The sequence below is a fragment of the Acinetobacter sp. 10FS3-1 genome, assembly GCF_013343215.1.
In the GTDB taxonomy this organism is placed as follows: domain Bacteria; phylum Pseudomonadota; class Gammaproteobacteria; order Pseudomonadales; family Moraxellaceae; genus Acinetobacter; species Acinetobacter lwoffii_C.
On record NZ_CP039143.1, the window covers coordinates 519,042 to 749,727 of the forward strand.

A 230,686-nucleotide genomic window follows, 5' to 3' on the forward strand; every position below is an offset into this window, starting at 1 on the left:
ACGCGCTGCTTCCTCAATCTGGACACTGGAGGGCTGTTCAGGGCCGCCTTCCATGTCTGGACGATTGTTAATAATCGACTTAAAACCTTTTTCTACCACCTGATCAATATGTTCAGGACCAATTTGACCTGCAAAGCCTACATTTTCGCTCATGATGTCACTCCATTATCGCATTTATCTTGATATGCTTTATGATAGCATTAAGCTGAAAATATGATGTCTAGTTCTGAAAACTTTATAAACGATTACAACTATAAAATAACGCAATGGAGCGCGTATGTACGCTTATACAGTCGAACCACTGTATGTCAAAAGCGGTCAGGAAGTGATTGCTGCAGATTTCTATCGTCCTCAACAGATCGACAAGCCCGCTGTCATCCTCATGGCTCACGGTCTGGCGGCTTTACGCCACTTTAAACTGATCCAATACGCACAGCGTTTTGCCAAAGCCGGTTATGCGGTAATACTCTTTGATTATCGCTATTGGGGAGGAAGTACGGGTCGCCCACGTGAGCTGGTATCAATCCGGGCTCAACTTGATGATTGGCATACGATGATTAACCATTTACACACACGTAAATCTATTGATGCCAAACGTATTGTGCTGTGGGGAACTGCGCTAAGTGGCGGGCATGTATTAACCCTTGCAGCAGAGTTAAAAAATATTCAGGCGGTGATGGTTCAGGTACCTTTTGTGGATGGAGCCGAAAGTGCCAAACTTTATCCCTTACAGCAAATGCCCAAAGCCCTGAAAATTTCCAGTCAGGATTATATGGGAGCAAAGGTCGGCATGGCACCCAGAACTTTACCTGTGGTTGACCGGCAGGAACTGTGTTTTCTGCCGACCCCGGACAGTTATGAGGGCTATCTCTCCATTGTAAATCCGGATCATTATTGGAGTGGCTATATTCCGGCACGAGCGTTCTTTAAGCTAATCCGTTATCGTCCTATTCTGGATGTGCGTAAGATCGCGGTGCCTGCGCTTTTTATTGCGGCTCAGCAAGATAGTCTGATACCGATTGAGTCCAGTAGGGAAACAGCGACCAATATTGCTCCTTTTGTACAATATCATGAGTGGAATATGCGACATTTTGATATTTATCATGGAGAATGGTTTGAAAAAGCGATTTCGACCCAATTAGAATTCTTACATCAACATATTGGAGTGCGTTAGATGATCATTGTATGCTCAGAATGTCAGGCCAAAAACCGTGTGCCTGAAGAGAAGCTGAGGGAGAATCCTGCCTGTGGTCAATGTCATCAGGCGCTGGTTCCCTTGGCCCCGATTGAACTGAATGAACAGAATTTCAGTCTGTTTGTCACCCATAGTGACCTGCCGATTCTGATTGACTTATGGGCAGACTGGTGTGGTCCTTGCAAAATGATGGCACCGCATTTTGCCAATGTTGCCCAGCAATATCCTAATGTTGTGTTTGCCAAAATCGATACCGAAGCCAATCCACGTTTAAGTGCTGCATTTAATGTGCGGAGTATTCCGACGCTGGTGTTGATGAATAAAACGGATGAAATTGCTAGAATAAGCGGTGCATTACGCTCAAGCGAGCTACAAAAATGGCTTGATCAGCAGTTAAATGCCTCATCCTAATTCACAAGCCTGGAGTTCAAGTGTCAGATTCTCATATTAAACCAGAGGGAATTCTTTCCCTGCAGACCATTGCAATGCCTGCGGATACCAACTGGAGCGGAGATGTATTTGGTGGCTGGATTGTTTCACAAATGGACTTAGCCGGTGCGATTCATGCCGAGCGTTTTAGTAAAGGTCGTTGTGCTACTATTTCAATTAATCAGATGACCTTCTTGGTTCCAGTAAAAGTGGGTGATGTGATTAGCTGTTATACCCAGATTTTAAAGGTGGGTAATACCTCTATCCAGATGGAAATTGAGGTATGGGATAGTCACGATGATTCGCGTCCACCTGTACGGGTGACAGAAGGGGTATTTACCTTTGTCGCAGTGGATGTCAAAGGCAATAAACGCCTGATTCCGGAAGAAGCAAAACAGAAGTTTTTAGAATCTCGACAAAACTGAATAGAAAATAAAAAAAATCCCAGCTCATTGTCTGGGATTTTTTTGGTTTTATGATGAAATCAGGCTTTCTTCAGCTGGCTCTTGGCCACCCAAGCCCAAAGCATTTCACATTGAATCGGTTCCTCACCAGATTCATCGGTGATGATGACCCGAACCAGCGTTTCCCCTCTGTCTGAATTTTGCATCAATTGCTGCTGTTCAGCAGTTAGGGTAGCCACTGCGGTCATGGCGCCTTTGCTGGGCCGCTTATAATCCACTTTTAGGCTTTTGATGAGTACAATGGCACTATCCGGAACGTTCATCGCCGTGACAAAACCAGTCGCAGTTTCTGCCAGCAAGGCCATGGCACAGGCATGGAGCTGACCAATATGGTTCTGCATGGCTTTATGATTGGCGATGCTCACGATCACCTTGGACGCACTGATGTGCTGATAGCGTATTTTGGCCGACCCCACCATGGGCACCATCCGGCCAAAAGTTTTACTCAGTAAGGTGGTTTGAATACCTTGAGGTAGTCTTGATGTGGCTTGAACCAGTTTCGTCAGTCGATTGCGATGTGCCATAATTTCCTCAGCCAGACAGGACGCTGTCTTAATCCTTAAAGTTGTTGAACTGTAAAGGCAAACCGAATTGCTGTTCCTTCAGGAATGCCATCACTTGTTGCAAGGTATCGCGTTTCTTGTCGGTCACACGAATCTTGTCACCCTGAATTGAAGATTGCACTTTAATGCCACTTTCTTTAATGGCTTTATTAATTTTTTTCGCAGTATCAGAGTCAAGACCATCTTTAAGCTTGATGACCTGAATCACATTTTTACCAGAAGCTGTCATTTTTTGCGGATCAAGCGCCTGAATGTCGACTTTACGCTTATAGAAGTGGTTTTCCAGCATGGTATACACTTGCTCACATTGGAAATCACTTTCAGTGATAATTTTGATTTCCTTGTTCTTTTCATTCAGTTCAATTGAAACCTCCTGTCCACGGAAATCAAAACGTGTTCCGATTTCTTTTTGAGTGTTTTGAACTGCATGATTTACTTCAAAAATTTCTAATTCTGAAACAATATCGAAAGAAGGCATGGTTTAGACCTTTACAAATGGAAAGAATATCTGAGATGCTAGGGATGTTTTCTTCATTTGCCAAGTGTTGTTTATATCAAAGGAGTGCGCAATGATCCGTAAACAAGAAATTACAACATTTGAGTTCCCAGAAAATGCCGTAATCTGGGATGTACGCGATGCAAGTGCTTATGCTGAAGCACACGTGAAAGGGGCAGTGAATCAGCCTATTAACGATCTTTCAGCAGACAGCCTGACTCAGGTGTCGGCGGATCAACCAATTTATATTTTATGTGGCGGTGGAAGCAAAGCACCACGTGCAGCTGAGAAGTTAGAAGCTTTCGATAATTCACGTGAATATGTCATTCTGATGGGGGGAACCCGTGCTGCTCGTGAAGCAGGTATGCCCTTAGAACAGAGTGCATAATTGACTTTGTAAAAAAAAGCGCCGTCAGGCGCTTTTTTAATGGGGGTAATATTTTTCCCTTTCCTTTTAGAGAGGGGCAGGGAGAGATGAAATATTTTCACAATAAAATAAAACCCTCCCCCTCGCCCTGTCCCATAGGGAGAGAGAACCCCCTTAAAACAGGATTCTATATTTGCGGCTTGAAATACGGTTTTTTGGCTTTTACTTTTTTCTGAAAACGCGTCACGCTGAGTTTTTTGACGAGATCCGACGGAACAGGACACGCCTCTCCAAGGATCTGGGCTGCCAGAATTTCACTGCATAATGGCGCAAACAGAAAACCCTTGGAACCCAGTCCCGCGAAACTGTAAATTTCTTCTCCGGTATGCATTTGACCCAGTAGCGGAAAATAATCCTGACTTTGTGCCCTCACCGAGGCACGGCCTTGCCAGGTCTCAGCGGCTGGCAGTGATTGGGCATATTCGGGGAAGACACTGTGGATAAGTTCATAGTTATGCACATGATCTTCTGTCAGTACGTCTGTGTCTTCGCGATTTGGATGAAAAGAAGCTCCAAGCAGCAGTTGTTCATGATTCAGCTGCATACAGTAGCCGCCATAACTATAGGCGGTTTTTAGGTTTAAGGGCTGGTTCTGGTTGTTTACCCAGCTGACCTGGCCTCGAATCGGTTTGAGTACCGGATAATCTGTGAAGAACTGCTGGCTTTCTCGCGCCGTACAGACAATCACATGATCAAACTCCCCGAGGAACTGCTGATCTGCAAACAGTTGAGTGTTGGTGGCTGTTTCAATGCGGCTGATTTTGGCCTGTGCATAATGAATATTAGGGTGTTGCAGAATTTCCTCCTGTAGCTGGTGCGGCGAAACAGCACCAGCTGCCAGAAGTTTTAAACTAGGATATTCGCTGTGTAGCTCTTGAGATTCCACCGCCTGCAGGGCCAGAATGCCTGCTGGATATTCATCTGCCAAACTGAGCAGTTGTTCAGGCTTTTTCAAAGCCAGCTGGCTGACCTGAATCGGACGAAAAGCTTTAAAGCTCTGATAATGATTGAGGGCATGTTGCCATGCCAGCGTCATCAGGTGTGCGCTGCTTTGTTCAATTGGACCGAGTTTGGGGTTTAGTAAAGCCAGAGGATTACCCGATCCTCCTGCAAGTGGCGCTGACTGGTCGTAAATCGAGACTTGATGACCACGCTGAGCGAATGCCCATGCCGCACTCAAACCTGCAATTCCGGCGCCAATTATGGCAATCTGGCGGGGCTGGGTATTTAACTCAGGTTTTGATTCAGTTTTTTTTTTGAGCAATATCCGATTCTGACGGACTTTCATTCTCTTCAGCAGGTTTCCAGATGGCTTTTAGCATTTCACGTTTATGGCCAAAGCCGCGGGGACGGGAAATGGAAATACCGTGATTTTTTAAGCCGCGCTTTAATACGCCTGCCACACTAAAAGATGCAAAGGTGGTTCCTATCTCTGATAGGCGCACAATATGCTTTAAAACGTTTTCTTCCCACATATCCGGATTGCAAGAGGGCGCAAAACCATCCAGAAACCAGGCATTTACCGGCGCGGTTTTTTCGATGACAGGAAAAACTTCATGTGCATCTCCCAGCCAAAGATCCAGACTAAACCGCTCCTCAGGAAAGCTCAGGCGATGACAGCCTGCCAGAGGCATCGGATATTGGGCAATTAGTTGATCCGCCAGTGGTTTGAGTTCAGGCCAGACATGTAAAGCCCGGATCAGATCCGGTTTGGACAGAGGGAATTTCTCGACTGAAATGGCATGCAGATGACTCTGATTATCAGGTCGAAGCTGTTGCCAGAGCTGCCACAGTGCCAGAATATTGAGCCCTGTACCAAATCCTGTTTCGCCCACACAAAAATATTCAAAAGCTTTGAGTTCTGTCAGGCGAGTGGTGAGGTCATTGCCATTTAAAAACACATGCCGCGTTTCTAATAAGCCATTATCTTTAGAAAAATACACATCACCAAACTGCTTGGAGACAGGCACATCAATGCCATCGACCAGTTGCCAATCCAGATCGGCGGTTTGAATTGCATGAGACAAAACGGGCACAACCTTTACTATGTCAAAGAGAGTGGTAGCTTACCATTGCCGGCGACGTTTGGTATAAACATAGCTGGCAATCAGGAAGCCCAGTAGTACGCCGACAGCCAGCGTTGCAGCACCATACAGGAACATCTGGGCACTACGTTCGCTTTGTAAGACCTGAACCTGAACACCGAGATTATCGTTCTTTAACTGTAATTCCTGATTCTGGGCCAAGGCTTCAAGATTGGCTTCTTCCAGCTGTTGCAAACGGGTGGCCTGATCTTTGACCAAGGCTTTGACCCTGGCTTCTTGCTGAACCTTATTGCGGGCAATTTCCTCTGCAGTTAAAGGCCTATTTTCAGCGGCTGGACTGGTCTGGGCAGAAGTGGCTACAGCCGGGAGAATTACAGGCTTTACAGTGGACTGGGTTTGGACCGCTGTCTCTGGCGCTGCTACTGTCTGACGGTCCTGAATGGCGGGTGCAGGTAAAACCTCAACCGCCCACACCGGAGCAATCATAAAATATAGGCCAAGCATACTGGCAGTAACAACACGCATGAACCTTATCCTTGAGGAAATGCTTTATTAAATGGCTTGACGTCAATGTGTGCGTAGACCCCTTCTTTCAGGAAAGGCTCATCCTGTAACCAGGCATCCAGTGCTTCACGATTATCGAAGTCGACAATAATGGTACTGCCATAAAAGCCCGCTTGAGGATTGGCCGGGTCTTTAGGCATGGCACCTGCCACAATCAGACGGCCTTCGTCATCGAGTTTTTGTAAACGGGCAAGGTGCTGGGGACGAATTGCGAGGCGTTTTTCAACTGTACCTTCTTGATCGGTGCAGCTCACAACAAATAACGGCATGCTGGCTCTCTTGGTTTGTAGTTGGACTTATTCAGCGGTTTTAAAGTATTTACGCAATACAATAAACTGAATAATGATAAAGGAAAACATCACGATCATGTCACCAAATGCGGTAAATTCACCCCAATATTTTCCATCCATCCATAAATAGGCGAAAAAGGTATGCAAAAATGACATCAAGACAAACATCCCTACCCAGGCATAGTTGAGCTTGACCCAGCCTTTATCGGTTAAATTGAAGACAGGACCAAACAGGCGCTGGATTAATGGCTTTTTATCTTTGCTAAACCATGGCGACAAGAAAAACACCCCGGCAAAGACCAGATTCAGCAAAACGGCTTTTAGCCGGATATAGAAATCATCGCTCAGGATCAGGGTAATGCCACCAAAAATTACCGTCATAAACAGTACAATCCATTGCTGCTTGTCCAGACGGAATTTCTGCATGACGAATAAGGCACCGTAGACGACCAGCATAGAGATGATCAGACCTGTGGTCGCAACAAGAATATTATTATTGTCGACACCTCCAGCAGAACCGATCAGTTGTAGCAGTTGATGGTCAGTGTCTTTTGGATCTACAGTTTTATATAAATAAAAGAAAATAATGAGTGGCACAAAGTCTAAAAGTGCTTTCATGTTAGAGTATCTAAATCTGATCAAATAAATGTCTATAGTATAGAGATGCACGGCGTAGATTTACATACACATAGTAATATTTCTGATGGGACTTTTAGTCCACAGCAATTGGTTGACGCTGCGGCGGGCAATTTCATCCATACTCTGGCCCTGACTGATCATGACACCATAGATGGTCTGACGCTGGCTCAAGAAGCCGCTAAAAATCATGAGATTAAGATTGTTTCTGGGGTTGAAATCTCCAGCCAGTGGTCACGTCCTGCAACCAAGAAAAATTATGGTGTGCATATTGTCGGGTTAAACATGCAGGATCTGGCCCCTTTACAAAAAGCGCTCAATCAACAAAAGAAAATCCGGGCTGAACGCTCTAAACAGATTTGCGATCTGCTGATTCCTTTAATTGGTCAGGATATTTATGCAGATGTGCTTGCCAAAGTGGATCAAGTTCCGGATCGGGTAACACGGACACATATTGCCAAAACGCTGGTAGAGAAGGGGATTGTGACCCGCCCGCAACAGGCCTTTGATAAATATATCAAGGAAGGCAAAAAAGCCTATGTTAAATTTGATGGCCTGAATCTTGAAGACACCATTCAGGTGATTCATGAAAGCGGCGGCTTCGCCGTGCTGGCACATCCAACCAAATATGACTTATCAGCGACCAATATCCGTTACCTGATCGAAATCTTTGCCAAGTTTGGTGGTGATGCCGTAGAGCTACCGCCCGCGATTGATCCAGCTTCAACCCGGCAGATGGTGGACCGGATGATTGCAGAGCATGGGCTCAAAGTGTCGATTGGCAGCGATTTTCACGGCGACCATATGCCCTGGATTAAACTGGGGAATGTGCCGAGTTTAAAACCAGGGCAGGTCGGGATCTGGGAGAGTTTTGTTTAGTTATTGCCTCAATTTCTAGCTGCTCCCCGAGTCAGAGAGGGTGCAGGAGCAGAGAAAACACCAGAAAAGACATTAAAGCAAATTATGATCTTGAGCTTTAATTGGTGGTGGCGTCGGTTTACCCAAAGTTCCTAGCAGTTCAATTTCAATCGTACGCACCATAGAGTCCAAGGGCAGGTCATTACTCTGTGTGCCAAAAGGCTCCTCAATTTCTGAACTTAAGGCATCCAGACCTAAAAAGGTATAGGCCAGAATTCCCACCAGCAGGGGGGTCAGCAAGCCGAGAGTTGAACCCAGACTAAAGGGTAAAATAAAACAGAAAAAATAGACGGTACGGTTGAGCAGAACCGAATAGGCAAAAGGCAAGGGCGTCGTTGCAATCCGGTCACAGCCGGTTTGTACAATACTAAGCTCGGCCACATGATCATTCATCTGCATATAAATCACGTCAGAAATTTCACCTTCTTTGAGTGCCTGCATCAACTCCCATTGAATCAGGCTCAGCGTATACTGCGGGGCATTGGCTTGCTGATACAGCTGGGTAATGGCCTGCTGGCTCATGCCACTGGTTTCAACCAGTTCGGTCGGGTTCGCCGTTTGGTGGCGCAGGCGATCTCGCAGGACATTGGCAAAAACAATCACATGCTGAATCACCCTTTCACGGCGGCCTTGCGACAGCATTCGGCAGTCACGGTCAAAGTGCCGAGCGTTGGCAATCAGAATGCCCCAGAGTTTGCGTGCTTCCCACCAGCGGTCATAACAGGCCGAGTTTTTGAAACCAAGAAAAATAGAGAGCACGACCCCGATCACGGTAAAGCCGCTCAGTGGTAATTCTGGAAAATCAAGATAACCAATATGCGCCAATCCGCCGACAATGGCCGAGATCAGCATGACCACACCTAAAGGGGGCAGAACCTTCGGTAAAATTGTCCCCCGCCAGGAAAATAGCAGTTTAAACAGGCTGGGCTGGTCACGTACGATCATTTATTGGAATCATCACAGTTTTTTTCATGATCTTCGGAACTTGTGCCTGCTTTGTCAAGTGCTATTCATGGTGTTCTTTTCAGGTTTGATGAGGTGCTGCTCGGCAAAGGAGAAACTGCCCTCGAGTGCAATAATACAATGATCAATCAAATGAATGTCGACCAGTTGACAGGCCTGCTGAATCTGTCGGGTTAAGTCGAGATCTGCCTGAGACGGATAGGCTCTGCCCAAGGGATGATTATGAGCAATAACAATTGAGGTTGCCTGCTGGGTAATCGCATAACGTAGCAGTTGATTAATGGAAATATCACATGCATTAATGGAGCCATAAAACAATTTTTTAAAACTGATTTTTCTCAAGCCAGCATCCAGACACAGCACGGCAAATACCTCCTGGCTTTCTCCCAGCAATTCAAAACGTAAATAATCTCTTAGCCGTTTGGAGTTGCTGAGTTCGAGTGCATCCTGTTTAAGATGCTCAGCAATATAACGCCGTCCCAATTCCTTGACCGCTATTAGTTGGGTGTATTTGCTGATACCTATTCCATGAAACTGGCTGACCTCCTGTAATGGTGCATCCAGCAAGGCGGTTAAATACCCGAAATGCTGAATCAATACACGTGCCAGTTCGACCGCTGAATGCTGCTGTGAACCTGAACGGAGAAAAATAGCCAGCAGTTCGGCATCGGATAAACTTTCTGCCCCATATTGAATTAAACGTTCGCGTGGCCGTTCCTGTTCTGGCCAGTTTTTTATAGAAAATTGCATGATGATTAGACTTATTTATTATGAATTATTGGTTTTCCCCCAAGCGCATCTCTTGGGAATGTGATTATTTAATGCTATTGTGAGCCCCACTGCAACAGAAAGGAAAGCTGTTCGTGAGCTTTGATCTAAGTGTAATTTCTCATAAAAATATCATTTTAGCAGTCACTGGCGGTATTGCTGCCTATAAAAGCGCCATTCTGGTTCGCCGTCTGAAAGATGCCGGTTTTAATGTGCGGGTTGTCATGACCCGGGGGGCACAGGCTTTTATTACACCTTTAACTTTTCAGGCGTTGTCGGGCAATCCTGTGCATACTGAACTGCTGGATCCTGAAGCAGAAGCCGGCATGGGGCATATCGAGCTGGCCCGCTGGGCTGACCTGTTACTGGTTGCACCGGCCAGTTGTGACACTCTGGCAAAATTTGCGGCAGGTCTGGCTGATGACCTGTTGAGTACCTTATATCTGGCAACGAATGCCCCTGTTTGGGTGGCGCCTGCCATGAACCAGCAGATGTGGGCCGCCAAAGCGACGCAGCGTAATCTGGCGACGTTGATTGAAGATGGCGTGCATGTGATCATGCCGGATGCAGGCTCACAGGCCTGTGGTGATGTCGGCCTTGGCCGTATGCCGGAACCGGAAGAGCTGGCTCAACAGGTCACCGAATATTTTCACAAGGCCCAGCGTACAATTGCAGAAAAATTTGGCATGCTGGCCGGTAAACAGATCACCATTACTGCTGGCCCGACGCGTGAAGCGATTGATCCGGTACGTTATATTTCTAACCACAGTACCGGGAAAATGGGCTTTGCACTGGCTGCAGCCTGTTATGCAGCAGGAGCAAACGTGACCTTGATCGCAGGCCCTGTCAGTCTGGATACGCCGAATGGGGTCAAACGTAAAAATGTTTCCTCTGCGGTGCAAATGCTGAATGAGAGTATGCAGATGCTAGAGCAGGGCTGTGATATTTTTATTGCGACTGCAGCAGTGGCTGATTATCGTGTTGCGCAGGTGGCCGAGCATAAAATTAAAAAAGCCGGTGATGAGCTGAATGTCGCACTGGTGAAAAACCCGGATATTGTGGCTACGATTGCCCAGCAGGAAAAGCGCCCATTTATGGTCGGCTTTGCCGCAGAAACCCGTAATATTGAAGAATATGCCGCGGGGAAACTGGTTGCGAAAAAGCTGGATATGATTGCCTGTAATGATGTTTCACGCGCAGATATCGGTTTTGCTTCAGATGAAAATGCCATGACCGTGTTTTTTGCCGAGCACTATCATCTGGACAAGCGTGATCTGGACAAAGCTTCCAAACAGGAAATCGCACAACAGCTGGTAGAGGCGATTCATACTGCCTTACATCATAATCCTGCTGTAGAAGAAGATTTTTAATAGCATATTCATAGGATCGATTAATACTTGGTCTGCTAAAAATCCCTGAGTTGATCAGGGATTTTTTATGTAAATTTTTAGCATAGGTTTAACTTTAAAAATGGCGTAATTTAAGTTAAATAGATTAACTATAACTTAAGGTTATAGACCAAGGATGAATATATCCATGGCGCAGCAAAAGTATAGAATAGATCACAGAATAATCTGAAGATAAAAAGTGTGACACAGATAAAATGCAGTTGGAAGGAATCACAAAGAGGGCGATATGAAAAAAATCATGATGGGATTTATGATCGCCTGTCTGGCAGGATGCAGCTATTTTATATCGACTGAGGAACTGGCCCGAAATATTCAGGGACAAATGCAGCGTGAATTTAATGCCAATCCCGATTATCAGGATTATCATTTAAAAGTGCTGCAGGTGAAAATTGTCCAGCGTACCGGCAATGGCTTTCAGGCCATTTCACAGTTGAGCTATCAGGGGCATGAGTATCCGATCGAGGTGCAGATTGCCAAGGCTGGTGGAGGCTACAACTGGTCCATTGAAAAAGATGCTTTTACTTTTATTGATGAGATTGAGATTGAAAAATATCGTCAGCAACTGGATCAGGAACTGGCACAGCTCGCGGCGTCCCTAGAGCCTGTTAATGAAGCGACTACTCTTGAATCGGTGGCAAACTCTTATCCGGCGGTAGAACCGGTATTACATTCGGCCTCTGATAATGTAGAGCCGATTCCGGTAGGCAATATCACCGCTTATAGCCAATAGTTTGCTGGATGCTAAAAAAGCACCGGGGGTCGGTGCTTTGTATTTTTAGGCTTCGACCTGATGCGCTCGTACATAGTCTTCAGTACGCTGCATTGCTTCCTGAATATTCACCAGCGCCGTTTCTACATCTTTGAGGGTTTTGGCATTGCCGCCGCTTAATGCCTGACGCCATTTACGTGCACCTGGCAAGTTCTGGAACAAGCCTAGAATATGACGGCTAATAATCGATAAAGGTGCGCCTTCAGCCATACGCCGGGCAATATAAGGCAACATCTCTTGCATGATGTCAAAACGATCTGGCGCTTCCAGATTCCACAATTGGCCAAGTTCAGCCAGCAGATAAGGATTATGGTAGGCTTCGCGGCCAATCATGACCCCATCCACATGCTTGAGGTGTTCAAGTGTTTCGGCGTAGGTTTTAATGCCGCCATTGATTTCGATGGTGAGGTTCGGACGGTCCTGCTTCAGACGGTAGACATCTTCATAACGCAGCGGAGGCACTTCGCGGTTTTCTTTGGGAGAAAGTCCTTGTAACAAAGCAATCCGTGCATGCACAATAAAGTTGTTACAACCAGTTTTCGCCACGGTATCAACAAAATGCAGCATTTCTTCATAAGACTGCATATGATCAATACCAATGCGGTGTTTGACACTCACGGGCATCTCAACAGCATTACGCATTGCATCAATACATTCAGCCACCAGATCAGGCTCTGCCATTAAACAAGCACCAATTTTATTATTCTGTACCCGGTCACTTGGGCAGCCGACATTCAGGTTGACTTCGTTATAGCCCCAATCCTGTGCCATTTTGGTACAGGTGGCCAAATCTTTAGGGTTAGAGCCACCCAGTTGTAATATGATCGGATGTTCTTCCTGATTAAAATCCAGATGGCGTTTGCTATCTCCATGAATGATGGCACCTGTAGTGACCATTTCTGTGTATAGAATGACATTTGGATTAAACAGACGCGCAAAGAAACGGTAATCTTTGGTGGTCCAATCCATCATCGGGGCTACACTGATTCGTGGAGATGGAGTGTTTTCAATATTGGAGTGAATCGTCATTTAAACATCATGCCTTTAATCTATCTTTCGCAACTCGCACAAATCTGTGTAAAGCTATATTGATGAATGGGTCAGTCGCATTCCCAGTGAATTTTACACCATAATCAAAAAATAGTTCATGATGTAAATAAGAGAATCCATTACAGCACAAAACAGCAGCCAGGAAAGCCGGAGGATTCGGCTAATTAGCGCCATCGCGCAGGCTGGCTAATGGGGTGGCTGATGATGCAGCCAATGATCAAGTTGAAGGTGACGCTGATTTCTTCAATACTTGATTTGCGGATTAATCCAATCTTGCTGAATACAGTAAAACTGACGGTGATGAAAATGGCAAGGCGGTGCTAAAAATCGATCCTGATGATGCTACTGTACATGGCGGCATAGTACCTGATTGGGCAGATTTGTTAATCCTTGACAGTAAGTCTGCATCAGATTTACACAATTTAATTCATAGCCAGATTATTAGCGGTTAATGTTCAAACTCGACACTATTTGCAGTTAATTATCTAAAAGGAGCGTTGTGCTGAGGCAGGGCGTTCCTTTAGCTTTTTTGAAGCGATTGGTAAGGGGGCTTTTAGCTTGATCAAGCGGGATCACTGAATTTTAGTGAGAACTCATAGATCAGAAGACTATATAAAAAATATCTCAAGATGATGGAAATTCAGTAGATAAAATCCTGCATCATTTTCTATTTTAATTTGCCAATCTTAGCGACTTTAAATAGAGCCTAAACGTCTTATCTCCAAAGTTTATGCGCCTGAATAAATGTCTATTTCACTCAACTTGGTTTGAGTCATGGATGCGGGTTAAGCATTCATATATAATTACGCCAATTTTAAGTTATTACTTCACGGTCTGGGCACGCATTATAAGTGTGTGCAAAACTGTGTACATATTGAAGATTCCCTATGTTTAAAGATCAACTCGCTAAAGAAGTCGCGGCCCGCAGAACCTTCGCGATTATTTCCCACCCCGATGCGGGTAAAACCACCATGACGGAAAAGCTGCTGTTATGGGGTAAGGCGATTCAAGTTGCCGGGATGGTAAAAAGCCGTAAGTCAGATCGCGGTGCAACGTCTGACTGGATGGAAATGGAAAAAGAACGCGGTATTTCCATTACCACTTCTGTGATGCAGTTCCCTTATAAAAATCATGTAATTAATCTGCTGGATACACCGGGACACGAAGATTTCTCGGAAGATACCTATCGTACCTTAACGGCAGTTGACTCGGCATTGATGGTAATTGATGGGGCAAAAGGAGTCGAAGAACGAACCATTAAATTGATGGAAGTGTGTCGTATGCGCGACACGCCAATCATTTCGTTCGTCAACAAAATGGACCGTGAAATCCGTGAACCCTTAGAGTTACTGGATGAAATTGAAAGCGTCCTGAAAATTCGCTGTGTGCCGATTACCTGGCCAATGGGCACAGGGCGTGATTTTGCCGGGGTGTATAACATCCTTGAAGATAAATTTTATGTTTACAAGGCCGGTTTTGGCTCGACCATTACCGATATTGAAATCCGTGATGGTTATGACCATGCCGATTTGCGTGAAAAAGTGGGTAAGCTTGCCTTTGCGGCCTTTGAAGAGTCCTTGGAGCTGGTGCAAATGGCCAATGATCCATTAGACCATGAGGAGTTTTTGGCTGGCCGACAAACCCCCGTGCTTTTTGGTACAGCATTGGGTAATTTCGCGGTAGACCATGTATTGAATACTTTTATTCAATGGGCACCGCCACCTAAGGCCCATCCTACCCATGAGCGAGTTGTAGAAGCGACTGAAGAAGGCTTTAGTGGATTTGTATTTAAAATTCAGGCCAATATGGACCCGAAACACCGTGACCGTATTGCCTTCATGCGGATCTGTTCAGGACGCTATGAAAAAGGCTTGAAAATGAATCACGTCCGTCTGGGTAAAGATGTACGGATCAGTGATGCATTGACCTTCTTGGCCGGGGAGCGTGAACAGCTGGAAGAGGCATGGCCTGGGGATATCATTGGTTTACACAACCATGGAACTATTCAGATCGGCGATACCTTTACTTCAGGTGAAAATTTACGCTTCACCGGTATTCCACATTTCGCACCTGAAATGTTCCGTCGTGTGCGTTTAAAAGATCCTTTGAAGTCGAAGCAGCTGCAAAAAGGTCTAAAAGAGCTTTCCGAAGAAGGGGCAACTCAGGTGTTTATGCCACAAATCAATAATGATTTGATTGTGGGCGCAGTCGGTGTCTTGCAGTTTGATGTAGTAGCTTATCGTCTGAAAGAAGAATATAAGGTGGACTGTGTGTATGAGCCGGTAAATATTAATACCGTACGTTGGGTTTCTTGCGATGATGAAAAGAAATTCAATGAATTCAAGAAAAAAGCCCATGATCAATTGTCCCTCGATGGCGGTGGACATTTAACTTATCTGGCACCTAGTCGGGTGAACTTGCAGTTGATGCAAGAGCGTTATCCGGATATTCAGTTCAAGGCGACACGTGAACATTAAACGCAGCAAAAATAAAACAGCTTCTTTATGAAGCTGTTTTATTATGTAGAATCATTAAGATAAATGAGCTATTTGAGAAGAAAGAGTGATGGGCATACAGGGGAAAATAGGGGCTGCATCAATCATTACGATTGGTCTGATACTGAGTGCCTGTGATACTAAAAAACAACAATCCGATTCGCACGAACAGTTTGCAAAATCGGCTGCTGCGACCGAAAAAGCTGAGGTTTTACCGTACTTAAACATTCAGGAGCAAGACGCAAACATCGCTTTGCCTTTTTGCGAAACCCAGCATTGTATTAATCTGGCTATTCAAACCGTCCATACCGAAGATGCCTGGTTAAATCAATGGATTGCCAAAAGTCAGGCGAAGGTGATTCAGGACCAGATTGGGCTTAAACAGGATATGAGCTTACAGCAGGCTATCAATGCCTATGTAAAAAAATCGGATGCTTGGCAGGCTGAATTTTCCAGTAATAAAGCCTATGAGTTGTCGATGTATACCCGAATTGCCTATCAGCGTAATCAATATGTCCTGATGCAGTTGGGAGTAGATACAAAACAGGAAGGCGTGAGCATTAAAGAACGTTATTACTTCTTTGTGGCAGATCGTAAAAAACAGAAAACGGTCACTGTGCTGGATATTCTTGAACCCAAACAGCAAGTGGCTATGAATGACATTGTGCAACAAGCGTATCAAAAGTGGTTACAAGAGCAAAAGGCTGAAGTCAAACAGCAGGCACCCAAAAAATTGTATTGGGGACAGGCAGACTGGTTCTTTGATCAAGAGGGTATAGGTTTGCATTATCGTACCCATGAAACTGTACAAGATGGCAATCAGCTGGATATTTATTTAAGCAAAGAACAAACGCAACAGATATTGAAAGCTGAGGCTTATCAGCATATGTTTTAATCAGACGTCGTAAAATACCGATATTGAGTCGAAGTTCATTTAACCAGTTTAAGTTATAGGTCGCATTATGCTTAAAAATAAAACCATCTTTAGCCTCAGTCTTCTTGCAGCAGCAATGGCACTAACAGCATGCCAGCCTAAAAATACTGAACCTCAAGAGGATAAAGTAACTCAATCACAGACTATGGCTCAGGCTGAGGTATTAAAACTGGCTGGGGATGTAGAAAAATTAACTTTAAATCTACCAGAATGTGAGGGGAATAATTGCCCTGAAATGAACATCGAGCGTCTTTCCAGTAACCAGCCTTTTATTGATGAATTTATTGATCAGCAAATTTTAAAACGTCTGGATCAGACTCTGGATATTTCCGCCAAGTCGTTGAAGACCAATCCGCCGGCAGTAAGTGCGGAAGAGTCAGCAGCCTCCAGTCCAGTTCAGGCAGATGAGCCGGCCGCCTCGGTTGCCATTGAAACTCCAAAACAGCAACTGGAAAAACAGGTTACTCCGTATGTAGAAACATTTTTATCTTTAGATAAGGAACTGAAAGACTTAGGTTCCAGTCATCAAATTAGCCTGATGATTAAACCGAAAATTCTGAATGCCAATCAGCCTTTGGCAACCGTGGTGTTAAATTCCAGCAGTTATTTGGGCGGGGCGCACGGTTCCTCTTCGCAGCGCTACTATAACTTTGATCTGGAAAAGAAAAAAATTGTCGAATTGCAGGATATTTTAGCGCCTAATCAAAAGGCTGCTCTGGAAAAGAAAGCCCACGAAGCCTTTAAACAGTGGGTCATTGATTCTGAACTGGCCAGCAATGTTGAGGAATATGAACAGGCATGGAAATTTAAGTTATCGGATAATTTCTATTTATCGACTCAAGGTTTGATTCTGCAATATGGAGAATACGAAATTGGTCCGTATGTGGTGGGATTGCCGCGCTTAACCATTCCTTATGATCAATTACAAACGGTCTTGAAAACAGCCTATTTACCACAGGCTGAAGTCGAAAATGAGCAAGCGGCCAGTGCGGCCCGTGACAGTAAAGCCCAGTCTTAATGTCTTATTCGCTGTTTGATACCCATACCCATTTTGATGTTCCCGACTTTGATTCGGATCGGGAACAGTTGGCCTATGCCGCCAAAGCGATGGGGGTAGAGCGGTTAATTTTGATCGGCTTTGTCCAGTCCAGATTTCAGGACTTGCTGCACAGCCAGCGCTTTCTCAATCAATTGCGGGATGCGCCGCGGAGTTATCTGGCTCCTGGGCTGCATCCATTTTATATTGAGCAGCATCAAAGTTCACATTTGGCAGATTTAGAAGCGTTGCTCAGCACTGAAGATTGTGTAGCAATTGGAGAAATTGGCCTCGATACCTTTTTAAAGCAGCACAAGCAGGACGCAATTTTTCAGAAGCAGCAGCATTTTTTTGTAGCGCAACTTGAATTGGCGCAGCAGTTTGACAAGCCGGTATTACTGCATATCCGAAAGTCCCATGCAGAAACTCTGGCGATCTTAAAACGGCAGCAATTCCGTTTGGGCGGTATTGCCCATGCTTTTAGTGGCGGCATAGAGGAAGCCAAGGCCTTTATTAAACTGGGGTTTAAAATTGGGGTGACCGGGCAGATTACCAATCCCAATGCTAAAAAACTCCATGCCGTAGTTCAGGAAATTGGTCCTGAACACCTTGTTTTGGAAACCGACTGTCCCGATATGACACCCTTATGCTGTCAAATTTCTACGCAGCATCGAACCCGCAATACCCCGGCCAATTTACCTTATGTACTGCAAGGACTGGCGCAAAGCTTAGCTATGGATCAAGAGCAGCTGGCTGAACAGCTGTGGAAAAATAGCCATCAAGCCTTGCATTTAGCGCTCTAGTGTAAGGGTTTGAACCAGCCGGAAATTTGACTTCCTTTCATCAGGTCTAAAAAAAGATGCATTATGCAATTTCTAAAATGCCAGAGACTTGGCATTATGCTTCTAAATTATTTTGAGTGAGATTCACATGGCACAAGGACTTTTGGCGGGTAAACGCTTTTTGATCGCAGGTATTGCAAGTAAATTATCAATTGCTTTTGGTATTGCTCAAGCCTTACATCGTGAAGGTGCAGAACTTGCTTTTACCTATCCAAATGAAAAACTGAAAAAACGTGTTGATGACTTTGCCGCACAATTTGGTTCTGAACTGGTGTTTCCTTGTGATGTGGCCGTAGATGCTGAAATTGAAGGCACCTTTGCTGAACTGGCAAAGCATTGGGACGGTCTTGATGGTGTGGTTCACTCTATCGGTTTTGCACCAGCCCATACTCTGGATGGTGACTTTACCCAGGTGACAGACCGTGAAGGTTTTAATGTTGCTCATGACATCAGTGCGTATAGTTTTGTAGCCATGGCGCGTGCTGCAAAGCCGTTATTGGCAGCACGCCAGGGTTGTCTGCTGACTCTGACTTATCAAGGTTCTGAGCGCGTGATGCCAAACTATAACGTAATGGGGATGGCCAAAGCGTCTTTAGAGGCAGGTGTACGCTATCTGGCATCAAGCCTGGGCAAAGAAGGTATTCGTGTAAATGCAATCTCTGCCGGTCCAATCCGTACACTGGCAGCTTCAGGTATCAAGTCTTTCCGTAAAATGCTGGATCTGAATGAAAAAGTGGCACCGCTAAAACGTAACGTTACCATTGAAGAAGTGGGTAATGCGGCCTTATTCCTGTGTTCTCCATGGGCTTCAGGAATTACGGGTGAAATCCTGTATGTGGATGCCGGTTTTAATACCGTTGGTATGAGCGCAGAATTGATGCTGGATGCTGAGTAAAATGCATTAAATTCTCTCTCCCTTTGAGAGAGAGTTAGAGAGAAGGGTTCTAGAATTTTAAATAATTAATTTACCTCTCCCTTTGCGACACAATGTTTCTCATCTCCTAAAAGGAGAGGGAAAAAAGAAATAAAAAAGACCGCACAAGCGGTCTTTTTTAATATCCGGGAAAAGCGATTAAGCTTGACCTTCAACCGCAGTCGCTTGCGCGCGTTGCAAGTTGGCTTCAAATTCAGCATCGAAGTTGATAGGAGTGAGCAGTAACTGCGGGAAGCTGCCTTTGGTAACCATGTCATTCACGGCTTCACGAAGGAAGGGGAACAAAATGTTCGGGCAGTAAGCACCTAGAATATAAGGTAAACGTTCTTCTTCAACGCCATCGACCAGAAAAATACCGGCTTGAGTCACATCAACGATAAACGCAGTCTCGCCCTCATTATTGGCTTGAACGACCACTTTTAAAGCCACTTCAAAATGAGTCGGATCAATTTTTTCTGCCGAAGAAGACAGATTGATATTTAACTCAGGTTGCCATTGCTTGGTAAAAACTTGCGCCCCAGGAACTTCAAAAGAAATATCTTTAGTGTAAATGCGCTCTAATGCCAGTTGTGGTTGAGCTTGTTGTTCTTCACTCATTCTTTAATCCTTAATATAAAATAATGATTTTAGTAAATTAAGCCAGTAAATCGTCAAGTTTGCCTTCACGCTCTAACGCATAAAGCTGGTCAAAACCGCCGATGAATTGTTCATTGATAAAAATTTGTGGCACGGTACGGTGATTGGTGCGCTGCATCAATTCAATACGTACTTCAGGTGCTTCATTCGACAAATTGATTTCTTTGTACGCAACGCCTTTGCGCTCAAGGAGCTGTTTTGCACGGACACAATACGGACATACAGTTGTCGAATAAATAGTGACTTCAGCCATGGTCAATCTCCTGTTCGCAGATTATTTGCTTTTAATTAGAGGTAAACCTTGAGCTTTCCAGTTGCTGATTCCGCCATCAAGACGATAAGCATCTGCATGACCGACCTGCTGGAGTGCAGAACCTGCAACCTGCCCAAGATTACAAATGAACACCAGCGGGCGATCAGATGTTTTTAACTCATCAAGATGTTTTGTAATTTGGCTATAGGGAATGTTGCGGCTCCCACTGATGTGGCCTTCGCGAAAATCTTTGCCATCACGTAAATCAATCAGCATGGCATTTTTGGCTTTGACTAAAATGCCCAGCGATTGCGGGGAAATTTTACGACCGTTACGTTGACCTTCGATAATGAAGAATAAAACCACGAGTACCGCGAGTGTTCCAAACAAGAAGGGGTGATTCCCCATAAACTCGAACCAACGTTCCACAATCCACCTAATTACAATTTTGAAATTGCCAAGAGTATAGCTCATAAATATGGTGATCAAAATCACCGCTTCAAGGGCTAAGGCTTAAGAAAATTAATTTTTTTGCTGTGCTTCCGTGATTTCATCAATTAAACGCAGATAGCTGTCCAGTCGGCGGGGTAAAATTTCACCATCTGCTGCTGCTATACGCAGGGCACACTGCTTTTCGTGTTTATGGGTACAGTTCCGGAACTGGCAGTGACCAAGCAGATTTTCAATTTCTGGAAAGCCGCTGGGGATCTTTTCTAAAGGCAGATGCCATAAACCAAATTCACGGATTCCCGGTGAGTCAATCAGGGCTGCATTTTCACCAAAAGGAATCAGGCGAGTCGAGGTCGTGGTGTGTTGCCCCAGCGCTGAGTTTTCAGAAATCACATTGGTCTTTTGTGCCGCATCCGGTACGATGGCATTGATTAAAGTGCTTTTACCCACACCCGACTGACCGACAAAGGCAACGGTCTCATCATTCAAGCGGGCGGTTAATGCAGATAGGTCTCCATCCGACTGGGTCTGCATCACTTCATAGCCTAAATCTTTGTATTCATTCAATAGTTCCAGAATAGGGTCCTGCTCTTTAAGTAGGTCGGACTTATTCAACACCAGTAATGCCGGAATTTGAGCGTCGGCACAGGCGACCAGATAGCGGTCAATTAAACCCGGGGCAGGTTCAGGCAGTGGTGCAAATACAATGACAATCAGGGAAATATTGGCTGCCACCGGTTTGACCTTGTGATAACGGTCAGGACGGGTCAATAAGGATTTACGCGGATGAATCGCGGTGATAATTCCGAGACCAGTATTCGGATCGGCTTGCCATTTTACCCGGTCGCCGGTAACCAAAAGTTCGAGGTTGGTCCGGGTATGACAGCGCCAGACACTGTCTGGTTCAATGGGTTTCCAGAACGGTTCCGGCTCACCATCGGCGACCACAGGTTTTTCAGGATGCGGCTCAGGTACCGACAAGGTCTGAACTTCGAGCTGGCGGCCATAATGCTGTACCACTAAGCCTTCCAGGTCCTGGGAGGTATCAAGATCTTCCTGACGCGTTTTCTGCTGTTTCTGAATACGGCGCTGCTGTTGTTCGGTCAAACGACGCTTACGGATTAAAGCCATTCAATTCCTAAAAAACCATGGGTGCGAGAAGGCAAAAATAGCATGAAGCCGAGGGTGAATACAGCCAAGTCGCAGGAAATTTGCTACTATATTATTTTTAAACTGATTAGATCACACAATTTATGAGCAGCACACCGGATAGCCGCCTGATTTGGATTGACCTGGAAATGACAGGTCTGGACACTGACAATGATCAGATTATTGAAATCGCCACCATTGTGACGGATGATAACCTGAATATTCTTGCTGAGGGTCCTGTGCTGGTTGTGCATCAGTCAGATCGTATCTTGAATGCGATGGATGAATGGAATACCCGTCAACATGGCCAGTCCGGTCTGATTGAACGTGTGCGCCGCAGTAAATTAAAGGCGCAGGATGCCGAGCGGGAAACCATTGAATTCTTGAAAAAATGGGTGAATCCGAAAGTATCACCAATGTGTGGGAACTCGATCTGTCAGGACCGGCGTTTCCTGCACCGTCTGATGCCGGAGCTGGAACAGTATTTTCATTACCGTAATCTGGATGTCTCTTCAGTCAAGGAGCTGGCCAAACGCTGGCGTCCTGAAATCATGAGCGGTCTTAAGAAAAATGCCTCGCATCTGGCGATGGATGACATTCGTGATTCGATTGCCGAACTGAAATATTACCGTGAATATTTTTTCATTATGAATAAAGACTAAGTTCAAGTGACATGAAAAGAGGCTTAAGCCTCTTTTTTTATTTTGTTGAGCGCGTTTTTTCTAGAGTGAAAATATTCAATGCGATCAAAACAAACCCACAGGAGCAATAACCCAATCAGATGAGGCTGTGTTCATTATGGCGAAGATGACAAAGCCAAATCATCCTAAGCGAATGAGACTACTGTGAGAATGGGGTTGTGTGTTTGGGGCGAGGCAGAAAATAAAAATAAAGCAGGTTGCACAGAAGCTTCCAACCCAGAAGGTGATAAATAGCATGACCTTTCACCCTCTTTAGCTAGATGACAGCTGCTTAATGGGTTGCTGATATTTCATTTGTTGTGGGCAGGTTGGCGTGCTCATCAGAGCTGATGATCGTTGAAATGGATTGAACATTTAATGGCAGTAAAAAAAAGCGGATTTTGCTAAAATGATCGAGTATTTTTATTGCTATAGATGACCTATGACTGATCTGCTTCAAGATGATGAATATGAACGCCGTTTTGCCGGTGTGGCCAAGATTTATGGCGAGGACAGCTTTCATCATTATGAAAACAGTCATGTGATGGTTATTGGTATTGGCGGGGTGGGTTCTTGGGCGGTTGAAGCACTGGCACGAACCGGGATTGGCGAGCTGACCCTGGTCGACATGGATGTGGTTGCAGCATCGAATATCAACCGTCAGTTACCGGCCATGACCACCACCTTGGGCTGTGAGAAAATTGAAATTATGGCGGAGCGTTGCCGGGCCATTAATCCCCGCATCAAGGTGAATCTGATTGATGACTACCTCACCGCTGAAAATGTGAAAGAGCTGCTGGCTGGACAGCCTGATATCATTCTGGACTGTATTGATGACGTCAAAGCCAAATTGGCGCTGATGCTGCATTGCCGTTTTAACAAGCTACCTTTAATTGTTTCTGGCGGTGCCGGCGGGAAATTAGATCCTTTAAAAATTCGCGTGGCTGATTTGTCCAGGACCGAACAGGATCCGATGCTGGCCAAATTACGTACCCAATTACGTGCCAAAGGTATCTGTAAAAAGCCTAAAGAAAAATTTGGCATCACCTGTGTCTATTCAATTGATAATCCATTCTCAGGTGCCGAGGTATGTGCCAGTGCTGGTCTGCGCTGTGGGGGTTATGGCTCAGCTGTTGTGGTGACCTCCAGCTTTGCCATGATCGCCGTCTCAGAAGTACTGAAAAAACTTGATGCGAAGCGCAGTAAAGCCTGATTAGGCCACTTAAAAAACACAGAGCCTAGGCTGTAGTTTATGTTAAATTTACAATAATGATTTTATACACATAACAAAAACAATGTCTTGGAGCAACTATGTGGTTTTTGCTAGTGCTGATTTTGGGGATTGCTGCTTTAGCCTTCTGGATGTGGAAGCGTCCTGATCCGGTCCAACGTGATCAGGCCAAGGCTGTGCAGCATGATTTATGGATTGAGCAGATGGACGCCCAGCTCAAGCATGCGGCACGTTTAGCTGCTGATCCTGATCATCCGGACCATGAACGTGCCTATCAGATTTATCAGAGCCTGGCACAGCAGCAGGAATGGCCGCAGGCCTATGTCGGTATGGCCTTGATGCATTTAAAGGCGCAGGGGCGTGAGCAGAATTCAGAAAAAGCCATCAGCTTGTTTGAAAAAGCTTTCAGTTTGGGAAGTGAAGAAGCTGCCTATCATTTGGGCCAGATGTACGATGGTCATCCTCAGCATGTGAATGATCCTGAAAAAGCCTTGTACTGGTATCGGCATGCGGTGGCTCGTGGTCATCTGGATGCCCAGTATCGTATGAGCGCGCTGACTGAAACTGACCATGGTGCAGCAGAACAGCAGCGGCTGCAACTTTTGCTTCAACATGCCAGACAGGGCCATGCCAATTCACAGTATCAGCTGGCACAGCACTATCTGGCAGAGGGCGCTCAGCAGGACCTGAGTTTAGGCATGCATTACCTGTTTCTGGCCGCACAGCAGGATCATCTGATGGCTAATCAGCAGATTGCTGATGCGTATGCGCGCGGCAAAATTTTACCGCAGGACCACAAACAGGCGCTGTATTTTATTAAGCGCTGTATTCATTTAGGCGACCAGAGCGGGTTGTATGATTATTATGCTGGTGTTTTATTGGGCTGGATTGATACTGACCAGCGTCAACGGGTGTTTCAGCATCTGTTGCAGCAGTCCAGAGAACATACAGATGCCCAGGCTAAAACCTTAATCGGTCTGGCCTATTTTCATGGCTGGTATGTCGATAAAAATCAGACCATGGCTTTTCGTTACTGGTCTGAAGCAGCTCAGAGCCAGCATCCGCAGGCACTTAATCTGATTGCGGCACTATATTTTGAATCTTATCTAGTTGCCCATGAGCCGGAAAAAGCTTTCCTGCTTTATCAAAGTGCAGCAGCAATGAAGCCTGATGATAATTTTAACCAGATGGGGCAGGCACTCTGCTATTTAAACGGAGTCGGTGTTGCCAAAGATACCGCCAAAGCCACCCGGATGATTCAAGCAGTTGCCCAGCAGGAGCAGCTCAAGGCTGAATCAGAAGCGAGTTTGGTTTATATGGTCGGACGTTTTTATAGCCAGCCGGAATATCCGCTTCCGACACGAGAAAAGGCCGTGCAATATCTGAATCAGGCAGTTGCCCAAGGTTCTGCGGAAGCAGCCTGGTTTCTGTATCAGGCTTATGCGGGGCTTCATCCGGTCTTTGAGCTCCATGACGAATTGGCCAAACGTTATCTCCATCAGGCCGCTCAGCTGGGTCATGTACAAGCTCAGGCAGAATTGGGCTTGATGTATCTGCAAGGCAAGATGGTAGAGCAAGATCTGGCCACAGGACTGAAGTATCTTCAGCAGGCTGCCAGCCAGCACAATGCCTTGGCGTTAAATGCGCTGGGAGAGGCGATGGAGCAGGGAGTAGGCGTCACCCCGGATTTGGATCAGGCTATGGCTTATTATCGTCAGGCCGCGGCGCAGGTAAATGCAGATGCTTATGGTCATCTGGGACGTTTATATACCAAAGGAGTTGGTGTGGAACGTGATATTGCCACGGCACGCGAATGGCTGGAAAAAGCCAGCCTGTTGGGACATCAGTCCTCAAGTGAGCTGCTCAAGCATATTAATGCTTATCTGCATGTCGGCTAAGCAACGCAAAAAAACCGCTGTCTAAACAGCGGTTTTTTATAGGAAAAATGCTTTAAGGTATTTGCCTGATCGGGCTGCCACCTAAAGCTTGCATCAAGGTTACATAAGCATTGTATTGGCTTTGTCGGGTCTGTACCAAAGACAGGCGCGCGTTGCGTGTGGTTTCTTGTGCATCTAGCAGATTCTTTAAGGCCACTGCTCCATTTCGATAACGCACTTCCGTCAGACGTTCTGTACGTTCTGCCAGTTCGACATTACGTTGTTGTAACGCGACCTGTTTGGTCAGCTCAGTACGATTGGACAGGGCATTTTCCACATCGGCAAAAGCCTCATACAGGGTTTGACGGTATTGCAGAATCGCTTTTTCATATTCCAGTTCATTGACCTGTAAATCACGTTTCATGTCATTCCATTGCAGAAACGGCAGGGTCAGACCGGCACCCAAAGTGGCAACCGGATTTTTCAGGGCGCTGGAGAGTGAGCTGCTACTCCCTACGCCCACTCCTGTACTTAGACTGCCGGTCAAGCTGATCGATGGATAATAGCTGGCCCGGTTGGCATCTTTGTTGGCCAGCGCTTTGCGTAAACGCAGCTCGGTGGCTCGCAGATCAGGACGACGGGATAACAGGCTGGCTGGCAGTCCTGCTTCAATATCAGGTAACTGTATATTTGGCAGGCGGCTCGGTTCTTGCAGGCTGAGCTGCTGTACCGGCATATTAAGCAGCACGGCCAGACTGGTACGGGTTTCCACGCGTTGCTGTTCAATCTGGCTTAAAGTGGCTTGCTGGCTTTGAATGGCCTGTTCTGCCTGTGTCAGTTCCAGACCCGATACGGCACCGGCACGATACTGGACTTTGACCAGATCTGAAGTACGCTGTGCAGTGGCCAGATTTTGTTGTACCACAGCATGCCGTTCATTCAGATAGGCCAGCTGCCAGTACAGTTGTGCCGTGGTTCCAATCAGACTTTGCGCTGTGGCCTGCAAGTCCTCTTCAGATGCCAAGGCTTCCCAGCGTGCGGCTTCGGTCTGGTTGGCGAGTTTGCCAAACAGGTCCAGTTCATAGCTCAGGGCCGGGTAGCCTAGTGAAATACCGGTTGAGCGATCACCATCACCCTCCAGACTAAATTGATGTCCAGTCGAAATTCGCGCATCTCCAATCCGGAGACCTTGCTGGCTTTGAGTCTGTCTGGCCTGAATGCGGGCCTGCTGTAAGTTGATACCGGCCACTGCCAAATCGCTATTGGCTGCCAGCACTGCATTGACCAGATCGTTCAATTGTGGATCTTTAAATAAAGTCCACCATTGATCCGCCAGAACGTCGGCATGGATGTGCTGGCTTAAGGCCTTACTGTTTTGAAAGCCGTTCGGCAATTCAACGGCAGGTTGCTTATACGGTGTTTTTACTACTGCGGCACAGCCGACCAGTGAACTTCCTAGAATCAGGGCACTGGCCAGTTTGGTAAGAGTCAGGTGCATATCAGATTCCTTATTCTCGAGAAAGTGCATCAACTGGATTAAGACGGGCCGCATTACGTGCCGGAATAAAGCCGAACACAATACCAATCAGGCTGGAGCAGACAAAGGCGGCGACAATCGAGGTGGTCGAATAAGCCATCTGGAAAGTATCTCCGGCAAAATGGGTAATCAGTTGACCGATTCCCAGCGATAAAAGTACCCCCAAAATCCCGCCCAGAATACAGACCAAGACGGCTTCAATCAGGAATTGCTGCAAAATATCACTTTGACGTGCTCCGACGGCCATACGCACCCCAATTTCCTGAGTCCGTTCGGTGACTGAAACCAGCATGATGTTCATGACCCCAATTCCGCCCACCACCAGTGAAATCACGGCAATTGCTGAGATTAGCAAGGTCATGGTCTGCGTGGTTTGCTGAATGGTTTCACGGATACTGTCCGCATTTTGGGTAAATACATCCTGCGCACCATGACGTTGAACCAGCAGGCTCAGGATGGCATTTTCAGCAGCTGCGCTCGGATATTCATCCTTAATCCGTACAATAATCTGACGCACATTGGACTGACCGAGCATACGGCTCATGACGGTGGAGTAAGGCAGGTAGACATTTAGTGTGTCATTATTGCCCATCATGCCTTTTTGCGCATCAATTACGCCAATAATCCGGCTGGGCACGCTGCCCAAGAGCAGCACCTGACCAATCGGGTTACTTCCATCTTTAAAGAAGGTATTTTGGGTATTGGTATCAATTACCACGTCCTGGGCCTGCTCGACCACACTTTCATGATCAAAAGGCTGACCAGATTTAAAGCTCATCCCGCGTACATAGAAGAAGTCTTCGCCCACACCATTCACAGTGATCGAAGCTTCAGTTTCTTTATAACGTGCGGTCACATTGCTGTTGACGGAGGGGCTGACGCCATCCACATAGGGCTGCTCTGCCAAAGCGTCTGCATCCGCCGGAATCAAGGTTTTGACTTGGGAAGATCTGGAATTGTCTCCAAAGCCTCGCCCCTGAAACACGGTAATGGTATTGGTTCCCAGGCTGCTGATATTTTCCAGAATCTGTTTCTGTGAACCGTTCCCGAGCGCGACGACCGAGACAACCGAGGCAATTCCGATAATAATTCCCAGCATGGTCAGGAAAGTTCGCATGCGGTGTGCATTCATTGCCAGCAAAGCCATGCGGAAGGCTTCGCCAAGACGGTCTACGGCCGAGCGCCAGCTGGAAATTTTCTTTTGTTCATTATAGACCAGACGTTGTTTTTCAAAGCCATCATCAATTTCAGGCACATTTGGCTGATCCGAAATGATATTGCCGTCTGAAATCTCGATAATACGCGTCGCATTTTTGGCCACGTTATGGTCATGCGTGACCAGAATAATGGTATGACCTTTGGCATTCAGTTCACGCAGAATACGCATGACTTCAATACCGCTATTCTTGTCGAGTGCACCGGTAGGCTCATCGGCAAGAATGACATCGCCGCCGTTCATCAAAGCCCGGGCAATTGAAACCCGCTGCTGCTGACCACCGGAAAGCTGACTAGGGCGGTTCTGGGTTTTTTCACCCAGCCCCAGATCTGTCAGCAATTTCGCTGCACGTTCATGACGCTTACTGGAATCTGCACCGGCATAAATGGCCGGCACTTCGACATTGCCTGCGGCATTTAAATCTCCCAGCAGATGATAACGCTGGAAAATAAAGCCAAAATATTCACGACGCAGCTGGGCCAGTTCATCCGCTTCGAGCTTGCGAGTTTCCCGGCCCTTGACTTTATAGCTGCCCGAAGTCGGTTGATCCAGACAGCCGAGAATATTCATCAGCGTCGATTTGCCGGAACCGGACTGGCCCACAATCGCCACCAGTTCACCCGGATAAATCTCCAGATTGACCCCTTTTAAAATCTGGACCGTGCTTTCACCCGCAGGGAATTCACGAACCAGATTCTTGACCTCAAGCAGAGGTTGCTGTTGTTGATTCATGCTTACATTCTCATTGGGCCACGGCTGCCACGTTTTGCACTGTCATTGGAGGTGTCAGAACCGTCGGCAATGACCACCTGATCGCCACGTTTCAAACCTTTCAGAACTTGGGCCGTGACTCGGTTATTCAGGCCAATCAGCACAGGGGTAAGTTTCGCTGTACCATCTGCCTGTAAAACACGCACCATGGCACGCTGTGCCTTGCCTTGTTCAATCAGGGCAAGCTCAGCATCAGAGAGCTGCAAACGGGCAGGGCGTTCACCTGTTGCATCACGTGATTTGTCCTGGGCTTCGGTAGGTGCAGCTAGACCTTCGGTGTTACGACTGCCTTCACCACGCTTCTGGCGCTGGGGACGGTTCGAGCTTTGAATCGCAGCTGCCGGAATGGTCAAGACATTTTGTGCTTCATCCAGCACAATATACACTTGCGCCGTCATATCAATACGCAGTTTGCCGTCTTCATTGGGAACGTCAAACAAGGCATTATAATAGACCGCCGTACTTGAAGAAGAGCCTGTGCTGTTATTGGATTCGGTATTAATTGAATTGGGAGCAGGCTCGACCTGACGCAATTGCGCATAAATTTTCTTGTCACTATTTCCCAAAGTGGTGAAATACACCCTTTGACCTTCCTGGACTTTCATGACATCAGCTTCAGAAATTTCGGCTTTAATGGTCATGGTGTCGAGTTGCGCGAGTTTGACAATGGTCGGTGCGCTCTGATTGGCGTTTACCGTTTGACCTTCCTCAGTCACAATCGCCACAATAGTGCCATCCATCGGCGCGACAATCTGGGTATAGCCCAAATCTTCTTTGGCGGTGGCCAAGGTCAAACGCGACTGTTCAATCTGGGCATTGATGGCCTTAATATCTGCCTGTGCGATTTTATAACTGGCCAGAGCCGCTTCATACTCTGCACGTGAGGTCGCATCCTGTGCATACATGATGTCCTGACGGCGATATTCAGCCTCAACCTTGGCCAGATTGGCCTGTTTTACAGCAAGCTGTGCCATCTGGTTTTTAATGCTTGCTTCAGCTGTTTTTAAATCATTCTCCTGACGCACTGAATCAATCTGTGCAATCAGCTGCCCCTGTTTGACCTGATCACCCAGTTGTACATACATTTTTTTAACCTGACCGGATACCTGAGCACCCACACTGACCATTTTCGTGGCTTCAAGTACCCCGGTTGCCAGTACCGAGTTTTCAATATCGCCAATACTTGCTTCCGCAGTAATAAATTGTGGCGGCTGTTCTTTGGGTTTCAGGAAGTACCATCCAGCGGTAATAAGTACAATGGCAATCACTGCTGCCATGATCAGTTTTGTTGGTTTTATTTTTGGCATGATAAACACAGATTCTGGTCAGAAGATAAGGGCCGATTATAAAAGAGAAACTAGGATAAATCGTGAACTTTTTAATTTATAATGAGAATTATTTTCTATTACTGCTGGGTACAACAATAAATAAAAACTTAAATTTTTTATAGAATTTATTGATCAGCCCAACTCATCATTGGAAGAACTTACTTGAGTCTTGCTGGTCTAAACATGAGGTGGTTGACCAGCTTGGTTTCAGGCTTATTTTATAAAATGAGGCTTAGGCTGGGGAAAGCTGTGCCCTGACTAAAAAAACTGAAATCGCGCTAAGTTAAGCTTATGTATAAAAAAATAACTGAGATTTTTAAAGTGATCTTTGTTGTAAAGATAAGTCCACCTTGTCTCTGGTCTGCTTAATTGTTAGTCAATATTTTAGACTAAAGACTAAGTATTAAAAACTAAAATATCTATGTTTTACATATAGATTTAACTAAATAAAGCTTGTAATATCTAATTCCATAAAAAAAATATGTCTTTATTGTAGAAAGATGATATGGACGTTTTTGTGTAAAAAAAATACGACTTTACTAAGGAAATCGATGGGGTTCACAAATGGAATGGAATGAAAACTATAATATTGGAATTGAGGTGATTGATAATCAGCACCGTCAAATTTTAGATTATATTAGTAAGCATCCGGCTAACACAGCCTTACCAAGCGATCCTATAAGCCTTAATTTAGTTCCCACCTAAAAACAAGTGGGGACTTAATCCATGAACATGGATATATATTCAGCAACACCTCCTGTTGCTAAAAAACGCAGAACATACAGCAAAGAATTCAAACTCAGTATTGTCAATGCCTGCAAAAATCCTAATACCTCGATCGCTTCGGTCGCACTGCAACATAGTATTAATGCCAACCTTGTCAGTCGTTGGATCAGGATCTTCAGCCATCATGAGGGTGCCGTGCAGGATCCTACTCATGTGAATCCAGCATTTATTGCTTTGCCTTACACTGCTGCAATCAGCCAACCTATTGATGAGAGGATCACGTTGTGTATCACCGTGCCTCATACGAATAATGATATTCAGCTAAAATGGCAGACATCAGAAATACCTGCCTTGGCAGAATTACTCAAGGCACTTGCAACATGATCCGCATTGATGAAATCTGGTTGTCTACTCAGCCCATGGACATGCGTGCAGGTATGGATACGACCATGGCTCAGGTGGTGAGAGCCTTTGGCTACATCAAACCGCATTGTGCTTACCTGTTCTGTAATAAACGTGGCCATCGCATGAAAGTACTGGTACATGATGGATTGGGCATCTGGCTGTGTGCCAGGCGGCTGGAACAGGGCAAATTTCACTGGGCTCAAGTTCACCAAGGTGAAAGCGTGGCCCTCAGCCCGGAACAGTTACAGGCACTGATCCAAGGTTTGCCCTGGCAGCGCATTGGACGACAGCAGGTGGTGACGATGCTTTAAACCAGGCTGTTCCATTCTGCTATTCTCCAAACGTTCTATTTCATTCTTCTCATGACCTCAGGCATACTGCGGTCATGAATACGCTGCCTGACTTAAGCCAACTGACCCATGAACAACTGCTGGAATTCACCAGGCAGTTGGCGCTGCAGCATCAGTCTCTAGCACAATCAAACCAGCAATTAGATGCCAGAGTTCAACATCTTGAAGTCACCAATCAGCAATTAGATTCTAAAGTTCAACATCTTTCTATTCTCAATCAAAAATACGAGCATGAACTCGCACTATTTAAACAGCACAAATTCGGCAGTAAAAACGAACATCTCACTGCAAAACAAATCCATCTTTGGGATGAAGCGGTCGAAGAAGATATTGCAGCCGTTGATCTGGAACTGGAACGGCTGAATGCAGATAAAACCGATGCAGCGACACACAAAGCCAAAGCAAATAAACCTAAACGTCGACTGCTGCCCGATCATCTACACACCATCCGTATTGAGCATGAACCTGCATCAACCCAATGCAGTTGTGGCTGCCAGTTACGTCGTATCGGCGAAGATATCAGTGAAAAACTGCATTTCAGACCGGCACAGTTCTACAAGGAACAGCATGTCCGTGGCAAATGGGTCTGTGATCAGTGTGACACCCTGACTCAGCAAGCGATGCCTGCCTATGTGATTGATAAAGGCATTGCTTCACCTGAACTGCTCAGCCATGTGCTGGTATCGAAGTATGCCGATCATTTACCGCTGTACCGTCAGCGTCTGATCTATCAGCGGGCGGGAATCGAGCTTTCTAGATCAACGTTATCTGACTGGATAGGTCGCTGCGGTGTAGAACTGGAGCCTCTGGCCAATGCCTTAAAAGAGGTGGTACTACAACAGCAGGTGCTGCATGCAGATGAAACACCGGTCACCATCATGCGGATGGGTGAGAATGATAAAAAACCGAAGAAAGGTTATGTCTGGGCCTATGCCACTACACAGTACAATCCAGTTCAGGCGGTGATCTATGACTTTCAGGATAGTCGTTCAGGCCAGCATGCTGCAGAGTTCTTGAAAGGCTGGCAGGGTTATCTAGTCTGTGATGATTACAGTGGTTATAAAGCACGCTTTAAATCAGGCCAGGTCATTGAGGTGGGCTGCATGGCCCATGCACGTCGTAAATTCCATGAACTGCATGTAACTGGGAAAAGTCAGGTCGCTGAACAGGCATTAGTGCTGATTCAGAAACTGTATGCGATAGAAGCAGAGCTCAGGAAAAAGACCGATGGTACAGCGGAAGACCGCCGCGAATACCGACAACAGCATAGTCAACCAGTGATGCAACAACTATATGAATGGCTCAACCAACATCATCTGACGGTGCCATCGAGTTCTCCCACCGCCAAGGCCATCAATTACACTCTGAAGCGTTGGCCAGCTTTAAGCCGCTATTTGGATGATGGCAATCTACCGATTTGCAATAATTGGGTAGAGAATCAAATGCGACCTTGGGCCTTAGGGCGCAAGAACTGGCTGTTTGCTGGCTCGCTGCGCAGCGGCCAGCGAGCGGCGAATATCATGACTTTAATCCAGTCAGCAAAGCTGAATGGCTTGGATCCGTATGCCTATTTAAGTGATGTGCTGAAAAGGCTGCCGACACATAAAGTGACCCAGATTGAAGAGTTACTGCCACACTGCTGGAAACCTAAATCGAATTAAAAATTGGTATGGGATTCAGCGGACGCTTACTTATATTAATACTTTGGAACAGGTAAAAAGCACGGGGGAGCGCGATAAAATCAAAGAGGTGTTGGATGACTTAATTGACTATACCCAGTCGCATTTTAGCTTTGAAGAAAATTTACTTGAACAAGTCAGTTATCAATATTTGCCGTCTCATCGCGGAATACATGAATTATTCGTTAAACGATTAAATGATTATCGTCTGAAATTTGAGAAGGGTGAGTCAATTGAAAAAGATTTGTATCGCCTCTTGTCTAAATGGTTGATCAACCATATTCAACATGATGATCAGGACTATGTTGATGCAGTGCGCGACAATATGTTGAGCTATCTACGTAAACAGGAAGAGAAAAAAGGCAAAGGCTGGTTTGCACGTTTTTTTAGTTAAGCGCTGGGTGATAAAAATAAGTCTTTACCACACATGGCAGCAATGGCCTGTAAGATGAGATGTTCAGGATTTTCTCTGGACATCCCTTTAATGGCAGCATCAATGCTGATCAAGAGTTGCGGCCAGACCAAAAAAGCCTGTGGACTGAGGCGACGTAAGGCCTGCTGATATAGACTTACCTTGGTTTTCCAGATACCGAGTTGCAAAGCATTTTGTGGTTGTTCAAACAGTTGCATCAACAAACGCATTTCCTTGCTGATACTCCACAAGATCAGGCTTATCGGTTCACCCGAGGCTGTTAAATATTGAAAAATTTTTACCGATTGAGCCAAGTCTCCTTTTAGCAAGGCATCACTTAAATCATAAGTACTATAGCGTGACTGGTCTTGCAGGCAGGCATATAGATGATCAATCTGAATCAGATCAACTTCAGGAAAAGTGTCACTGACCCGCATCAGGCTGTTTTTTGCAGCCAGCAGGTTATGCTCGTGATGCTGCTCCAGCCATTGCCATGCATCATTTGCCAGTTGAATGCCCAGCTTTTGCGCTTCTACTCCCAAAATTTGTTGACGATCTTTGGGATAATTGGCCGAAAGTGAAACATTCACCCCATTGGCATCAATCAGTTGAAAGAAACTGGATTTCAGGCTGTTACTGTCCTGCTTGGGCATAACCACCAACAGCAGGTTGTGCTCATTATGCTGCAAATAGCTTTTCAGTAATTTAAGAGCACTCGCATCAGGCTTGATATTGCCATGCACTTCCACAGCAAGTTGCGTGGAAAAAAGAGACAGACTATTTAAGGCATTAAAGACATTTTTCCAGTCAGCTACTGAACTGATATCATAACGCTGACGCTCAATGTCCTGTTTTTGCCAGCTGGCACGAAAGGCATCAAGCAGGTTCTGTTCCAGCAGGGGCTCCTGACCATGCAATATCCAGGCTCCGCGAGCATCATCAATACGTTTGAGGGCCTGGAGATAGTCAAGTTTCATCGCTTAATCTTATGGGGTAGCCGGAGTTGAAGGACGATCTTTAACCAGCGGTAACCGATTTGAAGAAATCTGGCGCGCAATCTGCTGGGCAATATCATCAATAAGGACCTGATTTAAGAACTTTTGTTCCTGGTCATCGGTATTTACGGTTTCAATATTATATTGATAAGTACGGGTTGCTACCACCGTACGTGCTTCGGTAATCGGCTTGCCTTGCGCATCTTCTATACGGAAAGTCACATTCAAACGTAACAAGGTCTCTACTAGCTTGCCATTTAACTCCAAGCGGCGCGGCGTATAGTCCAATATATGCAATACATAAGCATTAGGAGCCTTGTTTAGCTGTATACCAGCGGCACCCAGATAGACTGCAAGCTTTTCCTGAAGTTCTTCAGTATGGGCAGGTAAGGAGAGGCTCATGGTGGAGTAAGCCAGTGGCGCGGAATTCGGAGTAGTTCCTTTTAAATGAAAGTCACAGCCCGCCAAGCCTGCACTTAGACCACAAGTTAAAACAATTGCTGCTAAACGTTTGCCCAAATGCATATTTTGTCCTCTATTCTTCCCTGCGGAAAATATTTGAAATCCTGAAACGGATTGTAAAGTCAAAGCCCGTTGGCTGGCAACGGGCTTTGTTTGGGAATTGTGAAATCCTTTTGTCCCCTCATCCTAACCTTCTCCCAGAGAAAGAAGGGATTGGCCCTTTCCTAAAAGGAAAGGGCCAGGGAGCGGTAGATTTTTAAACCACCAGGTTCACCAGTTTATTTGGTACCACAATTTCTTTCTTGGTTGGCCCTGTCAAGAATTGCTGTACTTCCGGCAAGGCTTTGGCTTGTGCCAGAACCTCATCTTTAGAAGCATCCACCGCTATTTCAAGTTTGCCACGCAGTTTGCCGTTGACTTGAACCACAATGGTTTGAGTATTGCGGGTTAAAGCAGACTCATCCACTTGCGGGAATAGGGTTGAGTTCAATTCAATCCCAAACTTAGCCAATAAAGTTTGGCTTAAATGCGGTGCAAACGGAGCCAATAAGGTAAGAAGGGTGGTAATGGATTCACGTGCAACCGCCACGTCATTGTCATCTTTGGCTTCAAACTTATTATTCGCGTTTAACAGTTCCATCATGGCAGCAATGGCCGTGTTAAAGGCGTGACGGCGTTCAATGTCATCACCCACTTTTTGGATAGTTTCGTGCGTTTTACGACGCAGGTCTTGTGCCGCGGTTGAAAGTTTTGCTGTATCGATAACAGACGCAGAATTGCTTTTTTCCAGGAAGCCTGCAGCCAAACGCCATACACGTTTCAGGAAGCGGTTAGCGCCTTCAACACCGGCATCTGACCATTCCAGAGATTGATCCGGTGGCGCAGCAAACATCATGAATACACGTGCGGTATCTGCGCCGTACTGGTCAATAATCGCTTGCGGGTCGATACCGTTGTTTTTCGATTTCGACATTTTTTCCTGACCACCGACAATGACATCTTGACCATCGCCCTGATATTTTGCAGAAATGATGCGGCCTTTCTCATCACGTTCAAGATCGATGTCGGCTGGATTGAACCAGGTTTTTTTACCTGACTCAGCCTCACGATAGTATGTGTCTGCAAGGACCATACCCTGGGTAAGCAAGTTGGTGAATGGTTCGTTACCTTGTACCACACCTTCATCACGCATCAGTTTGTGGAAGAAGCGTGCATATAACAAGTGCAGAATCGCATGCTCAACACCACCAATATATTGGTTCACTGGTAACCAGGTTTGGCTGGCTTCAGGTTTGACCAGGCCCTCGGTAAAATCAGGAGATGCGTAACGCGCATAGTACCAAGATGATTCTACAAAGGTGTCCAGAGTATCGGTTTCACGACGTGCGTCGCCACCACAACATGGACAAGTGGTTTCATAGAACTCAGGCATTTTGTTCAGCGGGTTACCTGAACCATCTGGAACCACATCGGTTGGAAGCACAACTGGAAGCTGTTCTTCAGGTACTGGTACCTGACCGCATGTGTCACAGTTAATCATTGGAATTGGACAACCCCAGTAACGTTGACGAGACACGCCCCAATCACGTAAACGGAATTGAACTTTAGAACTTGCCAGGCCTGTTGGTTCTAATTTAGCAAGGAATGCATCGTATGCACCCTGGAAATCCAGACCATCAAACTCGCCTGAATTGACCAGTTTGCCTGCTTTAGAGCCGTACCACTCTTGCCACTCTGTCGCATCAAAGTCTGTGTCTTCTGCACCTTTGGCATCAATGACCTGTTTGATGGTCAAGCCATATTTGTTGGCAAATTCAAAGTCACGTTCGTCGTGTGCAGGTACGGCCATCACCGCACCTGAACCGTATGACATCAATACATAGTTGGCAATCCAGACTGGAATATCTTCACCAGTCACCGGATGTTTGACTGAAAGACCGGTTGCCATCCCTTTTTTCTCAGCCACGGCCAGATCGGCTTCAGCCACTGAGCCCATACGGCATTCTTCAATAAATGCAGCAAGTTCAGGATTGTTTTCAGCTGCTTTTAATGCCATCGGATGTTCTGCGGCAACTGCCACATAAGTCACGCCCATTAAGGTATCGGCACGGGTGGTAAATACCGTTAAGCCATTGGCATAAACCTCAGGATTTGCTGAAGGGAAGGTGATATCCATCCCTTGTGAGCGACCAATCCAGTTGCGCTGCATGGTCAGTACTTGTTGTGGCCAGCCGTCTTTTAATGTATCTAGATCATCTAATAATTCTTGTGCATAATCGGTAATGCGGAAGTAATACATTGGAATATCACGCTTTTCGACCAATGCACCTGAACGCCAGCCACGACCATTTTCCACCTGCTCATTTGCCAGTACTGTCTGGTCTACCGGATCCCAATTCACAGTGGAAAGTTTGCGGTAAATCAGACCTTTTTTATACAGCTGAACAAATAACCATTGTTCCCAGCGATAGTATTCTGGGGTACAGGTCGCAAATTCGCGATCCCAATCTACAGCTAGACCGAGTTTTTTCAACTGGTCACGCATGTAGGCAATATTTTCAAAAGTCCATTTTGCCGGAGCCACCTGATGAGCAATGGCTGCGTTTTCAGCAGGTAGACCAAAAGCATCCCAACCCATTGGTTGCAGGACAGTTTCACCTTTTAAACGGTGAAAACGGCTGATCACGTCGCCAATCGTATAGTTACGCACATGACCCATATGCAGCTTGCCACTCGGGTAAGGGAACATCGAGAGGATATAACGACGCGGACCTTCTACAGTGTCGGCAACTTTAAAGGCTTTGCGAGATTCCCAATCCTGCTGGACTTGAGGCTCAATCGCACTGGCTTGATATTCAGGGTCAATGTGAGTAGTCATATACGTAATACAAGAGAATGGTTAAAAAATTTAACGCACAGCATAGCGCAAAATGCACCTAAAAGTGAATTTTGCGCACGGGTTTCTGCAGGAAAAATCTAAATCGGTATTTCAGGGAGTCTTAGACTGATGGACGTTCGGACTGACCACGCTCCAAGGCTTCATTGGCTTCGCGCTGTTGCTGGTCATTTTCAGTCCCAGCCGGATTTGGGCGACCATGCGCTGGATGACCATTTTCAGGCTGAACCGCATTTTGACCAGTTTCTGAAGGCGTTGTTGCTGAATTGGTCCAGCCATAAGTGGTGACCGTTTTAACTTTTTTAGAAGACTTTGGTGGCGGCGTTTTGGTGTAGTGGGTGGTGCCTTTGGCGTCTACCCATTTATAGTATTCCGTTGCAGAAACATGGCTAGTCATACTAAAGAGTAATATACCAACACAACTACCTAATTTCAGGAAAGCGCTTTTCATTTGTTATATATCCTTAAAAAATAGAGTTATTTGAATGGTTTCTGCTCTAGAAAGGGGGGGAGCTGTCATTGGATTTATTGTGTAATATTAAAAAATAAAAAGAAAGTTTTAAGACCGAAAAAAGTCAGGAGATAAAGTTTATCTATAAAAAATGATATTCAATTAGATAAAAATTCATTCTTTTTTCTTATGTAATGCATATTAAAAATTTATAAAATTAAAGAGATAACAATATGAAAATGATAAATATTTTCTAGATCGGTAAGAACTGTACAAAAAATCCAAGACTAAATTGTACGTAAAACCAGCAAATCAGGTCAAAAAGTAGGAAGAGAGAGCGTGTTTAAAACTTGACTTTAGAGTCTGAAAACACAAGAATGCTGCAATAGTTTTATATGCCTTAAATCGATCACCCTTCGAATAAGTGTCATGTCATGCAATGGGCAATTTTTCTAGCCGAGAAATTGAACAAAGCCAACAAAATATGTTTACCCCAACATGTTTTAGATCTTGTATTGCTCGAACAGCAAGAAGATCAGATTTTTTTCCTATTGCTATGAAAACTATGAAATTTGTGTGCTATAACAGTGCAGACAGTTAACAAATGAAACACTGCAAATGCCTCCCATTTGTGCAGTGAATAATATTAGGGTGAATCACGTTGGAACTTTTATCTGGTGGTGAAATGCTTGTTCGCGCATTAGCGGATGAAGGCGTTGAACATGTTTTTGGATACCCAGGCGGCGCAGTACTGCATATTTACGATGCGCTCTTTCAACAGGAAAAAGTCAATCATTATCTCGTACGTCATGAACAGGCTGCCGGTCACATGGCCGATGCTTACTCGCGCGTAACGGGTAAAACAGGTGTAGTGCTGGTCACTTCAGGCCCAGGTGCAACCAATACCGTCACACCAATTGCAACAGCCTATATGGACTCAATCCCAATGGTGATTTTGTCGGGTCAGGTTGCAAGCCATCTCATCGGTGAAGATGCTTTCCAGGAAACCGATATGGTGGGTATTTCCCGTCCGATCGTGAAGCACAGCTTTCAGGTACGCCATGCAAGCGAAATTCCTGCGATTATCAAAAAAGCATTTTATATCGCAGCGAGTGGCCGTCCAGGTCCAGTGGTTGTAGATATTCCAAAAGATGCGACCAATCCCGCGGAGAAATTTGCTTACGAATATCCTGAAAAAGTGAAGATGCGTTCGTATCAGCCGCCTTATCGCGGTCATACCGGACAAATCCGTAAAGCGATTGACGAGCTGCTTCATGCTAAACGCCCGATTATTTACTCGGGTGGAGGCGTGGTTCAGGGCAATGCTTCGGCGCAATTGACTGAACTTGCCCATTTGCTGGGCTTCCCGGTCACGAATACGCTGATGGGCTTAGGGGCTTTCCCTGGCGATGATCCACAGTTTGTCGGCATGCTCGGGATGCACGGAACTTATGAAGCGAACATGACCATGCATAATGCAGACGTGATTCTGTGTGTGGGTGCGCGTTTCGATGACCGTGTAACCAATAACCCGGCGAAGTTCTGTCCAAATGCCAAAGTCATTCATATTGATATTGACCCGGCGACTATTTCAAAAACTATCATGGCCCATATTCCAATCGTGGGTGCGGTAGAGCCGGTATTGACAGAAATGTTGAACCAGTTGAAACAGATGAATGTTTCCAAGCCAAATCCTGAAGCAATTGCGGCATGGTGGAAACAGATTGATGAGTGGCGCCAGGTCAACTGCCTGAAGTTTGATGTACCGACTGATGGTTCGATGAAACCGCAACAGGTGGTACGTGCTTTAGACAAGATCACCAACGGTGAAGCGATCATTACCTCTGACGTTGGTCAGCACCAGATGTTTGGTGCATTGCACTACCGCTACAAGCGTCCACGTCAATGGATCAATTCAGGCGGCTTGGGCACCATGGGTGTTGGTCTTCCTTATGCGATGGCTGCAAAGCTTGCATTCCCGGATCAGCAAGTGGTGTGTATTACGGGTGAAGCCTCTATTCAGATGTGTATCCAGGAGCTTTCAACCTGTAAGCAGTATGGGCTGAACGTGAAGATTTTATGTCTGAACAACCGTGCCTTGGGTATGGTGAAGCAGTGGCAGGATATGAACTATGAAGGTCGTCATTCCAGCTCCTATGTAGAGTCTTTGCCTGACTTTGCCAAGTTAATGGAAGCTTATGGCCATGTCGGGATTCAAATTGATCATGCAGATGAGCTTGAATCGAAGCTTGCTGAAGCCATGGCAATTAACGACAAATGCGTATTTATTAACGTAATGGTTGACCGTAGTGAACACGTCTATCCGATGTTGGTTGCGGGTCAGTCGATGCAAGATATGTGGTTATCAAAAGGGGAGCGCACGTCATGAGACATATTATCTCTGTACTCGTAGAGAACGAAGCGGGCGCACTTTCACGTTTGGTTGGCCTGTTTTCTCAGCGCGGCTATAACATTGAAACCTTGAATGTGGCACCGACTGAAGATCCAACGCTTTCACGTCTAACGCTCACTACATATGGTGATGACCACAAGATTGAACAAATTACCAAGCAGCTGAACAAGCTGGTTGAGGTGGTTAAAGTTGTAGACCTGTCTGAAGGTGCACACATCGAACGTGAACTCATGCTGATTAAAGTCAAAGCACTGGGTTCATCGCGTGACGAAATCAAGCGTACAGCTGATATTTTCCGTGGTCAGGTGGTCGATGTCACACCAACGACCTATACCATTCAAGTGGCGGGTACGACTGAAAAAGTTGATGCGTTTATTGATGCCTTGGCAGAAAATACCATTCTGGAAGTGGTTCGTTCAGGTGTATCTGGCATTGCGCGTGGCGAAAAAGTTCTAACTATCTAATTTTTAACATATTCTACTCATTGTGAAATGAGAATCTCAGTCAATGAATACGAATAAGATCATTGGCTGAGGTCAAAGGAAGCATAAGCATTCAAGTGGAGACAGCAATGCAAATTTTTTACGATAAAGACTGTGATTTATCTATCATCCAAAGCAAAAAAGTAGCGATCATTGGTTATGGTTCACAAGGCCATGCGCACGCGCTTAACCTGAAAGATTCTGGCGTTGATGTAACTGTAGGTCTGCGTGCAGGTTCTACTTCTTGGAAAAAAGCTGAAAATGCTGGTCTTAAAGTTGCTGAAGTTCCTGCTGCTGTAGCACAAGCTGACGTAGTGATGATCTTGACTCCGGATGAGTTCCAATCACAACTTTACCGTGACGTCATTGAACCAAACATTAAGCAAGGTGCTACTTTAGCATTCGCTCATGGTTTCTCTGTGCTTTATAACCAAGTGGTTCCACGTGCTGATTTAGACGTAATCATGGTTGCGCCTAAGGCACCAGGTCACACTGTACGTTCTGAATACCAACGTGGTTCAGGTGTTCCTGACCTTATCGCCATTCACCAAGATGCTTCTGGTAATGCGCGTAACGTAGCACTTTCTTATGCTTCAGGCGTAGGTGGTGGTCGTACAGGTATTATCGAAACTTCATTCCGTGAAGAAACTGAAACTGACTTGTTCGGTGAGCAAGCGGTTCTGTGTGGTGGTGCTGTTGAACTGGTTAAAATGGGTTTTGAAACTCTGGTTGAAGCGGGTTATGCACCAGAAATGGCATACTTTGAATGTCTACATGAACTTAAGCTGATTGTTGACCTTATGTTCGAAGGCGGTATCGCAGATATGAACTACTCGGTTTCTAACAACGCTGAGTACGGTGAATATGTAACGGGTACTGAAGTGATCAACGAACAGTCTCGTGAAGCAATGCGTAATGCGCTTAAACGTATTCAGTCGGGTGAGTATGCGAAGATGTTCATCCAGGAAGGTGCATTGAACTATCCGTCTATGACTGCACGCCGTCGTCAAAATGCTGCACATGGTATTGAAGTGACAGGTAACAAGTTACGTGCAATGATGCCATGGATTCAAGCAAACAAAATCGTTGATAAAGAAAAGAATTAATTTTTATCTTCTGATTGAATAAAAAAACCTGCTCGAATTGAGCGGGTTTTTTTATTTATTATTTTAAGTTTTCAGTTATAAGAAATGAAAAAAAGCTAGTTTTTTTTTAAATTATTTTTAGAGTGCTAGTTAAAGCGGGAGTAAATAAAAGTGTAAAAGTAAAAGGCTTAGGGTCTGGAGTTAAATAATAAATATTGATGGACAGGGGATTTAAGTTATCTGGTGTTTATTTAATATAGGAGTAGATTAAATAAATTATCATGTGAATATCGATTTAATTAGAGCCTTAACAGATTATTTAAAACAATAAGATAATATTCACAATATAGTTAAATAAAGGGATTGATTTTAAAAGCTCAAGAATAAGAAATTTTAAATAGCTTAGAAATTAAAAGATAGATTACGCGATAAAAACAAATAAATTCTAGATAAAGTGTGATGTAGTGTGAAAAATATAAGAAAAAGTGAGAGATAAATATGATTTTTCCCTACAATTTGTTAAGAAGTGTAATTTGGGAAACTTTTAGTAATAATTTACTTTTATTAAGAATTTATTGTATTTCAGTTACTTGTGTTAATTATATTGGGAGGTAGATTATATTAAATTTTAAGTAATTATTGAAAACAATTTGTAACAACTGTGGTATTAATTAGCTATCTCTATAATTTTATGTCTCCTAATAATGTTTTTATAAATATCCCTACGAAATAAATATATTATTGTGAATAGTATTATTTTTGTATGTTTTCAAACGAATGATAATAAGATAAAAAAACGGTAAGTAGTTTTGCTCATAAGAATAAGAGTCTTTTACTCACCGTGAGACCAAATAAACAAAAATATTCTTTTTAAAAGAATGGAGAAAGACATGAAAAAAACGACTCAGGCAGCACTGGCAGCATTAGTATTAAGCGTTGGTTTTGGTTCAACAGCCGCATATGCAAATGAGCTTGAAGCAAGACCAGGCCCTAAACCAACTAAACCACACAAACCGGGTAAACATGGATGTGGAGATAAATGTGACGGAAAAATTAAAATCGATTTGAAAGTAGATCGCCATTGTGATCTAGATATTGGAACGTCCACAATGACATTGGCAGGCACACCAGGTGGTGATTATTCAGCAAATGGACATTTCGATGTACGTACCAATGCAGGCTATAGCCTACTCATTAGTGCGCCAGCAACTTTAGCGGGTAGCGCAGGTTCAGTACCAGTTGCGGTTACTACACGTCAAGATGGAGCAGGTTCTGATTACACTGGTTCTACTTTACCAAGTACTGGTAATGCAGATGTTCGCTTTAATGTTAAAGCTCTTGTAACAAGTAACGCTATTGATAATGCAGATGCAGGAAATTATACCGGTAACTATATTGTAGCGGTAAAATTCTAATAATAAGAAAAAAATTTCTTATGTAAAGTAATGAATAGGAGATGTGGAAAGCATCTCCTATTTTAATAAAAATTATATTGCATGGAATTGGAGTTAAATATGAATAAAAAAATTATAGGATTTTTTTTATTATTCTTAGTAAGTACTTCTTTGTTTGCAGGAATAAGATTTACTCCTATACAACTTTATATTCAGGATTTTAAGAAACAGAAAAGTACGACTATCAGTGTAGAAAGTAGTGGGGTTGCAAGTTCAAAAATTTTTGAAATTAATGCATTTAAATGGACACAAGATGAACAGGGAGAGGATATTTTAGTAGAAGATAATACTTTATTATTTAATCCAAAAACATTTGAATTAAAGCCTGAAAGCAAGCAGCTTGTGAGAATTGGCTTTAGCCAGCCTCCCTTACATTTAAAAAAACAAGAATCATGGAGAGTTGTTTTTAAGGAAGTCACTCCTATTGAAAATAAATCCAATATTAACTTTTTGTTTAATTTTTCATTACCATTATTTGCTGGAGAGCAACTGCCGCCTCAACTTGATATAAAGTTAGAAAAAACAAATAACTCAGCATACTTGAATATTGATAATACAGCAAAATCTCATGCAAAAATTACTGAGGTAGTTGTATTGGATAATAAAAATAAAGAAGTTTTTAAAAAAGATTTGACTTTGTATATCCTAAGTGGAAATAAGATTAGGTATAACTTGGGTGACTTTGAGAATAACAATAGCGAACTAAAATTAAAAGTAAAGGTTGAGGAATATGGATACTTAGAGTTTCCTGTAAAAGGATAAAGCTGGTCTAAAGAGAATAAAAATAGTAAAAGGATAATACTATGAAAGCTACTAAAATTCTCATAATGATAGTGTGTGGTATGGGTGTAACAAATACAAATGCAATAGATAATCAACAGGTAGATCAGAAAGAAAATGTGGAAATTTTTATTGTAAATATATGGGTGAATGGGCTGGATTATAATACTGAAACAACTACCTTTATAGAAGGTGGAAAAAGATTTATAGAGTGTGAAGCTTTAAATAAAATTGGGATTCGAATTGAGGGATTTCAACACCATTTAACTAAAAAAGACTTTTGTTTATTAAATCAGCCAGATGTTATATTTGAAGATGACCATAGCTTACAAGCAATAAAAATTAATTTTCCTTCAAATTATTTCCAGGAAACTGCTTATGACTTGGAAGTAGCAGCACCTGAAAAAGCAAATTTTGGAGGCTTCGTAAACTACAGTTTATTTTATAATAGAGATGAAGAAGATCAGGAATTTAATACGTTTTCAGAAGTTGGTATATTTAAAGATTACTGGTTGTTCAAAAATGCTTTTTTGTACCGTAAAGATCCCGAAGAGTTTGAACAGCAGTTTTTACGGGTAAATAGTACCTTAGATATTGAGTTTCCTGAAAAGTTTCTAAGCCTAACTTTAGGTGATACAACTAGTCGTTATAATGCGCTTAATAATTCATTCCGGTTTGGAGGATTAAGTTTTGGAACCAATTATACAGATCGGCCAGACTTCGTATACTGGAACACTCCTACTTTAAATGGCAGCGCAAGCTTACCTTCAACCATTGATTTATATATTAATGGGATAAGGCTTTATCGAGATTCTATTACACCTGGAAATTATAACCTACCTGCAGGTGCAATTTTTAATCAGGCTGGTGATGCTCAAGTGGTGGTAGAAGATATTCTAGGTAACCGCACTGTTCAAAGTTTCCCAATTTATATCAATAGTCGCTTATTAAAACCAAAACTAAATGAATATAATATTTCCTTAGGGAAGCTGAGATATAATTATGATTATGTCGATGATGATTATCGTGACTTTTTTACAAAAGTATTTTTTCGACGAGGTATTACTTCCTCTACCACATTAGGGGGAGATCTTCTATATAGTGAAGAAACAATTAACTTTGACTTTTTATGGACACAAGGAGTGAGTAAGTATTTTGTCTTGGATACTGCATTTTCAGTGAGTGAAGCGAAGGAAGAGGAGGAACAAGGGTATGCTGCCTCATTAGTATTAAGTCGAAGTTTTAAAAATTGGTCTTATAGCCTGAATAGCCGATACTTTACTGAAGAATATAAATATTTGAGCAATGATCTGTATGATTCTAGTATTAAAACTTCAAGTGCCTTAAATTTTAATTTTTTTAATTTAAAAATTGTTGATGGGGTGGGATTTAACTACATTTATCAGTCTTACTATAATGATCAAGGCTTTGATAATGACCGTCAAATTATTGATATTAGAGCAACAAAAAGATTAACAAAAAATCTGTATTCAGACTTTGGTTTCTTTAAAGATTTTGGTGAAGGTGGCGATCAGGGTTTTAATATTGCATTTAATTATGATTGGGGAGACAAAGGACAAATCTATCTTGATCATGATACTGAAAATAATGAAACGAGTTTAAGTTATAGTCATAGGACGATGACTCAAAATGGTTTTGATTATGTTTTAGGCGTTAATCGTAGCGATGATGAAGTAAATTATAATGCATATGGCTTATGGAAAACGAGTATCGGTAATTTACAGTTATCACATGATGAATTTGAAGATCGACGTAATTCACAAGCCTTATTTGAAGGAGCTCTGGTCTGGTTGGGTAATAAAGTTGCATTAACTAAATATGCATATAATGCTTTTGCTCTGGTCAATGTCGATCAGCATCCAAATCTTGATATTTATCGTTCAGCAACACTCGCTGGCCATACCAATGATAAAGGTTATATCTTTATCCATGACATTATTCCTTATATTCATTACGATATTTCTTTTGACCAGAATCAGTTGGCCATGGATGAAACTTTTGAATATTCTTCAAAAAAACTCATTGCATTGGACCAGCGCGGTTATAAGTTTAATTTCCCTGTTCATAAAACCAAGCGTATTGCGGTAAAAATCAAAGATATTCAACAAAATAATTTAATTATCGGTTCTGAAGTCCTGGTCGATGGTTTAAGTGGCGAACCTTCTTTTGTGGATAGTCAGGGTATTGTCTATCTCTATTTGTTTAAAGCTGGATCCTATAACCTTAAAGTCAAAACTCAAGGAGGAAAACAGTGCCAGGCCCAATTTACTCTTAATGAAAATCAGTTCCAAAATTCAAACCAACAAGTTTTAGAAGCTATATGTGAGTAGGAGTAGAAGAAAATGAAAAAACTCTTTTTATTAATAATCGCCCTATCGGTTAGTGCAATTACAGAAGCAGCAAAATATTGTTCAATAGATGGTTTTAGTAATTCAGAATTACGTCTAGCCAGCTATCAGCGTAGCCAGGCTGCTACCTCCTTTAATATTTCATGTGATACCAGTTATTCTATTTTATTTAATAGTCAGAATTTAATCAGTCCGGACGGCATGAGTTATGTATCTAATGGTCCTTATAAATTAAGAACTAAATTAAATTTAAGTGGTGCCAATAGTAGTTTGTGGGGAGTGAGATTAAAACAGAACCCTACACAAAGACAGAAGTATATAGTCTCGGTTCAACTGGTGGATAATCCTTATAATGGTGTTCCTGCGGGTCATTATCAGGATCAGATCTCAGTAGATATCGATTTTTAAATGCTAAGAGTTTGAATATAAAAATAAGCTGATGACGATACTAAAACCGGAAAGACTTGAGAGGACTCTAAATGGACACCCGTGGTAAGTGAGTATCTGGTGTCTAAGCAGATATTCACTTAATTCCATCCTCTGAACAGGCAGTGATGAATATTGTTATGGAACTGTATTTGAGCCTCATGATTCATCAAGTAGTCATATGCGGTTTCTATGCTGAATGAAAAATATAACTAGACAGGTGCGGGATGTCACAAACTTCCATCTCAGAATTATTAAAACAGCGACCAGTTCTTCATAAAATCCAGTTTGATTTGAAAGGTCAGCGCAGACCGGTCAGTCCCTATAAAACTGCCTTGGAGAGTCTGGTATGTCCCCGCCTAAAAATTGCCATTGTGACCGAAACCTGGCCACCAGAAATTAATGGGGTGGCACATTCATTGCTACAGCTTTGTAAAGGTTTACAAAAGCAAGGCCATAAAATCTTATTGATTCGCCCAGAACAACAAAAAACCTGTAGTGAATTCAAAGCCTATGCTGAATGTCTGGTCAAGGCGCATCATATTCCCCGATATGCACATCTACAGTTTGGTCGGCCTCAATTTTTAAAAATTTATCAGGCAGTTGAGGATTTTTATCCGGATCTGGTGCATATTGTGACGGAAGGTCCTTTGGGGTTGGTGGCTCAGCAAGTGGCAAAGCTGCAGGGAATCCCGGTATCGAGTGGATTTCATTCCTCCTTTCAGGATTTTAGCCGTTTCTTTGATTTGGCTTTTCTGGTTAAACCGATCCAGAATTATTTAAAGTGGTTTCATAACAATACTGCTCTGACATGTGTGCCTAGTCAGGAAACGGCACAAGCCCTGACCGATTTTGGGGTCACTTGCCGGCTTGCTGTTGTAGGCCGTGGTGTCGATACGGATACATTTTCACCAAAGTGGCGCTCACCCGAATTGCGTTATGCTTGGGGTGTCTCTGCCACGACTCGCGTGATGCTCTATGTAGGCAGGCTTTCACCAGAAAAAGAGGTGAATGTCTTGATTCAGGTGTATTTGAGAATGCGCCAGCTGTATCAGCAGAATATACGTCTGGTCATCGTAGGCGATGGACCTGATCGGGCTAGGTTGGAGCGGCTTAATCAGGATGGAAGTGTTATTTTTACAGGAAGTTTGTCGGGTCAAAAATTATCACAGGCTTATGCCAGTGCAGATGTATTTTGTTTTGCCAGTCAGGTCGAAACCTTCGGTAATGTGGTTTTAGAGGCAATGGCAAGTGGTCTGCCAGTGATTGCGTATGATTATGCCTGTGCGCATTTACATATCCGGCATGGTCAAACAGGTTATTTAAGTGCACGTGGAAACCAGCAAGCTTTTATACAGAATATGCTTGAGCTGCCAGATCTGCTCTGTCTACAACAGATGGGGAGTCTGGCACGTCAAAAAGCTGAAGAAGTTGGCTGGCAATATCCAGTGTATCAATTTGAACAAGCCTTGTATTCGGTGGTTCAACCTGAAAAATACAGGGCATAAAACAATAAGAGCTCTACAATGAAATTTCAAAATGCAAAACTCAAGTTTTTGGAAATTGATTTAAAAGGCTGTGTTTATCTTAATCATTTTTCCCGTTCGGAGCGTATTACCACCTTTTTTAAAATCGTCAGCCGCCTTGGAGATGGGATTTTCTGGTATCTGATGGTGTTGAGTGTTTGGATCGTACAGGGCTTGATATATAGCCTGCAAATTATCTATCTGGTTTTAGGTAGTACGGTAGGAACTTTAATTTATAAAGTCCTTAAAACCAAGACGGTACGGCCGCGTCCCTATCAGGTGCATCAGGTGATCCGCTTGGGCGAACATCCGCTGGATCATTTTAGCTTTCCTTCAGGCCATACCCTACATGCTGTAATGGCTACGGTGGTACTGGGTTATGTGGTGCCTGCATTACTGTTTCTGATGCTGCCCTTTACCATTTTGGTGGCTTTGTCCCGCATGGTGCTGGGGCTGCATTATCCAAGCGATGTGGTGGTAGGGGCCTTACTTGGTGGCGTGCTGGCAATGGCGATTGTATGTATGGCGCCATTTTTAAATATTGTGTTGTAAAAAATCAAGCAGAAGCCCGGCGAAAGGCTCGCAGAATTTTGCAGATTTGCTAAAGTACAGCATCACACTAGATATGCTTAGGAATAGATATGGGTTTACGTTGGACAGATACCCTCGATATCGCGATTGAATTGTATGAAGCGCATCCGGATGTTGATCCGCAATGGGTTCGCTTTACCGATCTGCATGCCTGGATTTGTGCACTGCCTGATTTTGAAGATGACCCGAATAAATCGACCGAAGGCCTTTTGGAAGGCATTCAAATGGCATGGATTGACGAAGCCCGTTAATTGCTGGCTTGAAAAAAGTAAAATTTTTACCTCTGAAACGAAGAAACAAGTCCATTATTCGGTATAATGCGGCAAAATTTCATGTCAACAATTGACTTAAGGAGCCGATCATGGCTATTGAACGTACATTATCTATTGTAAAACCAGACGCAGTTGCTAAAAACCACATTGGTGATATTTTTGCTCGTTTTGAAAAAGCGGGTCTTAAAATCGTTGCAACTAAAATGAAACACTTGACTCAAGCTGAAGCTGAAGGCTTCTACGCTGAGCATAAAGAACGTGGTTTCTTTGCTGACCTGGTTGCATTCATGACTTCTGGTCCAGTGGTTGTTTCAGTTCTTGAAGGCGAAAACGCTGTTCTTGCTCACCGTGACATTCTGGGTGCAACAAACCCTAAAGAAGCTGCTCCTGGTACTATCCGTGCAGACTTCGCTGTAAGCATCGACGAAAACGCTGCTCACGGTTCTGACTCTGTAGCATCTGCTGATCGTGAAGTGAACTACTTCTTCGCGCAAACTGAGATTGCTCCACGTACGCGTTAATACGCAGTATTCAAACCAGATAAGTGTTATTATACTTATCTGGTTTTTTTATTCTCTGAATAATTTTTTGCTCAGATATTGAGCTTCTCCTTTCATCTTTAGACATGGTTTAGGTAATACACATGAGTACTGACGTGGTCGCTACATCAGCAGTTTCTGATGCCCAGCAACAATCTCTGTCCACTCCTGCACAGCAAAATTCTGTGGAAAAAGTGAACTTACTTGGCATGTCACGTCCACAAATGGAAAAATTCTTCGAAGATCTGGGCGAGAAGAAGTTCCGTGCCGGACAGGTGATGAAATGGATTCACCAGTTTTTTGTAACAGATTTTGCCGAGATGACCAATATCTCAGGCAAGCTACGTGAAAAACTGGAAAAGATTTGTGAAATTAAAGCGCCAGAAGTGGTGCATAAAAACTATTCCAAAGATGGCACCCGTAAATGGGTATTCCGTGTGGGCGACGGTGACGGTTCTCTGGTCGAGACGGTATTGATTCCGGCAGAACATCGTAGCGGTTTACGACGTACCTTGTGTATTTCATCCCAAGTGGGCTGTGCTTTGGACTGTTCTTTTTGTTCCACCGGCAAACAGGGTTTTCAGCGTGATTTGACTCAGGCAGAAATCATCGGTCAGCTGTGGATGGCCAACTATTCCTATATGGAAGATGTGCCTGTACTTGAGCGTGAGCGTTCGGTCACGAACGTGGTGATGATGGGCATGGGCGAGCCATTGCTGAACTACGATGCCGTACTTAACTCGATGCGAGTGATGCTGGATGACTTTGCGTATGGTATGTCCAAACGTCGCGTGACTTTATCAACTTCAGGTGTAGTGCCAAAAATTGATCAGATGGTGAAAGATATTGATGTGGCCCTAGCGATTTCATTGCATGCACCAAATGATGAACTGCGTAATGAGTTGGTACCGATCAATAAAAAATATCCACTTGAACAATTGATTGCCGCCTGTCAGCGTTACATTGCCAAAGATGGTAATGAAAGTTCGCGTAAACACGTGACGATTGAATATGTGATGCTGGATGGGGTGAATGACCATCCTGAACATGCGCAACAGATGATTAAATTGTTGAAGAACCTTCCAAGCAAGATCAATTTGATTCCATTTAATCCATTTCCGCATGCGCCATACGGCCGTTCTAGCCGTAACCGGATTATTTCTTTCCAAAAAACTTTGTCTGATGCCGGTTTTGTGTGTACGATTCGTCAGACGCGTGGCGATGATATTGATGCTGCGTGTGGACAGCTGGTCGGACAGGTTGCTGACCGTACCCGCCGAGCGGAGCAGTGGAAAAAGAAAATTGCGCAATCAAATGAGATTATGCGCTCACAAGGATAACAAGAGGTCGCCAATTGAATAATCTGACATCCAAACTTGCTTTGATTTCAGTGCTGTGTGGGTTTTGGGGGTTAACCGCGTGCCAAACGCCAGAACTGGGTCAGAAAGACCCGGAAAAAGCCACTAAAGTCCGTACACAATTGGCGGCAGAATATCTTAAATCAGGTGATCTGGATTCAGCAAAACGTGCGCTCGATCAGGCACTGGAAAGCAATTCGCGTGATTCTCAGGCCAACATGATGATGGGTGTGCTGCTTCAGCAGGAAGGCAGTCCACTCAATCTGGAAAAAGCCGAGACTTATTTCAAGCGTGCCATTTCCGCAGACCCGAAAAATGCACAGGCGCGAAATAATTACGGTACCTATTTATATCAGCTTGGGCGCTATAATGATGCGATTGAGCAGTTTAAAATTGCGGGTGCAACTTTAGGGTATGATCAGCGATTTCGTGCCCTAGAGAATATGGGCCGTATTTATCTGAAAACTGGCGATGTTGTGAATGCTGAAAAAACATTCAAACAGGCGCTACAGGCTAATCGCGATTCGTATATATCAATGTTAGAGTTGGCAGAAATTTTTTATCTGAACCAGCAGTTCCCGGCAGCGACACAAATGTATGAACATTTTGTGCGTGGGGTGGGACAGAAAAATCAGAGTGCCCGCGCACTCTGGATTGGCATTCGTACCGCGCGTGCCAATGGTGATCGGCTAGGAATGCAGGTATTGGTTAATCAATTGCGTGCACTCTTTCCTGAAAGCCAGGAATACCAACGTTATTTGCAATTACAGTACAGTACTGAGGCCGTATGGAAGTAAATCCTAATTCACCATCGAATCATTCGAGCGTAGCTCCAAACGCGTTAGGAAATGTTCAACGTCCAGGTGAGTACTTGCGTCAGATTCGTATCAATCAGCAATGCGATCTGGACGATGCAGCCAATGAGCTGAATATTCCGGTAAAAACCCTGACTGCGCTTGAGCAGGATGACTACAAGTCTTTGCCTGAAGCCACTTTTATTAAGGGCTATTATCGTATCTATGCCAAGTTTCTGGGGGTAGATGCTTCTAGCATCATCCAGCGTTTTGATGAAATTTATACGAATGATACCGGCCTGCTGCCCAATCATGCCCTGAATAATTCTCCGATCAAAATTATGGGGAAACTTCCGGGTTCGAAGCGTGATCGTAACCGTAAATGGTTAAAGCGCATTTTGATTGCCTTGACGGTACTGGTGATTCTGGGGGTATTGACGACGATCATACAAAACTGGTCCAGCAATAACAGCCAGGATGACAGTGAAATTGCCGCAGACCCCTCTTCTCATATTGAAGTTCTAAATCTGGATAATGGCACAGCCATGATGGGCGACCAGTTAAAACTGGATTTTCAGCGTCCAACCTCGGTTCATATCGTGGATTCCACTGGAAAGGTACTGGCGACTGGCCGTCAAGCTTCCACCTTGCAGCTTAGTGGTGAGTCGCCATTTCAGATTCGTCTGGATGATGCCACTGCCGTATCACTCAGTTTAAATAATGAAAGTATTTCATTGTCTCCATATACCGTGAACGGAAAAGCAGAATTCCGTTTGTCACGTTAAGGGTGAGAGTAGGTCGAAAGAATGATTATTAATCCAATTCAGCGTCGTTCAACACGTAAAATCCGTGTGGGTTCTGTCTATGTGGGGGGGGATGCCCCTATCAGTATTCAGTCAATGACCAATACTGAAACCTGTGATGTGGATGCGACCGTTGCACAAATCCAGCGGTGTGTGGATGTGGGTGCGGATATTATGCGTGTATCTGTGCCGACCATGGAGGCCGCAATCGCCTTTGGCGAAATCCGCAAGCAGGTCAGTGTGCCTTTGGTTGCTGATATTCACTTTGACTATAAGATTGCCCTTGCGGTTGCAGACTATGGGGCGGACTGTCTGCGTATCAATCCGGGAAATATCGGTTCTGAAGCCAAAATCCGTGAGGTGGTGGCTGCTGCAAAGCATCATGATATTTCCATGCGAATCGGGGTAAATGCCGGTTCTCTGGAAAAAGATATTCAAAAGAAATATGGCGAACCGACGGGTCAGGCTTTGCTTGAATCTGCGATGCGCCATATCGACATTCTGGATCGTCTCGACTTTCAGGAATTCAAAGTTTCGGTTAAAGCCTCCAATGTCTTCTTAACCATGGATGCGTACCGTTTGCTGTCGCAGCAAATTGATAACCCGCTGCATCTGGGAGTGACTGAAGCGGGTATTTATCGTACCGGTTCAGTGAAATCCGCGATTGCCCTCGGTGGCCTGCTGATGGAAGGCATTGGTGACACTATGCGAATTTCCCTGGCGGCAGAGCCTGAAGAAGAAATTAAAATCGGCTTTGATATTTTAAAATCACTCAGTCTGCGTTCTAACGGCATTAACTTTATTGCCTGTCCAAGCTGCTCACGTCAAGAATTTAATGTGATCAAGGTCATGCAGGTTCTGGAAGAGCGTCTGGAAGATGTGCGCGTACCAATGGATGTTTCGGTTATCGGCTGTAAGGTCAATGGTCCAGGTGAGGCCAAAGAAGCCGATATTGGTGTAGTGGGTGCAAGTCCACGTTCACTGGTGTACCGTAATGGTGAAAAAAGCCATTTAATTGACACAAATCAACTGGTTGATGAAATCGAAGCAATGGTTCGTCAACGTGTTTCCGAGCTTGAAAAAGCTAAATCCAAAGAGATTATTCGCACAGGTTTTTCTGAGTAGATCATGAGTTCAATCGTCGCAATCAAAGGTTTTAATGACATTCTCCCAGCGCAAACCCCGGCTTGGAGACGTCTTGAACAGCATCTATCAAGCTTGATGGATACGTATGGCTATCAACAAATCCGTTTGCCGATGGTTGAGCAGACCAATCTGTTCAAGCGTTCTATTGGTGATGCCACGGATATTGTTGAAAAAGAAATGTACACCTTTTTGGACAAGGGAAATCCGCCTGAGTCATTGACCTTGCGTCCTGAAGGAACAGCAGGTTGTGTCCGTGCCATGCTGGAGCATAACCTGTTGCGCGGTGCAGCACCGCGTGTATGGTACATTGGACCGATGTTCCGCTATGAAAAACCGCAAAAAGGCCGTTACCGCCAGTTCCATCAGTTTGGAGTGGAAACCTTTGGTGTAGCTACCCCAGATATAGATGCCGAACTGATCCTGATGACAGCGCGTTTATGGAAACGTATGGGGGTAGCTGACAAGGTTCAGCTGGAACTGAATACGCTGGGTGAATCGGATGAGCGGGCAGCATATCGCGCCGCACTGGTGGAATTCCTTGATGCTCATAAAACCGATCTGGATGAAGATTCACAGCGCCGTTTAAGTACAAATCCGCTGCGTATTCTGGATTCTAAAGATGCCAAGACCCAGTCAATTCTGGAAAATGCACCAAAATTGCACGACTTTATGGGTGAAGACACGCTGGCGCATTTTAATCAGCTACAGCAGTATTTGACTGAAGCCGGTATCAGCTTTGTGATTAATCAAAAGCTGGTACGTGGTCTGGACTATTATAATAAGACAGTCTTTGAATGGACCACAACGCATTTGGGTTCACAAGGTACAGTATGTGCCGGTGGCCGTTATGATGGTCTGGTTGGTCAGTTGAAAGGCAAGGCAGACCAGTCTGTCCCAGCAGTCGGTTTTGCGATGGGTATAGAGCGTTTATTGCTTCTGCTGGAGCAAGTTGAAGACAATACGCCAACACGTGACTGTGAAGTATTTCTGGTCGCTGATCCGGCCTCCCAGGGCAAAGCGTTGGTGCTGGCTGAACAGATCCGTGATCAGCTTGAAGCCACAGGCAGTGCGATTCGCTTAAAGGTGGGCTCACAAGGCTCAATGAAATCGCAAATGAAAAAGGCAGATCAGGCGGGTGCCTTATATGCAGCGATCGTCGGTGAGCGTGAGCTGGAAGCTCAGAGCTTTACAGTCAAGGAGTTGTCAACTGCCGAGCAGACGAATGTGCCATTTGCTGAATTTGTTGCATTTTTCAGTATTAAAATTTCTTCAAAATAATCGATAAAACATTAGGAAAAGGGTAATCACATGAGCGCAATGAGTGATGATGATCAACTTGAAAGTTTGAAATCCTTTACGAAAAAGTATGGTTCTTCAATCATTACCGGGATTTTGATTGCGTTGATTGCCTTTTTCGGATGGGAATACTGGCAGAAGAAAAACCTGGCAGAAGCACAAATGCAGACTGCTAAGGTGCAGCAGTTGATGGATGACGCGCAAGCCCAGGATGGCGATGCATTTGCCAAGCTGTCTGAAACAGCGGACAAAATTGTCAAAGATGCTCCGGATTCTGCTCAGGCCATCCAGACCCAGCTGGTGATGGCAAAACTGGCTTATGATAAAGAGGATTATGCTGCCGCTGAAAAGGCCTTGCAGAAAGTTGAAAACTCGAAGGTCAAGGATGCAGGTCTGATTCAGGTGGTGAAATTGCGTCTGGCCTATGCACAGCTGGCTCAGAAAAAATATGATGCTGCGCTTAAAACATTAGATGCAGTGACTGAACCGGCATTCAAGGCAACTGCGGATGAAGTGCGTGGTGATATTTATGTTGCCAAAAATGATATTGAAAATGCTAAAAAAGTATATCAAAGTGCATGGGATGCATTAATGGAACGCAAAGAAGAACGTCAAATTTTACAAATGAAACTTGAAAGCGTAGGCGTGCTGGTTGATGATCCTGAGATTGAACGCCCAATTATAGAAACACAAGTGGACGAAACTGAATGAATAGAACATATAAAATCACCTGTGCCTTGACAGTTTTGACCCTTGCACTTGCGGGCTGTGCGGGTAAAACCAATAAAGCCCCAGAAGTTAAACCGAATCCATTGCCTAAATTGACTCAGGCCAAAACGTTGGTTCCGGTGTTTTCGACCAATGTTTCTGCCACTGAAGCAGCAGATCCTTTGCGTCTGCGTCTGGGTGCAGACCAGGGGCTGATTTTTGCAATTGACCCTAAGGGTGAAGTGAGTGCATTTAATGGCAAGCAACGTGTCTGGCAGAAAAAAGTAGCGCAAGATTCTCTGAGTGCAGGTGTAGAAGCCGCTGACGGAATTGTGGTGGTAGGCACGAACAAAGGTAAGCTCCTGGCCCTGGACCAGAAAACAGGTGAGCAAAAGTGGACTGCCCAGTTGACGGGTGCCATTTTAGCACCATCGCTGATTCATGCGGGACGTGTCATTACGGTAAGTAATGATGGTACGGTGTATGCGCATGAAGCCACCACTGGGACACAGGTATGGACCTATAACCTGCCGAATGTACAGTTCAGCTTACGTGGTATGGCTGCTCCTGTGCCTCTGGATGCACGTAATATCCTGATTGCCTCTGCTAATGCCTATATTTATGTCATCGACGCGATCAGTGGTGTGCCGAAAATGCAGCGCCGTGTCGCTGTGTCGGATGGGCGTTCAGATATCCAGCGTCTGGTGGATATTGATGGTGAACCTGTGGTGGCTGGACAGTTTGTCGTGACCACCAGCTATCAGGGCCAGGTGACGGTACTGGATCTGGCCTCACAGCAGGTGGTCTGGAGTGAAGATGCCAGTAGTATTCAACGTCCGGAAGTGGTCGGAAATGGTGTATTTGTGGCACAAAGCAATGGTAAAATCAGTGCCTATGAAATTACCACCGGCCAACCGCTTTGGGAAAATGACCAGTTGTTGAATCGTCAGCTGAGTAACCCGGTGATGCTGGGGAATGAGCTGGTGGTAGGTGATCTGGAGGGTGTATTGCATCTGATCGATCCACGTAATGGACAGATTGTCGGTCGTGCCAAAACTTCAGGGGAAGTCCGTACTTTGCGTGTGATTGACAATCAACTCTATGTGTCGACACGTAAGGGTGCATTGAGCATCTGGCAGAATCGTTAATTTTACTTGCCTTATGTTAAACTAGGCGCAACCGTATTTTTGAACCGCGGGGCGATTGAAAACTCAATGCCCCGTGTTTTTATTTCGGGTATTTACCCGCTATCTTCCTATACTTTCTGATGTGCAGGCCTCTATAGACTGCCTGATATTGAATAAAGGTTAATCTATGAAACCCGTAATTGCGCTCATTGGTCGTCCGAACGTCGGAAAATCAACCCTGTTTAACCAGATTACCAAGAGCCGTGACGCATTGGTGGCAGACTTTGCCGGCCTGACCCGCGACCGTAAATATGGCGATGCCGTCTACCAGAATAAGTCATTTATTGTGGTGGATACCGGCGGTATTGGTGAAAATGAAGGGGGCATCGACTCCTACATGGCGGAGCAGTCCAAAACCGCCATTCATGAAGCTGACATGATCATTTTTGTGGTCGATGCACGTGCCGGGCTGCTGGCTTCTGATGAACAGATTGCTCGTGAATTGCGTACCCTTGGCAAAAAAGTCTTTCTTGTCGCCAACAAAGTAGATGGCGTACATGCAGAAGCCGCGCTGGTAGAATTTTATAAGCTTGGAATGGGTGAGCCTTTACAGGTAGCTGCCAGCCATGGCCGCGGTGTGCAGCAGATGTTAGAAGATGTGCTTGCGGATGTGCCTGAAGATGAAAACCCGGAAGAACATGACAAGAATACCGGGCTGCGCCTGGCGATTATTGGCCGTCCAAACGTGGGTAAATCTACACTGGTAAACCGCCTGCTGGGTGAAGAACGTGTGGTTGCATTTGACCAGCCGGGAACCACCCGTGACTCGATCTATATTCCTTTTGAGCGTGACGGCCGTCAGTACACCCTGATTGATACCGCCGGGGTACGCCGTAAAGGTAAAGTGGATGAAATGATCGAGAAATTCTCCATCGTGAAAACTTTGCAGGCGATGAAAGATGCGCATGTGGTGGTGATTGTGGTGGATGCGCGTGACGGGATTGTGGAGCAGGACCTGCACCTGATCGGTTATGCGCTGGAAGCTGGCCGCGCCATGGTAATTGCGATCAACAAATGGGACAACATGTCTGAATATGATCGCAAGCAATGTAAGCTGGATGTCGAGCGCCGCTTTGACTTTATTCCTTGGGCGAAAATTCACCTGATTTCGGCCCTGCATGGTACTGGTGTGGGCGAGATGTATCCTTCGATTCATCGTGCCTATGATTCTTCTCATCTGAAAGTATCACCGGCCAAATTGACCCAAATCCTGAATGATGCAACCGATGCGCATCAGCCGCCAACGGTACAGGGCCGCCGAATCAAGATGCGTTATGCGCACATGGGCGGACAAAACCCGCCGACGATCGTGATTCACGGTAACAAGGTGGATAAAACGCCTGCGGATTACCGTCGTTATCTGGAAAACGTCTTCCGTAAAGTGTACAAACTTGAAGGGACACCAGTAAAAATCGAGTTTAAAACCTCGGAAAACCCGTTTGAAGGTCGTAAGTCACAGATAGACGAACGTACTGCTGCGCGCCGCCGTCGTTATGTACAGAAATTCAAGAAAGCAGAGAAGAAATTTAAACGTGGTTAATCGCCATATTTAAATGTAAAAAGCCTGCGAAAGCAGGCTTTTTTATTTGTTCCTGTTTTAGATTGAACATTTTTTTGCTTTTTGATAAATACGGATATTTTCAAGATTAGCTAAAGCTACGTCAGCATCGGCTTGAGAGGCAGCAATATTATTTTGATTGTTATTGCCAGTAAAAGCATTGGTGATTTCAGTTGCGCGTGCAACTGTTTGAGACTGGCCTGCAAACGCAGAGAGTGCACCACTTGCAATGCCTGCCAATTTAGAAACAGGATTATTAGCTTGATTGAGGGCATGTTGACTTGCTTCTAAGCTGCGTTCAAAACTGCGCGCTTCTACCGCCAAATCGGTACAATCTAAACCTTTTAAGTATGTGGTTGAGTAGACACCGTTATTTTGATTTGAAGCATGATTATAATTAGAAGCATAAGCACGGTCTGCACGTGCAACAGCAGTATTCGCCTGCAAACGGCTGCGCTCCATATTGGCTTCAGCCTGATCCATGATTGCGCCGTTTCTAGCTCCCATAACTGCTGTAGCAGCTTCTAACCAAGAGCTAGCTTGGGTTGAAAATGATAGTGTAATAATTGCAGTGCTAAGTATGATTCGCTTAAACATATGACCCTCTGTTTTTCTATGTATAAAATTGTAGCTGAATTGTAACGGGTTTTTATGCGATTAAAAATAGCTTTAAAGCTCATGTGTTATTTTAATTAATCACTACATTTTATTGTTTTACTTAAGTTTTATTAAAGTATATTTTCGGGTATTCCTGACTCTTGGTCAGAGAGGCAATTAGTTTGATTTATACTTTAAGCTCTAAATGCAACATTTTTATAAGGGCAACTATTTTTGAAGTCTATTATTCATATTAATTGGATCGCACTGGCACCAAGACTTAGACATTTACAGGGCCTGGATCGTAAAAACTATATTCAGCAGCGTAAACAATGGATTTATGGCTATCGTAACCAGTTGCTCTCCACACAGTTGGGTTGCGTGATTGATCAGCAGGATTTCAGCCTGGCCGAATACGGCAAACCTTATCTCCATACTCATCCAGATTTCAGCTTTAATCATAGTCATAGCCGAAATTTCTATGCTCTGGCAACCAGTCATCAGGTTCAGAACTTAGGGGTTGATATTGAAGATCTCGACCGAAAGGTTCGTTTCGAAGCCTTGGCACAACACGCTTTTCATCCTGAAGAACTCAGGCAATGGCAGGAGCTGAGTTATGATCCAGAGTACTGGTTCAAGGTCTGGACCACGAAAGAAGCTGTCTTGAAGGCTTCAGGATTGGGGATTCGGATAAATTTAAATGAGTTGAATACCCAAGTCTATCCGGAGCAAAATGGTGGGCGCTGCGAACATCCAGATATAGGAATGTATGCTTATCAAAATTATGTTCTCGTGGGCTGCATGCTTAGCGTGGCTTGGCAAAGTGAGCAGTCATGCAAGGGTTTTAAATTTCCAGTTATTCAGATTCATCCAGGTGTCTAAAAGCATATTCACTATTTTTTTATTTTTTGGCAAGCCATAGATTACTGATCCGGTTGACGAACTGGGGACTTATTTGGGAGAGATGGAACAAGAACCGGCTTTTAAACCCGACGGGATGGTGGGTTACTTGCCAGATGGAATCTTTGAGCTGCGCGAGTTTAAGAATATCCTGCGCCACATCTTCTGCTTTCAAATGCACGCCTATTTTTTTGATGCTTTCCGCCTGCATATCTTTGACCATCGCGGTACTTACGAAAAGTGGCATCACATCCAAGACTCGAATCCCATAAGGTTGCCATTCAATATCCAGGCTTTCAGTCAGGCCGCGTACTGCAAACTTGCTGGTCGCATATGAAGCCAAATCAGCCTGACCATAAATCGCAGATGCTGAGGATAAATTGATGATCCGGGCGAAAGAGGACTGTTTTAAATAGGGAAAAGCGGCATGACAGCCATTGAGAGTGCCTTTGATATTAATATCCAAGGTTCGATGATGTGATGGAATGGGGGTATTTTCAAAAGGACCTGAATATAAAATACCGGCATTATTGACCAGGATATTAATCTCACCGGCCCAGGCTGCGAACTCACTCAAAGCTGCTTCCCAGCCAGCATAATCTGTTACATCAATAAAGCCGGCCTTGGCATGTTCACCGAGTTGCTGGGCCAGTTGTTCTGCCTGCTCCACGTTAATGTCATAAATACCGACTTTGTAGCCGTGCTGGTAAAACAGGGCAGCTGTCGCGGCACCAATTCCTTGTGCAGCACCACTAATCAATATACTGTGCATGTGCTTGATCTCCTTATTGTCTTTTTTTTTGAGCATAGCAAGAAATAGGCAGAATAAAGCGGCTATTTGGTAAAGATGAGGTGTTAAAAAGTGGAACAATTACTCCAGATCATGCGTGAGTTACGTGAAAAATGCCCCTGGGATCAGCAACAGACTCCCGAATCTCTAACCCGATATGCGATAGAAGAAGCGTATGAAGTAGAGGCAGCGGTACGTTCTGCTAATGTTGAAGATGTGCGGGATGAACTTGGAGATCTGCTGTTACAGGTGGTATTTCAGGCACAAATGTACAGCGAGCAGGGTGCTTTCGATTTTCAGGACGTGGTGCAGGCGATTAGCGATAAACTGATTCGTCGTCATCCGCATGTGTTTCAGGCCGAGCAGTTTGCACAGCTGAGCCCTGAAGATGTGTCAGTATTATGGAAGAAAATTAAGCAGACAGAAAAGCAGGGCAAACCCCGTTCACGCCTGGATCAAGTCAAGCATGCGCCAGCATTGCAGCAGGCCGACGAGATTCAGCGGAATGTAGCCAAAATTGGTTTTGATTTTCCTGATGTGGCAGGTGCGTATGGCAAGCTGGAAGAAGAATTAAGCGAACTCAAGCAGGCCATAGCTGCACAGAATTCCGATGAAATACAGGAAGAATTTGGCGACTGCTTATTCTCATTGGTGAATATCGGCCGTAAACTTGGAGTTTCAAGCGAAATGGCATTATTGGGAACGATCCATAAGTTCCGGACTCGCTTTGCCTTGATGGAAGATCAGGCCGACAAACAACAATTAAACCTGGAAAGTCTGTCACTGGCTGAGTTGGATCAGCTCTGGGAGCAGGCCAAGTTAGAATTAAAAAAAAGGGCTGCTCATGAACACCTTACAACCTCGAACAGGTCTGACATGGATTAGTTTTCTTCTGCTCGGCTGCTGGCTTGGTTGTCTGTCAATTGCGACTACTGCTCAAGCAGCGGGAACAAATGGAACAAATTATACGGAATGGAAAACCCGGCAGCAGCAACAGGATGCGCGTCTACAACAGAAAGTAGCGATCTCTCCTGCTTCTGAAAGTGATTACTATCTGGCCAAGCCTGCTTTATCAGTCACTTCGGCTGTCGATAAAATTAGCCTGAACAGGGCAAATGTGGAGCAGTTACAGCAGTTGCATGGGATTGGACAGAAGAAAGCGCAAGCGATTGTTGAATATCGGCAGAAAAACGGTAAATTTAAAACGATTGAAGATATTCAGCTGGTCAAGGGAATCGGGCCAGCTTTATTTGCCAAAAACAAGGCTAGACTGGGGCTGTAAGCAGACTGAAGAGACGATGAATTGCCAATCAATCTGAATGCTAAGAATGAGATAATCAAATTGCCCTTTAGCGGTGTAAGCGATATGATTAGCGTCATCTTAAAAATTTACGTTCAGACGTAGGAGACAGCGTCTTTTGCAAACTTTGCACGCGTCAAAATGTGGTTTATCAACCGCTCAATTACCTTCTTATATTCTCGATGTGATTGATGCCTTAACCAAGGCAGGCTATGAAGCTTATATTGTAGGGGGGGGTGTCCGGGATCTGATGCTGGGTTTAAACCCCAAAGATTTCGATGCTGTCACCAATGCCACACCCGCTCAGGTCAAAGAGGTATTCGGACGGCGTTGTCGGATTATCGGACGACGTTTCGAGCTGGCGCATGTCTATTCCGGCCGTGAACTGGTGGAAGTAGCGACCTTTCGTGCGCCGCCTAAAAAAGCAGTTACCTCTGCTGCGGGCATGATCCTGCGTGACAATAACTGGGGCACCATCGAACAGGATTTTGCCCGCCGTGATTTTTCTATTAATGCACTGTATTATCAGCCGCGCAAAGCAATTGTGCTGGACTTCTGTCATGCAGTAGAGGACATCAAAAGTAAAACCTTGCGTTTGCTCGGTGATCCGACATTAAGATTTGAGGAAGATCCGGTCAGGATGCTGCGCACTTTACGTTTTGCAGCCAAACTGAATTTCAATATTGATGAGGCCATTCTGGATATTTTTACGCCGGAAATGACCCAGCTGTTACGTGACGTTTCTCCGCACCGTCTATATGACGAGTCACAGAAACTCTTTACTATGGGGCATTTGAACCGGGTATTGCCGATGCTGATTGATTTTGGTATCTGGCGTCAGTTATTTGCTGATCTCCAGCCTGATATTACGCCGTTTATTGAGCGTGCAGCAAAAAATACAGATCAGCGTATTTCAATTGGTAAAACCATCAATCCCGCTTTCTTTTATGCGGTATTGCTATGGCAGCCATTTTTAGAGCGCTGTGAGTTTTATCTTTCCCGCGGTGTGGTGGCAGCTGAAGCACGTGCCCAAGCGGGGCTGGATGTACTGAAGCGTCAGGCCACGCGCACGGTCATTCCACGTTTTGCTGAAACCTTTATTCGTGAAGTCTGGGAAATGCAAACCCGTCTGCTGAATCCAAAACCACAGCAAATTGATGCTTTGTCAGGACATGCGCGTTTCCGTGCCGGCTTTGACTTCCTGCTGCTACGTGAAAAATCGGGCGATGCAACGGCACAAGGGATGGGCACCTGGTGGGATGAATACCAGCAAATGAATGGTGATGAAAAAGAGCGCGCCATTGCCCAATATAACCGTCAGCGTGCCAGAAACCGTCGTAAGGTTTCTCAGGAAGAGCATCTGGAGCAGCGTCTAGTGGCTCAGGAAATGACTGAAATCGAACCGTTGGTGAATGAGCCGGAGCCGCGCAACCGTCGTGTACGTAAAGCCAAATATGAGGCCGAGCGTAAATCCGTTTCCCAGCTAACTGCCAGTGGCGAAATTGGTGCAGATCACCCGATTACCAAACGTAAACGTGTACAGCGTGACTTAAGCCAGGTTATTTTTGGGCCAACACAATGACAGTCAGCTATATCGGTTTGGGAAGCAACCTTGGCGATTCACGCCAGATTTTAGCAGAAGCCGTATACAAGCTGGCCAGCCTGGGGGCGGTCAAAGCGTCGCATTTATATCAAAGCCCGCCCATGGGTCCACAGGACCAGCCGAACTATTACAATGCTGTGGTGCAACTGGTCACAGACCTTGCAGCGCTGGACTTGCTGGATCAGCTGCAGGCCTTTGAGCAGGAAGCAGGCCGGGTGCGTTTACGACACTGGGGCGAGCGTACGCTGGATCTGGACTTGCTGATTTATGGCGATGAACAGATTCAGCATGAGCGTTTGATTGTGCCGCATGTGGGAGTGCTGGAGCGCGACTTCGTGCTGCTGCCTCTGCTGGATATTGATCCTGAATTACAGCTCAATGGACATATATTAAAAGACCTTGACATCGTTAAGCACTCAGCCTTGACGGTCTTCGATCGCACCAACTGGGCAAATATTTAATTTTGAAATAATTGGCAGTTCGAGAGAACTTCAAAAATAGAGGAGTATCTTCATGATCAGTCTCAGTGATTTAAGACGATATAAGGCTGAAGGACGTAAATTTTCTTGCCTGACTTGTTATGATGCAAGTATGGCTAAAGCCATGGAAATTGCCGCAGTCGACAGTATTCTGATTGGTGATTCCTTAGGTATGTCCATTCAGGGTCGCGACTCAACACTGCCTGTGACTGTAGAAGATATGGCCTATCATACGGCAGCGGTACGCCGTGGCAATCAGCATGCTTTGATTATGACCGATCTGCCATTTATGAGTTATGCCACTTTAAATGATGCCTTGCAAAGCTCGAAAACTGTAATGCAGGCTGGTGCGCAAATGGTCAAGATGGAAGGTGGCGCATGGCTGTCGGAAACGGTTCAGGTATTGACCCGTAACGGTATTCCGGTGTGTGTCCACCTGGGCTTAACACCGCAGTCGGTGCATGTCTTTGGCGGTTATAAATTACAGGCACGTACCCGTGCAGCCGCAGATCAGTTAATTGCAGATTGCAAGGCGGTGGTTGAGGCGGGTGCTGCACTACTTTTACTGGAGTGTGTACCTGCGCAACTGGGTCAGGAAATTACTGAGCTGTTCCCGCATGTTCCGGTCATTGGAATCGGGGCAGGGTCAGCGACCGATGGCCAGGTACTGGTGGTACAGGATATGCTGGGCTTGACCTTTGGTCATACTGCAAAATTTGTACGTAACTTTATGCAAGAGCAATCGGGTGCAACTGCCATTCTGGATGCATTCAAAGCCTATCATGCGGCAGTATTGGATGGCTCATTCCCGGCACCTGAACAAACATTCCAAGTCGAGTTGTAACATGAAAACAGAAACAACCATCCAAGGTTTATCAGCTTCACTGAATCCTGCACGTTCGGCACGTAAAATGATTGGCTTTGTACCGACCATGGGTAATCTGCATCAGGGGCATCTGAATCTGGTACGTGAAGCACGTAAGCTATGTGATGTCGTTGTGGTCAGTGTTTTCGTTAATCCGATCCAGTTCGGACCGAATGAAGACTTTGATAGCTATCCACGTACCCTGGAGCAGGATCAGCAGCTCCTGGCGGAAGCCGGTTGTGACATCGTATTTGCTCCAAGCGTGGAGCAGATGTATGGTAACAAGCCACGGTTGACCAATATCAGTGTAGCTGAGATCACCAATGACCTGTGCGGTTTGCAACGTCCAGGCCACTTTGATGGTGTTGCTGTTGTCGTGACAAAATTGTTTAATATTGTTCAGCCAAACTATGCGTTCTTTGGGCAAAAAGATTATCAGCAACTGGCTGTGATCCGTCAGTTTGTCCAGGATCTGAATATTCCTCTGGAAGTGATTGGTGTACCGATTGCACGGGCGGAAGATGGTTTGGCACTCAGTTCACGAAATGGATATTTAAGTGAGCAGGAGCGTGCAACTGCACCGGTGATTTTCCAGAGTCTGCAAGCCGCTGAGCAGCAGTTACATGCTGGCCAAACGCTGGAACAAGTATTGAGAGGCATTCGTGAAACGCTGACCGATGCCGGACTTGTAGTCGACTATGTGGAAGCACGTAGCCTGGAGCTACAGAAAATTCAGACGTTTAATCAAGATGTGGTGATATTGGTGGCAGTAAAACTCGGTACCACACGTTTGATCGATAACTTGCAGGTCAAGTACGCAGTTGGCTAGGATGAAAGGATGGTAGGGCATGAAGCGCATTTTAATTGTCACGGGGCAATCTGGTTCAGGTAAGTCATCTGCTTTGCAGGTACTGGAAGATCTGGGTTATTACTGTATTGATAACTTGCCTTTGGCCTTACTTCCTGAGATTGTAGCAAAACTGGACAATGACAATAATCTGGAATTGCTGGCACTCGGGGTCGATGTGCGCAGTACCCGGGCGGATCTGGAAGAGTTTAATCATGTGTTTGAGCAGCTACAGCAGCATGGCTCGGTCGATATCATCTATTTGACCACACAGGATCAGGAGTTGATCGCCCGCTTTAGTGCTTCACGTCGTCCACATCCTCTGGCTGCACGTTTTAAAAGCCTGAATCAGTGTATACAGGAAGAAAAAATCCTGCTGATGCCGATTCAGCTGCGCTCTACCGTGCACATTGATACCACCGATAAAAGTGTGCATGACCTGAAGCATACGTTATTGTCCCGACTGGGACAGACCGATCAGCTGATTTTGATCTTACAATCCTTTGGTTATAAGCACGGGATTCCTCTGGATGCCGATTATGTCTTCGATGTACGGCATTTGCCTAATCCACACTGGGAAATTGAACTTCGCAAGTTTTCAGGCCTGGATCAGCCGGTGCAGGAGTTTTTGCAAAAAAGCGCTCAAGTCGAAGATATGTTTCAGGATATTTATCATTTTCTGGACAAGTGGCTGCCGACCTTTGCTGAAGGACATCGTCATTATATAACGGTGTCTATTGGTTGTACCGGCGGGCAGCATCGTTCTGTTTATATTGTGGATAGACTAAAAAAAGCGCTTGAGGCAAAATGGTCTATTCAAGTCCTCCACCGAGAAATGAAGCACTGGTCATGATTGATACGACTGTTGACGTGATTAATAAACTGGGTTTACATGCGCGTGCATCTGGTAAACTGATTGAAGTAACGACCAAGTTTCGTTCCAGTATCCAGATTGGAAAGGCGAACAAACTGGTAGATGCGAAAAATATCATGTCCCTGTTGATGCTCGGTGCAGGCAAGGGAACCACTTTACGCTTGGTGATTGAAGGCGCAGATGAGGACATGGCCTTATCTGAAATTCAGGCACTTTTTGCAGCAAAATTTTATGAGGCAGATTAATCGTGGCACGTCGACCGCACAGTTTTACTGAAGAAGACTTTGAATCTTTAGAAGGACGTGCAAGTAAAACTGAACAGAAAAAAGCCGTCCAGCGGATGGCTGCTTTGGGCGCACAGCTGGCTGAGCTCAGTGTAAAGCAGATCAAAAATCTGCCTGTAGAAGAGCGTCTGATTGATGCCTTGCTGGATGTACAGAGCATCGGCTCCAATGAGGCACGCCGTCGCCAGTTTCAACGGATTGGCAAACTGCTGCGTAATGAAGATGAAAGCATAATTTTGTCTTATTTAACCCCAAAACAGGGTTTAAAGAAGACCGCTCAGCTGCAACGCTGGGTCGAACGCATGATCAAAGATGGTGATCCGGTCATTAATGACTTTAGCAAAACTTATAATGCAGCAGAGCGTCATACCATTCGCCAGCATGTTTTGCGGATTCACCGCGATTTGAAAGCTCAGGCTGATGAAGCGACTCTAGCCGAGTCAAAGCAGAAGCTATTCAACTATGTGCAGCAGGTGGCATTGATCTCGGATAACTAGTTTCTTATCAAAAAGCGGCTTTAGTAGCCGCTTTTTTTTATGGTTAAACATCCCTTCCAATTTTTCTAGAAGCTAACGCTAGATTTCGGTTAATTGTAAACTAATGTAGTTTTTGTAGTAGAAACGTGGATTATCTTATTGCCTAAGTTGCATTCTTCTGGAGGTTTTAGGGAGCATTATTTAAGTATTATTAAATAAAAAGAAAGGCTCTCGTTGTTATAAATTCAACCTGTTACTCAATTTTTGAGCTCTAAATAACAGGATTTAGAGGGGTGAAACATCATTCATTTCTTTGACCAGTTGTTAAAACAATCTTATTTACTGTAGTTCATCAATATGGAGGAAATATAGAGAAAAGATGAACTTATTAAGGTAATTAATATTGTCTTCACTATATTGTATATAAAGTTATACTTACTTGAAGCTCTTCTTAATATTCGTAGGTCGCTGTTTTAATAAAGAAATGTATCTCAATAGAAATTAATTAACAATTTCTTTGCTTATGATGGAAGTTTTTCTACTTTAGAAAGTATAGAATCTTTGTTATTGCTTGTATAAATTTGGTCTATCGTATTAATTTTTCCACTAACTATCATAAATAGAGGCAGACATGGAACTAAAACTGCTAGAGGTCGGACAGAATACGGAGCAACTAAGCTCGTGCCGTATATCTCTCATTTTAGGTGTCTATACCTCCAATAACTTATTAGATACCTTTTGTAAGATTTCCCGAAGGATTTTAGGCGTTAAAACCAGTATTCTGGGCTTTCATGGTGAACCCTATATCTGGTACAGCTGTGCACAGGGTTTTCGTGCCCTGCACGCACTTCAAGAGCAAGAGCTACCCTTTAAAGAAGCAGATGTGGTGACCCAGTTGCATCCTGATTACGCCGAGCTTTCCCAGTATGTTAAAAATCTTGGAGTCGCTCATCAGCGCTTGGTGGCTTTCAATCTTAAAGAAGCTGCCAATTCCTCTTTAGGGCAAGTGGTTTTCTTTGATGATGAAGCTGCGCCTTTCGATCCTGAAGACGTGGCCACAGTCAAACAGTTGGCAGAGAGTCTGGTGGGCCGGATTCGCCTGAGTGCAGAATATGATGAGTTGAAAGAGTTGCATGAACAGCAATGTGCGTTGAATTTCAGTAAGACCAAATTCTTTCAGATTATCGCCCATGACCTGCGAGCGCCATTCCATGGCTTGCTGGGTTTTTCAGAAGTCCTGTCGCAAGAGCGCGATACTCTGGATGAGGCCAGTGCACAGAATATTGCTGACTATTTATATGACACGGCTCAATCGACTTATAATCTGCTTGAGAGCCTGTTAACCTGGGCGATGGCTGAGGGCGGACGCTTTGTTTATCATCCAATTAATTATGAGCTGAAGCAGTCCAGTAAAATTGTCTGTGACGTGCTAAAGAGCCTGGCTTTGAAAAAGAATATTGAGCTTATCGATAATATTCCGGAAAGTATCAAAGTCCATGCCGACATTAATATGATCACCTCGGTATTACAGAACCTGGTATCCAATGCCCTTAAATTTACTCCGGTAAATCAAGGCGGGCAGGTGATTCTGGAGGCTGAGATGGAGGGTGAGCAAGTCAAGATTACGGTTCAGGATACAGGTCTGGGTATGACTGACGAGCAGATACAAAATCTGTTCAAGCCGAATCTGGTTGTCACGGTCAAGGGAACGAGCGAAGAGAAAGGTGCCGGTCTGGGGCTGGTGCTGTGTAAACGTTTTATTGACCTGAATCAGGGGCAGATCAGAGTAGAGTCAAGAGAAGGTCACGGCACCACTTTTACTGTACATTTGCCGAAAGTGATTAATGAACACCAGGCTTTGGTGATTGAAGATCGGCAGTTAGAAAAATCCTGAAAATAGGTCAGTTTCCGCCTAAAATATTCCCCCTGAGATCGAACTCCTGCTATAACTAAACAAAAAGTTTCAGGGGAAGAATGGAGCGATGAACGCCGTCCAGTTGCAGAAAACCTTAAGAGCCAGCCAATATGCTGAGCAGGTACTGGCCAAGCATCAGGCCAGCTTAGAGCAGGATTATGCGGTTGATCAGTTTCAGGGTTTCCTGAGTAGAACCGAGATTGATCATTTGATTCAGGCTGCTGTCGGGCAAATACAGGATGAAGCTGAATGGATGCGCGCCTTGCGTCTGCTCCGTGCTCGCTTGATGTTCCGCTGGATCTGGCAGGATGCCAATCAACTCACCCATGTGGTTCAGCTCACCCGCGAACTCTCCGATTTTGCTGATGCTGCCATTTGTGTCGCCAAAGATTTTGCACGTATTTCGCTGGTTGCCAAATATGGTGAACCGATCGGGTATAACGGCAAGGTGCAGGACCTGATTGTCATCGCCATGGGGAAATTGGGGGCACAAGAACTTAATCTTTCTAGTGATATTGATCTGGTTTTCGCCTTTGATGAACAGGGTGAAAGCAATGGGCGTAAATGCATTGATGTGCAGCAATTTTGTATTCTGTGGGGGCAAAAACTTATTCATCTGCTGGACCAGATTACAGCCGATGGTTTTGTCTTTCGGGTGGATATGCGCCTGCGTCCTTGGGGGGAGGGTTCTGCATTGGCCATTAGTCATGTCGCCTTGGAAAAATACCTGAGTCAGCATGGCCGTGAATGGGAGCGTTATGCCTGGATTAAAGCACGTATTGTCAATCCGAGTCCGGAAGGTGATGAACTGCTGGACATGACCCGTCCTTTTGTGTTCCGTAAATACGTCGATTACAGCGCATTTGAAGCCATGCGTGAAATGAAAGCCATGATCGAGCGTGAAGTACAGCGCCGGAATATTGAAGATGATATCAAGCTCGGTGCCGGTGGTATTCGCGAAGTCGAATTTATTGTGCAGGTATTTCAGTTGATTTATGGCGGCGCCAAACTGGAACTGCAAGACCGTCAGTGCCTGGTAAACCTAAACCATCTGGATGATGCGGAGTTGCTGGATGAGCAGGCAGTGGCTGATCTGGAAGATGCCTATCTGTTCCTGCGTCGGGTGGAGCACGCCATTCAAGCCTTGAATGACCAGCAAACCCAGTGTCTGCCGGTTGAGCCGGATTTGCGCCAGCGTTTGGTCGATACCTTGGGTTTTGCAGACTGGTCTGAATTTATGCATGTTCTGGATCAGAAACGTGCCAAGGTCACCTATCAGTTTGAGCATCTGATTAAGGAAACCGGGCCAGATCCTGAAATCAAAAGTTTTGCCCAACTCGAACAGCGACTTGATGAAGTATTGGATGACTCCGCCAAAAATTTGGTGCATGAATTCTGGTATGGACATGCCTTAAAAAAATTACCTGCCAAGGCCACTCAGCGTCTTAAAACCTTTTGGCCTTATCTGATCGAAGCGATTCTGAAATCAGATAAACCGAAAACTGCATTGGTCCGGCTGATGCCGCTGGTCGAATCTGTGATGCGTCGTACCGTCTATCTGGTGATGCTCATCGAGAGTAAAGGCGCTTTACAGCGACTGGTTAAAATGGCAACGGTCAGTCCGTGGATTTGTGAAGAACTTACCCATTATCCGGTCTTGCTGGATGAGTTTCTATCTATGGATTTTGAACTGCCTAAACGTCAAGATCTGGAGGATTCTTTACGCCAGCAATTGCTGCGTATTGAATTGGACCAGATTGAAGACCAGATGCGTGTACTGCGCCTGTTTAAAAAATCCAATGTACTAGCGGTGGCCGCCAGTGATGTATTGGCGGAAAGTCCACTGATGAAAGTCTCCGATGCCCTCACGGATATTGCGGAAGTATCGGTGAATGCTGCCTTACAGCTGGCCTATCAGATTACCGTGAAAAAACATGGTTTCCCGCTAGATGCGGAAGGCCAGCGTTGTACCTTAGATCATATGGCTTTTACCGTGATTGGTTATGGTAAGGTCGGCGGGATTGAACTCGGTTATGGCTCGGATCTGGATCTGGTGTTTATTCACTATATGGATGAACAGGCTGATACCAACGGGCTAAAACCAATCAGTGGTTTTAAATTTGCGATGCGTGTAGCGCAAAAGTTTATGTCATTGATGACGACACAGACCTTGGATGGCCGCGTCTATGAAGTCGATACCCGTTTACGTCCATCTGGCGAAGCAGGCCTGCTGGTCACCAGCCTGAAAGCCTTTGAGCATTATCAGCTGAAAAGTGCCTGGTTGTGGGAACATCAGGCGCTGGTGCGTGCGCGCAGTATTGCCGGTGAGCGTTGCCTTCGGGACAAGTTTGAGCAGCTACGCTGCCGGATTCTGACCCAGCCGCGTGAACAGGCACATGTACGTGCCGAAGTACTGAAGATGCGCCAGAAAATGAAAGACCATCTCGGTTCATCCAACGAGCAAAAAAAAGATGGAATTTTTCATTTAAAACAAGATGCAGGTGGTATCGTTGATATCGAATTTATGGCACAGTATGCGGTATTGGCTTGGAGTGGGACGAATAAAGATCTCGCCCATTACTCCGACAATGTAAGAATCCTTGAGGATGCCGCAAAGACAGGTTGCTTATCCAGCAACGATGCGACTGCTCTGATTCAAGCTTATCTCCGTGAACGCGCAGAGAGCCACCGCTTAGCCCTTGCAAATCAATCCATGCAAGTATCTGCAAGCGACTGGCACGATACCCGAATGACCGTTTGCAAGTTATGGCAAAGACTGATTGATCCAGCTGCAGCATTTGCGCTGGAGAGTGAATAATTGTGAAAAATTGGAGTTTGTGGCATGAATTTGGCTGATCGTGATGGTTTTATTTGGCAAGATGGACAACTGGTTGACTGGCGTGAGGCAAAAACTCACGTATTAACACATACCCTACATTACAGTATGGGGGTGTTTGAAGGTGTCCGTGCTTATGAAACCCCGAATGGAACGGCTATTTTCCGTCTAAAAGAACACACCAAACGTTTATTGAATTCTGCCAAAATCTATCAAATGAAAGTTCCATTTGATCAGGCAGCATTAGAACAAGCTCAAATTGATGTTGTTCGTGAAAATAAATTAGCATCTTGCTATTTACGTCCAATTATTTTTATTGGCTCTGAAAAGCTGGGTATTGCGGCAACAGACAATACTATTCATGCTGTGGTTGCAGCGTGGAGCTGGGGTGCTTATCTGGGCGAAGAGGCGATGGCGAAGGGGATTCGTGTGAAAACTTCTTCATTTACTCACCATCATCCAAACGTGACCATGTGTAAGGCGAAAGCTTCTGGTAACTATACCCTGTCTATCCTGGCTCATCAGGAAGTTGCGCATTCGGGTTATGACGAAGCAATGCTGCTTGATCCACAAGGTTATGTATGCCAAGGTTCAGGCGAAAACGTCTTCCTGGTACGTGATGGCGTCATCCATACGCCTGATATTGCCGGTGGTGCACTGGATGGGATTACCCGTCAAACCATTATTACTATTGCCAAGGATCTGGGTTATGAAGTGGTAGAGCGCCGTATTACCCGGGATGAGTTCTATATTGCTGATGAAGCATTCTTTACCGGTACTGCGGCTGAAGTAACACCAATCCGTGAATATGATGACCGTCAAATTGGTGAAGGTGTCCGTGGTCCGATTACCACTCAAATCCAGAAAGCCTATTTTGATGCAGTTCAGGGCAGAGATCCTAAATATGCACACTGGTTAACTTATGTGAAATAAGATACTCAGTAATAAAAAAGGACTCATTCGAGTCCTTTTTTATTACTTGAAGAATTTATTAAATCTGATAAAAATCCCGATACCAGTCCACAAATTGCTTCACCCCATCGTCAACAGAAACAGAAGGTTTGTAACCTACACTTTGTTCAAGAGCAGAACTGTCGGCTAAAGTATCAGGCACATCCCCTTCCTGTAAGGGAAGCATTTCGATTAGGGCTTTTTTGCCAACAGAGTTTTCAATAGCTCGTATAAAGTCAATTAATTGTACGGGTGTACTATTGCCAATATTAAAAATCCGGAATGGTGCATTACTGGTTGATGGATCTGGATGATTGCTATCCCAAGTTAGGTTAGGCTCAGCAATTTGGTCACTGGAACGGATTACACCCTCAGCAATATCCTCGACAAAAGTAAAGTCACGGGTATGGTTGCCGTGGTTAAAGACTTGAATCGATTTGCCTTCTATAATGTTTTTGGTAAATTTAAAAGGTGCCATATCTGGGCGCCCCCAAGGACCATAGACAGTAAAGAAGCGTAAGCCTGTAGTTGGCAGTTTGAATAAATGGCTATAACTATGAGCCATCAACTCATTGGCGCGTTTGGTTGCTGCATAGAACTGAATGGGATGATTCACGCCCTGCTCTTCACTAAACGGCATTGTGGTGTTGGCCCCGTAAACACTACTTGTGCTCGCATAGGTCAGATGGGGTGTCTTGGCATAGCGGCAGGCTTCAATAATATGGGTAAAACCGACAATATTACTTTCGACATAACTCATCGGATTTTCAAGAGAATAACGCACACCTGCCTGTGCAGCCAGATGAATCACCCGGTCAAACTGGTGTTCCTGAAAACATCGATCCACTGCTGTCTTGTCTGCTAAATTGGCATGAATGAAATTAAACTGCCCTGTACTTTGCTCAGCTGTTGTAACCAAGTGGTCTACACGGGCCTGTTTTAAAGCAGGATCATAGTAGTCATTCATATTATCGAAACCGACTACATCATCACCACGTTCAAGCAGCTTTTTGGAGACGTGAAAGCCGATAAAACCCGCTGCTCCAGTTACAAGGACTTTCATTCATCACCTCCAAAAATATCACGGGTATACACTTTTTCTTCAACATCACTGAGATCTGCTGAGCGACGGTTAGCAATGATGACATTTGCTTGTTGTTTAAAAGTATTGAGATCGGTCACTACTTTAGATTTAAAAAACTCAGTTTCTTTTAGGCTGGGTTCATAAATAATGATTTCAATGCCTTTGGCTTTCAGTCGTTTCATCACACCTTGAATGGCTGAAGCACGGAAATTATCTGAACCACTTTTCATAACCAAACGATAGATACCCACTACAGATGGGTTTTTGGCAAGAATTGAATCGGCAATAAAATCTTTACGCGTACGGTTAGAGTCGACAATTGCCTGAATCAGATTGCTTGGAACCTGATGATAATTGGCCAGTAGTTGCTTGGTATCTTTTGGTAGACAGTAGCCACCATAACCAAAAGAGGGATTGTTATAATGATTGCCAATACGTTGATCTAAACATACCCCTTCAATAATCTGGCGGGTATCAAGATCAAAGGTTTGTGCATAGGTATCCAGTTCATTAAAATAAGCAACACGCATCGCCAAGTAAGTATTGGCAAATAACTTGATCGCTTCGGCTTCGGTAGAATCAGTAAACAGGATTGGGCTGTCTTTTTTAATAGCGCCTTCAATCAGCATGTCAGCAAATAACTCAGCACGTTCTGATTTTTCTCCGACAATAATCCGTGAGGGATATAGATTGTCATGCAGTGCTTTGCCTTCACGTAAAAATTCTGGAGAGAAGATAATATTGTCGGTATCAAACTTTTCTTTTACTGCTTTGGTAAAACCGACCGGCACGGTAGATTTGATAATCATCACGGCTTGAGGATTAATCTTAATTACATCACCAATGATACTTTCAACACTTTGAGTATTGAAGTAATTAGTCTTGGTATCGTAATCCGTCGGTGTGGCAATAATGACAAAGTCGGCATGCTGATAAGCTTCAGCTTTGTCGGTGGTTGCACGGAAATTGAGTTGCTTTTCTATCAAGAATTTAGAAATATCTTCATCCTGAATTGGAGAGATTTTTTGGTTTAACATCTCGACTTTGCTGTCAATAATATCCAATGCAATAACTTCATGATGTTGTGAGAAGATCATGGCATTGGAAAGGCCGACGTAACCGGTACCTGCAACTGCTATTTTCATATCAACCTGGTTTGTATTCTTTATTTAAGGAGCTTATCTATAACCTGATAAAGGTTGGCGAAAGCGATATTGCATCATATCACAAAGTATTTTTAGTGTTATGAAAGCATTAAAAGCAATATGATAACTTTGCTTTAGAGGTGGTATTATATGAGGTAGAATGCTGGCGGAAGATGAATACATGCAGGACAAGGTAAACGACTCACTCTCCAATCAGGCTCCAATGCAGTCTGAACAGAATATAGTGCTGTGCATGAAGTGGGGCACGAAATATGGGGCAGAGTATGTTAATCGTCTCTATAATATGGTTAAACGTCATACGACGGTTGACTTCAAAATGGTCTGTCTGACTGATCGTACTGAGGGCATTGATCCAGCTGTTGAATGTTTTCCTATTCCACCATTAGCTTTACCACCCGGTAGTCCTGAACGTGGCTGGAATAAACTTTCGACCTTTGAACCAGATTTATACGGGCTACAAGGTAATGCCTTATTCTTAGATCTAGACGTGGTCATTGTTGATAATATTGATGAGTTTTTTACATACCCCGGTGATTTTTTAATTATTCATGACTGGAAGCGGCCGTGGCGGATTACCGGAAACAGTTCTGTTTACCGTTTTAAACTGGGAGCTTTTCCAGGGCTTTTACCTTATTTTCGCGAAAACTTTGAAGAAATTCGAAAAAAATTTCGTAATGAACAGGCTTATCTGTCTTGGTATGTCGATCGTGAAGGCCAGCAGACTTATTGGCCAGATAGTTGGTGTAAAAGTTATAAATATCATTGTCTACAAAAGATTCCGATGGCTTATTTCAAGCCGCCAGTGAAGCCTGAAGGTGCCAAAATTATTATTTTTCATGGGGAAATCAATCCACCGGAGGCTATTAATGGTGGAGGCGGCAAATGGTATCGCTATGTATTGCCTTCACAGTGGATTAAAGATGCATGGCAATAATCCAGTACGCTCAAGACTGATTTTTTAAAGTGATCAAGCAAATGCAGAACATTGATATCGTGATTGCCTGGGTAGATGGTAATGATATTGAATTGAAAAAAAAGCGCCATAAGTATTTGACTGGTGAAGATGCGTCGGATGCGATTAGTGATACCCGTTTTGCCAGTAATAATGAAATTTATTACAATGTTGCCTCAATCCTGAAATATGTGCCTTTTTATCGCAATATTTTAATTGTGACCGATAACCAGCGACCCGCGTTTATTGATGAGTTTGCAGCTCAAGGTCTGTGTTCAGCCGATAAAATCCGGATTGTGGATCATCGTGAAATTTTTAGTGGTTATGAGCAATATCTGCCTACTTTCAATACTCGGTCTATTGAAAGTATGCTCTGGAATATTGAAGGACTATCAGATTACTTTATTTATCTGAATGATGATTTCTTCTTTAACTCAACCGCTCATATTGAAGACTTTCTACAAGGTGAGCATTTGGTAATTTACGGTCATTGGCAGAATAAGCTGGCTTTAAAAACCAAGCTGAAATATCGCCAGTTTATGAATAAACAATTTGCTAAGCCTATTCAACCTAAACATATGATTGCACAAATGCTGGGTGCGGATATTTTAGGTTTTAACAAATTTTTTGAAATCCATCATTATCCACATATCGTTGATCGTCAGATTTTGAAAGATTACTTATTGTCGCATCCTCGATTACTGGAAACTCAGGTCAAGTTTAAGTTTCGTAGTGTGGAGCAACTTAATCCAATCTCACTGATGAATCATCTTAAAATTCAGAAGCAACAGGTTGAACTCAAGCCTGATATTGAATTGGCCTATCTAAAAAATGAAGATAGTCGCAATAATTTTATTCAGGCACTCGATTACCCTACTATTAAATATGGCTGCATTCAAAGCCTAGACCAGCTGGACGCTGCAGCTGCTCAACAGATCAATGTAGCAATGCAGCAGAAGCTGGCGGGCTATTTACCGAATTCAATTTTAGTTTAAAGGTTCATGATGAAAGTTGTTACATATCTCATTAATTTGGACGGAAGTCATGAACGACTAGCGCGAGCAACACAGCAGCTGAATCAAGTCCATTGGCCTTTTGAACGTTTTTCTGCAGTCGATGGGCGTGGAAAAGCTTTAACTGAGTTCGAAAACTACGATGCTCAGGGAGCAAATCAGACCCTTGGACGTAGTCTGATGAACTCAGAGTTGGGGTGTTATCTAAGTCATTATGGTTGTGCAGAGAAATTTTTAAGTACAGATGCGGACTATTTGGTGGTCCTAGAGGACGATATGAAGATCGATCCAGACTTTAAAGATAAGCTTGATGGTACGATTGAATATCTGGATCAACATAAAGAGCTGGATTGGTATTTGATTAATATTGCAGCCAAAAAGAAAAAATTGAGCAAAGATATTACAGAGATTGATGGCATGAGTTTGTGGCATGCATTTTATTTTCCTATTCGTGGTCTAGGTTTAGTCTGGTCACGTAAAGGCGCCGAGGCGTTTATGCAGGCCGGAAAAACCATGACTATGCCTGTTGATATATTCTTTCAAACCTGGCTTAGTAAAAATGGGAAAGGTTTAGGGGTATGGCCCGCTTTGGTTAGACCCGCAGGATTAGACAGTGATATTTTAGGGACTGTTGCAGCGCAAGGTATTTCTCGTAAAGAAAAAGAAGGGCGTGGACTTTCTCACGGTATCAAAAAACAAAAACGGATGTGGCGTGATCGTTGTTATGCACTGAAACATTTAGTGTCAGTGAAGTAAATGTAAGTTGTATGAAAAATATTGTAATTAGTTTAAAAAGTGCCACTGCTCGCCGTGAGCACATTGTGCAAGAGTTTGGTAAACAGAATATTGAATTTGAGTTTTTTGATGCACTAACACCTGATCTGGCTCGTCCTTTAGCTGAAAAAATGCAACTCAATATTCAGAATGAATTTTTAAGCCCGGGTGAATTAGCTTGCTTTATGAGCCATGTGTCGATTTGGCAAAAAATGGTAGATGAGCAAATTCCTTATATGGCTATCTTTGAAGATGATGTGTACTTAGGTGAGGCTGCTGCTGAATTATTAAACAACTCAGCCTGGATCAGTCCAAAGTGGGATATTATTAAGACTGAAGCCTTTGCAAATCAAGTCTTTCTAGGCAAAACCAAGTCAGAAATAGCACATGGGATGCGTCATATTGTTCAACTCACGGGGAAGAATTTAGGGACTGCAGGTTATATTTTGAGTCTTAAGGGTGCTCAAAAATACTTGCAGTATGTTGGACAGATTCAATTGATCCCGCTAGACCAAGTGATGTTCAATGAATTTATACGGCATCAATTTCATTCTGTGTATCAAATGACCCCCGCTTTATGTATACAAGAAATGATACTTTTTCCTGAAAAGAAAACGATTCTTTCTAGTGATTTGCTTGCTGAGCGGAAAGCCCGGATGAAAAAGCAAAAGAAAAAAGGTTGGGCAAAAGTTCAGCTGGAGATTTTACGTATATTGAAACAAGTAAAATATGCGTTAGTCGGTCAGCGTGTAGAGTTTAAATAAAAGTTGCTCTAGCAGTAAAGTTGAATATTTTGATATAACCCGTTTAAAAATACAAACGTGATGAAATGATAGGAACAGCTTGAAATGCGCATTCTAGTAACTGGTGGTGCTGGATTTATTGGTTCAGCGGTAATACGTCATATTATTGAAAACACCCATCATCATGTTTTAAATGTAGATAAGTTGACTTATGCAGGTAATCTTGAGTCACTTCACTTGATTGAAAAAAATGAACGTTATACGTTTAGTCAAACGGATATTTGTGATCAAGCACAAATAGAAACTATCTTTCAGGAATTTCAGCCAGACGCTGTGATGCATTTGGCTGCCGAGTCACATGTTGATCGCTCTATTGATAGTCCTATTGCATTTATTCAAACCAATATTATAGGGACTTATAGTTTATTAGAGGCTGCACGAAAATATTGGTTAAGTCTAACCAATGAAGCGAAAGAAGCTTTTCGTTTCCATCATATTTCAACTGATGAAGTCTATGGTGATTTAGAGGGAACCACAGATTTATTTACTGAGACAACCTCATATGCGCCAAGTTCACCATATTCTGCAAGTAAAGCCAGTTCAGATCATTTAGTCCGCGCTTGGTATCGAACATATGGACTACCAATAATTGTGACGAATTGTTCAAATAATTATGGACCATACCATTTCCCAGAGAAGCTCATTCCATTAGTAATTCTCAATGCTTTAGAAGCTAAATCTCTGCCAATTTATGGAAAAGGCGATCAAATTCGTGATTGGTTATATGTTGAAGACCATGCACGTGCTTTATATAAGGTGGTGACTGAAGGTATGGTAGGGGAAACTTATAATATTGGTGGACATAACGAAAAACAAAACATAGAAGTTGTAAGAACCATTTGTAAAATCTTGGATGAATTAATGCCTCGGACCAATGGGCAGCAGTATAAGTCGCTTATTACTTTTGTGAAAGACCGTCCAGGGCACGATTTACGTTATGCCATAGATGCTACAAAAATCGAAAAAGAATTGGGTTGGGCGCCGCAAGAGACCTTTGAAACAGGAATTCGTAAAACGGTAGAGTGGTATTTAAATAATTTAGAATGGTGCCGTCGTGTGCAAAATGGCAGTTACCAGCGTGAAAGATTGGGTGTAAATATATAATGTCAAATCAAACCAAAGGAATCATTTTAGCTGGTGGTTCGGGAACAAGGTTATACCCAATCACAAAAGGTGTATCCAAGCAGCTATTACCAATTTATGATAAGCCCATGGTGTATTATCCACTTTCAGTACTCATGCTTGCAGGAATTCAGGATGTACTGATTATTACAACGCCTGAAGATTTGGATGGCTTTAAACGTTTGTTGGGTGATGGATCACAGTTTGGTATTCGATTGGAGTATGCGATTCAGCCAAGTCCAGATGGTTTAGCTCAAGCATTTATTATTGGTGAGAAATTTATCGGTGATAGCAATGTATGTTTAGTGCTAGGTGATAATATTTTCTATGGACAAGGTTTTACCCCGATGCTACGTCAAGCGGTTGCACGCCAAAAAGGTGCTACGGTATTTGGCTATCAGGTTAAAGATCCTGAGCGCTTTGGTGTAGTTGAGTTTGATGAACAAAAACGTGCAATTTCATTAGAAGAAAAACCAAAGCAGCCGAAGTCACATTTTGCGGTTACAGGATTGTATTTTTATGACAATGAGGTGATTCAAATTGCGAAGCAAGTAAAACCCTCTGAGCGTGGTGAGCTGGAAATCACAACTGTAAATCAGATGTATTTAGAACGTGGTAACTTAAATGTTGAGTTGCTAGGCCGTGGCTTTGCGTGGTTGGATACTGGGACACATTCAAGTTTATTGGAAGCAGCCCAGTTTGTAGAAACCATTGAAAAGCGTCAAGGTTATAAAGTGGCTTGCTTGGAAGAAATTGCTTTGAATAATGGTTGGCTCAGTAAACAACAAGTATTAGAAATTGGTCAAACTATGAGTAAAAATGATTATGGTCAATATTTGATCTCACTGGTCAATTAGGTAAAACTGTGTATAAAAAAATAATACATGTGGGTATGGCTGATAAGTTCTTGCCTCCTCTGATTGACTTTATACAGGAAAAATTTTCACCAGAAAATAATACCTTTTATCTTTATGGCGATGAGAGTGTATATGGTTTCTTGCGAGATAGAGGTGTATTTTTTTTAGGAGAAAAAGAAAATAATGTGAGTTATTTTCAACTTCTCTTAGAAATGTATAGTGCTGATAAAATTATTTTACATGGTTTATTTAGTTCAAAAGTTATAAAAATCCTATTTTACAACCCATGGTTATTAAAAAAATGTCATTGGTTAATGTGGGGTGGTGACTTGTATGAAACTAAACAAAAGAATGGATTATCTGGTTATTATAAAAAGATCGTTATAAAAAATATGGGGTATTTGCTGACATATCTTCCTGGAGATATTGAATATGCAAGAGCAAAATTTAGGGCTAAGGGAAAGTATTTAGAGAACCTTGGTTATTTGAGTAATATTTTTAGCCTTGATCATTATTCTGATAAAAATAATAGTGAAAATATTAATATTCTATTAGGAAATTCTGCGGACCCTGCAAACGAGCATATTGCGGCTTTGGATATACTTGAACAATTTAAAGATTCAAATATTAAAATCTACGTGCCTTTATCATATGGAAATCAAATATATGCAGAAAAAGTGATTAAATATGGGAAGACTATATTTGAGCATAAATTTGAAGCATTGACTGAGTTCATGCCATATGAAAAATATCAGAGCTTTCTTCAGAATATAGATATTGCTATCTTTAATCATCAAAGACAACAGGCAATGGGTAATACCATCAGTCTCTTGGGAATGGGTAAGATAGTGTATTTGAGAAAGGGAACATCTCAGTGGGAACTATTCAAAGACAAGGACATTGAGGTTTTTGATATTGAAACATTTAATTTAACTAATACTCAAAAATTAGTTAAAAATCAAAGTAAGATAAAAAGTTATTTTTCAAAAGAAAATTTTGAAAAAAAGTGGAAAAAATTATTGGAGTCTTAAGAAATGGCATATTTATCTAAAGAACAACTCAAGGAAATGGGTTTTAAATATTTAGGCGAAAATGTAAAAATCAGCGATAAAGCTTCCATTTATAATTGTGATCAGATTGAGATTGGCGATCATTCACGAATCGATGATTTTTGTGTTATTTCTGGTAAGGTGATAATAGGTAGAAACGTACATATTGCCCCAATGTGCTTAGTTGCAGGTGGTGAAAAAGGTATTGTCTTTAAAGACTTTTCTGGTTTAGCTTATCATGTACAAGTTTTTACACAGTCAGATGATTATAGTGGAGCATCTTTGACCAATCCAACTATACCTACGAAATATAAAAGAGAAACAAAGCAAGAAGTTTCTTTAGGTAAGCATGTAATTGTGGGAGCAGGAGCTATTATATTTCCTGGAGTACATATTGCTGAAGGATGTTCAATAGGAGCTTTGACATTGGTTAATAAAAGCACTCAACAATGGGGGATTTATGTCGGAAATCCTGCAAAACGAGTAAAGGATCGAAAGAAGGATTTATTAGGCTTAGAGCTTGAGTATATAAATGACTGTATTTCAGTATAGAGTGAATTAATTCAATATGTTTTTTGAGTTTATAAGTTCTAATCAATGCCTTCAAAATAATGTTAATTATGAAAGGCTATATAGATTTAGATTTTCGAAAACGGATATTAAGAAGTTTGCTGAAGTTACAGGAGATAATAATCCTATTCATTTAAATGAAGACTATGCAAGGACAACAGTTTTTCAGCGCCCAATAGTTCATGGTTTTTATGTGGGAAGTATATTTTCTAGGATTTTTGGTACAGATTATCCAGGCATTGGTACCATTTATTTAAATCAATCAATGAACTTTAAAGCACCAGTATTTATAGATCAAACTTATTATGCCCATATTATTGTTGATCAAGTTGATAAATATAAGGGACATATTAAAGTTTTAACTCTTGTGACTGATGAGTCTGGTACTAAAGTTTTTATAGGTGAAGCAATCTTAAAACACTCGATGTTTTGTATAGATATTTGATAATAAATGAATTGGTAGATCAATGATTCCTTTTAATAAAGCACCAGTATTGGGTTCTGAGACTAAATATCTAGTAGAAGCAATCCAATCTAAAAAACTTTCAGGTGATGGAAAGTATTCTAAACTGTGTCAAAAATGGTTTGAAGATAGCCTCAACTGTAAAAAAACCTTACTTACGCCTTCATGTACACATGCACTAGAGTTGGCTGCATTACTTCTCGATATAGTAGAAGGTGATGAAGTCATTATGCCAAGCTATACCTTTGTCAGTACGGCAAATGCATTTGTTTTACGGGGTGCAAAAATTATTTTTGTAGACATTCGTCCTGACACGATGAATATAGATGAAACAAAAATTGAAGCAGCAATTACATCGAAAACAAAAGTGATTGTTCCAGTTCATTATGCAGGTGTTGCATGTGAAATGGATGTGATTATGGATTTGGCCGAAAAATACAATTTGTATGTAGTAGAAGATGCTGCTCAGGGGGTGATGTCTACTTATAAGGGAAAAGCATTAGGTACTATTGGTCATTTAGCAGCATTTAGTTTCCATGAAACAAAAAACTATACGAGTGGAGGAGAGGGTGGTTTACTGCTGATTAATGATGAAAGTTTTATAGAAAGAGCTGAAATTATAAGAGAAAAAGGAACAAATCGGAGTCAGTTTTTTAGAGGTATGGTCGATAAATATACTTGGAGCGATATTGGTAGTAGTCTATTACCAAGTGAGCTACAGGCTGCTTATTTATTAGCACAGTTAGATGACGCTGAACTTATAAATCAAGAAAGGTTAAAAGCTTGGGATTATTATTATAAGGAATTATGCAACTTAGAACAGAGTCAAAAAATTGAGTTAACCGAGATTCCTCAACATTGCAAACATAATGCTCATATGTTTTATTTAAAGCTTAAAGACATAAGTGAAAGAGAGAATTTCATTCATTTCTTAAAAGATAAAGGAATTCAGGCAGCATTTCATTATATTCCTTTACATAGTTCACCAGCTGGTAAAAAGTACTCTGAATTTATCGGGGGTGATGAGTTCACTACTAAAGATAGTGAAAGATTGGTACGTTTACCTTTATGGTATGGTATTTCTGTTGCAGAACAGAGACTAGTAGTGAGAGCTATTTATGAGTTTTTTGAAAATATGAGTGGTACCAATTAAAAGATGGATTTATTAATTACTGTATATATCCCGACTTTCAATAGATTGTCTCTTTTAAAGAGAGCTGTAGATTCTGTATTATCACAATCTTATGAAAACTTTGAGCTTATTATCGTAGATGATTGCTCCACAGATGGAACGCAAGAATATTTAAAAAACCTAGTATCGATAGATTCACGTATTAAATATTTTCTTAAGGAAAAAAATAGCGGTGCATGTACAAGTCGTAATATTGCAATTGAAAATGCAAATGGACAATTGATTACTGGTTTAGATGATGATGATTACTTTCTATCAGATAGACTGGAGAGGTTCATAAGGTGTTGGGATTCAAAAGCCCATAATAACATTATAGCCCTAACATCCGGTTATCAAAAGTCGAATACTAGCTCCTTACGAAATAAGCCTATGCTTATAAAACAGAAAGATCTATTATTTGGAAATTTTGTTGGTAATCAAATTTTTACAGAAACTAAAACACTTCAATATTTAAAGGGTTTTGATGCTAATTTAAAGATGTGGCAAGATTTAGATATGTGGTATCGTGTATTAAGTTTAGGTAATATTCAAAAAATTCCTCATGCAACTTATTTTTTTGATACTAGCCACCTCTTGGGTCGCATCAGTGAAGCAAAGGAGAGTAAAATATTTGAAACAACGAATTATTTTGTTGAAAAACATAAATTAACTCCTTTTGAAAAAAGAATGCTAAATAATCATCTATATTCTTACGGTGTGCTTAAAAGTAAAGATCAGTTTGCAAATATTTGTAAAGAAATCAATAAAATTTTCCGCCTTATTCGTTAAAGCAGATTAACAGATAATTCTTTTCTTTTTAGAAAATCAGGCTTCAATAAAAAATTTTTGATAATAAGTATCTTTTTTATTGGGTTTACTGCTATCAAATTTGTAGGTTAATTTGTATATCTTATGCTTGTCCTTTTTTAAAATATAATTATCTTTATCATTTACTTCTTTAAATAAAATTTTATTAAGTATATGACGATAATCTCCTATTTTTTCTAATTTATTTAATTTATATTGGAAAGGTTTAAAATTTCTATATAAAAGTTCGAAATAATAATCGATAAGGAAATAATCAATTAAGAGGTCATTTTTGACCCAATAATCAAAAAATAAATCTCGAAAAAGTTGTGCTATTGGATCATTTTTTCCAAACTTTAAAAAATTACCAGCCCATCTGCCTTTTGAAATAGAGTAATTTGGATAAATATTACTAGTAAGACTAAAAAAATCACTTTCAGTAATACATGAAGGCAAATTTTGTATAGTTAAATATGTAGAATCGATCCATATACCCCCATGATCAGCTAAAAGGCTAAATCTTAAAATATCTGATAATTGTGTATAAGAAATTTTTCCCTCTAAAAATTTTTCTTTTATATAAGCGGGTAGGGTTGTATAGTTTTCATAATTATCTAAAGTAATAACTTTAACTTCAAAATTATCCGAATTATATAACCTAAGATTGTTAATACATTTTTTGACAAGTAAAGGAGCATTTTCTTCTCCTTGAAACCAGCAGACCCAAATTATATTACTTATTTCAAAAGTATTATTATTTATTTGAGGGGAGTATTCAATTAATAAATTTTTATGCAAAGTTTGTAGTGAATTAACGATTAAATCGGTTTTAATATTATATATTTTTTGAGATAGAGATTGAGGAAAAATACTAAGTTTGGAAACTTTAAATAACTTATTAACTAGTTTTAGTCGAGGAGCAAGTGTTAGCGCTAAATTATCCATTTGCTTAATCCTTCTTTGATTATCTTTCAATACTATGACTTAGACAGAAATAGACCATATAGTTATTGGTATCTGGATAGAGGGGTACTGGTTTAAGAGTATTTTCATCTAAGTAACTATATTATATGATTGGGAGTATAATCGATATACGGTAAGGATTACAGACCGTAAGATACCATATTGCTGCTCATCCACCTCATAGTATAGATTTAATGCTATTATGCCATCGTTAGATTATGTTCTCAATATAATAAGAAAGCCTGTATCATCAAATGGAATTTTTTAATTAGATTCTCCCATTTCCTAGAAAAAGTTTTATCTGTTTTAGGGCGTGTCCTCATTTGAAGAATTGGTTTTAAATACTTAAAATCCTCCTTTGAGTTATTTTTATTTCTACATTTTAAATGGCACGCACTCTTCTTACCGATGATATCTGGCAGAAAATTCAAGATACTATGCGATTACATGGTTGCTACTGTTCAAAGAATAGTAGAAATATCATGGAAGCGATCTTATGGAAACTGCGTACAGGCGCCACATGGCGGGATATTCCCCAAGAATTTTGTCCTTGGCAAACTGCTTACAATCGCTTTAATCGTTGGGCAAGCAAGGGATTGTGGGATAAATTTTTTTTAGATTACGAGGCGTCCTGGATCAAGAGTGGGTATTCATTGACGGAAGCTACATACGCGTGCATCAACATGCAAGTGGAGCTCGGCATGGTTTCAAAAGAGCAATTGGACAATCACGTGGTGGACGAACAACAAAAATACATCTTGCAACCGACGCGAATGGATTACCGATTGATTTTAAAATCACTGGGGGTGACGTCCACGACAGTCAAGTTGCAAAACAACTGATTGATACTGTAGACGAGGCAACTTATCTTATTGCTGATAAGGGATATGATGCTGGGCAGATTAGAATATATGCCCAGAATAAGGATATGATTCCCATTATTCCAATGAGATCAAATAGTAAGAGGTCGAATAAGGAGTTTGATAAATATCTATATCAATTAAGACATTTAGTTGAAAATGCATTTGCGAGATTAAAACATTTCCGTGCTATTGCTACCCGATTTGATAAGCTTGCACGAAATTATCAGTCTATGATCTACATTGCTTGCATGTTTATTTGGTGCAAAGCCAAATGAGGACACGCCCTAGTTTCTCTACAATAAAATGTAATACCTTGAAAGTCAAAATCTATAAAGTAGGTAGGTTTTATATTCTAATAACATGATAAATGTTTTTACCTCCTTTAACCTTCCTAAATCTTTTATACCCCCACAAATACTGTTCTGGAGCGACATTAATCATGCGCTCCATTTCTTTATTCAGCGTATCGACTGAAAGCTGCAAATCTTTGGCATTAATCTCTGCAGATAAAGTCTGCACATGCACCTCAAAACCAGATAAATCTTCACGTCTTAAACAGCTGAGTCCAACCACAGAGCATTGCGTTTTAGCTGCCAGTTTAGACAGCAAAGTGGAGGACAAGGCATTTTGTCCAAAGAAAGGCGAGTAAATTCCGCCAGACTCTTTAGGTACATGATCCGGTAAAATTGCAGCAAATCCGCCCTGTTTTAAATGTTTAAATAAGGCGCGAACCCCTGTTTCATCGGTTGGAACCAGAGTCGCATTCAGTCGTTGTCTAGCTTCCAGCATAAAACGATCAATATCTTCATTCTTGCTGGGCTTGTACATAATGACTGGTGAGGTATGTTGATTCACCCAGACATTCAAAAGTTCCCAGGTACCAAAATGTGGAACCACGGCCAAAGTTCCATTTGGGTTTTTCAGCGCGTCTAAAAAAATATTTTCCCCGTGCACGACCTTGATCTGCTCAAGGGCAAACTCCGGTGCAGAACCCCAAGTCTTGATTGATTCTGCATAGGTCATGCACTGACTTTTCAGGCTACGCTGGGTCAAATCAGCGTGTTCAGATTCAGAAAGTTCAGGATAAGCAGAAGCTAGATTGATTTCGGTCACCCGACGTGCGGAGGAGTTGCTCAGATAAAGAAGAGAACCCGCCAGCCGAGCTAAATTTTGAATCAATCTGAGGGGGAGTCTTGAGAAATTTTTGAGTAAGAGGTACATGGCATCCAGAGTATTTGATTAAGATTCTTTATCCGGATTACCCTTCAATACCATATAAATCAAGCCGATAAAAATAAACAAAGCGCCAATGATGCTACTTAAGCAGAAATAGACAATACGCTCATTGGTATCTAACTGGAACAGGTTATTTGCAAGGATATAGCGCATAAATAGCCATTGCACCACAGAAAATACAATCAGCATAATACTACGATTACGAACAGCAGGACGCATCGCCATTGCTAAATCACCTAAAAATAGAAACTGAGGCTATTATGCCACTGTTGGGAACTGTTCTCAATGTAATAAAAAAGCCCTGCAATTGCAGGGCTTTTACTTGAAATCGCCAAGAATTATTCTTGAGATTCAGCTTTTGGTTTTTCACGTAAACGAATACCCAGGTCACGCAGTTGAGTTGCTTCAACTGGTGCTGGTGCTTGAGTCAGTGGACATTCAGCCGTTTTGGTTTTCGGGAATGCGATTACATCACGGATTGAAGATGCACCAGTCATCAGCATGACTAAACGATCTAAACCAAATGCCAAACCACCATGTGGAGGTGCACCGAATTTAAGCGCATTTAACAGGAAGCTGAATTTCTCTTCGGCTTCTTCTTCATCAATGCCAAGCGCTTCAAAGATCGCTTTTTGCATTTCTAAAGTATAGATACGCAGTGAACCACCGCCGATTTCAGTACCGTTTAATACCATATCGTAAGCAACAGACAATGCTTCACCCGGATTGTTCTTCACCTCTTCAACGCTTGATTTTGGCAGCGTGAACGGGTGGTGAACAGAGGTCCACTTGCCATCATCAGTTTCTTCGAACATTGGGAAGTCCACCACCCAAAGCGGTGCCCACTCACAAGTCGCAAGATTCAAGTCATGACCGATTTTCACACGAAGTGCACCCATCGCATCATTCACGATCTTCGCTTTGTCTGCACCGAAGAATACGATGTCGCCATTTTCAGCGCCCACGCGTTTCAACAGATCCAGCACGATTGGCTCGATGAATTTTACGATCGGTGATTGAAGACCTTCGATGCCTTTTTCAAGCTCGTTGACTTTAATATAAGCCAAACCTCTTGCACCGTAGATGCCGACAAATTTGGTGTATTCGTCAATCGCGCTACGTGGTAAAGCGCCTGCACCCGGTACGCGAAGCGCCACGATACGGCCTTTAGGATCTTTAGCAGGGCCTGCAAATACTTTGAACTCTACATCTTGCATCAGGTCAGCAACATCTACGAGTTTCAACGGAATACGAAGGTCCGGTTTGTCAGAAGCATAGTCACGCATGGCTTCTGAATATGGCATACGCTGGAACTTGTCGAATTTGACGCCAAGAAGTTCATCGAACATCTTCACAGTCATGCCTTCCATCAAATCCATGATGTCATCGTCACTCATGAACGATGTTTCAATGTCGATCTGGGTAAATTCTGGCTGACGGTCTGCACGCAAGTCTTCGTCACGGAAGCATTTTGCGATCTGGTAGTAACGATCAACACCACCCACCATCAATAACTGTTTGAACAGCTGTGGGGACTGCGGCAGTGCATAGAAGCTACCATTGGATACACGGCTTGGGACTAAATAGTCACGTGCACCTTCAGGGGTGGCACGGGTCAGAATAGGAGTTTCAACGTCTAAGAAACCATGATCATCCAAATAGTTACGGATCAGGTTGGTTACTTTAGAACGGAAACGTAAACGGTCTAGCATTTCCGGACGACGGATGTCGAGGAAACGGTATTTTAAACGGATTTCTTCAGAAATATTGGTGTTTTCATCGTTCAGCGGGAAGGGTGGAGTTTCAGACTGAGCCAAAACTTCAATTTCTTTACCCAAAACTTCGATTTGACCGCTCACCATGTTGGCATTTTCAGTACCGGCATAACGGCGACGTACACGGCCTGTAATTTTTAATACGAATTCAGAACGGGCTTTATCTGCTGTTGCAAAGGCTTCAGGTGTATCTGGGTCGATAACCACTTGAACCAGACCGTCACGGTCACGCATGTCCAGGAAAATCACACCACCGTGGTCACGGCGACGATGTATCCAGCCACATAAGGTTACAGTTTGGTCGATTTGAGCTTCGGTTAAAGAACCGCAGTAATGAGTTCGCATCATAGCGTTAAAAATCCAACTATATGGGTTAAGGAAGCGTATACGTAAACAGCGTACCGCCTTAAACAAAGCTAGGATTATGCCTCTTTGGACATATAGTCACAAGAACTTGGGACAAAAACAGTCGCATTTTAAAGTGAATAAGCGGGAATAAACAAAAAGCAGGGACGTTCATCAGCCCATGCGCCGGTTTCGGTCCAGCAGTAAAAACAGCAAGCAACCCAGACTAAAAACAATCAAAAAACCTTGGCTAAATTCATTGATGGATCGGCCGCTAAAATAGTACAGATCAGCTTGCCAGACTTCTGCGGGGATATAACGCATATAATCCCAGACCGAGAGTCCACCGGTCATGAGGGACAGGCCAAGTAGCCCTGAGCCCGCTATTTTAATCCGGGTACTGACCGCCAGATATTGCCGGTGGGTCTGATAATAATGCAAGCTCATCCACAGCAGAAATGGCAGTGCTAAAAACGAAGTACCGATTTGCAGGAGGCGATGCAGAGGATAACTGTGTCCAAAAATGAGTAATTTCTGATTTAAAAAGTCATGAAAAGCAAAAGTACGAAAATCGACATGGGTCAGACCATCCCAGACCAGATGGGTGGCTGTTCCCACAATCAGGGCCAGACACATGCCGACAAAAAACTTAAATACTGCAAAAAAATCGTGCATTTTCAGTTCATGCTGAATGCCAGTCAGGCGGTAAATCACAGGTCGATAAATGAAATACCACAGCGCACAGAAGCCCAAGCCAATCCATAAGTTAGGATAGATCAGCGAGGACCATAAATGTGTGGTGCTGGAACTGTCCTGACTAAAGAGACGATATAAATCCGGTACCATACAGCCAATTGCCAGGGCAGCGACAGGAAACCGGTTTCTGGTCAGATAGGAAATGGGTGGAGCAAGTACTGCATGAGATAAGGTAAAGGGCATAAATTGAAATACAGACTAAAATTTTTAAACATCATGAAGTGCCATAGTAATAAATTTAGCGGCTATTTATCGTAAAAGATTGCAAATCAATTGATATGTTATAATATAACAAAATCAAAAATGGCCGATTTGAGCTGGGATCATGTCTTTTCACAAGAATTTAATAACATTGTCAATTTTTTCGGTGCTGACACCGAGTGTATGGGCAGAACAAACATCATCTACGCGAATGCAAACGCTGGAGACCATTCAGGTGATAGCGCCTGCCTTGAACCAGACCGCAGCAGATTTTGCAGGGGTACATCATATTGTGGACCAGAAAGCCTTGTCTGAGCGTGCGACCAGCATTGGAGATGCACTGGCAGATGAGCTCGGCGTATATTCCAACCAGTATGGGAGTGGCGCGAGTCGCCCGGTGATTCGCGGGCAGGATGGGCCACGGGTCAAAGTATTGCAGCACGCTTCCGAAACCGCCGATGTATCTACCTTGTCGCCTGACCATGCCGTGACAGTTGATCCGATTCTGGCCAAGCAGGTTGAGCTGATACGTGGCCCATCTACACTGTTATATAGCGCCGGTACGGTCGGTGGTCTGGTCAATGTCAGGGATCAGAAAATTCCCACCCAGCTGCCTGAAAATGGTCTGGAGGGCACCGCGGGCTTGCGTTATAACTCGGGCAGTGATGAAAAGCTGGCCAGTGTCGGAGTCACTGCGGCAGTGGGGGAAAAGTTTGCGTTACGTGTAGAAGGATCTCAACATCAAGCCCATGACTATATTGCTCCGGATTATTTCCATGAGCATGAGGGCGAATTAGAAAAAGAACGTCGGGTTGGCAATACTTTTGCTGAAGGACAAACGGTCAATGTTGGTGGCTCATGGGTTCATGACCGTGGTTTTGTCGGGATGTCTTATAGCAACCGTCAGGATCAATATGGTTTACCGGGACATAGTCATGAATATCATGGCTGTGAAATTGATGGCGATCATTTTCATTGCCCAGCTTCTAAACAGAATGATCATGCAGCTGGGCCATGGATCGACTTGAACTCTGAGCGTTATGATCTGCGAACTGAACTGGAACAGCCGTTTGCCGGATTTGAAAAACTACGTGCGCATGCCAGTTTTACCGATTATGAACATGATGAGCTGGAAGAAAATGCAGTCATCAGCAATTTTAAAAGCCGGGGGTATGACGGCCGTTTAGAATTGCTGCATGTGCCTGTGGCAGGTTGGGAAGGGGTGATTGGAGGCCAGTTCTCAAGGCAAGATATTGATTTATCGGCACCCCAGTCACATGGCCATAATGACCAGGCAGATCATAATCATAATGTACTGATGGCAGATACCCGCACCCAAAAATGGAGCGTATTTGCACTTGAGCATAAACAGCTCGGCGATGTACAGCTGGAACTGGGCGCACGTATAGACCATCAAAAAGTCAAGGTTGATTCTGAGCAGAAAGATTATTCGGGCACCGGGCTGTCTGCTTCGGCAGCTGCCCACTGGGAATTTAAACCCCACTATAAGCTCTCTTTAGTGGGTTCACATCAGCAGCGTTTGCCGCTGGCTCAGGAGCTGTATGCAGACGGATTGCATTTTGCGACCAATAGCTATGAAGTCGGTCAGCCTGATCTGGAAAAAGAAAGCTCAAATAATCTGGAGCTTGGCCTGTATTATCAAGGGGATCAGCTGGACTATCAGGTGCATATTTATCATAACTGGTTTGATGATTATATTTATGGAGCAACAGTGGCACGACAGGGGAATTTAAAAGGAATTCAGTATACTCAGGCTAAAGCCAGATTTTATGGAACAGAAGCACAAGCGGGTTATCAGATCAATGAACGCTATAAGCTGAGCGTATTTGGTGACTATGTACGTGGTAAGATTGAAGGGGAGGATGCGCCACGTGTACCAGCAGGTCGGCTAGGCACCCAAGTGGAAGCCGATTTTGCTGATGGCTGGTCAGGTCTGGCTGAATATTATCATGTGTTTGATCAGAATAAGGTGGCAAGCGATGAAGATGAAACACCGGGCTACAATATGCTTAATCTGGGGTTAAGTTATCACCATACACTTGCCAATCAGAATGCCTATCGCGTGTATTTTAAAGCCAATAATCTGCTGGATGATCACGTCTATTCCCATAGTTCATTTCTGTCCAATCTTCCTCAGGTTGGACGTAACTTTAGCGTCGGCGTTCAGTACGATTTCTAGCAGTATTGATAAAATTAGAGTTCAAATCAAAGAGCTGTCACTGAAATCCACTTGAAAAATCATCCGATTAAACCTAGCCTGAGCAGATTAGGTTAGGTTCTTTCTTATGCGTATCTTTCAGCGAATTCACAATAAACTCAACTGGTCAAATCGCCGTTATGCGGTACTTATTCTGGGTATTATAGCCGTCGGCTATCTGGCATCAGCGATTTATCAAAGCTATAAACCCTTGCCAGCAGGGCTTAACTATACGGGCAAGCTGCGCCATGCTGAAGTGAAGTTTCTGGCGGATCAGACCTATCTGGATGCCCAGGGCAAGCAGCATCTGGATCAGCAGATTTTCAATGAAATGCTGAAGATGATTGAAGAAGCCAAATCCCTGATCGTACTGGATATGTTTCTTTTTAATCAGCAAACTGGTATGTCCAAAGAGCAGCATCAGGCGCTCAGTACCGAGCTGACTCAGGCCCTGGTGAATAAGCGGCTATTACATCCTGAAGTCGAAATCAGGTTTATTACCGATCCGATTAATACGGTCTATGGCGGCGTGTCGGCTGACCACTACCGTCAGCTGCGCCAGCAGGGAGTCGATGTCATTGAAACGGATCTGACTCCGTTAAGGGCTTCAAATCCAAGCTGGTCAGGCTTCTGGTACTTATGTTGCCAGGGGGTCGGCAATAATCCGGACAAAAGCTGGTTGCCGAATCCGTTTGGAACAGAAAAAATTACCCTGCGCAGTTATTTTGACCTGTTTAATTTTAAGGCCAATCATCGCAAAACCCTGGTGGTAGATACAGATCAGGGCTGGAAAGCTTTAGTCACTTCGATGAATCCGCATGATGGCAGTTCAAAACATTCCAATATCGGCTTGCTGGTTTGGGGGCGGCCTGCGCTGGATATTCTGGCTACCGAGCAAACGGTTGGCATGATGTCGAAGGCCAGTATGCCTGCGGTTATAGCAGGAGAATTTGAAGCTGATAAGACCCAGCCACAGGTGCAGGTGCTGACTGAAAAGGCAATTTATGATGCCGTTTTAAACCAGATTCAGACTGCTAAAGCCGATGATCAGCTTGACCTGGCAATGTTCTATCTGTCTGAGCGCAAGATCATTAAGAGTTTGATCGCTGCTCATGAGCGCGGGGTCAAATTGCGTGTATTGCTGGATCCCAACAAAGATGCTTTTGGCCGTGAAAAAAATGGCATTCCCAACCGTCAGGTGGCTTCGGAACTGCATAAGGCAGGAATCAATGTACGCTGGTGCAATACACAAGGTGAGCAATGTCATAGCAAGATTTTAATCAAATCCAATATCCAGCAGGCTGAAATGATTTTGGGTTCTGCCAATTTCACCGCGCGTAATCTGAAAAACTATAATCTGGAAACCAATATACGTGTGCTGGGACAAAAAGACGCAGCAGTTTTCCAAGAGGCCCTGCAATACTTTAATACAGCCTGGTTCAATCTGGATGGTCGTCAGGAGAGTGTGGATTATTCGCAATATGCAGATGATTCATGGTTGAAATACTGGCTGTATCGCTTTATGGAGTGGAGTGGCTGGTCGACATTTTGATGCTTTCTCCTAGCCCTCTCCTGAAAGGGGGAAGGCTAGGAGGAAGAGATTAGTTTTCTGGATTTGGCGGAATCAGCTGATCCAAATCTTTATCTGACATCATATCGAGTTCTTTAATATCAGTTTTAATCTTCCATTGCTCTTCATTCTCTACCGGATTGGGCAAACGTGCTTCAAGCCAGTCACATACCACATCGGGTGGAAAGTCAGCATGATTACACTGGATCACCCATGACAAAAAATCTTTAGCCACACCATTCATATAAGGGGGCGGGGAAACCGGAAGAAACTGGGTCGGCAAGCGCTCGTTTTTGGAAATATAGTTCAGGACATGCCCCAGTTCCTGGACTGTTTGCCATGCCAAAGGATGATCGACATTGATCTGGAATTTAAACCACCAGGCCTGTTGGCCATCCGTGCCATAACTATCAATCAGTTCTTTTTGAACACTCGGGACTTTACAAAAATATTCATACAAACGATCGAAACTTAAGTCAGACACAGTATTTAACTCGAAACCATTAAAAAAATGGATTCTAGCATAACCCAGACACCCCACTGAGAAAAACCCCAGATTGAATCGAGGCCAGGCGCGAAGCCTTACAAAAAACTGTAGAAAAATCCGGAATATTCATATTTTCTCCCGATCTTTTGTTTAAAATGTAAACAAGAGGGTGTCGGGGGAAATGTACATGCAAAAAGTTTTATTTAGCGCTGTATTGGCAGGTCTGTGTTCTACTATGTCTGGCCTGTCTATTGCCGGAAATGCCTGGACCGGTTATGGCAGCAGTGATCGATATAACAAGCCCTACCATCCTTCGTCACGTCCAGATTATCCGCACCATTCACATAGACCTATGCCACCGAATGCGCACAATCCGCAACGTCCGCCGCACTGGGGCTATCCGCCAGCCCACAACCAAAGTGGCCTGAATATCCGTTATCAGGCACCGACCACCATCTATCAGAATAATAATAGTTATCGCTGGGTCAATGGCGACCCGAATGTGGCCCGAATTGAAAGTTCCAATTATACCCTGATCACGGATTGGCAGCGTTTGGGACTGCCGGCACCTCCTGCGGGAACTTACTGGATTTATGAAAATGGGCGCTATGTGCTGGTACCCAATCGCTAAGCTGAAATCCCTTCTGACTGAAGAGGAAAGTAGAGGTACAAATTAAAAGATCAGAGTTAAGCCCGATATAAAAATTCTTCTTTAAATTTTATCTTGCATTACTGAAATCAAAGCCCGCCTAAGCCGAGGAGCCAACTGGCTGGGAGGCAGGCGTTGATTATTTTTGCGTGATTAGGTATTTCATCTTTCCCCCGATTGGCGTATAGAAAGTAAAGATGAGGCAGAAAATAGCAAACACAGAGCATGCACAAAAATAGAGGAACTGAATAAAAAATTATTTGAACTTTTGCGCTTTTTTTAAACTAAATTGCTATAGTGTAGGAGCGGTATCTTGAATAAATAGGAGAAAAAAGTGCTAGATAAAATTCAAACAAAAATTAGTCAACTTGCAGCAGGTAAAAAACTCATTCTTGGCACGGGCATCAAAGCGGATGAGATGCAGAAGGTGCTGGAATTGTGTGAGTCCCTGGAATCGGATGGGGAAATTAAAATTGTGAGCAAACATCTTAATCGTAAAACTCAGCAGCAGCCAGATACCATTTTAATTCAAAAAGTTTAATCATAAAAAACGCCTGCAGATGCAGGCGTTTTTTTAAGTGCTCTTTTAAGCTTGGGTTGTGAAATAATCTTCAGAGAAATTCATGATGATATCGGCACCGGTTTTTACTTTGGTAATGCGTAATGCCAGTTCCGGCAGAATGCGTTGTGCAAAATAATGTGCCAGCGCAAGTTTATTCTGGTAGAACTCGCCCTGTTTATCTTTAGCGGCATTGGCAATACGGGCAAACATATAAGCGAAGCTCAGCAAGCCAACAGCGTGCAGGTAATCCACAGCGGCGGAGTTAGAAAATTCGGTATTTTCACGCGCAGCTGCTAAAACATAGTGGGTCACAGATTCAACTTCAGTCGCTGCATCCAGTGTGGCATCTTTAATAAAATTAAGATCCGCCTCTAAACCATTGGTAAAGTCACGGATTTCCTGAATATACTCTGCAATGAATTCACCGTTACACTTAATGGTTTTACGGCCAATTAAATCTTGAGACTGAACGCCATTGGTGCCCTCATAAATTTGCGCAATACGCAGGTCACGGATACATTGTTCCATGCCCCATTCTCGAATATAGCCATGACCACCGAAGACCATCTGTGCATCGAGCGTGGCCTGGAAAGCAGTATCCGTCAGATAAGCTTTTGCAATCGGTGTTAAGAGCGCAACACGGTCATTGGCCTTTTTCACAGCTTCCGGATCGGTCGAGAACTTGGTAATGTCCAGCTGTTGACCTACATATACCGCGAATGCACGTGAAGCTTCATTGTTGGCACGTGCATTCAGCAGCATACGGCGTACATCACCATGTACCAGAATACTGTCAGCCGGTTTGCTTGGAGATTGTGCACCAGATGCGCTGCGGCCTTGCAGGCGGTCTGTGGCATATTGGGCCGCATTTTGATAAGCAAATTCAGAAGCGCCCAGACCCTGAATGCCCATGGACAGACGTTCATAGTTCATCATGACGAACATGGCAGCCAGGCCTTCATTTTCTTTGCCGACCAGATAGCCTTTGGCACCGTCAAAGTTCATCACGCAGGTCGCAGACGCTTTAATCCCCATCTTGTGTTCGATTGAACCTGGGCCGACCGGATTACGTTCAGCTAAGGTACCATCTTTATTGACCAGGAATTTTGGCACGATGAACAGAGAAATACCGCGTGAACCTGCAGGTGCATCCGGTGTTTTTGCCAATACGAGGTGGATAATGTTTTCCGCCAGGTCATGGTCACCGCCAGTAATGAAAATTTTGGTCCCAGTAATGTTATAACTGCCATCTTCATTGCGTTCAGCTTTGGTTTTAATAATTCCCAAATCTGTACCTGCATGCGGTTCAGTTAGGCACATGGTGCCTGACCATTCGCCTGAATAAATCTTAGGCAGATAGGTTTCTTTCTGGGCTTGAGAGCCGTAGCTGTTTAAGGCCATACCTGCACCGACAGAAAGCAGCGGATACAGCATGAAAGACGGGTTGGTCGCAAACAGCATTTCATCAGAAAGTACGGTCAGCATTTTCGGCATTTCCTGACCGCCCCATTCAGCATCAGCCCCTAAGCCAATCCAGCCACCTTCTGCATACTGTTTAAAAGCCTCTTTAAAGCCGGCAGGGGTGGTCACATTGCCATTTTCATATTTCGCGCCTTCTTCATCCCCGCTACGGTTCAGTGGCAACATCACGTTTTGCGCAAACTTTGCCATTTCTTCCAGAATGGCTTCAGCGGTTGCTGCATCGACATGGGCAAGATTTTCATTGGCTTGCCAGAATTGTTCTGCATTAAACACATCATTTAAGATGAACTTCATATCAGCAAGCGGCGCGTTATAAATTGGCATAGTGTCACCTGTTTATTTTTCAATTCGGTAGGTTGTTTCTAAAGCTTGAAAGCACAAGTTTTTAGAGAACAATTATTTAAATGTTGATCCTTTATAAAGAAAAAGGACCGCCAAAGCTATGACCGTCCTTTCGCTATTTCTGTACTCATGAGTACAGCTTTTTTAATATCGGCTAGATATTACTTTAAAATGCAAAGTGTTCTGCATCTAAAGCCATCAGTGGCTCTACACCAGTTGCGATCACATCTACATGTGAACGAACGCGTGGCAGAATCTTCTTGAAGTAGAAGCGGGCAGTCGTGATTTTGGCATTGTAGAAATCAACTTCTGTCGTACCAGCAGCCAGAGTTTCCTGCGCAACCAGTGCCATACGTGCCCATAGGTAAGCCAGCGTTACATAACCCGAGAAGTACAGGTAATCGACTGCTGCTGCACCCACTTCTTCAGGGTTTTGCATGGCGCGCATACCGATTTGCATCGTTAAGTCACCCCATTCTTTGTTTAATGCCGCAAGCGGTTCAATAAACTCGGTCAGTGCACTGTTGTCTTTGTTGGCTTCGGTAAATTTGTGGATGATCTTGGTGAAGTCTTTCAACATTGCACCTTGAGTACCCAAAACTTTACGGCCTAACAGGTCAAGTGCCTGAATTTCAGTTGTACCTTCGTACAGGCAGGCAATACGTGTATCACGTACGATCTGCTCCATGCCATGCTCAGAAATAAAGCCGTGACCACCGAAGACCTGTACGCCATGCTTTGCTGCTTCTGAACCGGTTTCAGTCAGGAACGCTTTCGCAATTGGCGTTAGAAGTGACAGGATATTGTCGGCAAACTTACGGTCAGCTTCTTCAGTGCCGTGTTCAACCACGTCAGCATATTGAGCCAGCAGGTAAACCAGCGCACGACCACCTTCAGCAAATGCCTTTTGCGTGAACAGCATGTTACGTACAGCCGGATGTACGATAATTGGATCTGCCTCTTTTTCAGGTGCTTTAGGGCCAGAAAGTGAGCGCATCGCCAGACGGTCTTTTGCATACGCAAGTGCGCCCTGGAAAGAACCTTCAGAAGCCGAAACGCCTTGTATGGCTGTACCGATACGCGCTGTATTCATGAAAGTGAACATGCAGTTCAGACCGCGGTTTTCAGGACCAATCAGGAAGCCTTTGGCATTATCAAAGTTGATCACACAGGTTGCATTGCCATGAATACCCATTTTATGTTCGATGGAACCACAACGTACGCCATTACGATCGCCTATGCTGCCATCCGCATTGAGGCTGAATTTCGGTACGATAAACAGCGAGATACCTTTGGTGCCTTTAGGTGCGCCAGGAAGACGAGCCAGTACGATATGGATGATGTTCTCAGCCATGTCATGCTCACCAGCAGAGATAAAGATTTTCTCGCCAGAAATTGCATAGCTACCATCTGCTTGAGGTTCAGCTTTGGTACGGATAATACCTAAATCAGAACCTGCATGAGATTCGGTCAGACACATGGTTCCTGTCCACTCACCTGAAACCAGTTTAGGCAGATAGGTATTCTTTTGTTCGTCTGAACCATGGTGTTCCAGAGTACGGACCGCACCGTGAGACAGGCCAGGGTACATGCCCCATGCCCAGTTCGCTGTACCGACCATTTCAGAAATACTGATACCCAGGGAGTTTGGCAAGCCTTGGCCGCCATATTGTTCTTCGGCAGAAAGAGAAGGGAAGCCTAACTCGATATATTTTTGATACGCTTCTTTAAAACCGGTCGGGGTCGTTACTACACCGTCGTTCCAGCTACAGCCTTCGCGGTCACCCACTTGGTTTAAAGGTGATAATTCATTTTCACAGAAGTCAGCCGCAGCTTCTAAATACTGATCAACCAACTCACGGCTTACGTTGTCCTGGAATGCTGGAAGTTTTGCATAGTGTTCTTCAGCATTTAATAGTTCATGCAATACGAACTGCATATCACGTAAAGGCGCTTTGTATTGTGGCATATCGGTTTCCTCAATACTGGTTTAACCAGCGTTATAATCCTAAATTAAATACAACGTATCTTCATTGACACGTATCGGCATGAGTCTAATCCTGCAACATCTTCCCTCGCGGTACAAGCATTTCAAGGGAATTTCTTGGTGACTGTAAAGTCAAAGATTAGTATATATCAATGATCAAAAGTATTGAGGGTAAAGACTTTTTGTAAGTTTTTATGAGGCAGGAAAGGTCAACGCATAATAATGCCAGCCAATAAAAAAGCACCCGGAGGTGCCTGATTAGTGAATCATGTTTTTATTGAGATGCAGCCGTTGCTACAGGTGCTTTGGGTTGAAAGCGCACCATACACTGACCATTAATGGTTTGGTCAGCGATTTTAACCTGTACCGCCTTGCCTGGGGCTTGGCCCTGACAGGCCCGAGCAAAAGCAGTCTGTAAAGCCTGGCGTTCTGCCAGATATTGATCGTACTGTTTGACCAGTTCGGCACGTTTTGTATCGGTTAATACGTCAGCGCCGTTCATACCGCCACGGAAATTCCCCTGCATCGGGCGGTGTTCACCGCGCATACCACGGAATTCACCACGTTGTTTCATCTCTTTGCGGTCAGCCTTAAAAAAGATATTACACTGGCCTTCAATAGTTTTATCGCCGGCTTTCACTTGTACTGTGCTGCCAATGGTCTTACCCTCACAAGCCTGCTGCATCTGTTTGCCCAGCTGCATCCGTTCGGTGCGCATGGCCTGGTAGTGTTCGCGCTGCTCAGGAGAAAGCTGATGGGCTTTTTTAGCTGCATGATGCTCATGATGTTTCATCATGTGTGGATGTTCTTTGCTGTCTGGCACCTGGCTGGTCGATTGACAGGCGCTGAGTAAGCTCATAGACACAATGCTGGCACCGATTAAACCTACTTTTGTCATTGCTTTCATCTCGCTACCCCATTTATTAGAAGCTGATTTTTTAGAATGTTTAAAGATTAAATAATAAAGATGAAGAAACAATGGAGGGTTTTTTAATCCCGTGTTCGTTACAATGATGAATACAGAAGAAAAATCGAGTTCTTGCTTTGAAAATTCGTCGTATTCCGATTGCCTTACGCCTGTTTTTAACTGTGCTGTTGACGACGCTGCTCATCACGACGGTGAGTCTGGGCGTATTGCATCTGAATATGCAACGGAACTTCACCCGCTATGTGGCGGATGTGGAAATGCAGAAACTGGATCATGTGATTGAAAACCTTGCAGACGTTTATATGGTTTATCAGGACTGGGGCAATGCCATTCAGGCACAGATTCTGCAAATTGAAGGGGAAGCAGCGCCAGATGATTATGACCGCTTATCACGCTGGTGGTTACGTCGCCAATATGATATTGCCTTGCAGCAGCGTTATTTTCAGGAACAGACTCTGGCCAGTGTTACGCCGTCCAGTATGGTTGAGCCCAGCTTGGCACCGCGACCCGTCAATCAGGAAGAATTGCGCATACTGGCCTCAAATATGCCTTCTCAATTTCAGCCCTTTGAAGGTTTGAGATTTCCACTTAGCTCGAATCAAGGCGCGTTCCGAACCGATCATAAAAATAAGGGGGAGCAATCGGCAGGGCGGCCAGCAGGCAAGAAACAGTTCATTCAAATGCCGGACCGTCTGGGACTCAGTTCGCGTCTGTCTCTTTATGATGCAAAGCGCCGTTTTGTGGTGGGAGAAGCTTCAGATGAGCAGATTTCCTATCGTCCGATTATGGTAAATAAGCAGATTGTAGGTTATTTGGGCTTAAAGCCGGTTTTAGATCAGGATGATGCTTTAAGTATTAATTTCTTTAGTAATCAGAAGCGTTACCTATTTTTGGTTTATGGTTTAAGTATTCTTGCCAGTCTGATTGCAGCGTTGTTGTTGGCGACTTATTTTAAAAAACCGATCCAGCGTTTACTTAATGGTACCCGTGAACTGACCCGAGGTAATTATCAGCATCAGGTCAAAGTAAAACGTAATGATGAACTCGGTGATTTATCCAGTGAATTGAACCAGTTAGCAGTGATTCTGGATCAGCATGAAACATCGCGCCGTCAATGGGTGGCAGATACCTCGCATGAGCTGAAAACACCGCTTGCGGTCTTGCAGGCTCAGATTGAAGCCATGCAGGATGGAATCCGTAAACCAACACCGGAACATTTTGCCTCGATGCTAGGTCAGGTGACGAGCCTGAAAAAGCTGACTCAAGATCTGGCTGCTCTGGCACAGGCTGATTCACAGCAGTTGCAATTTTATTGTGCCACGGTCAATCCTTGGGAAGTGGTACAGCAGGAACTGATGAGCTTCCAGCCAAAATTTGAACAGGCGAAGCTGAGTGTGACTGTCGAAGGCGAGGGGGCAGAACTGGAACTGGATTTGGATCGCTTTAAACAGATTGTGGGCAATCTGCTCAGTAACAGTATTCGCTATACTGAAGCCGGTGGGCAGGTGCATATCCATACGGAGCATGATGACAGCTCGTGGACTTTATATATTGATGACAGTCCATTTGGTTTGACAGATGAGCAACTGGCCCGGATTGGAGAGCGTTTCTATCGGGTTGATGATTCGCGTACCCGGGCCACTGGCGGAACAGGGCTCGGTCTGGCGCTATCATGTAAAATTACTCAAGCAATGGGCGGCAGCCTTAGCTTTGCACATTCACCGCTGGGTGGTTTGCGCTGCAAGCTCAGCTTTCCTAAACAAATGAAATCTTAAAGGAAATAAATTCATGAAACATATCATGCTGGTTGAAGATGAAATCGAACTTGCACAGCTGGTGCGAGACTATCTGGAAGCTGCTGGTTTTGAGGTCAGTATGTTTCATGATGGGCAGGAAGCATATAACAGTTTTATCCAGCGTAAACCCCATCTGATGATTCTGGATCTGATGGTGCCGCGTATGGATGGCCTGACGATTTGTCGTAAGGTGCGTGAGCAATCGGATCTGCCTATTATTATGGTGACCGCGCGGACTGAAGAAATTGACCGGGTACTGGGCCTGAATATGGGCGCAGATGACTATATCTGTAAACCGTTTAGCCCGAAAGAACTCGTGGCGCGTGTACAGGCTGTACTTCGCCGTCTGGACCGTAAGGCGGAGCCGGAAAGTAATGACCTGTTCCGTATGGATAAGTCACAGCAGCGTATCTGGTATCAGCAAAAAGCCTTGAATCTGACCCCAACCGAGTTTCGTTTACTGGAACTGTTCCTGGAACATGTCGGTCAGGTCTATTCACGCGCACAGTTGCTGGATCATATTAATCCGGACAGTTTTGATGTCGCAGACCGGGTGATTGACAGTCATATCAAAAACCTGCGCCGTAAAATTTCGGATGCTGCGGAAACCGGTAACCGTCATGAGTGGATTCAGGCGGTGTACGGGGTGGGTTACCGTTTTGAATATCCTGAGGACTAATTTTCAAGCCTGTTAAAGAAAAGCGAATAGACTGGGGGTATTCGCTTTTTTATGATGAGCAGAAAAAAGTTGAGATGCATTGATGACCCTCATAATCCGACTAGAACAGGCTGAAGATATTCAAAAGATTGCAGAGCTGACTCAGGCGGCCTTTGAACATGTAGAGTATTCAAGCCACACTGAACATTTTATTGTGAATACACTGCGTAAAAGAAATAAGCTCACTGTTTCATTGGTCGCCACAGATGATTGTCAAATTGTGGGACATGTGGCGATTTCGCCTGTACGATTATCCTCAGGAGATCAGGGCTGGTATGGCTTAGGCCCAATTTCAGTTGTACCATCTCGTCAAGGCTTCGGTATTGGCTCAGCATTGATAAATGCGGCTTTGAAGCAATTAAAAACCCGCAATGCTCAAGGATGTGTGCTATTGGGTGATCCAGCGTATTATGCACATTTTGGATTTAAAGCGATTAAAGATTTGAGGTTGGCAGATGTGCCAGCCGAATATTTTCAGGCGATCAGTTTTATTGGGTATTTTCCACAAGGGGAGGTATTCTATGACGAAGCATTTAATGCTACACAATAAGTATCAATTGAGTTTGACTATGTCCTTTCGGTCTTTTTTTGCTCCATAGCGCTGGCATACGACGCTTTGCTCATCTGTAAGTTCCTTTAAAATGGTTTTTCCATGCTTTATGGCACTATTACATGAGCAGTTGCTCAATACCATTCACGAGTTAATAGAATGGTTTTATTGTTCCAATCTCATTTTCTACTTAAAGACACGGTGGTTTTTAGGCAAGTGTACGTCAGTCATTCGCTAGAAATAAATCAAAAAAAGCTGTGGGGGATTGCTTAAATTATCCACAGCTTTGAGTTGGGTTGTGAAGAAATTATGATGAACAGCTGACCATGACTTCTGGTACATCGCTTGGTAAGGGAGCTAAATCTTCAGCTTGTTCTAGGTCTCGCTGTTTTAAATAAGGCTGGCTTAAAAGTTTAAATAGCCGATCGACTTCGGAAAAGTCATCCCGCCCCGCCAGTTCAATGGCTTTCTGTGCCATATGGTTACGCAGAATATAATGCGGATTGGCCAGCGCCATTGCACCATCCAATTCTGCAAGGTTTTGATGTTCACGGATCGTGTTATATAGACTTAAAAAGCTTTCAAATTGACGGCGATCCAGACAATCATCCTTGATCGCGTCATATTCCCTATTTTGCAGGCGAAGGAAGCTTTGGGTGTAATCCAGTTGCTCACTTTGCAAAATTCGTAAAAATGCCATGGCACAGTCAAAGCTGTCTTTATGAAAACGAGGCAGGCCCATTTTCTGGTTTAAGCCATTCCGATAATGTTCAAGGAAGGTCGGTTCATAATGTTCCAGACATTCGGCCAGATCCTGTTTCCATTGTTCTTTGTCATAATTTTCAGGACACAGCGCAACCAGATTATTCAGCCACATCCACAGATTCCAGTGGCCAATGCTTGGCTGTTGCTGATAGGTATAACGGCCCTGATAATCTGAATGGTTGTTAATCCAGTTAGGGCGGAAACGCTCCATAAACCCATATGGACCAAAGTCCAGGGTGGAACCGGTAATATTCAGGTTATCGGTGTTCATTACTCCATGTGCGAATCCAAGCAGTTGCCATTGGGCAATCATTAGAGCCGTACGCTGGATAACCTGGCTGACAAAAGCCAGAATCGGTTGTTCAGCTTGCAGACATTCAGGATAATGCCATTCGATACATTTCTGGGTAAATTCAGGCAGTAACTCAGGCTGATATTGATTGATCCATTCGAAATGCCCGAAACGGATATGGCAATCTGAAGTCCGCAGTAACATGGCACCAGGCTCCAGTTTTTCCCGCTGTACGCCTTGAGCCGAAGAGGTAAAACCGACGGCATTACTCGATGCAACCCCTAAACAATTTAAAGCATGTCCTGCCAGATATTCCCGAATCACTGAACGCAGTACAGCGCGGCCATCTCCCATACGTGAATAAGGAGTGGCTCCTGCTCCCTTTAAATGCAGGTCAATGGTCTGGCCCTGCTGATCTAAAATCTGTGCGATCAGCAAACCTCGTCCATCGCCTAACTGTCCGGCCCACTGGCCGAACTGGTGTCCTGCATAGACCATGGCCAAGGGTTCAAATTCGGCAAAAGTTTTTTGACCACTACAAATCTCGACCCATTGTGCTTTATCCTCTTCAGACCATTGCAACTGTTCTGCGAGTGCAGCATTAAAATGTCCTGCTTTGGCACCTTTAAGTGGTAAAGGCATTTGCTGGTGATAGAGACGGGCAGGGAGCTGAGGATAACGGGAATTAAAATGCATAAGGCACAGGATAATGAAATAATTAAGATCAATATAACAAAGAACCCTGTTTAAAACTGTTGTAAAAAGCAAGTATGCGTAAGAGAAAGTTGAATCAAAAAAAGCTTCTTTGAAAGCTTGGAAGTGGGAAATGCTGCTCAGTGTAGAGTTGGTAAAACTTTTGTTTGAAAAGTTATGATATTAGGATCGGTTTTAAAAAGCTTGTCGAGAATTACTGTAGACCCTCGCAATATTTAAAACTTACAGTTTTCCAGCTCTAAGCGCAAACCTGTAATGCGCATGCCATATTTGCCATACCCAGCTTAATTTAAAATTCCAGGTTTAAAATCGGAGAATGATCCTTAAAAAAAAACGAAGGAGCTTATTTCTAAACTCCTTCATTGAATTGTATCGCCCTAAACAGGACAGTTAATAAAATTACTGTGACACCGGCGCTTTCTTTAAATTACGCACCAACAGATTCAGGGTCTCACGATGGTGGGAAAGACGCTGTTCCACCAGCTGGAATTCAACTTTCAGCTTGTCATCCATCTGGTGAATTTTCTCTGCCATAGCAGCCCTTTTGATCTGGATTTCCTGTTCTTTCAACTTGGCCCAGTCATTTAAGGTATGAGTAAATGCTTCATATTCCAGAGCAATTTTGCTTTTGACATTGGCCATGTCTTCAGTCACGTTATGACCATATACTGCCAGATCCTGCTCGGCATATTTGAACCGCATCGCCAGTTCTGCTTTTTTGATATTAAAACTCGGAATACGGCGCAGATTTTTTGCCAGTCCCAGTTTTGAACAGCTCCAGATCAGCCATTTGGTTGGATCATACTGCCACCATTTCACGCCATTACGGTAATCGTACTGGAAAATGTGATGATAGTTATGATAACCCTCACCCCAGGTCGCAATTGCCAGCCAGAAGTTGTCACGTGCCGTATTTTCATCAGTATATGGGCGTGAACCCCACATGTGGCACAGCGAGTTGATAAAGAACGTTACGTGATGGCTTAGAATCAAACGCACCAGACCACCCAGTAGCAATACGCCCCAGACATCCCCCACAGCCCAGCCAATTGGCAGCAGGATGGCAGCATGGACTGCAATTACCAGAGGGACATAATATTTGTGCTGGAACATCACCACTTTATCATTCAGCAAATCAGGTGCGTTTTTATAGTTCGGTTCCGCGGCAGGATAATCACGAAGCATCCAGCCTAGGTGTGCATACCAGAAACCGTTGTTAATAGAATAGGGATCTTTTTCCACATCATCTACATGGCGGTGATGGGTACGATGACCAGAACCCCAGTACAAAATACTGTTCTGTACGGCAAAGGTTCCCATAATCATCAGAATGATTTTTAAAGGCAAGGTGGCCTCATAAGCACGATGTGCCCAAAGACGATGGTATCCCGCTGTAATACCCAGGCTACTCACGCCCAGTAGAACAAACATGCTGATCCAAGCGGCAAGGCTGAAATCATGGTGATACGCATATAAGGGAATTGCGATCACAGCGACAATGGGCAAAACCACCAAAGCAAAGACTGCGACCCAATTAATTGGGGCTTGAGGTAGGGGAGCATTCATCTCCAACAGCACTCCTGGAACCTGGGAAGGTATAACAAAAAGCAGAGACTACTGCCTGATTTAACAGCAGCAAACTGGGTCATCTTAGCATGCCCCCTGAACCATCACTAGCATTATTGTACAATTGTATTGTACTGGCCGGTAACAGGATAATGAGGGTCTTGCAGGTGGTTTTTCTCGTCAGAAGTGCATCTTGTTTTAGATTAAGTATATAATATTTATCAATATTATTAATCTGTCTATGGGGTTAAAACACTTTAAGTGAATGTTGGCTTTTGATCCTGAATTCACAGATATAAAACAGGGGGAAAAGAAAATATAACCCGATTTTTGGAAATTTTTATTCTAAAAAATAAGATGGATAAGCCTGAATCAAAAAGCAGCGTAATATTACACTTTAAAGTTGCTGCATCATTAATTTGGGATAATCAGTAATCAGGCCTTGAATGCCCCAGTCGCGTAACTCTTTGGCACGGGTCACATCATTGACTGTCCAAACGCTAATGCTAAGTGCTGCAGCCTGAGTGGTCTGAATGATGTCTTTGCTGGCTAATTCATCCATCCAGCCAATCTGGCAGCAGCCCAGTTGCAGTGCCTGATCAATCGCCAGATATTTCACATCCGTTTCGACTAAAAGGCCGCGTTTTAAACGGGATTTTTGTTGTTGTAGGGCTTGATGAATTTTGAGGTCAAAACTGGTGATGACGACAGCCTGTTCAAAGCCTTGCAATTGCTGTTCGAGTTCAGTGGTGATTTTTTCAGCGTCCGCTTCAGAGGCCACACTTTTGACTTCGACTTCAATATGATCAAAATTCTGAATGATCGTTAAGGTCTGATCCAGCAGAGGCGTGGCTTCAACCTTATGCCATTCCGACCAGCTAACGGCATGGTTATATAAGGACAGATCCTGACGGCTACATTCATAGAGCGGTTTTTGTAAACCGGTGGTGCGCACAAAGTCATCATCATGCATGATGATCAGTGCATTGTCCTTCAGCTGGCGTACATCAAACTCGACCGCGCTAATTCCAATATCCTGAATGTACTGAAAACCGCCAAGCGTGTTTTCTGGTGCTTCGCCACGCGCACCACGATGACCAATTATGCGCATAGACTGCTCATAAATTGAGAAGGTGAATTCATTATAGGTGTGCGATATGACAAAAAAATGATAAGCCCTATTGTCGTCAGATGCTGTGTAAATTCAAGCTACATCTGACGCGTATTTTTAGATGCTAAACTGAAATATAATTTTACTTTTCGATGCTGTCATTGATGTTTTTCTGCCACAGAACCTCTGAGCCGCCTTCAGCACGCTGCCAGGTACGTGAGGCCACAAACAGCCAGTCCGAGAGACGATTCAGTAATTGTAGCGAAGCCGCTTGAATATTCTGGTCACGGGAGTGAACTGACATTACGCTGCGTTCTGCACGGCGACATACCGCACGAGCCTGATGGGCAAAACTGCAGACCAAACTACCCGCAGGCAAAATAAAGTCTTTCAGCATCGGTAAGGCTTCATTCATACGGTCAATGTCATTTTCTAGAAATTCAATGGCAACGGGCTGTACCAGATTAAAGTTGGGAATGCAGACTTCACCCCCCAGATCAAACAGCCAGTGCTGGATCAGACTCAAGGATTTATCCCAAGTGGCTTTATCTTCGATTGAACTTACGGAAATTTGTGCACGTAATACCCCAATAATTGCATTCAGCTCATCCACATCCCCCAGTGCAGTGATGCGTAAATCATCTTTAGCCACACGTGAGCCATCGCCCAGTCCTGTGGTGCCTGAATCGCCGGTGCGGGTATAGATTTTACTTAAACGGTGGCCCATGATAGATCCTAAAATAATTAAATGCGGTAAATAAAAAGAATCATGCCATAGGCATGACATGATTCTCAAAAGTATTTATTTAAACTGTTGTGAACTTAATATTTGAAAGTAACACCAGCAGAGGCGAGTCGGCCACCATTGATGTAATAAGTACCATTCTCGCCGAAATACTCTGTCTCATACTGAACATCACCAACATTTTCAATATTGGTGAAGACTTTGACAGATGGAGTGATATTCCAGTAAGCATTTAAATCAATAGTGGCATAACCTGGATTTTTATATCGGTTGTCCCAACTTTTGGATTTTGAACTTCCCACAACTGAAGCACTCAAACCATAGATTTCATTTTGAATACCTGTTGAAAGTGTAACTTTTTGGCGTGGTCTTTTTTGCAGGTCTTCTTTGAGGTCAGCATCTTTTGCCTGTACATAAGCATAAGATGTATTCAGGAATAGATCATTTGCCTTCCATTTATAGGAAAGTTCGCCACCCGTAAATTCTGATTTATTTACATTGACCAATTTCCCAGCTTTGGAAGTGATTAAGTTATCTACTTCATTGCGGTATATCGATAAACTCAGGGCAGAGTGATCTGTAAGTTTTTGATCCAAGCCTATTTCGTAGGCAAAACCTTCTTCTGGTTTTAAATCTGGATTTCCACCCCAGCTCACTGCATATAAGTCATTCATGCTTGGTGCTCTAAATGAGCTGCCAATATTGCTATATACACTTGTAGAAGGGTTAAAGTGATAGCGAATTGCAGCTTGACCTACAGTATGTGAACCAAATCGTTCGTTATCTTCTACACGAATTCCTGCTTGAGTTTGAATTTTGTCAGTCTGATATTGGTGTTGAGCAAAGTACCCTGTAGATTTGGTTTCCTTATCATAAAAAACATCTTCTCCAGGATAGAAAATGCCATCCCACTCATATCCTTCACCTTGATAAAAGATATCTGCCTTCATCTTTTTGTGGGTGATACCCGCAAGAATATTCTGTATAGGTGAGAATTGCCATTTGCCATATAATTCAGCTTCTTGTGCAGTATTATGGACAAAATCTGGTTTATCCAGTTGATCTAAATCATCTTTAAATTGAGAAAGACGCGCATTTAATTCAATATTTGATGCAAGCTGGACTTTACCTTTAAGGTTAAGAATTTCATTTTCAAAATCTTGAGAAACAAGATTTCCATTTAAGTTATACGTACCATTTCCTTCATTTTGACTGAAATCTAAAGAAGTTGAAAAACGTGCTTTCTCTAGGCCAACTTTGGCGCTGTAGCCTTTTTGATCATAGCTATATTTACGCTCATCATTATCTAAAATGACATCGCCATCTGATTCAAGACGTTGACCACGGATTTGTGCATAAAAACCATCTTCAGCAAGATCAGCTCCGATAATGGACTTGTAGGTGCTGTTTTCACCCACTTCTCCAGTAAGAAATACCCCTGTTTTTTCAGGCGTTTTTGAAACCAGCTGGATAACACCGCCAATCGCATCGGTACCATACAGAACAGAAGCAGGGCCCTTTAAAATTTCAATCTGTTTTAGATCGGTCGTATCTATAAACTGAATAGACGCTGATCCTTGGGAAGGAGTATTTAAACGAACTCCATCGCGCATGATCAGGGTATGATCAGATTCAGTACCGCGTAAAAAAATTGAGGCTTGCTGTCCATAACCACCCGTTTGCACCATATTAATTGAAGCATCATCTAATAATAAATGAGGTAATGATGCGATGGGAGATTGTTGCAACTTTACTGGTTCAATGACATTAATCCGCGCCGGTACATTTTCAATTTTTTCTTCCGAACGGGTCGCTGTCACCACAATGGTATCTAAAGATGCTTGTGCAACTTTTTGCTCGGCAGCAGACACAGATGAAGTAAAACCCAACGCAAGCGCGATTGCACCTACCAAGGCAGTAGGTTGAAATTGAATAGACATGAAATGTGCTCCATACATTCACTCCCCGTGAATGATTGAGTTAAAGAACACAACAAGCAGGTATCCGGACTTAAATGCAGTATTTTGCTACTTACTTATCCACCTTCCCACATCGAATATGCAGTGGCGTAAATCAACAGGATTTATAAAGATAAGCTTTTCATTTTTTACCGTTGCGGGGGCAGTGCTGGATTTACACCAGCTTCCCTAAAGCGAGAGGCTTTGACTTGTTGCAAGTTGTGCGCAGTATAAAGTTGGACACAGATTTAAACAATCTGAATTGAGAATAATCCGTATGAACTTTACGCAAGTTTAAAAATTTGCATTACAATGATTCGCCCCAATCTCATAGATCGGCTATGACATGGGCAGATGTAGAGCCAAAAAACGATGCGAACCCGTGCCAAAATTTGTGGAATTACCCGTGTTGAAGATGTACACGCCGTTGTTCGGGCCGGTGCTGATGCAGTCGGATTTGTGTTCTATCCGCCGAGTCCGCGCAGTGTGACAGTGGCACAGGCAGAAGCTCTCATCCAGGCCGTACCCGCCTATGTACAGGTGGTTGGGCTATTTGTGAACAGTACGCTTGAAGAAATTCAGCTTCTTTTAAAAACCGTGCCGCTGGATATCCTGCAATTTCATGGTGACGAAACACCTGAACAGTGCCAAAGTATGGCACAGGCTGTAAGTCGGCGTTGGTACAAGGCCATTCAGGTCAAACCGGAGCTGGATATCGTTGCAGAAATTCAACGCTACCAGAAGGCAGGGGCCAGTGCCGTGCTGTTAGACGCATGGCATCCTGAACTAAAAGGTGGCACCGGGCACAGCTTTGACTGGAACACATTTCCCCAACTCAATATTCCTTTGATCTTGGCAGGGGGGTTAAATCCTGACAATATCGAACAGGCAATTCTCACCACACATGCGTATGCGGTGGACGTGAGCGGCGGTGTCGAGTCCGCAAAAGGTATTAAAGACCAACAACTCATCGAACGCTTTATGCAAGGAGTCCTACGTGGATCAGCAAAATAATGTGATTGACTATACCCAATTCCCGGATGAACGAGGGCATTTCGGTATTCATGGCGGGCGTTTTGTGTCAGAAACTCTTATGGCAGCTCTGGAAGACCTAGAGAAGCTGTATTTCCGTATGAAAAATGACGAACAGTTTTTGGCAGAATTCGACCGTGACCTCGCTTACTACGTAGGTCGTCCAAGTCCGCTTTATCATGCTGAACGATGGTCGAAAGAGTTGGGTGGTGCGCAAATTTACTTGAAACGTGAAGACTTAAACCATACAGGTTCGCATAAAGTTAATAACACAATTGGTCAGGCGCTGCTGGCAAAACTGTCTGGTAAAAAACGAATTATTGCCGAAACAGGTGCGGGCCAGCATGGGGTGGCAACCGCAACAATTGCTGCACGTTTGGGCCTTGAATGTGTGGTTTTTATGGGTGCAGAAGACGTGAAACGTCAGGCGATGAACGTCTATCGGATGCGTCTGCTCGGTGCGACTGTAGTACCGGTGGAAAGCGGCTCTAAAACCCTGAAAGATGCCATGAATGAAGCCATGCGCGACTGGGTGACCAATGTGGATTCAACTTATTATGTGATTGGTACGGTGGCAGGCCCCCATCCGTATCCGCAACTGGTTCGTGATTTTCAGTCGATTATCGGTCGTGAAGCACGCCGTCAGATTCAGGAACAGGCTGGCCGTTTACCGGATGCACTGGTGGCCTGTGTGGGTGGTGGTTCAAATGCGATGGGCCTGTTCTATCCGTTCTTAAATGATCAAGACGTGAAAATGTATGGTGTTGAAGCAGCAGGCTATGGCATTGAATCCGGCAAGCATTCTGCACCTTTAAATGCAGGTCATGTCGGAGTATTGCATGGTAACCGGACTTATTTAATGTCTGATGATCAAGGTCAGATTATTGAAACCCATTCAATTTCTGCGGGGCTGGATTATCCGGGCGTGGGGCCTGAGCATAGCTTCCTGAAAGATATGCACCGTGTCAATTATATGCCGATTAATGATCAGGAAGCTTTACAGGGTTTCCGTGATTTGACCAAAATTGAAGGTATTATTCCTGCGCTGGAAAGCTCGCATGCAATGGCTTATGTGACCAAACTTGCTCCAACGATGGATAAGGATCAGATCATTATTGCGACGGTCTCGGGCCGTGGAGATAAGGACTTGATGACGGTCGCGCGTATTGATGGTGTAGAAATGGTAGAAATGTAATCGGATTTTGAACTGTCCTGAGTCCTTCTCTGTGAAGGGCAGCATAGACTCTGGTCAACTTGAAACAGCACCTGAAAATTGCAGGTGCTGTTTCATTTAAAGACAGCATAAAGTAAAGCAAGAAGCGGCTATTGATAGCCGCTTCTTGCTTGTAATGCTTCTCCGCTTTCACCAGGAGAAAAATGACGGATTAATGTGCTTCATCCCAATTTTTGCCCTTACCGACTTCAACTACCAGTGGCACAGAGATTTCAATCACCGATTGCATGACCTCAGCCAGTTTTGGGGCCAGCTCATCAGCAATGGCTTCATCGACCTCAAATACCAGTTCGTCATGCACTTGTAGCAGCATTTTAGCCTGATCTTTAGGCAGTATCTTGTCGACTTCGACCATGGCTATTTTAATAATATCGGCTGCCGAACCTTGTAAAGGCGCATTAATAGCAGCACGTTCTGCGGCCTTGCGTACCATCATGTTACGCGCATCAATGTCCGGAGTATATAAACGGCGTCCAAGAATGGTTTCAACAAAGCCTTGTTCCAGAGCAACCTGACGGGTGCGCTGCATATATTCATAAATTCCCGGGTAACGGCGGAAATACTGTTTGATATATTCCTGTGATTCCTGACGGGTAAAGCCGAGCTGGCGCGTCAGGCCAAATTCAGACATGCCATATAACAGGCCGAAGTTAACAGCCTTGGCCTGACGACGCTGGTCACTGCTGACCTCTTCGAGTGGAATACCTAGGACTTCTGCAGCAGTACGGCGGTGTACGTCCTGTCCATGAATAAAGGCATCGACCAGCGCATCATCCTGAGACAGATGTGCCATCAGGCGTAACTCGATTTGTGAATAGTCGGCTGCCAGCAGGACACGACCTTCGGGTGCAATAAAGGCTTTACGGATTTGACGGCCGATTTCGGTACGAATCGGAATATTTTGCAGGTTCGGATCGGTTGAAGATAAACGGCCAGTCGCAGTGAGTGCCTGATGATAACTGGTATGTACGCGATGTGAGCTATTATTGACCTGCTTTAACAGGCCGTCGGTATAAGTGCTTTTTAGTTTGGACAGACCGCGATACTCCAGAATCAGTTCGGCAATCGGATGTTCCAGTTTTTCTAAAACGCTTTCACTGGTGCTGTATTGTCCGGTCGCGGTCTTTTTACCGCCTTTTAAACCCAGTTTTTCAAATAAAACTTCACCGACCTGTTTCGGAGAGCTGACATTAAACGCTTCACCGACCATTTCTGTGATCTGGTTTTCTAAGGCTTGCATGGTTTTAGAAAAATCGCAGCTCAACTGATCCAGAAAGCCGAGGTCAAGCTGAATCCCGTTTTCTTCCATGCTGGTCAGGACACGTGCTACCGGCATTTCAATATTGTGCAGAAGATTGACCAGTTCCGGATATGCTTGCAGTTTCGCACTCAGAACTTCATAAAGTCGATACGTTACATGTGCATCTTCTGCGGCATAGTGCGTTGCAGTCTCAATCTCAATCTGGTTAAAGGTTTTCTGTTTGGCACCTTTACCGGCCACCTGTTCATAGGTGGTGGTTAAATGGCTTAAATAAAGACGTGCGACATCATCCATGCCATGCCGGGTTGCAACCGAGTTAAGGACATAAGAGGCGAGCATGGTATCAAAATACCAGCCTGCTAAATGAATACCGTGATTTTCCAGCACATGCGCATCGTATTTCAGATGATGGCCAATTTTCTGAATCGCCTCATCTTCCAGAATCGGTTTGAGCTGCGTCAGAATATCTTCACGATTGAGCTGTTCAGGTACACCTTCATAATCATGTGCCAGCGGGATGTAATAGGCATTTTCTGCATCAAAAGCCACTGAGAAGCCGACAATTCGCGCCACGCGATAATCCAGACTGGTGGTTTCGGTATCAAAAGCAAAGCGTTTTTCTGTGCTGAGACGCTCCAATAGCTGGTCCCAGTCGTCCTGATTTAAAACTGTATGATAGGTCGCCTTACCGAGCTGGTCATTCTCACTACTGAGCGTTGCTTGCTGATCATCCACCTCTTCAGGCTCAGAGGCGGCTTTGGCAGTTATAGATTGGGCCGCCTGTTTATAATTGCGGTTATTCGGGTTATGAGGATGATCCAGCGACTGTAACTGATTACGGAACTCCAGCTCGGTATACAGATTGCGTAAAGCTTCAACATTCGGTTCTTGCAGTTTCAGGTCCTCATAGCCAAAACTCAAATCCAGATCGCAAATAATACTGGCCAGTTGATGATCCAGAGTGATGCCCTCAACATTGTCTTTAATATTCTGGCCGACTTTCCCTTTGATCTTGTCGACATTTTCCAGAATGCTACCGATGCAGCCATATTCAGTCAGCAGTTTGGCAGCAGTTTTGGCACCCACTCCCGGTACACCTTTAATACCATCCGAGGCATCACCCATCAGGGTCAGATAGTCAATGATCTGGTTGGGCCACACGCCAAACTTTTCAAAAACCCCATCGACATCCATTGGTTTTTCTTTAAAGCTGTCTTCCAGGGTCACTTTGTCGGTCACCAGCTGGGCCATATCTTTATCACCAGTAGAAATCAGTACCTGATGGCCCAGCGCTTCGGCACGTTTAGCCAGGGTGCCAATGATGTCATCTGCCTCAGCACCCGGCAGCATATGCAAGGGAATGCCCAAGGCACGGATCAGGGCATGTAAATACGGGATCTGCTGAGATAATTCTTCCGGCATGCTGGGACGGTCACCCTTATAAATCGGTGACAGTTCATGGCGGAAGGTCGGTTCTGGTGTATCGAAGATCACAGCCATATAAGTCGGCTGGGTACGGCGCATCAGTTTTTGAATGGCAGAAATCGCACCACGAATTGCATTGGTGTGCAGACCGGTTGACGTGGTTAATGGTGGTACTGCGTGAAAGGCACGAAATAAAAAGTAAGAGCCATCGACCAAGACAAATGGTGGCATGTAATCAATTCCTTATTCAAAAAACTGCTTTATTGTACGTGATTTTTACTGCACTCGCTGAGGCAAGTCCCGTTCCACAGCTTAGCGAATATCGGGTGAAGATGAAATAAGCAGTGCCAGCTGTTGTATGATGGAAAAGTTCAGGAGAGAGAGAATGATAAGAATGACAGCAGGGCAAAATGAGTTGCGTATGATCTGGCTGATTAGCCTTTTTATCATTGGGGTCAGTGCCTGGTATCTGGATTTGCAGATCGTTACTTATTTATCTGGCTTGGGCTTTTTGATCAGCGTGATGCAATATATCAGTGCGGTGGAAACACCAGTACGTGATATGGCCAGTCCAGCACAGCGTATTGTTCCGGCCAACTCTAAAGTTCCACTGTATATCTCTTCTATTATTGCGATTGTGGGTGGGGTAAGCGAACTCAACTGGTTAATGGGCATCGGGGTAACTGCCTGGATTTTCTTTCTCTTGCGCTGGCTGCAGCGTCTGGAACGGAGTGTCCTTCAGCTACAAGCGCGCTATCCATCTGCAAAGCAGGCTCATCCAAACAGCATGCCAGAAGATGTGGCAGAACCGGTAAGGGAGTCATCTGTTTCGGAACAGCCACAGCTTATTGAACAAATCCAGCACTGGATTTTTCGTGGTAATCCGGTGTTAAAAGCTGCAATTACTATTCTGGTGATTGGCATTATTTTATTATTGCGTTTTGCGACAGAGCACTGGCAACTCAGCCTGGCGGTGAAATTAGCACTGGTGGCGCTGGCTGCCCTCATGGTGACCGGACTGGGCTATGCTTTAATGGTGAAAAACCGGAGTTTTGCTCTGGCACTGGAAGGCTTGGGGCTGGGTGCTTTGTTCCTGACCTTATTTTTTGCCTATTACAGTCTGGTGATTCCCAGCTTGGCGCTGGCCGCTCTGGTTTTTATGATTATTCTGGCGCTGACCCTCTACTTAAGCCTGAAACAGGACAGTATTGAACTGGCAGTGATGGCCTTATTTATAGCTTATCTGGCACCGTTTACCCTGCCAACTCGAGATGCCTCTGCGGTGGAGTTCATCAGCTATTATCTGCTGATCAATATCGGGGTATTGTTGCTGAGCAGTTTCAGGCCCTGGAAAATTCTGAACCAGATTGCTTTTTTGGTCACCGTCATGGTCGGTGGACTCTATAGCCTGATACATGGCACCACCCATGAACGCTATCGTATGACCGCTCTGATTCTGGCCCATAGCACAGTCTTTATCTGGCTGGGTTTTCGCTTTAGCCAGTTGCTGGCCAAGCAGGATCTGTCCCGTTTCCGCTTAAAGCCGGTACTTGATCTGGCCCTCATTTTCGCTGCCCCGATTACTGCCTATCTCTTTTTATACCTGATCCATTTTAATCAGCCTGAGCAGAAACTCTGGCAAGCCGGCTTAAGTCTGCTATTTGCTTTGGTCTTTGCCGTCTGTTGGCACTTGGTTCGTCATAGAGAAACGGTTCAGATCATTTCACAAAGCTATCTGAGCCTGATGCTGATTTTCCTGGCGCTGATTCCACCGATTTTATTGACAGAGCAGTGGAGCGTGGTGGGCTGGGCTGTTGAAGGACTACTCATCTATCTCTGGGCTCTGGAAAAAAATATCCGTGTCGCACATTACCTGAGCATGGGACTGTTGCTGATGGCAGGATTCAGTAGCCTATATTATCTGGTTGAGCTTAATCCGATACCTCGAGAGATCTACTGGATTCTGAGCGTCTGCTATGTGGCCGTGGTCTTTCTTAGCCAGCTCAAAGCCGAATACCGCCAGCAGCTGAATAGTTTCAGTATCAGCTTTCTAAGCCTACTCAGTTTTGCCGCAACCCTGATTCTCTTTGCCTTGCTAGAAGATGAGTTTGCTCAGGACTATGCCTATAGTTTGAGCTTGTTCAGTCTTACGCTTGGTTATGTCATTTTAAGTGAAATCGTCCAGCATAAACATCAGGCATGGGGCTGGTTATTGCCCAAATGGAGCGGGCTTACACCTTTAATGGTGATTGCGGTCATCTTGGCTGTGGATCATAGTCAGAATGCCGTACTGGTCTGGCAAAGTAATCTGGAACGTGGCGTATTTGGCCTCTCAGCGCTATTGCTGACTACGTTATGGCTAAGACCGATCAAGGGCATGGAGCTGTCTAAAGAGTGGATGAGTTTTGGTGGATTCAGCAGTTTGGCCTTGGCCAGCCTCTGTCTGATGCCGAGCATGCCTTATCTGAGTATGGTGATTTTACCGCTGGTTTTCTGGCTCTGGTGTTATAGGCAACCAGCAAATTCAGACTGGTGTTTGTTCTGGCAGAGTAAAAGCTGTCTGTTTCTGATGGGAGGGTGGTTACTGTGCTCACAACTTTTCAATCGGCAAGCTTTTGAATACTACTGGCTGCCGCTACTCAACCCATTTGATCTGATTAGCTTGGCGATGCTGGCCAGTTTTATCTGGATGCTGTTACAACAAATTCGGGCCGGACAGGACCGCGGCATGATGTCGGTGTTGATGGTACTGAGTCTGCTGTGGCTGTCGAGTTATATCGTTTTGCGCGCCTTGCATATGTATCTGCAAACACCCTTTAATAGTCTGGCGCTATGGAGCAATGCCACAGTCCAGCTGAGCCTGACCATTCTGTGGGTATTACTGGCATGGGTAACCATGTGGACTGCAACCTTAAAAAAACTTAAACCGATGTGGGTTCTAGGGGGCAGTATTTTGGTGATAGTCAGTTTGAAACTGGTGTTATTCGACCTGTCGCATACTGGTACGCTGACCCGGGTGATTTCTTTCCTGCTGGCTGGTGGAGTAATGTTATTCATTGCCTATATTGCACCGATGCCAGAGGGAGAAAAGATCTAAGAAGAGCTTCAAGATGGTTTAAGTAGTTCACCTCCTCCCTTGGTAAAAGGGAGGGGGGGGAACGACATTATTTTAAATACGGCTCTCTTTTTAACTCTTTTTCATTGGCATATTGGTCAATTTCTGCATTTTCCAGTGGGCGGGACAGCGGATGATCGACAAAGCCCATTTTCGGAACTGGAATCTCAATCTGGTTGTCGACAAAGCCGTTACGAATCCGTTCCTGCATTTCATCTCGTACTTGCAAATAATTTTCCTGCTGGCACCAAATGGCAAACAGCAATTCAATTGAAGATTCACGGAAGGCAGTCACTGTTACCGCCGGTTTCGGATCAGCCAGAACCAGCGGATATTTATTGGCAACATCAAGCAGTACTTCACGCACTTTAATAATGTCTTCATGAAAGTTAATTGCCAGAGTAATCGGAATGCGCCGGATCGGGAATTTGGACAGGTTCTGTACTGGAGCACGAATCAGCTGTTCATTCGGCAAACGCACATAAATATTGTCCTGGGTCAAAAGCTTGACCGAGAGCAAGTCAATAGAGATGACTTCACCTTCAATTGCATGTCCGCGAATTAAGGTAATCTGAATAGTGTCACCCACTTCAAAAGAGCCTTCACCAATCAGGAACAGTCCGCTGATCAGGTTGGAAGCAGACGTTTGTGAAGCAAAACCCAGAGCGACTGTTAAAATCCCCGCAGCACCCAGGAAGACACTCAGTTTAAAGCCGGCTTCTTTCAAACTGGCCATGATGAACAGCAAGAAGATGAAATAAAAAATCCCGCGCCGCCAGACCAGTTTCTGATGCGCATTGAAACGCATACCGATAGTGCGAATAAACGTATTGGAAACAAAACGTGCAATCAGAAAACCAATAAAACTTAATACCACTGCCACCAGAACCTCAGTCAGGCGCTCCGTATTAATATTGGTAAATACGGCCTTGAGACTGCTGGTGATTTCGGCTGGAAGACTCGAATTAGGCATCACACGCTCTTAGAAAAATGAATCAAACATATTAAATAAATTTCCCGCCGGATCACGCGGTGGATGTAAATAATTAACTTCGCCTGCATGGGGAGGAGTGCGGTTTTCCACCCGAATCCGCGGCGGACGGTCCAGTCCTTCATGCAATACTTTAATTTGAGATGTCCATAAGCGCCCCGTACTTTCACTATAAAAGAGTGGCAAGGCCAGAACGGGAACACTCATCCGGTCAAAACGCAGCTGCTGGTGACTGGTATTATGAAACTCAATTGGGGTGACAGCCCGAAACGCACGGGGACGTAATTGCTTCAGTTCAGTCCGGCCATCGACCGCGGTAGCATAACAAATTTCACCCGAGCGATGATTCGGTCCGAACCAGGTGTCTTTGGGTAGAATTACTGGAAGATCAAAAATGGGTTCACGTTGACCTTCAACAAAACCGGCAATCCAAAGCGGGGTACTGATATATAAAGTCCCGCGCTGACCGGCTGGAATATAAATCGGATCAACCGGTTTAATCACTACCGAGCGGTCAGCCAGGCGAGGCATCAGCTGCAGTTTGCTTTGAGTCAGCTTGAACATATAGCGTTCGATTTTGACCGGCGAAGGGAAGGCAAAATGTGGATCATCAATCTGATGCCACTGCTGCTCATAATCATACTGTACCGCAGGCCGGTAATATTCCAGACGCCACTCCTGCAAGCCGCGGGTCAGGCGGAACAGCAGGGAGCCGAATTGCCAAGCCTTAGATTCATTAATTTCAAAATTCTGCTCTCCCCACCACTGTATTTTGGGAGATGTTAAGCTATATTCCTCTTGATCTTGTGACAATCCTGGCTCCCTTTCTTGCTAAATCTTTGAAAACATACTTCACGCTGTCATATGCTTAGAGTACACTCAATTTAAATTTTTTCATCATTATTATAATCTGCAATGCAAGTACTGAAACAATTACAAATTCCATATAGTTTCGCCAAGCGTCATGGTGTGCTGTTGCGTTATGAGGGTGATCAGGCCTTCATTGTCCGCCGGGACAATACCTCCATGCTTGCATTGCAGGAAGCACGCCGTTTACTGGGACATCCTGCACATTATCTGCTGTATAGCGAGCAGGAGTTTAACCAGTTGTTGAGTGCCAGTTTTGCTGGCGACAGTGGCGAGTCGCAGCAGGTCGCAGCTGGCCTGGAAGACCATCCCGACTTACTCAGCTTGGCCGAATCGGTTCCGGAAGCTGAAGACCTGATGGATCAGGAAGATGATGCACCGATTGTCCGGCTGATTAATGCCTTATTGTCCGAAGCCATTCGGGTAGGTGCCTCGGATATCCATGTCGAATCATTTGAGAAAAGACTGTCTGTACGCCTGCGTGTCGATGGGCAGCTGCGCGAGATTGTCCAGCCACGCCGTGAACTAGCTCCTTTGCTGGTTTCCCGGATTAAAGTGATGGCCAAGCTGGATATTGCCGAAAAGCGCATTCCCCAAGATGGCCGTATTTCCTTACGTCTGGCAGGACGTGAAGTCGATGTTCGTGTCTCGACCTTGCCTTCGTCTTATGGTGAACGGGTGGTAATGCGTCTGCTGGATAAGCAGGCTGGCCGCCTCAATATGACCCATCTGGGCCTAATGAGTAAAGACTATGAGCGTTTAAAGACGCTGGTACATCGTCCGCATGGAATTATTCTGGTCACCGGGCCTACGGGTTCGGGTAAAACCACTACCTTATATGCCGCGCTGTCTGATCTGAATGATGGCTCTAAAAATATTCTGACCGCAGAAGATCCAGTAGAGTATCAGCTGGAAGGGATTGGTCAGACTCAGGTCAATACCAAAGTTGATATGACTTTTGCCCGGGCTTTAAAAGCCATGCTGCGTCAGGATCCTGATGTGGTGATGGTCGGCGAAATTCGTGATCTGGAAACTGCAGAAATTGCGGTACAGGCCTCGCTTACCGGTCATCTGGTACTTTCCACATTACATACCAATACTGCAATTGGTGCCGTGACCCGTCTCAAAGATATGGGCATCGAACCATTTTTATTATCCAGCTCTTTAATTGGGGTGGTAGCTCAGCGGTTGGTTCGGACTTTATGTCCGCACTGCGCGACCTGGCAAGCAGCAGATAGTTTTGAAAAAGGTCTGTTTGAAAATATTGAGCATCCACAGGAATTAAAATTACCGCAACCGCAAGGCTGTGAACGCTGTGGCAATACCGGTTTTAGCGGGCGTACCGCGATTTATGAAATTGTACCGGTAGATGACCATATGCGCCGTTTGATTCATGGCAATGCCGCAGAATATGAACTGGAAAATTATGCACGCCAGCAGTCTGGCTCCATTCGGGATGATGGCTTGCGTAAAGTCTTGGCAGGGAAAACCACGATTGAAGAAGTGCTGCGTGTTACCAATGAAGCGGCGGAGTCATGAAAATACGCTTCTTTGTTTTTTAGCATGCTTGAGGCTGTTAGAGCTCTGATATTCTCAAAATGCAATTTGCAGAGTCTGTACCAAGAAAATGGGCACTCGTCCTTTCGCCATTAAGCCATAAATATGATGAGTGATAGTGATAAAACCCCAATAAAACCTTAACTTAAAAGGGTATTATCTATTATTTTGAATAGGGTTAATGGGCTATTGACCTAAATTAATCTATATTTCGATCAATTGCTTGTATTTAACCTTATGAGTATGAAAGGAAACTCTTTTTAAAAAACTTGTTTTCATGGGGGGCATTTTTATTGACCATCCTTGAAAATAATGAAAAACCGACTTGAGAACAAGCCGGTTTTTTTGAATGGTTGTACTATATTTCGCTAAAGAAACTTATGGATAGTCAATTTTATGGTTTATTTTCAAGCTTTCTTTCATCAATGTGCTGAATAAGTGGGCTAGAAAGAAAAGAGCGTCTAATAAATATTATTCCATATGACGCCCGTTAATTTAATCCACATCAACATCTATCCAGATGAATGGTGGCTTGAAAATCAAACAATCACATTTAATACCACATCAATATTACCACGGGTGGCATTTGAATAAGGGCAGACAATATGTGCTGCATCTACCAGTTTTTGAGCTTCAGCTCGGTCCATGCCTTCTAAATGAATGTTTAAGGTCACTTCAATACCAAAGCCTGTTGGAATCGGACCAATGCCTACATCGCCTTCAATATAGGCATCTTTACTGATATTAAGCTTGTCACGGTTCGCAACAAATTTCATTGCACCTAAAAAGCAGGCGGAATAACCTGCGGCAAACAGTTGTTCAGGGTTGGTGCCGCCACCTGGGCCGCCCATTTCTTTAGGCACCGCCAATTGTACATTCAGAATCTGATCATCGGTGGTGGCATGGCCATCACGACCACCGGTGGCTTTGGCATGTGCGGTATATACAGCTTTTTCTAATGACATGAGATGAATCCCTATTTATTTTAATAGAGCTTCTATACTCCCTAATTTCTGGCCAAGTATAAGAGGGATTTTGTTAATTTATGCAAGCAGTATGCAGTCAGGAGTTAAAACTCGCTTAGGAAAACTGCAATAATTTACGATGTTCGATAAGTGGCATGGCTTCCCGCACTTTGGCCTGTTCAGCCAGATCAAATTCGACCGTAATAATCTGTGCCCCTTCCGCATGTACCATATCCAGAAGTTGACCACGGCTATTTGCAGCTGCGCTATGCCCCCAGGTTTGACGTTTTTCGCCGTGCCATCCTTGCTGTGCTGCACCTAGAACCGTACATTGGGTGTCCATGCCGCGTGCCTGTAATAATAACTGCCAGTGCATTTGTCCGGTGGTATAGGTAAAAGCAGAAGGTGCAGTCAAAATATTTGCGCCTTGGGCACGCAGCTTCAGGGCAAGTTCAGGAAAGCGCAGGTCATAACAGACCATCAGGCCGATATTTCCAAAAGGTGTTTGAGCCACGACTAATTCATCACCGGGTTCAAAGAACCTGGATTCCTGGTAGCCACCGACTGCATCACCCACCTGTACATCAAACAGGTGAATCTTGTCATAACGGGCTTCAGTCCGCTCCGGGCTGATACAGAGACTTACAGTACGTACCCGGCCATCTTTAATCACAGAACCATCAGGACGATAAGGGCAGGGTAAAGTTCCTGCGACAATCCAGATCTGATATTGCTGAGCAAGCTGCTCCAGACGCTGCTGGATTGCTTCAAACTGGGCTGCAGTTTCGCGCTGCTTTCCTGCGGCAAAACAGACGAAATTTTCAGGAAAGACAATCAGCTCTGCCCCTTGGGCTTTACTCTGTTGAATTAATGACTCGATTACTGTGAAATTTTGTTCAATTTCATTTTGGGAATTCATTTGTGCAACAGAAACTAAAGTCATGGAGGCTCCTTATGGTCGGTTCATACCTTTTGTTCGGAAGTTTTATCTAAACTGTCTTGTTCTTTCTGTAACTGTTTGACCAGAGGTTCAAACATATTCTGGTTACTCTGATTTAGCTTCATTAAAGTCTTGTGGGCATCCAGAACAGTACTCAGCATCGCCTGATGGGTGATATGTTCTTCCATCAGGGCGCGCGTACATACATTTGAATCACCACAGTAATTCAGAATCACGAAAACCTGTCCCAAGCCCATACTATTGGCCAGAGTGGTAATATCCGAGTTGGTAGACAACATAACCGGCTGAATTTCATGGATTTGCTTGAGTTTCAGTCCTAACTTTGCCAAGACACCCAGTACAGTACTATCAATGAAGCTGGTTTCAGTCAGATCAACTATTGCACCAACCACGTTGTCTTGCTGTTCAAGTTTGTTCAGTAATTTATCTAGACTAATACAAGATTGAGCACGCACTTCGCCAATAAGCTTAAAAATATGCGTTCCATTCAAACTTGCATATTCAACATGACCTGTTGACATATAAATGCCATTTGCAGAGAAGGATATTAAATTATCCCATAGGGTACTTAGATACTCAAGTAGCCGAAAGTCCTGATTAAATTAAGTGCTTATAAAGCCTGTAAATATATTAGTCTGTGTTGATATTTCATAAATGGCTTGTGCTGTAAGCTAAAACTCAGCGGATGAGACATGAAACCAAGGGAATGAGGCTATTGCCAAGCTTCATAACGAAATTTGAGACAGTTTTTGCTGCATGACAAGCACAAAGCGTTGCTGTGTTTAAAGCGCAAGGATGAGTATATTTTCTGCTGCTATCTGGTGATGAGTGATTCATCTAGAATGACTAACTTTCCGGCCTGATGTTTTATATCAGCTAAAAAATCTTGCGAGAGCTATCTCTTGCGTCGCAAACATAGGCGAAGTATCGACAGACCCTATTACTTGACTCTTATAAAACTCAGGAAAGCAATATCATCAGCGACATGTTCTGGTATTTCAAGTGATTGATTTTTAAGGTGGTGTAGAAGGTGGGTAAACTGTTCGTTCAGGCCGCCTTCAAAAGGTTCCAGAGCTCCATCCGAGCAGATGAAAAAGCGAGCATTACGGCTTAAAATATATTCATATTCTTCGACTTCCAGCTCTTCGGTCAGTCCCAGAGGAAAACTGCTGGTTGTAAAAATTTTAGGTTCCTGGTTGGGCTCAAGGATAATCGGCGGTGGATAATGTCCTGCACTGGACCATTTTAAGACATGAGTTTCAAGGTTTAGCACTCCAGCAATCATGGTGATATGTTTTTCAATATTTTCCTGAACCAGCATGCCATTGAGCTTTTTGATCAGCTCGCGAGGTGTTTTGGAGCGGCCATGAAATGCAGCCATCCATGAGGTTAATAAACTGCTGGTGACACCATGTCCCGACACATCTGCCAGATAAAATAAGACCTCTTTATCGCTAATTTTCCAGTAATCATACCAGTCACCCGATAAATAGGCCGAAGGCTGAAAACAGGTCTCGACCTCATAATTAAGCAGTTCTATCGGATTGGGCAATAGGCGTTTTTGCAGTTCTGCGGCAGAAGGCAGATCACGGCTATCCTGATTGCGTTTATATTGAGCATCAATTTTTTGTAGAGCGGGAAGTGGTTGTTCCGGCAGTTGGTTCCAGATCCATCCAGCCAAAGCACCCTGTTGCCAAGCCTGTGCCAGCGCAGTCCCTTCATGTTCCAGAGCCAGGACAATCGTTGGAAGATTCCACTGATAATGCAAATAATCATGTACATCAGCAATTGCAATAATCGTAGCATCATACAGCTCATGGTCATCCGGCAGGATGACTTGAACATGCGGAAGTGTCTCAAGAACCTGGTCCAGATAGGGAATATCACGAGTGGGTTGAATGAAATACATAGAGAGATGATTCGATCTTAGGGCTGTCTACTTAAGGTGTACTATAACAAGCAAATTATGGCTAGCGCACAGATTTCGCTAACCATTTAATTAAAATATCAGACTTAGAAGAGTTCGTTGGTGGTGTTGAATTCAGACTCATTAAGAGACTCGTCTGCCGAACCTTCATCATCAAAGTCATCCTCGAGAAAGAGAGATTCTTGCTCGGTACCCTTCTTTTCTGCAATGGCATAGTTGGTTCGTTGCAAATAGATGTCACGAATCTGCGCATAACGATCACCTGTCAGCACACTTTCGACATCCAGATATTCGCTACGTGTATCAATACCGCGCCAGAACTGGTCGGCCCAGTACAAGCCATCGTGATCTTCCAGCATATATTTTTGTGGACGCGCTTGACTGTCGGCTAATATTCCAATCACGCCACGTACTGAACTTGGACCCAAAATAGGCAACATCAGATAAGGCCCAGAAGGAACACCGTAATATCCTAAGGTCGTTGCAAATTTTTCATCTTCATGAGTGAGACCTAAACGACGTGCAGGATCCGCCAGACCCAAAGTGGTCAAGGTGTTAATGGTAAAACGGCCTAAAGATTTTGCTGCGTGTGCTGGGCGGCCTTGGATCAATTGGTTAACCGCATTCCAAGGTTCGCCTAAATTACTGCGAAAATGGGTATAACTGCCACGAACCTCTTGAGGAAGCTTTTCTTTATACTGTACAGCTACCGGACGTACAATCGTACGGTCAATCGCATCATTAAATTGATATACCTTTCTGTTCCAGAATTGAAAAGGATCTTTTACTTCTTCTGCTTGAGCAGCAGTAGCATCTACTTTAAGCTGGCTTTGCAGATGATTGACCTTAGAAGAAATTTTGGCTCTTAAAGGGACTGTTGTAGAGGTGGTAGATTCACTTTCCACCTCAAGCTCAGTATTTTCCTCAGCTGCAAAAGATGAACTAGAGGCCAAAGCGAGTAAACATAGAGATAAGTAAATTGAGCGATGCATAAGGAAAATCCCGAGGCCTTTTTCTGAGTATGGTGGCATTGTTCAGCTAAAATAATAAACTGTATTGTCACGAATAGGAGGAATTTAAGCGAAATTGTATAGAAAATGAATTAAAACATCATAAATGGCTAAAAAAAAGACATGTAATTTAATTTTTTAAAAATAGGTGTTGCAAGCTCCCTGAAATACTGTAGAATGCACATCCATCGGCAGTGATGAAAAATAAAACTTGTTAGGAAACAAGGGTTTAGCACAGGGTGTTAAATTTAGGTGTCTTGAATGAGTTTAAAAATAATCTGATTTACTGGTTGACTTTCTACAAAGAAAGCGTAACATAGCCGACCTAGCTTGCTGCTGACGAAGTAGCAAGAAGATCATTAAGAGATTATGAAGAACAACTTGTGTGGATTTTTACTGGTTGATTGATCGAAATATTATCATTGATTGATTGGTTTAAATTACTCGAAGTTTATTTGAGAGAATTTGTCAGAAAATTGATGAGCCAAGATTGGTGTCCTTTAGGCACTACTGATTTTAAACTGAAGAGTTTGATCATGGCTCAGATTGAACGCTGGCGGCAGGCTTAACACATGCAAGTCGAGCGGGGCGAAGGTAGCTTGCTACTGGAACCTAGCGGCGGACGGGTGAGTAATACTTAGGAATCTGCCTATTAGTGGGGGACAACGTTCCGAAAGGAGCGCTAATACCGCATACGCCCTACGGGGGAAAGCAGGGGATCACTTGTGACCTTGCGCTAATAGATGAGCCTAAGTCAGATTAGCTAGTTGGTGGGGTAAAGGCCTACCAAGGCGACGATCTGTAACGGGTCTGAGAGGATGATCCGTCACACTGGGACTGAGACACGGCCCAGACTCCTACGGGAGGCAGCAGTGGGGAATATTGGACAATGGGGGGAACCCTGATCCAGCCATGCCGCGTGTGTGAAGAAGGCCTTTTGGTTGTAAAGCACTTTAAGCGAGGAGGAGAGTACCCTGGTTAATACCCAGGAGTGCTGGACGTTACTCGCAGAATAAGCACCGGCTAACTCTGTGCCAGCAGCCGCGGTAATACAGAGGGTGCGAGCGTTAATCGGATTTACTGGGCGTAAAGCGCGCGTAGGCGGCTCTTTAAGTCGGATGTGAAATCCCCGAGCTTAACTTGGGAATTGCATTCGATACTGGGGGGCTAGAGTATAGGAGAGGATGGTAGAATTCCAGGTGTAGCGGTGAAATGCGTAGAGATCTGGAGGAATACCGATGGCGAAGGCAGCCATCTGGCCTAATACTGACGCTGAGGTGCGAAAGCATGGGGAGCAAACAGGATTAGATACCCTGGTAGTCCATGCCGTAAACGATGTCTACTAGCCGTTGGGGCCTTTGAGGCTTTAGTGGCGCAGCTAACGCGATAAGTAGACCGCCTGGGGAGTACGGTCGCAAGACTAAAACTCAAATGAATTGACGGGGGCCCGCACAAGCGGTGGAGCATGTGGTTTAATTCGATGCAACGCGAAGAACCTTACCTGGCCTTGACATACAGAGAACTTTCCAGAGATGGATTGGTGCCTTCGGGAACTCTGATACAGGTGCTGCATGGCTGTCGTCAGCTCGTGTCGTGAGATGTTGGGTTAAGTCCCGCAACGAGCGCAACCCTTTTCCTTATTTGCCAGCACTTCGGGTGGGAACTTTAAGGATACTGCCAGTGACAAACTGGAGGAAGGCGGGGACGACGTCAAGTCATCATGGCCCTTACGGCCAGGGCTACACACGTGCTACAATGGTCGGTACAAAGGGTTGCTACACAGCGATGTGATGCTAATCTCAAAAAGCCGATCGTAGTCCGGATTGGAGTCTGCAACTCGACTCCATGAAGTCGGAATCGCTAGTAATCGCGGATCAGAATGCCGCGGTGAATACGTTCCCGGGCCTTGTACACACCGCCCGTCACACCATGGGAGTTTGTTGCACCAGAAGTGGATAGTCTAACCCTCGGGAGGACGTTCACCACGGTGTGGCCAATGACTGGGGTGAAGTCGTAACAAGGTAGCCGTAGGGGAACCTGCGGCTGGATCACCTCCTTAACGAAAGATTGACGATTGGTAAGAATCCACAACAAGTTGTTCTTCATTGATGTATCTGAGGGTCTGTAGCTCAGTTGGTTAGAGCACACGCTTGATAAGCGTGGGGTCACAAGTTCAAGTCTTGTCAGACCCACCATCTGCCATGAAACAGAAAATCAGAAACATTAAATCTAAATGATAAGCTGGGGACTTAGCTTAGTTGGTAGAGCGCCTGCTTTGCACGCAGGAGGTCAGGAGTTCGACTCTCCTAGTCTCCACCACGAATTATTTTTTAAGCACTGCTTTAAAAAATAATGAGGCTGGATTACAGAATTTAGTAAATAAATGATTATTTATTAACTTCTGTGATTTATCACAGTTTCTAGACCTGACGAAGGCTAGAAAAATCATTAACAGCATATATTTGAGTTGAAATAATTTGTTCATACTCATAGATAGAACGGAAGTTAACAGTAATTTATTACCTGTTAATGACTGTACTTGAAATGAGAACTAGCGAAATTAACTGAATCAAGCGTTTTGGTATATGAATCTAATTGAAGCTGTACAGTGCTTAAGTGCACAAACGCCAACTGTGTGATTGACTGAGAGATTGGTTAATCATGTTGCTCATCCTGCTTGTAGGGATGAACGACTGTTTGGGGTTGTATAGTCAAGTAATTAAGTGCATGTGGTGGATGCCTTGGCAGTCAGAGGCGATGAAAGACGTGATAGCCTGCGAAAAGCTCCGGGGAGGCGGCAAATATCCTGTGATCCGGAGATGTCTGAATGGGGAAACCCACTTACCATAAGGTAGGTATCAATAACTGAATACATAGGTTATTGAGGCGAACGCGGGGAAGTGAAACATCTCAGTACCCGTAGGAAAAGAAATCAATTGAGATTCCCTCAGTAGCGGCGAGCGAAAGGGGAAGAGCCCATTAAGTTATCTAAGTTTTAGTGGAATGCTCTGGGAAGTGCAACCATAGTGGGTGATAGTCCTGTACACGAAAGGGCTTAGATAATGATGTCGAGTAGGGCGAGGCACGTGAAACCTTGTCTGAATATGGGGGGACCATCCTCCAAGGCTAAATACTCCTGACTGACCGATAGTGAACCAGTACCGTGAGGGAAAGGCGAAAAGAACCCCTGTGAGGGGAGTGAAATAGATCCTGAAACCGCATGCATACAAGCAGTGGGAGCCGACTTGTTCGGTGACTGCGTACCTTTTGTATAATGGGTCAGCGACTTATATTCAGTAGCGAGGTTAACCGAATAGGGGAGCCGTAGAGAAATCGAGTCTTAATAGGGCGTTTTAGTTGCTGGGTATAGACCCGAAACCGGGTGATCTATCCATGAGCAGGTTGAAGGTTGGGTAACACTAACTGGAGGACCGAACCCACCGTCGTTGAAAAGCCGGGGGATGACTTGTGGATAGGGGTGAAAGGCTAATCAAACTCGGTGATAGCTGGTTCTCCCCGAAAGCTATTTAGGTAGCGCCTCGGACGAATACCATTGGGGGTAGAGCACTGTTTCGGCTAGGGGGTCATCCCGACTTACCAAACCGATGCAAACTCCGAATACCAATGAGTACTATCCGGGAGACAGACTGCGGGTGCTAACGTCCGTAGTCAAGAGGAAAACAATCCAGACCGCCAGCTAAGGTCCCTAAATCTATATTAAGTGGGAAACGATGTGGGAAGGCATAGACAGCTAGGAGGTTGGCTTAGAAGCAGCCACCCTTTAAAGAAAGCGTAATAGCTCACTAGTCGAGTCGGCCTGCGCGGAAGATGTAACGGGGCTAAAATATAGTACCGAAGCTGCGGATTTACGCTTATGCGTAAGTGGTAGGGGAGCGTTCTGTAAGCCGATGAAGGTGGATTGAGAAGTCTGCTGGAGGTATCAGAAGTGCGAATGCTGACGTGAGTAACGATAAAACGGGTGAAAAACCCGTTCGCTGAAAGACCAAGGGTTCCAGTCCAACGTTAATCGGGGCTGGGTGAGTCGACCCCTAAGGCGAGGCCGAGAGGCGTAGTCGATGGGAAATTGGTTAATATTCCAATACTTCTGTGTAATGCGATGAGAGGACGGAGTAAGTTAAGTCAGCCTGGCGTTGGTTGTCCAGGTGAAAGGTTGTAGGCATGCATCTTAGGCAAATCCGGGGTGCTCTATGCTGAGAACTGATAGCAAGCCAGTTTACTGGTGAAGTGGCTGATACTATGCTTCCAGGAAAAGTCTCTAAGCTTCAGTTACACAGGAATCGTACCCGAAACCGACACAGGTGGTCAGGTCGAGTAGACCAAAGCGCTTGAGAGAACTCTGCTGAAGGAACTAGGCAAAATGGTACCGTAACTTCGGGAGAAGGTACGCTGCCGGTGGTGATAGGACTTGCTCCTTGAGCTGCTGGCAGCCTCAGAAACCAGGCCGCTGCAACTGTTTATTAAAAACATAGCACTCTGCAAACACGAAAGTGGACGTATAGGGTGTGATGCCTGCCCGGTGCTGGAAGGTTAATTGATGGGGTTAGCGTAAGCGAAGCTCTTGATCGAAGCCCCAGTAAACGGCGGCCGTAACTATAACGGTCCTAAGGTAGCGAAATTCCTTGTCGGGTAAGTTCCGACCTGCACGAATGGCATAATGATGGCGGCGCTGTCTCCAGCAGAGGCTCAGTGAAATCGAATTCGCCGTGAAGATGCGGTGTACCCGCGGCTAGACGGAAAGACCCCGTGAACCTTTACTGCAGCTTGACATTGAACTTTGATCTTACCTGTGTAGGATAGGTGGGAGGCTTTGAAGTGGCGACGCCAGTTGCCATGGAGCCATCCTTGAAATACCACCCTGGTAATATTGAGGTTCTAACTCTGTCCCGTGATCCGGGACGAGGACCATGTCTGGTGGGTAGTTTGACTGGGGCGGTCTCCTCCTAAAGAGTAACGGAGGAGTACGAAGGTGCGCTCAGCGTGGTCGGAAATCACGCGTAGAGTATAAAGGCAAAAGCGCGCTTAACTGCGAGACCAACAAGTCGAGCAGGTACGAAAGTAGGTCTTAGTGATCCGGTGGTTCTGTATGGAAGGGCCATCGCTCAACGGATAAAAGGTACTCTGGGGATAACAGGCTGATACCGCCCAAGAGTTCATATCGACGGCGGTGTTTGGCACCTCGATGTCGGCTCATCTCATCCTGGGGCTGAAGCAGGTCCCAAGGGTATGGCTGTTCGCCATTTAAAGAGGTACGCGAGCTGGGTTTAGAACGTCGTGAGACAGTTCGGTCCCTATCTACCGTGGGCGTTGGAAATTTGAGAGGATCTGCTCCTAGTACGAGAGGACCAGAGTGGACGAACCTCTGGTGTACCGGTTGTCACGCCAGTGGCATCGCCGGGTAGCTATGTTCGGAAGGGATAACCGCTGAAAGCATCTAAGCGGGAAGCCTACCTCAAGATAAGATTTCCCCGAGACTTTATGTCTCCTAAAGAGCCGTTGAAGACTACGACGTTGATAGGCTGGATGTGGAAGTGTAGCGATACATGAAGCTGACCAGTACTAATTGCTCGTGAGGCTTGACTATACAACACCCAAACAGTTGTTGTATAAAGCACAATTGATTCGATATCCAGCAAAACAGCTTGATTCAGAAGCTCGTTAGTAAGACAATATTCAACTCAGATATCCCTGTTAATGTATTCTATTTGGTACCAAGTAAGGCAAACACTGCAAAAGCAGTCAGATAAGACCCGAACAAGTCCATAAACAGTTGTGCTGGCGACCATAGCAAGAGTGAACCACCTGATCCCTTCCCGAACTCAGAAGTGAAACCTCTTTGCGCTGATGGTAGTGTGGGGTTACCCATGTGAGAGTAAGTCATCGCCAGCTCATTATTCAAAATCCCCCTGCTAAAAAGCAGGGGGATTTCTTTTTTATAAAAAGAAAAATAAGAACAATGGTTTGGATGTCCTGCGAGAAAAATAGAGTGCAAAGAAAGGAGTTGAGAGTATTCATCTTTAAACTATAAATAAGTGAAGGTGAGTGTGGAATTTATAAAAACTATGCTATAACAAATAAAACGGCATAAAAATTGCTTATAAAATGAGATTTCTATAATAGGAGGGTACATGAAATTATCAGTGGGCTTGAAAATTGCAAACTCGCTCTCCTTAACTCCGCAGCTTCAACAAGCGATTCGCTTATTGCAATTATCCAGCCTGGAGTTGGAACAAGAAATACAATTACAACTAGACAGTAACCCTTTACTAGAAGAAGTTGAAGAGCAAATTATCACTGAAAATCTCTCAACGATTGATGTGGATCAGCAAGATTTAACCCATGCGTTAAATGCAGATCATCTTCCTGATGATTTACCAGTTGATACAGATTGGGATGATGTTTATACCCATCAACCTACCAGTCTCAGCGCAGCGGATTTTGAAGAGCGTGAGGATAATCGCCAGAGGCAGCAAAGCTTGCAAGAACATATGCTTGAGCAGATTAATCTTTTACACTTTTCCAAGGTTGATCAGCTCATTGCCTACTGTATTGTTGACTCGCTAGATAATAAAGGTTTTTTAGATACAGACATTGCAGAGATTACCGCCTCGGTACAACAATTGCTTGCCTCTATGGATTATGAGGAAGTGGTTGAAGAAGATGAAGTGTCGGTGGTGTTGAAACATATTCAACGCCTTGATCCAGTAGGGGTTGGAGCAAGGAATCTGGCAGAATGCCTGCTGATTCAGCTTGAAGGTGTAGCTGTCACTACGCCTTGTAGACAGGATGCAATAAAATTATTGCAGCATTATGAGCTGCTCATTAGTAATGAATTACCGAAGTTAATTAAACAGACCGGTTTAAATCAGGATCAACTGCGTTGTGCGCTTGATCTGCTTAAGACACTTAAACCTTATCCGGGACAGGAGTTCGAGGATAAAACCTGCAATTATCAGATTCCGGATGTGGTCGTGAGGAAAAAAAATGGTCGTTGGCATGTGGCTTTAAATCCGGATGTAATGCCAAAGCTTAGACTCAATTCTTTTTATAGCAATATGATCCGTCGGGCCGATCAGAGTGAGGATAATCAATATCTGCGTAACCAGATGCTGGAGGCAAAGAATTTTATTAAAAGTATTGATGAACGACATAAAACACTCTTGAAAGTGGCCTGCTGTATTGTTGAACATCAAAAGGCATTTTTGGAAATTGGTGTAGAGGGCATGAAGCCGCTGGTATTGCGTGATATTGCGGAAGAAGTTGAGTTGCATGAATCGACTGTTTCTCGTGTAACCACCAATAAATTTATGCTGACACCGCGTGGTCTGTTTGAGCTGAAATATTTCTTTTCAAGTCATGTCAGTACGACTTCTGGCGGTGAAGCTTCCTCAACAGCCATTCGCGCTAAAATTAAAAAATTGATTGCAGAAGAAAATGTACGTAAACCTTTATCCGATAATGCCATTGCAAGTTTATTAAAAGAAGATGGTATTGATGTAGCACGTCGTACAGTTGCAAAGTATCGTGAATCGTTACATATCCCGTCATCTTCTGAACGAAAAGTCTTGATCTAAGCTTAAAAATTTGACTATTCTAAAGATTCATTATGACCGTGTAATGAATCTATTTTATTTTGAGGCGCAGTAAAATAATTTAATTCCCAATTTTATATGTTGAATAAGCGTATTAGGTTATTTTCTGGGACTCGTCTAATCCTAACGAAGGTGAGGGATAGAATTATGCAAATAACAATTCGTGGACATCATTTATCAATTACACCAGCAATTGAAGAGCGTATAAAAAATCAGTTTTCGCAAATGACCAAACACCTCGATCAGGTGAATAGTATGCAGGTAAAACTCTCCAAAGATCATCAAATAGACAAGCGCTCAAAAAAAGGCAGCAGCAATCATATTGCCGAAGCGATTATACGCTTACCCGGTATTGAGTTTTTTGCTCATGCCAATGCGGATGATATGTATACCTCAATTAAACTGCTGACAGAAAAATTAAAACGACAAATTGATCGTTATCGGGAAATGCACCTGCATCAGCAAGTTTTAATGGGCTAAATAGCCCAATATAAGAAGGAGGCTTTTTAAAAGCCTCTTTTTTTATGCGTATAATGGATAGACTAATGAACTATTTTTTCTATTTATAGTAAAATGGCTGGTTTTATACCCTTAGCCTTATAAGAGGTCTTGTGATGAATAGTGAACAGCTCGCTGAAATTTTAAAAGCCGCTTTCCCCGAGGCGGATGTTGCTGTGAGTGGTCAGGGCGGAAAATTTGATCTCCGTATTGTGGATGATCAATTTGAAGGTAAGCGTCCAGTTGCACGCCAACAAGCTGTTTATGCTCCTCTCAATGCCCATATTGCCAGTGGTACAGTTCACGCAGTAACAATTCGCGCGATGACAAAAGAAGAATGGCGCAAAGCAAGCTTATTTGGAGCTTAATCATTTAATGGATAAATTTTTAATTCAGGGCGGTATCAAGCTCGAAGGTGAAGTGCGCATTTCTGGTGCCAAAAATGCGGCACTTCCTTTATTGGCAGCAATGATTCTTGCTGACTCTCCAATTACATTAAGAAACGTACCTTGCCTTAAAGACGTAAAGACGCTGGTCAAGCTGATTGCAGGCCTAGGTATTACTATGTCCTATGAAGGCGACACGGTCGTTGCAGATACGTCTACATTAAATAATCAGTTTGCACCTTATGAGCTGGTAAAAACTATGCGTGCCTCTATTTTAGTGCTGGGTCCATTATTGGCGCGCTATGGCAGTGCAAAAGTTTCTTTACCGGGTGGCTGTGCGATTGGTTCACGTCCAGTCGACCAGCATTTAAAAGCCCTTGAAGCTTTAGGGGCAGAAATTGAAGTTGAAGCTGGTTATGTCAATGCCAAAGTCGCTGGGCGCCTTAAAGGGGGTGAAGTCGTTTTTGATATGGTAACCGTGGGTGGTACAGAAAACATCCTGATGGCAGCGGTATTAGCCGAAGGCGTGACCACCATTCGTAATGCAGCCCGCGAGCCTGAAATTACTGATCTTGCGCAAATGCTGATCAAAATGGGTGCCAAGATTGAAGGGGTAGATACTGATACGCTTGTTGTCACAGGTGTTGAAAGCCTGCACGGCTGTGAATATTCGGTAGTTGCAGACCGTATTGAAACGGGCTCTTATCTGGCGGCTGCGGCGATCACTGGGGGCCGTGTGAAGACCACGCATACTGATCCAGTTTTAATGGAAGTGGTATTGGAAAAATTCGAGGAAATGGGTGCAGAAGTTACCCGTGGTGATGACTGGATTGAGCTGGACATGATGGGTATACGTCCAAAAGCCGTCAGCTTTCGTACTTTGCCACATCCAGAATTCCCGACAGATATGCAAGCACAATTGATGGCTGTGAATGCCATTGCTCAGGGTTTTGCCACCATTTCTGAAACGATTTTTGAAAACCGATTCATGCATGTACCTGAATTGGCCCGTATGGGTGCAAATATTCAGGTCGAAGGTAATGATGCTGTAGTCACAGGTGTGGAAAAATTATCTGCTGCACCAGTCATGGCGACAGATTTACGTGCTTCTTTTTCTTTGGTTTTAGCAGCATTGGCGGCCGAAGGGGAAACATTGATTGACCGTATTTATCATATTGATCGCGGTTATGAAGAAGTCGAAGCAAAACTACAAGGTCTAGGCGCCCAAATTAAGCGAGTAAGTGAATGAGCGAAATGAGAAACGATGATCCAAACTTTGACGTAATGGGCAATTTTGATCATGGTTTAACTTTAGCACTAAGCAAGGGCCGTATCTTAAAAGAAACTTTACCGCTGCTTGAAACAGCAGGGATTAATTTACTTGAAGATCCGGATAAATCGCGTAAATTGATTTTCCCAACTACCCATAAGCAGGTACGTATTCTGATTTTACGTGCCTCTGATGTACCGACTTATGTGGAAAATGGTGCAGCAGATATTGGGGTTGCGGGTAAGGATGTGCTCATGGAGCATGGTGCGCAAAATGTCTATGAGCCTTTGGACTTAAAGATTGCCAACTGCAAACTCATGACTGCGGGTAAAGTGGGCATGGTTCGACCGAAAGGCCGTTTAAAAATTGCCACCAAATATGTAAATCTGACCCGTCAATATTATGCCAGCCTTGGCGAACAAGTGGACGTCATTAAGCTCTACGGTTCAATGGAGCTTGCTCCATTGGTCGGTTTGGGCGATTACATTGTTGACGTAGTGGATACTGGCAATACGCTACGTGCCAACGGCCTGGAGCCTTTGGAGGAGATTTGCAAAGTATCATCACGTCTGATTGTCAATAAAGCCAGTTTTAAGCGTAAGCAAACATTATTGAATCCGATTTTGACACAGCTAGAACAAGCCGTTGAAGCACGTGAGCAGGCAAAAAAAGCCTAGTTCCATGCCATGAAGAACCGCCCCTTGAGGGCGGTTTTTTTATATTTGGATCAGAACCCCTAAGTCAAGATAAGTCCGCGACAAATTGATACCGGCCAACTTGATAGAGGCAAGATGCTTTAAAAATATTTTATAGGTAAGGGAGAATCTAGTGAAAATGCTGCAACAAAGCAAACAGGAGTCTTTTTCCAGATTACAGTTAGAATCGGTCGCTTATATTGATTGGCTACCATTGATTGAGAAGCTGATTTAATCTATTGCTATAACTGGGCATGTGTCGATGCAAGACTGAAACAATAACAGGCACCTGCAGGATTAAATTCATCGATTGTACTTGAACAACATGGCGCTTTAAATTGGCTGCTCCAGCATGATAATGATTGGGACCACCCGGATGTCAGCACTGAGTACCCGATTTTGGCAAGAGTAAAAGTAATTTCCAATCAGTTCAAGTTAAAATGCCGATGTTATCTTGTCCACAATCACATGGAAACAAGGTAAACTAATCTTTTCCATATCAACCTTGTGGGTAAATTGATGCGACGTTTATCGACTCAAGATCAGAACTTCAAGCAGGCTTTTGCTGACTTGTTGGCTTTTGAAACAGTGAGTGATCCTGAACTTTTAAAAACCGTAGACCAAATCATTGCAGACGTACGTCAGCATGGTGATGCTCATGTTCTTAAACTTACTCAGCAGTTCGATCGACATTCAGCGCATCAATTTTCAGATCTGGAACTGACTCAGGAACAACTTAAAGCGGCATTTGAGGGTTTAACTGTAGAAGTCCGTGAGGCGCTGGAGCTGGCTGCGAGCCGTATCCGCGAATTTCATCAGGCCCAGAAACAGGACGGCTGGACCTATATTGATGCCTTGGGTAACACACTCGGTCAAAAAGTTACACCACTGGATCGTGTGGGTATTTATGTGCCTGGTGGTCTGGCGTCTTATCCATCTTCTGTGCTGATGAATGCTATACCTGCACACGTTGCGGGTGTGTCTGAAATTGTGATGGTGGTGCCTGCACCGAATGGTGAACTGAATCCTTTAGTCCTTGCAGCAGCCTATTTGGCGGGTGTACATCGCGTCTTTACCATTGGTGGCGCACAAGCCGTGGCAGCCTTGGCTTATGGTACAGAGACCATTCCTTCTGTTGATAAAATCACAGGACCGGGAAACCGTTTTGTCGCTGCGGCAAAACGAGCAGTGTTTGGTCAAGTTGGCATTGACATGATTGCAGGACCTTCTGAAATTTTAGTCTATGCAGAAGGCGAAAATAATGCTGAATGGTTGGCAATGGATTTATTGTCACAAGCTGAGCATGACACTGTGGCACAAGCCGTTTTCATTACGCCAGATGAAGCATTGTTAAATGCAGTCGGAGAATGGATTGAAAAACATTTAGAAGCACTGCCAAAAGCAGATATTGCACGAACTTCAATTGATAACCGTGGTGCATTGGTTTTAGTCAAAGACCGTGCTGAAGGTGCTGAGCTGATTAACCAAGTTGCGCCTGAACATTTAATGCTGTGCTTAGATGAAGCTGAGGCAATGGCAGAAGATATTCGCCATGCGGGTGCCATCTTTATGGGGCGCTATACTCCAGAAGCGATTGGGGACTACTGTGCAGGACCGAACCATGTCTTGCCAACCTCAGGTACAGCACGCTTTTCATCACCACTGGGTGTCTACGATTTCCAAAAGCGTTCCAGCCTGATTATGTGCTCTGAAGATGGTGTGAAAATCCTAGCCAAAACCGCTGATATCTTGGCACAGCAAGAAAATCTGGATGCTCACGCACGTTCAGCACGCTATCGTTATCAATAATCGAGTTTTCCCCACATTCTAAAACAATACCAAACCCCTTCTCCCTCAGGGAGAAGGTTAGGATGAGGGAGAATACAAATAATTTCTCAGTTGGGCGTTTATCTCTCCCAAACCCTCTTCTGAAGAGAAAGGGCTTACCCTGATGTAAGTTGAGTATAAAGAGAAAGAAAATGTCAAATATCACTACAGAACAAATGCGTTTTTGGAGCCCTGAAGTATGTGAGCTAGAGCCTTATGTACCAGGGGAGCAGCCCAAAATCCAAAATTTATTAAAATTAAATACCAATGAAAACCCATATCCGCCTTCTCCAAAAGTGGTGGAAGCGGTGCAAAAAGTGTTAGCCAATTCAGCAGATGTATTACGTTTATATCCAGATCCAGATGCTGCCGAACTCAAACAGGCCATTGCAAAACAGCAAAATGTCGCTGTTGAAAATGTCTTTGTTGGTAATGGTTCTGATGAAGTGCTTGCGCATATTTTTAAAGCATTTTTTGTGCAAGAGTTGCCCTTGCTTTACCCGGATATTACCTACAGTTTCTATCCGGTCTACAGTCAATTCTTTAGGGTGAAAACCAAGGCTCTGCCATTAAATGATGACTTTGAGATTGTGGTAGATGATTATAAACAGCCAAATGGTGGGATTATCATCACCAATCCAAATGCGCCAACTAGTATTGCCTTAGGCTTGGCAGCGATTGAAGAAGTACTTCAGGCCAATCCAAACTCCGTGGTTGTCATTGATGAAGCCTATGTGGATTTTGGTGCTGAATCTGCCGTCAGTCTGGTGGAGAAATATGAAAACTTGGTGGTCTGTCAAACAACGTCGAAATCTCGGTCGCTTGCAGGCTTACGTGTGGGTTTTGCCATTGCACAGCCACACTTAATTGCAGCACTGGAAGCAGTAAAAAACAGTTTTAACTCTTATCCGATGGATCGTTTTGCCATAGCTGCGGCAGTAGCCTCTTTTGAAGATCAGGCTTATTTTGAAGCACAAAATCAGAAGGTGATAGCCAGTCGTGAACAGCTGATTGCCCAATTAACTGAAATCGGATTTAAAATTTTACCATCGAGTGCCAACTTCATTTTTGTAACCTTGCCTACAAAAGATGCGAGTGAATTAGCAGCAGAATTACGTGAACGAGGTATTATTGTACGTTACTTTAATAAACCGCGGATTAACCAGTATCTACGGATTACTATTGGAACGGATGAGCAAAATCAGCGTTTAGTCAATACATTGAAAAATGATATTTTGGCCTGATTCTATCTCTTTTAATCTTCCTTTTATCAACACAAACTCTTGTCTTTTCTAACAGGAGAGTGAGACAAAATTTGAATCTAATAAAAGCGAATCTCAGGATTCGCTTTTTTGTAGATTGGGCATATACCAGGTATTTAATAAATCTATCATGGCTGAAACTTTATCAAAGCATTCCTGATATTCAGCATCACAATCAGAGGCAATGGTAATACCGCCGCCTGCCCATAAGGAAATATCTTGCTGGTACTTCTGAATGGAGCGAATCAGAATATTCCAGGAGCCTGTACCATCCTGATTAAAATACCCCATCGAGCCACAATAGGCACCGCGCGGAGCACCTTCTAGTTCTTTAATGATCTGCATGGCACGAATTTTGGGAGCACCGGTAATTGAGCCGCCGGGAAGGGCAGACATTAGTACCTCAAAAGGGTTTACTTCAGGTTTCAATTTTGCTTCCACCTCGCTCACCATATGATGTACTTGATTAAAGCTTTCAATATTAAAAAGTTTTGGTGTTTTAACTGAACCTGTTTCCGCATAAACACTCAGATCATTACGTAACAGGTCAACAATCATGACATTTTCTGCCATATCCTTTTTTGAAGATTGTAATCTTTGTTTCGATTGTTCATCCTGAACTGGATCACTATAGCGTGGCATAGTGCCTTTGATCGGTTTGGTGATGATTTTGCGATTCGCTTCAAAATCAATAAACAGCTCGGGCGAACAGCTTAATAATTCAAAATCATTAATTTTTAAATACCCTGAATACGGTGCATCAGTCAGTTGCCAAAATTTTGAGGCAATTGCTAATAATGAGCCTTCGGCCTGAGCCACAAACTCTTGGGTTAAGTTAATCTGATAACAGTCACCAGCAACAATATAATCCTGAATTTTTTGAAATGCCTGATCATAGGTAGATTTATTCCAGCGTGGTTGACAGAGGTTTTTAAGTTGAAGTTCTGGCAGATGGGAGGGCTGAATTAAAAGGCGCTGAATATAATTAAACATCTCGTCTGCTTGAGGATCATCACTATAAAATATCCAGTCCCCGGCAATCGGTTTAATATAAGAGTTAAATTGACCTAAAAATAAAGCAGGCTGGGATTTATTTGGATAATCAACCTGCTGTTGAGCAGCATAATCATAGCCAATAAAACCGACATAGCCTCCTGAAAAACTATTCGTTTCATTTGTCATTGTATGCTGATCATGAAGGAAATTTATATCAAATTTCATATTATGAGGGTGATATTGATCAATACCGATTCTTTTAAATCCCCTCACTTGTTCAGCCTGAACAATAAAATATTCCCGTGCACAGCAGGCAATAAAAGGTTGGCCATCATTATTTAAATAGACCAGATGATCTAGGCTGTTTAATGTAGACAGCATATCTTCAAGCAAAGGAGATAGAACTTTTAAAGGACGTTGATACAAGGTCTTGGTCATGCAAATTAATAGATTTCGAGATGACCTGTTATTTTATATCAAGCAGCACAAAAAATACTTTTAAATCGCCAAATACCGTTTGTCGGTAAGCCGTAGATTGCGACCAACGACAGTTGATCAAAATCCGCCTCAACGCTAAGTTAAGTGGGCGAGCAAAATTACTCAAGGAAAGATGTTTTGGGTTGTTAGAAAATAAAAAAATACAACCTGAACACTGAGTGATTCACAACCAAAAAAAATAGTACTCTTGGGAGAGTAAACAATGAAAAAATTCACTAAATTAGCTTTAGCGACTTCAATTGCTTTCAGTGCAAATGCGATGGCGATGCAAGCCATGGATGATGCATCTCTTAGCGCCACAACGGGTCAAGATGGTATCAATATCGGGATCGGTATTTCAAAAATTGAAATTGATAAACTTTTTATTCATGACAATGATGGTTTAGATACTAGCCCTGCGGGTGGAACAGCTACAGCGGGTGCCATTGTAATTAAAGGTGATGGCAAGGCCGGCAGCGTAAATGAAAATCATGGTCTCGTCATTGGTGCAAACTATGACTCCCTGTTGGCGTCTAAGAACTTGGCTGATTTGCAGATTGACTCGGATGCGGGTAATACTGCCAATGGTGGGGCATTCTTAAATATTGCTGCGCAAGTTTCAGGTTTAAAGATTAATATTGGTGAAATTGGTGTAGCTGCATCGAATGCTATGCCAGATGCAAGTGCGACTTCTATCCGTCGTGGTGCTTCTACAAGCAATTATAATGCGATTTTAAGTGGCCTGGAAATCGTAACCGGTACAATGGATGCGAATATTCAGGTCGGTGCTGCTCCTCAAGGTGCAATGATCAAGTTAAATACAACAATGGTGGGCGGTCTGGAAATCAAAAACCTAGGTATCCTTGATAACTCGACAAAAGGTAAATCTATTGGCGAGGTTACAGTTGGCGGTAATACTGTTTCTGTAGCTCCTCAAGAAGCGGGTGAAATCTTTATCGAGAGTATCAAAGTGGCTGATGCAAACTCTAAAGATTTAACCATTAGTCAAAATATCTCCGTATTTAATGATGCTTATGTTGGCCCTTCTACCACGGTCGGTAAGGCTGCACATCTCCGTATCGTAAGTAATGATACGGGGGCAAAAGACCAATATATTAAAGGCATCCATTTAGGTAGCCGCACCGCAGGTTCAATTGGTGATATGGAAGTCCAAGGTCTTCAAACTTATTATTCGCCAACTGCTGGCACATATACAAAAGGCGCAGTTATTACGATTTCTGGTCGTTAATATTGCATAAAAAAGCGCGTGTTTACACGCGCTTTTTTTACGCATAAATATTTATCTGAAAAATAAAAAAATGCTGTTTTTTTTTGAAAAAAAAGGTATCTTGCTAGTTACAAGGAAGTAGAGTGAATACTCTATAAAAATAAAAGTAAGCATATTCTGCTGATGATAAGAAAAGTTAATAAATATGTTAGAGATTGCGTTGGGCTCGGCATTGATATATTACGCTGCCAAAGAAGCTCTGGATATTAAAAAACAGCCGCAGGGAGCTGTTCACTATACTGAAGTTCTTGATTCACGAAATGATTCTTTTGTGCGTATGCACCGTGAACCGGTAGAAGTCAAACCTGCTATTTTCGAGCAGTTCCAGGGAATTGTACGCCAAGCTTATGATTATAGCTGCGGTTCCGCTGCACTCACCACCTTGCTGAATGGTTATGTAGGCACACAATTAGATGAAGAGCAGGTGATGAATGGTCTGATCAAATTTGGTGAAACAGACAGAATCATTGAGCGCCGTAGCTTTTCTCTTCTTGATATGAAGCGTTTTGTGGCTGCTTTAGGTTTGGAAAGCGGGGGGTATCGTGGTGAGTTCGACGATTTGGTCAAACAGGGGCAGCCTGCAATTGTGCCTATTTCTTATGCAGGATTTAAGCACTTCGTTGTTTATAAAGCTTATAAAGATGGACGGGTTTATGTAGCTGATCCGGCATTGGGGAATATCAGTTTTGATGTACAGCGTTTTAAAGATATTTGGGAAAATAACACTCTCTATTTAATTAATGTGCCAGAACAATATCGAAAAAATTTCTTGACCTTAAAAGACACCGATATGCGGCATGTAGAGGATGCAACGATTAACCGTTATGCCTTGGTTGACCTGCAGTATCCACAATTTTATATGGATAAAATTGCTGATAAAGCTTCAACAATCCGTATGGACCGTAATCGCAATACAGAATCAGAGCAATTTGGGGAATATCAATATAATTTCCTAAGGCTGTATTACAAAAACAAATAAAACCAGAACCTGGCTATAAAAATTAAAATGGTGAAATGGATATGAATGGTAAATGGATGAACAAGACGTTTTTGGTACTCAGTATTCAAATGGTAATGGGAGTTGCATTTGCTGCTGAAGAACCTGCATTGGGTGAATATGAAAGTGTGGATGAAGAGGTCATTGAAACTGCTACAGCAGCTCAAACCAGTCAAGTTGAATCATCTTCTGTTGAAGATGTAAAGCTGGGTGCAGATGAAATAGTCCAGGAAGAAATAGCTACTGACACTACAGCCTCTGTAGAAACTCAAACGCCAGCCCAACCTCAGGCAACACAAAGCACCAATGCCTCTCAAGCCTTACAGCAACAAGAGGGCGATACTACTCAGGCTGGAAATTTAGAAGAAGTATTTACTTCAAATGAGCGTCAATATTCACTGATTAAAAAAGGTGAGATTTCCTCTTATTATGATATTGATTATACCTATTATCGAGATACTCAGCTTGATATGGAAATGGCGCAAGGCCAACTTTACCAGCTACGTGTCCAGGAAAATGCAACGCATAGTCTGACCAATACATTCACTTTTCAATATGGTTTAAAAGATAATTTAACTTTAACAGCATCCTTACCTTTGGTGGCGAAAAGTGATCTGTTAAAAGACACCTCTACGGCGGGACTTGGAGATATTAATTTAGGCGCACGATGGGAACCCTTCCCGCTAAAAGCTGGCCGTTTACCACTCATTTTATTTGGCAATATCTCGACCAAAACTGGTGAAAGTCCTTATGAAATTAATGCCGCAACGGATCTGGCAGCAGGTAAGGGTTATTATTCTGTTGGTATAGGTGCAAGTACGCGCAAGTATATTGATCCGGTGGTTCTCTTTGCTTCCGTCTCGGCAAACTATGGATTCAAAGAATCCGGTTTAAACCAAATTCGCGGCCGACGCATCATTGAAGAGTTTGATCCAGGCATTAGCGGTGGTTTTGCTTTCGGTTTTGCCTATTCATTTAATTATGATGTTTCGATGACCATGTCTTATCAGCAAAGCTTTAACACGGGCGCAGAATTTAGCTATAACACGGGCGAGAGCTATTCGGCTGCAGATCAGACCAGTTCAACTTTTGCAATTTCTCTAGGAGTGCGGGTGTCTCCAGAAACGATTGTGAATGGAACCTTGGGCTTGGGTTTGACAGAAGATGCACCAGATGTTTCGTTGGGGCTTTCCTTCCCATTGGATATTTTAGGTTTCGGCAAGAAAATCAGTTAAGAGGGCTGTCGTATGAAGAATATTCGACTCAGCCCGTTATTAACAGGAATTATTCTTGCGGGCTGTTCAAGTTATACCTTTGCACAGTTGGGAACCAACCTTTCGGTTGATTTGCGTGCATTGTCCATGGGGAATGCGGTGACTGCAGACCCTCCAGGGGTGAATGCCATTCACTTTAACCCGGCAGGACTTACCAAGATTGATGGTCTGCAAACCGAGCAACAAATTATTATTGCAGATTTCAATATTCAGCGTGAGTTTAGTGTTCCAGCAGGCTATAACGTCTTCGGTTATTCTGATGATCCTCTAGTCTGTCACGACGGACCAGAAGTTTCATCTGACCTGTGTACCGACTTCAAGGGACCAGTTAACGGCGATGTAGAATATGTCAGCCTGTATGTGCCTATTCTGAAAAAAATGGTGGATTTGGGAGAAGGTTTGCCGATTGCGGCACCGACGATGGGAGTCGCTTATAATCCACCTGGATCGAAAGCAACCTATGCTACAGCTGTATATGCACCTTTAATTGCAGGTTTTGGCCATGAAGATGGTAATCCCGCCAACTTTATGGGACAGCAGGTCGCTTTGGAAAGGATCACTTATCTGTCCCCATCCATTGGTTATGAGATTAATGACCAGCTTTCGATTGGGGCATCTGTGGGAATGTCTTATCAGGCCGTTGCCATGAAAACAGATTTACGTTTTCCGAATGAGCTGATCGGCATGTTACGTATGATTGATGAAGTCGTATGTACACCATTTAAAGAAAACTCCGACATCATTACCGATATTTTATTACTCGGAATCTGTAATGCTGAAGAGGGGGTGAATCCATTTGGTAAATTTGGCCAAATGGAGCTGGCACTGGAGCAGAACCTCAGTCCAAGTTATAACTTGGGTATCTTATGGGAGCCAACGGAAGACTTTAGTTTTGGTATGGTTTATCAAAGCGCGGCAAAAATGCGCTTAAAGGGCAAATATCATATTGATAATGCTAAAGCACCTCAGGAATTGATTCGGGGATTAATGACTTCACCAACCGGTCAGATCCTGGCTGCGATTCTGGGTTTTCCCAATTATATTCCTAGCAGTGAATCAGGGCTGGTGGCCATGGATTTTGAATATCCAGCCCACTTTCAGGCCGGTATTAAATATAAACTCATGCCGGATTTACAAGTTAATCTTGATATTGGCTGGACTGACTATAAAGCATGGGAGCAGTTTAAATTTGAATTTGATCGTAGTATTTCTGCTTTAAAAATTGCCAAACTTTTATCCCCGCATGTCACGGATTCTTCGCTTGCCTTGCCTTTAGGATTTGAATCGCCGTGGAACTTCGGCATAGGAGTAGAATATTCAGCAACCGACCGTTTAAAACTACGTGCGGGCTATGAGCCAAGAACCAGTGCAATTCCTAAGGATAAACGAAATACGATGGTTCCTATTAATGGGGCACAGTTATTTGGCCTAGGTCTGGGTTACCGTTTCGATGCTGATACCGATCTGGACTTATCTATTGGCTTTCTGCGCAGTAAAGATAACATTCCTGCCAACACCAGTAGCCTGGCGAATCAGACAGGTGTCAATAACCTGTTGCTCAACCCTTATGCAGGCTTGAATGTCAAAACAGATACCAAGATTACTATTTTAGGTTTGAACTATCGTACACGCTGGTAAGAAAAATATGATGAAAGCAGGGAAGACAGGGTTAAGGCTATTACTCGCCATGAGTTTGGGATCATGGTCATGGTATAGCTATGCTAAAGAGTTTATTAGCATCATTGGTCCGGATGGCCGACCTTTGGTAGTGCCGCGTACTGCGAATGAGCAGAAAACTAAGACAAAAAAAGTTCAAACTGCTCCAGTATCTCACTCTTCTCCCAAAGTCCTTTCCCAACAGGCACGGCAGAAGTCACAGAGTGCATCAGAAAATAATGTGACCAAGGCTGAGCCAGAAATGAGGTTGGTACAACCAGTACAACTACGAGCTAAAGTCGGGTATCCAGAGGTAGAGGCAGCTACACAGGTAACAAGTTTTTCAGCTTCCAATGTATCTCAATCCAAACCTCAGCAAGCTGTCACACTTCCTCATCCCACACCAGCTCCAAAGAGTGGATTTAGTCACATAGATGGCGTGGATTATGTAGAGAGTGAATATCTGGAAAGCAAAGAATTTAATTTAGAAGGCAAAAAGCGTTTTTACAGTATGCCGGAAGGAGTGGTGGATAAGAATATAGGATCAACCCGAATACAAACGGTTGAGCGTGAGAAAGGCGTTGGGCAGTCTATTCTAAAATCTTTATTTGCTGGTCCGAGTGTAGATACGGCTCCTATTACACTTGCGCAAAGCTATTATCGTATTTCACAGTCAGAAACTGTTGAGAGTCTGGGACAGCAATGTTTTAAGCATAAAAAAGTTCAGCAGGCCAAACACATGATTGTAGGTAAACGTATCAATTTATGGCCACGCGCACCTTTAAAGGCGGATGAGTTTGATTTTGAAATAGTGAGGCTTGATCCGGGTATTAAAAATGTACAGATTCAGTCTTATGCAGCGCGCCAGCATAATCCTGCTTATTACTGGCCATTTGCAGTATTTTTAGATCAGAAAGCTTGTGTACTCGAAGGAGCAGGGGGCTTTAAAAGTCAGCAACAAGCAGCGAATATTATACGACATGAGTATATTGAAGGGATTATCCAGGTCCCAGAACAGGCTCGTTATCTGTTATTAACGCCATTAGCTTCAGCGATTGATATTGAAGACAAGCAGCTCACTAATTACGGACAATTAAAACTGGTCGCAATTCGTTAAGGATAATTTGAGTAAAAAAAATGAAAAAGAATTTATTATATCCATTTGCTTTAACTACCCTGGTGATGGCTTTAACCGCCTGCGGAGGAGAAAGCGCCAACGTCATACCAGAACCCGAGGAAGCGACAACCAACGGCTCTTGTAATCCTACAGCAAGTAACTGTCTGGAATGGGGGCTTGAATATCCATTAGATGGTCTGAATTTTAATTGTAGCGGAGACAAAGAAAATAAGTTTATTACTTTGTTTAATGTACGCGATGGAGTGGCTTCAGGAAGCTGCCGGAAAACAGATCATGTGGAATTTTATATTGAGAGTCATGGTGGACGTAAGATTGAGCTTGGATCAATTAAACTGGGTGAGTTTCTGAGCTTGAGCACGACCAGCCAGCTTCCACGCTTGGGTGTTCTGGATATTGCCAAAGGTATTACTGGCCGATCTGTATATGAGTTGAAACCTTCGGATGCCACGGTTCAGGTAGCGATGAAACTGGTGAAAATCTGGCAGACCATGGCACTAGATCAAGGGAATATTTATAATCCGACAGATGTACAGCCGCTCTATATCGAAGATAGTCGTAAAGCCCTGGATCAGCTCAGCAAAAATATTAAATTGACGGATACTGACTTTGTAGAAATCCTGAAACCGGCACTGGATATTAGCAAGATTAGTGATGAGCAGGCATTTAAGGTGGTGGAAAAGTTAGCCAATATTGCCAATGCTGCGGTCTATCAGCCAGAATTTTCTTTATTCTCCACATCCGGGATTATCGGCAATCAGTTCTCGGGTTCAGATGGCCTGACGGGATGTAATAAACCAAGTTGTGATATTAAAGATAAAACAAATAAATACTTGTTTGGTCATTTCATGTTGATTACCGATCGTCAAGGCTATACTTTCGGCAGTGGACTGCAATGGCGCGATAGCCAGTTAAAGCTTGCTGATAGTAATCTGAGTTCACTCGGAGGAATCAATGCCGAGTTAATCCGTAAAGTCAAACCCCAGCAGATGACCGCAAATCCTCAGACCTCATGGATTCACCCTGCAACTAAGACTATTTCAAATTATAAAATGAATATTGGGCATAAAGAGGCAAATAATGAGAGCCAACTTGAGGTTTATCAGGGGCGTTTGCTCAGTGATTATGTGATGGCTGGAAAAGAAAATTTCTATAAACTGATCACTGGTAAAACCAGTTTAGATGACAATGACCGTGCAAGCTTAGGCTTATGGCGTATGAATGCGGACAGTGAAGATTATAGGGGAAGCGTAGATCTTTATAAGATTTATCCAATCAGTTATCTGGACCGGCAGGTTTTTAAAACAGTTGAAAATGTTCGCCCAGGAGAGAGCTATATCTTTCCAATGTACGGTAATCTGGAGTTTAAATTTACAGAGAGCAGTGTTGATCCGGTGACAGTCGGAATTATGATTGACAGTAATGGCAATGTGCGTACCAACCGTCAGTCAGCCACCCAACTTTCGACTGATCCAGTGAATGGTTGTATAGGGGACATCTTGGCAAATAATCTTTTGGATGAAAGAGGCGTGCAACAATACCGACTCGGGACTTTGGGGCGTGCTTTTACCCAGGATAAAACGGTATCCATGCGTTTGATCTTCGCAGATCCGGTGTTTGCTTCATTGAATGGAGCCTTGATTGGACTGAACTCGAGTATTCAAGGTTCAAGTAATTCAGCTGATCTGATTGTGGTCGGGGGAGCGCTACTGAATTTAAACCATGTGCTGAGTACACCAGTTGGACAAACAGGACGGGTCAGTTTCGCTAACTCTGCTGGAGAAAATGTTGGTTGGGCCAATACCTATGCCAGCTTCCAGAAAATTTATAATAACAATAATACGGATGAGAGCCCTGCTGATATCGAGGTGGCGAAATATAGTGGTGGAGAAGTCTCTTTTAGACTGGCTGAGTGTTATCAGGTTAAGGCGAAGACCAATGGATAATAAAAGTTATAGATAAGTAACCTGTCTTAAAGCAGGATGCCAGTCAGTGAAAAAAAATTGACTGGCATTTTTTGTTTGAGGTTCCTGAAAGTAGCTGTTCAAAAACCTCATTTATAATTCGATCCAGAAAGTACCACTGTATTTTGAAATATAAAGTGGACTTATATTAAAAATGACGGTTTCTAGAATAAGTGTAAGAGTTGAGGGTCATAGTGCGGTTTTGACATCCATAAAAGCTAAGAACAGATGTTGGCTTTTGCAGAGATTTTTGGTGTAGATGAGAGGTTTTTATTTTGCTGAAAAAATAATTTATTTAATTCAAGTTTTTGAATATATTAGAAAAATAAGCGTTTGTTAGGGAAAATAAAAAAATATTTCTAAGGTTTCTTACTGATCACGCTTCATTTTAAGCCAAATTTTTTACTGATTTTCCGACTTTATCATTTAACCGGTGTGATCCAGACGTGTACCGAGAGTTTCCAGATGCAGCGGGAAATGATGAGTTTTACGGTCTTCAAAATAATGCCGAAGTGTCTGCTCTACACTTGGAAAGGCCAGTTCCGACCAGGGAATATTTTCTTCCTCAAACAGTTGGCTTTCGATGGTTTCTTCACCCGCGCCAAATTTTCCATTAAGCAGGGTGGACTTAAACAGGACATAAATCTGGCCAATCCGCGGAATATTATACATACAGTACAACTGTTCAATCTCGATTTCAGCCTCGGCTTCTTCACGAGTTTCTCGCGCTGCCCCTTGTTCCATGGTCTCAAACAGTTCCATATAGCCGGCGGGTAAAGTCCATAAACCATAACGTGGTTCGATTGCACGGCGGCAGAGCAAGACTTTGTTTTCCCAGACCACCAAGGCACCACAAATAATTTTGGGGTTGATGTAATGAATATATCCACAGGTGGTACATACCTTGCGAAGCTGCTGGTCGCCTAAAGGAATTTTATCTGTTGTCGTATGTCCACAATTCACACAGAAGTTCATATTCATCATCAATGATACTGGGTAAGGTCAGGATAACTGAAAAATCAAATTTTGGCATCATTTCTATCCAGTTGAATCAAAAATCAGCTATGATGAAATCATCCTTATCAGGAGAAAAATCAATGCATGAGCTGGAATTGACACAAAAGTTACAGCAACGTTTACGTTTTTCCAAACGTATTCAGATTGCACATGCTGCTGTGTTGATTGCTATTACAGATGAAGCTAATCCCAAAGTATTACTGACACGCCGTTCGGCTTATCTGAATAGTCATGCCGGAGAAGTTTCCTTTCCAGGCGGGAAACGTGATCCACAGGATACCAGTAATATTGTCGTGGCTCTGCGAGAAGCCTATGAGGAAACGGCACTCAGCCCTTTTGATGTACATTTAATGGGTGACCTGCCCATGCAAAAAGCCCGAAATGGCATGCTGGTCAAACCGATTGTCGGACTGATTCCACCACAGGTTGAGCTGATTGCTCAACCTTCAGAAATTGACCGGATATTTTTTGTTTCTTTACAGCATTTGCTGGATGCCCAGCCGATACCTTATGAAGTGCGCTTTGCTCAGCAGTCCTTATATTTTCCGAGTATGCGGGTGGAGAATGAAATTGTCTGGGGCCTGACGGCGCGTATGTTGATTTCATTATTTCAGTATGGTTTGGATTATAAAAAAGACTGGCCATTTTTACTGAATTCACCTGTGTTTACACGCTCCAAATTTTTTAACTATTGAACAGGATTTCAGCCATGTTATACAAGTTTCAGGGACATATGCCTCAAGCACTGCATCAACCGTGGGACGGTTGGGTTGCCCCGACTGCGACAGTGATCGGGCAGGTCGAACTCGGCAAGCAGGTTAGCATCTGGTTTGGTGCAGTGGTCCGTGCAGATAACAGTAAAATTCATTTGGGGGATTTTACCAATGTACAGGAAAATGCTGTGCTACATACTGATGCGGGCATTGAGATGCATATCGGCAATTATGTCACCATTGGTCATCAGGCGATGTTGCACGGCTGTACCATTGGCGAGAATAGCCTGATCGGGATTCAGGCCGTGATCCTGAACCATGCAGTGATTGGTAAGAATTGTATTATTGGCGCCAATGCCTTGATTCCGGAAGGCAAAGTAATTCCTGACAATTCGGTCGTGATGGGATCTCCTGGCAAGGTTGTCAAGACTCTGGATGAAGCCAGTATTCAAAAGCTGAAAATGAGCGCGATGCATTATGCCGGGCATTTTCCGAAATTCCAGGCTCTGGAAGAAGTTCAGCTCTAATTCAAAATTTTATCAAACTTAGAGCTGTTAACACGTCATAAATAGATTGGGCTGTGGATCAGGCATCGCTTTGTTCGCAGCACAAAAGGATAAGCATACTCTCCAATAAGCCTAGATTTTTCTAGGCATTTTTGTATCCTGCTCGTGAAAATCTCGCCTAGAAGATAGCAGTGGAGTATTATATCTGCGTTTTTATATTCTCTGAATAAGGGTGTGCATGAAAGTGCTGGCACTGGAAACTGCCAATGAGCAGTGTTCCATTTCTGTGATTGATGATACTCAAACGTTATTTTTTCAGCTGGATGCGCGCGCCAAGGCACAAACGCAAACCATTCTTCCCATGATTGAACAAGGCTTGAACGAGTTGGGACTAGCTGTAGCTGATCTCACCGCGATTGCTTTTAGCCGTGGACCGGGTTCATTTAGTGGCGTCCGGATTAATGCAGCAGTGACTCAAGCCCTGGCCTGGTCAAATGACTTGCCAGTGATTCCTGTCTCGACTTTACAGGCTTTAGCACAGGCAGCTTATCGTTTGCAGGGGCTAACCGAAGTCTCTGCTGTGCTGGATGCGCGCATGAACGAAGTTTACATTGCTAGCTATCGGCTTGATGATGCAGGCATTATGCAGCCAGTCCATGAAGAACAATTATTAAGTTATGCCGATGGGGCTAAGGCTGCCATATTTATGCCAGTAGGTTCAGGTGTCGAGCTGGTTCAAAATGAACAGTCTGATTATAAAACAGTGAGTGCAACTGCACAGGATATTGCAGTCATTGCACGTGCGGCAGCAAAAAATGAAAACTGGGTCAGTGCAGAATTAGCATTACCTGTTTATTTACGTGAGAACGCGTGGAAAAAAATTCCAGAACAAGGCAAAGCATAATTAATTAGGATTAAGCATGGATCTTTTACTGCTGCTCAAAGCGGCAATCATGGGTATAGTCGAAGGTATTACCGAGTTTTTGCCTATTTCCAGTACTGGGCATCTGATTTTGGCTTCAGAGTTAATGAACTTCTGGAGCAAAGAAAAAAGTGATGTATTTGTGATTGCCATTCAGATGGGAGCAATTGCTGCGGTTATTTATGAATACTGGACCCGACTCTGGGGTGCGGCGACCGGGATTGTAAGTGGCGAACCTCAGGGACGCCGTTTGGGTATTGGATTGATACTGGCTTCTATTCCGATTGTGCTGGTCGGTCTGACTTTGGGACAAACTGTCAAAGAGCTGTTATTTAACAATATTGCGATTGCCATTGGGCTGATTGTGGGTGGCCTGATCATTATCTGGATCGAAAAGAATCCTCCGCAGGTGCGCGCCAAAGAGGTGGAAGATCTGACTATTAAAGATGCGGTCTGGATCGGACTGATTCAGGTTTTGTCCTTGATACCGGGCACTTCACGCTCGGGTGCGACCATTATTGGGGCGATGTTCCTCGGTGTATCGCGTAAGGCGGCAACTGAGTTTTCTTTCTTTCTGGGAATTCCGGTGATTGTGGGGGCGGGTCTGCTCGACCTGTATCAAAGCTATGGGGTTTTCCATACCACCGAAGACTGGGTCGTGCTGGCAGTCGGGATTTTGGTGTCCTTTGTTTCGGCCTTGCTATTAATCCGTGCTTTGGTGGCATATGTAGCCAAACGCGATTTCATGATCTTTGCCTGGTACCGGATTGTATCCGGGCTGCTGATCTTGTTATTTGCCTATACAGGTTGGACATTATGGTAAACCAGATTCGTCTCTATACCGAATCTGACCATGTAGAGAAAGCACAGCACTTTGAGGCTGTGCTTTCTTCTCGTGGAGTAGAGACTGAAATTGTAACAGTAGAACAACTAAATGCTCGCTTTCTCCGTTTACATCCCGAGCTTGGTCTGTGTGTCGATGTGGACGGCTTGTGGCTATGTGCCAATGGCATGAAAATGCAGCCTGACTGGCAGGCCGAAACGGCCCGTTTAAAGCGTGCATCTTTAAAGTCGGAAATGATCGCCCGTGCCTGTAATCTGGCAGAAAAACCGTTTCTGATTGATGCGACGGCGGGTTTGGGTCATGACAGCCTGTTAATGGCACATTTAGGTGCCCAAGTCACTCTGGTAGAGCGGCACCCGATTTTATTTACCCTGCTGGAAGACAGCCATATCCGTGCCCGTCAGGATACCTTTTTGAGTCAGGTGGTTGCGCGTATTCATCTGGTTTTTTCTGACTCGGCAGATTATTTAAAATCCCGGGTGGAACAGAAAAACCTGGTCGATGTGGTGTATCTGGACCCGATGTTTCCACAGCGTGACCAGAACCAGCAAGCGCCCAAAAAGCAGGCACAGGTCAAAAAGCAGATGCAGCTCTTGCACCTGCTACTGCCAGAAGATGGAGAAATGGATCTGGGCGATCATCTGCTGGAACTGGCACAGGATATTGCAAAACGGGTGGTGGTAAAACGTCCGCGTCTGGCGGTTTTTTTGGCGGGCAAACAGCCAGATCATCAGTGGCAAGGTGATGCTTGCCGTTTTGATGCATATTTTCAGCATGAACTTGTAGCTTAATATGATAACTGCTTCTAAATTAATCAAGGATTTGTTATATATGTAACAACTGGCATTGATAAAACTATTATCAGACATACACTTATTCAACACTTGAGCGAGCTATTTATCTCCCTGACCTCCTATGATCGACTTTAAACCCTCCATTAATTTTTGGCATGATTTTAAAAGCAACCAAATGGCTGGAGTATGGTTATTTTTAGGATCGCGACGCTCGTTGCAGCTGGTGCGTCCTTCCATTGTCCAGCTGGTGTTTTGGGGAGTTTTGGGTGGCTGTGCCAACAGCCTGTTTAGCTGGCTGAGTTCTGGCCGTATTGGTGATTTTAACTCGCAAGGTCTGATCAGCTATGCGCTCTGGCCTTTTATTGCCCTGATTGTCGGGATTTTTCTGTCCCAGCGGATTAATAATCCACGTTTGATGCTGGTGCCGGCCTTGTTATGGCTGGTACTCGATACGCATATCATGCTGTTTCAATCTCTGATTCAGTATCTCGGGGATATCGATTATCTGCCTTATGTGTTGTATCCGTATATTCCGACCCTATTTGTGGTGCTGTTTGTCTGGCAAAGTCTGGCAGTGGTCTGGGTGATCTCGCGTGAGCTGCAATGGCCATGGTGGGAACGGGCGCTGATTATACTGGCCACTTTATTTACTCTGGTGGTCTGGCAGATTTCGATTAAGGACCAGCCGATCTGGAAAGTGGAGGAAACTCCGCCAAGTTTTGCAGAAGATGCCTTTTATGCACAGCCGACGCTGCTGAATAAAGCGCTGGACAATATTCAGTATGGTGAGTTTGCCCAGTCGCACTGGTATTTTATGGGGATTGCTGGCGCCAGTTACCAGGATGTGTTTTATTCGGAAATCGAGCGGATTAAAGAACAGTTTGATACCCGTTTTGGTACCTATGGCCGTTCCATTGCCCTGGTGAATCATCCAGCGACCCGCACCCAGATACCGATTGCCTCCAGAACCAGTATGGAGTTGGCGCTACGCCGCATTGGCCAGCAGATGAACCGTGAAAGTGATGTGCTGTTTTTGTATATGACCTCTCATGGTTTGCCAAATACTTTTGAAATGGAAAATGCACCTTTGGATCTGGCACAGGTCGATCCGAAATGGTTACGCGAGACGCTGGATGCTTCCGGCATTCGCTGGCGGGTGATTGTCATTTCCGCCTGTTTCTCAGGAAGCTTTGTCTCAGCCTTGCAAAATGATAATACTCTGGTTATTACTGCTTCTGCGGCGGACCGCCAGTCTTTTGGCTGTTCGAATGAAGCCGACTATACTTATTTTGGTCGCGCGTTTTTTGATGAAGCCATGCGTGAGAACAGCAGTTTAAAAGCGTCTTTTGAACAGGCCGCAAATACAGTAGCCAAATGGGAGTCTGCTCAAGGTTTTGAGCCATCAGAACCGCAGTGGATGATTGGCAAGAATATGGAACTGATGTTGCCGCAACTGGAGCAGCAGTTATTTCCAGAGATGACAACCGTGAAACAGTCTCCTTAAATATTTTTTTCGCAGCAGGTCTGCAAGCAGAATAGGGATATAGCATGGAACTTGTACAGAACAATAGAAGCTTCGACGGTGAACAGCGGATTTATCGTTTTGATTGCAAAACCTTAAAAACCCCGACCAGATTTGGAATTTTTCTGCCGCCTCAAGCGCTGGCCGGGGAGAGCTGTCCAGCACTGTTTTACCTTGCTGGCCTGACCTGTACTGAGGAAACTTTTGCAATTAAGGCTCATGCACAGCGTTTGGCGGCACAATTGGGCCTGATTCTGATTACTCCGGATACCTCACCACGTGGAGAAGGGGTGGCAGAAGGCGACAACTGGGATATTGGTCAAGGTGCCGGATTTTATATCAATGCAACCCAGACACCTTGGGCTGAGCATTATCAGATGGAAAGCTTTATCGTAGATGAGCTTTACCAGCTGGTGAGTGATGAGTTTGTGATTCAGCCAGGCAAAATCGGGATTTTCGGTCATAGTATGGGTGGACATGGCGCGCTTACCCTGGCTTTTAAATATCCTGAAAAATTTAGCTCTGTCTCGGCATTTGCCCCGATCTGTGCGCCAAGTCAGTGTCCATGGGGAGAAAAAGCCTTTAGCCATTACTTGGGTGAGAACCGGGCTGAATGGCAGCAACATGATGCAACTGAGCTGATCAAAGCCAAAGGGGTTTTATTTAATGATATTCTGATTGATCAGGGTTCTTCTGATCAGTTCTATAATCAGCTGAATCCGGCGCTGTTTCAGCAGGCCTGTGACAGTGTGCAGCAGAAACTCACACTACGTGAACATCCGGGATATGATCATGGCTATTACTTTATTCAAAGTTTTATCGATGATCATTTGCAGTTTCATGCGGTACAATTACAACCTTAAGTGACTTTAAGGCTTATATAACTAAAAGAAAAAATAGCATGGGCCCAATTAGAGCGTGGCCCATGTTCTTAGGAATCAATTCTTATAATAAAAACCAGGATAATTCATGCAAAACTCAAGCAATATTCAGTCTTCTTTTGAAGATTCCGGGACCTTATCTTTTCCAGTTGAGCCTCGCGTCAGCAGCCTAGGCTTAGGCACTGTCCAGCGGTTATGCTTTAAATGCCTTGTATAAGCAGCATATTTCCCCCCGACACTTTGCTCATTTGCTTGATCGGCTGGCCGAGACGAATCAGCAACAAGATGGAAAAAATCAGGCTGAAAATTCTCTCGGGGGTTTTCTGAGCAGCTATCCGGCAACTGCTGAGCGCATTCAGGCAGTCAAAGCTTTTGAGCAGGAACACGCCCAACTTACTCCTTAAATTTTTTATCGGAGTCATGGTACTGCCACTCGGCAGTCAGTGGCTCCTGTCCCATACGGATCAGATGATCCAGAACCACATTTTCAAGTTTATTCAGGTCAGTAGATTTATCTGTGCTTTGAATCGTTACGGTAAGATGATCTGCCTCGGGTGTCAGACTCACTTCTGCACCTGGAAAATGAATCAGGAAATTTTGTTCGGTTTCATCAATATTAAATTTATGTTTCCAGTGATTAGCCAGGCGTTTGGCAATTCGTGAAGCTTGTTGCGTCTGGATATGGGCAATACTTTTCATCAGTTTTCTACACTATTCATCATTATCCTGCACTTTAAACCAAGTCCTGATCAAGTTATAAGCTTATCAGCGTGACACAGTGTTTTATTCTTGCAACATCAAGAGCACAGTCGCCGGACCGGATTTGCTATAATGAGACATATCCAATTTCAGCTCATTAGGTTCTTCCATGTCCAAACCTTATTTAATTGCCCCCTCAATTCTGTCTGCCGATTTTGCCCGTTTAGGGGAAGAAGTGGAAAATGTCTTAGCCGCTGGGGCAGATGTGGTTCATTTTGATGTGATGGACAATCATTATGTACCGAACCTGACCTTTGGTGCAGGCGTATGTAAAGCTCTAAAAAACTATGGCATTCAGGCGCCTATTGATGTGCATTTGATGGTCAAGCCGGTTGATCGTATGATCGGGGATTTTCTTGAAGCAGGTGCGGATATTATTACCTTTCATCCAGAAGCTTCTGACCATATCGATCGTTCCTTGCAGCTGATCAAATCGGGCGGTGCAAAAGCAGGTCTGGTCTTTAACCCGGCCACGCCGTTGCATTATCTGGATTATGTTATGGACAAGGTTGATCAGATCCTGCTCATGAGTGTGAACCCGGGATTCGGTGGACAGAAGTTTATTCCAATGACCTTGGACAAGCTGCGTCAGGCTCGTCAGCTGATTGAGGCCTCAGGTCGTGATATTCGTCTGGAAGTGGACGGAGGAGTGGGGCCTGCGAATATTCGTGAAATTGCGGAAGCAGGTGCCGATATGTTTGTTGCAGGCTCAGCTATCTTTGGTAAACCGGATTATAAAGCTGTGATTGATGAAATGCGTGCAGAACTTGTTAAAGTCGGACAGGTTCAACTTTAATCGTTAGAATGTTTAAAGTGCATAAATCTGTGGATAACTTTATGGATAAGTGTGTAGATATCTATGTTGATAACCATATGGATAAGTTGCATAAAATGTAAACATTTGTGACTCGTTTGATTGCTTATTAGACAAAAAAAGTATAAAAAGAATTCGATTAGAGTTCTTTTTATACAGTGTATGCCTTTAATTCAGCGAGTGTTTATTCACCAGCTATGAGTATTTAGGCGAGTCAAAAAGTAATCAATAAGTAGAGGGTCTGGCTTGAATCATATGAGATCTCCACGCTATTCTTTAAATTTAATTGATATGTATTACTTAATAATTTGCGGATAACTGTGAGTTTTATTGTTAATAAAATTGATTAAATGAAAATGGAAAGAGTAACTAGGTATTTCTCCAGATTCAGCATAAGTTGAATGTAAGGCTCTGTCTTGAGTATTTGGGTAAGGCAGGGTTAAATTAGATCTCTTTTAGTCAGGTTTTGTAAAAATTACAGTTCTAGAAACTGGATTGTATAGCCTCTATTTTCCTTATTCAGGAGGAACGACCTCCCTTGTTAGTTGCTTATTTAAATGGAAATTAACAGGAAAAATCGTCAGGACGGCCTGACTCTGTCATATAGGAGGAAGGCGAAATGGCCTGGATCATCTTAATTCTTGCGGGTTTATTTGAAATCGTGTGGGCATATTCAATGAAATTGTCTGACGGATTTACCCGGCTCACCCCAAGTCTTGTCACGCTGTTTTTTATGGTGCTGAGTTTTGTGCTACTGGCGTATGCCATGCGCACATTGCCCTTGGGGACGGCTTATACCATCTGGACTGGAATTGGAGCCGTTGGCTCATTTCTGGTTGGGGTGTTTATTCTGGGTGAGCCGGCTACGGCCATGCGCATGCTGGCAGCGGTGCTGATTATTTCCGGTCTTGTGTTGATGAAATTATCTTCATCTTAAAGCCTGTCGCACGTTTCAAAATTCCATTAAAATGAATAAGAGAACACTTCATTTTAGAGGAGTATGGTCATGCAGCTGAGTTATCTGAATATGGATTCACCTGTAGGGCAGTTGCGACTGGTGGCACATGAAACGGCACTGGTGGCTGTACTCTGGGATGGCGAAATGCCCCATTGGTTTAAATTGGCGTCACTGGTGGAGGGCCTGCAACATCCGGTATTAATTGAAACCAGACGCCAATTGCAGGAGTATTTCTCCGGTCAGCGCAGTGCCTTTGACGTACCTTTAGAATTTATCGGGACTGATTTTCAGAAAAAAGTCTGGCAGGCCTTGCTGAATATTCCCTATGGTCAGACCCGAAGCTATCGTGACATTGCCGAGCAGATTGGCAACAGTAAAGCTGTGCGTGCTGTCGGGGCAGCCAATGGTAAAAATCCGATTTCGATTATTGCGCCTTGTCATCGCGTGATTGGCAGTAGCGGCAAGCTGGTTGGATTCGCGGGCGGCCTAGACAAAAAAGAAATTCTGTTAAATATTGAACAAAAACATTAAGCTTTAAGTATCTAAAATAATTGAATAATTAAAATATGGAAAATTCTACAATATCGATATTTGGCTCACTCTGGTCAAATATAGGGTGGATTCTTCTGCTTTTCTTTGGTGTGATGATTTTTAAATTATTCAAGCCCTTTCTGAAAGGAAAGCTGGGAGAATTTACCGTTGCTATGCATGCCAAACTTTATCTGAAAGATCCGCAATATCTGCTGCTGAATGACCTGACCTTGCCAGATGGGGAGGGCGGAACCACACAAATTGATCACCTGTTATTAAGCCCTTAGGGAATATTTGTGATTGAAACCAAAAACTATAAAGGCTGGATATTTGGAAACGAGCGACAAAAAATCTGGACCCAGAAAATCTATAAAAACAGTTATAAATTTCAGAATCCGATTCATCAGAACTATAAACATATTAAGGTCCTAGAGCAGCTGCTGGCAGATAGTGTAGAACCAGATCTTTTGCATTCGGTGATTGTATTTATGCCGGATGCCGTGTTTAAAACGCCGATGCCACCTCAGCTATTTCGGGGGGCAGGCTGGACGGACTATGTGAAAAGTTTTGATCAGCCGATGATTTCCGGAATGAAATTAAAACGGATACAACTGCGACTAGAAAAAGAAGTTTTAGAAAAATCCTGGAAAACCAATCGGGAACACGTAGAAAATTTAAAGCAGCGTAAGCAGTTATAGGTTTTTATGGGCTCATCAAAAAGCCTTTGAATCATTCAAAGGCTTTTGGGTTTTAAATATTTGAAGCTTTCAGTTTTTCGGTAATCTCGGCCAGAACCTTAATCCGTTTTACTTCATCCCATAAGGCTTTGGCTTCCGGATAATGTTTCGACATCATGCCCAGCCATTGCTTGTAGCGGCCAACCATGCCAATTTCAGTTTTTGCCGGCCCATTGATAAAACGAATTTGCAGTTGCAGCAGGTCATTCCAGTTCAGTAACGGCATATCCGAATTTTGACGGATACATTGAGTCAAGTCGGGTGTGGTGACTGCACCGCGACCAATCATCAGGTCTTCACAGCCCGACTCCAAACGGCATTGCTTGGCATCGGCATTGTTCCAGATTTCACCATTGGCAATAACATTGATCTTGAGTGCCTCACGAATCGGCTGTAACTGATCCCAGAATGCAGGCGGAGTATAGCCATCGGCTTTGGTACGCGCATGAACAGTGACCCAAGACGCTCCCGCATCTTCAATGGCATGCGCATTGTCCAGCATGAAATTGCGATCCATGTAGCCTAAGCGCATTTTGGCCGATACTGGAATGTGTGCAGGAACGGCATCACGCACAGCTTTGACTAACTCATGCACAACTTCAGGTTCATCCAGTAAAATCGACCCACCACGATGACGGTTCACGGTTTTTGCCGGACAACCAAAATTCAGGTCAATTGCCGGTGCGCCCATTGCGGCCACTTTGACGGCATTCGCTGCCAACATCTCCGGGTTATTGCCCAGAAACTGCACATGGACCGGCGTGCCGGCAGCAGTTTTGCCCTCATTTAACAGTTCCGGGCAATAGGTATGATAAACATGATCGGGCAGGATGGAGTCGGTGACGCGGATAAACTCGGTGACACACCAGTCAAAGCTACCTACGGATGTTAGTACATCGCGCATAATCGGATCGGTTAAGCCTTCCATGGGTGCAAGAACAAGTTTCAACGTGGCTACCTGTAAATTCGAAAAATGGAGTTATACGTTTTTTTACTAGGGTTGTCTAGCCAATCCAAATGTTTACCAGTTAACTGACAGCCAGCGTGATTGTAGCGAAGACCAAAACTAAGAAAAGGATGTCTGATAATTACATCCCCCTTAATTTACAAAATAGTTGTTACTTGATTAATCATAAATGGGGATTAAGATTAAAGGCATTTAAAACTTGGCTTAAGCTGATTCAAGCACAAGCCAAGTCTTGATCAGAATTATAAACGGCGACATTGACCTTCTTTGTCACCATTGACTCGGTTATTACCACCGATCGGTTGAATCCGGTTAGATTCGCATTGCAAATTACCGTCTACCACATTGTCATTTACAGTAATTTTTTGGGTATTCTTTTTCAGCTGGATATCGCCTTCTACCTGATTGGCAGTAAGCTGAATTGTCTGACCATCTTCTAGCTGGATATTGCCGTCGATCTGGTTATGTTGTGCCAGAACCGAGCTAAAACGTCCTTTCGATTCCAGATTGCCATCAATCGCCGTATTTAAAATCACTACTTGTGCACCCTGATACAGCATGACATTGCCTTTAATCGTGGCATTATCAATCTGACAGTGTTGACTGATACTGACATTGTCATCAATCGTACGATCTTTAATGCTACCGTGACAGTGATAATCTGCGAAACTTGCGCTCGATAAACAAAGAAGTGCTAAACCTGAAATGACTTTTATCATCATGAACCTTAGGGTATTTTTAATGCACTTTGACCATAATTTTTGAATATGACCGTCTCATGACAACACTTAGATATAATGTTGGCTTTCGGTTAGCGTACCAAAATCATTTCCAGTACAAACTTGGAGCCAATAAAGCCCAGTGCCAGCAGACCAAAGCCAATCAGGGTAAAACGCACCGCTTTCTGACCGCGCCAGCCAAATTTCCAGTGTCCAATAAGCAGGGCACCATAAACCAGCCAGGAAATAATACTAAACACCGTTTTATGTGCCAGATGCTGGGCAAAGAAATTATCAATGGTAAAGAAACCAAAGCTTAGTGCCAGTGTCAGCAAAATGAAGCCGGTCATCAGCATATCGAATAGCAAAGATTCCATATCCTGATAAGAGGGCAATAAATTGACCCAGACCCGGCGTTTCTGTTTCTTTTTCAGTTCACGGTCCTGAAAACGCAGAATAACTGCCTGAATGGTGGCCATCAGCAGCACGGCATAGGCAGACAGAGACAGGATAATATGAATATCCAGCCCCAAAGAGTTTTGTACAGTAATTTTGGCGGGCTGGGTAAAGGCAAAACCCAGAATTAACCCGGTAGCAGCCACCGGAATACCAATCAGGTTTAGCGCAATAATTGGCCGATATGTGCTATAGATAATACTCAGCAGTAACATCAACCCCGAGGTAAAGGAAAACAGGGCAAAAACATCATAATTGATCCCCAGTGGCGTATACATATCGCCGGAGACCACCAGCGCATGCAGTAGTAGTCCCACCAAGGCCGTCAGGCCAACAAACCATTGATTTGGAGCACGTTTAGCCATCAAGTGAATGAACAGATACCAGAAGGAAGCGGTATAAGCGACTAATGCTAAGATCGTATAAACCAAGGGGAGGCTAACCATGTCAAACCTTTTTAAGGGTGATGAATATTCATTTATATAAATTCGCTGCGAACTACAGTATCCTATAGCATTCTATGCATAAATTTTCTATTTTAAGAAACAATTTTTTGCTACTGGCTATTTTAAGCGGATTTTGCAATGTTTGATACCTTAACAGAACGACTCACACAGAGTTTAAGAAATGTTACTGGCTCAGGGCAGCTAACCGAAGACAATATTAAAGATACGTTACGTGAAGTACGTATGGCACTTCTTGAAGCCGACGTTGCGTTACCTGTAACTCGTGAATTTATCGCGAAAGTTAAGGAAGAAGCATTGGGCCAGGAAGTGATGACTCAGTTATCCCCAGGGCAAGCCTTCGTCAAAATTGTCTATGACGAATTGACCAAAATGATGGGCGAGGCCAATGAAAGCCTTGACCTGGCTGCTAAACCCCCGGTGGTTGTGCTGCTGGCCGGTTTGCAGGGTGCGGGTAAAACCACCACTGCAGCCAAACTTGCACGCTTCTTGCAAGAACGTCAAAAGAAAAAAGTCGCGATGGTCTCTGCCGACGTCTATCGTCCGGCGGCGATTAAGCAGCTTCAGACTGTTGCCGGTGAAGTTGGCGCAATCTTCTTAGAGTCAAATGCTGACGAAAAACCAATTACCATTGCCAACCGTGCTATTGAGCAGGCAAAAATCCAGTTTGCTGATGTGCTCATTGTCGATACCGCAGGACGTCTGCATATCGATGATGACATGATGGATGAAATTAAAGAGCTACACGCAGCGATTAACCCGACTGAAACCCTGTTCGTGGTCGATGCCATGACCGGTCAGGATGCGGCCAATACTGCCAAAGCTTTTAACGATGCCTTGCCTTTGACCGGTGTGATTCTGACCAAGACGGATGGTGATGCGCGTGGTGGTGCGGCACTTTCGGTACGTGCCATTACTGGTAAACCGATCAAGTTCCTCGGGATGGGTGAAAAGCTGGATGCTCTGGAGCCATTCCATCCGGAGCGTGTGGCACAGCGTATTCTTGGCATGGGTGACGTGCTGTCTTTGGTCGAAGAAGTTGAACGCAAGATCGACAAAGAAAAAGCCGAAAAAATGGCGAAGAAATTGCAAAAAGGCGGCAGCTTCAACTTTGAAGACATGCTGATGCAATTCGAGCAGATGAACAAGATGGGCGGCATGATGGGCTTTCTGGATAAACTTCCGGGCATGAGCAATGCAGGACTTCAAGATGCGATTGCGCAGGCGAATCCTGAAAAGCAAGTGAAGAAAATGGAAGCGATTATCCAGTCGATGACCATCAAGGAGCGCCGTAATCCGGAGCTGATGAATCCCAGCCGTAAAAAGCGTATTGCAGCAGGTTGTGGCATGGAAGTGTCAGAAGTGAACAAGCTGATCAAGCAACATGCACAAATGGCAAAAATGATGAAGAAATTTGCCAATCCGTCGGGTATGGCAAAAATGATGAAATCACTCAGCGGTTTACAGAAACAGTTTGGAGGCGGCGGTGGCATGGGTCCACTGTTCGGCGGCAATGATAAAAAGTAAGGTGTTGAAATAAAAAAGGCGCGCAATGCGCCTTTTTTATGGGCTGGTTTTTCTTGCGCTTTTGTTTAAACAAAACAACATTTGCTTACCCAAATCCTCGATAAAATCAGGCAGACTCGACAGCATTAAAATAAATAAAGGCAAAATGCAGATGGCTCAGGTGATTGTGGTGCATGGTTATACGGCCAGCCCGGAAGAAAACTGGTTTCCATGGATTCAGGAAAAAGCTCGGCAACAACAGGTAAGTTTAAAAGTCTTGAAACTGGACCCGTCAACGACGCCAAAGCTGGAAACCTGGGATCAGCAGATGCGTGAACAGATTGATGGAATAGATGAAAACAGTATTTTCATTGCGCATAGTCTGGGCTGTCTGGCCACCTTGCATTATTTAAGCCGTGAACTAAAAAATCAGAGAATCAGACAGCTGGTGCTGGTTGCCGGTTTTAATGGCCGGCTCGGGCGTTTAGAGGAAGTGGACCCTTTTATTGATGCCGCTCAGGTAGATTTTGAGAGACTGAAACGTCAGATTGACGAGCGTGTGGTGATTTATTCGGAAGCTGATGACCGGGTATTGCCTGAATTTAGTTTAGAGCAGGCAGAAAGTCTGGATGCTATCGTGATCAGTGCCGAGCATCAGGGACATTTTATTAATTCTCAAGGCTGTACAGAACTGCCTGAAGTCTGGCGGGTAATTGAACCTTATTTAACTAAAATTCCATCTGATTAAACTGTGCTCACTTGCTGATTTAGAGCTTAAAGGCTTTAGATACATGATTTATATAGAAGCTAATCTATAGACAAAAAGTATGCAGAGCAGAAGCCAGCACTGTTGGCATGCTCTTTTCTAAATAATAAAAATGAATACAGCAGCGAATCGTCTGCTTTCTTTAAAATTTAAAATAAGTCAATCACCATGACCCATAGAATAAAAAAAGTGTATATCGTACCCGACTATCAAGCCACGATTAATGATCACTGGTATCCATGGCTTAGCCATCAGATCAGGAGAGCCGGATTTCAGGCCAAGCGCGTCATACTGGCCAATCCATTTCAACCCGATCTGGACGAATGGCAGCAAAACCTGCAAGTGCAGATGCCGCAGCTGGATGAACACAGCATTATTGTGGCTCATGGGTTTAGTGCTTTGAGTGTCTTACAGTTTTTGCAAAAACAGCCGGGCTTTCAAGAACAAAAAATTGGAGGATTGGCTATAGTGGCGGGTTTTGATACGCCCTTGGTGGCTTGGTCTGAATTAAATAAAATGATTCAGACAGTACGATTAAACTTTAGGGGATTACCGCAACATTATCAGCGGGCAGTAATGTTTGTGTCCAGCAATGACCCTTATGTGCCTGCACCAGTTTCACTGCGGCTGGCTCATACCCTGAACGCTCAAATTTTTGAAATCAGGGAAGCAGGCCATTTTTGTAAACGGGACAGTTATACTGATTTTCCTCAGTTACTCACTGTGATCATACGTTTTCTGGCAAATGGTCTGCAAAGTGCTGTAGGCCTTTAAGCAGCAGATCCGGTTCAATCACAGGGTCAAACTGTACCAAATGTTGGGCAAATAAGGGAGCATCGCCACCGGTCAGGATCAATTGTGCCGGAAAATGTTCCAGTACTTTTTGAATGGTACTGAGCAGCCCCAGCAAAATGCCATGATGTACGGCATCAATGGTATTGCGTCCCGGAGAAAGCTCCTCAAAGGCAGCATCCGGAATTTTAATGCCCTTGGTATTTTGAATCAGGGAATCGCGTTGCAAATACAGGTTCGGCAGAATATAGCCCCCGAGATGATATTGGCCCTGGGTCAGATCAATGGTCAAGGCAGTGCCACAGCTGATCACACAATAATTTTGTTCAGCTGATTTGGCGACTGCGAGCACTTGCAGCCAGCGGTCGATGCCGAGCTGGGATGGCTGGTCATAACCGCAGTGCAATCCTGCATATTCAGCCTGCACTTTGGCACAGATGACAGGTACATTCAGCTTCTTGAGTATTTTTAGAATACGGTCATTACTTTTTTTATCCTGAACTGAAGAAACGCCGACTTGCTGCAAGCCTAGCTCTTTAAAATGCTGGATCAGTCCAAGCAACAGGTCAGTGGGAGACTGTAAATGCAATTCAGCCGCATGCTCAATAATCTGATCCTGCTCGGTGATCCAGTATTTAAGCCGGGTATTGCCGATATCTAGCCATAGTTTTTTCATAGAGCTTGCTCTGTTCAGGTAGGGTTTTTAAGGCGAAGTTGACCCTGATAAAAAGCTTGAACACCCTGACTGGTGGCAATTTTTACTGCACCATCATCCTGAATGCCCAGAAAAGTTCCTGAATACTGCCCTTGCAGATCCGTGAATTCAACCGTTTGTTGTATAAATGCTGCAGAACGGTTAAAACGCGCCGCCAGATTTTGGCAGTCATAATTAAACCATTGACCGGCCTGCTGGATCGCCAGATAAAGCTGGGCAATCAGTTCCACTCTTGAGGTCTGCGTCAATCCCAACTCGCTTAAAGAACTGACCTGCTGGTCGGGTATCTCGGCAGAGAGAGGATCAATATTCAGGCCAACACCGACTACTACTTGCCGGGTTGAAATCGGTTCCACTAGAATGCCGCCCCATTTACCTTGGGGGCTATACAGGTCATTGGGCCATTTGACTTGAAGATTCAGTCCTTGCAGGCTCGGCATTTGCAGGATATTTAACGCAATTTCCAGCGCCAGACGGCCATCTATTGCTTTTTGTGTATGTAGCAATGTGCTTAAATAGATATTTCCTTCAGGCGAGACCCACTGACGCTGGCGTTGTCCGCGCCCCTGGGTTTGCACCCGGCTACAGACCAGTACGTGTTGTACATTTTTGCTGGCCAGTTCGCGTACATCATCATTGGTTGATGTGGTCACGGGCTTGATTAATAACACTTCAGGGAGTTGGCCTGCATCGCTTAAACGTTGCTGCAGTTCGCGAGTTTCTACATCCATTTGAATCTAAACGTGGTAAATGTCGTTATGGAGTTAATCATATATTTATTGATTGGTGCAATCGCAGGATTCGCCGCAGGCCTGTTTGGTGTCGGTGGTGGTCTGATCATTGTACCCATCCTGTACATTGTTTTTACCCAGCTCCAGTACGATCCAGGCGTGATTATGCATATGGCAGTAGGCACTTCTCTGGCCACAATTATTGTCACTTCGATCAGTTCGGTGATGGCACATCATCAAAAAGGTGCCGTTTTGTGGCATGTGTTTCGTAATCTGGCTCCCGGTCTGATCGTGGGCTCATTTTTCGGAGCGGGAATTGCCGATTATTTATCCGCTCAGGGCCTGCAACTCTTAATCGGCTTCTTCGCCGTCTGGGTCGCTTTCAGAATGTTTAGGGGTGCCCATATACAGATTAATCCGAACCAGCAGCTGCCTTCGGCCCCCCTACAACTTGCAGCAGGTGCAGGGATTGGGGTAGCTTCAGCGATTTTCGGAATTGGGGGAGGCAGTCTGACGGTACCTTTTTTAAATCGTTGCGGCGTCGCGATACAAAAAGCAGTCGCGACCTCAGCGGCCTGCGGACTCCCTATTGCACTTGCCGGAGCGATCGGTTTTATCTGGTTTGGACAGCAGGCACAGGTCAATGTAGCGAATACCATCGGTTATATCCATATCTATGCTTTTATCGGGATTAGCCTGATGAGCTTCTTTACCGCAAAGCAGGGTGCAAAAGTGGCACATCGATTGTCACCAGCGATGCTCAAAAAATGTTTTGCCGGCTTGCTGACCACAGTCGGGCTATATTTTATCTATCAGGGCTTTATTGCCTGATTTGTCTCTTTTAAACCAAACTTGATCAGGAGAATCGACTTGTATTCTCCTTTTTATCGGGCTGGATTGGCTGTACAGACACAAGATTGTCTGACAATGTCAAAGTATTTCCTACAAAAAAACCGTTTAATCAATGAAAGTTATTCAGAATGACTCCATTTGCATCAATAAAAATAAGACAGGAACGGTATGCAACAACAAGAAGCACACAGTTTATCTGTACAGATTGCCAAGCACATCAGTGAACAGATCATCCGGGGCGAGCTGGTCGAAGGCGAGCGGATTCAGGAACTTAGAATTGCATCGGAGCTGGACGCTAGCCGCGGTTCAGTGCGTGAAGCCCTGCTTTTACTGGAACGCACCCAATTGATTGAAATCTTCCCGCGCCGCGGAGCGATGGTCTCGGAAATGTCCGCTTTGCAGGTACGTGCCCTATTTGAAATGAGTGCCTTGCTTCTGGGACAGATGGTGCATCGTATGGCTGAAAGCTGGCGTAGCCATGAAGCTGAGCGTATTCAGCTATTATTAGAACAATTGGAAGCCGAAACCCGCCAAGGTCATACTGAAAAGTTTTATGATTTAATCTTTCAGGGGATGGCCCAGCAACCGGAAATGGTGGGAAATCCTTATCTGATGCGCTACTACCAGGAACTATTACCTTCCTTGCGCCGTAGCTATTTTTTGACCCTGAATATTTCCAGACGTGAGCTACAAGAATCTTTCGAGCTGTTTAAGCTGGTTACTGAAGCAATTTTGATCCGAAAATCACATCAGGCCTCTTTATTTATGGAAGATTTTTGTCGACACTTACGCAACCTTGTGTTGGAATCTCTGACACGAATGAAACAAATTGAACTCGCGTGGGCCAGACGCTCACGACGTTAAATCAGGACACTATGCGTTTAAGCAGCTTAAAACTTTCAGGCTTCAAATCTTTTGCTGACAGCACCACGCTACACTTTAAAGATAATCGTACTGCGGTGGTCGGGCCGAATGGTTGTGGGAAATCCAATGTGATTGATGCCATTCGCTGGGTCATGGGTGAATCTAGTGCCCGCCAGTTGCGTGGTGGCAGCATGCAGGATGTGATTTTTACCGGAACCGCCAAGCGTAAACCGGTGGGCATGGCCAGTGTAGAGTTACGTTTTGACAATACTTATGGCAAGCTGGGCGGGGCTTATAATGCCTATAGCGAGCTGGCTGTACGGCGACAAGTCAACCGGGATGGCAAGTCTGAATATTTCCTGAATGGCAGCAAATGTCGCCGTCGCGATATTACCGATATTTTCCTGGGGACCGGTCTGGGACCACGTTCCTATGCCATTATTGAACAGGGCATGATTAACCGTCTGGTCGATGCCAAGCCGGAAGAAATGCGGGTCTTTATTGAGGAGGCTGCTGGCGTTTCGCGTTATCAGGCCCGTCGCCGCGAAACCATGCTGCATCTGGACCACACTACACAAAACCTGTCTCGTCTGGAAGATATTGCTGCTGAACTGAAAGCTCAGCTAAAAACCCTGAAACGCCAGTCTGAAACCGCGATTCAATATAAAGAGCTGGAAGCAGAGATTCGTCAGATCAGGGTTGAAGTGCTTTCGTTCCAGTCGGAGCAGAGCCAGCGCCTGCAAGAAGAATACACGGTGCAGATGAATGAACTGGGTGAAAGTTTCAAGCTGGTCCGTTCAGAGCTGACGACGGTCGAGCATGACTTGGGTACCACCAGCGAGCTGTTCCAGCGCCTGATCCAACAATCTACACCGCTACAAAGCGAATGGCAGCAGGCGGAAAAAAAGCGCAGTGAACTGGAAATGACTTTGCAGCAGAAGCAATCCCTGTTGCAGCAGAATTCCAATAGTCTAATCAAACTGGAAGAGCAAAAAGCCCAGACCAAAGAACGGCTACAGTTGACTGAACTACAACTGGAAACCCTGCAAGCACAGCTTGAAGAACAGACAGTACAGCTACACCAACAGGAAGGCCAGAAGCAGAATCAAACGCAGCAGCTGGCAGAGCTTAAATCTCGGCAAGCAGCAGTCGCGGCCCAATTTACGCAAATTAAAACCCAGGTAGAGCAGCAGCAACAGCGTCAATCACAGATGTTGGCGCAAAGCGAACAGCTGGCAAAAAATATTGCCCGTATCGAGCAGCAAAAACAGACCTTGGCTCAGCAAGTTAGCCAGATTCAGCAGCAAGTACAGCAGGATGAGCTGGAATATGATCAGCAAGATAGAGCCCAGGCTGAACAGCAGCTTGCAGGCCATGAAGCCCGGCTGCAAGAACTCAAAACTCAACTCGAGCAACTTCAGGCAGAACAGGTCACGTATCAACAGCGTCTGATGCAGCTGAAATCGAAAATTCAGGTGCTGCATTCAGAACGGAAAAACCTGAGCCAGTTACTGACAAAAGTCCATCCACCGGTCAAGACCGATAGGGTACAGCTCATGCAGGTCTTAAAGCTTCAGCCTGCGGCCAAAGTCCATGCCGCTTTGATCGAGAAGTTTCTGGCCAAATGGCTCTCGGCTCAAGTGCTGACACAAGATGAGTATTTTATGGAGAATCATGCACGTCAGCTCAAGACGCAAACGGTGCAGCTCCAGATACAAATCGCCGGCTTGCCCTGTCTGGCGGACTGGATTGCCGCGCCCGATTATTCACTCTGGCAGCAGGTCGCCGTTGCCGAATCTTTTCATGCCGCTTTAAGCCTGCAACCGCAGTTACAGCCGGGTCAGTCGATCCTGAGTCTGGATGGCTACCATGTAGGGCCAGACTGGGTCATTGCGCTGGATTATGATGCACATAGTCAGGCTGGACAGGGTGCGCTCAGCCATCGTATTCGTCTGGATGAGATTGAGCAGCAGCTTACTGAGCTTGAACCACAGCTTACAGAGGCGGAACAGCAACTCCCTGAGCTGAATCAACAGATCGCAGCCCTACATCACCAGATTCAGGCGAGTAGTGAGCAGCAGAAGCAGGCGCAAAAACAGTTACAACAACTTGATTTAAATATTGCCAAAGCCCAGAGTGCGACACAGGCCTTTACGCTACAGAAGCAGCAATTACACAATCAATTGCAACAGCTGGAAGAGCAGCTGGAAGAAGATGCCATGCAGAAAGATGATCTGGAAATTGATCTGCATACTTTAAACCTGAAACTGGAGCAGGCACTTCCGCAGTATAAAACCCTGCAATTTCAGCTGGAAGAACTGAATACTCAGCTGGAAGATGCACAGCAATTGAGCCAGCAGGTACAGCAGGAAGCGGAATTGTTGCGCCGGCAAAGTGTCCAGAGTCAGCAACAGCTCGAATTACTGGAAAAAGATCAGGTCTTTTTAAAACAGCAATATCAGCAAATTGCGCTCCAGATTGAGCAGGCCAAAAAGTTTGTTGATCCGGTACAGTTGGAATTACCCGCGCTACATAGCCAGTTTAAGGAACAGGCGCAGATCACGGAAAAACTGCAAAACACCTGGGCAGACTGGCAGCTTGAACTGAAGCAGTTGCAGGACAAACAGCAAAATTTAACAGAACAGCGACATCGCTTTCAGCAACAGGATGAGAGAATCCGAACCGAACTGGAGGCGAAGCGTCTGGCCTGGCAGGCAGCCAAATCAGATTTACAGCATTATTCAGAACAGCTAAAAGAGATGAATAGTGAGATGATTTCCGGTTTGACGCTGGATGTACAGGCACATCAGGCCAAGCTGGAAAAAGCCCAGGCTAAGTTTGACAAATTGGGCGCAGTCAATCTGGCAGCTTCCGCAGAATACGAAGAAGTTTCCCGACGTTATGAGGAACTCAGCCACCAGATGCAGGACCTGGAAAATACAGTGGAACAGCTCCAAGCTGCCATGAAAAGTATTGATCAGGAAACCCGTAAGCTGTTTATGAACACTTTTGATCAGGTCAATGCCGAGCTGCAACACCTGTTCCCGAAAGTGTTTGAAGGCGGTGAAGCCAGCTTGAGTCTTGAAGACGGATGGCAATCGGGTGTAAAACTGATGGCAAGACCCCCGGGCAAACGCAACAGTTCGCTGGCTTTGCTGTCTGGTGGTGAAAAGGCCCTCACGGCATTGGCTTTGGTCTTCGCGATTTTTCGTTTAAATCCGGCGCCATTTTGTGTGCTGGATGAAGTGGATGCACCGCTGGATGATGCCAATGTGGGGCGTTTTTGTAATTTAGTCAAAGAGCTTTCTGAACACGTGCAATTTATTTATATTACTCATAACAAACTTGCAATGATGATGGCGACTGATCTGTTAGGTGTAACCATGCCTGAACCAGGCACATCAAAACTAGTGACAGTAAATTTGGAACAGGCAAAAGAATACGGCTTAGCTGCGGAGGTATAACATGGAAATCACCACAATTATCGGGATTATTATTGCAGTTGTAATCATGCTGCTCGGCATCAAAATGATCTTTAAAAAACCTGCTGAAGCTATCCCTTCTCTTGATGCAGATCTCCATATTGACCCGGACAGCCAGACGCCCGTTATTCCACGTCATGTGCGTTCACAGCTCAACAAAAAAGAAGCAGAAGCGGTAGAGCGGGTAGAACCACGCCTGCATGAAGAAACCCCTGTAGCGCTGTCTGCAAATCCCGACCAGGTCGAACCGGGACTTGCAGATGCAGCAAGTGTGGCAAAAGCAGAGAAGCATCAAGCTGTTACAGCAGAGGCTAAACCTGCCCCAGAACAGCTGGAAGATACACCGGCCGATGTGGCAGCCACTAAAGCAGGCTCAGAACATCAAGCAGAATCTCAGCCGCAAGAGCAGATAAAAACTGAAGAAAGCAAAGCAGATATGACCGAAACGGTGCATGACTCAGCGCCTGAGTTCAGCCTGAACAGCAATATCGAAAAAGCTGAAATCTCTGAATTTAATGATGAAAGCAGCATTCTGGATGCACATCTGCATGAGCAAAAAATTGTGGATGAAGAAAGTGCGCTGGCCAATGCTGAAATGATCATTTCATTGCATATCTATCCGCAAAACCGTGTACTGTCGGGTGATAAAACCCTAAAAGTCTTGTTAAAATACGGCTTGCGTTATGGCGAGCTGGCCTGTTTCCACCGTTATAGTGAAGATGGTTCCAAACTGCTTTTTTCGGTGCTGCGCATGACAGATACTGGCATGGAAGGCTTTGATCTGGAAACCTTATCTACTGAAGAAGTGAAAGGTTTGGCTTTCTTTCTGGCACTGCCGCATAGCGATGTGCAAAATGCCTTTGATACCATGGACAGTGTTTCACGCCTGATTGCCCGCGAAGTAGACGGGATTGTCTATGATCAGAATCATCAGGAATTCACCCCGCAATTACGTGAATTCTGGCGTCATCAGGCCATCGATTACCGTGCCGGACAAACTGCTGCAGAAGCTTGATTTGCAATATTGAATCTGTCAGTTCCGATTTTTATAATAGCCAACAGCTGAATGTGTATAGGGCGGATTAACCGCCCTTTTTTATGGTGAAATTATGACCCAAGATGCCACTGTCATTGCGCAAATGCGTCAACTGATTCAACTGCTTGCCCGGCATAATCATGCCTATTATGTAATGGATCAGCCAACCATTGAAGACAGTGAATATGATCAGCTTTTTCATCAGCTTAAAGCGCTGGAACAACAATATCCACATTTGAGACAACCGGATACGCCAACCGACAAGGTCGGAGGGCAGCCGCTGGCAAAATTTGTTTCCGTGACTCATGCAGTGCCTATGCTGTCTCTGGGCAATGTCTTTAACCAGGATGATCTCTTTGCCTTTGCTCGCCGGATTGAAGAGCGTTTGCCAAAGCAGACAATTGAATATGATGTTGAATTAAAGTTCGATGGTCTAGCAATTTCTCTGTGGTATGAACATGGGGTGCTGGTGCGCGGTGTCACGCGGGGTGATGGCGAAACGGGTGAAGATATTACCCAGAATGTCAAAACCATCCGGAACTTGCCAAAGTTTCTGGTAGCGGTGAATGGAATTATTCCAGAGCTGCTTGAAGTGCGTGGTGAAGTCCTGATGCCGAAGTCCGGTTTTGAACGCTTGAATGCCGCCAATCTGGACAAAGGGGAAAAAACCTTTGCCAATCCACGAAATGCTGCGGCAGGAAGTTTACGCCAGCTGGATCCGAAAATTGCCGCTTCACGCCCTCTGGCATTTTATGCATATGGCATTGCCCAGTGCGTACCGCATCATGGTCAGAACAGCATGTCAGCCAGTCTGGAATGGCTGAGCCAGTTCGGATTTGCAACCGGAGAGCAGCACTTTATCTGCCAGTCGATTGAGGAAGTGCAGGCTGTTTATGAACGGATGATTCAGCAGCGGGCTGACCTAAGCGTGGAAATTGATGGCTTGGTCATTAAAGTCAACGACCTGAAACAGCAGCAGCAACTCGGCTTCTTGAGCCGTGAACCGCGCTGGGCCACTGCCTATAAATTCCCAGCCGTGGCGGCCATTACCACAGTTGAGCATATTGACTGGCAGGTCGGCCGCACTGGTACCTTGACCCCAGTGGCGCGCTTGAATCCAGTTGCAGTGGGTGGCGTCACGGTTTCCAATGTGACCTTGCATAATATAGGCGAGATTCACCGTCTGGATGTACGGATTGGTGATACCGTGAGTGTCTATCGCAGTGGAGATGTGATTCCTAAGGTTGAAAAAGTCTGGCCGGAATTTCGTCCTGCCGATGCACTTGAGGTTCGTTTGCCAAATACCTGTCCGGTCTGTGATTCACCCGTAGTTATGCCAGAAGGTGAGGCACTGGCACGCTGTTCAGGGGGGCTATACTGTGCGGCACAGCGGATCGAGGCGATTCGTCACTTTGTTTCGCGTAAGGCCATGGATATTGAAGGTCTGGGCGACCGCTGGGTAGAATCGCTGTTGCATCTGAATCTCTTGAAAGATATCTCGGATATTTACCATCTGCATGAGCATCGTGAAACCTTGCTTGGTATTGAAAAGATGGGAGCCAAATCGGTCCAGAACCTGCTGGATGCGATTGAAAACAGTAAGAAAACCACACTGGCAGCATTTATCTATGCACTCGGTATTCGAGGGGTAGGTGAAACCACGGCGCGTATGCTGGCCAATACCTTCCAGACTCTGGACGCCTTACGCCATGCTGATCTTGAAACCTTAAAGAAAACACCGGATGTGGGAGATATTACCGCAGAGTGGATTATTGATTTCTTTCAGGCACCGCATAATCTGGAAGTGCTGGATCGTCTGCTTGCCGCAGGCATTCACTGGGATGCACCGGTTGCTCCGACTCGCCAGCCACTCAATGGTGAAAGTTGGGTGGTGACCGGAACCCTCAGCAGTATGGGACGTGATGAAGCAACGCAATTATTGCAAACCCTCGGTGCTCGGGTGAGTGGTAGTGTATCTGCTAAAACCAAATGTGTGGTGGCTGGAGAAAAGGCCGGCTCGAAACTGGATAAGGCTGAAAAACTGGGCGTACCCGTGATAAATGAAGAGCAGTTTATTGATTTGATGCATAATTATGGCCTGCTGGAAGCTTAAGCTATTTTCTTGGCTTTTTAATCGCCTCTAAAAATTAAAAAAGACACCTTCGGGTGTCTTTTTTAATACTTTCAAATCACTCTCCCGGTTAAGGGATATAGCGTTTGACCAGTCCGTCATCAAGAAGCTGCTGAAAATGCTCAACCAGACTTTCTTGTACCGGACGATATTGAATCCCGAGCTGATCCTGACTTTTTTGTGCATTAAAATAAATTGGATAGCCCATGTTGAGTTCGACAAATTTCCGGCTAAAACCGGCAAGTGGGCCGAACATCTTAAATGCAGTTTTAGGTAACTGATTGCGTGGGAAAGGAAACTTGGCACCAAAAGCTTTACGCAAAATTTTTCCCATCTCCAGCAGGCTTAAAGTCTCACTACAAATAATATAACGGCCTTCGGCTTCGGGATTAAATGCTGCACGGAGATGTGCTTCAGCGACGTCTTGTACATCGACAACCCCATTCCACATAGGCGGAACACCCAGCAAGGTCAGACCATTGGCAAACTGTTGCAGGACTTCCACGCTGCCAGACTGGGTGTTGGGGGTAAGGGATTCTCCAAATACCAGAGCAGGATTAATACAAATCAGATCCCAACGGTCTTGCGCCTCCGCCATTTCCCAAGCCTTACGTTCAGCCATCACCTTGGAATAAGGATAAGGCTGATGATGCGGGGAGCTGGTCATATTCCAGTGCGACTCATCAAAACGCTGCTGTTCGGTTTGTAAAATATCGATGGCATCGCCATAGGTCGAGGCAATACTGGAAGTCACCACCACGCGTTGAACCGATTCGGTCTTATTGACGCTATTTAATACATTTTCTGTGCCCACAACTGCGGGCTCAATGATATCTTTTACGGGGTCTGTATAATTGGTCACAACAAAAGGCGAAGCCATATGAAACACGATTTCACAGTCCTGCATCGCCGCATCAAAAGAACCCGGGGTTAGCAGATTGGCTGTAAACAGTTTAAGTGTGCCAGGAGCACTGTCGGCAATCTGTTCCAGATGCTTAAAACTTTGCGTCTTGTTTAAATCCCGAACAGTAGCGTGAACGGTATACCCTTGGGTTAAAAGTTTTTGAATTACCCAACTGGCGATATAGCCAGAGGCACCGGTCACGAGCACAGGCGCTGTAGTTGATGGTTGTGTCATAATGAAACCGTTGTTGTTTTAAATTTCCCTGCATCATAAGACAAATCAAGCATAAAATACCCCAATATAATGATATTTATACAAACATGATGAGTATTTTTTATCATGATGATTTTTTACAATTTTTAACGTTTGATTTTTCTAACAAAATTTTGACTTTGGAAAAGACACAAGCAGTTGCAACATCTTGTTTTCTAAACGGGATTTATCTGAATTGAGAGGGTAAATGCAAGTGCTTCTCATTTTAATTATATAAAAATCATATATTTACGTAAATTTAACTTTTGCAAAACCGCACAGTTTTATTCATAATAGATTTTATAAAATAGGGAGTAGTTCAAAATGCGTGGTAATCCAGAAGTCGTAGACTATTTGAATATGCTGATTGGCGGCGAGCTGGCTGCCCGTGACCAATATCTGATTCACTCTCGTATGTATGAAGATTGGGGCTTGAGCAAGATCTTCGAACGAATTGATCATGAAATGCAGGAAGAAGCCCAACATGCGGATGCAATTATCCGTCGTGTCCTGTTTCTGGAAGGCAAGCCAAACATGATGCGTGATGATATTGAAGTCGGTGAAGATGTGGTCAGTTGCTTGAAAGCCGATTTAAAACTTGAGTATCATGTGCGTGAAAAGCTGGCTCAGGGAATCAAGCTGTGCGAGGAAAAAGGGGATTATATCACCCGTGATCTGCTACGCCAGCAAATGTCTGATACCGAAGAAGATCATACGTACTGGCTGGAAAAACAGCTGAGGTTGATTGAGTTGATTGGTCTGCAAAATTATATCCAGTCACAGATGTAAAACATAGATAGAAAATCCCGCAATTTTGGCGGGATTTTCTATATTGAAAGGCGCTATTTTGAAAACCCAACCATTTTTGATAATCCAGACGCGGGCAGATCGTTAAACAGCAAGCCATAACATGAGTGATTAATATAAAATAATAAAATTGAAGCGTGTAATGACAAGGCTTGGGAAAAATAGTAACTCAGATTGCCAGAACCGGATGAATCTTAAATTTAAGTCTATAAAGCTGCTCTTATTCTAAGCAGATTGTGGCATTATCTAGAGCTTGAACCTGTTAAAAAAATAAAGAATTAGATCAAGTGCATGCTAAAAGAAAAATTTTTAACTCCATTTTTACAGCTGACTCGCTGTCTGATCGTAAGCTGTCTGTTTGCAACTGCTGCAGTACCGGTCGGGGCTGCCAATCCAGCCGATCCAAATAAAATCCTGCGTGATGTTTTTTCGGTGGCTGAAACCGGCTTTGATCCGGCTGCGACTCATGATGTCTATTCTGGCCGGGTCAACGCTGCCATTTTTGAAAATCTATTTAGTTATGATTATCTGGCGTCCCCAGTCAAACTGGTACCGAATACGGCAGTCGCTTTACCACAGGTCAGCGCGGATGGTCTGACTTATACTATTCAAATCAAGAAGGGAATTTATTTTGCAGATGATCCGGTATTTAAAGGCAAGAAGCGTGAACTGACGGCTGCTGACTATGCCTATTCACTGAAACGGCTGATAGACCCAACCTTACATTCTCCAAACAGCTGGTTGCTGGAGGGCCGAATCAAGGGGACAGAAGCCTTACTGGCACAAGCTAAAAAAACCGGCAAGTTTGATTATGATCGGCCCTTTGAAGGCATCCAGACGCCGGATCGCTATACCCTGATTTTAAAGCTGATTAAACCGGATCAGAACTTTGCAATGCTGCTTGCCCATCAGCCGGCAGCGGCGGTCGCCAGAGAGGTCATTGAAAAATATCGTAATAAGGCCGGCTTTGTGATGGATCATCCGGTGGGTACCGGGCCCTATCTGCTGAGTCACTGGACACCAGCTTCACGGATCATCTTAACTGCCAATCCGAACTATCGTGGCTTTGTCTGGAACTTTAAGGCCAGTCATCATGCAGATCAGCCTATTATCAAGGCCATGCAAGGAAAGAAAATGCCGCAGATTGGTACCATTGATATTCGGGTGATTGAAGAAGCTCAGTCCCGCTGGCTGGCTTTTAGTAAAAATGAGCTGGATATCAGTGAAATTGAGGGTGATCTGGTGGTACAGGCATTAGAAAATGGTGTACTCAAACCGAATTTAAAAAAGCAAGGCATACAGCTTTCTCGCATTAGCGATCCTTTAATTGGCTATCAGTACTGGAATATGCGGCATCCGGTCGTGGGCGGATTGGCAAAGGAAAAAATAGCCTTACGTCGGGCAATGGCAATGGCATTTTCAACTGAGAAGATGATCAATATTCTGTATAAAGGTGATGCCACTCAGCTACAAATGCCGATTCCTCCCGGGATGGTCGGTTATTCTCCACAGTACAAGAGCAGTATTCCCTACTCAGTCAAGGCGGCCAATCTGCTGCTGGACCGCTATCAATATCAGGTCGGGACCGATGGCTGGCGGCGTCAGCCGAATGGCAAGCCGCTGGAAATTGAGCTGATTGTGGGAAATACCAGCCGTGGTCAACAGCAGGCTGAATTCTGGAAAAAGGCACTCGACAGCATCCAGATCAAGATGGTGAGTAAAGCCATGCCATTTGCTGAAGCCCTCAAGCTGGAAAAGCAGTGCAAGACCATGTTTAAAGGCTCGGCCTGGATTGCGGACTATCCGGATGCTGATAACTTTATGCAGCTGTTTTACGGTAAAAATATCCACATGACCAATAACTCCTGTTTCAGGCATCCCGAATTTGACCGGCTCTATGAGCAGACCCAGAGCATGAATCCGAGTCCTGAACGTGATGCCCTGTATCGCAAGATGTCACGCATTCTGGAGGTTAATATGCCGGTTCTCATGCTGTACAGCAGCTACCGTAATGTACTCACTCAAGCGCGGGTGATCGGCTATAAGAATCATCCGATTTTGTCAGCAGAATGGATGTATCTCGATGTCGATTCTAAAAAATAATCCAACACTGGAGCGATGGATGCAGTCAAAGAAAATGAAAATAAGCACTCTCAGTGTGTTGTTCGTGATGAGCAGTTCCGGGGCAATCGCGGCTCAGCCCTCATTCTTGCCTTTATTTAAGGCAAGCGAGATTCCCACCTTATGTGATGCAAACTTAAAAAAAATGCACAAGCAGGTTAAAAAGTTTGAAAACAAAAAAATAAAAAACAATGCCCGGAGTTCGGCCTATTTGGCAGAGTGGGACAACATTCTGGCCGAAGCGAGCGATTTTATTTCACCGATTGGACTATATAACCCGAATCGCGGATAAGAAATTAACTTGAAAAATAGGAGGACTAGAGCCATCAGTTGAGTTATCACACCAAACTCACAACTCTAGTCCCGATGTTCAATAGTACCGAATTATTCTGTGTAATTGATGATTTCTTTCTTAAATTTGAAGCAACCTACTGGAAATTCCTCAAGCAAAGCCATCACTGCTTAAGAATCCGAAAAGCGCAGCTGAGTATCTCTGAAATCATCTTTATCGCCATTTGGTATAAGTATTCTCACTTCAATAATTTCAAAGCCTTTTTCACCTGGTTAAAAGAAGATAAAAGCCATTTATTTAAGTACTTGCCTTGCTATCAAAGGATGATTCATCTGATCAATATGCACCAATTGGCCCTACACGCTTTACATGTGGCGCTGATGAAAGACCAAGCTACACAATATTTATGGATTGATTCAACAACTCTGCCAGTTTGTAAAAATCAACGTATTCAGCGTCATAAATCATTAGTCCAAATTGCATCACGTGGTAGAAGCTCAATGGGCTGGTTTTATGGCTGTAAATTACATATTGCGATGAATCAATTTGGTGAAATTGCCTGTTCTGCTTTATCAAATGGACATGTTGCTGACATTAAAATGGTTGAACAATTAGCTGAAGGTTTACAGGCGCAACTCTATGCCGACCGTGGCTACATCAGTCAACAATTAAAAAGCAGATTAAAAGAACAAGGTATTGATTTAATTACCTATCACCGAAAGAACATGAAGTCTATTAAATTATCTGCATCAGATGAATATCACTTAAAGCAGCGCAATAAAATAGAAACGTTATTCAGCTTATTGAAAGGACAATACAATTTAGTGACGAGTAGAGCACGTAGTGTTTGTGGATTTCTAGGAGGGATTTATGCTTCATTGTGCGCATATCAATTGAGCCACCGAAATAAGCCAACCATTCGAGTAATCGAATGGTTGGCTTAAACAGGATTCGGGTTATATAGCAATATAGATCCTGATCCGGCCTTACGTCAGGCCGCAGATGATTGTGAGCTTAAAAGTGATCAATATCTGACGGCACTGTATCAGCGTCCACAGCTTTATGTCCAATTTAAGAAATTAACCGCAATAGATGAAATTGATCAGAAATATCTGAAGGATATTCTGGAACAGTTTGAAAAAAACGGCATACAGCTGAGCGCAGACAAGCAGAAACGCTTAAAGGAAATTATGGATGAGAGCACCAGACTCTCTCAGGATTTCTCCAAAAACGTACGGGATAATCAGGACAAGGTTGAATTTAATCCAGAGGAAATGAAAGGTTTGCCAGACAGTTATATGGCAGGCCTGAAGACAAATACCCGGGGGAATTATGAATTAGGCTTTGATTACCCGGAATATCAGCCTTTTATGGAGCTGGCAGACAGTGATGCAGCACGTAAACGCTATCAGACGGCGTATAGCCGGCGTGGTACTGAACAAAACCTGAAGCTGATGAAAAGGGCAATCGATCTGCGTTATGAGCAGGCACAACTATTTGGAAAAGACAGCTATGCCCATTTTGCCCTGGCATATCGTATGGCTAAAACCCCTGAAGCCGTCAATGCTTTTCTGGAGGAAGTTCATGCCAAGGTGGCGCCGCTAGAAAAACAGGAGATAGAGGAATTACGTCGTTTCAAGGCAGAAAGCTTAAAAATTCCTGTAGAAACAGCAAAAATTGAGCGTTGGAGCCAGCTTTACTGGAATGAAAAGCTACGTCAGGCCAAATACCAGATTGATCAGGAAAAACTGCGCGATTATTTTCCAACTGAAGCTGCACAGAAATGGTTATTTGCCCTGTCTTCTGAACTATACGGCATCCAGTTCAAGCCGGTGAAAGCCAAAGCCTGGCATGATGAAGTGGAATACTACGCCGTGCATGACACTGCTTCCGGAGAGTTTCTGGGCGGCCTGTATCTGGATAAATACCCGCGTAAAGGTAAGTATGGCCATGCCGCGGTGTGGGGTGTGTATGGGGGCAGCCGTTTAAATGAGCGCCGTCCCATCTCCGTTTTGGTGACCAACTTTAACCGTAAAGGGCTGAACAGCAATGAGCTGGAAACCTTTGTACATGAAATGGGACATGCCTTGCATGGCCTGCTATCTAAAACCCGCTATAGTGAGCAGTCAGGCACATCGGTAGAACGTGACTTTGTTGAAGCTCCTTCACAAATGTATGAAGAGTGGGCACGCCGTTTTGAAACGCTGTCTAAAGTGGCCGACTATTGTGAACCCGCCTGTCCACGCATTGATGCAGCCATGGCCGAGCGCTTAAAAAGCGTCAAAAATTATGGCCGGGGAGCGCATTATGCACGCCAGACCCTATATGCGCAGTATGACATGGCTGTGCATGGCCAAAATGCCTTAAGCCTTGATCCCTTAAAACTCTGGCAGGAAATGGAAAGTCAAACTGCCCTGGGATATGTCTCGGGACAACAGTTTCCGGGCCAGTTTGGGCATTTGATGGGGGGCTATCAGGCAGGTTATTACAGCTATATGTGGTCACAAGTTTTGGCACTCGACATGCTGTCTGCTTTTGGGGAGCATTTGATGAATCCTAAAGTGGGAGCACGTTATCGCACTACGGTACTGGCTCAGGGGGGGCAAAAGCCGGGTGAGCAGATGGTCAAAGACTTTCTGGGACGTGAGCCAGACAGTCAGGCGTTCTTCAAGGAAATTTCAGGACATTAAGTCAGGGCAGGGATATAATGCTGGCATATATAATTCGCAGGATTTGGCAAATGATTCCCACCATGCTGGGTGTGATCTTGCTGATTTTCTTTTTGTTTAATTGGGTGGGAGGAGACCCGGCGTATATTCTGGCAGGGAAAATGGCCAATCTGGAACAGATTGAAAATATCCGGCAGCAGCTGGGAGTTGAACAGCCCTATTATGTCCAGCTCTGGATATTTATCCAGCAGATCGTCAGCTTTGATTATGGCCTGAGCTGGAGTACCGGAGAACCCGTCTCGCAGATTATCATCACCCGTTTGGGACCTTCACTGACCATTTTAATTCCCTTAACCATTTTACAAACTTTAATTGCCATTATTCTGGCGCTGGCTGTAGCTGCTGTACGAGGCTCGCTGACTGACCGCATGATCATGATGCTCTGCACCATTGGTATGTCGATCAGCATTCTGGTGTATATCATCGTTTTTCAGTATGTACTGGCCTATCAGCTGAGCTGGTTCCCGGTTCAGGGCTGGAGCGACAGTCTGACTAATAACCTGTTTCAATATGCCATGCTGCCGATTCTGATTATGCTGGTGGTCAGTATTGCACCGATGCTGCGCTTATACCGCAGCTTTGTACTGGATGAAGTCAATCAGGACTATGTGCGTACCGCACGGGCAAAGGGCTTGCGGGAAAGCCGGATTCTGGGCGTACATGTACTGCGTAATGCTTCAATTCCCATTATTACGGATGTCATGTCGAGCTTGCCGGCCCTGCTGATCGGTGCTTTTTTGATTGAACGCTTCTTTGGCATTCCTGGCATTGGACGTGAAGTGATTATTGCGGTAGAGCGCTCTGATTTTCCGGTTATTAAAGCCATTACCGTATATGTGGCAGTCGCGACCATGCTGTTCAACCTGATCGCGGATGTCATCTATAAATGGATTGATCCGCGTATACAGTTGAAGTAGGTGAAGGTATGCTGAGTGCCATTTTAAAACGAACGCAGGCTCACCAGACAGCTGCATCTGCCTCAAGCGGATTATGGCAACTGGCCTGGCGCCGTCTAAAGCGTGACCGTATTGCCATGTTGTCGTTGTGGATTGTTGGATTCTATTTTCTGCTGCTGATCTTATCTCTCAGTGGCATGCTTGCCAAAGACTGGGATCAGGAAGTGGCGGTGAGCTATGCACCTCCCACTTTTATGAAGAGTACCCCGGCAGTCGAGGTTTCATTTCCTGAAGAAAGCCAGCTCAGAGCGGCATCAGGAAAACCAGTCGAGCCTTTACAAAATAACGGCACGGCATTAAATCTGCAAGTTGCTACTGTGCAGGGAGCAGGTCAGATCATAGAGGATTATGGGGTGGTCGATCCTTTGGCTGAAGATATGCTGGCCATCGAACAGGAACTGGGAGGCCAGTTAATAGATCAGCGCAATGAGCTGAAACAGAGCCTGATTTTTGGTGCGGATAAATGGGGACAGGATATACTGCTGAAAACCATTAAAGGTGCAGAAACTTCGATTCTGGTGGGACTGATTGCCGCAGTAATGTCGGTGGCTATCGGCACGTTATTGGGCGCAGTCGCAGGGTATTTCGGTGGCTGGGTCGATGATGCACTGAACTGGTTTTATAATATTTTTACCTCAATTCCTTATCTGTTACTGATACTGGCCATTGCGGCGGTATTGCAGCAAAAAGGTATTCTAGCCATTATCCTGATTTTAGGACTGACGGGCTGGACCGGGGTGTTTCGTCTGGTACGGGCTGAGTATATGAAGCACACTTCACGTGAATATGTACTGGCTGCCAAGGCTATAGGGGTCAGCCATATGCGCCGTATGTTTGTGCATATTTTTCCCAATGTAAGTCATATTGCGCTGGTACAGATGTCCATTCTGGTGGTGGCCTTTATCAAGTCTGAAGTGATTTTAAGCTTCTTGGGCTTTGGCGTGCCGACAGGTGTGGTGTCGTGGGGTAGCATGCTGAATGAAGCACAAAGTGAGCTGATTTTAGGAAAATGGTGGCAACTGGCAGCCGCCTCCATTGCCATGGCGGTGTTGGTGACGGCATTTTCGATGTTTAGCGATGCACTGCGTGATGCATTAGATCCCAAACTGAAATAGGAGCCAACATGTCTGATCAGAACTTTCATCCAGTCCCTGTATTGCTCCGTGTAGAAAATCTGCGCGTCAGTTTTAAAGATGAACATCAACAATATATTGAAACGGTCAAAAGTATTTCGTTCGAGATCCCCGCCAATACCACCGTAGCCTTGGTCGGAGAGTCGGGAAGTGGAAAATCTGTGACTGCGCTGGCCACCATGGGACTATTGGCCCCTGAAAATAGCCAGATTTCTCCAGACAGTAGAATTATATTTGAAGGACAGGATCTGCTTACACTACCTGTCTGTAAAATGCGCCAGATGTGTGGCAGAGATATCGCCATGATTTTTCAGGAACCCATGTCTTCGCTCAACCCGGTCTTTACGGTTGGTATGCAGATTGCAGAAGTATTAAGACTGCATTTGGGCATGAATAAAAAACAGGCCCGTCAGAGAACTTTGGAGCTGTTGCAGGAAGTGGGTATTCCTTCACCGGAAGCCCGGATTGATGCTTATCCGGGCCAACTATCTGGCGGACAGCAGCAAAGGGTGATGATTGCCATGGCGATTGCCTGCGAACCTAAACTCCTGATTGCCGATGAACCGACCACAGCGCTGGATGTGACCATTCAAAAGCAGATTCTAGACTTGCTTGAATCCTTGCGTCAGCGCAGGCAAATGTCAATTTTGCTGATTAGTCATGACTTGGCCTTGGTCGCTGAAATTGCAGATCAGGTCATTGTAATGCGTGATGGAGAAATCCGTGAACAGGGAGCAGCCAAATCCGTACTTGAGCATCCAAAAGACATGTATACCAAAGCACTTTTACATTGTCGGCCTCAGCTCTCTCATCGGCCACAGCGTCTGCCGGTAATCAGTGACTTTATCCAGCAAAAAGGAGAGCAATGGCTTGAAAATGTGCCCCCAAATCCTGAAAAGCTGACAGAACGTAGCCGAGGCTTAAAGGGCAATGAAGAAATTATTCTGGATGTGCGCGATCTGAATAAATCATTTTATAGCCCCAAAGGCCTATTTCGAAAAGAAGAATTTCAGGCGGTGAAGGGGGTGTCATTTCAGCTGGCCAAAGGTAAAACCTTGGGTCTGGTTGGTGAGTCAGGTTCTGGAAAAACCACCATTGGGCTGTTGCTGATGCGTTTACACCAAGCTACAGGCGGTCAGGCCCTGTTTCAGGGACAAGATATTCTGTCCATGTCAGAAAAGGAATTTAAGCCATACCAGCGCAAGATTCAGATTGTTTTCCAGAATCCTTATGCCTCACTCAATCCACGCTTTAGCGTAGGCCAGATTCTGATGGAGCCGATGCAGATTCATAATATTGGTGCGAATGATGCAGAACGCAAACAAATGGCCTTAGATCTGCTGGAGCGGGTCAGCTTGCCTGCACAGGCTTTTTATCGTTATCCGCATGAGTTTTCCGGTGGTCAGCGCCAGCGGATTGCGATTGCACGTTGTCTGACTTTAAAACCCGAGATTTTAATCTGTGATGAATCGGTCTCGGCGCTGGATGTATCAGTACAGGCGCAGGTGCTGAATTTACTGCAAGATTTACAGGATGAATTTGGCCTCAGCTATATCTTTATTTCGCATGATTTGTCGGTAGTGAAATATATTTCTGATCAGATCATGGTGATGAATCATGGGGAATTGGTGGAAATTGCCAATTCAGATGAGCTGTACCAGTCGCCGCAGCATGAATATACCAAGCGTTTACTCAGCGCCATTCCGCAAGGGATTCCACAATAATATTTTAAGTTCCAAATAAAAATGCCCACATTGTTGGGTATTTTTTATGACTGAACGATGTTCTCAGGAAACAGGTGGGATAGCTGCATATGTATCAGATTCTGGTCGGCTGTAACTGAACAGACTAAGGTTAAGCTCATGATCCTGTGCGGCTGTATGGAAGCGGAGCAGCCCAGTCTGCTGCTGATCTGCAGGAGGAATCACACTAGATTACATCTGTTGAACCTTATTGAATTTACATATCTTATGAGAAGGATCAGCAAAGAGCGCCCAAGCGGTACTGCCCTCGGAAATAACAAGTACCCGATAGGTTTTTATAATATGGTGGCTGATTACCAATAATATAGAACATCCGATCGGTATACAGATCCATGGATCCAGTATTTTTAGAGGCTGCGTACTGAAATCACGAAAAAAATGAATATCGCTGAAAGGGATGAAGCTGCGCTGAGGATCTGCTCTTTGCCAGATGCTGTAATCAACCAGCATAAAATGCACTAGCATTAGTATGTAGAAACCATAAAGCCGGGAAGTCTGAGGTGCCACAGGATGATAATATTGGGTCATTATTATTGTTCTTACAAAAAAAGAGCCACCGAAGTGACTCTATCTTAATGAAAGATTAAAACTTTTTAAAGCCTTTGTTGATGCCATAAGGACGACGCGGTGCATTTTCATCACGCTCTTCACGACGACCAAAACCCTGTTCATGACGATTGTCACGACGTGCGAACTGGGTACCGTTCTGGTTTTCACGACGTACAAAACCACTGTCTTCACGGCCATGAGTATTTTGTGGCTGATCATCGGTATCACGACGTTGCTGACGCAAATACCCCCCACGGCGTGCTGCCAGTGGTTTTTCCTGCATACGTTCATTGCGGCGTTTTGCCATACCGTATAGACCCGTACCTTGGCGCGGCTTGAGCTCAACTGCTTTGGTCAGGTTATCAATATCCTGTTTATCCAGTTCCATCCAGCGACCTGTACGCAGCTCACGTGGCAGAATTACCGTTCCATAACGTGTACGTAACAGACGGCTGACTTTCAGACCTTGTGATTCAAAAATACGGCGCACCTCACGGTTACGACCTTCTTTTACCACCACTTGATACCAGCGGTTGATACCATCGCCACCCAGCTCAGAGAAAGACTCGAACTTGGCCGGACCATCATCCAGTACCACACCTTTTAGCATGTTGTTTTTCAATTGTGGAGTTACTTCACCCATGACACGAACGGCATATTCACGTTCAATTTCATTTGAAGGGTGCATCAAGCGATTCGCCAGTTCGCCATCATTGGTGAACAGTAATAACCCGGTCGAGTTAATATCCAGACGGCCGACCATTACCCAGCGATCATTTGCCAGAGCAGGCAGGTTATCAAATACCGTTGGACGGCTTTCAGGATCATTGCGCGAACAGATTTCGCCTTCAGGCTTATAATAAATCAGTACACGACGACGAATTTCATCTTCAATCTGGAAATGAACTTTACGACCATCAATGCGAAGCTCATCACCTGGTTCAATACGTTCTCCCACTTGGGCAATTTGCCCATTTACACTTACACGTCCAGCGGCAATGACTTCTTCCATATAACGGCGAGAACCCAGACCAACACGTGCAAGTACCTTTTGCAATTTTTCACTCATGACAGCATAACCTTAGAAATAATTATCAACAGTTCACCTATTTATGATGTCAATCCATTTGTATCGAGCATCATAAAAGCTTCCTTGGCATTCTGTAAGGGAGGCAATTGGCCTAAACTGATTAAGCCAAAAGCGTTCAAAAATTGTGGCGTTGTGACTAACAACGCAGGTCTTCCCGGGAGTTCACGAAACCCGGATTCCTTAATCCAGTTCCAGTCAAACAGCGTACGCAAAATCTGGCTGTTATTGGTGACTCCACGAATCTGTTCAATATCGGCTCGTGTGACCGGCTGGTGATACGCAATGACTGCAAGTATTTCCAGTAAGGCAGGCGAGAGACGTGTTGGTCGCTCAGGCCAGGTCTGTGCAATAATTTTACGATATTTTGCACGGACTTGAAAACGGTAACCTTGTGCCGTTTCAATCAGTTCAATGGACCGGCCATGGAATAGCATCGAGAGCTGTTGTAAATACTGGCGCAATTCCTGCTTGCTATAACGGTCATGAAACGCTTCCTTGAGGCGTGCCAATGACACGGCTGAATCACTGGCGAATATAATCGCTTCAAGCTGCATTAACACTTCATGCCGGTTATCTTCGGCAGATAAAGGACTGGCTGGATCGAGGGTCATGAGCGAGCTCCTTGAATTGCGAGCGGGGCTTCTACGCCTGTAGCAATAATCTGGATTTTTTGTTGGCGAGTCAGCTCCAGTACGGCCATAAAAGTCACGACCATGCCCATACGGCCCTGACTCGGTTTTAATAGTGCATCAAATAACAGCACTTCACCCGATTCAATACAACTTTCAATATAAGCAATCCGCTCTTCGAGTAACACCGGTTCTTGCTGAACCTGATGAATGACTGGTTCAGGACGATTAAAAACGCACAGCAGCGCATCCCGGAGCAGGTCAATATTGTGGCCTTCATTGGGCTGGATAAACTCACCCAGGCTGACATTGGTAGCAAAAGTGTCACGTTCCAGAACACTCATCTGCCCCAGATGCTCTGCTGCCTGTTTAATCCGTAGATAATTTTCCAGACGGTCAATTAGTTCCTGCCTTGGATCTTGCTCGACAGTTGAAGTTGTTTTAGGCTTGGGAAGCAGTAAGCGCGATTTAAGATCCGCCAATAATGCGGCCATCACCATATAATCAGCTGTCAGCTCAATATTCAGGGACTTCATGGCATGCATATAAGATAAATACTGTGACGCAATCGGTGCAATATCGACCTGTAATAAATCAAAACCGTTGCGCTGAATCAGGTAAATTAAGAAGTCAAGTGGGCCTTCAAAATGTTCTAACAGAATTTCAAATGCGGCAGGCGGGATATAGAGGTCCTCTGGAATCTGATCTTGCCACTCATCCAATACACGGATTTGCAGAGCTGATTCCACCACACTAGAGGTCATTTGATTCATTACAATTATAGGCCACGCGAATTTTCAAAGGCATGAAAGGGCTCGGACTTCGATCTTGTATCGAAAGAAAAAGCACATAAAGAGTGGCGCTATTGTACGGTAAAAAACTTGCTAAATAAATTGTTTGAAAATAATTTTGCTAAAAACGCGAAATTAAATCTACTATTCATGTATTTAAAATCTGCTCTATCCTCATAAAAAGCCCAATAAAGTGAAAGCTTCTGGCAGAATTCTATGGTGAGTTTAGATGTGTTGGAGTGCATAAAAATGAGTATAGATCAGCATTATCTGATTCAGCGATATGAACTCATGAAATTTCAAACGATACACTACATCGCATGGTCAATTTTCTCCTGAATTATGCCAGAATTCAAAAATATAGAATCACAGAGGCTAAAGCGTCTACAAATGAAGGGCACAAGATCGAACTTTCTTGGTTTAAGTTATTTATTTGGAAGCCTGAAGCTCTTTAAAATACTTGCTGAAATTATCTATAACTTGGAATTGAACGGAAAGATGCTGAGTTCGTCAATCGGACTGTTGCCGTAAGGCAAATTCAATCATACGTTGATAGCTGCTGGCCAGACATAAATTCTGGTTTGAATAGAGCTGGAAAAGTCTGTGAACCCAAGAAAGCTCAAGAAAGAACTTATATTCAATCTGGTCAAGATGCAAGACCGGAGAAGAACTAGCTTCGACCAGGATGGCTCTTGATTGCAAGGTCCAAGGCTGTTCTGCATAAATCAGCTGATGTGCCGGAAAGGTATGGTAATTCAGGAGGATATAAAATAAATCCATTTATATGCCTCCTGTATTTTTTCAATCTATTTACGTGATTTACTCAAAAGCACTTACATCACCTACGCCGCGACGCACAATTTCCGGATTTTCCCCCGAAAGATCTACAATTGAGGTGGTACTTAAGGTTCCCAGACCACTATCTACAAATACATCAATACGCTTGCCGAGCTGGGTTTCAATATCAAAAGGATCATCCAGAGGATCATCTTGACCGGGAAGAATAAGGGTGGAGGTCAGCAAAGGCTCCCCCAGCTCTTTAAGGAGCATCTGGCAGACCTGATTGCTGGGAATACGCAGCCCAATCGTTTTCTTCTTTGGATGCATCAGGCGGCGTGGAACCTCACTGGTGGCTGGTAAAATAAAGGTAGTGACGGCCGGTGTATTGTTCTTCAACAAACGATACATGGCATTGTCGACTTTGGCATAGGTCGCAATATCGGACAGGTCACAGCAGAGAATGGCATATTGATGCTTGGGGCCAAGTCCACGAATCTGTGCAATCCGTTCCATGGCATTTTTATTTCCGATCTGGCAGCCAATTGCATAGGCCGCATCGGTAGGATAAACAATCACATCCCCGGCACGGATACGCTCGACCGCCTGGCTGATTAAACGAGGTTGCGGATTATCCGGGTGTACACGTAAATGCAGCATAAATATTCCTCCAAACTCTGCCATTGCTCTATTATGAAGCGCATATTGAGCCACTGGCAATCATAAACAGGTAGATTTGTGTAATCTAATCAAGCATTTCACGTAAAAACTCATGAGCTTGTAAACTTTCGCCATTCCGCGTACAGGCGCAAATATACTCAATGAAGCGATTGGCATCGCGTGGCAGTCTGGCGTCGCCATTAAAATAGCGCTGCACCTGGGCATGAACATTGTCTTTAAAGCTGGTTCCATCCCCGCCTTCACCAGTCAGATTATCTAAAGAAACCCGGAATTTACGCCCAAAGGCGGTGGCAAACATCCACTCAATTGCTTGCGGCTTGATTTCCACCTGTTCAAATAAGGCCTGCTGCTCCTGGGTCCGGCCATCTGGCGCATACCAATAGCCCAAGTCTGGCAGTTTGCGGCGCTCATCGCCAGCAATGGTCCAGTGACTGATCTCATGCAGGGCGCTGTTGAAAAAGCCATGAGCAAACTGGATTCTTGCCGGACCGTCCGAGCTGGCCGGGAAATATTCTGGTTCAAAATCACCACGAACTAAGCTGACATTTAAGTGGGAAAACCAGTGATTAAAGTGTAAGATGAGCCAATCAACCTGTTCTGCTTCTGAGGATAAATTCGCCCAGAGTGAGAGTTGCACTTGCTTGAGTGAGTTATCAGAATCAGGCGTTGAAAGTGTGCTAACGAGTGATGAAATATTCACTTCTGTTTGCGGCTGCAACAGATGCATGACTTAAGTTACCCAAATGGTCTGTCTAAATAAGTACAAAATTGTATCTTAATCTTTGACAGAGTACTGATGAATTTGTAGAATTGCCGCCTTAATTATGTCAGCAAATACCTTTCCGGCACAGATTGAGCCGTTTAAATGGGCTGAACAGGGCTTTAAATGGTCAGGTCAACTGCCTTTATCCCGCTTTGTTCGTATTGCTCGTGAAGCTGTTGGATCAATTGATGATCAATTGATTAACATAGACTGTAAGCTATCAATGGATGCCTATCATCGCATTGCATGGCTAAATGGTCACGTTGAAACAAAAGTTTCTATGGAGTGCCAGCGCTGTCTGGAACCTGTAGAAATTGAACTTGTTTCAGATTTCCATTTGGCTCTTGTAGATGATGAGTCACTGATAGAGCGCTTGGATGAGGATGCTGATTTCATCGTCCTAGGTGAAAGTGAAGCAACGAGCAAAGGTGATTATGATGCACCGGCGACTGCTGATTTACTGGCACTGATAGAAGATGAGCTGTTATTGTTGTTGCCTTTGTCTCCTAAGCATGATGTTTGTGAGCATAAGCACCAGCCTGCTCAAGAAGAGTTAGTTGAAGAAAAACGGGATAATCCGTTTGAAGCTTTGGCTGCTTTGAAGGGTAAACTTAACTAATTTTTGTGTTATACTCATAGGTATAAGACAATCGAATTTGTTCTGATCCATTTTTTCGATCTTTGTAAGGAGCCATCATGGCCGTTCAGCAAAACCGTAAAAGTCGCTCTCGCCGTGACATGCGCCGTTCACATGACGCTTTAACCGAGAATGCATTAACTGTAGACCAAGCTACTGGTGAGACTCGCCGTCGTCACCACGTATCTAAAGATGGTATCTACCGTGGTCGTCAATTATTCGCTAAAGCATCTGCTGAATAATTGGTGATGTATTAAGCGTTAGAGCTTAGTAGAAAAAATGGGAGCATTAAGCTCCCTTTTTTTTATGTCTGCTTTTGGTCTTTATAAAGCCAAAGCCGCCGATTTTGTTGTATTTGGCAATTACAGACAGCAAAATTCCATGTTAAATTGCGCTCCACCATGAGTTAGGTGGTTGGATTGGTCAATCAAATGACCCTTAATTCAAAGCCACCTCTTGAATGAAAGGATTTATTTATGTCTGCTCAACAGCTCGAACAAGCAGCTCAAGCCAGCAAAACTGCTTTTGTATTCCCGGGCCAGGGTTCACAAAAAACCGGCATGCTGGCTGAACTGGCAGAACAGTTTGCCGGTATTCGTGAGACCTTTGCAGAAGCGTCCGAAGCGGTAGGTTTTGATCTGTGGCAAATCGCTCAAAGCGGTGAAGGTTTAGACCAGACTGAATTTACCCAGCCTGTACTGCTGACTGCCTCGGTTGCTTTATGGCGCGTATGGCTAGAGCTGGGCGGTGTAGCGCCAAAATATCTGGCCGGTCATTCACTGGGTGAATACAGTGCGCTGGTTGCAGCAGGTGCTTTGAGTCTAGGCGATGCTGTGAAACTGGTGAACCTGCGCGGTAAGCTGATGCAAACGGCTGTTCCTCAGGGTGTGGGTGCTATGGCAGCGATCCTGGGTCTGGATGATGCTAAAGTTATTGAACTGTGTGTACAGGCGACTGAAGCAGGTGAGGGTTCGGTTGAAGCAGCCAACTATAATGCACAAGGTCAGGTAGTGGTTGCGGGCAATAAGGAACGCGTTGAAGCAGTGATGGCACTGGCCAAAGAAAATGGCGGCAAAGCCATTGCATTGCCAGTTTCGGTTCCATCTCACTGCTCGTTGATGAAACCTGCTGCTGAACAGTTTGCTCAGGCTTTGGAACAAAGTGCCATTGAGATGCCGCGTATACCTGTATTACAAAATGTAGGCGCTCAAGCAGCAACCGATGTTAATGCACTTCGTCAGGCTTTAACGGCGCAGCTTTATGAGTCGGTACAATGGACCAAAACCCTACAATTCCTGCAAGATGAAGGAATTGAATACATCGTAGAATGTGGTCCGGGGAATGTATTGGCCAATATGGCAAAACGTTTACCAAAAATTGAAAAAGCACTTCCACTCGATACTCAGTCTCGTCTGGAAGATGCACTAAACACCGTATTGGTGGCAGAAGGGAAAATTGCATGACACAGGAACGTAAAGTTGCCTTGGTGACAGGTGCAAGCCGTGGTATTGGTGCGGCAATTGCACAACAATTAATTCAAGACGGTTATTTTGTGGTAGGAACTGCAACTTCTGAAGCTGGTGCGGAAAAACTTTCTGCACAGTTTGCAGAGCAGGGTGCAGGCAAGGTTCTGGATGTGCGCGATGGTGCTGCCATTGATGCGCTGGTAACCGAGATTGAAAAAGACTTCGGTTCGGTACTGGTACTGGTGAATAATGCCGGAATTACCAAAGACAACCTGTTATTGCGTATGTCGGAAGATGACTGGGATGACATCCTGAACATTCATCTAAAAGCTGTCTATCGCTTGTCTAAACGTGTCCTGAAAGGTATGACCAAGGCGCGTTTTGGCCGCATTATCAATATCAGTTCTGTGGTCGCGCACTTTGCCAACCCGGGACAGGCCAACTATTCTGCGGCAAAGGCAGGAATTGAGGCATTTGGCCGCAGTCTGGCCAAAGAAATGGGCAGCCGTCAGATTACAGTCAACTCAGTTGCACCAGGTTTTATTGCGACTGAAATGACAGAGCAGTTAAGTGAAGAAATTCGCAAGAAGATGAGTGATCAGGTGGCTTTAAACCGTTTAGGTGACCCACAGGATATCGCTAATGCGGTAAGTTTTCTGGCTTCTGAAAAAGCCAGTTACATTACCGGTACAGTCATTCACGTAAATGGTGGTTTATACATGAGCTAAACAGCACATGTATTAACTTTCCAAATTTTTTAGATTCAATTAAACTAACGGCATTAAAAACGCCACAAGCAATGAGGAGAATTCCTGTGAGCGATATCGAACAACGCGTTAAGCAAGCGGTTGCAGAACAACTTGGTATCAAAGTCGAAGAGATTAAAAACGAAGCATCTTTCATGGATGACTTGGGTGCTGACTCTCTAGACCTGGTTGAGCTTGTTATGTCTTTCGAAAATGACTTCGACATCACCATTCCTGATGAAGATTCTAACGAAATCACCACTGTTCAATCTGCAATTGACTATGTTTCTAAGAAACTGGGTTAATTACTGATTTTTAGCTTTTGGGCTGAACTTAAAAACCACCATTCAGGTGGTTTTTTTGTTTTTGTCTAAAAAGATTTTAAAGTCTTTACAGTCCATTACTCTTGCTTACCAATGTATAACTCTGTATCTGCCGCTTTCACTATACTAATAACAATGATCTTAATTAACAATGAGAAAGGAGTTGGGATATGGGGATTTTTGATTTCGTAAAAGGGATAGGCAAGAAAAATACGGCTGCCGCAGAGCCACAACAAACTACGCCACAAGCTGCCGCAGCAGAACCTTCTGCACAAGAAGTTGCCAATAAATTATTGGGGCATGTAAAGAGTTTGGGCCTACCGATTAGTGGATTATCAATTAGTTATAATTCGACGACCGATCTGGCCACCGTACGCGGAGAAGTACAAAGTCAGGCCGACCGTGAAAAAATTATTTTGGCAGTGGGAAATATTGATCATGTAGCCCAAGTTGATGATCAGTTGACTGTAAGCAATCCTGAAGCGGAAAGTAAATTTTATACCGTCAAATCTGGAGACACTTTATCTAAAATCTCCAAGGATTTTTATGGCGATGCCAACCAGTATAATAAAATCTTTCAGGCCAATCGCCCTTTATTAAAAGACGCAGATGATATTTTCCCAGGTCAGGTGTTGCGTATTCCTACCTGAGGTTTAACTGATCCTCTTGATCTATTTAAATAGAGGAACCGAATCCATTTTATTTAGATTAATAGCTCACAGCAAAGCCTCGGATAGAGGCTTTGCTGTTTTTAGGTTTTGGGAGGGTCTGAGGAAATGCTTAAAGTCCGACATCCAGATATAAACTTTCTTTTACTTCCTCCATCACAATATAGCTATGCGAAGATGCCGAAGAGGGTAGTTTTTTGAGTAAATCGCCGAGTAGCCGACGGTACGCACTCATTTCTTTGAGACGCGCTTTGACCAGGTAATCAAATTCACCTGAAATCAGATGACATTCCAGTACTTCCGGGATTTCAATTAAATCCCGCGCCACCTGATCAAAAACATCGCCAGATTTTGCAGAGAGCTTGATTTCCAGAAAAACCAGTAAGTTGCGCTCAACCTTTGCGGGATTTAAACGGGCGTAATATCCCATGATGATACCATCACGTTCCAGTCGCTTGACCCGTTCTGAACAGGGCGTTGTCGACAGGTTGACCCGGGCGGCCAGCTCACTAATGGCAATCCGTCCATCGTGTTGCAGGATGTCTAGAATCATGCGGTCTACCCGGTCCAGTTTACGCATTTGTTATTTCCTCTCTTTTTTAAATTCGCACGATAAAATTGGCTGATTCACTGGATTAATCCTCATAAAACAGTGAAATTCACTATTTAACCAAAAATATACTAGTGAAATAAACTATAAATGTCATTGAGGATCATGTCATGCGCGTTATTGTACTGGGTGGTGGAGTCATTGGAGTCACAAGTGCCTACTATCTTGCACAGCAGGGAGCAGAGGTCACTGTTCTTGATCGCCAGGCAGGGCCGGCTGAAGAGACCAGTTTTGGTAATGCCGGCCAGATTTCTCCAGGCTATTCGACGCCATGGGCCGCACCTGGTATTCCGTTTAAAGCTGTGCAGTGGATGTTTCAGCATCATGCGCCACTGGCCATTAATGTCGATGGCAGCTTGTGGCAGCTGAAATGGATGGCGCAAATGCTGAAAAACTGTAATGCCCAGCATTATGCCGTCAATAAAGAACGTATGGTGCGCGTGGCAGAATATAGCCGTGACTGTTTGCGCAATTTGCGTCGTGATATCGGTATTTCTTATGAAAACCGCTCTAAAGGAACCTTACAGATCTTCCGTAAAGAGGCACAAGTAGAGGCAGTCCAGCGAGATATTGAAGTCCTGAAAGAAACGGGTGTTGAATTTGAGCTGCTAGACCGCGATGGACTGGCCAAGGTTGAACCTGCTCTGGCCGAAGCCAAGGACAAACTGGTGGGTGGTCTGCATTTGCCGAATGATGAAACCGGGGATTGCTACCTGTTTACCAATGCGCTTGCAAATTATGCCAAGGGTATGGGGGTTGAATTTCGCTTTAATCAGAATGTTGAAAAACTGATTGTGGAAGGGGATCAAATCAAAGGTGTTATGGTGAATGGCAAGGTGCTGACTGCTGACAAATATGTGCTGGCTTTTGGTAGTTATTCACGTGATTTCTTAAAACCATTGCATCTGGATTTACCGGTTTATCCGGTGAAAGGTTATTCACTGACCATTCCGATTGTGGATGCTGCTCATGCACCTGAATCGACAGTGCTGGATGAAACCTACAAGATTGCCCTGACCCGTTTTGACCAGCGTATCCGGGTGGGTGGTATGGCAGAACTGACCGGCTTTAATTTAGGCCTAAATGAAGATCGCCGTGCGACTCTGGAAATGGTGACTCGTGACCTGTTCCCGGGTGGAGACATGGAGCAGGCCAGTTTCTGGACTGGTTTACGTCCAATGACGCCGGACAGTACCCCGATTATTGGTGAAACCCGTTATAAAAACCTGTTCCTGAATACCGGACACGGAACTTTGGGCTGGACTATGGCATGTGGTTCAGGAAAGCTGATTAGTGATCTGGTGTTGGGTCAAACGCCTGAAATCAGTACTGAGGGCTTGTCGCTGAACCGTTATCAGCAGGCAGCTTAAGCAGTTTTTAAGGATTTTTGGATTCAGGGAAGCGAGTTATGCCACGTCCAATTCACGCGGTTATTCATCAACAGGCGCTAAAACATAACCTGAAAGTCGCCCGTTCCTTTGCAGCCCAAAGTCAGGTCTTTGCCGTGGTTAAGGCAGATGCCTATGGGCACGGCATTGAGCGGGTATATCCGGCCTTGCAACAGGCGGATGGCTTTGCCTTTCTAGATATTGCTGAAGGCAAACGTCTCAGAGCCTTGGGCTGCGACAAACCGCTATTATTGCTCGAAGGTATCTTTGGTCTAGAAGATTTATTTGACTGTGCCAAGTATGCAATGGCCTTTGCCATTCATGCTCCGCATCAGCTGGAATGGCTTAAATCATTTGTCAGTCTGCAACCAGAAGCTCAGTTGGATGTATTTCTGAAAATGAATAGCGGCATGAACCGGCTCGGATTTCTGCCCGAACAATATGCCGCAGTATTTCAAGAACTGCAAAGCATCCGGCAGATACGCTCAATTAGCCATATGACGCATTTCTCTGATGCCGATAGCATGCGCTTGGGCCGAGAGGGCATTGAACATCAGCAACTGGTTTTTGCTCAAACGACCCAAGGTCTGCCGGGCAAAATCTCGCTGAGCAATAGCGCAGCTATTCTCCGGCATCAGCAGCTGCATTCAGATATCGTGCGTAGCGGTATTATGCTCTATGGCAGTTCACCGGACTATCCGGCGCATAGTATCGAGCACTGGAATTTGCAACCGGCCATGAGTCTGCGCAGTGAACTGATTGCTGTGCAGCAGGTGCCAGCCGGCAATACGATTGGTTATGGCTCCAGTTTTGTGGTCGAGCAGGACATGCAGGTCGGAATTGTGGCCTGTGGCTATGCGGATGGTTATCAGCGCATTACCCAAACCGGAACTCCAGTTCTGGTCGATGGGATTAGAACCCGAACCCTGGGCCGGGTCAGTATGGATATGCTGGCTGTTGATCTGGGGCCTGTTCCGCAGGCACAGCCCGGAAGTGAAGTGGTGCTGTGGGGGCAGTCTGTTAAGGGGGCTGTTTTGCCCATTGATGAGGTGGCAGCAGGGTCAGGCACTGTAGGTTATGAACTTATGTGTGCTATCACAGCGCGGGTGCCTATCCAAATAGACGCCTGCAAATTTTAAAATATCAAATGCAAACCGAGGAGCAATTCATGACGGAACATGCAAATATTCAACGTTTAAACAGCAATCAGGTCATGAGTGCTGTGACCATTCATCAGCAGACAGTTTATCTGTCAGGCCAGGTACCGGACAGTACCCATCTTGATATTGAGGGTCAGACTAAAGAAGTGCTGGCCAAGATTGATCAGTTGCTGGAACTGGCAGGGACGGATAAAAGCCGTCTGTTGTCTGCACAGCTATTTGTGAAAAATCTGGCAGATTTTCCACAGGTGAATGCACTCTGGATTAACTGGATGGAAGGTTGTGGTACACCTGCGCGTGCCACCATTCAGGCCGATCTGGTTAATCCTGACTGGTTGATCGAGATTGCGGTGATCGCAGCTCAAGCCTAGATAGAACTATGGTTTTATATCGGTTAGTAAATAACTGCAGTACATTAGACAGGCTCAAGCTCACTCCTTTGGGGTGAGCAGCATTAACTCTTCAGTTCAGGATCGAATTTGAAGAGTTTTTTTGTAAGTCCTGTAGATGTTTAAAAGGATGTTCAGATATGAAAACACCTCCCCGTACTGACGCGACGCAAGCGTCTCCCCATGAGTTGCAACGTAAACTCTCCAACCGGCATCTACAATTAATTGCGATTGGCGGCGCCATTGGAACAGGCCTGTTTATGGGTTCTGGTAAAACCATTGCGCTGGCAGGCCCTTCAATTTTATTTATCTACATGATCATTGGGGCAATGTTTTTTTTTCTGATGCGCGCATTAGGGGAAATTCTGCTATCCAATCTGCACTATAAATCTTTTATTGATATGGCGCATGACCTGATTGGTCCGGGTGCCGGTTATTATATTGGCTGGTCTTACTGGCTGGGCTGGGTTTTGGTCGGTATTGCCGATCTGGCCGCGATTATCAATTATCTGAACTTCTGGTTGCCACCTGATATGGTCTTTACCCCTTTGGGGCAAGCGCTGATCAGTGCGGGTTGTGTACTCCTGGTACTTGGAATTAACTTGCTTACAGTCAAACTGTTTGGCGAAATTGAATTCTGGTTTGCCCTGATCAAGATTCTGGCTATTCTGGGTCTGATTGCCATCGGTGGCTATATGATCTTTAGTAATTTTCAGACACCTGGTGGTTCGGTTGCCAGCTTGAGTAATGTCTGGGTACATGACGGTATGTTCCCGAAAGGAGCCATGGGCTTCCTGGCTGGCTTCCAGATTGCCATGTTTGCCTTTGTTGGGGTGGAGCTGTTAGGAACAATGGCGGCTGAAACCAAGGATCCTGAAAAGAATCTGCCGAAAGCCGTGAATGCAATCCCGACACGAATTATCCTGTTTTATGTACTGTCTTTACTGGTTATTATGTCAGTGACCCCATGGGTAGAAATTCCAGCCGATCAAAGCCCATTTGTGACGCTGTTTCTGCATGCAGGTATTCCTGTTTCAGCGATTATCATGAACCTGGTAGTGCTGTCTTCGGTCATGTCTTCCATGAATAGTGGAGTATTTTCCACCAGCCGTATGCTGTTTGGTTTGGCACGTGGCGGACAGGCACCTCAGGGGCTGGCTGAGCTTTCCAAGCGCGCAGTTCCGGCTAAAGGCCTCCTATTTTCCTGTGGTTTTATTATGGCCGGTGCGGTATTTCAGTATTTTGTGCCGAATACCATGGAAGCCTTTACCTTGGCGAGTGCGCTCTGTGTCATCCTGTTTATCAGTATCTGGAGTCTGATCATGGTGTGTTATATCCGCTACCGCAAGCAGCAGCCAGAAAAGCATGAAGCGTCCAGCTTTAAAATGCCCGGTGGTATCTGGATGTCTTATATCGTGCTGATCTTTTTGTTCTTCGCGCTGGTCATTCTTAGCCTGGAACCGGATACCATGAAGGCCCTCATGATTAGTCCGCTCTGGCTGATGATTTTATTTGCGACTTATCACCTGTTATACAAACCACGTGCACGCAAGCGTCAACAGCTACTCTCTGGAGAGTAACGGTTAAATAAAAAAATCCCCGAATGATCGGGGATTTTTTTATTTTGTTATGACATTAGAAGACGGGTTTAACCACCACCAGAATCACCACTGCAAATAGAATGAAGGTCGGCATTTCATTAAAAAAACGCCAAAATTTATGGGACTTGTAATGCGCATTTTTCATCAGTTGCTTGCGGTAATAACCACAAACCAGATGGTAAATCACCAGTAAGCCGACCAGACCCACTTTTAGGTAAAACCATAAGGCTTCATGATAGTGGCGCGTTGCATCGCCCCAATCTACCAAAAAGTGTGCGGTAATTAAGGTGGCGATCATTGCAGGCCACATAATGCCGCGGTACAGCTTGCGTTCCATGATCTGGAAGCGTTGATGGCTTATCGCATCTTCACTCATTGCATGGTAGACATAAAGCCGTGGTAAGTAGAACAGGGCAGCGAACCAGCATACCACAGCAATAATATGTAATGCTTTTACCCACAAGAAAGCATCAGAAGGAGCATCCATCAAGTCACCCTATTTGGGGCAGCTTAACCTTCCCATTTCTTGAGAACGAGACAGGCATTTACGCCGCCGAAACCGAAACTATTACTCATCACAGTATTCAGTTTTGCATCACGTTTTTCAAGTACGATATCAAATGGTTTTGCGCCTTCATCCAGTTCAGTCACGTTGATGTTTGGTGCAATAAAGTCATTCTGCATCATCAGAACTGAGTAAATGGCTTCCTGAACACCCGCTGCACCTAAGCTATGACCGGTCATGGATTTAGTTGAACTCAGTGGAGGAACCTGACCTTCACCAAATGCACGCTCCATTGCTTTAAGTTCGGTCACGTCACCCGCTGGTGTAGAAGTACCATGTGTATTCACATAGTCGATTTTATCGACACCATGTTGCTTGGCTTCTTCCAGTGCCATCAGGATACAGCGTGTTGCACCTTCACCACTTGGGGCAACCATATCCGCACCATCAGAGTTAGCCGCATACGCCACCACTTCTGCCAGAATATTGGCACCACGCGCCTGCGCATGTTCCAGAGACTCAAGCACTACGAAACCGCCACCGCCAGCAATGACGAAGCCGTCACGGTCTGCCGAGTATGGACGTGAAGCTGTTTCAGGCGTGTCGTTATATTTAGAGCACAGCGCACCCATTGCATCAAACAGCAAGCTTTGTGACCAGTGATCTTCTTCACCGCCACCAGCCAGCATCAGGTCCTGTTTGCCCAGCTGAATCAGGTTGTACGCATAACCAATGGCATCGGCAGAGGTTGCGCATGCGCTGGTGATTGAATGTGCCACACCTTGAAGTTTTAGAGCCACGCCCACGTTTGCTGTAATCGTATTGGACATGTTGCGTGGTACGAAGAACGGACCAACTTTACGTGCGCCTTTTTCTTCCAGCAGTTTAACCATTTCTACAACAGATGCCGTCGAGTTGCCACCAGAACCGCCTGCAATACCATAACGCGGGTTATTGGCCAGGTCTTCTTGTTTTAAGCCCGCATGTTCAACTGCTGCGATAGCCGTGTTATAAGCATACATGGCGCAGACGCCCATAAAGCGTTTCAGTTTACGGTCGATTCCATCGAAATCCTGTTCAGCAGCTGCACTGACATGGCTTTTAAAATTCAGTTCGGCATAAGTCGGGTTAAAACGTGTTCCTGAAATCCCGTTTTGTAAAGAATGGTTTACATCCTCTAATGTATTACCGATGCACGAGTTAATACCCATACCAGTGATGACAACACGTTTCATCTACAGATCCTTATAGTTTATCTCTGGGTCAGAGGGAGATATTTGGCCTTGTAAAAACAGCGAAATATGGCGCTGACACCTGTTTCACGATGGTGAACATCATAGCAGAAAGGTTTTTGAAATCTTATGGCAAATGTTATGCCGTGTGACAGTGAATTGAGTTCATAAAGTGTCGTATAGGGCTTTTACCAAATGAAACAGAATAAGGTTGAGATAAATGCTGACTACACCTAGTATTTATACCAAATACAAGCACGTGCATGCTGAGGTGGAAAATGGGAAATGCTAATAATAAATCATCTAATGGTCTGATTTCGAATGCGTTTGGAGTGGCGAAAAAGTTCAGCTCAACAGGATTGGATCTGTTACATCATGTCGCACCTGATTCGGTTACTAAAGTCGGTAAAGTTTTAAATAATAATTCTATAATTGAGGGTTCAGCCAAAGTGAAAAGTCCGTTTACAGCAAAAAAATATGAAAATCCAAAGCAGATGTTGCGTGAGCATCTCCCGAATGTTTCCCGTCAGTTATTGGGCCGTCGCTTTAATACCGTCAATAACGTGGCACATTTTGTTTCTCCGCAGCTTACTGAAAAAGTATCGGATTATTTCTTTGACCATTTAAATCATTTCAGTAACCAGATGAGTTCAGTTGATGCCATTCTGGATGAAGCAGGTGCACGAGAGCTGGAAGAGCTGACTCAGGACATAGACCGCTCAAAGCGTCTTTCTCAGGCTTTTGGCGAACAGAATAAATGGATTGCTACGCTACAGGGTGCAGTGACTGGTACCACAGGTGTCGTGGGAACGGCAATTGATATTCCCGCGTCGTTATTACTGGCTTTACGTACCATTTATCAGGTGGGCCGTTCTTATGGTTTCGACCTGAATAAAGAAGATGACCAAGAAATCGTCCAGCATATTTTTAAACAGATTGATCTCAGCCTGATTGCAGAAAAACAGACCTTGCTGCTCGGTCTGAAAGCCATCAGCAATACCCTTAAAACTCATGATCTTTCTCAATTACAGAACATGCTGGGCTCGGATAATGATATCGAAGCTCTGAAAAAATGGCTCAGTAAAGAAGATGGCAGCATGAAATGGGACTGGATGAACCATATATCGAAGTTTTCTATTCTAGAGCAGTTAACCAGGCTGACTCCACTGGCTAGTGCGGGAATTGGTGCAGTATATAGCCATCGTTTTGTGGATGATGTGAATCAAAAAGCTCAGGACGTTTTCTCGCATGCACGTCAGTATCTGTTACAGCATCAGGATACCAGTTTATCGCCATATTCAGCTTATGAAAAAGCGATGAGTCTGTTAGAGCAGGCTGCACCGAAATTACTGGAAAAAAATGATGCGGAGGAGGTTGCTCCTGCCCCAGACAAGCCAGTTTTAGATAAAGAAATTACGCTTGAAGGAAATGATCATATCACTCAGGTGAAGCTGGTTAAAAAACAACAACAGGATTTGAGCCCTGAAGATGCTGAAGTGAAAGAAGATGAAAAAGTCAGAGAAGGGCTGGATAAACTAACAGATCAATTGGTTGAGCCGGTAGCAGATAAACACATGCAGCAGCCTGCAATTCCTAAAGATGCTTTTGATGCGGATGCCGCCTTGGACGAAGAGTTGGGCCTGCCATCAGAAAATACTGAAAGTATTGAAACTGTTACTACAGCAGAAAATATCGATGCGGCGGAACAGAAGGATCAGGCAGTGGAGGCTAAGCAGCCGCAAGCTACCGAGAAAGCTGAAGATGTTACAAAAAATAGTGCTAAAAAATCAAAAAACAAGCAGTAAATGATGCTGTAATGAATAGTGTAAGTCTTGAACTTATCGGACTTTGTCTGGCACAGATATATTGACCGATTTTCCATCTTGACTTACAATTGCATGCCCTCAAAAAGTAGTAGTTTTTTGGGGCTTTTTATTAACGGGAGAATTGCCACATGGCAACAACAAATCAGTTGATCCGCAAGGGTCGTACGACTTTAGTTGAAAAATCTAAAGTTCCTGCGTTAAAGGCTTGTCCACAACGCCGTGGTGTTTGTACACGTGTTTACACAACTACACCTAAAAAACCTAACTCAGCAATGCGTAAAGTTTGCCGTGTTCGCTTAACTTCAGGTTTTGAAGTTTCTAGCTACATCGGTGGTGAAGGCCATAACCTACAAGAGCACAGTGTTGTTCTGATCCGTGGTGGTCGTGTTAAAGATTTACCAGGTGTACGTTACCATACTGTTCGTGGTTCTTTAGACTGTGCTGGTGTTAAAGATCGTAACCAGTCTCGCTCTAAATACGGTACTAAACGTCCTAAGAAATAATTGTTTAAGAACAATTTTCTAAGACTGTAGAACCGTAATCCTTTATCGTCTCGCTTGTCTGATTTCTTCATTTAATTTTGTGAAAATTCAAGCGACGTGTAGTAAGGCCAGCGAATGCACATGACACTTTGTGCTACTGCTGGATTAACCTGAAGTGTCATATATATAGGTAGTTTAAAATGCCAAGACGTCGCGTAGTTGCTGCTCGTGAAATCCTTCCGGATCCTAAGTTCAGCAGCCAAACAATCGCTAAATTCATGAACCACGTAATGCAAGATGGTAAAAAATCTATTGCTGAAAGTATCGTTTACGGTGCTTTAGAACGCGTTCAAGAAAAATCTAAAGTAGACCCGGTTGAGTTTTTTGAAGCTACGCTTGAAAAAGTTCGTCCTATGGTCGAAGTAAAAGCACGCCGTGTTGGTGGTGCTACTTATCAAGTTCCTATGGAAGTACGCCCATCCCGTCGTACTGCTCTAGCGATGCGTTGGTTGGTAGATGCTGCTGCTAAGCGTTCTGAAAAAACTATGGCTTTACGTCTTGCTGGCGAGTTGCTTGATGCATCTGAAGGCAAAGGCGCAGCGGTTAAAAAACGTGAAGATGTGCATCGTATGGCTGAAGCCAACAAAGCCTTCTCTCACTACCGTTTCTAAGCACATAAAACAGGCCCTAATCAGGAAGATGACAACACTGCTTTCACGCAATTGTCATCAAAGCGCTTTAAGTTGCTAGCAGCTTAAAGCGTCCTGTTTTAAACAACAAAATTTAGGAATGCTAGAAATCATGGCACGTCAAACCCCAATTTCTCGTTACCGTAACATTGGTATTTCTGCGCACATCGACGCAGGTAAAACAACTACCTCTGAACGTATTTTGTTCTATACAGGTGAGAGCCACAAACTAGGTGAAACTCACGAAGGTTCAGCAACGACTGACTGGATGGAACAAGAGCAAGAACGTGGTATTACCATTACCTCAGCAGCTGTAACATGCTTCTGGAAAGGTATGGCTAACCAGTTCGACCAACACCGTATTAACGTAATTGACACCCCGGGACACGTTGACTTCACGATTGAAGTTGAGCGTTCTATGCGTGTTCTTGACGGTGCGTGTATGGTTTACTGTGCTGTAGGTGGTGTACAGCCTCAGTCTGAAACTGTATGGCGTCAAGCAAACAAATATGGCGTTCCACGTCTTGCATTTATCAACAAGATGGACCGTACTGGCGCGAACTTCTTCCGCGTTATCGAGCAAATGAAAACTCGTCTTGGTGCGAATCCAGTACCAGTTGTTGTTCCAGTGGGCGCAGAAGAAAACTTCACTGGTGTTGTTGACTTGATCGAAATGAAGTCAATCATCTGGGATGAAGCTTCTCAAGGTATGAAGTTTGAATACGGCGAGATTCCTGCTGAACTTCAAGCGACTGCTGAAGAGTGGCGTACTAACATGGTTGAAGCTGCTGCTGAAGCATCAGAAGAACTCATGGATAAATACCTGGAAGAAGGTGATCTTTCTAAAGAAGACATCGTTGCAGGTTTACGTACTCGTACATTAGCTTGTGAAATTCAACCGGCAATGTGTGGTTCAGCATTCAAAAACAAAGGTGTTCAACGTATGTTGGACGCGGTGATTGAATTCTTGCCAGCACCGACTGACGTTGCAGCGATTAAGGGTATCCTTAACGACAAAGACGAAACTGAAGCGTCTCGTGAAGCGTCTGATGATGCACCGTTCTCTGCGCTTGCGTTCAAAATCATGAACGACAAATTCGTAGGTAACTTAACCTTCGTACGTGTTTACTCTGGTGTTCTAAAAGCGGGTAGCCCGTGTTATAACCCGGTGAAAATGAAGCGTGAACGTGTAGGCCGTATCGTACAGATGCACGCAAACGATCGTCAGGACATCGAAGAAATTCGTGCGGGTGATATCGCAGCGTGTGTAGGTCTTAAAGATACAACGACTGGTGATACGCTGTGTGATGAAAATGCAGTAATTACACTTGAGCGTATGGAATTCCCAGAGCCAGTAATTGCACTTGCAGTTGAGCCTAAAACTAAAGCTGACCAAGAAAAAATGTCTGTTGCTTTAGGCCGTTTGGCAAAAGAAGATCCATCATTCCGTGTACGTACTGATGAAGAATCTGGCCAAACCATTATTGCTGGTATGGGTGAGCTTCACCTGGACATTATTGTTGACCGTATGAAGCGTGAATTCGGTGTGGAAGCAAACATTGGTAAACCAATGGTTTCTTACCGTGAAACGATCAAAAAATCGGTTGAACAAGAAGGTAAATTCGTACGTCAAACTGGTGGTAAAGGTAAATTCGGTCACGTATACGTACGTTTAGAACCGCTTGCTGAAGATGCTGGTAAAGATTACGAATTCGCTGAAGAAGTTGTAGGTGGTGTAGTACCTAAAGAGTTCTTCGGTGCGGTTGACAAAGGTATCCAAGAACGTATGAAGAATGGTGTCCTTGCTGGTTATCCAGTGGTTGGCATCAAAGCGACATTGTTCGACGGTTCTTACCACGATGTCGACTCTGACGAATTGTCGTTCAAAATGGCAGGTTCTTATGCCTTCCGTGATGGTTTCATGAAAGCGGATCCTATCCTTCTTGAGCCAATCATGAAAGTTGAAGTAGAAACGCCAGAAGACTATATGGGCGATATCATGGGTGACCTTAACCGTCGTCGTGGTATGGTTCAAGGTATGGACGATCTGCCTGGCGGTACTAAAGCCATTCGTGCTGAAGTTCCACTGGCTGAGATGTTTGGTTACGCAACTCAAATGCGCTCTATGTCTCAAGGTCGTGCGACTTACTCTATGGAATTTTCTAAATATGCTGAAACTCCACGTAACGTGGCGGAAGGCATTATTGCTAAATTCCAGTCTGGCGGTAAAAAAGGTGACGACGAGTAATCTTTGGATTACTATAAGCCCAAACTAATTTATAGTTAAAAACCAAGTGCTCATGCAGCGATCCTGCATGAGTAATTCAAAAAGGAAGATCTCATGGCTAAGGCTAAGTTTGAACGTAATAAGCCACACGTTAACGTGGGCACAATCGGTCACGTTGACCATGGTAAAACAACTTTAACAGCTGCGATTGCAACTGTATGTGCGAAGAAATTCGGTGGTGAAGCTCGTGACTACGCTGCAATTGACTCTGCACCAGAAGAAAAAGCACGTGGTATTACCATTAATACTTCACACGTAGAATACGATTCTCCAACTCGTCACTACGCTCACGTCGACTGCCCAGGTCACGCCGACTATGTTAAAAACATGATTACTGGTGCGGCTCAGATGGATGGTGCGATTCTGGTATGTTCAGCGACTGATGGTCCTATGCCACAAACTCGTGAACACATCCTGCTTTCTCGTCAGGTTGGTGTTCCATACATCATCGTATTCCTGAACAAATGTGACATCGTTGATGACGAAGAGCTGATCGAACTGGTAGAAATGGAAGTTCGTGAACTTCTTTCTACATACGACTTCCCGGGTGACGACACTCCAGTAATCCGTGGTTCTGCTCTTGCTGCACTGAACGGCGAATCTGGCCAGTATGGCGAAGATGCTGTAGTTGCACTTGTTGAAGCGCTTGATACTTATATCCCAGAGCCAGTACGTGCAATCGACCAAGCATTCTTGATGCCAATTGAAGACGTATTCTCTATTTCTGGTCGTGGTACAGTAGTAACTGGTCGTGTTGAGACTGGTGTTGTACGCGTTGGTGAAGAAGTTGAAATCGTAGGTATCAAAGACACCGTTAAAACAACTGTAACTGGTGTTGAGATGTTCCGTAAGCTTCTAGACGAAGGTCGTGCGGGCGAGAACTGTGGTGTTCTTCTTCGTGGTACTAAGCGTGAAGACGTACAACGTGGTCAAGTATTGGCTAAACCAGGTTCAATCAAGCCACACACTAAATTCGATGCGGAAGTATACGTACTTTCTAAAGAAGAAGGTGGTCGTCACACTCCATTCCTGAACGGTTACCGTCCACAGTTCTATTTCCGTACAACTGACGTAACTGGTGCGATCCAGTTGAAAGAAGGTGTGGAAATGGTTATGCCTGGTGACAACGTTGAGATGTCAGTAGAACTGATCCACCCAATCGCAATGGACCCAGGTCTGCGTTTTGCGATCCGTGAAGGTGGTCGTACAGTAGGTGCTGGTGTAGTTGCTAAAGTAACTGCATAATCGCTGATTGTGTCAAAAAAGCGCTCCTGTGGAGCGCTTTTTTTATATTTGTCTTTATAAAATTCAGCCTTAATCTCCAGCTTAAATTGTCTGACAGTTTATTAAAAAGCTGTCCTTAAGTGATATTTTACTGACCTTAACTGCACTTATGAGAAAAATTCCACGCAGTAAGATAAATCTAAGAATTCCAAGATTATATTTTCAGGTCTAAAAGCACTTGAATGGAGAAGGGCATGAACGCTAAAGTAAAAATTACTAATCGGGCTGGTGCAAGCTTTCCAGTACGCCGGATGAATTTTGAGTTTGAACAGGTCCCAGAATATTGGATGAGTGGTTCGGCAGGTCTGACCCACTTTATGACAGCACTCTCGGCATTATTTCCAGCAGGTGAAAAATTTTTTATTGATTCGGTTCGTGCTGTACGCCAGCATCCCGCCATTAAAGACAATGAAGCCCTCCAAAAAGAAATTTCTGCTTTTATTGGTCAAGAAGCCATGCATACTCAAGAGCATGTCGGGTTTAATGCGTCGGCCCAGCGTTATGGTCATGATGTTGATGCGCTTGATCGTCAGACAGACCGGGTGATTCAAACGGTACGTAAGTTTTTTGCTGTACTTGGTAAGCCATTTGGGATTAGTCAGGAGATGGTTGATCTGACTGCAACTACGGCTCTTGAGCATTTTACTGCAACCATTGCCTCCCAGTTGCTGAGTAATGAGCATATTCAGGAGCTGATGAAAGATGAGACCATGAAAACCATGTGGCTGTGGCATGCGATTGAGGAAAATGAGCATAAGGCCGTGGCTTATGATGTATTCGAGGGTGTTTTTGGTAAAGGCTCTAAATCCTATCTATTGCGTACCAGTTCTTTAGTGGCTGCGATGGTGACTTTATTCTTTGTACATAGCTATTTTATCTTGCGCTTATTAAAAGAAGATCAGCATCTGAATATATCGGCACTGAAAGATATTTATATTTTTGGTTATAGTCCATCCAAAGGAATTATTGCCGGTATGACCAAAGAAATGCTGATGTATTTTAAACCGGGATTTCATCCTAATGACTTGGATAGCCGGAGTTTACTGACTAGCTGGAAGCAGAAACTCGGTTTATAGAGTGAAAAGCTGAAGAGCGATTGAGATCGCTCTTTTTTACTCGATTTTTTAAATAAAGTTTCTATAATGCGGAGGTTGATTTTATATAAGATGAACGAAGATGATTCGTTTGATGCAAGTTGCTGATCTGGAGCGCGTTAGCCAGATCGAAAGTCTGGTTCAGTCGCACCCTTGGACTCTTAATCAATTCAAAGAAGCAGTCAGGGCCTATCAAAGTACTGTGATTGAGCAGGCAGGACAAGTGGTGGGTTTTTGTATTTTGCAGCCGGTTGTGGATGAAGCCAATCTGCTGTTGATGGCAATTGATCCTGCACAGCAGGGCAAAGGCCTGGGTTTTGAGTTATTAGACCAGTCGATTGCTTTGCTGAAAAATAATCCGGTACAGATTTTTTTAGAAGTTCGTGAGCGTAATGTCGCTGCCATTAAGCTGTATGAAAAGTCTGGTTTTCATCAGATTGATTTAAGAAAAAATTATTATCCAAATCCAGATGGCACACGTGAGCATGCAATTATCATGGTCAAAGCCTGTACGGATGACTTTGCCAGTCTATTTAAATCATAACAGCAAAAAGATACTATTTAACCTGAGTTCGATATAAAAAAGAGTATAAAAAAAAGCCTTGTATTTGTAACATATTGGTTATCAAGACAAAATGTTATAAAACAAGGCTTTTCAATGGATCATATTACCGAATTATTTTGTATTTTGGATGATTTCTGCAAAAAATTTAATAAATCTTTAGAGAAAGCTTTAATTTCTGATCAAAAATCCAGGCTAAAAAAGTCAGCTTTAAGCTTGTCTGAAGCAATGACCATTGTCATTTTATTTCATCAATCCGGGTTTAGATTCTTCAAATATTTTTATTGCCAAATGATCGTTCCATTCTGGAAATCTGCTTTTCCTAAACTGCTTAGCTACAACCGATTTATTGAAATTATGCCCCGTTGTTTGCAGGCTCTGAGTAGTTTCTTCCATCAAGTAAAAGGAAAAGATACGGGAATCAGTATCATTGACTCCACTAAATTGGTAGTTTGCCATAATCTTCGGATTAAAAGGCATCGTGTATTTAAAGGTTTGGCAGGTCGTGGAAAAAGTAGTACGGGGTGGTTTTATGGTTTTAAATTACATTTGGTTATCAATAATTTAGGTGAAATAATTAACCTCAAACTGACATCAGGAAATGTTCATGATGTTGCTATATTAGATTCTTTAACTCAAGAATTAAAAGGGATCCTACTCGGAGACAAAGGCTATTTGAGCAAAGCAAAAGCCGAAGTTTTAGCAGCAAGAGGACTGAAAATATTGACCCCATCACGTCGGAATATGAAAAACAAACCTATCCAAACAGAAGAAGAAAAACAATTGCTTTGCAGAAGAGGATTAATAGAGACAGTGAATGATCAATTAAAAAATTTACATCAACTTGAACATTCACGTCATCGTTCGGTAAATAACTTCATGGTGAATATCATGGCTGCTGTAGTGGCTTATTGTTTGAATCCCAATAAGCCAACTTTCCAAAATATGTTAAAAGGCTAAGTGGATTTCATCGAACTCAGGTTATTTAATGATCTGGTGATTCCATCCGCTGGGCAAAGTCGTCATCAAGGAGTTTCCCAAGTGTTCGATTTCTGTAGCACTTAATGGGCGATTCAGGCGACGCCATTGCCCATCAATCAGCAACTCTAAAGGCAGATAACGGGACTTATAATTCATTTTATAAGAATGTGGCACCCAATAGCCCAGATAAATAAATCGCAATCCGATTTTTTTTGCATGTTCAATTTGTTTCAGAATAGCAAATACACCGAGAGAGCGGCGGTTTTCATCGGGATCAAAGAAGGTATAGACTGCTGAAATCCCATCATCCAGCAGATCACAGGCGGATACCGCAATCAGGTCTTCACCTTGCCATAGTTCCAGAAAGAAGCTCTCTGCGCAGCTTTGCAGCAGAAATTTCTCAAACTGGTCTCGACTCGGTGGATACATGTCGCCATCAGCATGGCGCTCATGAATGTAGCGTTCGTATAAAGCATAGTGGAGATCGCTGGCCTGATCGGGGCTGGTAATTCGCATGCTCAGATCTTGATTACGTTTCCAGGCCTTTTTTTGAGAACTATTCATCTCGAATTCATGCACAGGAACGCGACAAGACAAACATTGACGGCATAGATGGCATTCGGGCCGATAAACAAAATCACCACTGCGACGGAAGCCGGTACGCGAGAGTTCAGACAAGGTCAGGACGTCAATGCGGTGCGAAGGATCGAGAAAAACCATGCGTGCTGATTTGTTTGGCAAATAGCTGCAATCGTGTGGCGGCGTAATATAATACTGTAAATCGTTCAGTAGGGACTTAGGGTGATAAGAGTTCATGGCAAGTACCCTCTGTTTATTTTCATTCGATTAAGCGCGCGTTCTGCGCTATTGTTTTACTTGAAAATACACCTTCCTGATAGCTTTTCCAATTGACTGCCGGCTGTTTGATTACATTTTGTAACGATTTAAGGTATGTCTGGCGAGAAATTGTACAGGCACCCAAGCTTAGCAGATGATCGTTGACCAGTTGGCAGTCGATCCAGGGCAGCTGGTTTTCCTGTCCGATCAGCATCAGGGTGTAAAAAGCCATTTTCGATACATCGGTTTGGGTACTAAACATAGATTCCCCAAAACAGCCTTGACCGATGGTTACGCCATATAAGCCGCCAACCAACTGTGTCTCATCCCAGACTTCAATACTATAAGCATAGCCGGCGGTAAACATCTGACAATAGCCTTGAATAATGTCTTCACTGATCCAGGTTTCATTGGCATAGCTGCGTGGTAAAGCGCAGGCCCGAATGACTTTTTCAAAGGCCTGATTGATGCTAATCCGATAATCCTTTTTTTTCATACTGCGAATCAGGGATTTACTCGGGTGATAATCCTGCGGGCGAATAATGCAGCGTGGTTCTGGGCTCCACCAGCAAATTGGATCGCCTTCAGAAAACCAAGGAAATAAGCCATGGCTATAGGCTTCATATAAGGTAGCAGGGGAGAGATCAGCACCAATACAGATCAGGCCTTCGCCTTCAGGATCAACTTCTACCGGATCGGGAAAAACAAACTGTGAAGGTATAAGGTAATGCATGCAAACACCTGATTTTAAAATAGTCTATTTTTATCATACCTAAAAAAGCCGCCCAACATGGACGGCTTTTGATTTTCTCATGGGTTAGGCTAGTTTGCCCATCGCATCGAGATATTTTTCTGCATCGAGAGCCGCCATACAGCCTGAACCTGCAGATGTGATTGCCTGACGGTAAACGCTGTCTGCAATATCACCTGCTGCAAATACACCTGGAACCGAAGTCTGGGTCGCATTTCCAGCAGTACCGCTTTGTACCTGAATATAACCATCACGAAGCTCTAACTGGCCTTCAAACATGGTGCTATTGGGCTTATGACCAATCGCCACAAACATACCCGTCACATCAACGTTTTGAGTAGAGTCATCTTGGGTTGATTTAAGACGAACTGAGGTCACACCAGATTGTGCATCACCTAGAACTTCATCGACCTGATGATTCCAGATAATGCTGATCTTGCCTTCTTTCTCTTTTTCAAAAAGTTGCGATTGGAGAATTTTTTCTGCACGCAGGCTGTCACGGCGGTGTACCAGCGTGACATGTGAAGCAATATTGGAAAGATACAGGGCTTCTTCAACCGCAGTATTTCCTCCACCGACCACCATCACTTTCTGGTTTTTATAGAAAAAACCATCACAGGTCGCGCAGGCGCTTACACCCTGACCCATAAAGGCTGCTTCTGATTCCAGACCTAAATATTGTGCTGTTGCACCTGTACAGATGATCAGTGCATCACAGGTGAACTCTTCCATATCACCTTTGAGAACAAATGGACGCTGACTCAGATCGACTTCATTAATATGATCATAGACAATTTCGGTCCCAAAACGTTCTGCATGGGCTTGCATACGTTCCATTAATGCTGGACCTGTCAGGCCTTCAGGATCACCAGGCCAGTTATCGACTTCAGTCGTAGTGGTCAGTTGGCCGCCAAGTTGCAGTCCTGCGATTAAGGTCGGCTTTAAATTAGCACGCGCTGCGTAGACAGCTGCGCTATAACCTGCAGGGCCAGAACCTAAAATAATCAGTCGTGAGTGACGTGCGCTCATCAGCCGTATCCTTTTTTTATTTAGAAATTTATTGAATTATACGTGAAACTGTATAAAAGTTGTGTGAGATTAAAGTCGATATTGTTGATCAGTGAAATCGATTGGGGCTATATCGCGCTATAAAGAAGACCTACACAATAATGCATCTTTTTTCACAGAACAGGTGCATAATATACATTTTATTGCGACGCTTTTTTTCAAGCATAGAAGCAAAAGAATATTCATGAAGAATTGGTTACAGGACAGTATATGACAGCGGTGTCGAGTGCCTATGCACAGCGCTTAGTAATGACATTATTTTTAGTCTCATTTGGGATTTATCTGTTTCTTGCAACAGTGACCTATACGCCATTTGATCCGGGATGGATGCATATCTCTAGCGATACGCAGACCGTTTCCAATGCAAGTGGCGTTGCTGGAGCCTGGATTTCAGATCTGTTATTCGGCTTTCTCGGCTGGGCCAGTTTGCTGCTCCCTGTCTATCTGTTTGTGGAGGCAATACAGGTCTGGTGGCCGCACAGCTTCCTGAATCGTCCATTCCGCTATGCTGCCCAGTTCTTCCTGTTATTGACCAGTTCTGCACTGCTGTTTCTATTCTGGCAAGTTCCTGCGGATACACTGGATAACTCTTCAGGCGGAATTATAGGCTACGAACTGGGTCAGAGCCTTGAGCAGTTGCTCACTGTTTATGGTGCTACATTCTTCCTGCTGGTGCTTTGGGTGGTGCTATTTACGCTGGCTTTTGGCGTGAAGTGGAACAAGACCTGGAGCAGTCTGAAAGCAACGCCTGCCTATTTGCAGGATCTCTTTTATCGCAATGTGCCAGAAGGCATGTCAGACTTTGACCGTACAGCGCCGGTCATCAAAAAAGAAGCCGCCAAAACTGCTGCCCAGAAAGTCATTGTGCCTGTGACTGCTGCACCGGAACATAAACTGGTTGACGTTGATCCTGTGGTGCGTGATCAGGTGGCGGAACGTTTATTTGATGATTTTGCACATAAAGAAGCGCAGCAGATACAGACAGAAGAAGTTCAAGCTGAAGCGCCGGTACTGCAGCCGGAACCTGATGTTGCGATACCAGTTCCCCAGCATTCCGACCGTGTGGTCGCAACAGGGGAGGTGTGGCGTGCCTTGAATTCAAATGAAGACCAGCGCCATGCGCAGGATATTGATGCCTTGCTTAAAGCGGCAGAAGAAGAGCAACATCAGCCCGCGTTTGAAGCCCCGCATGCTTCTGCTTCTGGACAGCCAAGCCCGGCGCATCAGCACAAAACAGGGCTGGACTGGGATGATAACGCGATTTTTGATGAATTGCTGGCTGCTGTGCCTCAAGGGAAAACAGCAAGCGATGTACATAGCCCATTTACGGCAGCAAGTAGCAATAAAACGTTAAGAGTGGTTGAGAATACACCGGCCACTGCTACACCTGTAGCTGCATCAATCGGCGTTGCCCGTCGCGTTGAGAATACTGCGCTGGAAGTGGATTTTGATGATCTGGATGATTTGCTGGTTGCAGAAGATGAACTCAAACCAGTACGTGCATCCAGCTATGCACAATCTTCTGCCTTTGTGCAGGCGCCGATTCAGCGTGCAGAGTCCGTAGTCAGCTCTGCGGCAACAAATGCTGCAGTGCATGAGGCATTGTCTAAGGAAGAGTTTATCGACGCTTGGCAGGAAACTGCTGGAAAGCCGCAAGATGAAGACGAATTTGACTTTGATGCACCTCTGACCGATGCCGCTGGTCGTCCGATGTCACGCGCCATGCAGGTGGCTGAACGCCGTAAAGATTTATCACCTTTGCCGGGTCTGGATTTGCTGGATGAGGTCGACCCCAACAAGAAAGTAAATTTTACCGCAGAACAGTTGTCGCGTTTATCCGAGTTACTGGAAATCAAGCTACAGGAATTTAATGTCAAGGCCAAAGTGGTAGAGGCTCAGCCAGGCCCAGTCGTCACCCGTTTTGAGCTGGATCTTGCCCCGGGCGTGAAAGCCTCTAAAGTCACGAATATTTCCCGTGATCTGGCACGTTCAATGTCCATGGCCTCCGTACGTGTAGTTGAGGTAATTCCGGGCAAGCCGTATATCGGCATTGAAGTACCGAACAGTACCCGTGAAATGGTACGTTTGATTGAGCTTTTGACCATTCCTGCCTTTACAGATCCGAACAGCATTCTTTCGATGGCAATGGGCAAGGATATTTCTGGCAATCCGGTGATTGCCGATCTAGGGAAAGCACCGCATATGCTGGTCGCAGGTACGACCGGTTCAGGTAAATCGGTAGCGGTGAACTCGATGATTCTGTCGATGCTGCTCAAATATACGCCTGACCAGTTACGCCTGATTCTGATTGATCCGAAGCAGCTGGAACTGGCCAACTATAATGATATTCCCCATCTATTAACGCCAGTGGTGACGGATATGAAAGATGCGGTGAGTGCATTGAACTGGTGTGTTAATGAGATGGAACGCCGTTACAAACTGATGTCTTTCCTGAAAATCCGTAAGCTGAGTGACTATAACCGCAAGGTCGAAGAAGCAATTGCCAATGGTGAAGAGCTATTTGACCCAACCTGGAAAGCTAGTGAATCGGTCGCAGGAGAGCGCGCACCGCGCTTAATGCCATTGCCTTCAATTGTGATTGTCGCAGATGAATTCGCAGATATGATCATGCAGGTCGGTAAAAAAGCCGAAGAAATGATCACACGTCTGGCGCAGAAATCCCGTGCTGCCGGTATTCACCTGTTGTTGGCTACCCAGCGTCCATCGGTGGATGTTATTACTGGTCTGATTAAGGCCAACATTCCAACCCGGGTTGCGTTACGGGTGAACTCCAAGATTGACTCACGTACCATTCTGGATGCAGGTGGTGCAGAAGATTTACTTGGTCATGGTGATATGCTGTTTCTTGGTCCCGGTAAAATCGAGCCGGAGCGTGTGCATGGTGCCTTTATTGCTGATGATGAGGTGAACCGGATCTGTGATGCCTGGCGTGAACGGGGTGCACCGAACTATGTGGATGAAATTCTGACGCCTTATGATGAAGAACCATCCAGCCGTGGCTTTGAAGATGGAGGCGAAGGTGGTTCTGATCGGGATGCCCTATATGACCAGTGTGTGGCCTTTGTACTGGAAACCCGTAAAGCTTCCACCTCTTCCTTGCAGCGCAAGTTTAGTTTGGGTTATAACCGTGCTGCCCGCATTATTGACCAGATGGAGGAAAATGGCATTGTCAGCTCTATGGGTGCCAATGGTAAGCGTGAGATTCTGGTGTAAATCTGAAATGCTCAAGTACATAAAAAAAGCCTGCTTTAAAGCAGGCTTTTTTATTTATTATTCACATCAGGCAAATTTTTCTAAGACTGCCAGAAATTCGGCGCTTTGACGCGGAAAAGTTGCAATCACATCATGAATACGCTGACCTTCAGGATTCGTGGCATTAATATCACGACCATCAGCGACAAACTTGGTCAACAAGCGCTCATAGTCCAAAGGGCGCATATGTTTGAAGGCATGATAAAGCACATGAAAATCTGCATGAACACCCGCAGGAGGAAGCTGATTCAGGTAGGCAAATACACGCTCATCTGACCATTCTTCGTTAAAGGTCGCAGGTTGAGATAATGCCATCGCAATCTCCTCGATTTAATTCTTCGGCATGAAAAAGGCAAAATATTGAAGGCAGGGAAAAGCCATATTTTTCTGCCTGCCGCATATTCTGCCTTGAATCAATTTGCTTGACCAATCAAAAATCAGATTATCGCTCTTCAGGTAAATTGATATTCATTTCAAGCATTTCAATATTGGCCTCAGAGCGAACCTGCATTTGAATATGATTCTCATCCACGCCACGGACGTAACGATTGACTACCTGCATGATTTCCGTTTTCATCTGGTCAATTTTGTCCTGACTTAAACGGCGTCCTAAACCCTGTTCAGATGCCACGATCACCTTTAAACGATCCTTGGCAGTCTGTGCGCTTGGGGCTTTTTCCTCGCTACTAAAAAGTTTACTCCAGAATCCTGCCATGTTTACGCTCCAAATAATCGTGCTAACCAGCCCTTCGGTTTTACCTCAATATGACGGTAAGGACGCTCTTCACCGAGGAAGCGAGCAACCAGATCATCATAAGCCTGACCTGCAGCAGACTCAGTGAAGTGAATCACAGGTTTACCTTCGTTAGACGCTTGTAATACGCTTGGGCACTCAGGAATCACGCCTAAGGTTGGTACACGTAAAATATCTTTTGAGATGTCATCAATCGTCAGCATTTCCTGTTTATCAGCACGTTCCGGGTTGAAACGGGTAATACATAGATGCTTACGGATACGACCTTCGTTTTGTTCTACTTTTTTAGTTTTACTGTCGAGCATGCCAATGATGCGGTCAGAGTCACGTACTGATGAAATCTCAGGATTTGTCACAATGATGGCTTCATCTGCATGATACATGGCCAGAATCGCACCACGCTCAATACCTGCCGGGGAGTCACAGATAATATAATCAAATTCCTGTGACAGCTCATCCATAACACGCTGAACACCTTCGTCAGTCAGGGCGTCTTTATCACGTGTTTGTGAAGCCGGTAAAATATATAAATTTTCAATATCTTTATCGCGAATCAGTGCTTGTTGTAGTCGTGCTTCGTTATTCAAAACATTTACAAAATCATATACCACACGGCGTTCACAGCCCATAATCAAATCTAGGTTACGCAAGCCTACATCAAAATCGATTACCACAGTTTTGTGGCCACGTAGGGCTAAACCTGTTGCAAAAGATGCACTTGTTGTAGTTTTACCTACACCACCTTTGCCTGATGTTACGACAACAATTTTCGCCACCGAATCCACTCCTGTTATGGTTCAAATCCCCTATAAAAAATGGGGGTTATTTGGTGTTTATTTATACATTAAAATTGTAGAGCCTCAAATACAAGCTCTTGTTGATCATTCAAATAAATATGCACAGATTTTTTCAATACATGTGCTGGAATGTCATCGGCCACACAATAGGTTCCTGCAATCGAAACCAGCTCTGCTTCAAGTGCATGACAGAAAATACGTGCTGCATGATTGCCACCTGCACCTGCAATTACCCGGCCACGCGCACTACCATAGATATGAATATTGCCTGATGCAATCACTTCTGAACCGCTGTTGATTCCGGCGGTGATAATAATGTCACCTTGATGCTGCACAATACATTGGCCGGTGCGCAAGATTTCATCATGATAAGACGTCACATGGGCAATGACGGGTGCTGAATCTGCCTGCTGGTCATCGGCCACTTCAGGTTTCACCTCAACCACCTGTTCCTTGCTGGCTTTAATCTCTTGCATTTGGCGATCAGGGGGTAGCACCGGGAACTGAATGGCGCGGGCCTGATCACCTAAAATACCTTCAGTCACAGCCATTGGCTGGACTTCCAGATCAATCAGCAATTGGATCAGGGCAATGAGTTCCTGGTCGACTGAACTTTCAATAACTGCCAAAGTACCCGGTGGAAATGCAGCTTGTAATTTGGGTGTAAGTTGCTGGCGGATGGCATGATGATCATTTGTGTCCAGGCTAATGCGCAGCGCATTGACCATTCTGCCTTTTATCCGTATGTCAGCCATAGTTCTTCCTTAATACTTCTGACCTGCTGGTTTATATCGAAGCAATGTTGTAAATAGTACAAATCCTAGAACAAATTTGAGTAATTCTCTAGCGATCCACGTTATTTTTTTAGACGAACAGTAGACGCCAATTTTCATGAATTCTATAAATAAAAATTCATTAACTGATTGACTGCTGATTTTGCTCATATTCTTCCAGGAGCTGTTGCCATTGCTTAATCTTGACCTGTTTGCGGATCGTTTCAATTGTTTCAAAAACAGCCGATTCGACCAATTTATCAATATGAGGACTGTGTTCAATCGGAATCTGGCTGATTTTATCGGAAATCAGGGCAAAAGTCGGATTGTCCTGTGAACCATCACGATATGTAAAGGGATCAATCAGCCCCTGAGTAATATTTTCCCCAAGACGTTGTCCAATGCTTTGAATTTGCTGCTCAATCCGACCACCAACAATGGGAATCAGCCGGAGGAGCTGGGTAAGTTCAGGCGTATCTTCAATGGCCTGATTCACGATCTGGCCCACATTTTTGGCAATGCCTAAACGTTGAGCCTGTAATTCTCTTCCCAGGGACTCCTGCAAAATATCAGCCAGTGCAACAGCCAGTAATTTACGGTGCTGTTCAATTAGCTCATCAATTAATTGTTTATGCGAGGTACTAGTAGTGACTTCCCGCTGGATACCATCCAGTACGGTTAACACCACCCGGCTGGAAAGCTCTTCCATCAGCAGGCTATAGTAGAAATGACCACGCTTGTACCAGGAATCAGGAATCACTTTATAGCCATGCTTGTGCAGGTTATAGCCGATGGTCACAGCCCGTAACAGACGCAGGAAACGTAATTGCGGAATAATTGCCAGAACTTCGTACCAGTGCACAAAAGGGAAAAACCACCAGCGGCGATGATGATTTAATAGGCTTGCAATGAGCCAGCGTGCCAGAAGCTCAATGATCAAAAAAGTGGTAAACCAGCCTTCAGTAATAATAACCCAAGGCCGTAATTCACTTTTATAAAACTGTAAGACTTCAGGTACCTGAGCAAAATCAAATAGCCATTGACCAAAATCACTTACTAGAATTGCATTGGCACTGAGACAGAACAGATTGATCATGATCAGCGCCATCATGAAGATGTCGTAGAGCAGTGCAATTTTCCAGCCCCAAGAGCCCTTGCGGATAAACTTAAATGAGCTGGACACAGTGTCCGCTTTGTCGTTCTTCATAATCTCTCAGGCAGAAGCTGCTACAAGTGCTTGCTGCATTTGTTCAATTCGTTGATCCTTTTCGGACCAAATCTGGTCGACCCATTGCTGGAAACGGGCACGATATTCGGCATCATCCTCGTAATTACCGCCCAGCACCCAATCTGGAATGTCAATTTTTCTCAAATCCACGGCAATGCGCGGTACTTCACCCAGCCAGAATTCGCCATAACCCGGCACACCGTCCGGATAGACAATCGTCATATCCACCAAGGCATCAATCCTGTCACCTAAAATATTCAGGGCCAACGCCAGTCCACCGGCCTTGGGTTTGAGCAAATAGCGATAAGGCGATTTTTGCTGCTCATGCTTTTCATGGGTAAAACGTGTGCCTTCCAGATAATTCAGCAAGGTAAAGGGCTGGCTGACCAGTTGCTCACAGGCCTGACGCGCTTCTTCAATATCGCGATATTTCAGGGCCGGGTTTTTGGCAATCTGTTCTTTACTGTGCCTTTTCATCATCGGGAACCCAAGGATTTTAAACGCTTGGCCAACAAATGGAATAAAAATAAGTTCCCATTTTGTAAAGAAACGGGTAAGTGGCATCCGGGTCAGGCCAAAATACTGATTGACGGTGGTATCGACCCAGCTTTGGTGGTTGCAGGTCATCAGGTAGCGCCCCTGCATATTCAGGTCCAGAGACTCATCAATCGTGATCTGCCAGTCGGTATTTTTCAGGACATGGTCAATCAGCCAGTTATTGACCGCCAGCCAGCTGTTGGTGATCTTGATATTGGTTTCATCCACTTTGGATGATTTTTTGAATAATTTGGTCAGACCTAGTGCCAGTACCGGAGGACCATGAAAGAAAGTGCTTCCAGTCATAACTGAAGTGACAGTCAGGCCGCGTGCCAGTTTTTTTAAAGTCATTTTTTGCTTGCTATTCGATGACATATACAAACAGTTCCAGAGATGAATCATTTAAATTTCATTATATTTTGAACAATATAGTAGGAGTTGAGGAAATAGAAAAGGCCAGATCTTAAACTATGAAGAAACTGTGGTGAAACTTGTTGTTACAGTTACATATGAACATTACAAAAAGTTGCTAAAAAGTTTATTATTAACAAAAAATAAATGGTTATCCCATTATTTTTAAATCATTATCTGATTTATACGACAAAGACAAACAAGGAGGCATGCGATGCGTGCACTAGTAATTTCAGCAGTTGTGGCAGGGGCGGTAGCGCTGACAGGCTGTCAATCTACAGGTAATAATATTGGTGGCGTTGAGTATGATAAAGCTGCTCTAGGTACGCTTATCGGTGCTGCAGCGGGCTATGGTGTGTCTAAAGGCAACGCAAATACCAGCCGTCAAAACAACCGTGCGGCTGCAATTGGTGCAGTTGTTGGTGGTGCAGCGGGTGTTTATCTTGACAGCAAAGAGAAAAAATTGCGTCAGCAAATGGCTGGAACGGGTGTAGAAGTTGGCCGTAATCCAGATGGTTCTGTTGGCCTGATCATGCCGGGTAATATTACTTTCGATACAAATAAAGCAAATATTAAACCTAACTTCTATGCAACTTTAGACAAAGTTGCCCAGACGCTGGCGGAAGATAACAAAAGCGGTATTCTGGTAACAGGTTATACAGACAGCACGGGTAATGATTCTATCAACATTCCACTGTCTCAAGCGCGTGCTCAATCTGTAGCAAGCTACATGGCTTCACGTGGTATTTCAACTGCACGTATTAATGCGCAAGGTCACGGTTCAGCGAATCCGATTGCATCAAACGCGACTGCAGAAGGCCGTGAACAAAACCGTCGTGTAGAAATCAGCATTTACGCGATTCAATAATTCTTTATCACACCCTGATAAATTGAAAAACCACCTTCGGGTGGTTTTTTTTATGACAGCGCATTGACTGCTAAAACACAATTTGGATTAGGCAAACGGCTGCGGAGATGACTATAATCGGAGCCGAATTTAGAAGAGGAAGTCCTATGTCACTCGCCAGTCAGTTAAATGACAAGCAACTTGAAGCCATGAAATATACTCAAGGACCCTTGTTAGTACTTGCCGGAGCGGGTTCAGGCAAGACCTCCGTGATTACCCGAAAAATTGCCTATCTGGTTAAGCATTGCGGAATTCCGGCTCACCGGATTACAGCCATGACATTTACTAACAAGGCGGCGCGCGAAATGAAAGAGCGTGTGACCAAGCTGTTAACTCGAGAAGAAGCCAAAGGTCTTTCGGTTTCGACGTTCCATACCTTTGGTTTAAATCTGCTGCGTCTGGAGCTTAAACACACACCGCTCAAGGCCAACTTCTCGATTCTGGATGCTGATGACTGTAAACGGATTCTGATGGATCTGATGCATCGTGACAATTTATCCGGTGCTGAAAGCAAAGAGCTGATCGCCAAAGCTATGAAGATGATTTCGGACTGGAAAAATGATCTGATTCCACCCGAACAGGCGCATACCACCTGTGAAACGGCAGAAGATGTTCAGTTTGCGCATTTGTATCAGCTTTATGAGCGCAATTTGCGTGCCTATAACGCGGTTGATTTTGATGACCTGATCGTGATGCCGACGCGTCTTCTCCAGGAAAATGCAGAAGTCCGTGACAAATGGCAGAACCGGGTGCGCTATTTGCTGGTCGATGAATATCAGGATACCAATACGGCGCAGTATATTCTGGTGAAGCTGCTGGTCGGCGTGATGGGGCAGTTCACTGCTGTAGGTGATGATGACCAGTCGATCTATGCCTGGCGCGGCGCCAAGCCAGAAAATATGGCCTTATTACAACAGGATTTCCCCAACCTGAAAGTGATCAAACTGGAACAGAATTACCGTTCAACCAGCCGTATTTTAAAAGCCGCCAATACGGTGATTGGTAATAACCCGCATATTTTTGATAAAAAGCTTTGGTCAGACAAAGGCCACGGCGAGGTTATTCGAATCATTACTTGCCGTAATGACGATGATGAAGCCGAACGCGTGGTCAAAGACCTGATCACTCATAAGCTGATGAATGGCAAAAACTGGAAAGATTATGCGATTTTGTATCGTGGAAACTTTCAGGCACGTATTCTGGAAACCCAGTTACGCCAGATGCAGATTCCCTACAAGCTGTCTGGTGGCCAGTCTTTCTTCGCACGTGCAGAAATCAAGGACGTCATGAGTTATTTACGCGTGATTATTAACCCGGAAGATGACAGTGCATTTCTGCGTATTATTAATACGCCAAAGCGGGCAATTGGTCCGGTGACGCTGGAAAAGCTGGGCCTGTTTGCACAGGAAAATAACCTGTCCTTGTTGGCAGCAGCCGGTGATCAGCGCCTGACGATGGCCATTCCTAAAAAAGCCACCACACAGCTGGCTGAATTTTCTGACTTTATCAGTAATTTCACGCGTGAGTTGCTAGACGATGATGAGCCTGTACCGATTATCCGTCAGATGATGGTCGAAGCGGGGTATATCGACTATGTCAAGGAGTCGGCCGCGACACTGGCCCAGGAAAAAACCAAGCTGGATAATATTGAAGTGCTGTATAGCAGTATTCAAAGCCTGATTAACCGTGCTGAAGATGTCGATGAAAAGAATATCGAAAGCGTCATCCGCAAAATGGTATTGCTGGATATGCTTGAGCAGCAGCAGGAAGAAGAAGACACCGACAAGGTGAACTTGTTGACCCTGCACGCCTCCAAAGGTCTGGAATTCCCTTATGTTTATCTGATCGGACTGGAAGAAGAAATTCTGCCGCATAAAAACTCGATTGCTGCAGAAACGGTCGAGGAAGAGCGCCGTCTGATGTATGTGGGGATCACCCGGGCACGTCAGGGTCTGACTATTACATTGGCCGAGCAGCGTAAAGCGGGTGGGCAAATGAAACAGATGACCCCGAGCCGCTTTTTGGATGAGCTGCCAGAAGATGAGCTGGAATGGCTGGGCCGCAAGAAAAAACTGGCCGGTAATATCGATCCAAAATTGCAGGCGCAGCAATATCTGGAAAATTTACGTGCCTTAATCAAGCGCTAGTTTTGTAATACTTAGTTTTTAATAGATCGTCACAGGAAAAGTAATTCATGAAAGTTCAGGTAAAAGTCCTTGATTCACGTCTGGGGCAAGAATGGCCAATGCCGACCTATGCAACAACTGGTTCGGCTGGATTGGACTTGCGTGCTTGTGTGGAAGAAACCACTCTTATTGAGCCGGGACAAACGGTTCTGGTAAAAACTGGCCTGTCCATTTATATTGAAGATCCGGCTTTTGCGGGTCTAATTCTGCCACGTTCAGGTCTAGGCCATAAGCACGGGATTGTACTAGGCAATCTTGTGGGGCTGATTGACTCAGATTATCAAGGCGAATTGATGGTATCGGTATGGAATCGTAGTCAAACTGCCTTTAGTCTGGAGCCAGGTGAGCGTCTGGCCCAGTATGTGTTGGTGCCGGTGGTTCAAGCGCAGTTTGAGCTGGTCAATGAATTTGAAGCCACTGAACGTGGTGCCGGTGGCTTTGGTCACACCGGTCAGGCTTAAATGACCTAAATAAAATGATCTGGTGAATTGTTTTAACCAGATCATTTTATGGTCAAAAAAATCAATAAACATATATCTCAATATATTGCTGATCAAAATCTTTTAATTAAACCTTAAAATAGATCTCTTTCATAAATCAAAAAACGATCTACTTTTTGCTGCTTATTTGTACCGAGGAATTTTCAATATTCATGCATAATCTGCGGATGAAATACATCGATTCAAAGAAGCTTTCTGAAACACAGTTCAAGCGATACACCGGTATCTCATGGTCAACCTTTGATTTAATGGTTGAGCAATTGAAGATGCATGTTCCTGCCAAAGGCAGACCACCTAAATTGAGCTTAGAGGATCAGATCCTCCTGTGCTTAAGTTATTGGCGGGAATACCGAACCTTATTTCACGTTGCGACGAGTTATGGCGTGTCAGAGCCCACTGCTTCAAGAATCGTACGTCATGTAGAGGACTGCTTAATCAAGTCCAATTTATTTAATTTACCCAAGCATTTGCCTGAAGGCGAAGGCATTGACTGGAATGTGGTGATTGTAGATGCCACAGAAATTCCAATCCAAAGGCCTAAAAAAACAGAAGAAAAGCTATAGCGGCAAGAAAAAGACCCACACCTTCAAAGTACAGGCCATCATTCATTATCAAACTCAAAAAATCCTGAGTTTATGTACGAGTCGTGGTGCCGTACATGATTTCGAACTCTTCAAACGTAACTCGAATCAGATTCCTGCAGGTGCATTTATCCTTGCAGATAAGGGTTATCAGGGAATTTATACAGTGTATCCAAATAGCTTGTTGCCATTAAAAGCAAAGAAGCGTTGTAAACTGGATCCTGAATTAAAAACCTATAATCAGGAAATCAATAAAAGAAGAATTGGGATTGAGCATGTATTTGGCAGTTTGAAAACTTTCAAGATCCTTGCCGAACGATATCGCAATCGAGGCAAAAGACTAGGATTAAGATTCAATCTAATTGCGGGAATCTATAATTTAGAACTGAGTAAAAAATGACTTATGAAAGAAGTCTAATGTTTACTAAAAATAACCTGAGTTCGATATAAAAAAGAGTATAAAAAAAAGCCTTGTATTTGTAACATATTGGTTATCAAGACAAAATGTTATAAAACAAGGCTTTTCAATGGATCATATTACCGAATTATTTTGTATTTTGGATGATTTCTGCAAAAAATTTAATAAATCTTTAGAGAAAGCTTTAATTTCTGATCAAAAATCCAGGCTAAAAAAGTCAGCTTTAAGCTTGTCTGAAGCAATGACCATTGTCATTTTATTTCATCAATCCGGGTTTAGATTCTTCAAATATTTTTATTGCCAAATGATCGTTCCATTCTGGAAATCTGCTTTTCCTAAACTGCTTAGCTACAACCGATTTATTGAAATTATGCCCCGTTGTTTGCAGGCTCTGAGTAGTTTCTTCCATCAAGTAAAAGGAAAAGATACGGGAATCAGTATCATTGACTCCACTAAATTGGTAGTTTGCCATAATCTTCGGATTAAAAGGCATCGTGTATTTAAAGGTTTGGCAGGTCGTGGAAAAAGTAGTACGGGGTGGTTTTATGGTTTTAAATTACATTTGGTTATCAATAATTTAGGTGAAATAATTAACCTCAAACTGACATCAGGAAATGTTCATGATGTTGCTATATTAGATTCTTTAACTCAAGAATTAAAAGGGATCCTACTCGGAGACAAAGGCTATTTGAGC

General features: G+C 44.3%; 211 protein-coding genes, 2 tRNA genes, 3 rRNA genes, 5 pseudogenes and 1 riboswitch (2 of these 222 only partly in view). Of the genes and pseudogenes, 147 read left to right on the forward strand and 74 right to left on the reverse strand.

Annotated features, from left to right (window positions below; all coding sequences use genetic code 11):
* On the reverse strand, positions 1-153 hold the 5' portion of the coding sequence (locus tag E5Y90_RS02385) for a TIGR01244 family sulfur transferase (RefSeq protein WP_174659303.1). It extends 183 nt beyond the left edge of the window; 153 of the gene's 336 nt are visible here — the first part of the coding sequence; its start codon is at positions 151-153; the stop codon falls past the left edge of the window.
* Positions 154-277: 124 nt separating this feature from the next.
* Here E5Y90_RS02385 and E5Y90_RS02390 point away from each other — a divergent pair, with 124 nt between their 5' ends.
* From E5Y90_RS02390 to E5Y90_RS02400, 3 genes are all read left to right on the forward strand, one after another.
* Positions 278-1,174, forward strand: coding sequence for an alpha/beta hydrolase (locus tag E5Y90_RS02390; protein WP_174659304.1), 897 nt, complete (start codon positions 278-280; stop codon positions 1,172-1,174).
* Positions 1,175-1,606: a thioredoxin TrxC gene (trxC, locus tag E5Y90_RS02395; protein WP_174659305.1), complete on the forward strand. Its 432-nt coding sequence runs from the start codon at positions 1,175-1,177 to the stop codon at positions 1,604-1,606.
* A gap of 74 nt (positions 1,607-1,680) precedes the next feature.
* On the forward strand, positions 1,681-2,049 hold the full coding sequence (locus tag E5Y90_RS02400; RefSeq protein WP_218955325.1) for an acyl-CoA thioesterase: 369 nt from the start codon (positions 1,681-1,683) through the stop codon (positions 2,047-2,049).
* Between the two features lie 59 nt (positions 2,050-2,108).
* Here E5Y90_RS02400 and E5Y90_RS02405 read toward each other — a convergent pair whose 3' ends face one another.
* The gene (locus E5Y90_RS02405) at positions 2,109-2,612 is read right to left on the reverse strand and encodes a DUF4442 domain-containing protein (RefSeq protein WP_174659306.1); all 504 of its coding nucleotides are present in this window, start codon (positions 2,610-2,612) and stop codon (positions 2,109-2,111) included.
* 28 nt (positions 2,613-2,640) lie between these two features.
* Positions 2,641-3,129 (reverse strand): YajQ family cyclic di-GMP-binding protein, encoded by a 489-nt coding sequence (locus tag E5Y90_RS02410; RefSeq protein WP_174659307.1) that lies wholly within the window; start codon positions 3,127-3,129, stop codon positions 2,641-2,643.
* A gap of 91 nt (positions 3,130-3,220) precedes the next feature.
* Between E5Y90_RS02410 and E5Y90_RS02415 the strand changes: the two genes are divergently transcribed.
* Positions 3,221-3,535, forward strand: coding sequence for a rhodanese-like domain-containing protein (locus E5Y90_RS02415; RefSeq protein WP_151205172.1), 315 nt, complete (start codon positions 3,221-3,223; stop codon positions 3,533-3,535).
* A 166-nt stretch (positions 3,536-3,701) separates the two neighbouring features.
* Here E5Y90_RS02415 and mnmC read toward each other — a convergent pair.
* The 4 genes and pseudogenes from mnmC to E5Y90_RS02435 all read right to left on the reverse strand — a co-directional run bounded on the left by mnmC (position 3,702) and on the right by E5Y90_RS02435 (position 7,091).
* Positions 3,702-5,601: pseudogene (gene mnmC / locus E5Y90_RS02420) on the reverse strand (FAD-dependent 5-carboxymethylaminomethyl-2-thiouridine(34) oxidoreductase MnmC).
* Between the two features lie 39 nt (positions 5,602-5,640).
* Positions 5,641-6,144, reverse strand: coding sequence for a hypothetical protein (locus E5Y90_RS02425; RefSeq protein WP_174659308.1), 504 nt, complete (start codon positions 6,142-6,144; stop codon positions 5,641-5,643).
* Between the two features lie 5 nt (positions 6,145-6,149).
* Positions 6,150-6,452, reverse strand: a complete 303-nt coding sequence (locus tag E5Y90_RS02430) for a YciI family protein (protein ID WP_151205175.1) — start codon at positions 6,450-6,452, stop codon at positions 6,150-6,152.
* Between the two features lie 27 nt (positions 6,453-6,479).
* On the reverse strand, positions 6,480-7,091 hold the full coding sequence (locus E5Y90_RS02435; protein WP_151205176.1) for an inner membrane-spanning protein YciB: 612 nt from the start codon (positions 7,089-7,091) through the stop codon (positions 6,480-6,482).
* Positions 7,092-7,136: 45 nt separating this feature from the next.
* Here E5Y90_RS02435 and E5Y90_RS02440 point away from each other — a divergent pair, with 45 nt between their 5' ends.
* Positions 7,137-7,988: a PHP domain-containing protein gene (locus E5Y90_RS02440; RefSeq protein WP_151205177.1), complete on the forward strand. Its 852-nt coding sequence runs from the start codon at positions 7,137-7,139 to the stop codon at positions 7,986-7,988.
* A gap of 72 nt (positions 7,989-8,060) precedes the next feature.
* On the opposite strand, the gene E5Y90_RS02445 is transcribed toward E5Y90_RS02440, so the two are convergent.
* Together E5Y90_RS02445 and radC are read right to left on the reverse strand one after the other, a co-directional pair.
* Positions 8,061-8,972, reverse strand: a complete 912-nt coding sequence (locus tag E5Y90_RS02445) for a bestrophin family protein (protein ID WP_174659309.1) — start codon at positions 8,970-8,972, stop codon at positions 8,061-8,063.
* Between the two features lie 54 nt (positions 8,973-9,026).
* Entirely contained in the window at positions 9,027-9,740 is a 714-nt protein-coding gene (gene radC / locus E5Y90_RS02450; RefSeq protein WP_174659310.1) for a RadC family protein, read from the reverse strand.
* A 113-nt stretch (positions 9,741-9,853) separates the two neighbouring features.
* Here radC and coaBC point away from each other — a divergent pair, with 113 nt between their 5' ends.
* Together coaBC and E5Y90_RS02460 are read left to right on the forward strand one after the other, a co-directional pair.
* Positions 9,854-11,128, forward strand: coding sequence for a bifunctional phosphopantothenoylcysteine decarboxylase/phosphopantothenate--cysteine ligase CoaBC (gene coaBC, locus E5Y90_RS02455; protein ID WP_174659311.1), 1,275 nt, complete (start codon positions 9,854-9,856; stop codon positions 11,126-11,128).
* A 265-nt stretch (positions 11,129-11,393) separates the two neighbouring features.
* Complete coding sequence (locus E5Y90_RS02460) at positions 11,394-11,897, forward strand: hypothetical protein (RefSeq protein WP_174659312.1); 504 nt, start codon at positions 11,394-11,396, stop codon at positions 11,895-11,897.
* Positions 11,898-11,942: 45 nt separating this feature from the next.
* Here the strand turns inward: E5Y90_RS02460 and dusA are convergent, their stop codons facing one another.
* Positions 11,943-12,965 carry a tRNA dihydrouridine(20/20a) synthase DusA gene (gene dusA / locus E5Y90_RS02465; RefSeq protein ID WP_218955323.1) on the reverse strand — a complete coding sequence of 341 codons (1,023 nt, stop codon included), beginning with the start codon at positions 12,963-12,965 and terminating at the stop codon, positions 11,943-11,945.
* 908 nt (positions 12,966-13,873) lie between these two features.
* Here dusA and E5Y90_RS02470 point away from each other — a divergent pair.
* The 5 genes from E5Y90_RS02470 (at position 13,874) to E5Y90_RS02490 (ending at position 19,188) form a co-directional block, all read left to right on the forward strand.
* Positions 13,874-15,463 (forward strand): peptide chain release factor 3, encoded by a 1,590-nt coding sequence (locus E5Y90_RS02470; RefSeq protein WP_151204324.1) that lies wholly within the window; start codon positions 13,874-13,876, stop codon positions 15,461-15,463.
* 88 nt (positions 15,464-15,551) lie between these two features.
* Positions 15,552-16,376: a hypothetical protein gene (locus E5Y90_RS02475; protein WP_151204336.1), complete on the forward strand. Its 825-nt coding sequence runs from the start codon at positions 15,552-15,554 to the stop codon at positions 16,374-16,376.
* A 67-nt stretch (positions 16,377-16,443) separates the two neighbouring features.
* Positions 16,444-17,433 (forward strand): RsiV family protein, encoded by a 990-nt coding sequence (locus tag E5Y90_RS02480; protein WP_174659313.1) that lies wholly within the window; start codon positions 16,444-16,446, stop codon positions 17,431-17,433.
* A complete protein-coding gene (locus E5Y90_RS02485; protein ID WP_151204322.1) occupies positions 17,433-18,254 on the forward strand; it encodes a TatD family hydrolase in 822 nt (273 codons plus the stop codon). Before E5Y90_RS02480 ends, E5Y90_RS02485 begins: the two co-directional genes overlap by 1 nt.
* Before the next feature lie 127 nt (positions 18,255-18,381).
* Positions 18,382-19,188: an enoyl-ACP reductase FabI gene (locus E5Y90_RS02490; RefSeq protein ID WP_151204321.1), complete on the forward strand. Its 807-nt coding sequence runs from the start codon at positions 18,382-18,384 to the stop codon at positions 19,186-19,188.
* A gap of 177 nt (positions 19,189-19,365) precedes the next feature.
* On the opposite strand, the gene secB is transcribed toward E5Y90_RS02490, so the two are convergent.
* The 4 genes from secB to rsgA form a co-directional block, all read right to left on the reverse strand.
* On the reverse strand, positions 19,366-19,824 hold the full coding sequence (gene secB, locus E5Y90_RS02495; RefSeq protein WP_151204320.1) for a protein-export chaperone SecB: 459 nt from the start codon (positions 19,822-19,824) through the stop codon (positions 19,366-19,368).
* A 37-nt stretch (positions 19,825-19,861) separates the two neighbouring features.
* Entirely contained in the window at positions 19,862-20,116 is a 255-nt protein-coding gene (gene grxC / locus E5Y90_RS02500) for a glutaredoxin 3 (protein WP_151204319.1), read from the reverse strand.
* A 21-nt stretch (positions 20,117-20,137) separates the two neighbouring features.
* The gene (locus E5Y90_RS02505) at positions 20,138-20,545 is read right to left on the reverse strand and encodes a rhodanese-like domain-containing protein (RefSeq protein ID WP_151204318.1); all 408 of its coding nucleotides are present in this window, start codon (positions 20,543-20,545) and stop codon (positions 20,138-20,140) included.
* 93 nt (positions 20,546-20,638) lie between these two features.
* Positions 20,639-21,697, reverse strand: coding sequence for a ribosome small subunit-dependent GTPase A (gene rsgA / locus E5Y90_RS02510; protein ID WP_174659314.1), 1,059 nt, complete (start codon positions 21,695-21,697; stop codon positions 20,639-20,641).
* A gap of 122 nt (positions 21,698-21,819) precedes the next feature.
* On the opposite strand from rsgA, the gene orn reads away from it, so the two are divergent.
* The 3 genes from orn to E5Y90_RS02525 all read left to right on the forward strand — a co-directional run bounded on the left by orn (position 21,820) and on the right by E5Y90_RS02525 (position 25,524).
* Entirely contained in the window at positions 21,820-22,377 is a 558-nt protein-coding gene (gene orn, locus E5Y90_RS02515; RefSeq protein ID WP_151204316.1) for an oligoribonuclease, read from the forward strand.
* Positions 22,378-22,837: 460 nt separating this feature from the next.
* The gene (locus tag E5Y90_RS02520) at positions 22,838-23,608 is read left to right on the forward strand and encodes a ThiF family adenylyltransferase (protein ID WP_151204315.1); all 771 of its coding nucleotides are present in this window, start codon (positions 22,838-22,840) and stop codon (positions 23,606-23,608) included.
* Positions 23,609-23,706: 98 nt separating this feature from the next.
* Positions 23,707-25,524 (forward strand): tetratricopeptide repeat protein, encoded by a 1,818-nt coding sequence (locus E5Y90_RS02525; protein WP_174659315.1) that lies wholly within the window; start codon positions 23,707-23,709, stop codon positions 25,522-25,524.
* A 52-nt stretch (positions 25,525-25,576) separates the two neighbouring features.
* Here the strand turns inward: E5Y90_RS02525 and E5Y90_RS02530 are convergent, their stop codons facing one another.
* From E5Y90_RS02530 to E5Y90_RS02540, 3 genes are read right to left on the reverse strand one after another with little or no spacing between them, the layout of a single operon-like run.
* Positions 25,577-27,001 (reverse strand): efflux transporter outer membrane subunit, encoded by a 1,425-nt coding sequence (locus E5Y90_RS02530; protein WP_174659316.1) that lies wholly within the window; start codon positions 26,999-27,001, stop codon positions 25,577-25,579.
* Positions 27,002-27,011: 10 nt separating this feature from the next.
* Positions 27,012-28,988, reverse strand: a complete 1,977-nt coding sequence (locus tag E5Y90_RS02535; RefSeq protein WP_174659317.1) for a MacB family efflux pump subunit — start codon at positions 28,986-28,988, stop codon at positions 27,012-27,014.
* 2 nt (positions 28,989-28,990) lie between these two features.
* On the reverse strand, positions 28,991-30,334 hold the full coding sequence (locus E5Y90_RS02540) for an efflux RND transporter periplasmic adaptor subunit (RefSeq protein WP_174659318.1): 1,344 nt from the start codon (positions 30,332-30,334) through the stop codon (positions 28,991-28,993).
* Between the two features lie 585 nt (positions 30,335-30,919).
* On the opposite strand from E5Y90_RS02540, the pseudogene E5Y90_RS02545 reads away from it, so the two are divergent.
* The 5 genes and pseudogenes from E5Y90_RS02545 to E5Y90_RS02565 form a co-directional block, all read left to right on the forward strand.
* Positions 30,920-30,997, forward strand: a pseudogene (locus tag E5Y90_RS02545) (hemerythrin); the annotation flags it as partial.
* An 84-nt stretch (positions 30,998-31,081) separates the two neighbouring features.
* Positions 31,082-31,465, forward strand: a complete 384-nt coding sequence (locus tag E5Y90_RS02550) for a transposase (protein ID WP_001055589.1) — start codon at positions 31,082-31,084, stop codon at positions 31,463-31,465.
* Positions 31,462-31,797, forward strand: coding sequence for an IS66 family insertion sequence element accessory protein TnpB (tnpB, locus tag E5Y90_RS02555; RefSeq protein WP_004733288.1), 336 nt, complete (start codon positions 31,462-31,464; stop codon positions 31,795-31,797). Before E5Y90_RS02550 ends, tnpB begins: the two co-directional genes overlap by 4 nt.
* 74 nt (positions 31,798-31,871) lie before the next feature.
* A complete protein-coding gene (gene tnpC, locus E5Y90_RS02560; RefSeq protein ID WP_160255506.1) occupies positions 31,872-33,497 on the forward strand; it encodes an IS66 family transposase in 1,626 nt (541 codons plus the stop codon).
* Positions 33,493-33,909, forward strand: a complete 417-nt coding sequence (locus E5Y90_RS02565; RefSeq protein WP_174660545.1) for a bacteriohemerythrin — start codon at positions 33,493-33,495, stop codon at positions 33,907-33,909. The genes tnpC and E5Y90_RS02565 overlap by 5 nt, the downstream gene beginning before the upstream one ends.
* Here E5Y90_RS02565 and holA read toward each other — a convergent pair.
* The 4 genes from holA to E5Y90_RS02585 all read right to left on the reverse strand — a co-directional run bounded on the left by holA (position 33,906) and on the right by E5Y90_RS02585 (position 38,731).
* Complete coding sequence (gene holA, locus E5Y90_RS02570) at positions 33,906-34,904, reverse strand: DNA polymerase III subunit delta (protein ID WP_174659319.1); 999 nt, start codon at positions 34,902-34,904, stop codon at positions 33,906-33,908. The genes E5Y90_RS02565 and holA overlap by 4 nt on opposite strands.
* Positions 34,905-34,913: 9 nt before the next feature.
* The gene (gene lptE, locus E5Y90_RS02575) at positions 34,914-35,447 is read right to left on the reverse strand and encodes an LPS assembly lipoprotein LptE (RefSeq protein ID WP_174659320.1); all 534 of its coding nucleotides are present in this window, start codon (positions 35,445-35,447) and stop codon (positions 34,914-34,916) included.
* A gap of 193 nt (positions 35,448-35,640) precedes the next feature.
* The gene (gene leuS, locus E5Y90_RS02580; protein ID WP_174659321.1) at positions 35,641-38,262 is read right to left on the reverse strand and encodes a leucine--tRNA ligase; all 2,622 of its coding nucleotides are present in this window, start codon (positions 38,260-38,262) and stop codon (positions 35,641-35,643) included.
* 121 nt (positions 38,263-38,383) lie between these two features.
* Positions 38,384-38,731 carry a DUF4124 domain-containing protein gene (locus E5Y90_RS02585; RefSeq protein ID WP_174659322.1) on the reverse strand — a complete coding sequence of 116 codons (348 nt, stop codon included), beginning with the start codon at positions 38,729-38,731 and terminating at the stop codon, positions 38,384-38,386.
* 661 nt (positions 38,732-39,392) lie between these two features.
* Between E5Y90_RS02585 and E5Y90_RS02590 the strand changes: the two genes are divergently transcribed.
* The 19 genes from E5Y90_RS02590 to der all read left to right on the forward strand — a co-directional run bounded on the left by E5Y90_RS02590 (position 39,393) and on the right by der (position 59,500).
* Positions 39,393-41,120 carry an acetolactate synthase 3 large subunit gene (locus tag E5Y90_RS02590; RefSeq protein WP_174659323.1) on the forward strand — a complete coding sequence of 576 codons (1,728 nt, stop codon included), beginning with the start codon at positions 39,393-39,395 and terminating at the stop codon, positions 41,118-41,120.
* Complete coding sequence (ilvN, locus tag E5Y90_RS02595; RefSeq protein ID WP_151204098.1) at positions 41,117-41,608, forward strand: acetolactate synthase small subunit; 492 nt, start codon at positions 41,117-41,119, stop codon at positions 41,606-41,608. Before E5Y90_RS02590 ends, ilvN begins: the two co-directional genes overlap by 4 nt.
* A gap of 107 nt (positions 41,609-41,715) precedes the next feature.
* A complete protein-coding gene (gene ilvC, locus E5Y90_RS02600; protein WP_151204099.1) occupies positions 41,716-42,732 on the forward strand; it encodes a ketol-acid reductoisomerase in 1,017 nt (338 codons plus the stop codon).
* Between the two features lie 869 nt (positions 42,733-43,601).
* Complete coding sequence (locus tag E5Y90_RS02605; protein WP_151204100.1) at positions 43,602-44,126, forward strand: DUF4402 domain-containing protein; 525 nt, start codon at positions 43,602-43,604, stop codon at positions 44,124-44,126.
* Between the two features lie 99 nt (positions 44,127-44,225).
* A complete protein-coding gene (locus E5Y90_RS02610) occupies positions 44,226-44,927 on the forward strand; it encodes a molecular chaperone (RefSeq protein WP_174659324.1) in 702 nt (233 codons plus the stop codon).
* A gap of 41 nt (positions 44,928-44,968) precedes the next feature.
* The gene (locus E5Y90_RS02615) at positions 44,969-47,296 is read left to right on the forward strand and encodes a fimbria/pilus outer membrane usher protein (protein WP_174659325.1); all 2,328 of its coding nucleotides are present in this window, start codon (positions 44,969-44,971) and stop codon (positions 47,294-47,296) included.
* Between the two features lie 12 nt (positions 47,297-47,308).
* A complete protein-coding gene (locus E5Y90_RS02620) occupies positions 47,309-47,722 on the forward strand; it encodes a hypothetical protein (protein ID WP_174659326.1) in 414 nt (137 codons plus the stop codon).
* A 245-nt stretch (positions 47,723-47,967) separates the two neighbouring features.
* Positions 47,968-49,248, forward strand: a complete 1,281-nt coding sequence (locus E5Y90_RS02625) for a glycosyltransferase family 4 protein (RefSeq protein ID WP_174659327.1) — start codon at positions 47,968-47,970, stop codon at positions 49,246-49,248.
* 18 nt (positions 49,249-49,266) lie between these two features.
* Positions 49,267-49,818, forward strand: a complete 552-nt coding sequence (locus E5Y90_RS02630) for a phosphatase PAP2 family protein (protein WP_151204105.1) — start codon at positions 49,267-49,269, stop codon at positions 49,816-49,818.
* 89 nt (positions 49,819-49,907) lie between these two features.
* Positions 49,908-50,108 carry a Fe-S cluster assembly protein IscX gene (gene iscX / locus E5Y90_RS02635; protein ID WP_151204106.1) on the forward strand — a complete coding sequence of 67 codons (201 nt, stop codon included), beginning with the start codon at positions 49,908-49,910 and terminating at the stop codon, positions 50,106-50,108.
* Between the two features lie 110 nt (positions 50,109-50,218).
* Complete coding sequence (ndk, locus tag E5Y90_RS02640; RefSeq protein ID WP_035265623.1) at positions 50,219-50,650, forward strand: nucleoside-diphosphate kinase; 432 nt, start codon at positions 50,219-50,221, stop codon at positions 50,648-50,650.
* Between the two features lie 122 nt (positions 50,651-50,772).
* A complete protein-coding gene (gene rlmN, locus E5Y90_RS02645) occupies positions 50,773-52,008 on the forward strand; it encodes a 23S rRNA (adenine(2503)-C(2))-methyltransferase RlmN (protein ID WP_174659328.1) in 1,236 nt (411 codons plus the stop codon).
* 41 nt (positions 52,009-52,049) lie between these two features.
* The gene (gene pilW / locus E5Y90_RS02650) at positions 52,050-52,823 is read left to right on the forward strand and encodes a type IV pilus biogenesis/stability protein PilW (RefSeq protein ID WP_373688388.1); all 774 of its coding nucleotides are present in this window, start codon (positions 52,050-52,052) and stop codon (positions 52,821-52,823) included.
* The gene (locus E5Y90_RS02655; protein ID WP_174659329.1) at positions 52,814-53,605 is read left to right on the forward strand and encodes a helix-turn-helix domain-containing protein; all 792 of its coding nucleotides are present in this window, start codon (positions 52,814-52,816) and stop codon (positions 53,603-53,605) included. Before pilW ends, E5Y90_RS02655 begins: the two co-directional genes overlap by 10 nt.
* Positions 53,606-53,626: 21 nt before the next feature.
* On the forward strand, positions 53,627-54,748 hold the full coding sequence (ispG, locus tag E5Y90_RS02660; RefSeq protein ID WP_151204110.1) for a flavodoxin-dependent (E)-4-hydroxy-3-methylbut-2-enyl-diphosphate synthase: 1,122 nt from the start codon (positions 53,627-53,629) through the stop codon (positions 54,746-54,748).
* A gap of 3 nt (positions 54,749-54,751) precedes the next feature.
* On the forward strand, positions 54,752-56,047 hold the full coding sequence (gene hisS / locus E5Y90_RS02665; RefSeq protein WP_174659330.1) for a histidine--tRNA ligase: 1,296 nt from the start codon (positions 54,752-54,754) through the stop codon (positions 56,045-56,047).
* 30 nt (positions 56,048-56,077) lie between these two features.
* A complete protein-coding gene (locus E5Y90_RS02670; RefSeq protein WP_174659331.1) occupies positions 56,078-56,776 on the forward strand; it encodes a YfgM family protein in 699 nt (232 codons plus the stop codon).
* Positions 56,773-57,921, forward strand: a complete 1,149-nt coding sequence (gene bamB, locus E5Y90_RS02675; RefSeq protein ID WP_174659332.1) for an outer membrane protein assembly factor BamB — start codon at positions 56,773-56,775, stop codon at positions 57,919-57,921. The genes E5Y90_RS02670 and bamB overlap by 4 nt, the downstream gene beginning before the upstream one ends.
* Positions 57,922-58,087: 166 nt before the next feature.
* Positions 58,088-59,500, forward strand: coding sequence for a ribosome biogenesis GTPase Der (gene der / locus E5Y90_RS02680; RefSeq protein WP_151204114.1), 1,413 nt, complete (start codon positions 58,088-58,090; stop codon positions 59,498-59,500).
* A 57-nt stretch (positions 59,501-59,557) separates the two neighbouring features.
* Here der and E5Y90_RS02685 read toward each other — a convergent pair whose 3' ends face one another.
* Positions 59,558-60,025: a hypothetical protein gene (locus E5Y90_RS02685; protein ID WP_228723969.1), complete on the reverse strand. Its 468-nt coding sequence runs from the start codon at positions 60,023-60,025 to the stop codon at positions 59,558-59,560.
* A gap of 324 nt (positions 60,026-60,349) precedes the next feature.
* On the opposite strand from E5Y90_RS02685, the gene E5Y90_RS02690 reads away from it, so the two are divergent.
* Positions 60,350-60,997 carry a 4'-phosphopantetheinyl transferase family protein gene (locus E5Y90_RS02690; RefSeq protein ID WP_174659333.1) on the forward strand — a complete coding sequence of 216 codons (648 nt, stop codon included), beginning with the start codon at positions 60,350-60,352 and terminating at the stop codon, positions 60,995-60,997.
* Positions 60,998-61,016: 19 nt separating this feature from the next.
* Here the strand turns inward: E5Y90_RS02690 and E5Y90_RS02695 are convergent, their stop codons facing one another.
* Positions 61,017-61,787 carry an SDR family oxidoreductase gene (locus tag E5Y90_RS02695; protein WP_151204117.1) on the reverse strand — a complete coding sequence of 257 codons (771 nt, stop codon included), beginning with the start codon at positions 61,785-61,787 and terminating at the stop codon, positions 61,017-61,019.
* A 90-nt stretch (positions 61,788-61,877) separates the two neighbouring features.
* On the opposite strand from E5Y90_RS02695, the gene mazG reads away from it, so the two are divergent.
* From mazG to E5Y90_RS02755, 12 genes are all read left to right on the forward strand, one after another.
* Positions 61,878-62,690 carry a nucleoside triphosphate pyrophosphohydrolase gene (mazG, locus tag E5Y90_RS02700; protein ID WP_174659334.1) on the forward strand — a complete coding sequence of 271 codons (813 nt, stop codon included), beginning with the start codon at positions 61,878-61,880 and terminating at the stop codon, positions 62,688-62,690.
* The gene (locus tag E5Y90_RS02705; RefSeq protein ID WP_174659335.1) at positions 62,650-63,087 is read left to right on the forward strand and encodes a ComEA family DNA-binding protein; all 438 of its coding nucleotides are present in this window, start codon (positions 62,650-62,652) and stop codon (positions 63,085-63,087) included. Before mazG ends, E5Y90_RS02705 begins: the two co-directional genes overlap by 41 nt.
* Before the next feature lie 136 nt (positions 63,088-63,223).
* Entirely contained in the window at positions 63,224-64,687 is a 1,464-nt protein-coding gene (gene pcnB / locus E5Y90_RS02710) for a polynucleotide adenylyltransferase PcnB (protein WP_174659336.1), read from the forward strand.
* On the forward strand, positions 64,684-65,169 hold the full coding sequence (folK, locus tag E5Y90_RS02715; protein ID WP_151207277.1) for a 2-amino-4-hydroxy-6-hydroxymethyldihydropteridine diphosphokinase: 486 nt from the start codon (positions 64,684-64,686) through the stop codon (positions 65,167-65,169). The genes pcnB and folK overlap by 4 nt, the downstream gene beginning before the upstream one ends.
* A 52-nt stretch (positions 65,170-65,221) precedes the next feature.
* Positions 65,222-66,031, forward strand: a complete 810-nt coding sequence (gene panB / locus E5Y90_RS02720) for a 3-methyl-2-oxobutanoate hydroxymethyltransferase (protein ID WP_151205375.1) — start codon at positions 65,222-65,224, stop codon at positions 66,029-66,031.
* 1 nt (position 66,032) lies between these two features.
* Complete coding sequence (gene panC / locus E5Y90_RS02725) at positions 66,033-66,881, forward strand: pantoate--beta-alanine ligase (RefSeq protein WP_151205374.1); 849 nt, start codon at positions 66,033-66,035, stop codon at positions 66,879-66,881.
* Positions 66,882-66,900: 19 nt separating this feature from the next.
* Positions 66,901-67,752 carry an RNase adapter RapZ gene (gene rapZ, locus E5Y90_RS02730; protein ID WP_151205373.1) on the forward strand — a complete coding sequence of 284 codons (852 nt, stop codon included), beginning with the start codon at positions 66,901-66,903 and terminating at the stop codon, positions 67,750-67,752.
* On the forward strand, positions 67,749-68,018 hold the full coding sequence (locus E5Y90_RS02735; protein WP_151205377.1) for an HPr family phosphocarrier protein: 270 nt from the start codon (positions 67,749-67,751) through the stop codon (positions 68,016-68,018). The genes rapZ and E5Y90_RS02735 overlap by 4 nt, the downstream gene beginning before the upstream one ends.
* Before the next feature lie 2 nt (positions 68,019-68,020).
* The gene (gene yjgA, locus E5Y90_RS02740) at positions 68,021-68,554 is read left to right on the forward strand and encodes a ribosome biogenesis factor YjgA (RefSeq protein ID WP_151205372.1); all 534 of its coding nucleotides are present in this window, start codon (positions 68,021-68,023) and stop codon (positions 68,552-68,554) included.
* Positions 68,555-69,164: 610 nt separating this feature from the next.
* Positions 69,165-70,427, forward strand: a complete 1,263-nt coding sequence (locus E5Y90_RS02745) for a sensor histidine kinase (RefSeq protein WP_174659337.1) — start codon at positions 69,165-69,167, stop codon at positions 70,425-70,427.
* An 88-nt stretch (positions 70,428-70,515) separates the two neighbouring features.
* The gene (gene glnE, locus E5Y90_RS02750) at positions 70,516-73,266 is read left to right on the forward strand and encodes a bifunctional [glutamate--ammonia ligase]-adenylyl-L-tyrosine phosphorylase/[glutamate--ammonia-ligase] adenylyltransferase (protein WP_174659338.1); all 2,751 of its coding nucleotides are present in this window, start codon (positions 70,516-70,518) and stop codon (positions 73,264-73,266) included.
* Between the two features lie 24 nt (positions 73,267-73,290).
* A complete protein-coding gene (locus E5Y90_RS02755) occupies positions 73,291-74,217 on the forward strand; it encodes a branched-chain amino acid transaminase (protein WP_151205078.1) in 927 nt (308 codons plus the stop codon).
* 58 nt (positions 74,218-74,275) lie between these two features.
* Here the strand turns inward: E5Y90_RS02755 and E5Y90_RS02760 are convergent, their stop codons facing one another.
* Together E5Y90_RS02760 and E5Y90_RS02765 are read right to left on the reverse strand one after the other, a co-directional pair.
* Entirely contained in the window at positions 74,276-75,298 is a 1,023-nt protein-coding gene (locus E5Y90_RS02760) for an NAD-dependent epimerase (RefSeq protein ID WP_151205077.1), read from the reverse strand.
* Positions 75,295-76,464 carry a nucleotide sugar dehydrogenase gene (locus tag E5Y90_RS02765; RefSeq protein ID WP_151205076.1) on the reverse strand — a complete coding sequence of 390 codons (1,170 nt, stop codon included), beginning with the start codon at positions 76,462-76,464 and terminating at the stop codon, positions 75,295-75,297. Before E5Y90_RS02765 ends, E5Y90_RS02760 begins: the two co-directional genes overlap by 4 nt.
* A gap of 181 nt (positions 76,465-76,645) precedes the next feature.
* On the opposite strand from E5Y90_RS02765, the gene E5Y90_RS02770 reads away from it, so the two are divergent.
* The 11 genes from E5Y90_RS02770 to E5Y90_RS02820 all read left to right on the forward strand — a co-directional run bounded on the left by E5Y90_RS02770 (position 76,646) and on the right by E5Y90_RS02820 (position 86,048).
* Positions 76,646-77,419, forward strand: a complete 774-nt coding sequence (locus tag E5Y90_RS02770) for a glycosyltransferase (protein WP_151205079.1) — start codon at positions 76,646-76,648, stop codon at positions 77,417-77,419.
* Between the two features lie 41 nt (positions 77,420-77,460).
* Positions 77,461-78,432 (forward strand): Stealth CR1 domain-containing protein, encoded by a 972-nt coding sequence (locus E5Y90_RS02775; protein ID WP_151205075.1) that lies wholly within the window; start codon positions 77,461-77,463, stop codon positions 78,430-78,432.
* 9 nt (positions 78,433-78,441) lie between these two features.
* The gene (locus E5Y90_RS02780; protein WP_151205074.1) at positions 78,442-79,206 is read left to right on the forward strand and encodes a glycosyltransferase family 25 protein; all 765 of its coding nucleotides are present in this window, start codon (positions 78,442-78,444) and stop codon (positions 79,204-79,206) included.
* An 11-nt stretch (positions 79,207-79,217) separates the two neighbouring features.
* Positions 79,218-79,988: a glycosyltransferase family 25 protein gene (locus E5Y90_RS02785; protein ID WP_174659339.1), complete on the forward strand. Its 771-nt coding sequence runs from the start codon at positions 79,218-79,220 to the stop codon at positions 79,986-79,988.
* 84 nt (positions 79,989-80,072) lie between these two features.
* Complete coding sequence (gene rfbB, locus E5Y90_RS02790) at positions 80,073-81,131, forward strand: dTDP-glucose 4,6-dehydratase (protein WP_174659340.1); 1,059 nt, start codon at positions 80,073-80,075, stop codon at positions 81,129-81,131.
* Entirely contained in the window at positions 81,131-82,006 is an 876-nt protein-coding gene (rfbA, locus tag E5Y90_RS02795) for a glucose-1-phosphate thymidylyltransferase RfbA (protein WP_174659341.1), read from the forward strand. Before rfbB ends, rfbA begins: the two co-directional genes overlap by 1 nt.
* An 8-nt stretch (positions 82,007-82,014) precedes the next feature.
* A complete protein-coding gene (locus E5Y90_RS02800) occupies positions 82,015-83,037 on the forward strand; it encodes a TDP-N-acetylfucosamine:lipid II N-acetylfucosaminyltransferase (protein WP_174659342.1) in 1,023 nt (340 codons plus the stop codon).
* A 3-nt stretch (positions 83,038-83,040) separates the two neighbouring features.
* Positions 83,041-83,607 (forward strand): acyltransferase, encoded by a 567-nt coding sequence (locus tag E5Y90_RS02805; RefSeq protein WP_174659343.1) that lies wholly within the window; start codon positions 83,041-83,043, stop codon positions 83,605-83,607.
* Between the two features lie 16 nt (positions 83,608-83,623).
* Positions 83,624-84,070, forward strand: a complete 447-nt coding sequence (locus E5Y90_RS02810; protein WP_174659344.1) for a MaoC family dehydratase — start codon at positions 83,624-83,626, stop codon at positions 84,068-84,070.
* Between the two features lie 22 nt (positions 84,071-84,092).
* Entirely contained in the window at positions 84,093-85,241 is a 1,149-nt protein-coding gene (gene rffA, locus E5Y90_RS02815) for a dTDP-4-amino-4,6-dideoxygalactose transaminase (RefSeq protein WP_127801762.1), read from the forward strand.
* 3 nt (positions 85,242-85,244) lie between these two features.
* Complete coding sequence (locus E5Y90_RS02820; RefSeq protein ID WP_174659345.1) at positions 85,245-86,048, forward strand: glycosyltransferase; 804 nt, start codon at positions 85,245-85,247, stop codon at positions 86,046-86,048.
* A gap of 36 nt (positions 86,049-86,084) precedes the next feature.
* On the opposite strand, the gene E5Y90_RS02825 is transcribed toward E5Y90_RS02820, so the two are convergent.
* Positions 86,085-87,011: a capsular polysaccharide synthesis protein gene (locus tag E5Y90_RS02825; RefSeq protein WP_174659346.1), complete on the reverse strand. Its 927-nt coding sequence runs from the start codon at positions 87,009-87,011 to the stop codon at positions 86,085-86,087.
* Positions 87,012-87,415: 404 nt separating this feature from the next.
* On the opposite strand from E5Y90_RS02825, the gene E5Y90_RS02830 reads away from it, so the two are divergent.
* Positions 87,416-88,167 (forward strand): IS5 family transposase gene (locus tag E5Y90_RS02830; protein WP_373688387.1). Its coding sequence is split into 2 segments (ribosomal slippage): positions 87,416-87,650 and positions 87,650-88,167, totalling 753 coding nucleotides; the frame shifts between segments, so codons are not numbered across the junction.
* 70 nt (positions 88,168-88,237) lie between these two features.
* Here the strand turns inward: E5Y90_RS02830 and E5Y90_RS02835 are convergent.
* From E5Y90_RS02835 to E5Y90_RS02850, 4 genes are all read right to left on the reverse strand, one after another.
* Positions 88,238-89,113, reverse strand: a complete 876-nt coding sequence (locus E5Y90_RS02835; RefSeq protein WP_174659347.1) for a lysophospholipid acyltransferase family protein — start codon at positions 89,111-89,113, stop codon at positions 88,238-88,240.
* A gap of 18 nt (positions 89,114-89,131) precedes the next feature.
* Positions 89,132-89,353, reverse strand: coding sequence for a hypothetical protein (locus E5Y90_RS02840; protein WP_151205068.1), 222 nt, complete (start codon positions 89,351-89,353; stop codon positions 89,132-89,134).
* 113 nt (positions 89,354-89,466) lie between these two features.
* Entirely contained in the window at positions 89,467-91,251 is a 1,785-nt protein-coding gene (gene aspS / locus E5Y90_RS02845; RefSeq protein WP_151205067.1) for an aspartate--tRNA ligase, read from the reverse strand.
* A gap of 171 nt (positions 91,252-91,422) precedes the next feature.
* Positions 91,423-92,187: a DUF4184 family protein gene (locus E5Y90_RS02850; protein ID WP_174659348.1), complete on the reverse strand. Its 765-nt coding sequence runs from the start codon at positions 92,185-92,187 to the stop codon at positions 91,423-91,425.
* A 142-nt stretch (positions 92,188-92,329) separates the two neighbouring features.
* Here E5Y90_RS02850 and znuD point away from each other — a divergent pair, with 142 nt between their 5' ends.
* Both znuD and E5Y90_RS02860 read left to right on the forward strand, forming a co-directional pair.
* Positions 92,330-94,405: a zinc piracy TonB-dependent receptor ZnuD gene (gene znuD / locus E5Y90_RS02855; RefSeq protein ID WP_174659349.1), complete on the forward strand. Its 2,076-nt coding sequence runs from the start codon at positions 92,330-92,332 to the stop codon at positions 94,403-94,405.
* A gap of 106 nt (positions 94,406-94,511) precedes the next feature.
* On the forward strand, positions 94,512-95,975 hold the full coding sequence (locus E5Y90_RS02860; protein ID WP_174659350.1) for a phospholipase D-like domain-containing protein: 1,464 nt from the start codon (positions 94,512-94,514) through the stop codon (positions 95,973-95,975).
* Positions 95,976-96,024: 49 nt separating this feature from the next.
* On the opposite strand, the gene E5Y90_RS02865 is transcribed toward E5Y90_RS02860, so the two are convergent.
* Entirely contained in the window at positions 96,025-96,477 is a 453-nt protein-coding gene (locus E5Y90_RS02865; protein WP_174659351.1) for a hypothetical protein, read from the reverse strand.
* 190 nt (positions 96,478-96,667) lie between these two features.
* On the opposite strand from E5Y90_RS02865, the gene E5Y90_RS02870 reads away from it, so the two are divergent.
* On the forward strand, positions 96,668-97,111 hold the full coding sequence (locus E5Y90_RS02870) for an RcnB family protein (protein WP_174659352.1): 444 nt from the start codon (positions 96,668-96,670) through the stop codon (positions 97,109-97,111).
* A 352-nt stretch (positions 97,112-97,463) separates the two neighbouring features.
* Complete coding sequence (locus E5Y90_RS02875) at positions 97,464-97,670, forward strand: hypothetical protein (RefSeq protein WP_151204225.1); 207 nt, start codon at positions 97,464-97,466, stop codon at positions 97,668-97,670.
* A 45-nt stretch (positions 97,671-97,715) separates the two neighbouring features.
* Here E5Y90_RS02875 and E5Y90_RS02880 read toward each other — a convergent pair whose 3' ends face one another.
* The 3 genes from E5Y90_RS02880 to E5Y90_RS02890 all read right to left on the reverse strand — a co-directional run bounded on the left by E5Y90_RS02880 (position 97,716) and on the right by E5Y90_RS02890 (position 102,409).
* On the reverse strand, positions 97,716-99,497 hold the full coding sequence (locus tag E5Y90_RS02880; RefSeq protein WP_174659353.1) for an acyl-CoA dehydrogenase C-terminal domain-containing protein: 1,782 nt from the start codon (positions 99,495-99,497) through the stop codon (positions 97,716-97,718).
* 184 nt (positions 99,498-99,681) lie between these two features.
* On the reverse strand, positions 99,682-101,484 hold the full coding sequence (locus E5Y90_RS02885) for an acyl-CoA dehydrogenase C-terminal domain-containing protein (RefSeq protein WP_151204223.1): 1,803 nt from the start codon (positions 101,482-101,484) through the stop codon (positions 99,682-99,684).
* Positions 101,485-101,776: 292 nt separating this feature from the next.
* On the reverse strand, positions 101,777-102,409 hold the full coding sequence (locus E5Y90_RS02890) for a hypothetical protein (protein ID WP_174659354.1): 633 nt from the start codon (positions 102,407-102,409) through the stop codon (positions 101,777-101,779).
* 137 nt (positions 102,410-102,546) lie between these two features.
* On the opposite strand from E5Y90_RS02890, the gene baeS reads away from it, so the two are divergent.
* The 3 genes from baeS to E5Y90_RS02905 all read left to right on the forward strand — a co-directional run bounded on the left by baeS (position 102,547) and on the right by E5Y90_RS02905 (position 105,494).
* On the forward strand, positions 102,547-104,205 hold the full coding sequence (gene baeS, locus E5Y90_RS02895; RefSeq protein ID WP_174659355.1) for a sensor histidine kinase efflux regulator BaeS: 1,659 nt from the start codon (positions 102,547-102,549) through the stop codon (positions 104,203-104,205).
* A 13-nt stretch (positions 104,206-104,218) separates the two neighbouring features.
* Positions 104,219-104,905, forward strand: a complete 687-nt coding sequence (locus E5Y90_RS02900; protein ID WP_174659356.1) for a response regulator — start codon at positions 104,219-104,221, stop codon at positions 104,903-104,905.
* An 82-nt stretch (positions 104,906-104,987) separates the two neighbouring features.
* Complete coding sequence (locus E5Y90_RS02905) at positions 104,988-105,494, forward strand: GNAT family N-acetyltransferase (protein ID WP_174659357.1); 507 nt, start codon at positions 104,988-104,990, stop codon at positions 105,492-105,494.
* A gap of 307 nt (positions 105,495-105,801) precedes the next feature.
* Here E5Y90_RS02905 and E5Y90_RS02910 read toward each other — a convergent pair whose 3' ends face one another.
* From E5Y90_RS02910 to E5Y90_RS02930, 5 genes are all read right to left on the reverse strand, one after another.
* The gene (locus E5Y90_RS02910) at positions 105,802-107,247 is read right to left on the reverse strand and encodes a protein adenylyltransferase SelO (RefSeq protein WP_174659358.1); all 1,446 of its coding nucleotides are present in this window, start codon (positions 107,245-107,247) and stop codon (positions 105,802-105,804) included.
* 417 nt (positions 107,248-107,664) lie between these two features.
* Positions 107,665-108,831 carry an acyl-CoA desaturase gene (locus tag E5Y90_RS02915; protein ID WP_151204217.1) on the reverse strand — a complete coding sequence of 389 codons (1,167 nt, stop codon included), beginning with the start codon at positions 108,829-108,831 and terminating at the stop codon, positions 107,665-107,667.
* Between the two features lie 397 nt (positions 108,832-109,228).
* Positions 109,229-109,942, reverse strand: a complete 714-nt coding sequence (locus tag E5Y90_RS02920) for a glycerophosphodiester phosphodiesterase (RefSeq protein WP_174659359.1) — start codon at positions 109,940-109,942, stop codon at positions 109,229-109,231.
* A 142-nt stretch (positions 109,943-110,084) separates the two neighbouring features.
* Positions 110,085-110,669 (reverse strand): cob(I)yrinic acid a,c-diamide adenosyltransferase, encoded by a 585-nt coding sequence (locus tag E5Y90_RS02925; RefSeq protein WP_174659360.1) that lies wholly within the window; start codon positions 110,667-110,669, stop codon positions 110,085-110,087.
* A gap of 95 nt (positions 110,670-110,764) precedes the next feature.
* On the reverse strand, positions 110,765-112,627 hold the full coding sequence (locus E5Y90_RS02930; RefSeq protein WP_174659361.1) for a TonB-dependent receptor plug domain-containing protein: 1,863 nt from the start codon (positions 112,625-112,627) through the stop codon (positions 110,765-110,767).
* A 37-nt stretch (positions 112,628-112,664) separates the two neighbouring features.
* Positions 112,665-112,873: riboswitch (cobalamin riboswitch) on the reverse strand.
* 144 nt (positions 112,874-113,017) lie between these two features.
* On the opposite strand from E5Y90_RS02930, the gene E5Y90_RS02935 reads away from it, so the two are divergent.
* Both E5Y90_RS02935 and trpB read left to right on the forward strand, forming a co-directional pair.
* Positions 113,018-113,659 carry a phosphoribosylanthranilate isomerase gene (locus E5Y90_RS02935; RefSeq protein ID WP_174659362.1) on the forward strand — a complete coding sequence of 214 codons (642 nt, stop codon included), beginning with the start codon at positions 113,018-113,020 and terminating at the stop codon, positions 113,657-113,659.
* Positions 113,643-114,872 (forward strand): tryptophan synthase subunit beta, encoded by a 1,230-nt coding sequence (trpB, locus tag E5Y90_RS02940; protein WP_174659363.1) that lies wholly within the window; start codon positions 113,643-113,645, stop codon positions 114,870-114,872. The genes E5Y90_RS02935 and trpB overlap by 17 nt, the downstream gene beginning before the upstream one ends.
* 190 nt (positions 114,873-115,062) lie before the next feature.
* Here the strand turns inward: trpB and polA are convergent, their stop codons facing one another.
* Positions 115,063-117,828, reverse strand: coding sequence for a DNA polymerase I (gene polA / locus E5Y90_RS02945; RefSeq protein WP_174659364.1), 2,766 nt, complete (start codon positions 117,826-117,828; stop codon positions 115,063-115,065).
* 163 nt (positions 117,829-117,991) lie between these two features.
* Here polA and E5Y90_RS02950 point away from each other — a divergent pair, with 163 nt between their 5' ends.
* Complete coding sequence (locus E5Y90_RS02950; protein WP_174660546.1) at positions 117,992-120,694, forward strand: DUF2339 domain-containing protein; 2,703 nt, start codon at positions 117,992-117,994, stop codon at positions 120,692-120,694.
* A gap of 67 nt (positions 120,695-120,761) precedes the next feature.
* Here the strand turns inward: E5Y90_RS02950 and E5Y90_RS02955 are convergent, their stop codons facing one another.
* The gene (locus E5Y90_RS02955) at positions 120,762-121,685 is read right to left on the reverse strand and encodes a mechanosensitive ion channel family protein (RefSeq protein WP_151204210.1); all 924 of its coding nucleotides are present in this window, start codon (positions 121,683-121,685) and stop codon (positions 120,762-120,764) included.
* 9 nt (positions 121,686-121,694) lie between these two features.
* Positions 121,695-122,516: a hypothetical protein gene (locus E5Y90_RS02960; RefSeq protein ID WP_151207289.1), complete on the reverse strand. Its 822-nt coding sequence runs from the start codon at positions 122,514-122,516 to the stop codon at positions 121,695-121,697.
* Between the two features lie 102 nt (positions 122,517-122,618).
* Between E5Y90_RS02960 and gspE the strand changes: the two genes are divergently transcribed.
* Entirely contained in the window at positions 122,619-124,109 is a 1,491-nt protein-coding gene (gspE, locus tag E5Y90_RS02965) for a type II secretion system ATPase GspE (RefSeq protein WP_151207290.1), read from the forward strand.
* A 557-nt stretch (positions 124,110-124,666) separates the two neighbouring features.
* Here the strand turns inward: gspE and E5Y90_RS02970 are convergent.
* The 5 genes from E5Y90_RS02970 to E5Y90_RS02990 form a co-directional block, all read right to left on the reverse strand.
* Positions 124,667-125,092: an organic hydroperoxide resistance protein gene (locus E5Y90_RS02970; RefSeq protein WP_151205479.1), complete on the reverse strand. Its 426-nt coding sequence runs from the start codon at positions 125,090-125,092 to the stop codon at positions 124,667-124,669.
* A 115-nt stretch (positions 125,093-125,207) separates the two neighbouring features.
* The gene (locus E5Y90_RS02975) at positions 125,208-126,035 is read right to left on the reverse strand and encodes a carbon-nitrogen hydrolase family protein (protein ID WP_174659365.1); all 828 of its coding nucleotides are present in this window, start codon (positions 126,033-126,035) and stop codon (positions 125,208-125,210) included.
* A 20-nt stretch (positions 126,036-126,055) separates the two neighbouring features.
* A complete protein-coding gene (gene gigB, locus E5Y90_RS02980; protein ID WP_151205481.1) occupies positions 126,056-126,574 on the reverse strand; it encodes an anti-anti-sigma factor GigB in 519 nt (172 codons plus the stop codon).
* Positions 126,575-126,993: 419 nt separating this feature from the next.
* Entirely contained in the window at positions 126,994-127,962 is a 969-nt protein-coding gene (gigA, locus tag E5Y90_RS02985) for an RsbU family protein phosphatase GigA (RefSeq protein WP_151205482.1), read from the reverse strand.
* Between the two features lie 104 nt (positions 127,963-128,066).
* Positions 128,067-128,972: a VacJ family lipoprotein gene (locus tag E5Y90_RS02990; RefSeq protein WP_174659366.1), complete on the reverse strand. Its 906-nt coding sequence runs from the start codon at positions 128,970-128,972 to the stop codon at positions 128,067-128,069.
* Between the two features lie 536 nt (positions 128,973-129,508).
* Here E5Y90_RS02990 and E5Y90_RS02995 point away from each other — a divergent pair.
* The 13 genes and pseudogenes from E5Y90_RS02995 (at position 129,509) to hisC (ending at position 142,520) form a co-directional block, all read left to right on the forward strand.
* Positions 129,509-131,049 (forward strand): 16S ribosomal RNA (locus E5Y90_RS02995).
* Between the two features lie 59 nt (positions 131,050-131,108).
* Positions 131,109-131,185 (forward strand) — tRNA-Ile (locus tag E5Y90_RS03000).
* Positions 131,186-131,233: 48 nt separating this feature from the next.
* A tRNA-Ala gene (locus tag E5Y90_RS03005) sits at positions 131,234-131,309 on the forward strand.
* Positions 131,310-131,699: 390 nt separating this feature from the next.
* Positions 131,700-134,592: ribosomal RNA gene (locus E5Y90_RS03010) — 23S ribosomal RNA — on the forward strand.
* Positions 134,593-134,782: 190 nt separating this feature from the next.
* Positions 134,783-134,897, forward strand: a 5S ribosomal RNA gene (rrf, locus tag E5Y90_RS03015).
* The 16S, 23S and 5S rRNA genes sit together here with 2 tRNA genes alongside, the layout of an rRNA operon.
* A gap of 239 nt (positions 134,898-135,136) precedes the next feature.
* Positions 135,137-136,582 carry an RNA polymerase factor sigma-54 gene (locus tag E5Y90_RS03020; protein ID WP_174659367.1) on the forward strand — a complete coding sequence of 482 codons (1,446 nt, stop codon included), beginning with the start codon at positions 135,137-135,139 and terminating at the stop codon, positions 136,580-136,582.
* 165 nt (positions 136,583-136,747) lie between these two features.
* Complete coding sequence (hpf, locus tag E5Y90_RS03025; protein WP_151204339.1) at positions 136,748-137,080, forward strand: ribosome hibernation-promoting factor, HPF/YfiA family; 333 nt, start codon at positions 136,748-136,750, stop codon at positions 137,078-137,080.
* 134 nt (positions 137,081-137,214) lie between these two features.
* Positions 137,215-137,466, forward strand: coding sequence for a BolA family iron metabolism protein IbaG (gene ibaG / locus E5Y90_RS03030; RefSeq protein WP_174659368.1), 252 nt, complete (start codon positions 137,215-137,217; stop codon positions 137,464-137,466).
* Positions 137,467-137,473: 7 nt separating this feature from the next.
* Positions 137,474-138,733 carry a UDP-N-acetylglucosamine 1-carboxyvinyltransferase gene (gene murA, locus E5Y90_RS03035; RefSeq protein ID WP_174659369.1) on the forward strand — a complete coding sequence of 420 codons (1,260 nt, stop codon included), beginning with the start codon at positions 137,474-137,476 and terminating at the stop codon, positions 138,731-138,733.
* Positions 138,730-139,431, forward strand: a complete 702-nt coding sequence (gene hisG / locus E5Y90_RS03040) for an ATP phosphoribosyltransferase (RefSeq protein ID WP_174659370.1) — start codon at positions 138,730-138,732, stop codon at positions 139,429-139,431. The genes murA and hisG overlap by 4 nt, the downstream gene beginning before the upstream one ends.
* A gap of 240 nt (positions 139,432-139,671) precedes the next feature.
* Positions 139,672-139,836 (forward strand): annotated as a pseudogene (locus E5Y90_RS17435) (DUF4272 domain-containing protein); the annotation flags it as partial.
* A 120-nt stretch (positions 139,837-139,956) separates the two neighbouring features.
* On the forward strand, positions 139,957-141,258 hold the full coding sequence (hisD, locus tag E5Y90_RS03050) for a histidinol dehydrogenase (RefSeq protein WP_174659371.1): 1,302 nt from the start codon (positions 139,957-139,959) through the stop codon (positions 141,256-141,258).
* Positions 141,259-141,428: 170 nt separating this feature from the next.
* On the forward strand, positions 141,429-142,520 hold the full coding sequence (hisC, locus tag E5Y90_RS03055; RefSeq protein WP_174659372.1) for a histidinol-phosphate transaminase: 1,092 nt from the start codon (positions 141,429-141,431) through the stop codon (positions 142,518-142,520).
* A 93-nt stretch (positions 142,521-142,613) separates the two neighbouring features.
* Here the strand turns inward: hisC and E5Y90_RS03060 are convergent, their stop codons facing one another.
* Positions 142,614-143,972 carry an anthranilate synthase component I family protein gene (locus tag E5Y90_RS03060; protein WP_174659373.1) on the reverse strand — a complete coding sequence of 453 codons (1,359 nt, stop codon included), beginning with the start codon at positions 143,970-143,972 and terminating at the stop codon, positions 142,614-142,616.
* 262 nt (positions 143,973-144,234) lie between these two features.
* Between E5Y90_RS03060 and E5Y90_RS03065 the strand changes: the two genes are divergently transcribed.
* The 6 genes from E5Y90_RS03065 to E5Y90_RS03090 all read left to right on the forward strand — a co-directional run bounded on the left by E5Y90_RS03065 (position 144,235) and on the right by E5Y90_RS03090 (position 152,307).
* Positions 144,235-145,260, forward strand: coding sequence for a DUF6160 family protein (locus tag E5Y90_RS03065; RefSeq protein ID WP_174659374.1), 1,026 nt, complete (start codon positions 144,235-144,237; stop codon positions 145,258-145,260).
* Positions 145,261-145,444: 184 nt separating this feature from the next.
* Positions 145,445-146,278, forward strand: a complete 834-nt coding sequence (locus E5Y90_RS03070; RefSeq protein WP_151204347.1) for a C39 family peptidase — start codon at positions 145,445-145,447, stop codon at positions 146,276-146,278.
* A 35-nt stretch (positions 146,279-146,313) separates the two neighbouring features.
* Positions 146,314-147,531, forward strand: coding sequence for a hypothetical protein (locus tag E5Y90_RS03075; RefSeq protein ID WP_174659375.1), 1,218 nt, complete (start codon positions 146,314-146,316; stop codon positions 147,529-147,531).
* Between the two features lie 12 nt (positions 147,532-147,543).
* Positions 147,544-149,208 carry an OmpP1/FadL family transporter gene (locus E5Y90_RS03080; RefSeq protein WP_174659376.1) on the forward strand — a complete coding sequence of 555 codons (1,665 nt, stop codon included), beginning with the start codon at positions 147,544-147,546 and terminating at the stop codon, positions 149,206-149,208.
* A 7-nt stretch (positions 149,209-149,215) separates the two neighbouring features.
* Positions 149,216-150,343: a putative pilus assembly protein FilE gene (filE, locus tag E5Y90_RS03085; protein WP_174659377.1), complete on the forward strand. Its 1,128-nt coding sequence runs from the start codon at positions 149,216-149,218 to the stop codon at positions 150,341-150,343.
* A 20-nt stretch (positions 150,344-150,363) separates the two neighbouring features.
* Positions 150,364-152,307, forward strand: coding sequence for a hypothetical protein (locus E5Y90_RS03090; protein ID WP_174659378.1), 1,944 nt, complete (start codon positions 150,364-150,366; stop codon positions 152,305-152,307).
* A 444-nt stretch (positions 152,308-152,751) separates the two neighbouring features.
* Here E5Y90_RS03090 and E5Y90_RS03095 read toward each other — a convergent pair whose 3' ends face one another.
* Positions 152,752-153,300 carry an NUDIX hydrolase gene (locus E5Y90_RS03095; protein ID WP_174660547.1) on the reverse strand — a complete coding sequence of 183 codons (549 nt, stop codon included), beginning with the start codon at positions 153,298-153,300 and terminating at the stop codon, positions 152,752-152,754.
* 122 nt (positions 153,301-153,422) lie between these two features.
* Between E5Y90_RS03095 and E5Y90_RS03100 the strand changes: the two genes are divergently transcribed.
* The 8 genes from E5Y90_RS03100 to E5Y90_RS03135 all read left to right on the forward strand — a co-directional run bounded on the left by E5Y90_RS03100 (position 153,423) and on the right by E5Y90_RS03135 (position 159,928).
* Positions 153,423-154,037: an NUDIX hydrolase gene (locus E5Y90_RS03100; RefSeq protein ID WP_151204353.1), complete on the forward strand. Its 615-nt coding sequence runs from the start codon at positions 153,423-153,425 to the stop codon at positions 154,035-154,037.
* A 14-nt stretch (positions 154,038-154,051) separates the two neighbouring features.
* Positions 154,052-154,582 carry a gamma carbonic anhydrase family protein gene (locus E5Y90_RS03105; protein WP_151204354.1) on the forward strand — a complete coding sequence of 177 codons (531 nt, stop codon included), beginning with the start codon at positions 154,052-154,054 and terminating at the stop codon, positions 154,580-154,582.
* A gap of 217 nt (positions 154,583-154,799) precedes the next feature.
* Positions 154,800-155,465: a tRNA (adenosine(37)-N6)-threonylcarbamoyltransferase complex dimerization subunit type 1 TsaB gene (gene tsaB, locus E5Y90_RS03110; RefSeq protein ID WP_174659379.1), complete on the forward strand. Its 666-nt coding sequence runs from the start codon at positions 154,800-154,802 to the stop codon at positions 155,463-155,465.
* Between the two features lie 16 nt (positions 155,466-155,481).
* Positions 155,482-156,306: an undecaprenyl-diphosphate phosphatase gene (locus E5Y90_RS03115; protein ID WP_151204356.1), complete on the forward strand. Its 825-nt coding sequence runs from the start codon at positions 155,482-155,484 to the stop codon at positions 156,304-156,306.
* Complete coding sequence (locus tag E5Y90_RS03120; RefSeq protein WP_174659380.1) at positions 156,300-157,118, forward strand: class I SAM-dependent methyltransferase; 819 nt, start codon at positions 156,300-156,302, stop codon at positions 157,116-157,118. The genes E5Y90_RS03115 and E5Y90_RS03120 overlap by 7 nt, the downstream gene beginning before the upstream one ends.
* 124 nt (positions 157,119-157,242) lie before the next feature.
* A complete protein-coding gene (locus E5Y90_RS03125) occupies positions 157,243-158,625 on the forward strand; it encodes a C13 family peptidase (protein WP_151204358.1) in 1,383 nt (460 codons plus the stop codon).
* Positions 158,626-158,669: 44 nt separating this feature from the next.
* Positions 158,670-159,506 carry an S-formylglutathione hydrolase gene (gene fghA / locus E5Y90_RS03130; protein WP_174659381.1) on the forward strand — a complete coding sequence of 279 codons (837 nt, stop codon included), beginning with the start codon at positions 158,670-158,672 and terminating at the stop codon, positions 159,504-159,506.
* 227 nt (positions 159,507-159,733) lie between these two features.
* Complete coding sequence (locus tag E5Y90_RS03135; protein ID WP_174659382.1) at positions 159,734-159,928, forward strand: hypothetical protein; 195 nt, start codon at positions 159,734-159,736, stop codon at positions 159,926-159,928.
* Here the strand turns inward: E5Y90_RS03135 and E5Y90_RS03140 are convergent.
* Positions 159,918-160,223, reverse strand: a complete 306-nt coding sequence (locus E5Y90_RS03140; RefSeq protein ID WP_174659383.1) for a DUF2218 domain-containing protein — start codon at positions 160,221-160,223, stop codon at positions 159,918-159,920. The genes E5Y90_RS03135 and E5Y90_RS03140 overlap by 11 nt on opposite strands.
* Before the next feature lie 169 nt (positions 160,224-160,392).
* Between E5Y90_RS03140 and rpe the strand changes: the two genes are divergently transcribed.
* The 4 genes and pseudogenes from rpe to E5Y90_RS03160 all read left to right on the forward strand — a co-directional run bounded on the left by rpe (position 160,393) and on the right by E5Y90_RS03160 (position 163,284).
* Positions 160,393-161,079, forward strand: a complete 687-nt coding sequence (gene rpe, locus E5Y90_RS03145) for a ribulose-phosphate 3-epimerase (RefSeq protein WP_174659384.1) — start codon at positions 160,393-160,395, stop codon at positions 161,077-161,079.
* Between the two features lie 637 nt (positions 161,080-161,716).
* Positions 161,717-162,034 (forward strand): quaternary ammonium compound efflux SMR transporter SugE, encoded by a 318-nt coding sequence (gene sugE / locus E5Y90_RS03150; protein WP_151204363.1) that lies wholly within the window; start codon positions 161,717-161,719, stop codon positions 162,032-162,034.
* Between the two features lie 69 nt (positions 162,035-162,103).
* Positions 162,104-162,586 (forward strand): methylated-DNA--[protein]-cysteine S-methyltransferase, encoded by a 483-nt coding sequence (locus E5Y90_RS03155; protein ID WP_174659385.1) that lies wholly within the window; start codon positions 162,104-162,106, stop codon positions 162,584-162,586.
* 35 nt (positions 162,587-162,621) lie between these two features.
* Positions 162,622-163,284: pseudogene (locus E5Y90_RS03160) on the forward strand (nuclease-related domain-containing protein).
* Positions 163,285-163,336: 52 nt separating this feature from the next.
* On the opposite strand, the gene E5Y90_RS03165 reads toward E5Y90_RS03160, so the two are convergent.
* From E5Y90_RS03165 to E5Y90_RS03175, 3 genes are all read right to left on the reverse strand, one after another.
* Entirely contained in the window at positions 163,337-164,272 is a 936-nt protein-coding gene (locus E5Y90_RS03165) for a tRNA dihydrouridine synthase (protein WP_174659386.1), read from the reverse strand.
* 260 nt (positions 164,273-164,532) lie between these two features.
* Complete coding sequence (locus tag E5Y90_RS03170) at positions 164,533-165,012, reverse strand: hypothetical protein (RefSeq protein WP_228723970.1); 480 nt, start codon at positions 165,010-165,012, stop codon at positions 164,533-164,535.
* A gap of 89 nt (positions 165,013-165,101) precedes the next feature.
* Positions 165,102-165,911, reverse strand: a complete 810-nt coding sequence (locus E5Y90_RS03175; RefSeq protein ID WP_151205019.1) for a cytochrome C assembly family protein — start codon at positions 165,909-165,911, stop codon at positions 165,102-165,104.
* A 138-nt stretch (positions 165,912-166,049) separates the two neighbouring features.
* Here E5Y90_RS03175 and ffh point away from each other — a divergent pair, with 138 nt between their 5' ends.
* The 3 genes from ffh to E5Y90_RS03190 all read left to right on the forward strand — a co-directional run bounded on the left by ffh (position 166,050) and on the right by E5Y90_RS03190 (position 168,975).
* Entirely contained in the window at positions 166,050-167,456 is a 1,407-nt protein-coding gene (ffh, locus tag E5Y90_RS03180; RefSeq protein ID WP_151205020.1) for a signal recognition particle protein, read from the forward strand.
* A gap of 151 nt (positions 167,457-167,607) precedes the next feature.
* Positions 167,608-168,183, forward strand: coding sequence for an RBBP9/YdeN family alpha/beta hydrolase (locus E5Y90_RS03185; RefSeq protein WP_174659387.1), 576 nt, complete (start codon positions 167,608-167,610; stop codon positions 168,181-168,183).
* A gap of 186 nt (positions 168,184-168,369) precedes the next feature.
* Entirely contained in the window at positions 168,370-168,975 is a 606-nt protein-coding gene (locus E5Y90_RS03190) for an RBBP9/YdeN family alpha/beta hydrolase (RefSeq protein ID WP_174659388.1), read from the forward strand.
* On the opposite strand, the gene E5Y90_RS03195 is transcribed toward E5Y90_RS03190, so the two are convergent.
* Positions 168,929-169,669, reverse strand: coding sequence for a type III pantothenate kinase (locus E5Y90_RS03195; protein WP_151205023.1), 741 nt, complete (start codon positions 169,667-169,669; stop codon positions 168,929-168,931). The two genes, E5Y90_RS03190 and E5Y90_RS03195, sit on opposite strands and share 47 nt — an antisense overlap.
* A 14-nt stretch (positions 169,670-169,683) precedes the next feature.
* Positions 169,684-170,439, reverse strand: a complete 756-nt coding sequence (locus E5Y90_RS03200) for a biotin--[acetyl-CoA-carboxylase] ligase (RefSeq protein ID WP_174659389.1) — start codon at positions 170,437-170,439, stop codon at positions 169,684-169,686.
* 27 nt (positions 170,440-170,466) lie between these two features.
* Between E5Y90_RS03200 and E5Y90_RS03205 the strand changes: the two genes are divergently transcribed.
* The 5 genes from E5Y90_RS03205 to ligA all read left to right on the forward strand — a co-directional run bounded on the left by E5Y90_RS03205 (position 170,467) and on the right by ligA (position 178,786).
* A complete protein-coding gene (locus tag E5Y90_RS03205) occupies positions 170,467-171,270 on the forward strand; it encodes a sulfite exporter TauE/SafE family protein (RefSeq protein WP_174659390.1) in 804 nt (267 codons plus the stop codon).
* Positions 171,271-171,459: 189 nt separating this feature from the next.
* Complete coding sequence (locus E5Y90_RS03210) at positions 171,460-172,155, forward strand: GntR family transcriptional regulator (protein ID WP_151205026.1); 696 nt, start codon at positions 171,460-171,462, stop codon at positions 172,153-172,155.
* Between the two features lie 11 nt (positions 172,156-172,166).
* Positions 172,167-175,619: a chromosome segregation protein SMC gene (gene smc / locus E5Y90_RS03215; protein WP_174660549.1), complete on the forward strand. Its 3,453-nt coding sequence runs from the start codon at positions 172,167-172,169 to the stop codon at positions 175,617-175,619.
* A 1-nt stretch (position 175,620) separates the two neighbouring features.
* Entirely contained in the window at positions 175,621-176,652 is a 1,032-nt protein-coding gene (locus tag E5Y90_RS03220; RefSeq protein ID WP_174659391.1) for a cell division protein ZipA C-terminal FtsZ-binding domain-containing protein, read from the forward strand.
* 94 nt (positions 176,653-176,746) lie between these two features.
* Positions 176,747-178,786, forward strand: coding sequence for an NAD-dependent DNA ligase LigA (gene ligA / locus E5Y90_RS03225; protein WP_174659392.1), 2,040 nt, complete (start codon positions 176,747-176,749; stop codon positions 178,784-178,786).
* A gap of 88 nt (positions 178,787-178,874) precedes the next feature.
* Here ligA and E5Y90_RS03230 read toward each other — a convergent pair whose 3' ends face one another.
* The gene (locus tag E5Y90_RS03230) at positions 178,875-179,942 is read right to left on the reverse strand and encodes an SDR family oxidoreductase (RefSeq protein WP_174659393.1); all 1,068 of its coding nucleotides are present in this window, start codon (positions 179,940-179,942) and stop codon (positions 178,875-178,877) included.
* A 342-nt stretch (positions 179,943-180,284) separates the two neighbouring features.
* Here E5Y90_RS03230 and ftn point away from each other — a divergent pair, with 342 nt between their 5' ends.
* The 8 genes and pseudogenes from ftn (at position 180,285) to E5Y90_RS03270 (ending at position 189,722) form a co-directional block, all read left to right on the forward strand.
* On the forward strand, positions 180,285-180,749 hold the full coding sequence (ftn, locus tag E5Y90_RS03235) for a heteropolymeric bacterioferritin subunit Ftn (protein WP_151204903.1): 465 nt from the start codon (positions 180,285-180,287) through the stop codon (positions 180,747-180,749).
* 309 nt (positions 180,750-181,058) lie between these two features.
* Positions 181,059-182,870 carry an ABC transporter substrate-binding protein gene (locus tag E5Y90_RS03240; RefSeq protein ID WP_174659394.1) on the forward strand — a complete coding sequence of 604 codons (1,812 nt, stop codon included), beginning with the start codon at positions 181,059-181,061 and terminating at the stop codon, positions 182,868-182,870.
* Positions 182,851-183,180: a hypothetical protein gene (locus E5Y90_RS03245; RefSeq protein ID WP_174659395.1), complete on the forward strand. Its 330-nt coding sequence runs from the start codon at positions 182,851-182,853 to the stop codon at positions 183,178-183,180. Before E5Y90_RS03240 ends, E5Y90_RS03245 begins: the two co-directional genes overlap by 20 nt.
* A 74-nt stretch (positions 183,181-183,254) precedes the next feature.
* Positions 183,255-184,124, forward strand: a complete 870-nt coding sequence (locus E5Y90_RS03250) for an IS982 family transposase (protein ID WP_174660531.1) — start codon at positions 183,255-183,257, stop codon at positions 184,122-184,124.
* A gap of 9 nt (positions 184,125-184,133) precedes the next feature.
* Positions 184,134-185,870 (forward strand): annotated as a pseudogene (locus E5Y90_RS03255) (M3 family metallopeptidase); the annotation flags it as partial.
* A gap of 17 nt (positions 185,871-185,887) precedes the next feature.
* Positions 185,888-186,826: an ABC transporter permease gene (locus tag E5Y90_RS03260; protein WP_174659396.1), complete on the forward strand. Its 939-nt coding sequence runs from the start codon at positions 185,888-185,890 to the stop codon at positions 186,824-186,826.
* An 8-nt stretch (positions 186,827-186,834) separates the two neighbouring features.
* Positions 186,835-187,980: an ABC transporter permease gene (locus tag E5Y90_RS03265; RefSeq protein WP_174659397.1), complete on the forward strand. Its 1,146-nt coding sequence runs from the start codon at positions 186,835-186,837 to the stop codon at positions 187,978-187,980.
* 8 nt (positions 187,981-187,988) lie between these two features.
* On the forward strand, positions 187,989-189,722 hold the full coding sequence (locus E5Y90_RS03270; protein WP_174659398.1) for an ABC transporter ATP-binding protein: 1,734 nt from the start codon (positions 187,989-187,991) through the stop codon (positions 189,720-189,722).
* Between the two features lie 622 nt (positions 189,723-190,344).
* Here the strand turns inward: E5Y90_RS03270 and rluB are convergent.
* The 6 genes from rluB to E5Y90_RS03300 all read right to left on the reverse strand — a co-directional run bounded on the left by rluB (position 190,345) and on the right by E5Y90_RS03300 (position 195,005).
* Positions 190,345-191,379: a 23S rRNA pseudouridine(2605) synthase RluB gene (gene rluB, locus E5Y90_RS03275; RefSeq protein WP_151204908.1), complete on the reverse strand. Its 1,035-nt coding sequence runs from the start codon at positions 191,377-191,379 to the stop codon at positions 190,345-190,347.
* A gap of 41 nt (positions 191,380-191,420) precedes the next feature.
* Positions 191,421-192,011 carry an SMC-Scp complex subunit ScpB gene (gene scpB / locus E5Y90_RS03280; RefSeq protein ID WP_151204909.1) on the reverse strand — a complete coding sequence of 197 codons (591 nt, stop codon included), beginning with the start codon at positions 192,009-192,011 and terminating at the stop codon, positions 191,421-191,423.
* Positions 192,008-192,802 carry a segregation and condensation protein A gene (locus E5Y90_RS03285; protein ID WP_174659399.1) on the reverse strand — a complete coding sequence of 265 codons (795 nt, stop codon included), beginning with the start codon at positions 192,800-192,802 and terminating at the stop codon, positions 192,008-192,010. Before E5Y90_RS03285 ends, scpB begins: the two co-directional genes overlap by 4 nt.
* Before the next feature lie 528 nt (positions 192,803-193,330).
* Positions 193,331-193,600 (reverse strand): hypothetical protein, encoded by a 270-nt coding sequence (locus E5Y90_RS03290; protein ID WP_174659400.1) that lies wholly within the window; start codon positions 193,598-193,600, stop codon positions 193,331-193,333.
* Between the two features lie 39 nt (positions 193,601-193,639).
* Positions 193,640-194,257 carry an L-threonylcarbamoyladenylate synthase gene (locus E5Y90_RS03295; RefSeq protein WP_174659401.1) on the reverse strand — a complete coding sequence of 206 codons (618 nt, stop codon included), beginning with the start codon at positions 194,255-194,257 and terminating at the stop codon, positions 193,640-193,642.
* An 85-nt stretch (positions 194,258-194,342) separates the two neighbouring features.
* Positions 194,343-195,005 carry an elongation factor P hydroxylase gene (locus E5Y90_RS03300; RefSeq protein WP_174659402.1) on the reverse strand — a complete coding sequence of 221 codons (663 nt, stop codon included), beginning with the start codon at positions 195,003-195,005 and terminating at the stop codon, positions 194,343-194,345.
* 97 nt (positions 195,006-195,102) lie between these two features.
* Between E5Y90_RS03300 and E5Y90_RS03305 the strand changes: the two genes are divergently transcribed.
* The 6 genes from E5Y90_RS03305 to lysM all read left to right on the forward strand — a co-directional run bounded on the left by E5Y90_RS03305 (position 195,103) and on the right by lysM (position 198,863).
* Positions 195,103-195,660: a YceD family protein gene (locus E5Y90_RS03305; protein WP_174659403.1), complete on the forward strand. Its 558-nt coding sequence runs from the start codon at positions 195,103-195,105 to the stop codon at positions 195,658-195,660.
* 77 nt (positions 195,661-195,737) lie between these two features.
* Positions 195,738-195,920 carry a 50S ribosomal protein L32 gene (gene rpmF, locus E5Y90_RS03310; protein WP_151204915.1) on the forward strand — a complete coding sequence of 61 codons (183 nt, stop codon included), beginning with the start codon at positions 195,738-195,740 and terminating at the stop codon, positions 195,918-195,920.
* Positions 195,921-196,154: 234 nt separating this feature from the next.
* Entirely contained in the window at positions 196,155-197,141 is a 987-nt protein-coding gene (gene fabD, locus E5Y90_RS03315; RefSeq protein WP_151207342.1) for an ACP S-malonyltransferase, read from the forward strand.
* The gene (gene fabG / locus E5Y90_RS03320) at positions 197,138-197,872 is read left to right on the forward strand and encodes a 3-oxoacyl-ACP reductase FabG (protein WP_151205520.1); all 735 of its coding nucleotides are present in this window, start codon (positions 197,138-197,140) and stop codon (positions 197,870-197,872) included. Before fabD ends, fabG begins: the two co-directional genes overlap by 4 nt.
* Before the next feature lie 86 nt (positions 197,873-197,958).
* Positions 197,959-198,195: an acyl carrier protein gene (acpP, locus tag E5Y90_RS03325; protein WP_004893297.1), complete on the forward strand. Its 237-nt coding sequence runs from the start codon at positions 197,959-197,961 to the stop codon at positions 198,193-198,195.
* A gap of 188 nt (positions 198,196-198,383) precedes the next feature.
* The gene (gene lysM, locus E5Y90_RS03330; RefSeq protein ID WP_151207344.1) at positions 198,384-198,863 is read left to right on the forward strand and encodes a peptidoglycan-binding protein LysM; all 480 of its coding nucleotides are present in this window, start codon (positions 198,384-198,386) and stop codon (positions 198,861-198,863) included.
* A 130-nt stretch (positions 198,864-198,993) separates the two neighbouring features.
* On the opposite strand, the gene E5Y90_RS03335 is transcribed toward lysM, so the two are convergent.
* A complete protein-coding gene (locus E5Y90_RS03335; RefSeq protein ID WP_151205518.1) occupies positions 198,994-199,461 on the reverse strand; it encodes an Lrp/AsnC ligand binding domain-containing protein in 468 nt (155 codons plus the stop codon).
* Between the two features lie 140 nt (positions 199,462-199,601).
* Between E5Y90_RS03335 and E5Y90_RS03340 the strand changes: the two genes are divergently transcribed.
* The 4 genes from E5Y90_RS03340 (at position 199,602) to E5Y90_RS03355 (ending at position 204,008) form a co-directional block, all read left to right on the forward strand.
* Complete coding sequence (locus E5Y90_RS03340) at positions 199,602-200,861, forward strand: D-amino acid dehydrogenase (RefSeq protein WP_174659404.1); 1,260 nt, start codon at positions 199,602-199,604, stop codon at positions 200,859-200,861.
* 38 nt (positions 200,862-200,899) lie between these two features.
* Positions 200,900-202,018: an alanine racemase gene (alr, locus tag E5Y90_RS03345; RefSeq protein ID WP_174659405.1), complete on the forward strand. Its 1,119-nt coding sequence runs from the start codon at positions 200,900-200,902 to the stop codon at positions 202,016-202,018.
* 29 nt (positions 202,019-202,047) lie between these two features.
* Positions 202,048-202,410, forward strand: coding sequence for a RidA family protein (locus E5Y90_RS03350; RefSeq protein ID WP_174659406.1), 363 nt, complete (start codon positions 202,048-202,050; stop codon positions 202,408-202,410).
* Between the two features lie 158 nt (positions 202,411-202,568).
* Complete coding sequence (locus tag E5Y90_RS03355; protein WP_151207352.1) at positions 202,569-204,008, forward strand: amino acid permease; 1,440 nt, start codon at positions 202,569-202,571, stop codon at positions 204,006-204,008.
* Between the two features lie 55 nt (positions 204,009-204,063).
* Here the strand turns inward: E5Y90_RS03355 and hemJ are convergent, their stop codons facing one another.
* Together hemJ and E5Y90_RS03365 are read right to left on the reverse strand one after the other, a co-directional pair.
* Positions 204,064-204,516: a protoporphyrinogen oxidase HemJ gene (gene hemJ, locus E5Y90_RS03360; protein WP_151205609.1), complete on the reverse strand. Its 453-nt coding sequence runs from the start codon at positions 204,514-204,516 to the stop codon at positions 204,064-204,066.
* 23 nt (positions 204,517-204,539) lie between these two features.
* Positions 204,540-205,769 (reverse strand): beta-ketoacyl synthase N-terminal-like domain-containing protein, encoded by a 1,230-nt coding sequence (locus E5Y90_RS03365; RefSeq protein WP_174659407.1) that lies wholly within the window; start codon positions 205,767-205,769, stop codon positions 204,540-204,542.
* Between the two features lie 275 nt (positions 205,770-206,044).
* Between E5Y90_RS03365 and E5Y90_RS03370 the strand changes: the two genes are divergently transcribed.
* From E5Y90_RS03370 to E5Y90_RS03405, 8 genes are all read left to right on the forward strand, one after another.
* Positions 206,045-207,571, forward strand: coding sequence for an EcsC family protein (locus E5Y90_RS03370; RefSeq protein ID WP_174659408.1), 1,527 nt, complete (start codon positions 206,045-206,047; stop codon positions 207,569-207,571).
* A 149-nt stretch (positions 207,572-207,720) separates the two neighbouring features.
* Entirely contained in the window at positions 207,721-208,095 is a 375-nt protein-coding gene (rpsL, locus tag E5Y90_RS03375) for a 30S ribosomal protein S12 (protein ID WP_002050319.1), read from the forward strand.
* Between the two features lie 179 nt (positions 208,096-208,274).
* A complete protein-coding gene (gene rpsG, locus E5Y90_RS03380; RefSeq protein WP_151203689.1) occupies positions 208,275-208,745 on the forward strand; it encodes a 30S ribosomal protein S7 in 471 nt (156 codons plus the stop codon).
* Between the two features lie 130 nt (positions 208,746-208,875).
* Positions 208,876-211,011 carry an elongation factor G gene (fusA, locus tag E5Y90_RS03385; RefSeq protein WP_151203691.1) on the forward strand — a complete coding sequence of 712 codons (2,136 nt, stop codon included), beginning with the start codon at positions 208,876-208,878 and terminating at the stop codon, positions 211,009-211,011.
* A gap of 93 nt (positions 211,012-211,104) precedes the next feature.
* Positions 211,105-212,295 carry an elongation factor Tu gene (gene tuf, locus E5Y90_RS03390; protein ID WP_151203694.1) on the forward strand — a complete coding sequence of 397 codons (1,191 nt, stop codon included), beginning with the start codon at positions 211,105-211,107 and terminating at the stop codon, positions 212,293-212,295.
* A 233-nt stretch (positions 212,296-212,528) separates the two neighbouring features.
* Positions 212,529-213,410, forward strand: coding sequence for a metal-dependent hydrolase (locus tag E5Y90_RS03395; RefSeq protein ID WP_174659409.1), 882 nt, complete (start codon positions 212,529-212,531; stop codon positions 213,408-213,410).
* Between the two features lie 100 nt (positions 213,411-213,510).
* Positions 213,511-213,972 carry a ribosomal protein S18-alanine N-acetyltransferase gene (gene rimI / locus E5Y90_RS03400; RefSeq protein ID WP_174659410.1) on the forward strand — a complete coding sequence of 154 codons (462 nt, stop codon included), beginning with the start codon at positions 213,511-213,513 and terminating at the stop codon, positions 213,970-213,972.
* Between the two features lie 114 nt (positions 213,973-214,086).
* Complete coding sequence (locus E5Y90_RS03405; protein ID WP_174659411.1) at positions 214,087-214,950, forward strand: IS982 family transposase; 864 nt, start codon at positions 214,087-214,089, stop codon at positions 214,948-214,950.
* A 21-nt stretch (positions 214,951-214,971) separates the two neighbouring features.
* Here the strand turns inward: E5Y90_RS03405 and E5Y90_RS03410 are convergent, their stop codons facing one another.
* From E5Y90_RS03410 to trxB, 3 genes are all read right to left on the reverse strand, one after another.
* Entirely contained in the window at positions 214,972-215,787 is an 816-nt protein-coding gene (locus tag E5Y90_RS03410) for an arginyltransferase (RefSeq protein ID WP_174659412.1), read from the reverse strand.
* A 22-nt stretch (positions 215,788-215,809) separates the two neighbouring features.
* Positions 215,810-216,541: a leucyl/phenylalanyl-tRNA--protein transferase gene (gene aat / locus E5Y90_RS03415; RefSeq protein ID WP_174659413.1), complete on the reverse strand. Its 732-nt coding sequence runs from the start codon at positions 216,539-216,541 to the stop codon at positions 215,810-215,812.
* Between the two features lie 84 nt (positions 216,542-216,625).
* A complete protein-coding gene (gene trxB, locus E5Y90_RS03420) occupies positions 216,626-217,588 on the reverse strand; it encodes a thioredoxin-disulfide reductase (protein WP_151203704.1) in 963 nt (320 codons plus the stop codon).
* A 249-nt stretch (positions 217,589-217,837) separates the two neighbouring features.
* Here trxB and E5Y90_RS03425 point away from each other — a divergent pair, with 249 nt between their 5' ends.
* The gene (locus tag E5Y90_RS03425) at positions 217,838-220,861 is read left to right on the forward strand and encodes a DNA translocase FtsK (protein WP_174659414.1); all 3,024 of its coding nucleotides are present in this window, start codon (positions 217,838-217,840) and stop codon (positions 220,859-220,861) included.
* Between the two features lie 66 nt (positions 220,862-220,927).
* On the opposite strand, the gene E5Y90_RS03430 is transcribed toward E5Y90_RS03425, so the two are convergent.
* The 6 genes from E5Y90_RS03430 to E5Y90_RS03455 all read right to left on the reverse strand — a co-directional run bounded on the left by E5Y90_RS03430 (position 220,928) and on the right by E5Y90_RS03455 (position 225,364).
* On the reverse strand, positions 220,928-221,215 hold the full coding sequence (locus E5Y90_RS03430; protein ID WP_151203708.1) for a PA4642 family protein: 288 nt from the start codon (positions 221,213-221,215) through the stop codon (positions 220,928-220,930).
* 127 nt (positions 221,216-221,342) lie between these two features.
* A complete protein-coding gene (gene minE, locus E5Y90_RS03435) occupies positions 221,343-221,615 on the reverse strand; it encodes a cell division topological specificity factor MinE (RefSeq protein WP_151203710.1) in 273 nt (90 codons plus the stop codon).
* Positions 221,616-221,617: 2 nt separating this feature from the next.
* Entirely contained in the window at positions 221,618-222,430 is an 813-nt protein-coding gene (minD, locus tag E5Y90_RS03440; protein ID WP_151203712.1) for a septum site-determining protein MinD, read from the reverse strand.
* Between the two features lie 68 nt (positions 222,431-222,498).
* Positions 222,499-223,206: a septum site-determining protein MinC gene (minC, locus tag E5Y90_RS03445; protein WP_174659415.1), complete on the reverse strand. Its 708-nt coding sequence runs from the start codon at positions 223,204-223,206 to the stop codon at positions 222,499-222,501.
* A 160-nt stretch (positions 223,207-223,366) separates the two neighbouring features.
* On the reverse strand, positions 223,367-224,431 hold the full coding sequence (locus E5Y90_RS03450) for a preprotein translocase subunit SecA (RefSeq protein WP_174659416.1): 1,065 nt from the start codon (positions 224,429-224,431) through the stop codon (positions 223,367-223,369).
* Positions 224,432-224,437: 6 nt separating this feature from the next.
* The gene (locus tag E5Y90_RS03455; protein WP_174659417.1) at positions 224,438-225,364 is read right to left on the reverse strand and encodes an acyltransferase; all 927 of its coding nucleotides are present in this window, start codon (positions 225,362-225,364) and stop codon (positions 224,438-224,440) included.
* A 250-nt stretch (positions 225,365-225,614) separates the two neighbouring features.
* Here E5Y90_RS03455 and E5Y90_RS03460 point away from each other — a divergent pair, with 250 nt between their 5' ends.
* The 6 genes from E5Y90_RS03460 to E5Y90_RS03485 form a co-directional block, all read left to right on the forward strand.
* Complete coding sequence (locus tag E5Y90_RS03460) at positions 225,615-226,268, forward strand: OmpA family protein (protein ID WP_151203720.1); 654 nt, start codon at positions 225,615-225,617, stop codon at positions 226,266-226,268.
* 146 nt (positions 226,269-226,414) lie between these two features.
* Positions 226,415-228,454 (forward strand): UvrD-helicase domain-containing protein, encoded by a 2,040-nt coding sequence (locus E5Y90_RS03465; RefSeq protein WP_174659418.1) that lies wholly within the window; start codon positions 226,415-226,417, stop codon positions 228,452-228,454.
* Positions 228,455-228,501: 47 nt separating this feature from the next.
* On the forward strand, positions 228,502-228,954 hold the full coding sequence (gene dut / locus E5Y90_RS03470; RefSeq protein ID WP_151203724.1) for a dUTP diphosphatase: 453 nt from the start codon (positions 228,502-228,504) through the stop codon (positions 228,952-228,954).
* 191 nt (positions 228,955-229,145) lie between these two features.
* Positions 229,146-229,556 (forward strand): transposase family protein, encoded by a 411-nt coding sequence (locus E5Y90_RS03475; RefSeq protein WP_174659419.1) that lies wholly within the window; start codon positions 229,146-229,148, stop codon positions 229,554-229,556.
* Positions 229,504-229,974, forward strand: coding sequence for a transposase family protein (locus E5Y90_RS03480; RefSeq protein ID WP_174659420.1), 471 nt, complete (start codon positions 229,504-229,506; stop codon positions 229,972-229,974). The genes E5Y90_RS03475 and E5Y90_RS03480 overlap by 53 nt, the downstream gene beginning before the upstream one ends.
* A gap of 127 nt (positions 229,975-230,101) precedes the next feature.
* Positions 230,102-230,686: the 5' portion of an IS982 family transposase gene (locus tag E5Y90_RS03485; RefSeq protein WP_174659411.1), read on the forward strand. Its footprint extends 279 nt past the window's final position; only the first 585 of its 864 coding nucleotides appear in the window; the start codon lies at positions 230,102-230,104; its stop codon lies off the right edge, out of view.

What these genes read in the sequence shown, in the direction of transcription:
- E5Y90_RS03075 (WP_174659375.1), top strand. Translation starts at nt 146,314, where the DNA reads ATGGATATGAATGGTAAATGGATGAACAAGACGTTTTTGGTACTCAGT.
- ibaG (WP_174659368.1), top strand. Translation starts at nt 137,215, where the DNA reads ATGAATAGTGAACAGCTCGCTGAAATTTTAAAAGCCGCTTTCCCCGAG.
- E5Y90_RS03140 (WP_174659383.1), bottom strand. Translation starts at nt 160,223, where the DNA reads ATGAAAAGTATTGCCCATATCCAGACGCAACAAGCTTCACGAATTGCC.
- E5Y90_RS02905 (WP_174659357.1), top strand. Translation starts at nt 104,988, where the DNA reads ATGACCCTCATAATCCGACTAGAACAGGCTGAAGATATTCAAAAGATT.
- ligA (WP_174659392.1), top strand. Translation starts at nt 176,747, where the DNA reads ATGACCCAAGATGCCACTGTCATTGCGCAAATGCGTCAACTGATTCAA.
- dut (WP_151203724.1), top strand. Translation starts at nt 228,502, where the DNA reads ATGAAAGTTCAGGTAAAAGTCCTTGATTCACGTCTGGGGCAAGAATGG.
- murA (WP_174659369.1), top strand. Translation starts at nt 137,474, where the DNA reads ATGGATAAATTTTTAATTCAGGGCGGTATCAAGCTCGAAGGTGAAGTG.
- trxC (WP_174659305.1), top strand. Translation starts at nt 1,175, where the DNA reads ATGATCATTGTATGCTCAGAATGTCAGGCCAAAAACCGTGTGCCTGAA.
- E5Y90_RS02390 (WP_174659304.1), top strand. Translation starts at nt 278, where the DNA reads ATGTACGCTTATACAGTCGAACCACTGTATGTCAAAAGCGGTCAGGAA.
- rluB (WP_151204908.1), bottom strand. Translation starts at nt 191,379, where the DNA reads ATGAGTGAAAAATTGCAAAAGGTACTTGCACGTGTTGGTCTGGGTTCT.
- E5Y90_RS02860 (WP_174659350.1), top strand. Translation starts at nt 94,512, where the DNA reads ATGCGTATCTTTCAGCGAATTCACAATAAACTCAACTGGTCAAATCGC.
- E5Y90_RS02540 (WP_174659318.1), bottom strand. Translation starts at nt 30,334, where the DNA reads ATGCCAAAAATAAAACCAACAAAACTGATCATGGCAGCAGTGATTGCC.
- E5Y90_RS03070 (WP_151204347.1), top strand. Translation starts at nt 145,445, where the DNA reads ATGTTAGAGATTGCGTTGGGCTCGGCATTGATATATTACGCTGCCAAA.
- hpf (WP_151204339.1), top strand. Translation starts at nt 136,748, where the DNA reads ATGCAAATAACAATTCGTGGACATCATTTATCAATTACACCAGCAATT.
- E5Y90_RS03125 (WP_151204358.1), top strand. Translation starts at nt 157,243, where the DNA reads ATGATCGACTTTAAACCCTCCATTAATTTTTGGCATGATTTTAAAAGC.
- tuf (WP_151203694.1), top strand. Translation starts at nt 211,105, where the DNA reads ATGGCTAAGGCTAAGTTTGAACGTAATAAGCCACACGTTAACGTGGGC.
- E5Y90_RS03230 (WP_174659393.1), bottom strand. Translation starts at nt 179,942, where the DNA reads ATGACACAACCATCAACTACAGCGCCTGTGCTCGTGACCGGTGCCTCT.
- E5Y90_RS03350 (WP_174659406.1), top strand. Translation starts at nt 202,048, where the DNA reads ATGACGGAACATGCAAATATTCAACGTTTAAACAGCAATCAGGTCATG.
- smc (WP_174660549.1), top strand. Translation starts at nt 172,167, where the DNA reads ATGCGTTTAAGCAGCTTAAAACTTTCAGGCTTCAAATCTTTTGCTGAC.
- E5Y90_RS02970 (WP_151205479.1), bottom strand. Translation starts at nt 125,092, where the DNA reads ATGTCATTAGAAAAAGCTGTATATACCGCACATGCCAAAGCCACCGGT.
- E5Y90_RS02490 (WP_151204321.1), top strand. Translation starts at nt 18,382, where the DNA reads ATGGCACAAGGACTTTTGGCGGGTAAACGCTTTTTGATCGCAGGTATT.
- aspS (WP_151205067.1), bottom strand. Translation starts at nt 91,251, where the DNA reads ATGATGCGAACTCATTACTGCGGTTCTTTAACCGAAGCTCAAATCGAC.
- bamB (WP_174659332.1), top strand. Translation starts at nt 56,773, where the DNA reads ATGAATAGAACATATAAAATCACCTGTGCCTTGACAGTTTTGACCCTT.
- E5Y90_RS03425 (WP_174659414.1), top strand. Translation starts at nt 217,838, where the DNA reads ATGACAGCGGTGTCGAGTGCCTATGCACAGCGCTTAGTAATGACATTA.
- rpsG (WP_151203689.1), top strand. Translation starts at nt 208,275, where the DNA reads ATGCCAAGACGTCGCGTAGTTGCTGCTCGTGAAATCCTTCCGGATCCT.
- E5Y90_RS02920 (WP_174659359.1), bottom strand. Translation starts at nt 109,942, where the DNA reads ATGCGCATAATTGGTCATCGTGGTGCGCGTGGCGAAGCACCAGAAAAC.
- E5Y90_RS02885 (WP_151204223.1), bottom strand. Translation starts at nt 101,484, where the DNA reads ATGCCACAATACAAAGCGCCTTTACGTGATATGCAGTTCGTATTGCAT.
- E5Y90_RS02440 (WP_151205177.1), top strand. Translation starts at nt 7,137, where the DNA reads ATGCACGGCGTAGATTTACATACACATAGTAATATTTCTGATGGGACT.
- E5Y90_RS02745 (WP_174659337.1), top strand. Translation starts at nt 69,165, where the DNA reads ATGGAACTAAAACTGCTAGAGGTCGGACAGAATACGGAGCAACTAAGC.
- E5Y90_RS03210 (WP_151205026.1), top strand. Translation starts at nt 171,460, where the DNA reads ATGCAACAACAAGAAGCACACAGTTTATCTGTACAGATTGCCAAGCAC.
- E5Y90_RS02990 (WP_174659366.1), bottom strand. Translation starts at nt 128,972, where the DNA reads ATGCATCGCTCAATTTACTTATCTCTATGTTTACTCGCTTTGGCCTCT.
- E5Y90_RS02910 (WP_174659358.1), bottom strand. Translation starts at nt 107,247, where the DNA reads ATGCATTTTAATTCCCGTTATCCTCAGCTCCCTGCCCGTCTCTATCAC.
- alr (WP_174659405.1), top strand. Translation starts at nt 200,900, where the DNA reads ATGCCACGTCCAATTCACGCGGTTATTCATCAACAGGCGCTAAAACAT.
- E5Y90_RS02735 (WP_151205377.1), top strand. Translation starts at nt 67,749, where the DNA reads ATGATTGATACGACTGTTGACGTGATTAATAAACTGGGTTTACATGCG.
- E5Y90_RS02835 (WP_174659347.1), bottom strand. Translation starts at nt 89,113, where the DNA reads ATGTACCTCTTACTCAAAAATTTCTCAAGACTCCCCCTCAGATTGATT.
- E5Y90_RS03060 (WP_174659373.1), bottom strand. Translation starts at nt 143,972, where the DNA reads ATGACCAAGACCTTGTATCAACGTCCTTTAAAAGTTCTATCTCCTTTG.
- E5Y90_RS03265 (WP_174659397.1), top strand. Translation starts at nt 186,835, where the DNA reads ATGCTGAGTGCCATTTTAAAACGAACGCAGGCTCACCAGACAGCTGCA.
- E5Y90_RS02825 (WP_174659346.1), bottom strand. Translation starts at nt 87,011, where the DNA reads ATGGATAATTTAGCGCTAACACTTGCTCCTCGACTAAAACTAGTTAAT.
- E5Y90_RS03250 (WP_174660531.1), top strand. Translation starts at nt 183,255, where the DNA reads ATGTTCAATAGTACCGAATTATTCTGTGTAATTGATGATTTCTTTCTT.
- E5Y90_RS03370 (WP_174659408.1), top strand. Translation starts at nt 206,045, where the DNA reads ATGGGAAATGCTAATAATAAATCATCTAATGGTCTGATTTCGAATGCG.
- E5Y90_RS03465 (WP_174659418.1), top strand. Translation starts at nt 226,415, where the DNA reads ATGTCACTCGCCAGTCAGTTAAATGACAAGCAACTTGAAGCCATGAAA.
- E5Y90_RS02480 (WP_174659313.1), top strand. Translation starts at nt 16,444, where the DNA reads ATGCTTAAAAATAAAACCATCTTTAGCCTCAGTCTTCTTGCAGCAGCA.
- E5Y90_RS02955 (WP_151204210.1), bottom strand. Translation starts at nt 121,685, where the DNA reads ATGCCTAATTCGAGTCTTCCAGCCGAAATCACCAGCAGTCTCAAGGCC.
- E5Y90_RS02435 (WP_151205176.1), bottom strand. Translation starts at nt 7,091, where the DNA reads ATGAAAGCACTTTTAGACTTTGTGCCACTCATTATTTTCTTTTATTTA.
- E5Y90_RS02620 (WP_174659326.1), top strand. Translation starts at nt 47,309, where the DNA reads ATGAAAAAACTCTTTTTATTAATAATCGCCCTATCGGTTAGTGCAATT.
- scpB (WP_151204909.1), bottom strand. Translation starts at nt 192,011, where the DNA reads ATGACCCTCGATCCAGCCAGTCCTTTATCTGCCGAAGATAACCGGCAT.
- rapZ (WP_151205373.1), top strand. Translation starts at nt 66,901, where the DNA reads ATGAAGCGCATTTTAATTGTCACGGGGCAATCTGGTTCAGGTAAGTCA.
- E5Y90_RS03430 (WP_151203708.1), bottom strand. Translation starts at nt 221,215, where the DNA reads ATGGCATTATCTCAACCTGCGACCTTTAACGAAGAATGGTCAGATGAG.
- E5Y90_RS03395 (WP_174659409.1), top strand. Translation starts at nt 212,529, where the DNA reads ATGAACGCTAAAGTAAAAATTACTAATCGGGCTGGTGCAAGCTTTCCA.
- aat (WP_174659413.1), bottom strand. Translation starts at nt 216,541, where the DNA reads ATGCATTACCTTATACCTTCACAGTTTGTTTTTCCCGATCCGGTAGAA.
- E5Y90_RS02760 (WP_151205077.1), bottom strand. Translation starts at nt 75,298, where the DNA reads ATGAAAGTCCTTGTAACTGGAGCAGCGGGTTTTATCGGCTTTCACGTC.
- lptE (WP_174659320.1), bottom strand. Translation starts at nt 35,447, where the DNA reads ATGCATTTGGGCAAACGTTTAGCAGCAATTGTTTTAACTTGTGGTCTA.
- E5Y90_RS03155 (WP_174659385.1), top strand. Translation starts at nt 162,104, where the DNA reads ATGCAGCTGAGTTATCTGAATATGGATTCACCTGTAGGGCAGTTGCGA.
- hisC (WP_174659372.1), top strand. Translation starts at nt 141,429, where the DNA reads ATGTCAAATATCACTACAGAACAAATGCGTTTTTGGAGCCCTGAAGTA.
- E5Y90_RS03095 (WP_174660547.1), bottom strand. Translation starts at nt 153,300, where the DNA reads ATGAACTTCTGTGTGAATTGTGGACATACGACAACAGATAAAATTCCT.
- E5Y90_RS03200 (WP_174659389.1), bottom strand. Translation starts at nt 170,439, where the DNA reads ATGGATGTAGAAACTCGCGAACTGCAGCAACGTTTAAGCGATGCAGGC.
- E5Y90_RS02770 (WP_151205079.1), top strand. Translation starts at nt 76,646, where the DNA reads ATGCAGGACAAGGTAAACGACTCACTCTCCAATCAGGCTCCAATGCAG.
- tnpB (WP_004733288.1), top strand. Translation starts at nt 31,462, where the DNA reads ATGATCCGCATTGATGAAATCTGGTTGTCTACTCAGCCCATGGACATG.
- E5Y90_RS03295 (WP_174659401.1), bottom strand. Translation starts at nt 194,257, where the DNA reads ATGCTGCATTTACGTGTACACCCGGATAATCCGCAACCTCGTTTAATC.
- E5Y90_RS03090 (WP_174659378.1), top strand. Translation starts at nt 150,364, where the DNA reads ATGAAAAAGAATTTATTATATCCATTTGCTTTAACTACCCTGGTGATG.
- E5Y90_RS03240 (WP_174659394.1), top strand. Translation starts at nt 181,059, where the DNA reads ATGCTAAAAGAAAAATTTTTAACTCCATTTTTACAGCTGACTCGCTGT.
- E5Y90_RS03195 (WP_151205023.1), bottom strand. Translation starts at nt 169,669, where the DNA reads ATGAAAAAACTATGGCTAGATATCGGCAATACCCGGCTTAAATACTGG.
- tsaB (WP_174659379.1), top strand. Translation starts at nt 154,800, where the DNA reads ATGAAAGTGCTGGCACTGGAAACTGCCAATGAGCAGTGTTCCATTTCT.
- E5Y90_RS02670 (WP_174659331.1), top strand. Translation starts at nt 56,078, where the DNA reads ATGAGCGCAATGAGTGATGATGATCAACTTGAAAGTTTGAAATCCTTT.
- E5Y90_RS02695 (WP_151204117.1), bottom strand. Translation starts at nt 61,787, where the DNA reads ATGCACAGTATATTGATTAGTGGTGCTGCACAAGGAATTGGTGCCGCG.
- E5Y90_RS03260 (WP_174659396.1), top strand. Translation starts at nt 185,888, where the DNA reads ATGCTGGCATATATAATTCGCAGGATTTGGCAAATGATTCCCACCATG.
- E5Y90_RS02935 (WP_174659362.1), top strand. Translation starts at nt 113,018, where the DNA reads ATGCGAACCCGTGCCAAAATTTGTGGAATTACCCGTGTTGAAGATGTA.
- E5Y90_RS02625 (WP_174659327.1), top strand. Translation starts at nt 47,968, where the DNA reads ATGTCACAAACTTCCATCTCAGAATTATTAAAACAGCGACCAGTTCTT.
- E5Y90_RS02805 (WP_174659343.1), top strand. Translation starts at nt 83,041, where the DNA reads ATGGCATATTTATCTAAAGAACAACTCAAGGAAATGGGTTTTAAATAT.
- E5Y90_RS02655 (WP_174659329.1), top strand. Translation starts at nt 52,814, where the DNA reads ATGGAAGTAAATCCTAATTCACCATCGAATCATTCGAGCGTAGCTCCA.
- sugE (WP_151204363.1), top strand. Translation starts at nt 161,717, where the DNA reads ATGGCCTGGATCATCTTAATTCTTGCGGGTTTATTTGAAATCGTGTGG.
- E5Y90_RS02850 (WP_174659348.1), bottom strand. Translation starts at nt 92,187, where the DNA reads ATGCCCTTTACCTTATCTCATGCAGTACTTGCTCCACCCATTTCCTAT.
- E5Y90_RS02405 (WP_174659306.1), bottom strand. Translation starts at nt 2,612, where the DNA reads ATGGCACATCGCAATCGACTGACGAAACTGGTTCAAGCCACATCAAGA.
- E5Y90_RS02930 (WP_174659361.1), bottom strand. Translation starts at nt 112,627, where the DNA reads ATGTCTATTCAATTTCAACCTACTGCCTTGGTAGGTGCAATCGCGCTT.
- E5Y90_RS03460 (WP_151203720.1), top strand. Translation starts at nt 225,615, where the DNA reads ATGCGTGCACTAGTAATTTCAGCAGTTGTGGCAGGGGCGGTAGCGCTG.
- E5Y90_RS03405 (WP_174659411.1), top strand. Translation starts at nt 214,087, where the DNA reads ATGGATCATATTACCGAATTATTTTGTATTTTGGATGATTTCTGCAAA.
- E5Y90_RS02840 (WP_151205068.1), bottom strand. Translation starts at nt 89,353, where the DNA reads ATGGCGATGCGTCCTGCTGTTCGTAATCGTAGTATTATGCTGATTGTA.
- E5Y90_RS03270 (WP_174659398.1), top strand. Translation starts at nt 187,989, where the DNA reads ATGTCTGATCAGAACTTTCATCCAGTCCCTGTATTGCTCCGTGTAGAA.
- grxC (WP_151204319.1), bottom strand. Translation starts at nt 20,116, where the DNA reads ATGGCTGAAGTCACTATTTATTCGACAACTGTATGTCCGTATTGTGTC.
- E5Y90_RS03285 (WP_174659399.1), bottom strand. Translation starts at nt 192,802, where the DNA reads ATGAATCAAATGACCTCTAGTGTGGTGGAATCAGCTCTGCAAATCCGT.
- panC (WP_151205374.1), top strand. Translation starts at nt 66,033, where the DNA reads ATGAAAACAGAAACAACCATCCAAGGTTTATCAGCTTCACTGAATCCT.
- E5Y90_RS02415 (WP_151205172.1), top strand. Translation starts at nt 3,221, where the DNA reads ATGATCCGTAAACAAGAAATTACAACATTTGAGTTCCCAGAAAATGCC.
- E5Y90_RS02755 (WP_151205078.1), top strand. Translation starts at nt 73,291, where the DNA reads ATGAATTTGGCTGATCGTGATGGTTTTATTTGGCAAGATGGACAACTG.
- fusA (WP_151203691.1), top strand. Translation starts at nt 208,876, where the DNA reads ATGGCACGTCAAACCCCAATTTCTCGTTACCGTAACATTGGTATTTCT.
- ffh (WP_151205020.1), top strand. Translation starts at nt 166,050, where the DNA reads ATGTTTGATACCTTAACAGAACGACTCACACAGAGTTTAAGAAATGTT.
- der (WP_151204114.1), top strand. Translation starts at nt 58,088, where the DNA reads ATGAAACCCGTAATTGCGCTCATTGGTCGTCCGAACGTCGGAAAATCA.
- E5Y90_RS02585 (WP_174659322.1), bottom strand. Translation starts at nt 38,731, where the DNA reads ATGAAAAGCGCTTTCCTGAAATTAGGTAGTTGTGTTGGTATATTACTC.
- gspE (WP_151207290.1), top strand. Translation starts at nt 122,619, where the DNA reads ATGCAAGTACTGAAACAATTACAAATTCCATATAGTTTCGCCAAGCGT.
- rpsL (WP_002050319.1), top strand. Translation starts at nt 207,721, where the DNA reads ATGGCAACAACAAATCAGTTGATCCGCAAGGGTCGTACGACTTTAGTT.
- E5Y90_RS02475 (WP_151204336.1), top strand. Translation starts at nt 15,552, where the DNA reads ATGGGCATACAGGGGAAAATAGGGGCTGCATCAATCATTACGATTGGT.
- folK (WP_151207277.1), top strand. Translation starts at nt 64,684, where the DNA reads ATGACAGTCAGCTATATCGGTTTGGGAAGCAACCTTGGCGATTCACGC.
- ndk (WP_035265623.1), top strand. Translation starts at nt 50,219, where the DNA reads ATGGCTATTGAACGTACATTATCTATTGTAAAACCAGACGCAGTTGCT.
- leuS (WP_174659321.1), bottom strand. Translation starts at nt 38,262, where the DNA reads ATGACTACTCACATTGACCCTGAATATCAAGCCAGTGCGATTGAGCCT.
- holA (WP_174659319.1), bottom strand. Translation starts at nt 34,904, where the DNA reads ATGAAACTTGACTATCTCCAGGCCCTCAAACGTATTGATGATGCTCGC.
- E5Y90_RS02870 (WP_174659352.1), top strand. Translation starts at nt 96,668, where the DNA reads ATGCAAAAAGTTTTATTTAGCGCTGTATTGGCAGGTCTGTGTTCTACT.
- E5Y90_RS03080 (WP_174659376.1), top strand. Translation starts at nt 147,544, where the DNA reads ATGAAGAATATTCGACTCAGCCCGTTATTAACAGGAATTATTCTTGCG.
- iscX (WP_151204106.1), top strand. Translation starts at nt 49,908, where the DNA reads ATGGGTTTACGTTGGACAGATACCCTCGATATCGCGATTGAATTGTAT.
- E5Y90_RS02615 (WP_174659325.1), top strand. Translation starts at nt 44,969, where the DNA reads ATGAAAGCTACTAAAATTCTCATAATGATAGTGTGTGGTATGGGTGTA.
- znuD (WP_174659349.1), top strand. Translation starts at nt 92,330, where the DNA reads ATGTCTTTTCACAAGAATTTAATAACATTGTCAATTTTTTCGGTGCTG.
- E5Y90_RS03335 (WP_151205518.1), bottom strand. Translation starts at nt 199,461, where the DNA reads ATGCGTAAACTGGACCGGGTAGACCGCATGATTCTAGACATCCTGCAA.
- E5Y90_RS02775 (WP_151205075.1), top strand. Translation starts at nt 77,461, where the DNA reads ATGCAGAACATTGATATCGTGATTGCCTGGGTAGATGGTAATGATATT.
- E5Y90_RS03245 (WP_174659395.1), top strand. Translation starts at nt 182,851, where the DNA reads ATGTCGATTCTAAAAAATAATCCAACACTGGAGCGATGGATGCAGTCA.
- rimI (WP_174659410.1), top strand. Translation starts at nt 213,511, where the DNA reads ATGATTCGTTTGATGCAAGTTGCTGATCTGGAGCGCGTTAGCCAGATC.
- rlmN (WP_174659328.1), top strand. Translation starts at nt 50,773, where the DNA reads ATGAGTACTGACGTGGTCGCTACATCAGCAGTTTCTGATGCCCAGCAA.
- E5Y90_RS02520 (WP_151204315.1), top strand. Translation starts at nt 22,838, where the DNA reads ATGACTGATCTGCTTCAAGATGATGAATATGAACGCCGTTTTGCCGGT.
- rsgA (WP_174659314.1), bottom strand. Translation starts at nt 21,697, where the DNA reads ATGGCTTTAATCCGTAAGCGTCGTTTGACCGAACAACAGCAGCGCCGT.
- E5Y90_RS02400 (WP_218955325.1), top strand. Translation starts at nt 1,681, where the DNA reads ATGCCTGCGGATACCAACTGGAGCGGAGATGTATTTGGTGGCTGGATT.
- E5Y90_RS03220 (WP_174659391.1), top strand. Translation starts at nt 175,621, where the DNA reads ATGGAAATCACCACAATTATCGGGATTATTATTGCAGTTGTAATCATG.
- E5Y90_RS02445 (WP_174659309.1), bottom strand. Translation starts at nt 8,972, where the DNA reads ATGATCGTACGTGACCAGCCCAGCCTGTTTAAACTGCTATTTTCCTGG.
- E5Y90_RS03410 (WP_174659412.1), bottom strand. Translation starts at nt 215,787, where the DNA reads ATGAACTCTTATCACCCTAAGTCCCTACTGAACGATTTACAGTATTAT.
- E5Y90_RS03290 (WP_174659400.1), bottom strand. Translation starts at nt 193,600, where the DNA reads ATGGATTTATTTTATATCCTCCTGAATTACCATACCTTTCCGGCACAT.
- E5Y90_RS02685 (WP_228723969.1), bottom strand. Translation starts at nt 60,025, where the DNA reads ATGGGAGCTAGAAACGGCGCAATCATGGATCAGGCTGAAGCCAATATG.
- ftn (WP_151204903.1), top strand. Translation starts at nt 180,285, where the DNA reads ATGCGTGGTAATCCAGAAGTCGTAGACTATTTGAATATGCTGATTGGC.
- E5Y90_RS03455 (WP_174659417.1), bottom strand. Translation starts at nt 225,364, where the DNA reads ATGTCATCGAATAGCAAGCAAAAAATGACTTTAAAAAAACTGGCACGC.
- lysM (WP_151207344.1), top strand. Translation starts at nt 198,384, where the DNA reads ATGGGGATTTTTGATTTCGTAAAAGGGATAGGCAAGAAAAATACGGCT.
- hisG (WP_174659370.1), top strand. Translation starts at nt 138,730, where the DNA reads ATGAGCGAAATGAGAAACGATGATCCAAACTTTGACGTAATGGGCAAT.
- E5Y90_RS03450 (WP_174659416.1), bottom strand. Translation starts at nt 224,431, where the DNA reads ATGAAGAACGACAAAGCGGACACTGTGTCCAGCTCATTTAAGTTTATC.
- E5Y90_RS02610 (WP_174659324.1), top strand. Translation starts at nt 44,226, where the DNA reads ATGAATAAAAAAATTATAGGATTTTTTTTATTATTCTTAGTAAGTACT.
- E5Y90_RS02485 (WP_151204322.1), top strand. Translation starts at nt 17,433, where the DNA reads ATGTCTTATTCGCTGTTTGATACCCATACCCATTTTGATGTTCCCGAC.
- polA (WP_174659364.1), bottom strand. Translation starts at nt 117,828, where the DNA reads ATGCCACCATTTGTCTTGGTCGATGGCTCTTACTTTTTATTTCGTGCC.
- E5Y90_RS02430 (WP_151205175.1), bottom strand. Translation starts at nt 6,452, where the DNA reads ATGCCGTTATTTGTTGTGAGCTGCACCGATCAAGAAGGTACAGTTGAA.
- dusA (WP_218955323.1), bottom strand. Translation starts at nt 12,965, where the DNA reads ATGACGATTCACTCCAATATTGAAAACACTCCATCTCCACGAATCAGT.
- E5Y90_RS02535 (WP_174659317.1), bottom strand. Translation starts at nt 28,988, where the DNA reads ATGAATCAACAACAGCAACCTCTGCTTGAGGTCAAGAATCTGGTTCGT.
- E5Y90_RS02765 (WP_151205076.1), bottom strand. Translation starts at nt 76,464, where the DNA reads ATGAAAATAGCAGTTGCAGGTACCGGTTACGTCGGCCTTTCCAATGCC.
- E5Y90_RS02460 (WP_174659312.1), top strand. Translation starts at nt 11,394, where the DNA reads ATGAAAAAAATCATGATGGGATTTATGATCGCCTGTCTGGCAGGATGC.
- E5Y90_RS03300 (WP_174659402.1), bottom strand. Translation starts at nt 195,005, where the DNA reads ATGCATCTGTTGCAGCCGCAAACAGAAGTGAATATTTCATCACTCGTT.
- E5Y90_RS02550 (WP_001055589.1), top strand. Translation starts at nt 31,082, where the DNA reads ATGAACATGGATATATATTCAGCAACACCTCCTGTTGCTAAAAAACGC.
- E5Y90_RS03100 (WP_151204353.1), top strand. Translation starts at nt 153,423, where the DNA reads ATGCATGAGCTGGAATTGACACAAAAGTTACAGCAACGTTTACGTTTT.
- E5Y90_RS02890 (WP_174659354.1), bottom strand. Translation starts at nt 102,409, where the DNA reads ATGAAAGCAATGACAAAAGTAGGTTTAATCGGTGCCAGCATTGTGTCT.
- minE (WP_151203710.1), bottom strand. Translation starts at nt 221,615, where the DNA reads ATGGCAGGATTCTGGAGTAAACTTTTTAGTAGCGAGGAAAAAGCCCCA.
- E5Y90_RS02810 (WP_174659344.1), top strand. Translation starts at nt 83,624, where the DNA reads ATGTTTTTTGAGTTTATAAGTTCTAATCAATGCCTTCAAAATAATGTT.
- rpe (WP_174659384.1), top strand. Translation starts at nt 160,393, where the DNA reads ATGTCCAAACCTTATTTAATTGCCCCCTCAATTCTGTCTGCCGATTTT.
- rpmF (WP_151204915.1), top strand. Translation starts at nt 195,738, where the DNA reads ATGGCCGTTCAGCAAAACCGTAAAAGTCGCTCTCGCCGTGACATGCGC.
- E5Y90_RS03185 (WP_174659387.1), top strand. Translation starts at nt 167,608, where the DNA reads ATGGCTCAGGTGATTGTGGTGCATGGTTATACGGCCAGCCCGGAAGAA.
- E5Y90_RS02900 (WP_174659356.1), top strand. Translation starts at nt 104,219, where the DNA reads ATGAAACATATCATGCTGGTTGAAGATGAAATCGAACTTGCACAGCTG.
- fabD (WP_151207342.1), top strand. Translation starts at nt 196,155, where the DNA reads ATGTCTGCTCAACAGCTCGAACAAGCAGCTCAAGCCAGCAAAACTGCT.
- trxB (WP_151203704.1), bottom strand. Translation starts at nt 217,588, where the DNA reads ATGAGCGCACGTCACTCACGACTGATTATTTTAGGTTCTGGCCCTGCA.
- ispG (WP_151204110.1), top strand. Translation starts at nt 53,627, where the DNA reads ATGATTATTAATCCAATTCAGCGTCGTTCAACACGTAAAATCCGTGTG.
- orn (WP_151204316.1), top strand. Translation starts at nt 21,820, where the DNA reads ATGAGCAGCACACCGGATAGCCGCCTGATTTGGATTGACCTGGAAATG.
- E5Y90_RS03475 (WP_174659419.1), top strand. Translation starts at nt 229,146, where the DNA reads ATGCATAATCTGCGGATGAAATACATCGATTCAAAGAAGCTTTCTGAA.
- E5Y90_RS03065 (WP_174659374.1), top strand. Translation starts at nt 144,235, where the DNA reads ATGAAAAAATTCACTAAATTAGCTTTAGCGACTTCAATTGCTTTCAGT.
- E5Y90_RS02915 (WP_151204217.1), bottom strand. Translation starts at nt 108,831, where the DNA reads ATGAATGCTCCCCTACCTCAAGCCCCAATTAATTGGGTCGCAGTCTTT.
- E5Y90_RS02785 (WP_174659339.1), top strand. Translation starts at nt 79,218, where the DNA reads ATGAAAAATATTGTAATTAGTTTAAAAAGTGCCACTGCTCGCCGTGAG.
- E5Y90_RS02705 (WP_174659335.1), top strand. Translation starts at nt 62,650, where the DNA reads ATGAACACCTTACAACCTCGAACAGGTCTGACATGGATTAGTTTTCTT.
- filE (WP_174659377.1), top strand. Translation starts at nt 149,216, where the DNA reads ATGATGAAAGCAGGGAAGACAGGGTTAAGGCTATTACTCGCCATGAGT.
- E5Y90_RS02530 (WP_174659316.1), bottom strand. Translation starts at nt 27,001, where the DNA reads ATGCACCTGACTCTTACCAAACTGGCCAGTGCCCTGATTCTAGGAAGT.
- E5Y90_RS03190 (WP_174659388.1), top strand. Translation starts at nt 168,370, where the DNA reads ATGACCCATAGAATAAAAAAAGTGTATATCGTACCCGACTATCAAGCC.
- E5Y90_RS02525 (WP_174659315.1), top strand. Translation starts at nt 23,707, where the DNA reads ATGTGGTTTTTGCTAGTGCTGATTTTGGGGATTGCTGCTTTAGCCTTC.
- E5Y90_RS02780 (WP_151205074.1), top strand. Translation starts at nt 78,442, where the DNA reads ATGAAAGTTGTTACATATCTCATTAATTTGGACGGAAGTCATGAACGA.
- glnE (WP_174659338.1), top strand. Translation starts at nt 70,516, where the DNA reads ATGAACGCCGTCCAGTTGCAGAAAACCTTAAGAGCCAGCCAATATGCT.
- secB (WP_151204320.1), bottom strand. Translation starts at nt 19,824, where the DNA reads ATGAGTGAAGAACAACAAGCTCAACCACAACTGGCATTAGAGCGCATT.
- E5Y90_RS03020 (WP_174659367.1), top strand. Translation starts at nt 135,137, where the DNA reads ATGAAATTATCAGTGGGCTTGAAAATTGCAAACTCGCTCTCCTTAACT.
- E5Y90_RS03305 (WP_174659403.1), top strand. Translation starts at nt 195,103, where the DNA reads ATGTCAGCAAATACCTTTCCGGCACAGATTGAGCCGTTTAAATGGGCT.
- E5Y90_RS02425 (WP_174659308.1), bottom strand. Translation starts at nt 6,144, where the DNA reads ATGCGTGTTGTTACTGCCAGTATGCTTGGCCTATATTTTATGATTGCT.
- E5Y90_RS03120 (WP_174659380.1), top strand. Translation starts at nt 156,300, where the DNA reads ATGGTAAACCAGATTCGTCTCTATACCGAATCTGACCATGTAGAGAAA.
- panB (WP_151205375.1), top strand. Translation starts at nt 65,222, where the DNA reads ATGATCAGTCTCAGTGATTTAAGACGATATAAGGCTGAAGGACGTAAA.
- rffA (WP_127801762.1), top strand. Translation starts at nt 84,093, where the DNA reads ATGATTCCTTTTAATAAAGCACCAGTATTGGGTTCTGAGACTAAATAT.
- ilvN (WP_151204098.1), top strand. Translation starts at nt 41,117, where the DNA reads ATGAGACATATTATCTCTGTACTCGTAGAGAACGAAGCGGGCGCACTT.
- E5Y90_RS03105 (WP_151204354.1), top strand. Translation starts at nt 154,052, where the DNA reads ATGTTATACAAGTTTCAGGGACATATGCCTCAAGCACTGCATCAACCG.
- E5Y90_RS03175 (WP_151205019.1), bottom strand. Translation starts at nt 165,911, where the DNA reads ATGGTTAGCCTCCCCTTGGTTTATACGATCTTAGCATTAGTCGCTTAT.
- E5Y90_RS02470 (WP_151204324.1), top strand. Translation starts at nt 13,874, where the DNA reads ATGTTTAAAGATCAACTCGCTAAAGAAGTCGCGGCCCGCAGAACCTTC.
- fabG (WP_151205520.1), top strand. Translation starts at nt 197,138, where the DNA reads ATGACACAGGAACGTAAAGTTGCCTTGGTGACAGGTGCAAGCCGTGGT.
- E5Y90_RS02880 (WP_174659353.1), bottom strand. Translation starts at nt 99,497, where the DNA reads ATGCCAATTTATAACGCGCCGCTTGCTGATATGAAGTTCATCTTAAAT.
- E5Y90_RS03340 (WP_174659404.1), top strand. Translation starts at nt 199,602, where the DNA reads ATGCGCGTTATTGTACTGGGTGGTGGAGTCATTGGAGTCACAAGTGCC.
- tnpC (WP_160255506.1), top strand. Translation starts at nt 31,872, where the DNA reads ATGAATACGCTGCCTGACTTAAGCCAACTGACCCATGAACAACTGCTG.
- hemJ (WP_151205609.1), bottom strand. Translation starts at nt 204,516, where the DNA reads ATGGATGCTCCTTCTGATGCTTTCTTGTGGGTAAAAGCATTACATATT.
- rfbB (WP_174659340.1), top strand. Translation starts at nt 80,073, where the DNA reads ATGCGCATTCTAGTAACTGGTGGTGCTGGATTTATTGGTTCAGCGGTA.
- E5Y90_RS02975 (WP_174659365.1), bottom strand. Translation starts at nt 126,035, where the DNA reads ATGACTTTAGTTTCTGTTGCACAAATGAATTCCCAAAATGAAATTGAA.
- E5Y90_RS03365 (WP_174659407.1), bottom strand. Translation starts at nt 205,769, where the DNA reads ATGAAACGTGTTGTCATCACTGGTATGGGTATTAACTCGTGCATCGGT.
- E5Y90_RS03170 (WP_228723970.1), bottom strand. Translation starts at nt 165,012, where the DNA reads ATGATGATAAAAGTCATTTCAGGTTTAGCACTTCTTTGTTTATCGAGC.
- E5Y90_RS02820 (WP_174659345.1), top strand. Translation starts at nt 85,245, where the DNA reads ATGGATTTATTAATTACTGTATATATCCCGACTTTCAATAGATTGTCT.
- E5Y90_RS02410 (WP_174659307.1), bottom strand. Translation starts at nt 3,129, where the DNA reads ATGCCTTCTTTCGATATTGTTTCAGAATTAGAAATTTTTGAAGTAAAT.
- E5Y90_RS03115 (WP_151204356.1), top strand. Translation starts at nt 155,482, where the DNA reads ATGGATCTTTTACTGCTGCTCAAAGCGGCAATCATGGGTATAGTCGAA.
- radC (WP_174659310.1), bottom strand. Translation starts at nt 9,740, where the DNA reads ATGCAATTTTCTATAAAAAACTGGCCAGAACAGGAACGGCCACGCGAA.
- E5Y90_RS02630 (WP_151204105.1), top strand. Translation starts at nt 49,267, where the DNA reads ATGAAATTTCAAAATGCAAAACTCAAGTTTTTGGAAATTGATTTAAAA.
- E5Y90_RS02925 (WP_174659360.1), bottom strand. Translation starts at nt 110,669, where the DNA reads ATGGGCCACCGTTTAAGTAAAATCTATACCCGCACCGGCGATTCAGGC.
- rfbA (WP_174659341.1), top strand. Translation starts at nt 81,131, where the DNA reads ATGTCAAATCAAACCAAAGGAATCATTTTAGCTGGTGGTTCGGGAACA.
- hisS (WP_174659330.1), top strand. Translation starts at nt 54,752, where the DNA reads ATGAGTTCAATCGTCGCAATCAAAGGTTTTAATGACATTCTCCCAGCG.
- gigB (WP_151205481.1), bottom strand. Translation starts at nt 126,574, where the DNA reads ATGTCAACAGGTCATGTTGAATATGCAAGTTTGAATGGAACGCATATT.
- E5Y90_RS02950 (WP_174660546.1), top strand. Translation starts at nt 117,992, where the DNA reads ATGACAGCAGGGCAAAATGAGTTGCGTATGATCTGGCTGATTAGCCTT.
- ilvC (WP_151204099.1), top strand. Translation starts at nt 41,716, where the DNA reads ATGCAAATTTTTTACGATAAAGACTGTGATTTATCTATCATCCAAAGC.
- E5Y90_RS03205 (WP_174659390.1), top strand. Translation starts at nt 170,467, where the DNA reads ATGGAGTTAATCATATATTTATTGATTGGTGCAATCGCAGGATTCGCC.
- E5Y90_RS03355 (WP_151207352.1), top strand. Translation starts at nt 202,569, where the DNA reads ATGAAAACACCTCCCCGTACTGACGCGACGCAAGCGTCTCCCCATGAG.
- E5Y90_RS02605 (WP_151204100.1), top strand. Translation starts at nt 43,602, where the DNA reads ATGAAAAAAACGACTCAGGCAGCACTGGCAGCATTAGTATTAAGCGTT.
- gigA (WP_151205482.1), bottom strand. Translation starts at nt 127,962, where the DNA reads ATGTATTTCATTCAACCCACTCGTGATATTCCCTATCTGGACCAGGTT.
- fghA (WP_174659381.1), top strand. Translation starts at nt 158,670, where the DNA reads ATGGAACTTGTACAGAACAATAGAAGCTTCGACGGTGAACAGCGGATT.
- E5Y90_RS03480 (WP_174659420.1), top strand. Translation starts at nt 229,504, where the DNA reads ATGCCACAGAAATTCCAATCCAAAGGCCTAAAAAAACAGAAGAAAAGC.
- minC (WP_174659415.1), bottom strand. Translation starts at nt 223,206, where the DNA reads ATGGCTGACATACGGATAAAAGGCAGAATGGTCAATGCGCTGCGCATT.